The organism is Erwinia sp. S38 (assembly GCF_016624545.1).
In the GTDB taxonomy this organism is placed as follows: Bacteria; Pseudomonadota; Gammaproteobacteria; order Enterobacterales; family Enterobacteriaceae; genus Erwinia; species Erwinia coffeiphila.
Genome location: NZ_JACVTS010000003.1, coordinates 1 through 230,686, shown reverse-complemented (window position 1 = coordinate 230,686; position 230,686 = coordinate 1). Strand labels below are relative to the sequence as shown.

Genomic DNA, 230,686 nt, shown 5'->3' with positions numbered 1-230,686 from the left:
AGCAGCATATTGCCCGGTCCGGTGTCAAAACCACGCGGTGCATGACCGGGCATCAGCAGAGAGAGATTAGCGATGCCACCGATATTGAGTACCATTCTGCGCTCGCTGGGATGCATCAATACCGCATGGTGGAAAGCAGGAACCAGCGGTGCCCCCTGCCCGCCGAGCGCCATATCCCGGCGGCGGAAATCGCCTACAACCGTAATACCGGTGGCAGCGGCAATCTGATTATTGTCGCCAATTTGCAGGGTATTGGGCGCGTCTCCGTGCGGTTCATGCCATACGGTTTGCCCGTGACACCCAATCGCTGTGATATCTTCATGGCTCAACCCCTGGCGTTTGAGCAGCGTATTAATGGCCTCGGCAAACAGTCTCCCCAGCCGGGTGTCCAGCTGGCCAAGCTGAGAAAGTGTCAACGGTTGCCCCTGACAGATAGCCAGAATCTGCAGCTTGAGTTCGTGCGGAATGGGATGCGAATAGCTGGCCTGCTGCGCCACCATATGCTGGTCAATCGCAGCAATCACCACGTCCACACCGTCCAGACTGGTGCCCGACATCACACCGATATAGCGTCCCGATTTCATGCGTCTGCCTTAACCCCGTTGAAGGGCATGAGAATGATGCTGCCAGCCTGGCAAAATATGGTTAGCAATACCATGATTTAGTGAACATTTTTTTATTCTCGCTGTCATTTATTGCACCGCGAAGACATTTCATGCGGTGATTGACACGGTGTTTAAGCATCGCGGGCTATATTTTCTTTTACTTTTTTCATTTCCAATAGTGAGAAATGCACAGCTGGTAACATATAATGATGCCATTACGGCTGCCTGACTATGTGCAGCAACTGCAATATAAAGGAGTTCTTAATATGATGAAGCGTTTACTAGCCGTGACTCTTGTCGGGATGACGCTGGCGGGTTGTGCAAATAACGACACATTGTCAGGTGATGTGTATTCCGCATCTGAGGCCAAACAGGTTCAGAGCGTCTCTTACGGTACCCTGGTTTCCGTGCGTCCTATTCAGATTCAGGGCGGCGAAGAAAACAACGTTATCGGTGCTATCGGCGGTGCAGTACTGGGTGGTTTCCTCGGTAACACCGTTGGCGGCGGTACCGGCCGCAGCCTGGCGACAGCAGCGGGTGCGATTGCCGGTGGTGTAGCAGGCCAGGGCGTTGAGTCCGCGGTAAATAAAAGCCAGGGTGTTGAGCTGGAAATCCGTAAGGACGATGGCAATACCATCATGGTGGTACAGAAGCAGGCAGCCAGCCGCTTCTCGGTGGGTCAGCGCGTAGCAATGGCATCAAACGGCAGCCAGATTACCGTTTCGCCTCGCTAAGCCCACACAGCAAAACTCTCGATATTACTGATACCGGTCATCGCAAGAGGCCGGTATTTTTTTATCCTGCATGAAATGCAACGTCGTATCCCTGTGCTTTCCAGTGGGTCATTTGTTCCTGCTGTTCTTGCGTAAGCGCGTTCCCCGTCCAGAGGAAAACGTGCTGGCCCGGGAAGAGTTCCGGTCTCGGATGTTCCAGCGGTTCAGAGAGTACGTCAACGTGCCAGCTTCGCTGTGAAAGCCGCCAGGCCTCAAGCCACAGCCGGGCCCGATCGCCATTATCCCAGCTCATTAATAGCGTATTTCTGCCTGCTTTTTTTCGCGATGCAACAAGGCATGAACTGGCATAATCAATCAGTGCACCATCAAACAGGCTGCTCATAGACCGTGCCGTTGACAGATCGAGAATCAAACGTTGGCGCACGGGAATAATGATCTGGTCGATCACCGCGTCCGCCGAATGCTTACGATCCAGTTCGGTGATAATCGCGCGCAGCTTAGACGGTCTGGCCTGACGAAGCACGGCCATCATCTCTTCCTGGCGAGATTCCCAGCCATCCTGCAAGTTCACTTCACTTTGTTCTAAAAGCGCTTTGACCTTACCGACGGAGACACCGCTTTCAATCCAGCGTTTAATTTCCTCAATCCGCTGGATATCTTCCTCATCAAACTGACGATGCCCCCCTTCCGTCCGCTTCGGTTTGAGCAACTCGTAACGCCGCTGCCATGCACGAAGTGTCACCGGGTTAATTCCGCATCGCTCAGCGACGTCACCAATACTGTAAAAGGCCATTCACTTCCTCATAGCCAGCCGATACATCATAGTGCAATTATACACATTAAAGCTGTACAAAGTTCTGTCAATTATACAAAGATGTTGGATTTTTTGGGGTAAAAGTGTGTTAACTGTACGAGAATGTAACTGACGTAAGCCACAGTTAATAAAGGGGATAGGCACCGGCACTACATTTATCGGAAGAGATCACCCACAGTGCAGGTTTTTACCACCTGCACTGTACAGTTTCGGTTCAGCCACACAGGTATTACATCGTGCTCAACATTTCAGGCCAGCAGACGGCAGGAATCCCCTGGAAGGCAGGCGGCGCGAAAAGATGCCCCTGGAAATGCGAAACGCCAGCAGATTCCAACCACATCCACTCTTCTGGTTTTTCGACGCCAACGGCTGAAACCATAATTTCCAATGAAGCGCAGCATTGAATGATCGCCCGGACAATAGCCTGCCGCGGCCCGCTCTTGTGTACATCACGGATCAGCTCTCGGTTGATCTTGATCCTTTCTGGCTGAAACTGTGCCAGCAACGACAGTCCGGCAAAACCGCCGCCAAAGTGGTCGATAGCGACGCGGATGCCGGCAGCTTTGAGCTGTCTCACCGCATTAGTGAACTCTTCAAGGCGCGATATCACCTCATTTTCAGTAAACTCAACGATGATTTGTTCCGGGACCAATCCGTTAACATTAATCTCGTTCAACAGGAAATTCACCGCTTCCGGGATTCTGACCAGCGTCATGGGGAGCAGATTGATAGAGAGCGTCCGGGCGCCCACATTGATGGCTGCGGCCAGGGCGAAGGCGGTCCTTTTACTCTTCAAGTCAGCCTTATAGACTTCATCCCCTTCCAGACCGTTGAAAAATGCCGCTGAACTCTCTCCCGAAGATGTACGGATCAATGCTTCCAGCGATACGGTTTTCTGGGCCAGAGGATCGACAATCGGTTGAAAAGCAAAACTGCACTCGGTCGTGATTTCAGCGGGGAGCGATGCGGACTGCACGCTATTACCATCAGAAACAAATGCCCATGAATCAGCAGGAGGGATCTCGAAGTAATTCTCTTTTTCGGTGGCTTCAACAAAAGTCCGGAAGAACTGTAGCGCCCGGTCGTCATAAATTAACTGATACTTTGACGTTCCTCTGTTCAGAACGCTCTGTAACACCTCTTCCCTTTCATATTCACGCAGATCAAAAAGCTCCATTCCCGCTTTACCAAACCGACGGTGAGGTGCGAAATCGCAGAAGACCTCGACAACGTTGTAATGGCGCGAGTCTTCGCAAATCCGCTGGTAAATATTAAAAACGCTCTCTTCCGGGCCTTCCAGCAACTGGAAAAAGTGAACGCCGTTAAAAAGCAGTATCCCCGTCACATCTGCCTGACCATTCTTTAAGTTTGCAGCGTTGACCATTTCTTTCAGGTCATGAGACGGGAAATGCTCACAAATATGGCTGCGATAGATAAGGGTGGTAAGCATGATACTTCCAAAGGAAAAGTGTGTGAGTTGCTACCTTAGCAGATGACTGTCACTGCGTCTTGTTAATACCGAAGAGCCCTGAAGGAATCACGCATTTGAAACGATAAACGCAGCGAGCGAATCAAAGTGAAGATATTAATCTGTACACCACGATTAACATCAGCACGGGTAAGTTTTAAATCAATTAAAACAATACATTAGAAGATTACACTCTGCACCAATAAAAATATGTACAAGTTTTTATGTACAGATTTTACGTATTGGTATAACTTTAAGGGGTGTTGGATAATTGAGAAATTTACAGGAGTGACATATGCAGCAGAACGGTTACAGCCCGGCACCAGCAAATGCCATTGCCCGCTATTTTGAAAAAGCAGCTCAATCCGAACAGCAGGTGACTCTCGGTGAAATCGTTGTTGAGATACTCAGTGACGGGCGCAGCCTGAACCGCAAAGCAATCTGCGCTAAATTACTGCGTCGTCTTGAAGCTGCCTCAGATGAATCAGAAGAGAGGCATTATCAGGAACTCATTTCGATGTTGTTTGAACGCTAAATGCGGCGATTTACTTCTTTCAGCCTGGCCATCAGGCCGGCGCCTTAAAAAAACAAGTCAGGCTGATAGCTTTTTTTATGAAATGACTTAATGCCGCAGAGTTTTTGATCCCGGCGGCGATAAGAGATGTAGCTATGAACCGAATTGAACATGACAGACTGGCTGCCGAGATTATAGGAGAAGCGGCTTTCGCCCTGCTGAAGAAAAAAGGGCCAATTAATAAGCATTCTTTAATGCATCAACTCAGACAAATGGGCGTTGATGAGTCAGATGCAGGCAGATGCGAATATATTGCCTACCTGGTTACGCAATTAGAAGGTAACAGTGAGCACTTTCTGCATCGTGATACTTCAACGCTAAAAAAAGAACAACATAAAGACAATGTTTTTCCTTTGGTTAGCACTGCGACAGTTTCCGGCAGCGCTAAAAAACATTAACTGACAATGGCGAATTTTAACCTGTACGGTGTGAATGATGAATCAGATTACAACAAATAAATCACAAGTTTTTCATGGTGTTTCAGGTACCAGTATCTCTGAGTACTTTCGCACGTCGGGCGAGGCGTTGGCGGAAGAGTCTGCCCTGCTTGGGCAAGTTGTCAGTAGCATTATTGCCTCAGACGGGCATCTTACCAATAAGGCGATTATTGCCCGCCTGATTGAAATACTCGAATTAACGGACAATGTAGTCAGTGCTGATGTGGTACGCAAGACGCTGGAGATCGTTTTAGATCATACCATTGATGATATTTGAATCAGCGGAGTCAGCATTGATGAACATTGATGAGCATTGCAATTAGCGCGATGCTCATCCCACACAATACTCCACGATGCATCAATCAATAGTAAAGATTTAACGCAGGTTTGCTCCCTGCGGCATATAACCGGCATGTTTACTCAGCTTTACGCTGCAGTTCCACAATGTTTTTTTCCAGCCGGGCGATCAGCGTCACCAGCTTGTCAATCTCGGCCTGGGAGATCCCCACCAGAATGTCATCACGCGTGGCATCAATCACATCTTCCACCTGATTAATAATCGGTTCCGCTGCTTCCGTCAGACGGATTCGCTTGGCGCGTCGGTCGTTAGCGCAGGTACTGCGCACTATCAGCCCTTTCTCTTCCAACTGATCCAAAGTACGCACCAGTGAAGGCTGTTCGATGCCGATCGCCTTTGCCAGCTGTATCTGTGACTGCTCGGGAGGCAGCTGATGAATGTTGTGCAGCGTCACCCAATGAGTCTGGGTTAGCTCCAGTGGTTTCAATCGTTGATCGATGAGTGCGCGCCAGATGCGCACCAGTCTTGCAAGGTCAGTTCCCAACGGGGTATCCAATTTCCACTCCTTATAATTAGCTTGCTAGCTATCAAGCCTCATTTTAGACTATTCTGCGAGTTTACAGGACAAAATACAAATCGCTCCTTAAAGCGCTTGTATCAGATTTTTAGTCGCCACAGGGCCGACGACGATAAGGATTTACAATGTGATGATGACTCTCTCACTGACAGCGGCCCCATTCACCGACCTGGTTCTTGGTGCTTCGCTCTATTTCCCCCCGCTTTTTAAGGCCGTTCTTTTGGGCTTTTTCCTCTGGTTGATACTTCATCCCCTGCTCCGGGACTGGATGTATTCCGGGGAAGTCTGGCACCCAACGCTGCTTGACCTGTCGATTTTTATACTCTGCGTTAGCGCTTCGCTGTGGCTGTGGTTGATGATCTCTGGATGACATGATGAAACTGAATTCGATTAAGTACTTTTCAACCCTGATTGTGTTCACTGCTGCGCTGTGCGCTGCATGGTGGTTATGGAACTACTACATGCAGTCTCCCTGGACACGTGACGGCAAAGTCCGCGCAGAATTGGTTAACATTACCCCGCAGGTTTCGGGGCGCATCATGCATCTGTATGTGAAAGATAATCAGTTCGTCACCAAAGGCACCAAACTGTTTAGTCTTGACGACGATCCCTATCGCATCGCCGTGACAACGGCAGAATCGCAGCTGGCGAAAGCCCAGTCTGATTTAGTCAAAGCGCAGCATGAGGCCCACCGTCGGCAGGATCTTCCGCGCAACGTTATCTCGGCAGAAGATCTGGATGAAGCAAATCTCGCGGTGAAATCGATGGCCGCCAGCGAGAAAACGGCACAGTCACAGCTCGATCGGGCACGCTGGGAACTGTCGCAAACCAACGTTTATGCTCCGGTCGATGGATGGATAAATAACCTGGTGACACGCGTAGGCGACTATGCCAGCAGCGGATCACCGCTATTTGTACTGGTTGACAGTCATTCGTTTTACGTTATGGGCTATTTCGAAGAGACCAAACTGCGCCATATCCGGCCTGGTGCTAAAGCCAGACTGCGCCTGTACAGCGACGATCGCGAACTCGGCGGTGAGGTAGAGAGCATCGGACGGGCGATCTACGACCAGAGCGTTGAGACCGACAGCGGACTGGTGCCCGATATCAAGCCTAACGTTCCCTGGGTCCGGCTGGCACAGCGCGTGCCGGTGCGTATCAGACTGACCGATCTTCCGGCGGATCTGCCGCTGGTTGCGGGTACCACGGTTACCATATCGTTACAGCACTGAGGTCGCGATGAATCTGAGCTGGCTTGAGTGGCAGCAACTGCCATGGGTTAAGGCGACGAGTGCGCAGTGGCGCTATGCGTTGCGCAACTCAATCGCTATGTGTCTTGCTCTGAGTATTGCTTACGGTCTGCAGCTCGATCAGCCCTACTGGGCGATGACCTCGGCTGCGGTCGTCAGCTTCCCTACGGTGGGCGGCGTGATCAGCAAAAGTCTGGGCCGTATTGTCGGCAGTATGATCGGAGCCTGCGCTGCGCTACTGATTGCCGGTCATACCCTGAACGAGCCGTGGCTTTTTACCATCACGATTGCCGCCTGGCTGGCTTTTTGCACATGGGTGTCTAATCACTATCAAAACAACGTCGCCTACGCATTTTCACTGTCGGGGTACACTGCGGCGATTATCGCGTTCAGCTGCGTCAACGTCACCGATTCCAGCGAACTGTGGACCATAGCGCAAGCACGCGTATGTGAAGTGATATCCGGCATCCTCTGTGGTGGGCTGATGATGATGGTGCTGCCGAGCACCTCCGACGGCGAAACGTTACTCAACTCGCTTAAACAAATGCACGCCAGGCTGCTTGAACATGCCACGCTGCTACTGCAACGTGAAACCACGGACGGTATGCGCCACGCACACGAAAACGTTATCAGTCAGATCCTGACGATGAATCTGCTGCGTATTCAGGCCTTCTGGAGCCACTATCGTTTCCGACGCCAGAACAACGTGTTGAACTATGTGCTCCACCAGCAGTTACGCCTGACCAGCGTCATATCCAGTCTGCGTAGAATGCTGCTGAACTGGCAGGACCCGCCTGAAATTCTGTACAAGGCTACCCAACAACTGCTGGCTGAACTGGCGCTGAAAAACTGTGACAAGTACCGGCTGGCGCAGATCCTGCAAACGGCAGCGCCGCGAGACACGTCAGCCTACCAGCACCATGCCTACTGGAAGCATTTACGCTATTTATGCTGGCTGTATCTGAACAATTCTCGCTGGATACGTCAGTTTGAACGCGCCGACAGTGATACCCGGCTTTCCCCCCCAGAGGTTCCGGCGCTGGCTCGCCAGGCTGACGGCGCGGAGGCTGGCTGGAACGCAATTCGTACGTTCAGCGTTGTGTTTCTGGGGTGCGGCTACTGGATTGCCACACAATGGGATTCTGGCGCTGCCGGTATTACGCTGGCAGCCATTGGCTGTGTACTCTATTCATCAGCACCGTCTCCAACTGGCAGCACGCTGCTGATGCTTAAGACGCTCATTCTACTGTCTATTTTCAGTTTTGCGATGATGTTTGGGCTGATGGTTCAGATCACCGTACTCTGGCAGTTTCTGATCGTTCTGTTCCCCCTACTGATAACCATGCAGCTGCTTAAACTTCAGCAGAAAAAGCATGCGGCACTGTGGGGTATGCTGATTGTCTTTTTAGGCTCGTTCATCTCTGTGAGCAACCCTCCGGTTTATGACTATCAGAGCTTTATTAACGATAACCTCGCTAAGGTCTGTACCGTTACGTTGGTTTGGATCGCCTTCGGTATTCTGCGTCCCAGCTCCGATAAGCGGCGCAGCCGTCGTCATATTCGAACCCTGCGTCGGGAGTTTCTCGATCAGCTTAGCCGCAGACCGCGGCTAAGCGAGAACAGCTTTGAGTCACAGGTTTATCATCGTATCAATCAGCTAAATAACAGCCGGGATGAAAATGCGCGGCTCTGGCTGCTGCGCTGGGGAATGGTGCTATTGAACTGCGCGCAAATAGCCTGGCAGCTGCGCGAGTGGCAAACGCCCTTCCCGGCGCTGTCTTCGGTGCGGGATTCCGTGCTGCACGATCTGCAAAACATCATCGGCGATCGCGGCGTTCATCATGTTTCGCTCAATGATACGCTGGCAACGCTACAGCAGCGCATTGACATGCTGATAAAGAGCGGTAATGCGCAGGAAAGCGAACTGGCGGGGATCGTCTGGCGCCTTTACTGTTCTCTTTCACAGCTTCAGCCCCGTGAAACAAAGGCCTGAACGGTAGCGATCCGACGCTGATAGCTCGTCGGATCATCATTTTCTTAAGGCACGTCGTAGCCCAGTGCGGCTTTCCGAATTCTGAACCACTGCTGGCGGCTCAAAGAGAGGCTGACGGCGGCGGCGGCACTGCGGACCCGCTCAATTTTACCGCTGCCGATAATCGGCAGCGGCCGTGAAGGCAGCGCCAGAATCCATGCGTAGATGACCTGTTCGATGTTTTCAGCGGCGATTTCTTCACGTACGCGCTCCAGCTCTTCGCGCAGGGCCTGATACTGTGGCTGGGTGAAAATTTCCCCACGCCCCAGACAGGACCACGCCATCGGCCTGATGCGTATCTGCTGGCACTGATCCAGCGTTCCATCCAACAGCAGCTCCTGATGGATCGGTGAGATCTCCACCTGATTAGTGGCTAAGGTAAACGGCAGGCGTGACTGTAATAACGAGAACTGTGCCGGTGTGAAATTGGATACGCCGAAATGTTTCACTTTGCCGCTCTGGTGCAGTTGGATAAATGCTTCAGCAACCTCATCGGCATCCATCAGTGGATCGGGGCGGTGGATGAGCAGCAGATCGAGGTGGTCCGTGTGAAAATGGCGCAGGGAATTCTCCGTACTCTGGCGGAGATGCTGCGTATCGGTACGGTAGTGGCCCAGTTTATGCTCCGGGTTGGCGGTGGTGGCAATGCCGCACTTGGTGACCAGCTGCAAACACCCGCGCAGCGACGGCTGAAGCCGCAGCGCCTCGCCAAACGCAGCCTCGCACTGATAGCCGCCATAAATGTCGGCATGATCGACGGTAGTGATGCCCAGTTCCAGATGCTGTTCGATAAAACCGGTGAGCTGTTGGGGCGACATCTGCCACTCCATCAGACGCCAGTAGCCCATCACCATCGGCGAAAATTCAGGTCCCTGCGGGGCGATTTGCACGGCTTGCAGCATAACTCTCTCCATAACGTAGTATGCACCGCTGACGCGGCTCGACTTAAAACAGGGTGGGTTGATCCGGCTCGTCAGCCGCGGAAGCCGGCTGCGCTCGCTGCTGCCGCAGATAACGCTGGCGGCAAAGACGCAAGACGTCGCGTTTTTGCGCGTCGCTGAAGCTGTTCCAGTTGAACCGCTCTTCCCGGCTGCGCAGGCAGCCACGACAGTAACCGCGTGCATCTGCCTGACAGATCCCGCGACAGGGACTGGGTACCGGGAAAAACTCTAACTGTTCTGCCACACCGCCTCCTGCTGGATCGTATTGCCTCTATTGAAGTTCGTCGGCTGTTACTGTGCAAGCCCGCTTAGCGGAAATTTGGAAAAATAATCGCGCAGCGCCTGCAACGCCTGACGGCTTTTCTCCGGCAGCACTCTCTCCAGAGTCAGCGCGGTTAGTTTGAGTGAAGGCGCTCGCCATTCCGGCAACAGCACCATCAGCTGCCCGCTGTTGAGTTCGGTACGGATTTCGTTCAGCGGCTGCAGCGACAGCCCCATTCCGGCCAGCGTGAACTCGCGGATCACCAGCATGCTGTCGCTCTGCACCTGGCCTTCGCTAAGCCGCAGGGTTTGCATTTCTTCGCGCGGATGGTGTAGCTCAATCACTCGTTGATAAAGATGGCCCTGAATCCAGCGATGCCCCGCCAGCTGCTGCGGCGTTTCGGGCACGCCGTGGCGGGTCAGATAGGCCGGTGCGGCACAAATCACCATCGGCCATTCGACCAGTGGATGGGCAATAATACTGGCATCGCTAAGCTGTCGGCTAAAGCGAAGAGCAATATCGATGCGATGTTCAATCATATCCAGCACGTTATCGGTGGCGATGATCCGCAGCCGCAGTCCGGGGTGCTGTAGCAGCAGCGGAGACATCGCGCTGCACAGCGGCTGCCCGCCAATCCCCACGGTGGCACTGATGCGCAGCTCACCGGTGAGCGTATCGCGCATCTCGGCCAGACGCCTTTCGGCTTCCTGAGCGTGGTTCAGCATCGCCTCACAGTCGGGATAAAAAGCCGCGCCAGCATCGGTCAGCGTCAGTTTGCGCGTGGATCGGTACAGCAACGGTACGCCCACGGCCTGCTCGAGCGCCCGCAGGTGCTGGCTCACGGCCGAGGCCGACATCCCCAGACGCCGGGCGGCCGCAGCCAGAGAGCCTTCGCTAACCACAATAGCAAACACCGCCATTCTGTTGAGTTTTTCCATTATTCGTAAGTTTTACTTCATTATAAAAGTCAAAATATGCCACTTATCAGCTTCACTGTTAAGCTGTAAAGTGCAATCCACACCCGTTAATAAGGAATGACTTCATGAAACTGACCATCATTGGCGCAACCGGATTTGTCGGCCCTGAAATCGTCAAAGAAGCCCTGTCGCGTAGGCATCAGGTCGTTGCCGTCTCTCGTTCGGCGGATAAACTGGCAGCGCAATCCGGCCTGACCGTTGCACAAGGTGACGTTCACGACGTGCAGTGGCTTAGCGGCGTCCTGAAAGGCCAGGATGCGGTTATCAGCGCCTACAACCCTGGCTGGGCGGAAAGCGATCTGTATGAGAAGTTCACCCGCGGCAGCGACCTTATCCTGCAGGCGGTAAAAGCCAGCGGCGTGAAGCGCCTGCTGGTCGTGGGCGGCGCAGGGAGCCTGGAAGTGGCACCCGGCGTTGAGCTGGTTGATACCGAGGTCTTCCCGGCCAACATCAAGCCCGGTGCGCTGGGCGCTCGTGACCTGCGTAACCGTCTTCAGGCAGAAGAGCAGGCGCTGGACTGGACCTATTTGTCACCCGCCGCGATGCTGGAACCGGGGCCTCGTACCGGCACTTTTCGCCTCGGGACCACGTCACTGCTGATGAACGGTGAACATCCGGCTTCGATCAGCGTTGCCGACCTGGCCGTGGCCATTGTCGATGAAATTGAAAATCCGCAGCATATTCGCCAGCAGTTCACCGCCGCATACTGATCCCCCTGGCCTGCCTCAGGCAGGCCAGACGGTTCACATCGCATTTAAGGTTCATCTAAGGTTTCATCGTTATTCTGCACGCAGATAACACTGCGACTGGAATACCATGAAATCTTTTTTGAAGTTACGTTGTAACGATCTTACTTTTAATCTTTGTGCTGCGCTGTTGTTTACTTTTGCCCTTAACGGCGTATTTCTGCTGCGCGCGTGGCAGACCTTTCCTTATGTTGGCCTACAGGACTATTTTTTTGCGGCTTCTATTCCGCTGGTGCTGTTCTGCGCCTTTCTGTTGATCTTTAATCTTTTCTCCCTGCCATGGGTACGTAAGCCACTGTTAACCTTACTTATCCTGTTTAGCGCCGCCGCTAACTACTTTATGTACAGTTTCGGTACGGTGATTGACACCAACATGATCCAGAATGTGTTTGAAACCGACATTCAGGAAGCCATCTCGTTGTTCAGCACGCGTTATCTTATCTGGCTGACACTGCTCGGACTGCTGCCGGTCGCGGTAATGTGGCGGATTGAGATTGAATCTTCGCGCCCGTGGTGGGCATCGATCATCTGGCGTTCGGTCAGTTCACTGGCGGCTATCCTGCTGATTCTGATGATGGCGGCGCTCTTCTATAAAGACTACGCATCGATGGTGCGCAACAATAAAGGCCTGGTGAAGATGATTACTCCGGCTAACGTTGCCAGTGGTATCGGCCACTACACGCACGATCGCTGGTTTGCCGGCAGTCAGCAGCTGGTAAAAATCGGCCTTGATGCCCGTAAAGGTCCGATCGTTAGCGCAGAAAAGAAAAAGACGCTGGTGGTATTCGTGCTGGGTGAAACGGCCCGAGCGGAGAATTTCTCTCTGGGCGGTTATCCAAGGGAAACGAATCCTAAACTGAAAGGCGATAATGTTATCTATTATAAGAACGCCACTTCCTGTGGAACTGAAACGGCGATTTCCGTTCCGTGCATGTTCTCCAATATGCCTCGCACACATTATGATGCCGGGCTTGCTCGTCATCAGGAAGGGCTGTTGGATATCATGGCGCATGCCGGTGTTAACGTACTGTGGCGTGAAAACGACGGCGGCTGTAAAGGTGCCTGCGATCGCGTACCGCATACGGATATGACCAAATGGCAGGTTAATGAACTGTGCAAAAGCGACTTCTGCCTGGATGATGTGCTGCTGCACCGCCTGAACAACTATATCGACGGCATTAAGGATGATTCGATTATCGTGCTGCACCAGATGGGCAGCCACGGTCCGGCCTACTACCAGCGCTATCCTGCTGCAATGCGTCAGTTCACACCGACCTGCGACAGTAATCAGATCCAGGATTGCGATCGTCAGGCGCTGATCAACACCTATGACAACAGCATTTTGTATACTGATTCGATGCTCGACAGCACCATCACGCTGCTGAAAAGTTACAGCAGCAAATTTAACGTCGCGATGGTCTATCTCTCCGATCATGGTGAATCGCTGGGCGAACGCGGGATGTATCTGCACGGCGCACCGTATCTGTTCGCACCTGAGCAGCAAACGCATATTCCGTTCCTGCTGTGGCTGTCACCGGATTATGAAAGCGCGTTTAGCATCAATTCATCCTGTCTGCAGCAACAGGCAGAAAGCCAGCCGGTGTCGCAGGATAATATCTTCCATACGCTGCTCGGTATGCTCAACGTACAAACGAATGAGTATCAGCAAAATCTGGATATGCTCCAGGGCTGTCGTAAAAGCGCTTGAGGAAAAATGCCAGGCGGATCGTGCCCCACCCATCAGCGCAGGTTGAAATCGACCATTCGGTCGGGTACTCTGCTGCGATGAATAAAACGACCCGATTTGATACGCGCGAACATATCCTCAATACCGGTGAGCAGCTCTGCGTGCAGAGCGGCTTTAACGGCACGGGGCTGATCGAGCTGCTAAAAAAAGCTGAAGTGCCAAAAGGGTCGTTTTACTACTATTTCCCCTCCAAAGAAGCGTTTGGAGTGGCAATGCTGGAGCGCTACTTCGCTCGATATGTGCAGAACCTGAGCGCGTTCCTTGCGGAACATCAGGGCGATGCGCGTCAGCGGGTGCTGGAATATTATCAGCAGTCGTGCAACTGGTGGCAGGAACATCAGTTTGCCGGTTGCCTTTCCGTTAAGCTCTCCGCTGAGGTATGCGACCTGTCGGAAGAGATGCGCAACGCGCTGGCGGCGGGTTCAGCGGCTTTGATTGGCGAACTGACCTCCGCGCTGGAAAAGGCGCAGCAGCAGGAAAAGCTGTCATCTGCCGTCTCCGCCTCCTCCACGGCGGAAACGCTTTATATGCTGTGGCTGGGCGCAAGCCTGCAGTGCAAAATTCGCCGCGATAGTGCGCCTTTACAGATTGCCGTGCAGCAAATGACGTGTATTCTTCAGGCGATTTAAAAAAAAACGCCCTTACTAGTCGACCGGTCTACCAGGAGTAAGTTATGGCTTTGAACAAACTGTTTACCCCATTAAAAACCGGCGCGATCACCGTGCCAAACCGCATTTTTATGGCCCCGTTAACCCGCCTGCGTAGCATTGAGCCAGGCGATATCCCCACGCCGCTGATGGGCGAGTATTACCGCCAGCGTGCTTCCTCTGGATTAATTATTACCGAAGCGACCCAAATTACTTTCCAGGCGAAAGGTTACGCCGGTGCGCCGGGGCTGCACAGTCCGGAACAGATTGCCGCGTGGAAGGCGATTAACCAGGGTATCCACCAGGATGGCGGTCGCAGCGCGGTTCAGCTCTGGCATACCGGGCGTATATCGCACAACAGCCTGCAACCTGAAGGCGCAGCCCCCGTATCTGCTTCGGCGATCAATGCCGAAACCCGCACCTCGCTGCGCGATGCTGAAGGTAAACCGCTGCGTGAAGCAACCTCTACCCCACGCGCGCTAAGCACTGCCGAGGTTGCAGGCATCGTTGCCGACTTCCGCCAGGCGGTGATTAACGCCCGCGAAGCGGATTTCGATCTGGTTGAGCTGCACTCCGCGCACGGCTACCTGATTCATCAGTTCCTCTCCCCGGCGTCTAACCAGCGCGAGGACCAGTACGGCGGCAGTATTGAAAATCGCACCCGTTTCGCACTGGAAGTAGTTGATGCCGCCATTGACGGCTGGAGCGCCGATCGTATCGGTATCCGTATTTCACCACTCGGCCCGTTTAACGGCCTGGATAACGGGGAAGATCAAGAAGAAGCGGCGCTGTATTACATTGCCGAACTGGCAAAACGCAACCTGGCCTATCTGCATATTTCAGAACCGGACTGGGCCGGTGGCAAACCGTATACCGAAAGCTTCCGTCAGGCGATTCGCGCTGTGTATCCCGGCGTGATCGTCGGTGCGGGCGGTTACAGTGCTGAAAAAGCCGAAGACCTGATCGAACGCGGGCTGATTGATGCGGTTGCCTTTGGCCGCAGCTACATTTCTAACCCGGACCTGGTCGAACGCCTGCAGGCTGGCGCGCCATTCAACGAACCGCGCCCGGAAACGTTCTACGGCGGCGGTGCAGAAGGCTATACGGATTATCCTGCCTTAGGATAATTGCGCTAAGTTAAGCGGCACATTTGTGATATAATAGATTGTTTTAATAGCGATAATTGCTACAACGCTCGCAGTTGTAATGATTATCGCTATACTATTTTTCTAACGTCATCCGCCGATGACGCCAAAAAAAAGAGGATGTTATGCGTTTACTTCACACCATGCTGCGCGTTGGCGACCTGCAACGTTCTATCGATTTCTACACCAAAGTGCTGGGCATGCGTCTGCTGCGTACCAGTGAAAATACCGAATATAAGTACACCCTCGCCTTCGTTGGCTACACCGAAGAGAGCGAAGGTGCCGTTATCGAACTGACCTACAACTGGGGCGTGGACAGCTACGATCTCGGTAACGCCTATGGCCATATCGCGCTGGGCGTGGATGATGTTGCCGCAACCTGCGATCGCATTCGCAACGATGGCGGTAACGTCACCCGCGAAGCCGGCCCGGTTAAAGGCGGCACCACGATCATCGCCTTTGTTGAAGATCCGGATGGCTACAAGATTGAACTGATTGAGAATAAACACGCCGGTCACGGCCTGGGCAATTAAGTTCCTCTGAGGGCCTTCTGGCCCTCCTTCTCACCTGCCTGCTGCATCACGTAGCAAAGTTTGCCATAATACGCCCTGCCTTTTTGCGCCAATGAGAAGCTGATGTCTGAACTAAATGAACTGAATACTCTGAGCAGCCGCTTTCGCGGTTTCTATCCGGTAGTGATCGATGTGGAAACTGCGGGATTTGATGCCAAAACGAACGCACTGCTGGAAATCGCCGCCGTCACCCTAAAAATGAATGAAGATGGCTGGCTGGAGAAAGATGAAACCCTGCATTTTCACGTAGAGCCTTTTGTCGGTTCAGTTTTACAGCCGGAAGCGCTGGCCTTTAACGGCATCGATCCCAGCAACCCCCTGCGCGGTGCCGTCAGCGAATATGAAGCGCTGCACGCCATCTTTAAGCTGGTTCGTAAAGGGATTAAGGATACCGGCTGCAGCAGAGCGATTATGGTGGCGCACAACGCCACATTCGATCTGAATTTTATGAATGCGGCGGCGGAACGTGCCAGCCTGAAGCGCAATCCCTTCCATCCGTTTGTGACCTTTGATACCGCCGCGCTCAGTGGACTGGTTGTTGGGCAAACCGTACTGGCTAAAGCCTGCATCGCGGCCGGAATCACCTTTGACAGTAGCCAGGCACACTCTGCGCTGTACGATACCACACAGACGGCAGATTTATTCTGTGAGCTGGTCAACCGCTGGAAGCGTCTGGGTGGCTGGCCGCTGGCCGTGCCGGAAGCGGAGTCCTGATTATTCAGTCCTGAGTACTGAACCATATTGACTCTGCGGCGTGCATTTACCACCGCACTGACAATATTAAGACGAAAAAAAACCCTGCAATGCAGGGTTTTTTTATTGGCAGCGGCTTATTCAGCAGCAGGGGCTGGGTACTTCTGCGCAGTCTCTTTGATCAGCTGCTGCAGTTCACCGCGCTGGAACATTTCGATAATGATATCGCAGCCACCGACCAGCTCGCCGTCAACCCACAGCTGTGGGAAGGTTGGCCAGTTAGCGTAACGCGGCAGTTCAGCACGAATATCCGGGTTCTGCAGGATATCAACGTAGGCAAAACGTTCGCCACAGGCAGAAAGCGCCTGTACGGCCTGTGCGGAGAATCCGCAGCTTGGCAGCTTTGGTGAACCTTTCATGTACAACAGGATTGGGTTTTCTGCGATCTGGCGCTGAATTTTTTCAACAGTACTCATAAATGACTTCCTCAGTACGATACTTCGTGTTTAGTTATTGTAGCGATTCTGCTCCGCCGTTGAAAACGACATTTTATGCAGCGCTGATGAACAGAACGCAACAAAATGCAAAATTATGAAAACAAAATAACATTTTCCTATCATCGTTGCAGCGTTTCTCGATGTTGGATTACTTTTTTTTGTTGAGTTAAGCAGCTGATTGCGCTTAATAATTCATCATTTACTTAATCTGTCTTATTGAAACAAAAAACACCTTACCTTTTGTTAAGAAGTTAGATTAGAATTGCCCTAACCCCTGCAAATTGCAGAATTCTTTTTCGATTGCCATGCAGTCATTACACTGAGTTTAACTGTTAATGGGAACGTTGCGTTTAATCATCACGCTTAGCATGCTGGCCTTTGCCCAGCTGTTCTTTAATATGGCGCATGCATCGCCTCATGCTCCCGTTAACGCAAATCAGCATAAAGTTGACCACAATTCTGCGCGTGAAGATGAACGCCGCAAGCGTCGCCCGGTGAAAGCCGCCGCCACGAAGAAAGTCAAAGAACCCCTCATTAAAAAAACCAAAGAGCCCGCGCTTAAGAAAACCAAAGTTTCTGCTACCCAGAAGGCAAAGCTGAAGAAGAGCCAGGAAGCGACGGCCTCACGCGAAGTGAAAACCACCCGCATCGGTAAGATGGAGAAAAAACGCTACGGTCGGGAGCGTCTCGCCTCTTTGCAGACCAAAAAAGGTAAGAAAGGCCCGCTGCGTGCTATCGAGCGTGATGAAATTGAATCCCCTGAATCACCGCTGAAGTTGAGCAAAGCGCACCGCGCGCGTTATCAGAAAGCGCGTGAAACGGCGATGAACAAACTGATGGGCCAGTTGGGTAAGCCCTACCAGTGGGGCGGCGCATCACCGTCAACCGGTTTCGACTGTAGCGGACTGGTGTGGTATGCCTATAAGGACCTGGTGAAGTTTAAGATCCCGCGTACAGCGAATGAAATGTATCACCTGCGCGATGCTGCGCCGATCAAACGCGATAAACTGGAGAAAGGCGATCTGGTGTTCTTCCGCATCAACGGACGCGGTACAGCCGATCACGTTGGCGTATATCTTGGTGGTGGGAAATTCATTCAGTCACCGAGAACCGGCAAAGACATTCAGGTAAGCGCACTGGGCGATGACTACTGGCAGGAGCACTATATTGGTGCCCGCCGAATGATGACGCCGAAAACCATTCGCTGATTGCGCAACGCGGTAAGCGATTGCTGAATTACTAATCGGGAGGAGCCATGCTCCTCCCGATTTTTTTAGTGCAGAATAGCCGTAAAGCTAAATGCAATAATCATCAGTAGCGCACCCACCGTGGTCAGCAGTGAGAATTTCAGATCGGTACTCATCGTCTCTCCTTAATAACCCTGCAAAATGTATGCGCAAAGATTTTCCCACAGTTCCCCGTAAAAATCTCGTTTTCTCTGCGCAGCCTTGTTAGAATTCCTCTTTTCCGTTGCGCAACAGTAGCGGATAACGGTTTTTGCCAGCTCTGCAGTCACTCTACGGACGATTTTTTCCCCTTTCCGACCCGTTGCGACAGCATCCAAACCACTTTGGTCTGGTGGGAAAAGGCTGCACCCAGGCAAACGTTTAACCAAACTGTTATCAAATAGTTACGATAACACCAGGAGCATAAGTTTAATGGCAACAATTAAGGATGTGGCGAAGCGAGCCGGGGTGTCTACAACCACGGTTTCCCACGTAATTAATAAAACGCGCTTTGTAGCCGAAGAGACCCGTGAAGCGGTGTGGGCAGCAATTAAGGAATTGCACTATTCCCCCAGCGCCGTGGCACGTAGTCTGAAGGTCAACCACACCAAAACCATCGGCCTGCTCGCCACCTCCAGCGAAGCGCCCTATTTTGCCGAAATTATTGAAGCCGTGGAAAACCGCTGCTTTGCCAAAGGCTATACCCTGATCCTTGGGAATGCACATAATGACCTGAACAAACAGCAGGCTTACCTGTCGATGATGGCGCAGAAACGCGTCGACGGGCTGCTGGTGATGTGCTCTGAGTACCCGGACTCATTAATCTCGATGCTGGAAGGCCACCGCAATATCCCGATGGTGGTCATGGACTGGGGTGAATCGCGTGGCGATTTCACCGATACCGTGCTGGATAACGCTTTTGAAGGCGGCTATCTGGCCGGGCGTTATCTGATTGAGCGCGGGCATCGTGATATCGGTGCCATCCCGGGGCAGCTGGAGCGCAACACCGGCGGCGGTCGCCATGCGGGATTCCTCAAGGCGCTGAATGAAGCCGGGATTACACTGCGTGAAGAGTGGCTGGTTCAGGGCGACTTTGAACCTGAATCCGGCTATCGCGCCATGCAGCAGATTCTGGGGCAGAAACAGCGCCCGACCGCCATCTTCTGCGGCGGCGACGTGATGGCGATGGGTGCAATTTGCGCCGCGGACGAGATGGGCCTGCGCGTTCCACAGGATATTTCAGTGATCGGCTATGATAACGTGCGCAACGCGCGCTATTTCACACCGGCGCTGACCACGGTGCATCAGCCAAAAGAGCGGCTGGGAGAAACCGCGTTCGATATGCTGCTCGATCGCATCACCAGCAAGCGTGAAGAACCGCAGACCATTGAAGTACATCCGTCACTGATTGAACGCCGCTCCGTAGCCGACGGTCCGTTCCGCGACTATCGCCGCTAATCCCTTCTCCGTTTACCGTTCGCTCAGGCGGACGGTTCACTCAGCCATTCAGCATTCAGCGTATCGCTGTCGCCAACATAATCCAGCAGCCAGCTCAGCGCCGGTGATGCACTCTGTTCCGACCAGCTCAGGCAGCATGGGCTGATCGGGAACGGGTTTGCCAGCGTCAGTTCCGCAATTCCCCCTTCAGCAATCCAACCCTGAGCAAAGTGTCCCGGGATCATGCCGACGCACAGTCCGGCACGCAGGCAGTCTAACGCGCTGTCCCAGTCCGGAACCACCAGCCGTCGCTGATTATCCAGCGTCCAGGTGTTACGCTTCGGCAACGCGCGTGAGGTGTCCTCCAGCGTCAGCGATGGCCATTCCCGCAGCAGATCGTCGCTAAGCGGTCCCGCCTGTTGCAATAAGGGATGATCCGCCTGCACCACACAGCGCCAGTTAAGGCTGCCCATATCGCGAAAGGCGAAGCGCCCGCCCACCGGCACCGCCTGCGTGGCCCCAATTGCCGCATCGACGCGGCCATCCGCCAGCGCATCCCACACACCGTTAAACACCTCGGGGAAGATATGCAGTTCCATATCGGGGAAATGACGGTAGAAATCCACAATAAGCTGGCGGGTACGCTGCGGCCTGACGATACGGTCTACGGCGATATTAATCTGACCGCGCCAGCCGTTAGCCACCTGCTGGCAGCGGCGTCGGGTGGCAAGCATTTTTTTGATAACAAAACGCCCTTCTTCACTAAACACCCGCCCCGCTTCTGTCAGTACCACATCGCGATGGCGGCGTTCAAACAGGCTGACGGCCAGCCACTGCTCCAGCTGGCGTACGGTATAGCTCACCGCAGAAGGCACGCGGTGAAGCTCAGCTGCTGCGGCGGTAAAACTGCCGGTTCTGGCAACGGCTTCAATCACTTCCAGAGAATATTCTGACCACATCGCTTTGCCTGCAAATTTTTTCAATGGAACTGACGAATATTAGCGTTTCACAAGCGTAAGTGCATCCCTTTACACTCCCTGCGATAAAAAACTGCCCTGTACGAGTAAAATATGCCTTCAAAATTCTTTATCGTTTATCTGGCCATGCTGAGCATGCTGGGTTTCCTTGCTACCGATATGTACCTGCCCGCTTTTGGTGAGATGCAGCAGGATCTTGCCACCGGTTCTGGCGTTATCAGCGCCAGCCTGAGCATCTTCCTTGCCGGCTTTGCCTGCGCACAGCTGATTTGGGGAACACTGTCCGACCGCCTTGGCCGCAAGCCCGTGCTGCTGGTGGGGCTGGGGATGTTCGCCATCGGTTGTGCTGCCATGATGTGGGTTAACTCCGCTCCGTGGCTGCTGTTTTTCCGTTTCATGCAGGCTGTGGGTGTGTGTGCCGCCGCCGTAAGCTGGCAGGCCCTGGTTGTCGATCGCTACAGCGCCGAGCAGGCAAAACGCGTATTCGCCACCATTATGCCGCTGGTTGCGCTTTCACCGGCGCTGGCACCGCTGCTGGGAGCCTGGCTACTTGAACATTTTTCCTGGCGGGCAATCTTCGTCGCGCTGCTGCTGATTAGCGTAATATTGCTGATACCCACGCTGCGCCTTACCCGCCGCAAATCAGCTGAGAAAGCGGTACCCAATGGCCCGACACCGGGTTTCCTGACGCTGCTTAAATCTCCGGTATACAGCGGTAACGTGCTGGTGTTTGCCGCCTGCTCCGCCAGCTTTTTTGCCTGGCTGACCGGCTCACCGTTTATCCTCGGTAATCTGGGACTGTCTCCTGCCGATATCGGCCTGAGCTATGTGCCGCAGACCATCGCCTTTCTGATTGGTGGCTTTGGCTGTCGCGCACTGCTTAATCGCTTCTCCGGCGGGCAGCTGCTGCCGTGGATGCTGCTGTGCTTTAGCCTGGGGGTTATTGCGTTGTTTATCGCCGCGCAGCAGCAGGCACCATCTTTGTACAGTCTGCTCACGCCGTTCTGCGTCATGTCGATGGCCAGTGGTGCAATTTATCCGGTGGTGGTGTCCAGCGCCCTGCTGCCGTTCCCCCAGGCAACGGGGAAAGCCGCCGCATTGCAAAATATGCTGCAGCTCGGTCTGTGCTTTATCGCCAGTCTGGCTGTTTCAACCTGGATTGAATCACCGCTAGAAACCACCGTGCGTGTCATGTTACTGACCATTTTATTGGCTACAATTGGTTATCTGATGCAGCGCAAAGCCGCGAGAAAAATGGCTCTGCAAGCGATGGAAAATGCAGGGTGATATGCTGTAAAATCACTTGGTTAGCAAGCTAACAATAATGCATTGAATATTGTCTGACGGGAGCATATACTCGTCAGGCACTATAAAATAACAAGTTACCAACATTTAAATCCGGAGATCGCTTTGGCGGCGTTCGGTGTTTTTTTACTGACAAGGCTGTCATACCGTTCTGTTATGTTACGTCTGTTTCAGCCTCTGCCGGTTATAATTCAGTCCTCTGTTAACGTCGGATATCAGACTGCGGCTCTGCCGTGAGTTTTCTCATAAATCTGTAGAAATTGACTATCCTTTTCTCAGGTTTCAATCACACAGGGTGATGGAGAAGCTAATGAGTTCATCGTGTATAGAAGAAGTGAGCCTGGAAGACAACCAGTGGTACCGAATTGTCCAGGAGATGTTGCGCAAGGCTGACATAGAAATAAACGGTTCCCGTCCATGGGATATCCGAATCAGTAATCCCAACTTTTTTAAACGCGTGCTGCAGGAAGGCTCGCTGGGGTTGGGTGAAAGCTATATGGACGGCTGGTGGCAGTGCGACAGGCTGGATATCTTTTTCCAGCGTGTGCTGCTGGCAAAACTCGATCAACAACTCCCCCACCATTTTAAAGATACGCTTCGCATTGCCGCCGCTCGCCTGACCAACCTCCAGTCGCGGAAAAGGGCCTGGATTGTCGGTAAAGAGCACTATGATTTAGGTAACGACCTGTTTTCGCTGATGCTTGATCCGTATATGCAGTATTCCTGCGGTTACTGGAAAGAAGCAGAGACGCTGGAACAGGCGCAGGAAGCGAAGCTAAAAATGATCTGCGAGAAGCTTGAGCTGGCCCCCGGCATGTCGCTGCTGGATATTGGCTGCGGCTGGGGCGGACTGGCGGAATATGCCGCTCGTCATTACGGCGTCAGCGTGTTTGGGGTTACCATTTCTGCCGAACAGCAAAAAATGGCTCAGCAGCGCTGTGAAGGGCTGGATGTGACAATCCTTTTGCAGGATTATCGCGATCTGAACCAGCAGTTCGACCGCATTGTTTCAGTAGGTATGTTTGAGCACGTTGGGCCTAAAAATTACGCGACCTATTTCTCCGTGGTCGATCGTAATTTAAAACCTGATGGTATTTTCCTGCTGCATACCATCGGCGCAAATAAAACCGATGAGAATGTTGATCCCTGGATCAACAAATATATTTTCCCCAATGGCTGTCTGCCGTCGGTAAGGCATATTGCCAATGCCAGCGAACCGCATTTCGTGATGGAGGACTGGCACAATATCGGCGCAGATTACGATTTGACGCTAATGGCCTGGTACCACCGTTTCCTCGCGGCGTGGCCGCAGATTGCGGATAACTATGGGGAACGGTTTAAGCGTATGTTTAGCTACTATCTTAACGCCTGTGCAGGAGCCTTCCGCGCACGTGATATTCAACTGTGGCAGGTTGTCTTCACTCATGGGGCTGATGGTGGACTGCGCGTGGCGCGGTGATATCGCTATAGCAGAAAAAGACAGCCAATAATGGGGAGCATTACAGGCTGTCTTTGCATTGTACGGCATTGAAATAATACGTAAGCCGCTATCATTATCAGATAGCGGCTTTTTTATCGTCAGAAAAACGAAGCCACTGATGCTGCACGCAAAGAAGTATCCCCTGCGCAAATACGCTCTGGCTGGAACCAGACGCTGATTATTTAAAAACGTAGCAACAGCGTGATGCGATCGCTGACGGACCGGCTGAATTTACTCAGCGGATTCTTCAGCCGCGGCGGCTGCCAGCAGTGCAGCTTCGCGCTGGGCCAGCACGCGCTCAACCGTTTCAACAATCGCCTGCGTGTGCGGATCGATCTCAATATTCACCCGATGACCCAGACGTTTCGCGCCCAGCGTGGTGCGCGCCAGCGTTTCAGGAATAAGGTGAACGCAGAAACGGGTTTTTGTGACTTCACCTACCGTCAGGCTAATACCGTCAATGCCAACAAAGCCCTTATGCAAAATGTATTTCATCTGGCTGGCGTCCTGCACCTTAAACCAGATTTCCCGGTTGTTTTCCGACGCAATAATTTTGCTGATTTCTGCCGTGGTCATAATATGACCTGACATCAGATGGCCGCCGATTTCATCGCTGAATTTGGCTGCGCGCTCAACGTTTACCGTATCCCCTTCTTTCAGATCGCCCAGATTGGTAATACGCAGCGTTTCTTTAACCAGATCGAAACTTACGCGATCGCCGTTGACTTCCGTCACCGTCAGGCAGCAGCCGTTATGGGAAACCGATGCACCCAGTTCCAGTCCGGGCAGCAGAGCTTCCGGCATTTTTATGATATGGGTGCGAAAATTGGGTTTCTCTTCAATTGCCAGCACTTCAGCAGTGCCCTGCACAATTCCGGTAAACATAGCTATGCCTCTATTAATGTGTTGTCGCTGGCACTAGTTTGCCCTGGCTGCCACTTAAAGCCAACTTAACTGAGAACCGTTTGCGTGACATGAAGAGCTATTCTTACGGCAGCTTATTGGCTAATTCGTCTACGGACACTACACTAAGCGGCCTGCTATGCTGTGGCAATGAGCAAACGCCGTGTATTCCCCAGCTAAAACCCCTCCACAATTAAAATAAAGGTGTATTACGTGCAGAAGTACCTCACAGAGGCGCGTCAGTTATTAATGCTGGCAATTCCCGTGATCCTTGCGCAGGTTGCGCAAACGTCCATGGGTTTTGTCGATACAGTGATGGCCGGTGCCGTTAGCGCCACGGATATGGCCGCCGTTGCAGTGGGAACCTCAATCTGGTTGCCTACCATTCTTTTTGGCCACGGCCTGATTCTGGCCTTAACGCCGGTGGTGGCGCAGCTCAACGGCTCAGGCCGACGCGATCGCATTGCCTGGCAGGTTCGCCAGGGTTACTGGCTGGCGGGTTTCTCATCGCTCATTATTATGGTGGTGCTCTACAATGCGGGCTATCTGATTGGCGCGATGCATAATGTCGATCCGGAGCTGTCAGCCAAGGCACTCGGCTATCTGCATGCTTTGCTGTGGGGTGCACCGGGATATTTGTTCTTCCAGGTCGCACGTAATCAGTGTGAAGGGCTGTCGAAAACCAAACCCGGCATGGTGATGGGTTTTATCGGTCTGCTGGTTAATATTCCGGTTAACTACATTTTTATTTACGGACATTTCGGCATGCCGGCCCTCGGCGGCGTTGGCTGCGGCGTGGCGACGGCCTCGGTCTACTGGGTGATGTTTATTGCCATGAAGTTCTGGGTGAACCGTGCCGCCTTTATGCACGATATTCGTCTGGAAAGTTCATTTTCCCCGCCTGACTGGAAAGTGCTGCGCCGCCTTGTTGGCCTTGGACTGCCGGTTGCGCTGGCGCTGTTCTTTGAAGTCACCCTGTTCGCCGTGGTAGCCCTGCTAGTTTCACCGATGGGGATCGTCAAGGTCGCCGGTCATCAGATTGCGCTTAACTTCAGTTCGCTGATGTTTGTTATCCCGCTGTCGCTGGGCGTAGCCACGACCATTCGCGTCGGTTTCCGCCTCGGCCAGGGTTCAACCGAGCAGGCGCGCGTGGCTGCCTGGACCGCACAGGGTGTGGGCGTTTGCATGGCCTGCCTGACCGCACTGTTCACGGTCACTTTCCGCCACGAAATAGCCCTGTTGTATAACGACAATCCTGAGGTTGTGACTCTGGCAGCACAGCTGATGCTGCTGGCGGCAGTGTATCAGTTCTCTGATTCTATCCAGGTGATTGGCAGCGGTATTTTGCGCGGCTACAAAGACACCCGCGCCATCTTCTTTATCACTTTTATTGCCTACTGGGTGCTCGGCCTGCCCAGCGGCTACGTGCTGGCGATGACCGACTGGGTTGTGGCACCGATGGGCCCGGCGGGCTTCTGGACCGGTTTTATTATTGGGCTAACCAGTTCGGCGATAATGATGATTTGGCGAATTATCCGCCTGCAGCGGCAGCCATCGGAACGTATTCTGGCGCGCGCAGCACACTAATTTTTCGGTAGATTTCACTGAAATATGATTAAAATTGCTGCGCTTCGCACAGATGCGCAGCAATCAGGCAGAAAAAAGCTTTTTTCTCCTTGCCAGGCGTACAGGCTGCCGTTAATATTCGTCCCCGCTGTCACCCAGATAGCAACAGTGCGTCCGTAGCTCAGTTGGTTAGAGCACCACCTTGACATGGTGGGGGTCGGTGGTTCGAGTCCACTCGGACGCACCAGAGATTATCCGGAAAGCGTTCTTAGCTCAGTTGGTTAGAGCACCACCTTGACATGGTGGGGGTCGGAGGTTCGAGTCCTCTAGAACGCACCACTCTTAGTTATCCCCTCTTTTTCAGATTCCGCTTCAGCAATTAATCTTGTTGCGCAACACGCCGCTCTGACGCACTTACTTAAACGTCTTAACGCTTTTTAATTGGTTTTCTAGCACTTAGCCTTTATAATGCAGCCGTTGTTTCACTTGAATGGTTTCAGCGCATGGTAAATACACAATTTATAAGCCGTACCTGTTGCGCAACAACGTGCTGCGCTCACGCCGAAACCATGTCTCAACTTCTTCTGCATACCTTTAATCTGTCACCTATCCTTACCCAGTATCGCAATCTGCCTCAGGCACCTAATTTCTCCTCCGCTGGCCACGTCAGCGGAACCCATTCTTATCATCCATCACAACTTACAGATAATCCGTCATGAAAAAGACTAAAATTGTTTGCACCATCGGTCCAAAAACTGAATCTGAAGAGATGCTGACCAACCTGCTCGAAGCAGGAATGAACGTTATGCGTCTGAACTTCTCACACGGTAACTACGAAGAGCACGGCAAGCGCATTGCAAACCTGCGTAGCGTGGTGAAAAACACCGGCCATCAGGCAGCTATCCTGCTGGATACTAAAGGCCCTGAAATCCGCACCATGAAACTGGAAGGCGGCAACGACGTTGCGCTGACCGCTGGCCAGACATTCACCTTTACTACTGACCAGAGCGTTATCGGCAACAATGAGCGCGTAGCGGTCACCTACACCGGCTTCGCGGCCGACCTGAAAGTGGGTAACACCATTCTGGTTGATGATGGCCTGATCGGTATGGAAGTCACCGAAGTCACCGAAACCACCGTGGTCTGTAAAGTCCGTAACAACGGCGAACTGGGCGAAAACAAAGGCGTTAACCTGCCGGGCGTTTCAATCCAACTGCCTGCACTGGCGGAAAAAGATAAGCTCGATTTGATCTTCGGCTGCGAGCAGGGCGTTGACTTCATCGCTGCATCCTTTATTCGTAAGCGTTCAGACGTGCTGGAAATTCGTGAGCATCTGAAAGCCCACGGCGGCGAAAATATCCAGATCATTTCGAAAATCGAGAACCAGGAAGGCCTGAACAACTTCGACGAGATCCTGGATGCGTCTGACGGCATCATGGTTGCTCGCGGCGATCTCGGCGTAGAGATCCCGGTTGAAGAAGTGATCTTCGCTCAGAAGATGATGATCAAGAAGTGTAATCGCGCGCGTAAAGTGGTGATCACCGCCACCCAGATGCTGGATTCAATGATCAAGAACCCGCGCCCTACCCGTGCAGAAGCCGGCGACGTGGCTAACGCCATCCTCGACGGGACTGATGCGGTCATGCTGTCTGGCGAGAGCGCCAAAGGTAAATATCCGCTGGAGTCCGTGACCATTATGGCCACGATCTGCGAACGTACTGACCGCGTGATGAAGAGCCGCATCGATCCTCGCAACGACGATCGCAAAATGCGCATTACTGAAGCGGTTTGCCGCGGTGCAGTTGAAACGGCTGAGAATCTGGAAGCCCCGGTTATCGTCGTAGCGACCGAAGGCGGTAAATCAGCGAAATCCATCCGCAAATACTTCCCTCACGCCACCATTCTGGCGCTAACCACCAATGAGCTGACCAGCCGCCAGCTGCTGCTGACCAAAGGCGTGATTACCAGCATGGTGCAGGAAATCGCCTCTACCGACGATTTCTACCGTCTGGGCAAAGAAGCGGCGCTGGCCAGCGGCTATGCGCAGAAAGGCGATGTGGTGGTGATGGTTTCCGGTGCACTGGTGCCAAGCGGTACGACCAATACCTCTTCGGTCCACGTTCTGTAATTTAAGATTACACTATCGACTAATAAGGCACCCTCAGGGGTGCTTTTTTTTCAATTTGCGTAACCTCATTTCACAAAATTTCCAATCGAAATTAACTATTCAACTGCACTAAAAACTAAGACCTGTCCGATTAAAATCGTCTGTTTTCGCTTAATTTTTTGCCTTAACACCCAAAGAAGATGCTTCTTTGAGCGAACGATCAAATTTAAGCACGTTCTCATCAAAAAATTATTCTCATTAGAAAATACTTTGTGTAATACTTGTAACGCTACATGGAGATTAACTTAATCTAGAGGGTATAAATAATGAATCGTACTAAACTGGTACTGGGCGCGGTAATCCTGGGTTCAACTCTGCTGGCTGGTTGCTCAAGCAACGCTAAAATCGACCAGCTGTCTTCTGACGTTCAGACTCTGAACGCTAAAGTTGACCAGCTGAGCAACGACGTGAACGCAGTGCGTTCTGACGTTCAGGCTGCTAAAGATGACGCAGCTCGTGCTAACCAGCGTCTGGACAACCAGGCTCACTCTTACCGTAAGTAAGAGTTCTGGTACTGAAAATGGCGCACAGTGTGCGCCATTTTTTTTGCCTGCATATCAGCTTCGCCGACGGCGGATGTTGACCCCGCCGCCAAACGCACTGTAATCAATTCTGAGCGCTTTCTCCCCCAACCTGAATTATCCCGCCGGTTGTGATTTAAATCCTTCTGCTCCCTTCTGGTGAAGAAATGCGGGCACTGTCGAATCATCTTTCACAACTTCCCCTTCGCTGACCAGAACGGGCATACCCGAACGGCGCGTTAATGCCGCCTTAATCACCGCATCATCACTGCTGGCGCTGCTAATGAATTTCTTCGCAGCCGGACTCAGCGCAATTGGCATGGTTTGTGGATCGTCATTCTCGTTATGCGACAGCGGCTGGTGCACTTCGATCCAACGCTTGCCATCCGGCTCTACGGCATACTTCACCGGCTGGTTAATCACCTGAACGCGCGTTCCCTTCGGCACGCTGTTGAACAGCGCTTCAATGTCGTCAGGCCGCAGGCGAATGCAGCCGGAGCTGACGCGCATACCGATACCAAAATCAGCATTCGTGCCGTGGATCAGGTAATGGCCCTTACCATAGGCCAGACGCATCGCATACAGCCCCATCGGGTTATCAGGCCCGGCGGGCACGGTGACTGGCAGGATCTCGCCTTTGGCTGCGTAGCGCTTGCGGATGTTAGGAGTGGGGGTCCACGTTGGGTTGGGGATTTTCTGGCTGATGCTGGTGACCATCGCCGGGGTATTGGCACCCAGTTGACCGATGCCAATCGGGTAGACAATCACTTTGTTCTCATCTTTCGGGTAGTAGTAGAGCCGCAGCTCCGCTACGTTGATCACGATGCCTTCACGTTTCGTGTCCGGTAGCAGCATCTGGGTGGGGATCGTTAACTGCGTACCGGCTTTCGGCAGCCAGGGGTCGGTTCCCGGATTGGCCTCCAGCATACCCAGCAGACCAATCATATACTCCTTCGCTACCGCTTCCAGCGGCCTTCCGTCATTGGGCACGATGTATGTGCTGTTTTCCCCAATCAAACGGCTGTCGTCGGGCGGGAGGGGATATTCTGTAGCACTGGCGTTGTACGCCCCGGTAAGCAGCGTGACCATAAATGCAAAACGGAACAAAGGTTTCATGCGTTTTTCTCGGTTATGAAGGGAGAACAACCCCACTGTATATCAGCGGGGCGCAGACCGAGTAGTTTAGCAACTCACGCGCCGGTGAGAATCAGCGCTTTCTGACGTATTGCACGAATCATGGCTTCCAGTCCCTGAGAACGGGATGGAGTAAGCTGCTGGGTCAGAGACAGTTCGGCAAACACAGGGCGAACATCGAAATCGATAATTTCCTGCGGTGACATCTTCTGGTAAACGGCAAAGACAATAGCAATCAGTCCTTTAACCAGTGCGGCATCGCTGTCGCCCTGCAGGCGGACCTGGCCATTCTCATCAAGATCAACGATCACCCAAACCTGGCTCTGACAGCCCGGAACGATATTTTCCTGCTGGTGAAGATTTTCGGATGCGGCCTCAAGGCGCGAACCCAGTTCAATGATATACAGATACTTCTCTTCCTGATTTGCGCAACGGTTGAAGTTGCGCACCAGTTTTTCTTTATCTGGCAGAGTTGCCATTGCTTCCTCACTTAAATCGGCTTCTTAACGACATGGCTCTATCGGGTAAACTCGTAGAAAGGGCGAGGCATGCCTCGCCCTTTTAAGGCTGAAATCGCTCCTGCTCAGAGAGCGATCAGCCCCCCAGCAGACGGTGAATACGAATTAACCCCGCCGCCAGGCGATCGACTTCTTCTTCGCTATTATACAGAACAAACGAGGCGCGACACATCGCCGGAACGCCGTAGTGCTGCATTAACGGCATCGCACAGTGATGGCCGGTGCGAATCGCAATACCGTACTGATCGAGGAAACTGCCCACGTCGTAGGCATGATGTTTGCCCAGATTAAAGGCAATCACCCCGCTGCGCTCCTGAGGACCGTAGATAACCAGGTCCGGTACAGAGGCCAGTTTATCCATCGCGTAGTGCATCAGCTGTTGTTCACGCTGCTGGATTGCATCCAGCCCCAGATCGGTCACGTACTTGAGTGCCGCCCCCAGACCGATAATCGCACCGGTATTCGGCGTTCCCGCCTCAAACCGGCCCGGCACGGCAGCATAGGTGGTGCCTTCGGTCAGGCTGACGGTGGCGATCATCGAACCGCCCCCTTCCCACGGCGGCATCTGGTCCAGCAGCGCCTTGCAGCCATACAGAATACCAATGCCGGTCGGTCCGTAGATCTTATGCCCGGAGAAGACATAAAAATCACAGCCGATATCCTGCACGTCAACCTGCCCGTGCATGATCGCCTGCGCACCGTCGATCAGCGTCACCAGCCCCGCCGCTTTCGCCTGCGCCACCAGCGCTTTCACCGGGTTAACGGTGCCCAGCACGTTGGAAACCTGGGTCACCGCCAGCAGTCGGGAACGTGAATCAATCAGCTCAGGGAGTTTAGCCAGATCCAGCTCGCCGTCAGCGTTGAGCTGGATAAAGCGCACTTCCGCTCCGGTACGCTGGGCCACCATCTGCCACGGAACGATATTGGCGTGGTGTTCCATCTCGGTAATGATGATGTTGTCGCCGGGCTGCAGTTGACTGCTGCCCCAGCTGTTGGCCACGAGGTTAATTGCCTCGGTGGTACCTTTGACAAACACAATCTCTTCCGTCGACGGCGCATTGAGGAAACGCGCAGCCTGAACACGCACATTTTCCATCTCAGTGGTGGCTTCCGCACTCAGCGTATGGATGCCACGGTGAACGGCAGCATAACCGTGCTCATAGAACTGGCTCTCTGCATCAATCACCACCTGCGGCTTTTGTGCGCTGGCAGCGCTGTCGAGATAGGCCAGCGGTTGCCCGTTAACCTCACGCGTCAGCAGCGGGAAATCCGCCCGTACCCGAGCCAGATCAAAACTCATTGCAAACCTCCGGGAAAGCGTTGAGCGATACGCTGCATCACCGCTTCTCTCAGCGTGTCATCGCCAATCGCCTCGGTCAGCTCGGCAGCAAACGCATAAATAATCATGCGCTGAGCAGCATCCTGCGAAATACCACGGGCACGCAGATAGAACATCTGCTCTTCGTCGATACGGCCAATTGTCGCACCGTGTCCGCACTTAACGTCGTCGGCGTAGATTTCCAACTGCGGCTTAGTATCCACCTCAGCGAGGCGACCCAGCAGCAGGTTATTGTTGGACATCTGACCGTCGGTCTTCAGGGCGTGCTTGGCCACTTTGATCATGCCGTTGAATACGGCACGAGCGCGATCGCGCACGATGGTTTTATGCAGCTGGCGACTCTGGCAGTAGCCTTTGTTGTGTTCCAGATAGGTACGGCTGTCGCACACATCTTTATCAATCGGCAGCATCAGCGTATTGATCACCAGATCGCTGCCCTCGCCGTTCAACTGTCCGCTGGTATTATGACGGGTCAGACCCGCCCCCAGCAGGAAGCTGTGGCTCTGAACGCGCACATCGCGGCCCAGCACCAGATCGTTGTGCGAGAAGTGGTAGCTGCTCTGATCTTCAAAAGCGAAGTTGTAGTGCGTCAGCCCCGCACCGTTGCCTACTTCGGCGGTAAAACGCGCGCCGGTAAAGTGCGTGGCATTATTCAGGGTGACATAGTGCTCAATGATCGTCGCTTCGGCCGCTTCATCCAGCTGCAGGTGATGGCGATAGTGCGAAGTGTTCATCTCACCTGCCGCGCTGCCGCTGCTGATATGCAACAGATACAACGGACGCTCCGCAGCCTTACCCCGAGCCAGATGGATCAGCGTAGACTCTTCGGCCAGGCTTTCGGTCAGATGCAGGAACACCTCCGGCTGTATCGGTGCATTCAGCTCGCGGCGTTCGCCGGAACCGGTCACCTGGATGCTGAACAGGTCGTGTTCGGCATCGCTCAACGCGGCGGAAAAGCGTCCATCAACAAAGACCAGACGCACGGCGTCAATCGCCAGCGCCAGTGTATCAATGTTTTCTGCTGTCAGTTCAGCCTGCTGCGGCAGAACGAACTGATGATCGAATAACGCATCCAGCGGCGTATATTTCCAGTTTTCCTGCTTGCGCGTTGGCAGACCTTCGCGCAGCAGCTGTTGCCAGTGCTGCTGGGCCTGCATTGAACGGTGTTCAGCGCGGGTTTCAAACAGATGGTGCCACTGTTGCAGCGCGTTATCACTCTTCGTCGGTAAGCCAGCCATAGCCTTGCTCCTCCAGCTGTTTCACCAGCGAGAAATCTCCTGATTTAACGATTTTGCCCTGATAGAGCACGTGAACGAAATCAGGCTTGATGTAGTCAAGGATACGCTGATAGTGAGTTACGATGATGAAAGAACGTTTGCCGTCGCGCAGTGTATTCACGCCGTTAGCCACAATCTTCAATGCATCAATGTCCAGACCGGAGTCGGTCTCATCCAGAATGCACAGGTCCGGCTCGAGCGCGGCCATCTGCAGGATGTCGTTACGTTTTTTCTCACCGCCGGAGAAACCCACATTAACTGAACGAGTCAGCAGATCTTCAGGCATCTTAAGCAGGTGGATTTTATCTTCGATAAAGTCCTGGAAATCAAAGCGGTCCAGCTCTTCCTGTTCACGGTATTTACGCACCGCATTCACGGAAGTTTGCAGGAAGAACTGGTTGCTCACGCCCGGGATCTCTACCGGGTACTGGAAGGCCATGAAGATGCCTTCACCAGCACGTTCTTCCGGGTCCAGTTCCAGCAGATCTTTACCTTTAAACTCGACGGAGCCACCGGTCACTTCGTAATCTTCGCGCCCTGCCAACGTTGCAGACAGCGTACTTTTCCCTGAGCCATTCGGTCCCATAATGGCGTGAACTTCACCGGGTTTGATCTCAAGATTCAACCCACGCAGGATAGCTTTATCTTCAACGCTGACCTGTAAATCTTTAATGCTTAACATATGGTTTCCTTTGCAGTGCTTTCCGGCACTGTAAATACCCTTGGGTAAAGTTCTTGGCGCGGGCTTAGCCCACGCTGTGTTCCAGGCTGATTGCCAGCAGTTTTTGCGCTTCTACCGCAAACTCCAGCGGCAGCTCAGAGAAGACGTCTTTGCAGAAGCCGTTAACGATCATGGAAATCGCATCGTCTTCGCTAATGCCACGCTGCAGGCAGTAGAACAGCTGATCTTCACCAATACGTGACGTTGTCGCTTCGTGCTCCAGCTGGGCGGTATTGTTGCGCACTTCCACATACGGGAAAGTATGTGCACCGCAGTCAGCACCAATCAGCATCGAGTCACACTGAGTGAAGTTACGCGCATTGGTCGCCGTCGGCATAATCTTCACCAGGCCGCGATAGGTGTTTTCACTCTTACCGGCTGAAATACCCTTCGAGATAATCGTCGACTTGGTATTTTTACCGATATGGATCATCTTGGTGCCGGTATCAGCCTGCTGACGACCGCTGGTCAGCGCAACAGAGAAGAATTCACCGATGGAGTTGTCACCGCGCAGGATCACACTCGGGTACTTCCAAGTAATGGCTGAGCCCGTTTCAGACTGGGTCCAGGACATTTTGCTGTTTTCGCCTTCGCACAGCGCACGCTTGGTCACGAAGTTCAGAATGCCGCCTTCGCTGTCGCCGCCGGAGAACCAGTTCTGCACGGTGGAATACTTCACTTCCGCGTCTTTGTGGATGATCACTTCAACCACTGCCGCATGCAGCTGATAGGTGTCGCGCACCGGTGCAGAGCAGCCTTCGATATAGCTCACGTAGCTGCCTTCATCGGCGATCAGGATCGTGCGCTCGAACTGCCCGGTTTTCGCCGCGTTGATGCGGAAATAGGTCGACAGCTCCATCGGGCAACGAACGCCTTTCGGGATGTATACAAAGGTGCCGTCAGAAGCAACGGCGGAGTTCAGCGCGGCAAAGAAGTTGTCGTTGGCCGGCACCACGGTACCCAGATACTGTTTGACCAGTTCCGGGTGATCGTGAATCGCTTCGCCGAATGAACAGAAGATGATGCCTTCTTTCGCCAGCTTGTCGCGGTAGGTGGTAGAAACCGAAACGGAGTCAAAGATGGCATCAACCGCCACTTCCTGACCTTCACGTACCGGAACACCCAGCTGTTTGAAAGCGTCTTCCACTTCCTGCGTCAGGTAGTTTGGCGCTTCGCTGCCGGAAGTCTGGGTGGCACCCGGCTCCGAGGCACAGGCATCGTCACAGCTGCCGCAGGACGGCGCGGAATAATAGCTGTAATCCTGGTAATCCAGTTTTTTATAGTTGGCCTTCAGCCAGTGTGGCTCTTCCATTTCCAGCCAGGCCGCGAACGCTTTCAGGCGGAAATCCAGCATCCACTCAGGTTCATTACGCTTGGCCGAGATCGCACGCACCACATCTTCGTTGATGCCGTGGGCGAATTCTTCGGTTTCCAGTTGGGTAAAGAAGCCTTCTTTATATTTCTGATGGCTGCCTTCCCAAACCTGTACATCATCAGATGCGTCAGTATTACGAGACATAGAGTTTACTCAACGCCAAAGCTTTCACCACAGCCACAGGCGTGTTGAGCTTTAGGGTTATTAAATTTAAAAATCTGGTTCAGACCTTCACGGACGAAATCAACTTCCGTACCGTCAATGTAGGGCATTGCCTGAAGGGGCACGAACAGCGATGCACCGTTATGGCTAAACTCCAAATCATCCTTCGCCGTCTCCTTCACCAGGTCCATGGTGTAACCAAAACCGGCGCAGCCAGACGTCTTCACGCCCAGCTTCAAACCTTTGATTTCAGGATCGCCAGCGGCAAGGCTGCTGATTTGTTTGGCGGCGCTGTCGGTGAGCGTCAATCCTTTCCAGATAAAGTCATCTGGGGAAAAAGATGCTGGATTTGCTGATTGCATAAATTACCTCGCGATACGTTAGCCCTTCGGGCTAGTGCCTCTATGTTAGTGATAACCTGTATCACTTCAACCTCTTGTTTTGCAGGGATATTACCCTTTGGGTGTTTTTCTAATCTTATTGAGTAAGTTTAGCCCCTGCGAAACAGATAGTGACGTGCTCTTCAGGTCAAAACCGCAAAAGATAAATTGTTGAAAACAAAATGTTTCTAAGTTGTAATCCCAAGCCACTTCTTAATAATAATCATTCACCTAAATCCCTTATCGCGCTTATCGGTAATACCAATTTTTTTGAAAGGCGGCATTTATCGATAAAAAATCCCGCCGGGTGATTGAATATTAACGCAGTTATAATATGATAATGATTATCATTAGCGCGACTGGGACCAGCAATGAATCTGTCGATGAGTGCGTGGCTGCAACACAAGATTGATGAATATAAGTTTTCCGTACGTGATATCACCGTCGATTTCTATATGGCGCAGGCAAAGCTGAACCGCCCGGAATGCACCATTGAACAGTTACGCAAGTTCAATGATACCTGTCTCGATATGGCTGAGCTTTGCCAGCTGAACGGTGACGATCAGAGCTATCTGCACGCAATGGGCAAACTTCATCAACGACTGGTTGTTGAGCTGAGCAATACATCCCGCGAACGACTGTTCCGCATGCAGGCCTGGCAGCTGGCGCGCCATTCCCTCAGTCGCCTGTGTCATCAGCTGGCACTCAACGGTGAATGGGATAAAGCAACGGTACTGCAAAGCGATTTTGTGAAACACGCTTCGTGGATTATGTAGTCCCGCTACCAGTATACCGCGTGGCAGAGCAGCTAAAAACCCCGGATAATTTGGGGTTATTGGGTTATCACCGCCGTTGTTAGGCGCGAGCTACAGCATAATCGACTGTCCGGCCCGTAAATCTCGATCTGCCATACCTGATGCGTGCGTCCAATGTGGGTGGCGCGACAAACGCCGCGCACCTCCCCTTCTCGCGCGGACCGCACGTGATTGGCATTAATTTCCAGACCGACCACCTGCTGATCTCCCTGAGTGCAGAGATACCCTGCCATCGACCCCAGCGTTTCGGCCAGGGTGACCGACGCGCCGCCGTGCAGTAGCCCGAACGGCTGCCGGGTACGATTATCGACCGGCATTATCGCTTCAACACTGTCGTCATTCAGTGCGGTGAAACGGATACCGAGGTGCTCTACCATGGTGCCTTTGCTGTGCAGGTTCAGCTGTTCAAGCGTTACCTCACGTTTCCAGATAGCCATCAGACAATCTCCAGTAAAGCCTGCAGCGGATGGCGCATACCGCTTCCTTCAACGCGTTTCACCTGGCTGCGGCAGGAATAACCGCTAGCCAGACAGCGCTGACGGGGCAGCTTTTGTAGCGCCTTCTGCCAGGACAGTTCAAAGATACCCAGTGAGTTTTCCAGGTTTTTAGTTTCATGGCCGTAGGTGCCCGCCATGCCACAGCAGCCCACGCTGATGCTTTCCAGTTTTGCACCGAAGCGCGAGAAGATCGTCTCCCACTGCTTGATCGAACCCGGCAGCGCGGTCACTTCGGTACAGTGGCCGAACAGATACCAGGCTTCCCCGCTGACCGGCTGAATATCGCGATCCGCCAGTGCATTCTGCAACCACTCATGCACCAACTGCACGTTGAAGTCACCGCGTTTATCCCCCAGTACCTGGCGGTATTCATCGCGGTAGCAGAGTACCAGCGCCGGGTCGACACCGACCATCGGCAGGTCCAATTGGGCCACGCGATTAAGGAAATCGGATGTTTTCTGCGCCGTACGGGCAAACTGCTGCAGGAAGCCTTTCACGTGCTGTGCTTTACCATTGGGTGAGAACGGCAGCACCACCGGTGTAAAACCAAGTCGGTCAATCAGCTGCACAAAATCACCAATCAACTGCGCTTCGTAATAGCTGGTGAACGGGTCCTGCACCACCAGCACGTGCTGCGCCCGCTGTTCGGCGCTCATCTGCTCAAGCTGTTCCAGGGTCGTCGTCGCGCTGCGGTGCTTCGACAGCTGCTGTTTTAGCGTCGGCGAGGAGAGCAGCGGCAGATCCACCATACCTAACTGGCGTTTACTCAGCGCGCCAACCCAGCGCTGACGCAGGAAGAAGTTAAAGGTTTTCGGCGCGATGGACATCAGCGGCGCGTAGCTTTCAACCGTAGCCACCAGGTAGTCACTGACCGGGCGCAGGTAACGGGTGTGGTAAAGCTGCAGGAAGCGCGAACGGAAGCCCGGCACATCAATTTTAATCGGGCACTGGGTGGAACAGGCTTTACAGGCCAGACAGCCGGACATCGCCTCCTTCACCTCATGTGAAAAATCATACTCGCCGCGCCGCGCATGCCAGCTGTTGCGGGTCCGCTGGATCATCCCGCGCAGGCTGATGCCTTTCGACGGCAGCTGCTTCTCCAGCACCAGAGGATCGACACCCTGTTCGGCCAGCAGGCGCAGCCATTCACGCGTCAGCGTAGCGCGCCCTTTCGGTGAATGCATACGATTGCTGGTAATTTTCATCGACGGGCACATCGGGCTGTTCACATCAAAGTTAAAGCACAGCCCGTTACCGTTACACTCCATCGCACCGCGCCAGTCGCTGCGCACCGAAATGGGGATTTGTCTGTCCCAGGTACCGCGCTTAACCGCATCAACTTTCAGCATGGGATCGTCAACACCGATCGGCGCGCAGATTTTTCCGGGATTTAGCCGGTTAGCCGGGTCAAAGGCTGCCTTGATTCGCCGCAGCTCGCTATACAGCTCTTCGCCAAAGAACGCCGGACTGTATTCCGCACGGAAGCCCTTACCGTGCTCTCCCCACAGCAGGCCGCCATACCGGGCGGTCAGTGCGACGACCTCATCGGAGACCTTTTTCATCAGGATCTCCTGTTGCGGATCGCACATATCCAGTGCGGGGCGAACGTGCAGAACCCCGGCGTCAACGTGGCCGAACATCCCGTAGCTCAGATTATGGCTGTCGAGCAGCGCACGAAACTCAACGATATAGTCCGCCAGATTTTCCGGCGGTACTGCCGTATCCTCAACAAAAGGCAGTGGTTTGGCCCGGCCTTTAGCATTACCCAGCAGGCCCACCGCTTTTTTACGCATGCCGTAGATACGCTCAATGCCGCCGACGTCGTTACAGAGCTGATAACCAATCACGCCGCCCTGGCCTTCCGCCATCAGCGTTTCCAGCCGTTCACAGAGTGAGTCAACCTGGCCGTCAATCAGCGCTTTATCATTTCCGGCGAACTCAACCATATTCAGGCCGAGCATCTCTTTATCCGGCACGTCGGAAATCAGTTCGCTGACCGAGTGCCAGACAATATCTTCCTTCGCCAGATTAAGCACTTTAGAGTCAACGGTTTCGACCGACAGCGCTTTGGCTTCCACCATAAACGGCGCATTACGCAACGCGGAATCAAACGAGTCATATTTGATATTGACCAGCCGCCGCACTTTAGGGATCGGCGTGATATCCAGCCGCGCCTCGGTAATAAAGGCCAGTGTACCTTCGGCCCCACACAGCAGGCGAGTCAGGTCAAATTGCTGGAGATCGTCGCTCAGCACATGGCGAAGATCGTAGCCGGTAAGAAAGCGGTTAAGCTTAGGAAACTTATCCAGGATAAGCTGGCGCTGCTGGCGGCAGCGGTCCAGCACAACTCGATAGATATTCCCCTCAGCACCCTGCTGCTGCGCCAGCTGCTCCGCCAGTTCGACAGGCATTTCTCGGGTATCCAGAATATCACCGCCGAGCAGAACCGCACGCAGGCCAAGGACGTGATCGGAGGTTTTACCATAAACCAGCGACCCCTGCCCGGAGGCATCCGTATTAATCATCCCGCCAAGGGTGGCGCGGTTACTGGTGGACAATTCAGGAGAGAAGAAATAGCCGTAGGGCTTAAGGTAGGCGTTGAGCTGATCTTTAATCACGCCCGCTTCAACTTTTACCCAGCCTTCTTCGGTATTAATTTCCAGGATGCGCTTCATATGGCGCGACATATCTACCACAATCCCACGGTTCAGAGACTGACCGTTGGTGCCGGTGCCGCCGCCACGCGGCGCAAAAACCAGCGACTCAAAGCGTTCTTCGCCGGCAAGGCGGGCGATCAACGCAACATCAGCGGTAGAGCGGGGAAAGACAACTGCGTCGGGTAGCAGCTGGTAAATACTGTTATCGGTCGACATTATCAGGCGATCGGCATAGCTGGTAGCCGTATCACCGGTAAAACCTTCCTGCTTCAGTGTATCCAAAAACGTCAGCACCAGTTGAACAAGGCCCGGTGCCTGGGAAATCTGTGGGATCATTATCGGGTGACCAAAATGTTGTATGGATCATTCTGCGTGTCGTAAATGACGCAGCTATCCGTTTTATCACATTTTTTTATGACCTGCCGTTATTTCAAAAAACGAAACAAAAGAATAACCTGTTGTCTGTGTCACAAAATCGTTTCATACATCATGATTAAACCGGCCGCCTTAGCGTAACTGTCGCGCTGACGCGGATTTTCAAAAAATAAAATGGTTGATACCAGAATGACAAATATTTCGTACGGCTCTGCCGGGCGAGGCGGACAGGATAATTTTTGACCCGAGGTAATGGTTCACACATGAAGAATGTTTATAAAGGTTGGGACTTGCCGCAGATTGTGTTCACGCTGCTGTTTATCAGCATTGCGATCATCGCCTGCTTCTGGGTGATTCAGCCTTTTATTCTGGGCTTTGCCTGGGCGAGTATGGTGGTGATTGCAACCTGGCCACTGATGATCAAAATTCAAGGCTGGCTGTGGGGCCGTCGTTCTCTGGCGGTTATCGCCATGACCCTGCTGCTGCTGCTGGTGTTTATTATTCCGATTTCGCTAATGGTTAACAGCCTGCTGGACAACAGTGCGCCGGTTATCGCCTTGGTCAGCTCCGGTCATTTGCAAATGCCGCAGCTGGCGTGGCTGAATGATATCCCGATGATCGGCGATAATCTTTATTCCGGTTATCACACGCTGGTCGCCGGGGGCGGAACCGCACTGCTCGCAAAAATCCAGCCCTACATTGGCCGAACCACCGGTTTCTTCGTTGCGCAGGCCGGATACTTTGGCCGCTTTATGCTGCATCTGGGCCTGATGCTGCTGTTCAGCATGCTGTTATTCTGGCGCGGTGAACAGGTTGGGCGTGGTATTCGCCACTTTGCCTTCCGCCTTGCCGCCCGCCGTGGCGATGCCGCCGTGCTGCTCGCCGGTCAGGCCATTCGCGCCGTGGCGCTGGGCGTGGTGGTTACCGCGCTGGTACAGGGCGTGCTCGGCGGCATCGGTCTGGCGGTGTCCGGCATTCCCTATGCCACCCTGCTGACGGTGCTGATGATTTTCTCCTGCCTGGTACAGCTGGGTCCACTGACCGTGCTGGTGCCGGCGATTATCTGGCTGTACTGGAGCGGTGATACCACCTGGGGCACCGTGCTGCTGGTGTGGAGCTGTGTGGTGGGCACGCTGGATAACGTGCTGCGACCGATGCTGATCCGTATGGGGGCCGACCTGCCGCTGATCCTGATCCTTTCCGGAGTGATTGGCGGGCTGGTGGCGTTCGGCATGATTGGTTTGTTTATTGGCCCGGTGGTCCTTGCCGTCTCTTATCGTCTGGTGTGCGTCTGGGTCCACGAGGTTCCGGCTCCGAGCGACGATCCCACCCTGGTGGTTGAAGAACTGGTGGAGTTCGAAAACGATAATCCACGGCATCTCTAATCGTATACCTCAGCTCTCAGCTCTCAGCTCTCAGCTCTCAGCTCTCAGCTCTCAGCTCTCAGAATGATAAACGCGGCCAGTATCGCTGGTCGCAATCATTAGCAATAAAAAAGTATCCTCATGCCCCCACCTCCATTTTATTAGCAAATCTTGACTGTATTACCTGGAAACAGCATGTAAACAGCCCAACTCAGCACTTTTGTTAACCTTTTCTTCAGAATAAATGACAATAATCGGCTATCCGCTCGTGGATGCATTATTGATTTTAAACTAATAAGATGATTCTTAATGACGCCAGAATGCGCGTTGCTTAGTATTGAATCCATGTTTGAAATCAAGCTACTGATTTTTAAACGCCCTTTCCCCTGAGTGAAGTACAAAATTGCTGTGTGTAGTCTTTGCCCATCCTCTGCGATGGGCTTTTTTTTGGCTGCGTGTTAGCAGGGCAATGGTGGACGTTAGACGTTAGGCGTTTGCCGTTTTTCAAATCTGCTTCAGCAGTAGTACAGGTAGCAGTGATGTAGTCGTGGGTTGTGATTGTGCTGGTAGTGATATGAACAGCTGTGATATCCGCTGCTACGCTGCCTGGCCGGGCCTTTGATTGCCCGGGTCCTCGCGCCACGCAAAGCGTGGTTCCTTCACTTCGCTCGTCAGCCTGCCGGATCGGTGCAGACGGACCGTCCCTGGTCCGGCTGCACCTTTCTCCCGCGTCCTGCGGGCGAATCCTGGCTTCCTCTCTCCGTTCAGCGCTGTGGATGGTGCAATCAAAGGCCCGGCCAGTCCGCTTTAAACTTCTGTGTCGCCTGCTGTAAATACTGATTGAAAATCAACCCACTGATTTAAAAATTAATCACTTATTCTCAACATCCGGTGCTGCGCCATTGGGGCAATCCGCAGCGTCGAGGTGAAAGCCGATGGCCATGAGACGACAACCGGGATGTTGGCGTCAGGCGGAGTCGGGTCAGGGACGACCCGTCTTCGCCGGTCATTGGGCCAGCGGCTGCAACCGAGGGCACCGTGCAAGGCACGGCGCGAGGACCGCCCCGATGGCGCAGTACCGGCTGCGAACCCGGCACCGATCTAACCGCCACCAGGCACCAGGCACCAGGCACCAGGCACCAGGCAGCAAAACAAAAAAACCGCCATCGAAAACGAAAGCGGTTTTTTATAAGTGCCTCAGATAATCACCGAAGGCTGAAAACACGCCACGGCGTATCTAACAAAGGGAGCATCACACTCACTTTATTAAAGGCACTACTTCTTAATCTCAGCCAGCGACAGCCAGGTCTGCACCACGGTATCCGGGTTCAGGGACAGACTGTCGATCCCCTCCTCCATCAGCCAGGCCGCAAAATCCTCATGGTCCGACGGACCCTGACCGCAGATACCGACGTATTTACCCTTCTTCTTCGCCGCGCGGATCGCCATAGAAAGCAGCGCTTTCACCGCGTCATTACGCTCGTCAAACAGCTCGGACACCACGCCCGAATCGCGGTCAAGGCCAAGCGCCAGCTGGGTCATATCGTTGGAGCCGATAGAGAAGCCGTCGAAGTATTCCAGGAACTGCTCAGCCAGCAGCGCGTTGGACGGGATCTCACACATCATGATGATCTTCAGCCCGTTCTCGCCGCGCTTCAGTCCCTGACGTTCCAGCTCTTCAACCACCGCCTTCGCCTGAGCCACGGTACGCACGAACGGCACCATGATCTCCACGTTAGTCAGTCCCATCTCGTTGCGAACGCGCTTAACGGCCGCGCACTCTAACGCGAAGCAGTCGCGGAAGTTGTCGGCAACGTAGCGACCGGCACCACGGAAGCCCAGCATCGGGTTCTCTTCCTCAGGTTCGTAACGCTCGCCGCCAACCAGGTTGGCATATTCGTTAGTCTTAAAGTCAGACAGACGAACGATCACGCGCTTAGGCGAGAACGCCGCACCCAGCGTAGCAATCCCTTCGGTCAGACGGGCGATGTAGAACTCCACCGGGTCATCAAACCCTTTCATCATCCCGCGGATCTGCTGCTGCAGTTCCGGCGTCTGCTGATCGAACTCCAGCAGCGCTCTTGGGTGAACGCCAATCATACGGTTGATAATAAATTCCAGACGCGCCAGACCTACGCCTTCATTCGGCAGGCAGGCGAAGTCGAACGCGCGATCCGGGTTGCCGACGTTCATCATCACCTTCAGCGGCAGCGACGGCATTTCGTCAACCTGAGAGCTTTTCACCTGGAAGTCGAGCAGATCGTTATACACGTAGCCGGTATCACCTTCCGCACAGGACACGGTCACTTTCTGGCCGTCTTTCAGATGGTCGGTCGCATCACCGCAGCCCACTACCGCCGGAATACCCAGCTCACGGGCAATAATTGCCGCATGGCAGGTACGACCGCCGCGATTGGTCACAATCGCCGACGCTTTCTTCATGATCGGTTCCCAGTCCGGGTCGGTCATATCCGTTACCAGCACGTCGCCTTTCTCAATGCGGCCCATCTCGCTGATATCGTGAATCACTTTCACTTCACCGGCACCGATACGATGGCCGATTGCGCGGCCCTCAACCAGAATTTTGCCTTTGCCCTGCAGGTTATAACGCTCCATCACCTGGCCGTTAGAACGCACGGTTTCCGGGCGCGCCTGCACGATAAACAGCTTGCCGGTGTGACCGTCTTTCGCCCATTCGATGTCCATCGGGCGCTGGTAGTGTTTCTCAATCAGCACCGCCTGCACCGCCAGCGCTTCAACCTCTTTGTCGGTCAGACTGAAGCGGTCGCGCTCGGCTTCCGGCACGTCTTCGATCGCTACCTGCTTGCCGTGTTCCTGCGAATCGGCGTAGACCATGCGGATCTTTTTCGATCCCATATTGCGGCGCACAATCGCCGGGCGGCCAGCGGCCAGCGTCGGTTTGTGCACGTAGAATTCATCAGGGTTAACCGCACCCTGCACCACCATTTCACCCAGGCCCAGCGCCGCGGTGATAAAGACCACCTGATCGAAGCCCGATTCGGTATCAATGGTGAACATCACGCCCGATGACGCCAGGTCAGAACGCACCATGCGCTGAACGCCAGCAGAGAGCGCCACGCCACGGTGGTCATAGCCCTGATGCACGCGGTAAGAGATCGCGCGGTCGTTAAACAGTGAGGCGAAAACGTGCTTCACCGCCACCAGCACCGCGTCATAACCCTGCACGTTCAGGAAGGTTTCCTGCTGCCCGGCAAACGACGCATCCGGCATGTCTTCTGCCGTCGCCGAAGAGCGCACGGCAAACGACGCGTCAGCATCGTCAGAAGACAGCTGGTCGTAGGCCTGATGAATAGCCTGTTCCAGCTCCGGCTGGAAAGGCGTGTCGATAATCCACTGACGGATCTGCTTACCCGCTTTCGCCAGCTGATCAATATCATCAATATCGGTCTTATCCAGCAGTTCATAGATACGCTGGTTAACGCCGCTTTGATCAAGGAACTGGTTGAAAGCATCAGAGGTTGTCGCAAAGCCATTCGGCACGGACACACCCAGTGATGACAGGTTAGTAATCATTTCACCCAGAGAAGCATTTTTGCCTCCCACCCGATCGACATCGTGCATGCCAAGTTCGTTATACCAGAGCACGAGCGGCAATTGGCCTTTATTGGACATTGAAGCAATCCTTGTAAGATTTAATTAGGAATAAGGGATACAGCATTGCTTAGTGAGACTGTCACAACATCGGAGGGTTGAGAAAGTGTTGAATCGTTCAAGCAACTCGGCGGCGGCGTTTTTAAGACAACTCTGCGCAGGATAATGACTGAAAGAAATCAAATTAAAAAATAAATGCGTTAATTTTCATTAATTTAAAAAATCACTCCTAAATCACTCAAATTTGTTTGCGCAACAAAAACAGGATTCCATTTAAGAATGATTTTATAAAAAAGGGGGCTTTAATTGAATAGTAAATAGAAACGTCATTTCAATTTTGCAGAATGAAATGATAATGCAAAGTTTATAAGAATAAAAATTTCAAATCATCTTTTATTTGAATTTTTTATTTTGTTTTGTCGATGAAATCACAGTTTGCTTTCCGTATCGGAAATAATTTAGTCTGCCCGCATAGCTCATTCTGGAGATAAAATGGACGTGAATGCCGAACGCAGTGTTTTCTATATTTCAGATGGTACGGCAATAACCGCCGAGGTGCTGGGTCATGCCGTACTTTCCCAGTTCCCGGTGGAAACCAACAGCGTGACGCTGCCCTTCGTGGAGAACGTGCAGCGGGCACAGGCGGTGAAAGCGCAAATCAACACCATTTATCAGCACAGCGGTATTCGCCCGCTGGTATTTATCTCTATCGTTACGCCGGAAATCCGCGAGATCATTTTACAAAGTGACGGATTCTGCCAGGACATCGTTCAGTCGCTGGTGGCACCGCTGCAGCAGGAGCTGGGCGTTGCGCCTGCGCCGGTCGCTAACCGTACCCACGGTCTGACCGCCAGCAACCTGGGCAAATACGACGCCCGTATTGCCGCCATTGACTACACGCTGGCCCACGATGACGGTATTTCTCTGCGTGGGCTGGAGGAAGCGCAGGTGATACTCCTTGGCGTATCGCGCTGCGGTAAAACCCCGACCAGCCTTTATCTGGCGATGCAGTTCGGCATCAAAGCGGCGAACTACCCGTTTATCGCCGACGATATGGATAACCTGAAGCTGCCGCCCGCGCTGAAGCCGTTCCAGAACAAGCTGTTTGGCCTGACCATCGACCCGGAACGTCTGGCGGCGATTCGCCAGGAGCGCGCGGTGAATACCCGTTACGCCTCAATGCGCCAGTGCCGACTGGAGGTAGGTGAAGTTGAAGCGCTATTCCGCACCAATCAGATCCGCTATCTCAACAGTACCAACTATTCGGTAGAAGAAATCGCTACCAAGATCCTCGATATCATGGGACTGGCGCGACGCATGTACTGACGCCCGGCAAACCAACGGGCCTGCGGTTTTTTTATGGCATTTATCCTGCGGCGATGGTTGAAATCATCGCCGTTTGCTTTAAGGTGATCGCCATTACTTCCCGGTATTCCTGCCGTTGTGAAGACAAAATTTAGAGAAGACCATGAATAAAACAGATGAACTGCGGACCGCGCGCATCGACAGCCTGATAACGCCTGCCGAACTGCTTGCCAGACAGCCTATTACCGCCGCTATAGCCGAAAATGTGATGACCTCCCGCCAGCGTATTGCCCGTATTCTTTCGGGCGAGGACAAGCGTCTGCTGGTGGTCATCGGCCCCTGCTCGCTGCACGATCCCGCTGCAGCACTGGAGTACGCCTCACGCCTCAACGAGCTGCGCGATAAGTATCAGTCCCGGCTTGAAATCGTGATGCGCGCCTATTTTGAAAAGCCGCGCACGGTGGTGGGCTGGAAAGGACTGATTTCAGACCCGGATCTGGACGGCAGTTTCCGCGTTAACCACGGGCTGGAAGTGGCACGCAAGCTGCTGTTGGATATCAATGCCCTGGGCATGCCCACCGCCACTGAATTTCTCGATATGGTGATCGGGCAGTTTATTGCTGACCTGATTAGCTGGGGCGCTATCGGCGCGCGCACCACTGAAAGCCAGATTCACCGTGAAATGGCCTCTGCGCTCTCCTGCCCGGTGGGCTTCAAAAACGGCACCGACGGCAATATCCGTATCGCCGTAGATGCTATTCGTGCGGCCCGCGTCAGCCATATGTTCCTCTCTCCGGATAAGCAGGGGCAGATGACGATCTATCAGACCAGCGGCAATCCTTCCGGCCATATCATTATGCGCGGCGGCAAGCAGCCTAACTACCATGCACAGGACATTGCTGAAGCCGCCGCGGCACTTACCGAACATCGTCTGCCGACGCAGATGGTGATCGACTTCAGTCACGGTAACTGCCTGAAACAGCATCGTCTGCAAAAAGATGTGGCAGCCTCCATCGCCGGGCAGATCCGCAACGGCTCAACGGCGATTGCGGGGGTGATGATTGAAAGTTTCCTGCAGGAAGGGGCGCAAAAAGTTCTGCCGGACACGCCGCTGACCTGGGGCCAGTCCATCACCGATCCCTGCCTCGGGTGGGATGACAGCGCCGCCGTTCTGGCGCTGCTGGCGGACGCTATCGACAGCCGCTTTTAATCTTTTGGCTGGCCATTTTATGGCCAGTCTTTCATCTTCTATGCTCTCCCCCGTCAATAAGCTGAATTTCTGCTTGATTACCGCCACCTTTCCCTGATAATGATTATCATTCTGATAATGAATATCCTTTTTCTATCAACGGCTATTCTGTGTGATCGCTCCCGAGTATGCGATCGGCAGCCATGATTTTACGAGCCATCAGTGGTAATGATTGTCACTGACGATTGTCAGTGGATGAACTTTGTGAGGAGCAGCAATGACAGCGCAATACCAACGTTATACCGAATTAAAAGAAGAGCATCCGAAAAAATATGCCCGCGATCTTGCTGCGCTGATGGGGATCAGCGAAGCCGAGTTGACCGCTGCACGCGTTGGCCATCAGGCTGCTCCACTGCGCCCTGCGATGCGCGAACTGCTGCACGCGCTGGAAAAAGTGGGTGAAACCAAATGCATCACCCGCAACGAATATGCCGTTCATGAACAGCTGGGCACCTTTAACAATATCCATATCAATGAACATGCCGGGATCGTACTGAACCCGCGCGCGCTGGATCTGCGCGTGTTTGTGAATCAGTGGGCCAGCGTGTTCCATCTGCAGGAAATGACCGGACACGGCGAACGCCAGAGCATTCAGTTCTTCGATCGCCAGGGCGATGCGGTGCTGAAAGTCTACGCGACCGATAAAACCGATATGGATGCCTGGCAGGCCGTGCTGGCCGAATTCAAAGCCGAACCGGCCGCTGAGTTCAGCGTAGCCGCTGCGGAACCTGCCAGCTTTGCTGACAGCGTGGATGCCGCAGTGCTGGAAAGCGAGTGGCGCGCAATGACCGACGTGCACCAGTTCTTCCGTCTGCTGAAGCGCCATAACGTTTCCCGCCAGCAGGCTTTCCGCGCCGTTGCCGACGATCTGGCGACTCGCGTCAGCAATACGTCACTGGCGACGCTGCTGGAAACCGTTAAGCGCGACGGTAACGAAATCATGATTTTCGTCAGCAACCGCGCCTGCACCCAGATTTTCACCGGCGTAATTGAGAAGCTGATGCCAATGCACAACTGGCTGAATATCTTTAACCCGGCGTTCACTCTGCACCTGCAGGAGCTGGAAATTGCCGAAACCTGGATCACCCGTAAACCGACCGCCGACGGCATTGTCACCAGCCTTGAGCTTTTCGCCGCTGACGGTACGCAGATCGCCCAGCTTTACGGTCAGCGCAGCGAAGGCCAGCCGGAACAGAGCCAGTGGCGCGAACAGTTAGCAACCCTCAGCAGCGAGGAAGTTTCAGCATGAAATCATGGTTAGCCGCGCTTTGCGTTTTACCGCTGTCGTTTTCAACCCTGGCCGCTGAGCGCATCGTCAGCATCGGTGGTGATGTAACGCAGATTATCTATGCCCTTAACGGACAAAAAGATCTCGTCGCACGTGACACCACCAGTCTGCACCCGGAAGAAGTGAAGAAACTGCCCGACGTTGGCTATATGCGTATGCTGAACCCTGAAGGCATTCTCGCGCTGAAACCGACGCTGGTGCTGACCACAGAGCTGGCTAAACCGGCGCTGGCGCTGGAACAGGTGGCGAAAAACGGTGTGAAAGTGGTCGATGTCACCGGTAAGACCGACGTCTCTGCGATCAATCAGAAAATTGAAACTGTTGCCGTCGCCCTGCATCGCGAGCAGGAAGGCAAAGTGCTTCAGGCGAAGATCTCCAGCGAGCTGGCCAGCATTCCTAAAACTCAGCTGCCGGTGAAGGTGCTGTTTATCCTCGCCCACCAGGGCATGGGCACTATGGCTGCGGGCAGCGGCACGTCTGCTGACAGCGCTATCCAGGCGGCAGGTCTGCAAAACGCCATGGCTTCGGTAAACCGTTATCAGGCGCTGTCGCAGGAAGGCGTGGTTGCCAGTGCGCCACAGCTGATTGTGATCACCACCGATGGCCTGAAAACCGTTGGCGGTGAAGCAAACCTGTGGAAACTGCCGGGTCTGGCATTGACTCCGGCGGCGAAAAACAAGCAGCTGCTGGTGGTTGATGACATGGCGCTGCTGGGCTTCGGTATCGATACCCCTGCGGCTATTCTGAAGCTGCGCCAGACCGCGGAAACCATTAAGTGATGTCAGCACGCGCCTTACGCTGGCTGGGCATTTTACTGCTGCTGCTGCTGACGCTCGCCGTCAGCGCAGCCAATATCGGGGCGATGAAGCTGTCGCTGCCGATGCTGTGGCATGCCGGAACGGACAGCAGCCTGTGGCAAATCTGGTTTACTATTCGCCTGCCCCGCGTACTGCTGGCGGTCATCGTCGGCGGTGCGCTGGCGCTCTCCGGCTGCGTCATGCAGGGCTTGTTCCGTAACCCGCTGGCCGATCCTGGTCTGCTGGGGATCAGCAGCGGTGCGGCGCTGGCGGTGGCGTTCTCTATCGTCATGTCTGTTTCGCTGCCGGGAATTTTCGCGCTGTATGTACCGCTGTTTGCGGCGTTTATCGGCAGTATTGCGGTAACAGTGCTGATTTTCCTGCTCAGCCGCCAGGGTTTTAGCGGACTGAGCCGCCTGCTGCTGGTGGGGATTGCGATCAATGCTCTCTGTGCCGCAGCCGTGGGCGTGCTGTCGTGGGTCAGCACCGACCAGCAGCTGCGCCAGCTGTCGCTGTGGGGCATGGGCAGTCTGGGTTCCGCGCAGTGGCCAACCGTACTGGTTTGCGCCTCGGTGGTGTTACCGGCGATGGTGCTGGTTCAGCGCCTTGCCGGGCGTCTGAATCTGCTACAGCTGGGCGAGGAAGAAGCACACTATCTCGGCGTCGACGTGCCGCGCACCCAGCGCTATCTGCTGGTGCTCAGCGCGCTGCTGGTCGCCGCTGCGGTATCGGTCAGCGGTATTATCGGCTTTATCGGCCTGGTCGTGCCGCATCTGATGCGCTTCTGGCTCGGCGGCGATCATCGCTGGCTACTGCCCTCTTCGCTGCTCAGCGGTGCCATCCTGCTGCTGATTTCGGACACGCTGGCGCGCACGCTGGTGGCTCCTGCAGAAATGCCCGTTGGTTTGCTCACCAGCCTGATAGGCGGTCCGTGGTTCCTGTGGCTGATCCTGCGCCGCCGTGGAGGTATGAATGGATGAGTCATTAACGGCCAGCGGGCTGGGCTATAACCCTGGCCAGCGCTGGTTGCTTGAAGATATCTCCCTCAGTCTGCGCCCCGGTGAGCTGGTATCGCTGATTGGGCCAAACGGGGCCGGTAAATCGACACTGCTGCGTCTGCTGACCGGTTTCTACACGCCACAGCGCGGGCAGTGCACGCTTAACGGCAAGCCGCTGGCGGCCTGGTCACCGGCAAAATTATCGCAGCAGCGGGCGGTAATGCGTCAGCAAAGCAATATGAGCTTCCCGCTCAGCGTAGCCGATGTGGTGGCGATGGGCCGCGCGCCCTGGCCTGGACAACCGCAAAAGGCGATCGTTCAGGAAGTGATGGCGCTGACCGGCTGTGTGAATCTGGCTAATCGCGATTTCCTGCAGCTTTCCGGCGGCGAACAGCAGCGGGTGCAGCTGGCCCGCGCGCTGGCGCAGCTGTGGCAGCAGGACGGACCGCGCGGCTGGCTGTTCCTTGATGAACCAACCTCGGCGCTGGATCTCTATCACCAGCAGCACCTGCTGCGCCTGCTGTCGCAGCTGACCCAGCGGCATCCGCTCAGCGTCTGCTGCGTGCTGCACGATCTGAATCTTGCGTCGCTGTGGTCGGACCGTGTGATACTGCTGGCGCAGGGGAAACTGGTAGCCGAAGGCACGCCGGCCGACGTGCTGGATGAAGAGACACTGACGCGCTGGTATCACGCCGACGTGATGGTGCACCCGCATCAGATCGAAGGGGTGCCACAGGTGGCTCTGCGCCGCTAGCTGGAGCAGCTGACCTCGATTTTCTTACCCCAGTCCGGCGGTCGACGTGCCAGATCGCCGAACTCTTCGATGTCTTCAAACGGATGTGACAGCGCCTGGTGAAGTCTTGCCAGTGCGCTGGTGTCGTCCTGTTCCGCCTTCTCAATGACCTGCTGTGCCAGATAGTTACGCAACACTACCGCCGGATTAGCCTGTTTCATAGCCCGCTGGCGATCCTCATCGCTACGCTCTTCCTGCAAGACCCGCTGACGCCAGACGTTATACCAGCCGTCAAACGCATCGCGATCGATAAACTCATCGCGCAGCGGTGAACGGGACTGCTGCTGCTCGCTGTCGCTAAGTAACCGGAAGGTACGGGTATAATCGCTTCCCTCACGCGTCATTAACGACAGCAGCCCGGTAAGAATATCGTTATCGTGCCTGTCGGCGGTCATCAGCCCCAGTTTCGCCCGCATTTTTTCGCCCCAGGCTCGCATCAGCTCCGGTTCGTAGTTCGCCAGCGCCTGCTTAAGCTGCTCGGTAGTCATCAGGCCCGAGAGCGAATGCGCCAGGCGGTTGAGGTTCCACAGCCCAATCATTGGCTGATTCTCAAAGCTGTAGCGTCCCTGGTGGTCGGTATGGTTGCAGATAAATTCCGGCTGGTAGTCATCCAGAAAACCATAAGGGCCGTAGTCCAGCGTCAGGCCGAGAATCGACATGTTATCGGTATTCATTACGCCGTGGGCAAACCCTACGCTCTGCCAGCTGGCGATCAGCCGCGCGGTGCGCTTCACCACGTCGCTGAACCACAGCAGGTATTTATCCGCTTCCTGTTGCAGATGCGGCCAGTGATGACGAATGGCGTAGTCGGCCAGCTCGTTGACTTTTTGCTGATTGCCGCTGTAGTAAAAATGCTCAAAGTGGCCAAAGCGCAGGTGACTCTCCGCAACACGCAGCAGCATCGCACCGCGTTCGGTTGTTTCGCGGTAAACGGGTTCGTCGCTGGCAACAATAGTCAGCGCCCGGGTGGTCGGGATGCCCAGCGCGTGCATCGCTTCAGAGGCCAAAAACTCGCGCAGCGTGGAGCGCAGAACCGCACGCCCGTCCCCCATCCGCGAATAAGGCGTCAGCCCCGCACCCTTCAGGTGCCAGTCAACTTTACGCCCGTCGGCCAGCTGCTGTTCACCCAGCAGCAGCCCGCGCCCGTCACCGAGCTGTCCGGCCCAGACGCCGAACTGATGACCGCTATAGACCTGCGCCAGCGGCTGCATGCCATCCGCCAGGCGGTCGCCGCTCCACAGCCCAACGTTCTCCGCGTTGAACAGCTCGTCGCCCAGCCCCAGTTCACGCGCCAGCGCTGCGTTACGATACAGCAGGCGTGGATTCGCTAACGGTGTGGGCGATACGGTGCTGTAGCAGCCGCTCAGTTCCTGGAACCAGGTATTATTAAATTGCATGCTGTCTCCATCAGTGCCCGCGGGAACATCCCCGAAGGCAGGTGCAGGAGCTAGTGTAAATCGCGGAGCGTGGATAAAACACGGAGACTATGAAGGGTTATTCGGCTTTCTTCCCGCATCATCGAATTAACAGGCCTGACAAAAGCGGTCAACGCTGCGTTCGTCCGTTTAAATCCGTCGCGCCTGCCAGAACACTTTGCGCCAGTAAACATTATCCAGCGAGGACCGCATCACCCCCTGGCTGGTCGAGGCGTGAATAAACTGATTGTCGGTGTCATAAATACCCACATGCAGGCCGTTTTCGCCGCTGCCGGTTTTAAAGAACACTAGATCGCCGGGCAGCAGATCGTCCTTACTGATGCGTGTACCAATATCGGTTTGCGCGGAGGTGGTGCGCGGCAGCTGCAAATCAAAGCGATCGCGGAAGGTCAGATAAACAAAACCCGAGCAGTCAACGCCACCCCGACTCATGCCACCGTAGCGGTAAGGGGTTCCGTGCCACTGAGAAAGCTGATCGTCGAGCTGCGCAATCACCATTATCCGGTCGGCAAGCTGCGTTTTTGGCGGAGGGGCATGGCTGCTGCAGCCGGCAAGAATCACGATCATGAGCACAAACCAGTAACGCATAGCACACCATCCTCTGGAGTCGGAATATTAACTTTAGCGGCAAACTCGCCGCGCTGACAGCGTTAGCGGCCGGTTACGCGAACGTAGTCAGAAAAGAGCGCCCTTCTACCTGCAGCTGGCGGAAAGGCACCTGATACAGCGCGGACAGGTGCTCTGGCGTCAGGATCTCCTGCGGGTTGCCCTGTAGCGCAGGCTGCCCGGCTCGCATCAGCCATACGATATCGGCATGTCGCAGCGTGTGATTCAGATCGTGGCTGCTCATGAGCACCGTCACGCCTCGTTCAAGCAGCCCGGGAAGCAGGCGATCAAACACCGCCTGCTGACCAATATCCAGCCCGGTCATCGGTTCATCTAGCAGCAGAAGCTGCCCCTGCGGCTGGCTGACCTGCGAAAAGACGGCAGCAAGCCGGACCCGCTGCCATTCACCGCCGGAAAGCTGGCCCAGCGGGCGATGCAGCTTATCGCTGATCTGTAGCGCATCGGTAAAATACATCAGCTGCTGCTCGCTGGCCGAAGTCTGCTGTACATCGTGCATTAACAGATAGTGCCAGACGGGCATCTGCTCTGAAGGCCGCTGTTGCTGCGGCAAATAAGCGCGATGCCTGGCAAGCCGCGGCGCTGCCCACGCCATCAGCGGTTCATTGTTGAGCAGAATATCGCCCTTTACGTCAAGCAGGCCGGCCAGCGAGGCTAACAGCGAGCTTTTACCCGCGCCGTTTGGCCCCACCAGATGGATCAGCTGGCCGCTGTCGACCTCGGCGCTAAAGGGGAACAGGCGCTGTTCAACGGCGGCCTGGCGGATAGCCAGCAGCACTTATCCTGCCAGCGCCTGTTTAATTGCGCTGACTACGACTTCATCTTCCGGCTCCATGTCCGGTGAGAAGCGCTGCAGGACGCGACCGTCGCGGCCAATAAGGAATTTTTCAAAATTCCACAAGATATCGCCCGGCTGCTTCGGCGCGCGGCCTTTGCTGGTCATGCGTTCAAGGAAGCCACTCCCCTGCGGGGCCAGCGCCTGCGGCTGCGCGGCAACCAGTTGAGCATAAAGCGGATGGCGCTGCGGTCCGTTTACCTCGATTTTGCTAAACATCGGGAAGGTGACGCCATAGGTGGTGCTGCAGAACGTTTTTATTTCCGCTTCAGTACCCGGTTCCTGCTCAAGAAATGCGTTGCAGGGAAAACCCAACACCGTCAGGCCTTTATCGTGCCAGGCCTTTTGCAGATTTTCTAGCTGAGAATACTGCGGCGTCAGGCCGCATTTTGAGGCGACATTCACCACCAGCAGGACATCCCCCTGCCACTGTGCCAGCGTGGTTTTCTCACCGTCCAGCGTAGTCAGCTCTGTTGCATAAATGCTCATTGAATTTTCCTGTTTAACGTGGATGGATAGCCGTTTTAGCGGCTAGCGGTTGCTCAATAATAACCAGATAAAGATCGGTGCACCCAGCGTGGCGGTCACCACGCCTACCGGAAGCTCGGCGGAATTCAACGCCACGCGGGCAATAATATCAGCGGCCAGTAACACACCCGCGCCGGCAAGGGCACAGCCGGGTAAAAGCGTCCGATGATCGCTAAGACCGTTCAGGCGCAAAATATGCGGGATCACCAGGCCAATAAAGCCTATCGCTCCGGCCAGCGCAACGCTAACGCCCACCAGCCAGCCAATCGCCAGCACCAAAAGATTGCGCCACAGAACCAGCGGTAGCCCCAGCTGACGAGCTGACGTTTCACCCAGCGCCAGCAGATTCAGGGCCGTTGAGCGAGTCGTCAGCCAGAGTAACACCGGCAGCAGCGCCAGCATAAGCCAGCGTTCGTTCCAGCCGATACCACCGAAACCGCCCATCATCCAGTACATTAGCTGACGCAGATCGAGGCTGCTGCTGAAATAGACCGCCCAGGTCATGATCGCGCTACAAACGATCCCCAGCGCCACCCCGGCCAGCAGCAGGCGGCTGCCGGAAAGATGCCTGCGGGCAAAACGCAGCAGCAACAGTGTGATAAACAGGGCTCCTGCAATAGCGCTGACGCTCATCACCCACGGGTCGCCGTTTCCTGCAAATACCGCCAGCACCAGACCGACGCCCGCCCCGGCGGAGACACCCAGCAGGCCAGGTTCCGATAGCGGATTGTTAAACAGCGCCTGCATCGTCGCGCCCGCGACTGCCAGCGAAGCCCCTACCAGCAATACCGCCAGCGTGCGCGGCAGGCGCAGCTGCCAGACGAACAGTTCGGCATCAGCCGTTAACCAGCGCGTCGGTGGCACCCAGCGATCGCCAACACACAGGCTGAGCAGCAGCAGGACCAGGCAAAATATCGCCAGCGCGCTCAGCCATATTCCTGACCGCCGTTTTGCACGCGTAATCTGTTGGTTAAGCAGGGTCATAAGCGACGTTTTGGAGTGAAAACAGAGAGTTAATTTTAGAGGGAAATCTGAAAAATGGAAGCGTCCTCTGGAAGCGGCAGATGTGTTATTCACTCTGTAACGGTACTATCAACCCCCGTGTTCGCGCCGTTTGGCAGCAGAAGTTGCAGTGATAAATCGGGGAATCGAGCCCTGGTAGTTATTTTCCTGGGCTTTATCAACGCTATCAGAGGTGATAATAATTGGCTTACAGAACAGCAGATTAAGGTGCAGAAATGCAGAATATCACCCCCTCACTTAATATGGTCAACGCTGAATTCACCAATGCCCCGTTAGGAACGACGGTTGCTTTAATCACCATTCTGGCCTTGCTCATCAAACCAACGATTAAGATTGCCAACAGAATTTTCACCTATAAAAAAGGACACAGTGAAATTTTGAAAAAGGGTGGCGTCCCGGCATTCATGCTGAATTTCTTTATCATCTCAATTCCATTAAAGAAACTCCCCACAATCGGCAAACCTGAGAAAGTCATTACGTTTGTCTTTTTCATTATTTTGTTGCTGGCGTCCTGGTTTCTGATTCCCGCTCTGGTTCAGACATTGAGAACCCCACCAGACTCAACGCTATTGATCTGGAAAGAATCCGGAAAACCCTTCTACATATCCGCAAAGAAAGCGTCGGAAGCCACGACCTTCCTGCCTTCCAGCTGGTCTGTAACGGTGGAGGAGTGCCGGCAGAACACGTTATCCGCAACAGAAAGCCAGGGGTTAATCAGCGCCAGGAACCTACAAGACTTATGCACGCTGCTGACAACAGCCGAGGGCCAGTCTCATCTGGAAAATGCGATCGCTAAATTTAACAAGGAAAAGCTCTTCGTCACGTCAATGATTCCGTTTACCTTAGCGGTCATTTTGTGGCTTCTCCTGGGGTTTATCTTCACCATTTACTACACGAAAAAAGTCAGAAAATTTATTCTTATGGAACAAAAGAAGGCCATTTACTGCGCCCATGGGGATTTTTCTGCGACGGGTGTTTATGCCATTTATCAAGAAATTGAATAACATAAATGACATGAAAAAGGCCGCTTGCGCGGCCTTTTTGAATTGCGAATATCAGTCTTCTTTCGGTGAAGCGTTTTCTACCCGGCTCTTCAACTTCTGACCAGGGCGGAAAGTCACTACCCGACGGGCCGTAATCGGGATGTCTTCCCCGGTTTTTGGGTTACGTCCCGGACGTTGATTCTTGTCGCGAAGGTCGAAGTTGCCAAATCCTGACAGCTTAACCTGCTCACCGTTCTCCAAAGCACGACGCACTTCTTCAAAAAACAGTTCTACCAGCTCTTTGGCATCCCGTTTGCTAAGCCCAAGCTTCTCAAACAGATATTCAGACATTTCAGCTTTTGTAAGCGCCATAGGTTCAATCCCTCAAGGATGCTTGGAATCGCTCTTTCAGTGCCTCTACACATCTTGCAACGGTAGCGGCAATCTCCTCTTCTTCGAGTGTCCGGCTGGTATCTTGCAAAATCAGGCTGATAGCGAGGCTCTTAAAACCATCATCTACGCCCTTACCACGGTACACGTCAAACAAGTTTACGCCAACTACCTGATTTACGCCAACTTTCTTACACTCTGTGATGATATCTGCTGCAGGGACGTTTTCGGCCACGACAACGGCAATATCACGGCGGTTTGCCGGGAAGCGCGAAATACCGCTGACATCAGGCAGGACGCGGTCTGCGACCTTATCCCACAGCAGTTCGAACACCACCGTACGACCGTTAAGATCCAGTTTTCGCTCAAGTTCCGGGTGTACCACACCGATGAATCCGATGGCTTCGCCGCGTAAATAAATTGCTGCGCTCTGCCCCGGATGCAACGCCGGATTAGCTTCTGCTACGAACTGGATCTCATCGAGCTTGCCGGTTAATTCCAGCAGAGACTCTAAATCACCTTTCAAATCATAGAAGTCAACGGCCTGACGCGCCAGATCCCAATGCTCTTCATTACGATTACCAGCGATCACGCCAGACAGCATAACCTCCTGACGGATACCCAGGTTTGCCTGTGTATCAGGAACAAAGCGCAGGCCACTTTCGAACAGACGCACACGAGACTGCTGGCGATTTTGGTTATACACCACAGCTCCGAGCAGTCCGCTCCATAATGACAGACGCATCGCCGACATTTCTACGGAAATCGGGCTCGGCAACAGCAGGCTCTCTTCACCCGGATGCAGCAGCGCCTGAATTTTCGGGTCAACGAAGCTGTAGGTGATCGCTTCCTGATAGCCTTTATCGACCAACAGAGATTTGACGCGTTTCAGAGACAGATCCGCTTCGCGGTGTTTGGTCATCTCCAGAGATGCCTGGATCGGAACGTGAGGAATATTGTTGTAGCCGTAAATGCGGGCGACTTCTTCAACGAGATCTTCTTCAATCTCCATATCGAAACGCCAGCTCGGTGCCTTCGCCTGCCACTCGCCGTTACCGACGGTCACTTCGCAGCCCAGACGGGTCAGGAAATCGGTAACGTCCGCATCGGAGATCACATGGCCAATCAGGCGATCCAGCTTCTCACGACGCAGGGTGATAGTGGCGCGTTTCGGCAGGTGCTGTTCACTGGTGACATCGATCAGAGGACCGGCTTCACCACCGCAGATATCCAGCAGCAGGCGCGTAGCGCGTTCAATGGCTTTGTGCTGCAGCGCAGGGTCAACGCCGCGCTCGTAGCGGTGAGAAGCATCGGTGTGCAGGCCGTGACGGCGCGCGCGGCCGGTAATTGACAGCGGGCTGAAGAAAGCGGACTCCAACAGCACATTCTGCGTCTCTTCGTTAACGCCTGAGTGATCGCCACCAAAGATACCGGCCATCGCCAGCGCCTGTTTGGCATCGGCAATCACCAGCGTATCGCTGTTCAGCGTGGCTTCACTGCCGTCAAGCAGAGTCAGTTTTTCGCCCTGTTCTGCCAGACGCACAATGATTTCACCATTGATGCGATCCAGATCGAAGGCGTGCATCGGCTGACCGAGTTCCAGCAGCACAAAGTTGGTGATATCCACTACCGGATCGATAGAACGGATGCCGCAGCGACGCAGCTTCTCTTTCATCCACAGCGGGGTGGCTGCTTTGACGTTAACGCCTTTAACGACACGGCCCACATAGCGCGGGCAGGCTTCCGGCGCAGACACGCTAATCGGGAAAGTATCGGTCAGTGTTGCCGCTACCGGCAAAATTTCCGGCTCAGCCAGCGGCAGTTTGTTCAGCACCGCCACGTCGCGCGCTACGCCGATAATGCCCAGGCAGTCGGCGCGGTTTGGCGTCACGCTGATCTCAATGGTGCTATCGTCCAGCTTGAGGTATTCGCGGATATCGGTGCCGACGGGCGCATCCAGCGGTAGTTCAATGATGCCCTGGTGATCGTCGGAAATACCCAGTTCTGAGAAGGAACACAGCATCCCTTCAGACGGCTCGCCGCGCAGTTTGGCAGCCTTGATTTTGAAATCGCCTGGCAGTACGGCACCGACGGTGGCAACGGCCACTTTCAGGCCCTGACGGCAGTTTGGCGCACCGCAGACAATATCCAGCAGGCGATCGCCGCCTACGTTGATTTTGGTGACACGCAGTTTATCCGCGTTAGGGTGCTGGCCGCATTCAACCACCTCACCCACCACCACGCCATTGAAAGCACCGGCAACAGCATCGACGCCGTCAACTTCCAGACCGGCCATGGTAATTTGATCGGACAGGGCTTCACCGTCAATGGCCGGATTGACCCATTCACGTAACCAGAGTTCACTGAATTTCATTGGTTTTACCCGCCCTTATTTAAACTGTTTGAGGAAACGTAAATCATTTTCGAAGAAGGCGCGCAGATCGTTAACGCCATAGCGCAGCATGGTCAGACGCTCCATACCCATACCGAAGGCAAAGCCGGAATACACTTCCGGATCGATACCGACATTACGCAATACGTTCGGGTGCACCATGCCGCAGCCAAGCACTTCCAGCCATTTGCCGTTTTTACCCATCACATCCACTTCCGCCGAAGGTTCAGTGAACGGGAAGTAGGAAGGACGGAAACGAACCTGCAGATCGGCTTCGAAGAAATTATTCAGGAAATCGTGCAGCGTGCCTTTCAGATTGGTGAAGCTGATGTTTTTATCAACGATCAGACCTTCCATCTGATGGAACATTGGGGTGTGGGTCTGATCGTAGTCATTACGATAAACGCGGCCCGGAACAATCACGCGAATCGGCGGCTGCTGGGTTTCCATGGTGCGGATCTGCACGCCGGAAGTCTGAGTACGCAGCAGGCGCTTGGCATCAAACCAGAATGTATCGTGGTCCGCGCGCGCCGGGTGATGGCCAGGAATATTCAGCGCATCAAAGTTATGATAGTCGTCTTCGATCTCCGGTCCGGTTTCTACCGAGAAGCCCAGTTCGCCGAAGAAGGTTTCAATACGATCGATGGTACGAGTAACCGGATGCAGACCGCCATTTTCAATACGACGACCTGGCAGGGACACATCAATAGTTTCCTGGGCCAGACGGGCGTTCATCTCCGCAGATTCCAGCACGTTCTTTTGCGCATTAAGCGCATCCTGCACCTGCTGTTTAGCTTCATTGATTACCGCACCGGCTGCCGGGCGATCTTCCGCTGGCAGTTCACGCAGGGTAGTCATCTGCAGGGTAAGAAGCCCTTTTTTCCCCAGGTATTCGACGCGAACGTTATCTAACGCGGCGACATCCTGAGCATCATTGATGGCGGCTTTCGCTTGCGCCACCAGATCTGCGAGATGTGACATGCTTTCCTCTTCTTCCAGCCACCGTGGCCGGTCTGTTTTTAGTCTTTACGATAACATCGTTATGTATTCAGTGTAGAAACGAAAAAAGCCTCCACGGGGGAGGCTTTTAGCGCGATTTTTCGTTTCTTTTCTTTGCGCAAAAGCCCCCGAGAATCAGGTGCTAAAGTAAAAAAAGAAACGAAAATTAGCGTTCATGCTTAATGTTACCTGGTTGCTTGCGGAAACCGTTCTATTGAAATGCCCGGAGGCAGAAAAGTCAATCTTTTGCTTAGGTTACAAGCAATAAAAAAGGGGAGACAGGCTCCCCTCTTCAAATCTGGCTTACGCCAGAGCTGCTTTCGCTTTTTCTACCAGAGCAGAGAATACTGCTTTGTCGAATACGGCGATGTCAGCCAGAATCTTACGGTCGATCTCAATAGAAGCCTTTTTCAGGCCATTGATGAAGCGGCTGTAAGAAATACCGTTAGTGCGGGCTGCTGCGTTGATACGCGCGATCCACAGCTGACGGAACTGACGCTTACGCTGACGACGGTCGCGGTAAGCATACTGACCAGCTTTGATAACTGCCTGGAAGGCAACGCGGTAAACACGTGAACGTGCTCCGTAGTAACCTTTAGCTTGTTTTAAGATTTTTTTGTGACGTGCGCGAGCAACTACACCACGTTTTACACGAGCCATTTAGCTCTCCTGTTAATATTCTGAAAGTTTAAAAAAATACTTATGCGTACGGCAGGCAGGCAATAACCAGACCCAGATCGCCTTTAGACACCAGACCTTTCGGACGCAGGTGGCGTTTACGCTTAGTAGATTTTTTAGTCAGAATATGACGCAGGTTAGCGTGTTTACGCTTGAAGCCGCCAGAAGCGGTCTTCTTGAAGCGCTTGGCCGCGCCACGTACAGTTTTAATCTTTGGCATTTAAAAAATATCCACTTCGCATTGTTAATAAAATGAACCAGACAGGCGAATCACGCCGCACGCCGAAACGCACGGCAAGATTACTTTAGGGCCTACTGTTTCTTCTTGGGAGCGAGCACCATAATCATCTGGCGACCTTCGATCTTCGTAGGGAAGGATTCGACAATTGCCAGATCAATATCTTCACACAGATCTTTACGGACGCGGTTAAGCACTTCCATACCGATCTGCTGGTGCGCCATTTCACGACCACGGAACCGCAGTGTGATTTTAGCTTTATCGCCATCTTCCAGAAAGCGAATCAGGTTGCGTAGTTTTACCTGATAGTCGCCATCATCGGTACCAGGACGGAATTTAATTTCCTTAACCTGGATAACTTTTTGCTTTTTCTTCTGTTCCTTAGAAGATTTGCTTTTTTCATAAAGGAACTTGCCGTAATCCATAATACGGCAAACGGGCGGCTCGGCGTTAGGGCTGATCTCTACGAGATCAACGCCTGCTTCTTCAGCTTTTTCTAAAGCTTCATTCAGACTGACAATACCAATCTGTTCGCCATCGACGCCTGTCAGACGAACCTCAGTGGCGCGAATTTCTCTGTTAATGCGATTAGGACGCGCCGGTTGAACTCGTTTTCCGCCTTTAATACTTTATTCCTCCAATTGATGAAGATTGCGGCTGCGAATTTCATTCTGCAGCTTCGCTATCACTTCGTTTACGTCCATGCTGCCCAGGTCTTTACCGCGGCGGGTGCGAACGGCCACTTTGCCAGATTCCACCTCTTTATCACCACAGACCAACATATACGGGACACGACGTAAAGTATGTTCGCGAATTTTAAAGCCAATCTTCTCGTTTCTCAAGTCCGCTTTTGCACGAATGCCCGCATTTTGCAATTTTCGAGTCAATTCTGCAACATATTCGGACTGACCATCGGTAATATTCATTACCACAACTTGTACCGGAGCAAGCCATGTCGGGAAGAAGCCGGCATATTCTTCGGTCAAAATCCCGATAAAGCGCTCCATGGACCCCAGGATAGCACGGTGAATCATTACCGGCACCTGACGTTCATTACTTTCACCTATGTAAGAGGCATTCAGACGGCCCGGCAGAGAGAAGTCGAGCTGTACTGTGCCGCACTGCCAGGCACGGTCCAGGCAGTCATGCAGGGTAAATTCAATTTTAGGACCGTAGAAAGCGCCTTCACCCGGCTGATATTCGAACGGAATCTCGTTCTCTTTCAGCGCGGCGGCCAGATCGGCCTCGGAGCGATCCCACAGGTCGTCACTACCGATACGCTTTTCCGGACGCGTGGAGAGTTTCACCACGATCTTTTCAAAACCAAAGGTGCTGTACATGTCGTACACCATCTTGATGCAGCTGTTCACCTCATCACGTACCTGCTCTTCCGTACAGAAGATATGGGCGTCGTCCTGAGTAAAGCCACGTACGCGCATCAGGCCGTGCAGCGCGCCTGACGGCTCATTACGGTGACAGCTACCAAATTCAGCCATACGCAGCGGCAGATCGCGATACGATTTCAGCCCCTGGTTGAAAATCTGCACGTGTCCCGGGCAGTTCATTGGCTTAATGCAGTATTCACGGTTCTCCGAAGAGGTGGTGAACATGGCTTCTTTGTAGTTTTCCCAGTGGCCGGTTTTTTCCCACAGCACGCGGTCCATCATGAACGGACCTTTCACTTCCTGGTAGTCGTACTCTTTCAGCTTGGTACGCACAAACACTTCCAGCTCGCGGAAGATAGTCCAGCCGTCGTTGTGCCAGAACACCATACCCGGCGCTTCTTCCTGCATATGATACAGGTCGAGCTGCTTGCCAATTTTGCGGTGGTCACGTTTTGCCGCTTCTTCCAGACGCAGCAGATACGCGGCGAGCTGTTTCTTGTCGGCCCATGCGGTACCGTAGATACGCTGCAGCATTTTATTATTGCTGTCGCCGCGCCAGTAGGCACCAGAGATTTTCTGCAGCTTAAAGTGATGGCAGAAACGCATATTCGGTACGTGCGGACCACGGCACATATCGACATATTCTTCGTGATGATACAGCCCAGGACGATCGTCATGGCTGATGTTCTCATCAAGAATGGTCATTTTGTAGGTTTCCCCACGTGCAGCAAAGGCGTCACGCGCTTCCTGCCAGCTGACCTTCTTCTTGACGACGTCGTAATTCGTTTCGGCCAGCTGATGCATACGCTTTTCCAGCTGTTCGATATCTTCCTGCGTCAGGGTACGATCGAGGTCTACGTCATAGTAGAATCCGTTGTCGATCACCGGACCGATAGCCATTTTCGTATCAGGCCACAGTTGCTTGATCGCATGACCTAACAGGTGAGCGCAGGAGTGGCGAATAATTTCCAGACCGGCTTCATCTTTAGCGGTGATGATGGCCACATTGGCATCTTCGGTGATCGGATCAACCGCATCCACCAGTTCACCATTTACCCGTCCGGCAATACAGGCTTTCGCCAGGCCAGGACCGATATCCAGGGCAATATCCATCACGCTTACCGCGTGGTCAAACGAACGCTTACTTCCATCAGGAAGAGTAATAACTGGCATGTAACATCCTTAATTGCAGTGGTAACCCATACGCAAGGCTACATACAAACATTGGTTTTACTTTATAAACCAGACCCTTAGTACTTAAAACCCGCTCACATTTGCCGGTTTGGTACACGGTTTGGTACACAGACTCAAAAGTGACTCAAATTCAGAGAAACCTTTGAAGGTGTAGTATCTTACACGTCATGTCGGGTAATTGCACGGTACGGGATTAAATTGCGGCAGGGGAATTAAGCGTTGCCAGAGATCTGACTGTGTGCCAAAAGAATAACGGGCCGAATTATCGGCCCGTTGAGCATTACATTGCGTAGGAAAGTAATACTGACGTTTTGGTGTCGGTTCTTTCCGGCGCGGACTCTGGTGGATTCTGATTCCAGGTCACGTTGTAAGCCAATTTCAGCGCGAAGTGATCGTTGATGGCTACCTGCAGGCCGGTTTCAGAGTTGACGGTAGTATCGTCGCTACCCAGCACGGACACACCCTGAATGAATTTGGTGCTGTCGGTCAGCTGCCACTGGTAGCTGAATGCGCCATAGGCCAGGGCCTGAGTTTCATGGCCGCCTTCATGGAAGTCGTCATAACGCACGCCAGGACCGGCTTCCACACGCAGAGAGTGCACCGGACCATTCAGCAGCTGGCGACCATAACCGGCGGCCAGAATGGAACGTCCGTCGTAGCCGTTAAAACGGTCACTTAGCCAGCTGGCCTGACCGAACAGGTAGTCCGCACTGTTCATGTTATAACGTGTACGTCCACCCACCTGGTAGGTTTCGGAAGAGCGCTCATCATTAGAGGAGGTGTTGCTCGCATTTCCCCACAGGCTATAGGCGGTGCTTGGCTGATACCAGGTCATATTGGTATTGGCCGTTGCCGATGAGCTTTTGGTATTGCCGCTCTGAGCCAGATAGCCCGCCGCAGCATTCCCTTCAAATGGTTTCTTCGCAGTGCTCGGGTCATCCATAACCGTAAATACGTTGTTATCAGCCAGGGCTTGTTGACACAGTGCTCCCCCGGAGAGCAGCAGAACGACAGACAGTTTACTAAGCGCTTTCATTTAATGTGACCCGTACGGCAGTTTTGAAAAGATTAAGTCTGAAGCCTTTTGAAGGACGATCAACGCAATTTACGGTAATAAACGTAACAATTTGTTAAATCACTCTTTTTCACAAGCATCATGACAAATCTACTCTATGAATGAGAACAATCTCATTAACGGCGCGCATTATAGAGGGTATTTAGCGGGAAAACATCAGCCTGTAAATAAGAAATATCTCTAGCCAGGCCAGAAACAGCCCTTAGAAAAAGCAGTAATGTAACAAAATATTAATCAGGGATTACCTTGCACTCCACTTTTCCTGACTGAGTCAGGCTGCATCAAATGAATAGAAAATCATCAGTTAATCACTCTTCGTGCTGGGATCAATACCAAACAAAATTTGCAACACGTGCGGCACCCTGCCCTGATGCTATCAATACGCTCCTGGGGATGTTAATAAATTTTCTCCACAAGCCATCACCCGATCATCCTTCATGGTCTGGTCATGTCCTATGATGAAATGAGTTTTCAGACAACGAGGTAAGCTATGACTTCTTCTCCCGTAACCCAATTTGTTGTGACCTTCCGCTACCATGAAACCGGGCTTTCTAACCTGCTTGAGCTTAACAGCACCATGGCAAATGCCGGATTTTCGACCACTCTCAACGATTCTGATGGACACCCACATGAACTGGGCACCAACAATTTCGGTATCGTCAGTGCCCTGTCTCTCGAAGAACTCAGGGAGCAGGCGCAAAGTATTGGTGAACTGGTTCTGGGAAAACAACCGGAGGTCGAAGTCCGGACTTTGGAATCATTTAATAAGCAGGATCAAAGCTAAGTTTTTGTAAAAATGTACGATTAACGTGCATTCACGCGCAGACTGGTTATCCTTTAAGCGATACGGTAACCCTGTTCACGGCGTACAAAAGAGGAGCTTCCTATGTGGTCAGCCATCAGTCGTTTGTTGAATGAACAGCTTGGTCCGGGAGAAATCACCCACCGTACGGAGCTACCGGGCGGGGACGTCCATCCAGCCTGGCTTCTGCATTACGGCGAACAGCAGGTGTTCGTTAAGTGCAATCAGCGAGAGATGCTGGACTTGTTCACGTGGGAAGCCGATCAGCTCCAGCTGCTGGCCCGTAGCGGTACCGTGCGCGTACCGAAAGTCTACGGCGTCGGCAGCGTCCGTGATGCCAGCTTCCTTCTATTGGAATATATCCAGCCCTGCCCGTTGAATGCCTCTACCGCCCGCACGCTCGGTGAACAGCTGGCGCGTCTGCATCAGTGGAGCGAGCAGCCGCAGTTTGGCCTCGATTTCGATAACAATATCACTACCTCACCGCAGCCCAACAGCTGGCTTCGCCGCTGGTCACTGTTCTTTGCGGAACAGCGTATCGGCTGGCAGCTGCAGCTGGCGGCGGAAAAAGGGATTCAGTACGGCGACATCGAATTAATCACTCGCTGCGCGCAGAGCATTCTGGCATCGCATCATCCGCAACCGTCCTTGCTTCACGGTGATTTGTGGCCGGCCAACTGTGCAGGCAGCAGCAGCGGGCCGTGGATCTTCGACCCCGCCTGCTACTGGGGCGACAGGGAGTGCGACCTGGCAATGCTGGCCTGGTATCCCGATCTTCCCGCAGAGATTTTGGCTGGCTACCAGTCGATATGGCCGCTTCCGGACGACTATCTTCAACGACAGCCTGTTTATCAGCTTTACTATCTGCTTAACAGGGCAAATGTCTTTGGCGGTAGCTGGTTGGGTGAGGCGCAGCGTGCAGTTGTTGCGCTGTTGGACGAGGATGAATCAGGTAGGAAGCGCGCGCATCTGGCCTGAATGCCAGACTGCGCGCGCTGCGATCAGACAATAAAACCGAGCAGTTTCAGCACAAAATACCCGGCCACGGCAACGATCAGCGGCAAAATATAGAGCGGGAAAAACTGCAGGAAAATGGTGTGCCGTGGCACCACGATTTTCTCTTCCAGCTGCTGGCGGCTCAGGCCTTCATCCCCTCTTGCCTGCTCCAGAATCATACGGTCTTCAATCCCTTCGCGCAGATGTCGCGACTGGCGCCACATACGCGCGCCGGAAGCCTGCAATGCCAGCCCGACGAAGATCAGTATGTAGATCGCCCAAAACAGAAGATTGCTGCCGCCGTTAAAGTTCGGCACCGGAGAATTCGTCCAGAAGCTGTGCAAAAAACCGGTGTTAAAGCGGATCATATCGATCATCACATGGGTAAAATCCTGCATTACCGCGTTAATGCCGTCCCGCTGTTCCTGGCTTTTTTCCACAAAACCCATCAGCGAAATCAGCGTGGATAGCAGTGCAGGAATAAAGATAATCCAGCCCGCGATACGCTTGACGATTGCGATCTGGCCAGCCCGTTGATAAGTCATGCTTTCTCCCGTCCATATGATATTTCGCCGACAGTCTACCTGTACTGAAAGAAAAGTGCCTGCTAAATGCTGCCCGCGGGGCGGCTTTATGCCTGCGTTCACTTCATGTCACGGCCTGCGGCGATTTTTGGTCGATGCCATGTTCATGTTAAAATGACATAAACCGTTTAATGGAGCCACAAAATGTCCTATCACCGCCCCGTCGTTGCCGCCATTTTTGATATGGATGGCCTGCTGATCGACTCCGAACCACTCTGGGAACAGGCTGAACTGGATATTTTCAGCACGCTTGACATCGATTTGAGCCGCCGTGAAGAGTTGCCCGACACCCTGGGCTTACGCATCGATCAGGTGGTACGCATGTGGTACGAAACGCTGCCGTGGAGCGGTCCAACGCAGCAGGAAGTGACAAAACGAATTATCGACCGTGCGCTCGGTCTTGTGGAAGAAACACGACCGTTGCTGCCCGGCGTAGAAAGCGCGCTGCAGCTTTGTCAGCGTTCAGGGTTAAAGATTGCTTTGGCCTCCGCCTCTCCACTGTTTATGCTTGAGCGGGTACTGGAGATGTTTAACATCCGCAGTTACTTTGAGATCCTCGCCTCTGCTGAATCCCTGCCCTACAGCAAACCGCACCCACAGGTTTACCTTGATGCAGCAGCACGTCTGGGCGTTGATCCGCTTAACTGCGTCACGCTCGAGGATTCCTTCAACGGTATGGTTGCTACCAAAGCCGCGCGTATGCGATCCATTGTCGTACCTGATGCAGAGTACGCTGCCGATCCGCGCTGGGCGCTGGCGGACGTTAAGCTCACGTCGTTGACCGAGCTGACCGGCCAGCATTTACTCGGCCGCTAAAAGGTCAACTGATTCACTTTTATCGCCCGGAAAGCTAACGCAGCGATGTTGTTTTCACCTTTCGTTGCTTAAATGTTAATCCGGGCTAAAATATTTATCTTTCGTTACAGCGTCACATATTTATTCTACTGTATATATTCCCTATACTGGATGCATTGACAGCTATGCAGCCAGGTACTTCCCATGACGGCCGAAGGCCATCTTATTTTCGCCATTGCCAGTGCAATTTTTGCCAAGCGCGCCGAACTGACTCCGGTTCTGGCCAGCGCGGACTGGTGGCACATTATTCCGGCCACGCTGCTGACCTGCCTGCTACCCGATATCGATCACCCAAAATCGCTGCTCGGTCAGCGGCTTAAATGGCTGTCGCAGCCGATTGCCCGCGCTTTTGGCCATCGGGGGTTTACCCACAGCCTGCTGGCCGTGGCCGGTGGCGTAGCGCTGTTACAGATGAAACTCCCCTCGGGCTGGATTATTCCCGCCGATGCGTTCCAGGGAATGGTGCTGGGCTATCTCAGCCATATTGTTGCCGATATGCTCACCCCGGCGGGTGTGCCGCTGCTTTGGCCATGCCGATGGCGTTTTCGGCTTCCGCTGCTCAATAGCCAGAAAGGCAATCAGCTGGAACGCATGTTATGCCTGGCGCTGGTCGGCTACGCAATGTTCTTCCCACCCGGCATGCAGCATTTTGGTGCGGGCGGATGGACCAGTTCCGTAATGAATACCGTACAAAACAGCATCAGCAGAATAATTAATGCGCAACCAGAGCGATAATTAAGCAAATAACACCAAAAAGTTATAAATAATTCCTTTTGGATATAAACCTGCACCATTCCAAACTGTTACCATTTCGCCACTGACCTACTTGCTGCGCGACAGAAATTAACTGTCGACCGCTACGGCGGCGCTTTCGCGCCGTCACTTTTGGAGAATGCCTTAATGAATTTCCCGCTCATTATTAACCTGGTGGCCTTCGTCGCCCTGTTATTGCTGCTGGCAAAAACCGGCCGCCGCGGCTGGAGCCTGTCGAAAAAGGTCCTCGCAGGCCTGGTGGTTGGCGTGCTGTTTGGCCTGGTGCTGCACACCATTTATGGTGAAAACAGTGACGTGATTAAACAATCCGTCAGCTGGTTCAATCTCGTCGGTAACGGTTATGTCCAGCTGCTGCAGATGATCATTATGCCGCTGGTTTTCGCCTCGATCCTCAGCGCCGTTGCTCGCCTGCACAACGCGTCATCGTTGGGTAAAATTAGTGTACTGACTATTGGCGTGCTGCTGTTTACTACCGCGATTTCAGCGGCGGTTGGCGTGCTGGTCACCTGGCTGTTCGGGCTGAACGCCAGCGGCCTGGTGCAGGGCGTACAGGAAACCGCGCGCCTGACGGCGATTCAGAACAACTACGTGGGTAAAGTTGCCGATCTGAGCGCCCCGCAGCTGCTGCTTTCCTTTATCCCTAAAAACCCGTTTGCGGACCTGACCGGCGCGAATCCAACGTCGATTATCAGCGTGGTGATTTTTGCCGCCTTCCTCGGGGTAGCGGCGCTGCAGTTACTGAAGGATGATGCAGAGAAAGGCCAGCGCGCGCTGAAAGCCATCGATACCCTGCAGTCCTGGGTGATGAAGCTGGTACGCCTGATTATGAAGCTGACTCCTTACGGCGTCATGGCACTGATGACCAAAGTGGTAGCGACCTCGAATGTCGCTGACATTATCAAGCTGGGTAGCTTTGTGCTGGCGTCATACCTTGGACTGGCAATCATGTTTGCAGTGCACGCTCTGCTGCTGTCGGTAAACGGCGTGAACCCACTGCGTTTCTTCCGCAAAGTGTGGCCGGTAATTACCTTCGCCTTTACCAGCCGTTCCAGCGCTGCAACTATTCCACTGAGCGTAGAAGCACAGACCCGTCGCCTTGGCGTGCCGGAATCCATCGCCAGCTTTGCGGCGTCATTCGGTGCCACCATCGGTCAGAATGGCTGTGCCGGTCTCTACCCGGCAATGCTTGCGGTCATGGTCGCGCCAACTATCGGCATTAACCCGTTTGACCCGGTATGGATCGTCACTCTGGTCGGTATCGTTACCCTGAGCTCTGCGGGCGTTGCAGGCGTGGGCGGCGGTGCAACGTTCGCTGCGCTGATCGTGCTGCCAGCCATGGGCCTGCCTGTCACACTGGTGGCCCTGCTGATCTCCATCGAGCCGCTAATTGACATGGGCCGCACCGCGCTTAACGTCAACGGTTCAATGACTGCCGGCACGCTGACCAGCCAGTGGCTTAAGCAGACCGACAAGCAGATTCTGAACACCGATGCGGAAAACGACGCCGAGCTCGCTCAGCGCTGATCGCTAGCTGTTCGCTTTAACCCGGTGCCTTGATGGGCATCGGGTTAAGCAGCCGTACTCTCTGTTACGCTCCCCGCTCATTCAACCTCAGCTCTTTTACGAACGCGTTGATTCCCTCGCCAGCAATCTCATTCTCCAGCAGCCTTGCCGTCGGCTCCCGCAAAATGTCGCTGGCCTTGCCCATATTCGCCCCCGATCGTGGCCCTCAGGTTAAGGAAGCGTTAAGCGCTGTAAGCAGCCGCTAATAGCGACCGGGAGTCGCTTGTATTTCACTACGCCTGGGGCGATGCTAGCGCAAAGAATCTGGAGAACTGCTTATGAAAAAGGTGATGACCACCCTGCTCGCCTTATCCCTGCTGGCACCCGCGCTGGCATCCGCCCATCCAGGAGGCTGGGGCCCACCGGGGCCTGGCCCTGGCTGGCACGGCGGCGGCGGGCCAGGAAGGCTATCGTTTCTGCCTGATGCGGCAGCAGCGGTACTGATCGGCGGGCTGACCTACTATGTGCTTAACGGTAACTACTATCAGCGGCAAAACGACAATACCTATGTGGTGGTTGATCGCCCCGTTGACCGGGTGACGGATATGCGTGCGCTGGATTATAACGGTGAACGCTACTACGTTCAGGACGGCCACTACTACCGCCGCAATATCAACGGTGAGTACCTGGAAGTTCCTCGTCCACCGGGGCTATGACCGGTCACAAGGCGCAGAAAAGAATAGCTATCTGCAAAGTAAAACGGCAACGCTGCATATTGAGCGTTGCCGTTCGTTTTAGCGATCCAGGCTGTACTAACTCAACCCTTTGCGGGATTACTGCCCGGCCTGCGGATCGGTATCGTATTCTTTACAGCTCTGGAATCCGTAGTTCATCACTTTCCCCGTGTCGCTGTAGCTCACAAAGTAGGTTTGCTGTTTGCCGTCTCGCTCACCCAGAACGTAGGTCTGACAGGTGCCACGCGCGTGCACCATGGTGATTTCCGTAGACGGAGGACCCGCAATATCACGGACCTGCTGGCGGGTCATGCCTTTTTTCACATCCTGTACCACGGGCTTGGTGACATAGCTTTCGGCACGATCGTAAGCGGTACAGCCAGAAAGAACGGCCAGAGTCACAGCAGCACCAATCAATCCCGTTAATTTACGCATATGTTATTCCTCATTTATTGTCCATGTGGATATAAGCCTGGAATATAAGTGCTGCATTTTCAACTTTAACTGGCGAAATTATTACATTTCTGCCGACGCTGGCTTTATACTGCCATTAATGAGAATGAACGTTCACATTCCAGTTTTAACCCGTTTCATATGCAATACCGGGTAAAAATACCCGGGCGCGGAGGGCTTTTCATCATGCATAACGAAGCGCGTGATGCCAGACATCGCCTGCGTCAGGATGAAATCATCACCGCCGCACGCCGTTGTTTTCGTCAGTACGGCTTTCATGCTGCAAGCATGGCGCACCTGGCATCGGAAGCCCAACTCAGCGTTGGGCAGATTTATCGTTATTTTTCCAATAAAGACGCGATTATCGAAGAGATGATAAAGCGCATTATCGACCGGCGAATTGAGCAGATGATCGATACCAGTAGCAGTCATCATCTACCCCAGCTCCTGGCCTGGCGTCATGTGCTGAATGAAGATGATGAGGCGTTAATGCTGGAGGTTGCTGCAGAAGCAACTCGCAATCCTCGTGTTGCACTGATGATGCAGGAAGCCGACACCCGCATATTTGATCGGGCCTGCGAAAACGTTAAACAAGAGTACCCCGGCTTTAGCAACGAGAAAATCCGCAGCTGTGTGGAAGTCCTTGCCGTGCTGGTTGAAGGCACTGCTTATCGCCGCCTGACGCCGCAGAAAGCGTCAGCCGAAATGCTCTACCCGCTCTACCAACAGATCCACCAACTGCTATTTCATTCAGAGGATTCATGACACCTGCATCTCCAAACCGTCTTGGCTACGCCATCACGCTCGGCCTTCTGGCAGCGCTCGGCCCGCTGTGCATAGACCTGTATTTGCCGGCGCTGCCGGAACTTGCCAGCGATTTACAAACCCCAACAGCCACCGCTCAGTTAAGCCTCACCGCGGGTCTGCTTGGACTGGGTCTCGGCCAGCTGTTCTTTGGCCCACTCAGCGATAAATACGGCCGCATTCGCCCGCTACTGCTGTCGCTGGTCCTGCTGCTGATTGCTTCCGTTGGCTGCGCAATCGCACAGGATATTCACCAGCTGCTGCTGGCGCGACTGTTCGAGGGAATGGCGGGTGCAGGTGGTGCCGTACTGTCGCGCGCCATTGCTCGCGATATGTATACCGGCCATGAGCTGACGCGCTTTTTTGCCCTGCTGATGCTGGTGAATGGTCTTGCACCGATTGTCGCTCCGGTGATGGGCGGTGCGCTGATGACCTTCCTTAACTGGCGCGGGCTGTTTATGGCGCTGGCGGTTATCGCCGTGCTGCTGTTTATTCTGGCTAAGCTGAAGCTGCATGAAACGCTGGCTCCTGAACGCCGTAGCCAGGGCAGCATACTTTCCGCTTGGGCGGCGTTGGGTCAGGTTGTCACCCATCGTCCGTTTATGGGCTTCTGCCTTACCCAGGGCTTTATGATGTCCGGGATGTTTGCTTACATCGGTGCGTCGCCCTTCGTCCTGCAGGAGATTTATCATCTTTCACCCCAGGCGTTCAGCTTCTGCTTCGCGGCTAACGGTATCGGCCTGATTATTGCTTCTCAGGTTAGCGCGCGTCTCTGCCCGTTGTGGGGGGAATATAGGGTGCTGAAAGGGGGATTGATACTCGCCTTTATCTCGTCAGGTACGCTATTGCTTGCCGGACTCAGCGGCGCTGCGCTGCCGATCGTATTGATTGCCCTGTTCTTTAGCGTGGCCAGCAACGGGGTGATTTCGGTCACCGCCTCCTCGCTGGCGATGCAAAGCCAGGGGCATCGGGCAGGTAGCGCGTCGGCGGTGCTGGGCGTGGCAATGTTTACCCTCGGCGGCATCAGCGTGCCGGTTACCGGTATAGGTGGAACGTCAGTGATGACCATGGCGGCTACCATCTTTGGTTGCTACATGCTGGCTATCGTGATGTTTACGCTGCTGGCGCAAAAGCCGAAAAAAGTCTGATTTGTCAGCAGTCGGTGATAAACATCGCGGATGAAGATTGTTGTTTCGCGCCGGGCGCGTTAGCTTAAACAGACATAATTTTACTGGCAGCCGTCCGTCGGCGCTGAATCTGAGGAGAGGTAAATGGCTCTGCAACAGGACATTATTGCGGCACTGGGTGTGAAACCGGTGATTGATGCACATGCAGAAATTCGCACCAGCGTTGATTTTCTTAAGTCCTACCTGAAAACGTATCCGTTTTTGAAAACCCTGGTGCTGGGCATCAGCGGTGGTCAGGACTCAACGCTCACCGGAAAGCTGTGCCAGACCGCGATTAACGAACTGCGCGAAGAAACCACTGACACCGCCTATCAGTTCATTGCCGTACGTCTGCCCTACGGCGTGCAGGCGGATGAACAGGACTGTCAGGATGCGATTGGTTTTATCCAGCCGGACCGCGTCCTGACGGTGAATATCAAGCAGGCGGTGCTGGCGAGCGAGCAGGCGCTGCGCGATGCCGGTATTACGCTGTCTGATTTTATTCGCGGCAATGAAAAAGCGCGTGAACGCATGAAAGCCCAGTACAGCATCGCGGGCATGACGGCGGGCGTCGTTGTGGGTACAGACCATGCGGCCGAGGCGCTGACCGGTTTCTTCACCAAATATGGCGACGGCGGTACCGACATCAACCCGATTTTCCGACTGAATAAGGGACAGGGAAAACAGTTGCTGAAAGCGCTGGGCTGCCCGGAACACCTCTATCTGAAGCAGCCGACCGCAGACCTGGAAGATAATCGCCCCGGCCTGCAGGATGAAGTTGCTCTAGGGGTTACCTATGAGCTGATCGATCGTTACCTGGAAGGTGAAACTATCGATCCTGCCGCAGCGAAAATCATTGAAGGCTGGTATCAGAAAACCGAACACAAGCGCCGTACGCCGATTACCGTGTTTGATGATTTCTGGAAAAAATAAGCCGGTAAATGCCTCTGTGACGGCCCGGTATTAAAGATAGCCGTTCAGGCACTCGCCCAATGCGATAATAAAGCGGCTCATCGCGAGCCGCTGGTTTACTCAGGCATTTCATATCATCTGGCTGGCGGCGACTTTTATTGCCAGCTGGATGATCTTTCTCCTGCCGATTTCCAACCACCCACAGCCTGCCTCCAACGTATTGTTTCTGGTTCCCTTATTCCTGTTACTACGTCGTCTCCCCTGTTCTTTGGTCCCACGCAACTGTCCACAACTAACCGCTGATAGATATTTTCGCTATACTGTATGAACAACCAGCAACTGGAGTCCGTAGTGGTCAAAAAAATCGTCAGCCACCGTCTGGAGTTTGAAGCGGCGGCAATTTATCAATATCCAGAGCATCTGCGCCCGTGGATAGACGATCTCCCCAACCTTCCCGGCGTCTATACCTTTCATGGCGAAAGTGACAACCTGCCGCTCTATATCGGCAAAAGTGTCAATATCCGCAGCCGGGTGATGTCGCACCTGCGTACCGCCGATGAAGCAAAAATGCTGCGTCAGTCAACGCGTATCAGCTTTATTACTACTGCCGGCGAACTGGGCGCGCTGCTGCTTGAAGCGCAGATGATTAAGATCCAGCAGCCGCTGTTTAACAAACGTCTGCGCAAAAACCGTCAGCTGTGCGCGCTGCAGCTGGTGAATCAGCGCCCGCAGGTGGTCTACGCCAAAGAGGTAGATTTCTCACACACGCCAAACCTGTTCGGTCTGTATGCCAATCGCCGTGCTGCTCTTCAGCATTTACAGAAAATTGCCGACGAGCAGCAGCTTTGCTACGGATTGCTGGGTATGGAACCGCTGACCGCCGGTCGCGGCTGTTTCCGTTCGGCGCTGCGGCGCTGCGGCGGGGCCTGCTGCGGTAAAGAGAGCGTGGAAGCGCATCAGCAGCGGCTTTTAGCCGCTCTGGAAGCGGTGCGTGTACAGTGCTGGCCGTGGCAGGGAGCCGTTGGCGTGATTGAAGAAGGTGCCGATCGAAAACAAATCCACATCATTAATAACTGGCTTTATCTGGGCTCGGTCAGCGATATCGCGGAAGCAACATCGCTCTGCACCACACTGCCGGGTTTTGACAGCGACGGCTATAAGATCCTCAGTAAACCGCTAATGGCCGGCAAACTGCCGATCGTGTCGCTCTGAACTCATCACCATACAAAACCGCCGGTGTTGCCCACTGCCCTGAGGGCGGAGGTGAGCAACACCGGCGGTTTCAAATACGTTTAACGAGGATTAGTCGTCTGCAGGAGGCATTTTACCTTCATGCTTCGGTTTTTCAGTCAGACGTTTCTCAAAATCCTGGTTGAACTGTTTTTTCTGCTCAGGCGTCAGCACGTTATACATCTTGTTCTGCGTTTCCAGCATAGACAGGGCGCGCTCTTTACCGTTGGCGGCCATCTGCGTTGCCTGCGCTTCCGCTTTAGCCCGATCGAAGGTGTCGGAAGCGATAATGCTGTGCATTGCACGGCGCTCTTCCAGCGAAGGACGTTTCATGTCCTTGTGCGACTCTTTCATGATTGTGCGAATCTGCTGCTTCTGCGCGTCGGTCAGATTCAGACCTTTAAACATATCGTGCATACCGCCGCCGTGACGAGGTGGCTTATGCATCATTGGTTTGTCGCCACCGGCAGGAGGTGGAGTCAGGTTGTCGTTTGCAGCATGAACGATATTTGCTGCACCCACTGCCAGCGTGGCAGCAACAATCAGGGAAGTTAATTTACGCATAGTATTGTCCTTATGTTTCATTTCTATGGCGACCCGGTTGTCGCGTTGTCGGGAGCCAGTTTACGATGCCCAACGTCAAGTACTCAGAGGGTTGGTAAAGGCCTGAAAGCATAAAAGACAATTTGAAGCCAATCATGGAGAGAATGAGAAGATTATGGTGAAGAATTGCAAAAGAATATGAATTTGAAGGAATTTATGCAGGGAATATGGAGGAGTGTAATCCTCCTGGCGGGATTTCGGAAGGAAAAAGTTAAGCGCTTTACACTTTTCTGCGGGTGCCCGATTCCGGGGTATTTGAGTCAAGGATTTGTGGCGAAGATGAGTTCGGGGCAAATCGCTTCTACAGCACTGGCTGCATCTGAACAGTGACTCTGTATTGGCATTTTCTGGAGTTCAGTGCTCTGAGCAAGCTGGCAGTTCCCCTGTCTGGCGGGTCCTCACGCCGTTGCGCGGTCCCTTCACTCCGTTCGTCAGCCTGGGGAACCGCCAGCGTGCTCCTGGACTCCGTCGTTGCCAGTTAAAAGCCAGCGACGGAGATATTGCAGGCAGAGCCTCTGTGGATGTGACCGGGCAATCCACAGCGCTGAGATGAAAGCATCAGGCCAGGATACGCCAACAGGACGTTGGCGTAGGCTGCGTCGGGTCAGGGATGACACGTCGCAGCCGGTCCGACAGGCCGTATGCTGGAATCGAAGGCACCGGGCGAAGCGCGGCGCGAGGACCGCCCGGCCGCAGCCACAGAGGCTCTGCCAGCCACCAATGCCACCGCAACACCAACCAGCCAAACAATATCAACGATCCGGATTATTCAGCAACGTACTCCAACTGATTAACACATCTTACGCCGGAGGACTAAAAACGCTGGCGCCCTCAGACTCAGACACATCAATCACCTCGCTGGCATCCTCTGCCACCAGCATCAAACCCGCCCGCAAACCTTCAGCCACATTCGGATTAGGGAACAAAACATACTCCCGCGCCTGCTGAACGTAATACTGCGTATCGCCGTCCTCGGCCAGCAGCGTCCCCTGAGCAAACGCGGTAAAGTTCAGCGTCTCTCCCCCCATATGCAGCACAAAACGGTCTGAATGCCGGGTGATCTGCTGCGAAACGCGATAGCGCAGCGGTTGAACCCCCACCGCAGGCAACGTGCCGCCGCTAACCAGCGCGCTCAGCGCCCTGTCGGTTGCGGAAAACTGCGCCAGATCGTTATGACCGAACGGCAGCGCTTTACCCAGCTCCAGCGTACAGCTGGCCGCATGGAAATGATGGCTGCTGTAATGCGTATAGGTTCCGCCGGGCGCACGATGGAACACCAGCGCCTCCAGACCTGCGGCTCCCATCCAGTGAAGAAAATCTTCCGGCCACGGCGTTTCACGCTGTGGCATCACGCCAAAGCGTGGATGATACGAACCGCGAATCGCCGTATGCATATCAATATGCCAGCGCACTTCATCATGCTCGCTCAACTGCCAAAAATTCTCCATTGCCTGCTCAAGACGCCATGCACGGCGGGCCTCCGGACAGTCTTCGTACTGCTGCCATCTGCCGCCGAACATCCGGTTCATATCGCCATGCACATAGCGCTTATTCTGCCGCATCGCCGCCGGATTGCCGTAAATCACCAGCAGGCGCGCCACCAGCGGTATCTCACCGCTCAGCAGCGAATTCAACAGTCGGTCGACAATTTCAACGGGAGCCGTTTCGTTACCGTGGATGCCGGTGGAGATTACCAGGGCCATTTGCGCCGGGTGATTTGGCGTCAGCTCCAGAATACCTTCATCAATCCATCGCCAGCTCAGTTGGGCATTTTGCCCGGCAACGGCAGCGGGCCTGTCTCCGGCGAGGGTTAAGGTGAGAAAATCTTGCATCATTACTCCTTCAAGCATCGCCGCTCAGCCCTGAGGGACCGGGAACATGCCCCGGCCCTGCAACGATCGCGTTACTGCTGAAAACGGTATACGTTGCCTAAGTTTAGCAGCTTAGTCAGTTCGTCAAGTGCCTCGCGCCCTTCCAGCAACAGCTGCGGGTCAGCAAGATCGGCCTGCGACAGGCGATCGCGATAGTGGCGTTCTACCCAGTCGTTCAGCGTCTGGAACAGCCGATCGTTCATCATCACCGCAGGATTCACTGCCGCCTGCTGTGCATCGTCCAGCACCACCCGCAGGCGCAGGCACGCCGGACCACCGCCGTTGAACATACTTTCACGCAGATCGAACACCTTCAGCTCATCAATAAGACTGCCGCTGGCGACCAGCTCATTGAGCCAGCCCCAGACGCCCGCATGGCGGCGCGCTTCTTCCGGCAGTACCAGCAGCATTTTGCCATCCGGCTTGCTCAGCAGCTGGCTGTTGAACAGATAGGTCGACACCGCATCCGCCACGCTGACACGGTTATCCGGTACCTCGATGGCCGTAAAGCCGGGCAGTTTTTCGGCCAGCTCGGCCAGCAGCTGCGGCTGATTTAAAAACGCCTGCTGATGACAGAACAACGCCTGCTGATTGCTCACGGCGATGACATCATTATGGAATACGCCCTGGTCGATCACCGCCGGATTCTGCTGGGCAAATACCGTGCGGGCCGGATCGAGCTGGTGCAGACGCGCCACCGCTTCGCTGGCTTCCAGCGTCTGCCGGGCCGGATAGCGCGCCGGGGCGACTCCGCCTCGCTCGCTGCGGCCATAGACAAACATCTGCACGCCCGGCGCGCCGTAGCCGTGGCTGAAACGATTGTGGTTGGCCGCCCCCTCATCACCGAACATCGCCACCTGCGGCAACGCATCATGCACCGAGAAATGGTTACCATCGCGGAAAATCGCCCGCAGCAGATTCGCCGTGGTCGGTGCTTCTATCGCCCGGTGGAACTTATTATTCAGGTTAGCCACCGTCAGATGCACACGGCCATCGGCGCTATCAGCGGAGGGTGACACCGTGGCAGCATTCGCTACCCACATCGAAGACGCCGAGCTGACCGCGGACAGCAGTTGCGGTGCCTGTTTTGCCGCCTGAGCCACCACCTGCGCATCGCTGCCGCTGAAACCGATCTGCCGCAGTGCTTCCACATTTGGCCGCTCATGCGGCGGGATCACACCCTGAGCAAAACCCAGATCCGCCAGGGTTTTCATCTTCACCAAACCCTGCTGCGCAGCCAGTTTGGGATTAGACAGTTGATGCTGATTACGGGTTGAGGCTTCATTACCAAACGACAGGCCTGCGTAATGGTGGGTTAACCCCGGCAGACCATCGAAATTGACTTCACGGGCGCTCATCGCGTCTCTCCTTCCGTGCTGAAGTCCAGCCCCGGTGATAAGGTTGCAGGCAGATTTAAGTCCGCCGATTCCAGCGTTGCCATCGGCCACGCGCAGTAGTCAGCCGCGTACCAGGCGCTGGCACGATGATTGCCCGAGGCCCCTATTCCGCCAAACGGTGCGGTACTGGCGGCACCGGTCAGCGGTTTATTCCAGTTCACAATGCCGGCCCGCGCTTCAATCAGCAGGTGTTCAAACTTCTCACGCTGTGGGGAGATCAAACCGCAGGCAAGGCCATAGCGCGTGTGGTTGGCGATGCGAATAGCCGCATCAAAATCATCGTAGCGGATCACCGCCAGCAGTGGACCAAAGACCTCTTCGTCCGGCAGATTTTGCAAACCGGTCACATCAATGATGCCAGGCGTCAGGATCGCGCTGTCGCGCTGCGGCCACTGCATCGGCAGCAGCACCCGGCCACCGGCATCCACCCGTGACTGCCATTCAGCATAAATTTTTTCCGCCGCAGACAATGAAATCACGCTGCCCATAAACGGCTGCGGTTCATCATCCCAGCCGCCAACGCGGATTCGCGCCGACACGTCAACCAGACGCTGTAAGAAGGCATCTCCCGCAGCCCCTTTTTTCACCAACAGTCGGCGGGCACAGGTACAGCGCTGCCCCGCGCTGATAAAGGCAGACTGTACGGCGATATGCACGGCGGCATCGATATCGTCAGGATCTTCGACGATCAGCGGGTTATTGCCGCCCATCTCCAGCGCCAGCATTTTTTCAGGTTTACCGGCCAGCTGGCGATGCAGCTGGTAACCGGTTGCCGCGCTGCCGGTAAACAGCACGCCGTCGATTTGATTATCCTGCGCCAGCGCCTGGCCGGTTTCGCGGCCGCCCTGCACCAGATTGATTACGCCCCCAGGCAACCCGGCATTGATCCACAACCTGACAGTCAGTTCCGCGGTCAGCGGCGTCAGTTCGCTCGGTTTAAAGACCACGGTATTCCCGGCCAGCAGCGCAGGAACAATGTGACCGTTAGGCAAGTGCCCGGGGAAGTTATAAGGTCCGAAGACCGCCATCACACCATGCGGGCGATGCCGCAGTGAACTTTCACCTTCAGCCTGCTCTCCGGTACGGGAATGATAAGCGCGCAGAGAAATCGCCACTTTATTGATCATCGCCTGCACTTCGGTCAGCGTTTCCCAACGCGGCTTGCCGGTTTCGCGAGAAATCGTTTCGCTAAGCTCGCGCTTATTCTTTTCCAGCTGCTGCGCAAACTTTTCTACGATCGTCTGACGCTCGGCAAACGGCCGGCGTGCCCAGCTGAAGAATGCCGCCCGGGCGGCTTCAGAAGCGTCGGAAACCTGCGCAGCGGTAGCCGATTTGCCCTGCCAAAGCAGTTCGCCCTTTACCGGGTCCAGTTTAGCGATGGTCTCACCACCGCCGGTCAGCCACTGACCATTAATACAGTGCGTCATGCTGTTTTCTCCTCACGACAAAGTGTCACTACCCGCAGGTTCTCTCCTGCCCGGCAATGTAAAATTTCAGCCTGCGCGGCGGTGACAGCAATCGTGCCGCTCTGCATATTGGCCGGTAGCAGCATCACGCGGAACTGCTGATAGTGTTGATTCGCCACCAGGCACAGCGGCAGGGTTTGATCCGGCTGCTCGCTCAACTCAACCACCAGCTCGCGGCTTTTACGGATAGCGCGCACGCGGTCGATATCGCACTCAAGGGTCGGTCCGCCATCGAAAATGTCGACATAGTTCTGGAAGCGGAAACCTTCAGCCTCCAGCACCGCACGTGCAGGAGCCGTCTGCGGATGAACTTCGCCTATAACCGCCCGTGCTTCCGGCGACAGGTAATCAATATATAAAGGATGTTTAGGCATCAGCTCGGCGATAAACGCCTTTTGCCCGGTGCCGCTCAGGTAGTCGGCATCGCTGAATGACATCGAAAAAAAGCGGCTGCCGACGCTATCCCAGAATGGCGAATGGCCATTTTCATCACTGACACCCCGCATCTCCGCGACAATTTTTTGCATAAAGCGGTCACGAAACGCCGCCATAAATAAAAAGCGCGATTTGGACAGCAGATAACCGTTCTTTCCGTTGCGGTAGTCCGGGTCAAGGAACAGCGTACACAGCTCGCTGCTGCCGGTGTGATCGTTGCTTAACGACAGCGTGGGCAACATGTTGTATACATTCAATTCTTTCGAGGCGTGCACCTGGGTGCCGACACGAAAGTTGTACCAGGGGTCCTGTAAACCCACCGCCACCTCAATGGCGCAGATCCCCACGGCTTTACCGGTATCTCCATCTGCCAGCACAAAAACGTATCCCTGTTCAGCCCGCGGCAGTTTTCCCTGCCAGGTCATTAATGAACGTTCGATACGCGCTGACAGCGTATCGCTGTCAACGGGCAGAGAGGTCAGTCCCCCGCCGGTTTTGCCGGCGAGGTACATCAGCTGAGCCAGATCGTCTCGTTCAACGGGACGAATAAACATCATACGGCGGCTCCTTCAATGACGGCGCGGCAGGCGCGTTCGAAGCGTGCCAGCCCCTCCGTGACTTCCTGTTTAGTGATAATCAGCGACGGAGCAAAACGTACAACGTTAGCTCCGGCAATCAGTACCATCAGCCCTTCGCGTGCAGCGGCCTGATTAATCAGTTTGGCTTTACCGTTGTAATCCTGATTCAGCACGCAGCCAATCAGCAGACCGAGCCCACGGACTTCACTGAACAGCTGTAAACGCTGGTTAATCTCATTCAGGCCGTCAACAAACCAGCGATGGCGCTCTGCCACACCCGCCAGGATTTCCGGGCGGTTGATCAGTTCCATCACTTTGCCACCGACCGCTCCGGCCAGCGGATTGCCGCCGTAGGTGGTGCCGTGGCTGCCGATATTCAGATGCGCCGCAAGGCTTTCGGTCGTCAGCATGGCCCCGATCGGGAAGCCACCACCGAGTGCTTTGGCGGTGGTCAACACGTCCGGCGTCACGCCATAATGCATGTAGGCATACAGCGAACCGGTACGGCCCACGCCGCTCTGCACCTCATCAAAAATCAATAGCGCCTGATGCTTGTCACAGAGCTCACGCAGCCCGCGCAGGAAGGCAGGTTCAGCAGGAACGACCCCACCTTCACCCTGAATCGGCTCCACAATCACTGCGCAGGTCTGGTCATTAATCAGTGCCGCTGCGGAATCTAAATCGTTGTAAACCGCGTGCTGAATGCCACCCGGCAGCGGCGCAAAATCTTTCGAATAGGCAGGCTGACCACCGGCAGAAACGGTGAACAGCGTGCGACCATGGAACGCGTTATTGAACGCCACGATGCCGTTTTTATGCAGATTTCCGCCATCGTGAGCCACCTTACGCGCCAGCTTCAGCGCCGCTTCGTTAGCTTCCGCACCGGAGTTACAGAAAAACGCGCGGTCGGCGAAGGTAGCATCCACCAGCTGCTTTGCCAGGCGCAGGATCGGCTCATTGGTATAACCATTTCCAGTATGCCACAGCAGCGCAGCCTGCTGTTGCAGGGCCAGCTGCAGATCGGGGTGTGCATGGCCCAGTGCATTCACCGCAATTCCCCCGGCGAAGTCGATATAGGACTTGCCCTCCTGGTCCCACAGCGTTGAACCTTCCGCGCGCACCGGAATAAAACTGGCAGGAGCGTAAGTTGGAACAATCCATTGATCGAAATTTTCACGGGTGATTGACGGTTGCATAGCGGCCTCGTTTATCGCTTAACCCTTTAGTTTTTGTGGTGAACTAAAGATGTATTAAATGTTAATGAAATGATTCATTGCAGCTCTACTGTAAATTGCACAGAGCGTGCCAGCCAGCAAAAAAATGCATAAACCAAATTCAACAACTAAATATCAATAACTTACGACAGTCTGTTATTCACCATAAATGCATAAAAAGTGAATATCAATGTAAATCCCCGGCTTCGCCACACAAAAAAAAGAGGAATTATGCATTGGTAAAATAAAATATTGTTTATGTGATCGCCGATAGAATTTGGTCGTAAAAAGAGGAGGTTAACGCACCATAATGCAGCAGGTACGCACCAGAACCGTGCACACCACCTCTTCAGCGTAAACTCGCTGAAGAAATCATTTTTTTAACACTCAGCCTTATAATTCCGTCCTGTATTATTTAGATATATTAATTAAAAAACCCAAAAACACAGACATTACATATGGACATTTTGTATTAATAGAAAAGCTTTCCGATAAATAGCATTAACCCAATTTCGATAATTAACCATGAAACAACAGCCGCCAAAATCGCTCAATAATCAATCATAATGCGATAAATAAATATTGTTTTTCATAAAAATGAAATATTAATTTCTACTTTTAAATCATGCAATTAACTCAATTAAATCCCACAACCCCTTAAAAGATGCATAGCTAATACGTTTTGCATCATAAGGAATAACTTATAAACACTTTGTCAAAAATCACTATGAAATAATTTGTTACATATATTCAATTTTCATGAAACATATTTTTATGTCACTTTCACCACCGCACTAAATGCAAAGAAAATATAATTTTAAAACAGGGTTACTCATGATGAAGCGTTCTTTACTGGCATTACTGATACCGGCTCTTCTGGCCACTGGCGGCGTGCAGGCAGCAGAGATCTATAACAAAGACGGCAACAAGGTGGATTTGAACGGTAAGATCAACGTCGGCCACCTCTTCTCAGACGATACGGGCAACGACGGCGATGTTTCCTATGCTCGTTTTGGCTTTAAAGGCGAAACGCAGATTGCGCAAGATCTGACCGGCTACGCCCAGTGGCAGTACAACTTCCAGCTGAACAAAACCGAAGGCGCGGATGCGCTGAGCGGCGACAAAACCCGTCTGGGCTTTGCCGGTCTGAAGTTTGGCAAGTGGGGTTCATTCGATTACGGTCGTAACTATGGTCTGGTGTATGACGCGCTGGCCTGGACCGATATGCTGCCGAAATTCGGCGGCGACTCCGGTTACGCGGACGGCTTCCTCTCTACACGCTCAACCGGCGTGGCAACCTGGCGTAACAGCAATTTCTTCGGTCTGGTAGACGGCCTGAATGTGGCGCTGCAGTACCAGGGTAAAAACGATCGTACCGGCACTGATGCCGTGCGCCGCAGCAACGGTGACGGCTACGCGACGTCCGTCAGCTACAACGCCGACTGGGGTCTGGGCGTGGTGGGCACCTATGCCAACCTTGGCCGCACTCAGGCACAAAACAACGCAGCGCGTGGTGAAGGCGACCGTGCGGAATCATGGGCAACGGCGATTAAGTACGACGCTAACCAGATCTATCTGGCAACGGTGTACGGCAACACCCATAACGCGACGCCAATCAGCGGCGGCTTTGCTAACAAAGCGGTGAATTTTGAAGCGGTGGCGCAATACCAGTTCCTGAACGGTTTCCGTCCGTCTCTGGCCTACGTGTCATCACGCGGTAAGGACATTGAAAACATCGGTGATGCGGATATCGTGAAGTACGTTTCCTTCGGTGCGAACTACTACTTCAACAAAAACTTCCTGGCGTACGCCGAATACAAAGTTAACCTGCTCAGCGACAACAACCCGCTGGGGCTGGCGAACGACGACGTTACCGGCGTCGGTCTGAACTACCAGTTCTGATGGGATAACAAAGGGCGATCGTTAAGATCGCCCTTTTGTCATATCAGGTTAAACGATAATGCCTGTCAGGCTGAGGCGTATCCGGCAGTTCCTGCTCCAGATTCATTTCCCGCAGGTTGATCTCAATATTGGTGCACATGGCATCCAGCGGCAGATGGTTGTTGGCCAGGCCAAAGGGCATCTCCAGCTCTTCCGCCAGGGTATCCAGCGACAGGAAGGTATAGGCGATAAACACCGATACCAGCGGGGTCATGTAGTGCAAATCCGGCACCAGCGCGAACGGCAGCAGCGTACAGAACAGATACACCGTACGGTGCAGCAGCAGGCCGTAGGCAAACGGGATCGGCATACTCGCCAACCGCTCACATCCTCCCAGAACCTGCGACAGCTGATTGATGCTGGCATCCATATGCGCATACAGAATGTCAGAAAGATTACCGTTGCGACGCTGTACCGCCAGCCAGTTGGAAAGCTGTAGCTCAATAAAGTTGGTCGGTGAGCGGCGGGTCAGGATCTCATCGGCCTCATCGCCAAGATAGCGTCGCATGTCCTCGTGGGCGTCGGTACGGCGCAGCTGGTGCTTAAGGCTGTAGCAGAAAGCCAGCAGCAGCGACATCACGCGCGGCGCTTCAGCCGGGGAGATGGCCAGCGCCAGGCGCTGCAGCGTACGGCAGGCGATCAGCAGGTTACCCCAGAACATGCGCGCTTCAATAAAACGGCCAAAGCAGACGCTGTTGCGGAAACCAAGGAATACCGCGATCGACACCCCGAGCAGGCTGAACGGGGCAAGGGTCAACTTAATCCCCAGCGTTTCATACCAGTCAAGACACAAAATCGCGATCACTGACATCATTAAATTGAGTGTCAGGCGAAACCAGATTCCGGGTAGCACAGAGCCGTGCCAGGCGAAAAGGCGAACAAACCAGTGACGATGCGGACGGATGATCATGATGAGCAGGTGAGTAGAATTTTTCGCAGATTGTGCAGAAAAACCCTGACGTTGGGAAGGAGTATTTTGTGACTTTAATCACATATATTTTCGGGCGCTATCTTGACAACTTTTTGCATTTCAGCGGGGCCATCTTTCCCATCGTCAGGGGGTTAGAAAATCGTAATTCTCCGCACGCGGGTCCTGCAATGCTACCGGCGGAGCCAGTTTCAACGTGATCCAGTTTGAGGTGACGCGCTGCTGTTTACTGTCCTCCAGCGTCACAGATAAACGATACTCATTGCTCGCTCCTGACGAACTGTCCCAGGCGGGAATAATAATGCTCCATCCCTGCGGATCGCTGCTGTTAGCGGGCGGCGTCAGGCTCAGTGTTTGAGTATCTCCCTGCCAGCTCACTGCTTTGATTGGATTGCTGTGGCGAATCTGCAATTTCAGCGGCAGCGTTTCTCCCGGCTGCACCTGCCACGGCGGCGTGGCAAGAAACACCGACAGCGTTTTCCGCTGGCGGAAGGCCATCACCGGAGAATTATTACGATTAACCGCATCATAACGGCTGCCGCTTAGCGACTGCGCAGCATCGACGTTGCTGGCAGAGAGCTGTTTACTCAGCGCCACGCCGATGCGGTAGTTCATCTTCAGGGCAAACTGATCCTGGGATTCGCCGCTGTCTCCCTCTTTGTGATTGGCGCTGAAGGTAAACAGCGGAACCGGCGTGTAGTTAATCCCTAACGTCACCGCCGTGGGGTTGTCCATCATATTTCCGCTGTGGAACAGGTCGATATTGCGCCCCAGATACTGCTCGTAACTCAGGGAAACCCCAAGCTGGCGATAGAACGGCAGGTAGCCGCGGGTGGTAATGTCATAGCCGCGGGCCATACGCATCTGGCTGGTGCTGCCGCGATTGTGCCAGCCGCTGAGGGGATGATAGTAGTTGGCGGAAAAACGCAGATATTCGCCCCATGCTTCAGTACCCAGCGATCCGCGCTGCTGATTTTCGGTCAGCAGATCGTCGATAAAAGCGTTATAGCCCAGCCGCCAGTTTCCGGCTATCCAGCGCTGCCCCAGTCCGGCATTACCCACCGCTCCGTATTCGGTTTGCTCAAGGCCCAGCTGGCTGAAGGTGAGATACTGGTAGTTATCCTGCCAGGGGGTAATCAACTGCGCCGACGTCCCATTAAAGCTACCTGCATCGTCGACCGCCAGCGAGACGCTGGCACGCCCGTAAGGCGACAGCAGCTGCTCCCCTTCTCTGGCCGCGCGCTCGGCGGCAAAATCGCGAAAGCGGTTGAATGCCCACAGCTCGGCCTGTTCACGCAGCGGCTTATCGCTGTCGCTGGCCATGCTGGCTTCCCCAATACTTTTCACCGCCTCGGCGATGCGTTTTTCTATTACATCGTCGCCTGTCCCGCTGTTCAGCTCGGGTAGGTGTTGCAGCATATGACTAAAGCGGGCGGGGTCGTCAAAGGGGGCTTCGGCAACCTGATTTTCAGCGTCAAAGGCCCATACGCGCTGAGTCAACTGCCCGCACAGCATGACCAGCAGAGAAAGTACGATGGGGTAACGGCGGATAAATCGGTTCATAGGCATTTAAAATAGCAAAAGCAATGTTTTTATAGCGGGTTAAATGTGTGGTGCCTCACAAAATTGGCGAGTTATAACCTTAACACAGATTCGGCTGGTCGGCGAAAAACGCCGGGGAGAGATGCGTCGTTCAGGTGAATTCTTGGGCCATTAGCCAGTTGGTGCACAGGTTCCGGGACTGTAGCGGCGACTTAAGTCACTGTGTGTCTGGATAGTCGCTTGTGCCTGTTTGTCAGGGGAACAGCCTCTGCGGCTGCCGGGCGGTCCTCGCGCCGTGCTTCGCCCGGTGCCTTCGATTCCAGCATCCGTCCTGTCGGACCGCCTGCGACACGTCGTCCCTGACACGACGCAGCCTTACGCCAACGTCCTGTTGGCGTATCCTGGTCTGATGCTTTCATCTCAGCGCTGCGGATTACCCGACTTCCGCAGAGGCTGTTCCCCCTTCAACTAATCTGCTCGCTTTTTCGCATTACACGGCCACTGATGTGCCAATCAGGCTGACACTTTGCCAATATCAGACAATACTGAAATACCAAAGCAGGCTGGCCTGTCCACCGTAGGGGCCATCCGCAGCGCTGAACGAAGCGAAGAAGCCAGGATTCACACGCAGGACGCGGGTGAAAGATACGGTCGGGCCAGGGAGGGCCCGTCTGTATCGGTCCGCCCGGCTGATAAGCGAAGTGAAGGCATGGCGTGCAACGCCGCGCGAGGACCGGCCCGGAAGGGGGAACGGCCAGCCAGCGTCGGCACAATCACCGACCAGACTCAAACAAGGCCTCTGGTCCGTTTGTTCAGACAGCAGGGAAATAAACAAAGCAGGCTGGCCTGTCCACCGTAGGGGCCATCCGCAGCGCTGAACGAAGCGAAGAAGCCAGGATTCACACGCAGGACGCGGGTGAAAGATACGGTCGGGCCAGGGAGGGCCCGTCTGTATCGGTCCGCCCGGCTGATAAGCGAAGTGAAGGCATGGCGTGCAACGCCGCGCGAGGACCGGCCCGGAAGGGGGAACGGCCAGCCAGCGTTAACTCTCAGTCGTCAGGCAACATATACCAAATTTCAAACATCCATCAGCACCACTTTAAAACGGAGAACGTCAATGAAAAAAACGCTACTCGCCGCCTCACTCCTGTTAGCCAGCCTCGGAGCTGGCGCACAGGAAATCTTCACCCTTAGTTCGCCCGACTTTACCGACAATGCCCTGCTGGATAAACAGTTCGCCGGTGCGACTCCGGGTAACGTCAGCTGCACAGGTAAAAACGTCTCCCCGGCACTTAGCTGGAACCACGCTCCCGCAGGAACCAAAAGCTTCGCGCTGATGGTCTTTGACCCTGAAGGTGCGAAAGGACTCGGCGTCTCACATCTGGTGGCCTACAACATCCCCGCCAGCCGTACCCAGTTTGCCCGAGGCGACCTGACCAGCGGCAACGGATTCACCGGCGGAAAAAACAGCCCGGGAACCGATCATTACCACGGCCCCTGCCCTCCGGCAGGCAGCGGCGCGCACCACTATGTCTTTACGCTTATCGCCAGCGATCTGGCGGCAGATGCACTTCCTTCCGGACTGACCCGCGACCAGTTGCTCAACGCGCTGAAAGGCCACGCGCTGGCCGGTGCCGGAATCATCGGCCGCTATGGCAACGACTAAAGCGATTTCATTTTACGCCTTCAGCTAATCACTCGTCCGGTGATGCCCTGCGCATCATCGGACCGCTTCAAACGCCTGTTTTCACGCCAACTATGCAGCAGATAAGGAAAATTAGCATTTTTAGCGCTAATCAAATTGCCGTTATCACTCCTTTCAGGCAAAATCTGGCAAACAAGGCGACTGCTAGCATGTTCATTCAGCGCCTGCAATGGATTCTATTCCCAAAAACGTCAGGTAAGACCATTAACGATGTATCCTGATGTCAAGCCGGGCAATTTTATTCCTCTCAACCGAAAAATGTGCCGACACATTCATTTTGGTTGCAATGGAGCGTGGCTGGCGCGGCGCTGTCGCGTTTTAAAGCCAGATATTCTGAACAGATTCACGGGGATCAAAGTGAAAATTAGCAGCGCGTTAATCTTGCTGGCCGTGTTTTCCCTCGCAGGATGCAAAACGGCCCCGTCACAGCCGGATGATGACACTCTGGTGACCAGTGAGGTCAATGGCGTGAAGCTGGTCCATCGATATGCAGTACAGGCCCCCACCTCTTTTACACCTGTAAACCAGCAATATCGTGCGCTTTATAAAGCCTCGGTGATGACCCGACCCGACTACAGCGGCAAGATTGTTCGTTACCTGGAAACCGGAAAACCCTTCACCGTACTGGGCGAAGCGGACCACTGGCTGGCCATTGCCGGCGACGATCCGCAACAGCTGGCAGGATATGTTCCTCTCAAGGCCGGTGTAAAAAGCGAACTGTATGACGCTACGCTGCGCAACGATCGCCCTCGCCCGCGCAAAGCGCGTAAAAAAGAGTGCGTTGACGTGGGTGGGCAGAGCAAAGCCTGCCGCAGCGGCGATACGGCGACATGGATCTTGCAATAACCCGAACCCGATGCGGCAGCCACACTGCCGGTGAATGGATAAAATAATTTATGCGGCTGCGGGCCTTTTCCTGGCTGCAGCACACAGCTGAGATCCTCGAATCCTGATGATGCCAGAACTTTCTCCGGCGACAGAGAGCTACGCGGCCCTTGATAATCCTCTGCTGGCAGCAGCATTTCCCTTGCTGAACGCCGTGGTGCAGATCCGCCAGGCCATCAGCCATGACGATCCGGCAGGTTTACGCCAGCAGCTGGTTGATGAGATCCGCCTGTTTGAAAGTCGCTGCCGCAAGGTGGAGCTACCGTTTGAGACGATTATCGGCGCCCGCTACTGCCTGTGTACGGTACTTGATGAGGCGGCTGCGCAAACGCCGTGGGGCAATCGCGGCGTCTGGTCAGGTAACGGACTGCTGGTAACATTTCATAACGAAGCCTGGGGCGGCGATAAGTTTTTTCAGCTGCTTTCCAGACTGTCGCAGAATCCCGATCGGCATCTTTCGCTGTTAGAAGTCATTAACTACTGTCTGCTACTGGGTTATGAAGGCCGCTACCGCACAATGGAAAACGGTCGCAGCCAGCGCGATGTCATTCGCGATCGTCTTGCCACGCTCATTGCTAATGTCCGTGATATGCCGCATCACAACCGTATATCTCCCCCGGTCGAGCTGCCGCATGAAGGTGCGCCATGGCGCGCGCCGGTGCCACTTTGGGCCTGCATATCAATTGCTGCCTTTATCGCCTGCCTGGTCTTCTCCAGCCTGAACTGGCGTCTGGGTAACACCGCCACCACCCTGCTACAGCAAATCTGGCAAACCCCGCTACCGGAAACGGTCGCTGGCCAGCGTGGCCCCGTTCCACAGGCGTTAACCGACCTGCGTTTGCGGCTTAGCGATCTGATTACCGCTCATCAGCTGGATGTGGTGGATACCAGCAGTGGCAGCCGGGTGATCCTGCCGGTAGACGGCCTGTTCAATGCCTCTGGTACGGTCCTTTCAGCCGAGGGGCGCGCGCTTATCGCCCGAGTTGCCACGGCGCTGGAAGCCGTTCACGGAACGCTGTTGATTAGCGTTTTCAGCGATGACCGACCGCGGCGTGAAGAACGTTTCCCCTCAAGCTATGAATATTCCCAGGCGCAGGCATCCGCCATCGCCAGCCTGATGCAGCAGCTGATTGCCCAGCCCGGTGTATCTATTCGCACCCAGGGGCGGGGCGATAGCGGTGCACTGATGCCCAACGACAGCGCTCAGAATCGGGCTCAGAACAGGCGTGTAGAGATTACCCTGTTCGCCGCGCCTGAAAACGATGACCGCAGCAACAGCACCGGAAAATCATGATGTTGAAAACCATTTTCGCCCTGCTTACCTGCCGACCGATATGGGGCCTGCTCGGCGTCAGCGCCCTCTGCGCCCTGATCTGGATGCTCGGGCCTTTACTGGCCCTCAGTCAGTTTCAGTTACTTGATAGCGATCTGAACCGCCAGTTGCTGATCGCCAGCTGCTATCTGCTGTGGGGGCTGTTTATGCTGCTGCCCCAGCTCTATCGCGCCTGGTATAACCGACGGATGCTGACGCGATTACAGTTGAACAGCCACGAACAGAATGAGTTACAGGCTACCAGTGAAATGCTGGATATGCGCTTTCACGACGCAACTCAACTGTTAAAAAAGATCCAGTTTCCGAATAGCTCCCCATCGCGCCGCAGCCGCTGGCTGCGCTTTTTCAGCGCCCGCTACCTCTATCAGCTGCCGTGGTATCTGATTGTCGGCGCACCGGGTGCGGGTAAAACTACCGCGTTACTGAACTCCGGACTGGAGTTCGCGCTACCCGACAGCCTGAATAAAGGCGCGCTGCGAGGCGTGGGCGGCACGCGCCACTGCGACTGGTGGTTCACACAACAGGCCGTACTGCTTGATACTGCGGGAAGATATACCCTTCAGGAGAGCCAGCGTACACGTGATGCCAGTGAATGGCAGACATTTATCGCCCTGCTTAAACGCTATCGTCCGCGTCAGCCAATCAATGGTGTGATCGTTACGCTCAGCGTGGCCGACCTGTTAAGTGACTCAGCGGAGATGCGCCAGGCGCAGGCGACAGCACTACGCAGCCGCATGGCAGAACTTCACCAGCAAACGGGTATCCACTTCCCGGTCTATATCATGGTGACGAAAAGCGATCTGCTTAAAGGCTTTATGAGCTATTTTGCCCAGTGCGACAAAAGCCAGCGGGAGCAGGTCTTTGGCTTCACTTTCCCGCTAAAGTCCACCGCGGATGAACTCGGCCCGCTGTTGCCCCAGTTTGAGCACCATTTCCATCAGCTGTGCAACCAGCTGATGAACGATCTCGCCTGCAATATGGCAAGGCAAACTGATATACAGCAGCGCGCAGACTGCTTCCTTTTTCCACAGGAATTCGCGTCTTTACGCCCGCTGCTGGCAGAGTATCTGACCACTATTTTCTCGCCCCGACAGGGTGAACCGGCCTGGTCCATACGCGGACTGTTCTTTACCAGCGGCACGCAGGAAGGTCTGCCGTTCGATCGCGTGATGGGCGAACTGGCGCGTAAACTCCAGCTGCCGCAGTCGCAGGGGCAGTCCATTGCCAGCTGGAACAGCGTCAGCCGTACTTCGCCCATTCCGGCCAATAAAGGGCAAAGCTATTTTATTCACGACCTGCTCAGTAAAGTGGTGTTTCGTGAAAGTGCGCTGGCCGGCAGCGACAGCCGCTGGGAGTTACGTAACCAGCGCCTGCACCGCATGGGGTATGCCGCCACAGCTGCTGCATTAGTGGCGTGTTGTGGGCTGTGGTACACCAGCTATGATAAGAATCAGCGTTATTTGCAACAAATTGACGCCAGGTTACCGGAAATCCAGCAGCAGGCCCGTACGCTGAGCGATAACAACAGCGGCGATATTACCGGGCTGCTGCCGTTTTTAAACAGCCTGGTGGCACTGCCTGAAGCGCCGGACTTTTCGCTCTCCTCGCCGCCGACGTTAATGCGAGCGGGGCTGTATCGGGGTGAGCAACTGTATAAGGCTAGCTGGGGCCTGTATCAAAATGCCCTTAAATCCCTGCTGCTACCGCGCGTTGCTCAGGCGATCACGCTCACGCTACAGGAAGATAACGGCGCAGACGAATCCTTCACCCGCGACGCGATCCGTGCTTATCAGATGCTGTACCAGCCGCGGACATACGATGGGCGTTTTCTGCGGGGCTGGGTGATGCAAAATCTGTCAAAAAATCCGCCACCGGATATTACCGATGCCCAGCTTAAGCAACTGGACTGGCATTTAAGCCAGCTTCTCGATAAGCAGATCCAAAGCTCACCCTACGCGCGTGACGGCGTATTGATAATGAGAAAACAAAATGGCAACCAGCACTGAACTGGGATGGTATGGCAAACTCCCGGCAGCAGGGGATTTTGTCCATCGCCGGATGCCCGAATCGCAGCTTGCCCAGTGGTCAAACTGGTTTAAATCCGGCGTAGTACAGTGGCAACAATTGCACAATAACTGTACTGAAGCCTTCGCTCGTGCGCCGATCTGGAATTTTGCGCTGCCTGCCACACTTGGCGTACAGCAGGTGCAAATTGGCTGCCTGATGCCGTCGCGGGATCGGGTGGGTCGCGTCTGGCCGCTGATGGCCGCACAAAAGATCGCGGTGTCGCAGTGGCACCCGGTTCAGCTGGCAATGGCCGGAGAGTGGTTTAACGCTTTGGGCAACGCGCTGCAACAGGCTGTCCGCCAGCAGAAAAGCGTCGATGAGGCCGAACTGGCGATAACTCGCCTTGCCCCGCTGCCTGAGACTGTAAAACTCGACGCCAGCACGATTATTGGCTATCGCGATAGTCCGACTCTCGCATGGCCGGAGGTTTCGCGCCGTTTCGATCCGCTACAGTACACCAGCTACTGGTGGACGAATCAGTGTGATGGCTGCCCGCTGGTAACGCACAAGCACAGCGGTAATTTAACCGCGCAGCTGTTTACACAATTATTTCATCCGACTCTGGCCGAAAATCCGGGCCGCCACGGACTTTATCCACCCATGTTTGACCAGGCTGACTGATCCGGGGGCGAAAACAGAAGTATGCGACTTACTCTTTTAAACCATCTGGAGCAGGACGTCTCCGTAAGCTGTGATTTCGCACCGCCTGGTGGCACCATCGGCCGCAGCGCGGATAACAATCTGGTCCTTCCCGATCCTGAACGCACCATTTCTCGTTTACAGGCGCTGGTTCATGTTTCCCCCGCCGGGGAATGTCGTCTGACCAGCCAGGGTAGCGTTATCGCAGTGATACACAATGAACGCTCCCTTGCCCGCGGTGAACAGGTCAGGCTGATGCACGGCGATACGCTGACGATTGGTCACTATCATATTATGGTTACCGATCCCCACAGGACCGACGACAGTACGGTGCTGGACGATCCGCTGCTGCTGTTTAATGGTGAAAGCAGCAGCACGGAAGATCCACTGGGGATTCTTAACCCGGCTGCGTTACCCGATAGCGTTCAGGAAAAACCGAGTGCGGAAGAGCTTGAACTGCGCGCCGCACGCGATGCTGCTGCCAGGCTGACGATAAACCCTCTTCCCACCAGCTACAGTGATAACGGCGATCCGGCAAGGGATGGCAGTCATGAGCAGCGGCTGCTCAATGCACTACTGGAAGGTATGGGTCTGGAGCCGGCGGCCGGTCAGACCGCTGAACTTAGCGAAGAGCAGATGCGCCTGACCGGCCGTATGCTGAGCCTGTTCTCACAGGGCACGGTCGCCCTGCTCTCCTCTCGTTCAATCCTCAAACGCGGGGTCAAAGCCGAAATGACCATGATCCTCAATGAGGCAAACAATCCGTTTAAAATTCTGCCCAGCGGTAAAACGGTACTGATGCAGATTTATCAAAGCCAGATGCCGGGGTTTATGCCGCCGGAGCAGGCGGTGCGCGACGCGCTGGTTGATTTACAGGCCCATCAGTTGGGGATGACCTCCGGGATTCGGGCAATTATCGCCGCAATGCTTCAGTCGTTTAACCCGCAGCGGCTGGAAGAACACGCCCGGCAGGACAGCGCTATCCCCAGACTGGCCCTCAGCACATCGCGCAAAGCGGCTCTGTGGGACTACTTTTTACGCCACTATCAGAATACATCCGGAGATATTGAGGATGACTTTCACTCGCTGTTTGGCGAGGCGTTTTTGCAGGCGTATGAAATGGAAGTCAACCAGTACAAAGATTCTCAAAGCGCCGAGGAGGATCGATGAATATCACCTTTTGCAGCACGTCACAGATTGGTGGGCGCGTCAGTAATCAGGACGCCACCGGTACACAGCTTAATGAGCAATTCGGTACGTTCGTCGTCTGCGACGGCGTGGCGGGCAGCCCCGGCGGGGAACGGGCCGCCGTCATTGCACGCGATACGCTGCTTTCTCAGACTGCCGGGCACAATGCACTTTCACCTTTGCAGACGGAAGAGATGATTGCCGCCTGCGAGCAGGCCATCCGTGCGGCGCAGCGGGCAGAACCCGCACTGAAGAAAATGAGTACCACCCTTGCCGCACTATTTATCGATCGCCCCGGACGGCGGGCCTGGTGGTGCCACGCCGGAGACACCCGCGTTTATCATTTTCGTCGCGGGGTGGTTCATGACATGACCCGCGATCATAGTCTGGTGCAGCAACTTCATGACGCCGGGTATGATAATACGGGAATAAACAGCCATTTACTGTATAACGCCCTGGGCACCGACAGCGTTCAGCCTCACGATTACAGCGCCGTATTGCCGCTGGAAGATGGCGATGTTTTTCTGCTGTGCAGCGATGGTTTTTGGAATAATTTGACACCTGCCGAGATGGAACAGGCATTAAGAATGGTAAACTCACCGCAGGAATGGCTGGCTCTAATGCAGAAAGCTATCGACCGCAGTGAAAAAAAGGATAATCTTAGCGCCGTGGCCGTCTGGTATGGGTCACCGCAGGACACTACTTTGCTTTTTTCTCTGACGGATTCAGCCCGGTTTTTACCACCGCGCGATTAATTTCAAGGAATGCTATGAAATATTGGTTGCCAGTTGTCCTGAGCCTGATGGCTGCCGCCAGCGCGCGGGCGGAAGATTACCGGGTCGTATCCTCTCCCAGCCTTTCGCTGGACGTATTTATTGATAATGTTACCAGCAGTGCTCCGCAGTCCTGGTGCCAGGAAACGATCAACCTGCGCATTGTTTCCGCAAAAGCCACTGAATCCGTCGTGCTCGATAAGTTCCTGCCGCAGGTCGGAAAGCTGCTGCACAACCAGTGCGGCAAGCTGAAAGAGCTGCCGTGGCAAATGACCAGCAGCCGTGGCTCAGTACTGGCCGTGGGCAATGCCCTGCAGAGCGGTGGCTGGCAGCCGGTCATTACCGCCGATGCCACCGCCACGGCCACCGCCGATAACGCCGCACCGCTGGATATCTCCCGCCCGGCAAACACCGTACCGCTTCACTACTTCGATCTGCCCGGCGGCTGCCACTTCCGTACCTGGTGGGACGATCGCGGCTCGTCGCTGTTTATCCCCGAAACGAAATCGATGACCTGTACCTCCGACGGCTGGCTGGAGGGGCGCAGTGAACTAAGCCTGATGGATGGTCAAAAACCTGCGCTGCCGCTGGAAGTCACTTTTTATCAGGGTTACCCGCTGCGGGACCTGCATCCTGCCCCGGGCGAACTTGACGTTGTCACAGTGAATAATCAGCGCATGGTAGTCAGCCGCCCGGGTGCGCCGGACAGCTGGCTGGTACTGCCATTTATTCCTGAGCTTCACGTCTGGTCTTTTGAAGGAACGCTGCTGATTAAGATGGACAAAACCGATGCCAGTAACGCCGCAGAAATTAAAGAGCGGGTTGAGAAATTGCGCCAGACATGGTCAGCGACGATCGATCCCAAAGTGAAAGTGAACGTGCTGCTGGTTGATGCCCTGCATGCCGATCTTGCCGACCCGGCAACAGGTGCCTGGCGCACCGTTAATTAAGTATCTGGCGTAGCGTACGTTAGGAGAGTTTTATTATGTCGGCAAACGAGCAGCAACAAAATGCGACCAAAGCGCTTCCGCCGGGCTATCGCTTCAATGAATTTGAAATTCAGGAAGTGATTGGCGGCGGTGGCTTCGGCATTGTTTATCGTGCCTGGGACCATCTGCTGGAACGCACTATCGCTATTAAGGAATTTATGCCGAACTCGCTGGCGACTCGCAGCGAGGATCTGTCCGTTATACTTCGGGCCGAGCGCCATCAGCGGCTGTTTAACGCCGGGATGAACAGTTTCGTGCAGGAAGCCCGGCTGCTGGCGCGTTTTAACCATCCCGGACTGCTGCACGTTCTGCGCTTTTGGGAAGGTAATGGCACCGCCTATATGGGCACGTTGTTCTATAGCGGGATGACGCTTAAAGCATGGCAATCCAGCCAGCCGCAGACGATTAATGAAGCATTGATCCGTCAACTGCTACCGCCGCTGTTTGGTGCCATCAACACCATCCATCGCGCAGGCTTCCTGCATCGGGATATTTCGCTGGATAATATTCAAATCCAGGAAAACCAGCTGCCGGTGCTGCTTGATTTTGGTTCTGCCCGCAAGGAGATTGGAAACCTCTCTGACGAAACCGAGATTATGCTCAAACCGGGCTTTGCGCCGCTGGAGCAGTACTGCGAAGAAAGCGATGCGGAACAGGGGCCGTGGACCGATATTTATGCCCTGGGTGCGGTGCTGCATACGCTGATTATCGGAACCCCTCCCCCGGTTAGCGTTGTGCGTAGCATTGAGGACAGCTATCAGCCGCTGAGCGATCTTCGCCCTGAGGGATATTCGCTGCCGCTGCTCAACGCCATTGACCGCTCGCTGATGATGGATGCCACGCAGCGCCCGCAGTCGATAGATGAGCTGGCGTCGCTGATTAATTTACCGGTGACTGACGTTGAAGACCTGCTCAGCACCATTGGCGAACCGCCAGTTTCGCCGACAGCGCAGCCCGAAGCGGAACCCGTTCCGGCAACAGAGACCGAAGCACCTGTGGCAGCGATAAACCCGGCAGCCAGCGCCGCTGAACCACTCATTGCGGCAAAGCGCCCACTTCGCTTGTCAAAGCCACTGCTGCTGCTGAGTGCCCTGGCCGTTCTTGCCGTGGGCACGGTGGTGTGGATGCTAAACCGCACTCCGCAGTCTGACGTCGTGCAGCCGGTAACCGAGGCTTCACCAACAGCTCCCGTAGCCGACGCCACAGCAGCCGCTGCCGACGCGCCAGCGCTGGCAACGGTGTATCTGAAACTAAGCAATGGGGATACGCTGTTGCTTAACAATAACGCGATGACGGTGACGCCAAATAACAGTGGCTACGCCGTACTGAATCTCGCGGCAGGTGACTATTTGCTGCAGGTACACAGTACGCAAGGCGACTACAGTCAGCAGTTGAAAATCGACCGCGCCGGAACCTGGCTGATTAACCCGGCGCATTGATGTGCAGATCCGGCGGGGTTATCCCGCCAGTCCACTGTGGCACTGCTGGAGTTCGCGCACCTTACTTGCCAGGTCGGTCAGGCAGTCATCATTGATGCCGCGCTGGTTAAGCTCTTTTTCCAGTGAAAACAGATACTGCGCATTCGTTCCCAGCGGACCGGTGGCTTTAGCAATCAGCGGCGCGATGGTCTGCGGGCAGGAGTCGGTTTCATACAGCGGATGGCGCGGGTCCATGATAAACACCAGCGCGGTGACTTTTCGGCCATCGTCCAGCGCCAACTCACACCAGGTAGGCAGATAGCAGCCGGTGATCATTTCGCGTTTCCACAGCAGCTCCAGCTCTTCGTGCAACTTTGCCTCCGGCAGGCAAAAGGCCAGGCCGGTGGTTTCACCGCCCTCTTTCAGAGCCAGCATTCGTCCGGGCTGACTGGCCGTTCCCCGTCCGGCGGTCAGGCGCAGGCAGAAAGCGCGATGCCAGCCGACCAGCGTACCGGTAGCGGCTTCATCGGCTTCAAACACCGGGTTCCACATTAGCGAACCGTAGCCGAAAATCCATACCGGGCTGTGGTCAGGGCGGCATGCGAGGGTCGCCGCCAGCGAAGCAGCCCGCTGCTCCGCACTCCATAACAGTGATTCCTCGATATCACCAAAAGCGGTTTTACAGTCAGCTTTTAATAAGAAATCTCTTGTTAACACTTTTACCTCCACGCCACTGCTCAAAATTCACCCTGCTGATTTCGCCGTCCGCGATTTAACTATTTTTGGTTATTTTATCAAACATTATTACTGACCTTATGCATTTATTCAGCAGCTTTCAAGTTGGAGGTGGATCACAAAAGAAAAAAAATGACCGGGTGGTGACGGGCAGGTGAAATTTGATATGTGAAACGGGGATGGCGGTATTCTGGAGGTGTGGTCTTCATTAACGATGTCTGCGGTTTGAAATGGGTAATATCGTCTTCAACGGAAGTGTCTTCGCTGACGGGTAGCGTTCCCTGCCGGGCAGGTCCTCACGTCGCTTCGCGATACCTTCTCTTCGTTCGTCAGCCTCACGGACCGCCGCAGACGCGCGTCCTGCGCGGCTGCGCCTTTTGCCCACGTCCTTGTGGGCAAATCCGGACTTCCTCTCTCCGTTCAGCGCTGCGGATAGCCCGTTCGGGATCGCTACCCGTCTGCTTTGACAGTTTTGTGTGGCCTGAAATGTAAGTTTTTAGATCTACAGCGACTCAATAGTACCGAAGGGCCCCCCCTCTGCGGCTGACGGGCAATCCGCAGCGCTGAGGTGAAGGCAGCACGACCGGAGATGGCAGCAGGGATGCTGACATCAGGCGTGGCGCGGGCAGGACGCCCGCTCCGCGCCGATCCGAAAGGCGTGATGCCTTAACCGAAGGCACCGCATAGCGGCGTGAGGACCGCCCGTCAGCCGCAGAGGCGGGTCCCAACACACCAGGTACGCAGCTACAAGCTCACATCACTATGTCCCTGAATACTCAGATAACCATCAACCATCCAATCATTAACACTTTTCTTTTTTGCTAAACCAGTTTAGCTTACTGGCAGATTTTTACTTCAGGACAATCACAATGACGCAACGAATCTGGGTATTGGGTGATGCAGTAATCGATTTGCTACCGGAACAGGACGATCGCCTGTTGAAATGCCCCGGCGGCGCACCGGCTAACGTCGCGGTTGGCATCGCGCGGCTTGGTGGTAATAGCGCCTTTATCGGCTGCGTGGGCGATGACCCGTTCGGCGAATTCCTGCAGCACACACTACGTGACGAAGGCGTTGATATCAGCAATATGCATCGCGAAAAAGGCCATCGCACCTCTACCGTGCTGGTCAGCCTGGACCAGCACGGCGAGCGACAGTTTACCTTTATGGTGCGCCCCGCCGCTGACCTGTTCCTCAGCAGCGAGCGGCTGCCGCGCTTCGCCGCCGGTGAAGGGCTGCACCTCTGCTCGATTGCTCTCAGCGCCGAGCCCAGCCGCAGCGCAGCGCTGGAGGCAATGCATGCCATCAAACAGGCAGGAGGCTGGGTAAGCTTCGATCCCAATCTGCGCGAAGATCTGTGGCCTGACCACCAGCTGCTGACATCCCTGCTGGATACCGCCTTCCAGCTGGCCGATATCATCAAACTGTCTGAAGACGAGTTAGCGACCCTCAGTGACGCCAGCGATCTTGCCGCCCGCATTGTCGATTTCGGCAGCCGCTATCAGCCCGCACTGCTGCTGGTGACCTGCGGTGCCGAAGGCGTCTGGCTGTGGCAGAACGGCACGCAGCGGCACTTCCCGGCTCCGACCGTGAACGTCGTCGATACCACCGGCGCGGGCGATGCCTTCGTTGCCGGGCTGCTGGCGGCACTGGCGCTGGAAGACAGCCCACTGGCACCGCACAAGCTGGAATCCGCCATTCAGCAGGCGCAGCGCAGCGGCGCGGCGGCCACCACCGCTAAAGGCGCAATGACCGCTCTGCCCTACGCCGCAAACCTCGCCGAAATCCACTAATTAAATGGATAAAATGCTAACCCGATCACACTTCCTAAACCGGGTTAGCAATTCAGATTGATCATTTCGTGCCACCTGGCATAACCTCGCGATCGAACCGGTTTAGCAAAATCATAAAACACACACTCTGGAAAACCGAGAAGATGATCAAACCATCAATTCTGACCCTTGCCATCGGTCTGGCGCTTGCAACACCCACACTCAGTTTCGCCGCTCCGACTCTCAGCAGTCTTGAAGCGCGATTAGCCGCGATGGAAGCACGCCTGCAACAGGCTGAAAACCGTGCAGCCAACGCGGAAACCCGCGCCAGCCGGGCAGAAAAAGATGTCGCCAGACTTCAGGCACAGACGGCGCGTCAAAATGAAGCGGCTGCGCTTTCAGCCCGATCGGCAGCGGCAGATTCTCCGGCGTCTTCATATTCTGCATCCGGTAGCGCCCAGCCGGGCTCAGCGTCTGTAGCGGCTTCTGCCGTCGCGGGCTCTGCCACTGCGGCGAACGCCCAGCCAGCGCAGACGGCCAGCGTTGCCCCGGTGGAAAGTAAACCCTCATTTGCCGACGGATTTGAATTCCACGGCTATGCCCGTTCCGGCCTGATCATGAACGACTCCGCCGCAGGCACACAGAGCGGTCCTTATCTGACGCCGGCCGGGGAAACCGGTGGTGCGGTAGGCCGACTGGGCAATGAAAACAACACCTACGTTGAACTGAATTTTGAACACAAACAGCAGCTGGCTAACGGCGCCACTACCCGCTTCAAGGCGATGCTGGCCGACGGGCAGAAGGACTACAACGACTGGACCGGCAGCACCAGCGAACTGAATATTCGCCAGGCGTTTGTTGAGCTGGGCAATCTACCGGATTTCAGCGGTCCGTTTAGCCACAGTACCCTGTGGGCCGGTAAGCGCTTTGACCGCGATAACTTTGACATCCACTGGCTGGACTCCGACGTGGTGTTCCTCGCCGGGACCGGCGGCGGTATATACGACGTACAGTGGAACGAAGGGCTGAAGAGCAGCTTCTCACTGTATGGTCGTAACTTCGGCGATATCGAAGCGATTGATAACACCATTCAGAACTACATTGTCACCACCAACAACTTTGCCGGTCCGTTCCAGCTGATGCTTAGCGGCCTGCGGGCGAAGGATAACGACGAGCGGGTGAATACCGCCCGCCAGAACGATAACGCGGGCGACACCGGCCTGCACGCCATGCTGGCCCTGCACAACGACAGCTTCTGGGGGCTGCGTGAAGGTCAGGCGAAAACCGCCGTGCTTTACGGACGCGGGCTGGGTGCCGAGGTTAAAGGCATCGGCTCCGACGGCAACCTGACCCAGCAGGCGGAAAGCTGGCGCCTGGCCAGCTACGGCGTCACTCCACTCAGCGATCGCTGGAGCTTTGCCCCGGCGGTGCTGGCACAAAGCAGCAGCGACCGCTATGCAGCGGGCGACCACTACCGCTGGGCGACATTAAATGCGCGCCTGATCCAGGAAATCAACCCGAGTTTTGCGCTGGCTTATGAAGGCAGCTATCAATACATGGATCTCGATCCGCAGGGCTATAAAGATCGGCAGGCGGTCTCCGGCAGTTTCTGGAAGCTGACTTTTGCGCCGACGTTTAAAGTTGCCGATATCGGTGACTTCTTCACGCGCCCTGAAATTCGTCTCTTCGCCACCTGGATGGACTGGAACAGCTCACTGGATCGCTACGCCAGCGATGATTCGTTCGGCAGCACCGGCTTCAGTGCCGGTGGTGAATGGAACTTTGGCGTACAGATGGAAACCTGGTTCTGATAACCGGCCTGAAACATTAAATCACCGACTGAGGGAATGATGGATTTTGACAAAATAGCCCGTGAACTACTGCCGCTGCTGGGCGGCCGGGAAAATATCGCCAGCGCGGCGCACTGTGCCACCCGTCTGCGGCTGGTGATGGTCGATGATGATAAAGTGCAGAAAGAGGCCATTGAAGCGATCGAAGGCGTGAAAGGCTGTTTTCGTAATGCTGGCCAGATGCAGATTATTTTTGGCAGCGGCATCGTCAATAAAGTCCACGCCGCGTTTATTAAAGCAGCGGGTATTAATGAATCCAGCAAAAGCGAAGCGGCTGATATCGCAGCGAAAAAGCTGAATCCGCTACAGCGCATCGCACGCACGCTGTCGAATATCTTCGTACCGATTATTCCGGCAATTGTCGCCTCCGGCCTGCTGATGGGCCTGCTGGGTATGGTGAAAACCTATGGCTGGGTCGATGCCAGCAGCGCGCTGTTTATCATGCTGGATATGTGCAGCTCGGCGGCCTTTATCATTCTGCCGATCCTGATTGGTTTTACCGCCGCGCGAGAGTTTGGCGGCAATCCGTATCTGGGCGCGACGCTGGGCGGCATTCTCACCCATCCGGCGTTAACCAACGCGTGGGGCGTTGCCAGCGGTTTCCACACCATGAACTTCTTTGGTCTGGAGATTGCGATGATCGGCTATCAGGGCACGGTGTTCCCGGTGCTTCTGGCCGTCTGGTTTATGAGCCACTGCGAAAAAACCTTACGCAAATTTATCCCTAACGCGCTGGATATTATCCTTACGCCGTTCCTGACCGTGGTGATCTCCGGCTTCGTTGCCCTGCTGGTTATCGGCCCCGCCGGTCGCGGGCTGGGAGAAGGAATCTCCCTGATGCTCAGCACGCTGATTGCCCATGCTGGCTGGCTGGCCGGGTTAATTTTCGGCGGTCTGTACTCGGTGATTGTGATTACCGGCGTGCATCACAGCTTCCACGCCATTGAGGCGGGGTTATTGGGTAATCCGTCAATCGGCGTTAACTTCCTGCTGCCGATCTGGTCAATGGCCAACGTCGCCCAGGGCGGTGCCTGTCTGGCCGTGTGGTTCAAAACCCGTGACGTGCGCACCCGCAGTATCGTTCTGCCCTCGGCGTTCTCGGCGATGCTTGGGATTACTGAAGCAGCCATTTTCGGTATCAACCTGCGCTTTATTAAGCCATTTATCGCCGGTCTGATCGGCGGCGCGGTTGGCGGTGCATGGGTGGTAGCTATGCACGTAAATATGGTCGCCGTCGGCCTGACCGCCCTGCCGGGGCTGGCGATCGTGCAGAGCAGTTCAATGATCAACTATCTGATCGGCATGGTGATTGCTTTTGTTACCGCCTTTGCGCTGTCGTTACTGCTGAAAATCAAAGTTGAGGTAAAAGCATGAGTGACGCCCATCTGGTGAAACAGGCGCTGCGTGCGGTGCTTAGCGGCCAGCAGCGCGCGGCTGCCGATCGTCATCGCCCGGCCTGGCATCTGGCTCCGCCCGTCGGGCTGATGAACGATCCGAACGGATTTATTCAGTTTAACGGCCGCTATACGCTGTGCTATCAGTGGAACCCGCTGGCCTGCGCGCATGGAGCCAAGTTCTGGGGACAGTGGAGCTCGGCGGATCTGGTGCAGTGGCGGCACGAACCGCTGGCACTGGCACCGTCCGAGAGCTATGAAAGCCACGGCTGCTACTCCGGCAGCGCGGTGAATAATCACGGCGAGCTGACGCTAATCTACACCGGTAATGTGAAGTTTGACGGCGGACGCACCGCATGGCAGTGCCTGGCGGTGCGCGACGAGCACGGTGAATTCCGCAAGCTGGGCCCGGTACTGCCGCTGCCGGAAGGCTATACCGGCCACGTGCGCGATCCCAAGGTCTGGCAGCATAACGGCAGCTGGTACATGGTGCTGGCGGCGCAGGACCTGCAGCTACAGGGTAAAATTTTGCTGCTGATTTCCCCCGATCTGCACAGTTGGACGCTGCTGGGCGAGATGGCCGGCAGCGGCCTGAACGGGTTGGGTGAATTCGGCTATATGTGGGAATGCCCGGATCTGTTCCGCCTGGACGATCGTGAAATTCTGCTCACCTGTCCGCAGGGTCTGGAGGCCGACGGCTGGCGCTATCGCAACACCTTCCAGAGCGGTTATTTCTGCGGCACCCTGGACTACCCGACGGCGACGCTCAGCCACGGCGAGTTTCATGAGCTCGATCTCGGCTTTGAATTTTATGCGCCACAGAGTTGTCTGAGCGACGATGGCCGCCGCCTGCTGATCGGCTGGATGGGACTGCCGGACGCGGATGAGTTTTATCAGCCAACGCTGAGCCATGGCTGGATACACACCATGACCTGCCCCCGCGAACTGACACTGAGCGGCGATCGTGTAATTCAGCGCCCGGCGCGCGAGCTTCAGCAACTTCGTCAGCATGAGACTCAGCTTAAAGGTATTGCCGGTAACCTGCCCGCGCTGGATGTGGACAGTGCTGAGCTGCACGTGTCGATTGATGGCAGCTTCAGTGCCAGCTTTGCCGACGCACTCAATCTCCATGTCGATCGTCATGGCCTGACGCTGGGACGTAAAAATCTGCGTACCGGCGAACAGGAAGAGCGCCACTGGGGCGGAGAGGTGCGCACGCTGCAAATCCTCTGCGATCGTTCCAGCGTGGAGATCTTTATAAACGATGGCGAGGCAGTGCTGTCATCGCGCTATTTCCCGGACGCTCAGCCGCATCTGAGGTTTAGCGGCAGCGCGCAGATTAGCCTCAGTCACTGGAGGTTGCGGCAATGCGTGATAGAATGATCGCCTGTTCATTCACGCCTAAGCCACTGTGACTAAAAACAAACGTATCACCATTAACGATATCGCCCGACTGGCCGGTGTATCCAAATCCACCGCCAGTCTGGTACTTAATGGTCGCGGTAAAGAGCTGCGCGTAGCGGAAGCCACCCGCAGTCGGGTAATGGAAATCGCCCGCCAGCATCACTACCAGCCCAGCATCCACGCCCGTGCGTTAAACTCCAGCCGCAGTAATACCCTTGGCCTGGTGGTGCCGGAAATGACCAACCACGGTTTTGCCCGCTTCTCTCATGAACTTGAGATGCTGTGCCGCGATGCCGGACTACAGCTGCTGATCGCCTGCACCGCGGAAAATGCCAGCCAGGAAACGCTGGCTGTCGGTAGCCTGATCCAGCGTCAGATCGACGGCCTGATTGTTGCCTCCAGCATGCTCAATGACACCGAATACCAGAAGATTAACCAGCAGCTGCCGGTGGTGCTGTTTGACCGCCATCTGGGTGAATCATCGCTGCCGCTGGTGATCACCGACGCGACAGCCCCGACGGCTACGCTGTTGGAAGCGGTGGCGCGAGAAGGCTATGAAGAAATTTACTTCTTTGGCGGTCAGCCGCGTATCTCCCCCACCCGCGATCGTCTGGCCGGCTATCAACAGGGGTTAGAGCGTGCTGGCGTGACGGTGCGCCCGGAGTGGATCATGCACGGCCATTACCACTCCAGTTCCGGTTACGAGATGTTTGCCGATCTTTATGCCCGTCTGGGCCGCGTACCGCAGGCGCTATTCTGCGCCGCCTGTGGGCTACAGGAAGGCGTGCTGCGCTACCTCAGCCAGCACGGTCTGCTGGATACCCCGATGCATCTCTGTAGTTTTGACGATCATTATCTGTATGACGCGCTGTCGGTACGTATTGATACGGTCGAGCAGGACGAACGCCTGCTGGCGTGGAACTGCTTCGAGATGATCACTCAACTGATTGATGAGCAGACCCCGGAAACCACTCAGCGCTGGCTGCCTGCACGACTAAAGTGGCGTCGGGCGAAAAATCCGCAAATGTAAATCCGGCCATTAGCGCGTCTTGTGCCACTTATCATCGTCGCCTTTATGGTACTGGTGCTTCACTGCGGCCCAGGCCACTTTGTGGGCGACCTCCTCGCGTGAATCATCTCCACGGCGATCGTCGCTATTTTTATACTGTTCCCACGCACTGTTGAATGCTTCTTTATAGATGTCCTGGGCGTGTGCAGGCAGTACGTGTTTAACAGCATCAGGCAGCGCCTGGCGGGAATCGTAGGGCATTATTGACCTCCTGAATGGGCATAAATCATTCACCGTTAAGCATGGCGCATAGCCGTTTTTTTACCACTTTATTTTTTTATAAGCCTGGATTGAATTTCTCATTATCGGGCACATTATCCGATCACAAAACTCACTACGAGCGATAAATTTCAACCAATCATTAGATTATAAAAAATAAACACCCTGATATTTCATTGGGATAAAAAGTTAATCATTAAAAATGAAGGCTTCAGCATTAATTAACCTAAAGTCCGTAAAATCGCGTAAATTTTTGCCGCCGGGTTAAAAAAAAAGATTACACTTTCGCCACTTGTCACTGATACTTCAGTCACGACTTTAAGAGGCCCCCCGATTTCGTCGGTTTTGGGCCAGCGGATTTCGATAAGGAGCGTTAGCCTATGAGTGCCCACGAGAGCAGTAAAACCCGCCACACCGAGTACTCCCTGATCTTCCCCCTGGCCGCACTGCTGGTACTGTGGTTCTGGGGAAATACCACTTCGCTACCTGTCGTTGTCGGCATCAATATACTGGCGCTGGTGGCTATTCTCAGCAGTGCCTTTAGCGTAGTACGTCATGCCGACGTCCTGGCGCACCGTCTGGGTGAACCCTACGGTTCGCTTATTCTCAGTCTCTCAGTCGTTATTCTTGAGGTCAGCCTGATCTCCGCACTGATGGCCACCGGCGATGCCGCGCCGGCATTGATGCGCGACACGCTGTTCTCAATCATTATGATCGTTACCTGTGGCCTGGTCGGCTTTGCCCTGCTGCTCGGCGGCCGCAAATTTGCCACCCAGTACGTTAATCTGGTGGGTGTAAAACAGTACCTGATCGCCATTTTCCCGCTGGCAATTATCGTTCTGGTGCTTCCCGTGGCGCTTCCGGGCGGTAATTTCAGCGTTGCACAGGCGCTGCTGGTTTCCGCCATTTCAGCCGCCATGTACTGGGTGTTCCTGCTGATCCAGACCAAAACCCATCAGAACCTGTTTGTTTACGAACATGAAGACGATGATGGCGATCCGCACCACGGCAAGCCTTCCGTACACAGCAGTGCCTGGCATACCGCGTGGCTGATTGTGCATCTGATTGCGGTCATTGCCGTCACGAAAATGAATGCTAATCCGCTGGGTGAGTTGCTGACGGCGATGAATGCCCCGGAGCAGTTTACCGGCTTCCTGGTGGCGCTGCTGATCCTGTCACCGGAAGGACTGGGTGCGATTAAAGCGGTGCTGGCCAATCAGGTACAGCGCGCGATGAACCTGTTCTTTGGTTCGGTGCTGGCGACGATCTCGCTGACCGTGCCTGCGGTAACGATTATTGCCTCGCTGACCGGGCAGGAGCTGATTTTCGGCCTGGAGTCACCGCAGATGGTGGTCATGATTTCCGCTCTGATACTGTGCCAGATCTCCTTCTCTACCGGCCGCACCAACGTGTTGAACGGCGCGGCGCATCTGGCGCTGTTTGCCGCCTATTTGATGACGGTTATGCTGTAACGTAAAAAAGGCCGGGTTGACCGGCCTTTTTTTATTCTTTACTGCTCAATTCTTTGCTGCGTTCTGCTCAACCCGATACACCAGCGTATGTCCTGCCCCATTCAACGTCAGGGTTTGCTGCTGCATTGTCACGCTCGCCCCCGCCGTCAGCACCTGACCCAGCAGTTGTTCCCACTGGTTAAGTTCACCATCGTGACACCGCATCCGGGTCGTTGCCAGTTGCGGAACCGTCAGTCGGCCCTGTTCGAGTTGCCCCTGTCCGAAGAAGCGGTTGCACATCACGCCGCTGACTCTCAAACCCGGTGCAAAGCTAATGCCCGGGCGTATCCCGGCACGTTGCTCAACGGGTTTGCCATCAACCGCACTCAGCAGGAAGTACTGATTCAGCAGCTGCTGCTCATTTAAGCGGTTGCCGTCACTACTACATCCGCTGGCGACGAGCGTTGCCAGCATCAGCAGAATAGATTTTTTCATCATGGCTCCTTGAGTCAAACTTTCGGCCCACACTCCGGCGGGTAACGAGAAGAGCAGGAAAAAAAACGGGCCTGAAAATCAGGCCCGGAGAGATTACGCTGTCTTAGTTGCTGGTATCCAGCTCAGGGAAGCTTTTGACCAGGTCGTCAATCGCTTTCATCTGCACCAGGAACGGCTCCAGCTTGTCCAGCGGCAGCGCCGACGGGCCATCGCATTTGGCATTGGCCGGGTCCGGGTGTGCTTCAATAAACAGACCGGCAATGCCCACCGCCATACCGGCACGAGCCAGTTCGCTCACCTGTGCACGACGTCCGCTGGAAGCGGCGCCCATTGGATCACGGCACTGCAGGGCGTGGGTCACGTCGAAGATTACCGGGCTACCGTTGGAAACCTGTTTCATCACGTTGAAGCCCAGCATGTCGACCACCAGGTTGTCGTAGCCGAAGTTAGCGCCGCGATCGCACAGAATAACTTTATCGTTGCCGCCTTCCGCGAACTTGTCCACGATGTTGCCAATCTGACCCGGGCTGACGAACTGCGGTTTCTTCACGTTGATTACCGCGCCGGTTTTCGCCATCGCTTCCACTAAATCGGTTTGACGGGCAAGGAAGGCCGGAAGCTGGATAACGTCAACCACGTCCGCCACCGGCTGAGCCTGACTGGCTTCGTGCACATCGGTGATGATTTTCACGCCGAAGGTTTGCTTCAGCTCCTGGAAGATTTTCATTCCTTCTTCCAGTCCCGGACCACGATAGGAGTGAATAGAAGAACGGTTGGCCTTATCAAATGACGCTTTAAACACATAAGGAATACCCAGCTTCTGGGTTACGGTGACGTAATGTTCACAAATACGCATGGCCAGATCGCGGGATTCAAGCACGTTCATGCCACCAAACAGGACGAATGGCAGATCGTTTGCTACCGGGATATCACCAATGCTAACCACTTTTTGTTTCATGTCTTCGCCTTATGTCTTAGAGGTATTCACCGCGCACAATGCATCAGTGCAGGGTTATCTGTTTCTGTTCAATGGAGTGGATCTGCAGCTTAATCATTTCACTCACCGGATCTTCCGGGCAGTGTTCCACAAAGTAAGCCAGATCGCTCAACGCCACGTGTTCGCATTCCAGCTGGGCGAAAATCAGCCCGCGATCGCGAATTTCATAGGGGTCTTCAGGGTCCATCTGTACCAGAACCTGGCTCACCTGTAGCGCCGTTTCCATCTGTTTTTCTTCCATCAGCGCGGCCTTCAGCGTATCAAGCATTTTGCGCAGCACGGCCAGCGGCTCGGCTTCCTGCAAATCGTCATCATACAGTTCGGCAATCGGGCCGATATTGCCTTTCAGCCACACCTCAAGGGTATGTTCATCCAACGTGTCACCGTTAAAGGGATTGATTAACCAGATATCTTCATCAATCCACTCGGCGCGCAGGATCAGCTGCGTGGGGAAAATAACCGGGCACAGCGGCAGCTCAAGCTGGTGGGCAATATGCAGGAACACAATCCCCAGCGACACCGCCGTTCCCTGACGGGTACGTAGTACATTATCCAGCCACAGAGAATCAGAGAGGCGATAGATACCGCCCGCACCGCCGAATCCCCACTGGTGCCAGAAAAGCTCAATCAGCTTCTCCAGCTGTAAATCGGCTTCAAGCTGCGGCGAAATAGTCGCACGCGCTTCGGCTACCAGCGCCGACAACTGCTCTCTGACGTTTTCAGCCGGAAAGTCGCTGCGAATGGCCAGCGATGCCGCGATAACCGCTTCACTCAGCGGGGCGGCAGTAAAATCAAAATCAGCTAAGGACGTCATACAAACCCCAACAGTGGCATTTTAGTTGTGGCTAACCGGACAATCGCATAAACCGCGACCAGGGCCACAATGAACGCTATCCAGCGCACTTTCTGCGCACGCGGACGTCGTCCGAGGGCAATAAAGCCCAGTGCAATATAGATAATAACGCCAAACAGCTTCTCAGTCAGCCAGCTGCCCTGTGGCGAGAACGGGTAAAAGTGGGTAATCGTGACCAGCAGCACACCGGACAGCAGCAGTAGCGTGTCATTGATGTGCGGCACAATACGAACCCAGCGACGCTGCAGCATGGCAGACTGGCGCTGTAACCACCAGAAACGTAAAACAAACATCAGCACGGTAATGCAAACCGTCAGCAGATGGAAATGTTTTAGCGGAAGATACCATGTAGCCATGTTGACTCCTTACTCAGCCAGTTTCTGTCCAAAGGTCACGCGATCGTTACCGCCGTAATCCTGACAGGTTTCTACTGCGGTAAAGTTGTTATCGCGCAATATCTGGCGAACCTCCTCAGCCTGCTGCCAGCCATGTTCCAGCAGCAGCCAGCCTTCAGGGTGCAGATGCTGCCCGGCAGCGGCGGCAATCAGTTTGATATCGGCCAGACCGCGATCGCCCGCCACCAGCGCGCTGGCCGGTTCGAAACGCACGTCGCCCTGGCTGAGATGGCCGTCCTCGGCATCAATATAAGGAGGATTACTGACGATGATGGCAAACTGCTGCCCGGTCAGTGCTGAGAACCAGTTGCTTTGCAGGAAACGCGCATTGTTCAGCGACAGCTTTGTGGCGTTATACCGGGCGAGTTCGACGGCATCGGCAATGCGATCGACGCCGGTGACCTGACAGTCGGGCCGTTCACTGGCAATCGCCAGCGCAATCGCCCCGGTCCCGGTGCCGAGATCCAGCACCGCACAGGCACTCTGCGGCAAGCGCACCAGCGCCTGTTCCACCAGCACTTCACTGTCAGGACGCGGGATCAGCGTATGGGGAGAGACGCGCAGTGGCAACGACCAGAATTCACGCTCGCCGATGAGATAGGCCACCGGTTCGCCTGCCGCACGACGCGTCAGCAGGGCATCGAGCCGCGCCAGCTGGTCGGCATCCAGTTCGCTATCGTCGAAGGCGATCAGCCAGCTGCGCGATTTTCCCGTTACCCAGCCGAGCAGAATTTCCGCATCACGCTTTGGGCTGTCGCCGCCTGCCAGGCGGATGATGGCCTCACGCAGCCAGGCTCGGATCTGCATCAGTCCTGCCCGGCGAGGGCTGCCAGCTGATCGGCCTGATATTCCTGCACGATAGGCTCGATCAGCGAATCCAGTTTACCTTCCATCGCCTCATCCAGGCGGTAGATAGTCAGGTTGATACGGTGATCGGTAACGCGCCCCTGCGGGAAGTTATAGGTGCGGTTACGGTCGGAACGATCGCCGCTGCCCAACAGGTTACGGCGCGTGGAGGACTCTTCCTGCTGGCGGCGGGCCATTTCAGCGGCGCGAATACGCGAACCCAGCACGCCCAGCGCTTTGGCTTTGTTTTTATGCTGAGAACGTTCGTCCTGGCACTCCACCACAATACCGGTTGGCAGGTGGGTAATACGGATGGCGGAGTCGGTGGTGTTAACGTGCTGGCCGCCCGCGCCGGAAGAACGGAAAGTATCAATTTTCAAGTCTGACGGGTTGATATCCGGCAGTTCGGCTTCCGGCAGCTCCGGCATCACCGCCACGGTGCAGGCGGAAGTATGAATGCGGCCCTGGGATTCGGTTTCCGGCACGCGCTGCACGCGGTGACCGCCGGATTCAAATTTCAGGCGACCGTAGGCGCCCTCGCCCACCACTTTGGCGATCACTTCTTTAAAGCCGCCGTGCTCGCCTTCGTTGGCGCTCATGATCTCGACTTTCCAGCGACGCGCTTCAGCATAGCGGCTGTACATACGGAACAGATCGCCGGCAAAGATTGCTGCTTCGTCACCGCCGGTCCCGGCGCGCACTTCCAGATAACAGTTGCGCTCATCGTCCGGATCTTTCGGCAGCAGCAGCACCTGCAGCTGCTGTTCCAGCTCTTCGCTGGCTTCACGCGCTTCTTTTAATTCTTCCTGCGCCATATCGCGCATTTCCGCATCGTCGAGCATCATCTCGGCGGTTTCAATATCTTCCTGGGTCTGCTGCCACCGGCGGAAACACTGACTGACGTCGGTCAGCTGGGCATATTCACGTGACAGCGCACGGAAACGTTCCTGATCGGCAATCACACCGGCATCACCCAGCATCGCCTCGACTTCTTCGTGACGTTCCTGTAATGCTTCCAGTTTGGCAACAATAGAAGGCTTCATTCGTGTAGTTTTACCTTGTTAATAGAGGCTTGAAACGCTATTCCAGCCCGAGGCTGTCGCGTAAAATTTGCAGACGTTCGCCATCGCCATCGCGTGCGGCCTGCTGAAGAGATTTGGTTGGGGCATGGATCAGACGGTTGGTCAGCTTATGCGCGAGGTCGCGAATGACCTCTTCCGCATTACCGCCGTTTTGCAGCGCGGCCAGCGCGCGCGCCTCCAGCTCACTGCGGACCTGGTCGGCCTGAGAACGATATTCGCGAATGGTTTCCACCGCGCCCTGTGCGCGCAGCCATGACATAAATTCGCTGCTTTCCTGCACCACGATCGTTTCGGCCTGCACCGCCGCCGCTTTGCGCTGTGCGAGGTTGCTTTCGATGATTGCCTGCAGATCGTCCACGCTGTACAGATAGGCGTTAGGTAATTTACCCACTTCCGGCTCAACGTCGCGCGGTACGGCAATATCCACCAGCAGCATCGGCTGGTTACGGCGCTGCTTTAGCGCCCGCTCAACCATGCCTTTACCAATAATCGGCAGCGGGCTGGCGGTGGAGCTGATAATGATGTCGGCTTCGGCCAGGCGAGAATCAATGTCCGGCAGGCTAATTACTTCAGCACCCACCTCATCGGCCAGCACCTGAGCGCGTTCGCGGGTACGGTTGGCAATCATCAGTTTACTGACCTTGTGTTCACGCAGATGGCGGGCCGCCAGTTCAATGGTTTCGCCCGCGCCAACCAGCAGTACGGTGACCGTGGAAAGTGATTCGAAAATCTGCCGCGCCAGGCTACAGGCCGCGAACGCCACCGAAACCGCGCTGGCACCGATTTCGGTTTCGGTACGCACGCGTTTGGCCACCGAAAACGACTTCTGGAACATACGCTCCAGTTCGCTGGAAAGAGAATGGCCGCGCTGGGAGTCGGCAAAGGCTTTTTTCACCTGTCCGAGGATTTGCGGTTCGCCAAGCACCAGAGAATCCAGACCGCTGGCCACGCGCATCAGGTGGCTGACTGCGCCATCGTCATGATGCCAGTAGAGGCTTTTATGCAGGTCTTCCGGACTTAACTGGTGGTAATCGCACAGCCATTTGGTCAGCTGCTCTTGCAAATTCTCCTGCTGTTCTACACTGAGATAGATTTCAGTGCGGTTGCAGGTGGAAAGCACCACGCCACCCTGTACCAGCGGCTGCGACAGCAGGCTGTTTAAAGCCTGATCGAGCGTATCCGGCGCGAACGTAACACGTTCACGCAGCGCAACAGGAGCGGTTTTGTGATTAATGCCAAGAGCCAGTAACGTCATGGTGCCAGATTGGGTATATCCCACAGTTGATAGGGTTTTCTGAAGCGCATTCTACAAGATGCGCGGGATCAATAAAAGTCATGCGTGGCCTATCCCTGCAACAAGATTTACCTGTTGTAGCGCAAATCAGACAATTTGAGCGTTGACGCCGCCCGGCAAGCTGGTTAGCGTGAGCGGTTGATTGCGGCAAGTATGCCCGAATTACGTCCGAGGAGTTGACCTGATAATGTTATTGTCGAATCGCCGCCTGATGCGGCTTATTCCCCTTGCCAGCGTGCTGCTGGCGGCCTGTAGCATCACGCCAGAGCCACAGACTCCCGGCCAGAGCCCGACCTCACCGCAGTGGCGCGACCATCAGCAGGCGGTGGAAAAAATTACTCAGTATCAAACTCGCGGTGCCTTTGCTTTCCTTTCCGACCAGCAGAAAGTTTATGCCCGCTTTAACTGGCAGCAAACCGCCCCGGACCGCTATCGCCTGCTGCTGACCAATCCGCTGGGCAGTACAGAGCTACAGCTCGACCAGCAGGGCCAGGTGGCGCAAATCGTGGATAACAAAGGTAAGCGCTACGTCAGCCGCGATGCCGCGCAGATGATCTCACAGCTGACCGGCATGACCATTCCGCTGGATAATTTACGTCAGTGGATTCTTGGCCTGCCGGGCGATGCCACCGACTACTCGCTTGACGACCAGTATCGCCTGCGCGAGCTGAACTACAGCCAGGACGGCAAAACATGGCACGTGACCTATCAGGGCTACGACAGCAAACAGAACCCCACGCTGCCGTCAAACCTGGAACTGCAGGAAGGCAGCCAGCGCATCAAGTTGAAAATGGATAGCTGGACCGTTAAATGATCGAACAGTGGCCCTCACCGGCAAAACTCAATTTATTTCTCTATATCACCGGCCGTCGTGAAGACGGCTATCATAATCTGCAAACGCTGTTCCAGTTTCTGGACTATGGTGACACGCTGACCATTACCGCCGACAGCAGCGGTGAGCTAAAACTGTTAACGCCGGTTGTCGGCGTGCCGGATGAACAGAACCTGATTGTTCGCGCCGCCCGGCTGCTGCGCGAGAAGGCAGCAGCGCGCGGCACCCTGCCCGCCAATGCCGGAGCCAGTCTGGCGGTAGATAAACGCCTGCCAATGGGCGGCGGCCTGGGCGGTGGTTCGTCTAACGCGGCTACGGTGCTGGTTGCGCTGAATCACCAGTGGCAGACCGGTTTCAGTTTTGAAGAGCTGGCGGCGCTGGGCCTGAGCCTCGGTGCCGACGTACCGGTGTTCGTGCAGGGTTTTGCAGCCTATGCAGAAGGCGTGGGTGAAAAGCTAACGCCCGTCTCCCCGGCGGAAAAATGGTATCTGGTCATGCACCCCGGCGTCAGCGTGGCGACTCCGGTGGTGTTCAACGATCCGTTATTGACCAGAGATACGCCATATCGGCAAATCAATGAGCTGTTGGAGGCCGATTTCCGCAATGATTGTGAGGCCGTCGTCAGAAAACGTTTCCGCGAGGTTGAACAGCTCGTTTCCTGGCTGCTAGAATATGCGCCGTCGCGCCTGACTGGAACGGGTGCTTGTGTGTTTGCTGAATTTGACACCGAGTCCGCCGCACGCCAGGTGCTTGAGCTGGCCCCGAAAGAATTGCAGGGATTCGTCGCGCGAGGCGCAAACGTTTCGCCGCTTCACCGCATTCTTTCAGAGCATTCGAGCTGAAGTGACAGCGTCACCATGATCCGGACGCTGCACCAGGCTCATTTAACACCCGCATGAAATCGTCAGTGGTCTTGCGCCAACCCTGACTTAATTTCATTCTCTCGACGCAAAGCCTGAGGTTCTTCTCGTGCCTGATATGAAGCTTTTTGCTGGTAACGCCACCCCGGAACTAGCACAACGTATTGCCAACCGCCTTTACACCAGCCTGGGCGACGCCGCCGTCGGTCGTTTCAGCGATGGTGAAGTGAGCGTACAGATTAATGAAAATGTACGCGGTGGTGATATTTTCATCATCCAGTCCACCTGTGCCCCAACCAACGATAACCTGATGGAACTGGTTGTGATGGTTGACGCCCTGCGTCGTGCTTCCGCTGGTCGTATTACAGCGGTCATTCCGTATTTTGGCTATGCCCGTCAGGACCGCCGCGTGCGCTCTGCTCGTGTACCGATTACGGCTAAAGTGGTTGCTGATTTCCTGTCAAGCGTTGGCGTTGACCGCGTTCTGACCGTTGATCTGCACGCCGAACAGATTCAGGGCTTCTTCGACGTTCCGGTTGATAACGTTTTCGGTAGCCCGATTCTGCTGGAAGATATGATGCAGATTGGCCTGGAGAACCCGATTGTGGTTTCCCCGGACATTGGCGGCGTGGTTCGCGCCCGTGCCATTGCCAAGCTGCTGAACGATACCGATATGGCGATTATCGACAAGCGCCGCCCACGTGCTAACGTCTCTCAGGTGATGCATATCATCGGTGATGTGGCAGGCCGTGACTGCGTGCTGGTTGACGATATGATCGATACCGGCGGCACCCTGTGCAAAGCGGCGGAAGCGCTGAAAGAGCGTGGCGCCAAGCGTGTATTCGCGTACGCAACTCACCCAATCTTCTCCGGCAACGCGGTTGAAAATCTGCGTCATTCGGTGATTGATGAGGTTGTGGTGTGCGATACGATTCCGCTGCCAGAAGAGATTAAAGCGCTGCCAAACGTGCGCACCCTGACGCTGTCAGGCATGCTGGCGGAAGCGATTCGTCGTATCAGCAACGAAGAATCCATTTCTGCGATGTTTGAGCATTAATTCACTGGCCGGGTTATTCCGGCCGGTTTGTTTTTAGCGTTCAGTTTTATATAGCCGCTGTCTTTCGGGACGGCGGTTTTTTTGTTTTGGTTGCTAACGGACAGGTATTTTTGGGCCGGTTTGCGCCACTGCCGGACAGTCATGGCTGCCGCTTCCGGGTTTTTGGGCCAGTCTGTGCCACTGTCGGACAGTCATGGCTGCGGCTTCCGGGTTTTTGGGCCAGTCTGTGCCACTGACGGGCGGTCCTCACGCCGCTTCGCGGTTCCTTCGGTTACGGCATCTGGCCTGTCGGACCGGTGAAGACGGTGCATCCATGCACCAGCTTCACCTGACGCCAACGTCCTTGTTGGCGTCTCCTGGCCATCTGCCTCCACCTCAGCGCTGCGGATTACCCGGCAGTGGCACAGACCGGCCCTCTTGACTAAATGGCGTCGCTGTTGATGAGTAACGGATTAAAAACCTCTTGAATTCAACAAGTGTTGATAACCCATTTCGTATTTCGTAGCGTACTCCCATTGATTTTCATTCAATCAAATAGCGTCATTGAATCAATCCATCCCAGATCTTGCTCAATAGCGAAGCTTCGTAACCGAACTCATCCCGATGTTGCTCTGTTATGACAGGTAACATCATATTAAATAAGCAGACTCGTAGAACCTACCCTCAGCATACACACCGCATTTCGAATTTGATCACCAGGTCGGCAAGGCAGAATAAGCGTCGTTATTTTTTTCGCAACCAACACAGAATTTAAAAGCAGACTGGCGGGTCCCTCGGTTGGGCAATCCACAGCGCTGAACGGAGTAAGGAAGCCAGGATTCACCCGCAGGACGCGGGTGAAAGTCAGAGCCGGGCCATGGACGGCCCGTCTCTGACGGTCCGACCGGCTGACGCACAAAGTGAAGACACCGCGAAGTGGCGCGAGGACCAGCCCAACCGAGGGACCCACCAGTCAGCATAAGCACCGCAGTTCAAAACTAACCTGCGCCTAAAGCTGTCAGCGTAAACACCGTAGTTCCAGAAAGCACCTAAGCACCTAAGCACCTAAGCACCTAAGCGCGAATCACCGATCCAACCCGATATGCTCCGCCAGATAATCAATAAACACCCGCAACTTCGGTAACAAATGCCGATTCCCCGGCCACAGCAGCGAAAACTGCCCTCCGGCACTGATACAATCATCCAGAGCGCAAACCAACTCCCCGCTATCCAGATACTCCTGCACCGCAAAATCCGGCAGGTAAATCAACCCAAGCCCACGCCGGGCGGCCGAAATCTGCGCCTCAAGATTATTGAACACCAGCGACCCCTGCAGCGAAAGCTGACGCGCATCAACGCCGTCAAACTGCCACGGCTGAAGCTGACCGCTGCCGGAAAATCGGTACAGCAGGCATTCATGATCGCTCAGATCGGCAGGCTGCAACGGCCGGCCTCGACGGGAAAAATAATCAGCAGAGGCAACAAGGCAAAAACGAAAGCCCCCCAGCCGCCGCGCCTTCAACCGTGAATCGGCAAAGTCACCGCTGCGCAGCACCGCGTCATAACCCTCACCAATCACATCCACCAGACGATCGTTGAAATCAAGATCCAGCTCAATATCCGGGTACTGCGCGGTGAACCCGGGCAGCAGAGGCAGCAAAAGACGGTAGCCAATCGCCGGAAAACTCAGCCGCAAACGCCCGCGCGGGGCAGACATCAGCCGGGACAGCTCCTGCTCGGCCTCCTCCAGCTCCTGCACAATGCGCTGGCTGCGCTCATAAAACAGCGCCCCCTCTTCCGTCAGGCTCAGGCTGCGCGTACTGCGGTTGAACAGGCTCACCCCGAGGCTGCTTTCCAGCCGCGCCACGCTTTTACCCACCGCCGATGCCGACACGCCAAGGCGCTCTGCCGCCGAAGCGAAACTCCCCGCCTGCGCCGCTTTCACAAAGGCCGTCAAACCACTCAGGCTTTCCACGCTGCTCATTCGATACTTTTTGTCCTTTATCTTCGGCCATGCGGCCTGTTTATCACCCACACATGCCAATCTATCCTGCTTTTTTGACTGATGAAAGCGGAGATAACCCATGAGTTCCCTGACACTTGAAGCCCAAAGCAGCCGCTGGAGCGTGCTGGCCGTTTGCAGCGCGGCACTGATGCTGCCGCTGAGTTTTTCTGCCGGGGTGATCGCCACGCCCGCCATTGCCGTTGATCCTGGCGGATCGCCGCTGGCACTGAGCTGGATCACCAACGCCTTCCTGCTCAGCTTCGGTAGTCTGTTAATGGCCGCCGGATCGCTCGCCGATCGCTACGGCCGCAAGCGCCTGTTTATCAGCGGCGTCGCGGTGTTTACCCTACTTTCGTTACTGACGCCGTGGCTGCCATCGGTCGTCTGGCTGGACGTTATTCGAGCACTACAGGGTGCCGCCGCTGCCGCCGCGCTGGCAGGGGGAGCCGCCGCGATGGCCAACAGTTTTGATGGCGAAGCCCGTGCAAGAGCCTTCAGCCTGCTGGGAACCAGTTTCGGCGTGGGACTGGCGGCGGGACCGGTGGTGGCAGGAATGTTGATGCAGGCGGCGGGCTGGCACAGCGTTTTCCTCTGCTGTGCCCTGTTTGGTGCGGTGGCATTACTTTTTGGCACCCGCTATCTGGCCGAGTCACGCAACCCCGACCCGCAGCCGCTGGACTGGGCCGGTATCATCACCTTCAGCACCGCGCTGACGCTGTTTACCTGGGGATTATTGCAAATGGCCGACGGCGGCAGTACGCCGCTCACCCGCATTCTGCTGCTGGCTTCCCTGCTGACGGGTGCGCTGTTTGTCTTTATTGAGCGGCGCACTGCCTTCCCAATGCTCGATCTGAGCCTGTTCCGCTATGGCCGCTTCGTTGGTGTACAACTGTTGCCGGTCGCGACCTGCTACTGCTTCGTGGTACTGCTGGTGCTGCTGCCGCTACGATTTATGGGCTTTTACGGCTATGACGCTTTAAGCACGGGTTTGCTGATGTTAGCCATCTCGCTGCCAATGCTGATTATTCCCTCGATCGCGGTCAGTCTGACCCGCCGCTACCATCCCGGCACGGTCAGCGCGGGCGGTCTGCTGCTGGCCGCTGCGGGTATCGGGCTGCTGAGTGTGGTAACGCCGCAAAGCTCGCTGCTGTTAACCCTGCTGGCGATGTTACTGATCGGAACGGGTAGCGGGCTGCCGTGGGGGCTGATGGACAACCTGTCGGTCAGCGTGGTGCCGCCGCAGCGTGCGGGTATGGCGACCGGAATTTTCAGTACGGTGCGCGTAGCCGGGGAAGGCGTGGCGTTGGCAAGCGTCAGCAGTCTGTTTACCTTTTTGCTGGCCCGCCTGGCGAATCTTCACCACGCCTCTGCCGAATCGCTACCGACATTGAGTGCCGGATCGGCCATCGACTCCGCACTGTTACCGATGGCGGAGCACGCCTTCGCACAGCTGCTTTGGGTACTTTTGGTTGTTACCGTGATCTGTGCCATCGCGATCTGGCTGTGCCTGGTTCCCCGGGGTAAGCAGATTAATTAAGCGGATAGTGATGCCGGACAGTTTTTTTTAGCAATTTGGCATAACCCCCCCTTTTGAGGACCATTTATTAATGCTACTTTGCTCGAATTGACTTAATCGGAATATTCTTATATGGCGCTAGACGTCGCAACCCTGTTTATCTGCGAGCTGTACGTACTGCTGTTTCTTATCGTCATCACCGCCTTTGCCTGGAGCGGCGCACAGTACGATAAAGTGTTGGGATTTAACTGTATCTCGCTGATTGTCAGTGTTATTGCCGTCTGGTTAAGCAGCCTTCGCAATGAAGGCCTGCTGTTCTGGTCCGTGGCAGTAGGAAATATCTGCGTGCTGCTGGCCTACGGACTGTTGCTCAGCGCATTCCGCGCGTTTCGCGGCGCGCGATGCGGCTACGACTGGACGCTGGGCATGGTGCTCTGGGGCGTGCTGTGCCTGTTCCCGTGGTTCTGGAACTCAATGCACAACCGGATTCTGGTTTCCTGCCTGATGTGCATTATCTACACCGCGGCGATGATCCGCGAACTGCACCGCGCGCGCGCCATGCTGCCGGTGACCTTCTGGCCCGCCCGACTTCTGCTGTGGATACATCTGCTGTTCAGCGTGGTGCGAGCGCTGCTAGACGGCGGCATACCCAGCCCGCTCTACGGGGCGATTGGCGGTTCGACCTTCTCGGTTTATGTCATCCTGGAATCAATACTGATTGTGATCGGCATGAGTTTTACTCTGATGGCGATGGTTAACGAACGCACGCAGATCAAGTACAAGCAGGCTTCGCTGCTCGATCCACTGACCGGCGTCTGGAATCGCCGCGCGCTATTCGAAAAGGCCGATCAGCTGGCAAACCCTGTCAGCACAGCCCGAGAGATCACCGTGATGTTATTCGATCTCGACCATTTTAAAAGCATCAACGACCGCTTTGGTCACTATCATGGCGATCAGGTGCTGATCGATTTTTGCCACAAAGTGGTCACTGAACTACCCGCGGACAGTTTTTTTGCCCGGCTTGGGGGCGAGGAATTTGCCGCCATTGTTTTATGCGATGAAAAAGTGGGGATGGAAACGGCAGAGCGGATTCGTCAGACAATAGAAGCTTCGAGGCCGCAGCAGGTGCACTACAGTGTCAGCATCGGCGTTGCCAGCAGCTCTTATGGTCCCCTGCTCGTGGATTCGCTGATTGCTGCGGCGGATGATGCACTGTATCAGGCCAAAGCAGCCGGACGTAATCAGATAAAGGTGTATCGTCCGGACGAACAGCGATTACAAACCCTGCCGGTAGCCGGTTAAACAATAGACAAATGAGCTTCGCTGTCTCAAGCTGATGATTGCTTAAATCAAGCCTGAGCAAAGCATAATGCCCGCGAAGGCGGGCATTAATGAAGGTCAGCGAAGCTAAATGATTTAATCGTATTGCCCACTACGGGACTTAATTAGTGCTGGCGATTACCCTGACGGCAGCGTTTATCGCCGCAGTGACGCACCCAGTAGTAGCGGTCGGCAATTTTTTCCCGTCCGCTAACGCGGGCACCAACCAGCCACAGCAGCGCGCCGATGAAGATACTGAAAATCGCCCCATGCACCATAAACTGCGGTAGCTGCAGCTGCGGCATCTGATTAAGCACCGAGTAACCCACCCCGAAAATCATTACCGCTAAACCCAGTACCATCAGGGCATTGCCCATGACATGTGTATGTTTACGTTTCATTACGCACCTCCAGACGGTTAAACAGGGCAAACTCCGTTGCCAGATGCCTACAGTGTAGGAAATCGTCTGCGCTATCGTTGCGGGCGCGATCACATTTATCGCTAAATCTCTGACAGTTCTTTACATGTAATCGTCCGAATTTGTATAGAAAATGTATTATCACGCAGCATAACTATCGCCTCCGTGCAGACCGTAAGGCGCAATCTTTGAGTTATCCCTTCTGCTTGAGTAAACTAGCCGCCTTAATCCGTACGCTTCAGGAAAATACACCGTGAGCAGCATCAAACTGATTGTTGGCCTTGCCAATCCCGGCGCTGAATACGCCGCTACGCGCCATAATGCCGGCGCCTGGTATGTTGATTTGCTGGCTGAACGTCACAATCAGTCGCTAAAGGAAGAAAGTAAATTTTACGGCTACACCGCGCGGCTGAATATCGGCGGTGAAGATGTTCGCCTGCTGGTGCCGACCACCTTTATGAACCTCAGCGGTAAAGCCGTGGCGGCGATGGCGACGTTTTATCGCATCGCACCGGAAGAGATCCTGGTGGCGCACGACGAGCTGGATCTGCCGCCGGGCGTGGCAAAATTCAAACAGGGCGGCGGCCACGGCGGGCACAACGGCCTGAAAGATATCATCAGCAAACTGGGTAATAACCTGAACTTCCACCGCCTGCGCATCGGCATCGGTCATCCGGGCGATCGTAATAAAGTGGTGGGATTCGTGCTGGGTAAACCGATGGCTTCTGAACAGCCTCTGATTGATAACGCCATTGACGAAGCGGCGCGCTGCACCGAAGTGTGGCTGAAGGAAGATAAGCTGAAGGCGATGAACCGCCTGCACAGCTATAAAGCGGGTTAATCGCAGCAGGCCCGGATTCGGGCCTGCTTGCGACGTTCTACGTCAGGCGTCGTTGCTGGCGACCTTATAATCGGGGTCGTCCAGTTCATGAGTACAGTATGGCCCCGCCTTTTTCAGCAGGCTGATGCAGTCCTCGCTGAGATGGCGCAGGCGAAGGGTTTTTCCTGCTTCCAGATAGCGCGCGGTCAGCTTATCAATCGCCTCCACGCCGCTGGAATCCATCACCCGGGTACGCGCAAAATCAATCACCACCCGATCCGGGTCCTGCTGCGGATCGAACAGCTCCTGGAAACTGGTTGTCGAACCAAAGAACAGCGGCCCCTCCAGACGATAGGTTTTCTGCCCTTCTTCACTCTCCTGCGCGACGATAGTGATGCGCGCATGCTGCCAGGCAAAGACCAGCGCGGAGATAATCACCCCGCAAATCACCGCCATCGCCAGATCGGTAAAGATCGTCACCAGCGTCACGGCAATCATGATCACCGCATCCGCTTTCGGCATCCGCTTCAGGCGCTTGATTGAGCTCCACTCAAAGGTATTGATGCACACCACAAACATAATCCCGGCCAGCGCCGCCACCGGCAGCAGCGCGATGTACTGCGACAGGCTGACAACAAACAGGATCAGCAGCACGGCACCGACCAGGTTTGAGATGCGCCCGCGGCCGCCGGAGGTGAAGTTAATAATCGACTGGCCGATCATCGCGCAGCCCGCAAAACTGCCGAAGAAGCCGCACAGCGTATTGCCAATGCCCTGTGCCACGCACTCCTGATTACCCGCGCCTTTTTTGCTGCCCATTTCATCCAGCACCGCCAGCGTCAGCAGCGACTCGATCAGTCCGACCAGCGCAATCACCACCGAATACGGCAGCACGATTTTCAGCGTTTCCCAGCTCATCGGCACCTGCGGCAGGTGGAACATCGGCAGCGTGCCGGAGATATCCGCCAGATCGCCAACGCGTTTGGTATCCAGCCCAAAGCCAATGGCGATCGCGCTAATCACGAGCAGCGCCGCCAGCGAACCGGGAATAATTTTGGTCACTTTCGGGAACAGCCAGACAATCAGCATCGCCAGCGCGACCAGCGCGTACATCATCGGCCCCTGCCCTTTAATCATCGGGAACTGCGCCAGCATAATGACAATCGCCAGACCGTTAACAAAGCCATAAATCGCCGGCTGCGGCACCAGACGGATAAACTTGCCCAGCTTGAGCACGCCAATCGCCAACTGAATCAGCCCGGCGAGGATGCTGGCCACCAGCACATACTCGTAGCCGTGCTGGGTAATCAGGCTAATCAGTACCACCACGATCGACCCGGCCGCACCGGAGATCATTCCCGGCTTGCCACCGAAGAAGGCGGTGATAATGCCGAGGATAAAGGCGGTATGCAGGCCGATAGTCGGCGACAGCCCGGCCAGCAGGGAAAAGGCGGTCGCTTCCGGGATCAGCGCCACCGAGACGACAGCACCGGCCAGCACGTCGTTTTTGACGTCTCTCGCCCTGAAGTTGCTCAGGTTAAACATATTATTTCCAGTTATTTTTACAGACAGACGTTCTGCACCGCGCTATTCGGAAGTCCAGCGGGCACAGCGAACTCGCTCAAAAAACGAGTGAAGGCAACGGATCTGTTGCGCAGAAGGGAGCATTCTCAGGGTGGCGTAAGCAGGAAGCAATGCATCTGCGCGATTCTCCGTTAAGGGTAAAGTTGTGTCAGTATGGGAAATTGTGAAGGCGATCTCAAGTTAAACCTGCCCGCTGCGCGACAAATCAACGCCATCGCAGCCGGTTTTACGTGTATAATGCGCGGAAACTTTTAAGACACTGTCTGTGACAACATTGAGGTATTTAACAATACCTTGATTATCAAGCTATTAAGGTGATTCAAACATGGGATTCAAATGCGGTATTGTGGGCCTGCCAAACGTCGGGAAATCCACCCTGTTCAATGCGTTAACCAAAGCGGGCATCGAAGCAGCTAACTTCCCGTTCTGCACCATTGAGCCGAATACCGGCGTAGTGCCAATGCCTGACTCACGTCTGGATCAGCTGGCCGAAATCGTTAAGCCGCAGCGCATTCTGCCAACCACCATGGAATTCGTGGATATCGCGGGCCTGGTTAAAGGCGCATCTAAAGGTGAAGGCCTGGGCAACCAGTTCCTGACCAACATCCGTGAAACCGAAGCGATTGGCCACGTGGTGCGCTGCTTTGAGAACGACAACATTATTCACGTGAATAACAAGGTCGATCCGGCGGACGATATCGAAACCATCAACACCGAGCTGGCGCTTTCCGACCTTGATACCTGCGAACGTGCCCTGCAGCGCGTGCAGAAGAAAGCCAAAGGCGGCGATAAAGACGCGAAAGCCGAACAGGCCGCGCTGGAAAAATGCCTGCCGCAGCTGGAAAAAGCTGGCATGCTGCGCGCGCTGGACCTGAGCGAAGAAGACAAAGCGGCCATCCGCTACCTGAGCTTCCTGACTCTGAAGCCAACCATGTACATCGCGAACGTCAACGAAGACGGCTTCGAGAATAACCCGTACCTGGATAAAGTGCGCGAAATCGCCGCCGCTGAAGGTTCCGTTGTGGTTCCAGTGTGCGCTGCCGTTGAGTCTGATATTGCCGAGCTGGAAGACGGCGACCGCGAAGAGTTTATGGCCGAGCTGGGTATTGAAGAGCCGGGCCTGAACCGCGTGATCCGCGCTGGTTATGCCCTGCTGAACCTGCAAACCTACTTCACCGCTGGCGTGAAGGAAGTGCGTGCCTGGACTATCCCTGTTGGTGCGACCGCGCCACAGGCCGCCGGTAAAATCCACACCGACTTCGAAAAAGGCTTTATCCGCGCGCAGACCATCGGTTTTGACGACTACATCGCCTGCAAGGGTGAACAGGGTGCGAAAGAAGCCGGTAAGATGCGTTCAGAAGGTAAAGACTACATCGTGAAAGATGGCGATGTGATGAACTTCCTGTTTAACGTGTAATCGACTTCTGTTGTCTCATGCGATCTCAAGCATCGCATGAAGACTGACAAACCCTATAAAATCCACGCAACGGCGTGGATTTTTTATTGATGCCATTAAATTACCGAGTTTCTGCGTGCCGCAACGCCTGTCAAAAACCTCACACCGCAGCAAACATCCCGCTCACTCACGGATTCGCCGCTCTTTGAACCGCAAAATACTGCGCCGGCGTGCTGCCCATCGTTTTTCTGAACATGGTGATAAACGCGTTAACCGACTCATAGCCCAGATTAGCCGCCACGTTTTGTACCGATACGCCGCTTGCCAGCTCCCGGAGCGCAATGATCAGATGCAACTGCTGGCGCCACCGCCCGAAGGTCAGGCCGGTTTCACGCAGCATCAAACGGGCTAATGAACGCTCGCTGATTGCCAGCCGCTTTGCCCAGGCTTTAAATGTGCTCCGATCTTCCGGCTGGCTGACCAGCGCATCGGCCATGGCGCGAATTTTAGGGTGCGTCGAAACCGGCAGGCTTAATTTCTGCTGTGGCATGGTCACCAGTTCGTCGAGCGTCACTCTGGTCAGTCTGCCAGCATGACTCTCCACATCGTAATCAACGTCCTCATTCGTTAAACGCTCAACTAACTCTTTAATCAGCGGTGAAATCGCCAGCGTGCAGCATTTCTCCGGCAGATCGGCAGCGCCAGGTTCAATAAATAAGTAGTTGAGATGGGCATTCCAGGTAGCTTTGGCACTATGCGGGATGCCTCCTGGAATCCACATTGCGCAATCCGGCGGCACTATCCAGATATCATTTTCGGCACGGCAAATCACTGCGCCATACAGGGCGATGATCAACTGCCCTTTACGGTGCGTGTGAACCGGCACTTCTGCTGCGTAGTCCACGAAGTCGATTTGGCGTGCGACGGCCGGGACGGGCGTGCTGTCGGGATCGAACAGAGTATGGGCAAGTCTGGATGGCATAGAATTGGCAACATTTAGGTATTTTTTGACAGAATAGAGTATTTAAGGACATGTGCAAACCGTGAATAATCCCGGGCATGAGCAAAATAAACCTTCATTACAGACATTCTCTGCACGCGATAAGTCGCTGGCCGTGGCGCATCACCTCTCCCACGCTGCTTGGCGATGCCCATGCCCTGCTCTATTCCGTCAGGAGTTTTGCGGCCGCGATGCTCGCGTATTATATCGCCCTGTCGATCGGTCTTGATCGCCCCTCCTGGGCCATCATCACCGTCTATGTCGTTTCGCAAACGTCAGTCGGTGCGTCACTGAGCAGGAGCCTTTATCGCCTGGCGGGCACCGTGGCAGGCGCGGCGGCAACGGTGTTGATCGTGCCGACATTTGTGAATATGCCCATCCTATGCAGCGTGATGCTGACCGGCTGGATAACCTTTTGCCTCTGGTTATCGCTGCTTGAACGCACACCCCGCGCCTATGCCTTTGTGTTGGCCGGTTACACCGCAAGTCTGATTGGTTTTCCCGCCGTCTCCGATCCTGGCTCGGTGTTTACTATCGCTATCGTCCGCGTACAGGAGATAACGATCGGCATCCTTTGCGCGGCACTGATTCACCGATACATTTTGCCCACCCGCATATCCGGGTTGTTTAACAACAAATTAGCGCAAGTGATGCACACCGCGCGACGGCGGATTGCCGACACCCTGGCAGGCAGGTCCGATGCGGTTTCAGAACCGCTGCACCTCGCACTGGCCCTGCAGTTTCTACAGGGCATCAGCCACCACATCCCGTATGATTTTTCCCTTTCGGCTCCCGTCCGTCAGGCAAGGAAAGCACTTCATGACCGCCTGGCACGGTTAGTGATTGTGAACAGTGAATTACACGATCGCTTACGGACAATCGCGAATATGCCAGCCGATATACAGACGCTGCTGGGTGATATTCAGGCCTGGCTTACCAGCGACGATACCGGGAAACGCAAAAGCGCGGCGGATGCGCTACAAAAACGCAGCGCGCAGTTGATGGCGTCGCACGCAGCACAGGCACTGACGTTTGAGGACGCGCTGCGGGCGAATTTCGTTGGCTATATCGCTGAGTTGATCGCCCTTATACAACAGTGTGAGCGCCTTTCGGATGCCATCCGTCACGCAAAACCCACCCTCACGCTGGAGGAAGGTAGCGCAGTGAAGGGGTATGTTTTCCATCGCGATCCTTTAAGTGCTGGCCGAACGGCACTGGGGGCGTTCGCTATCATCCTCGGTGGCTGTCTGCTCTGGATTTTCTCAGCCTGGCCAGAGGGCGGCACGGCCGTATCCATTCTTGGGGTTTGCTGCACGCTGTTTGGCAGTTTCGATACGCCAGCCCCGCATATCGTGAAATACATTATCGGCTCCGTGTGGGGCGTACTGATAAGCCTTGTCTACAGCTTCGCCCTGCTGCCACAGGTCTCTGATTTCCCCGTTCTGGTGGCCTTTTTCGCCCCCGCTTTTCTGTTTGCCGGGTCGCTCCAGGCGCGGCCGCCAACAACCTTTATGGCGATGGGGATAACGTTAACGTTGCCTGTGCTATGTGAACTGGGTGCGCACTACACCGGCGACTTCGCCAGTGCGGCCAACACGGCTATCGCGTTATTTTTCGCGACAGGCTTCGCGGTTATCAGCATGAGCCTGCTGCAAACCGTCCAGGCAGACGCAGCGATTAAACGCCTGCTGAAACTTTGCCAGCGCGATATTCGACGCAGCGTGAACGGCGTTTTTAAAGGCAATGAGACGCACTGGACCAATCTGATGATTGACCGGGCTGCCCTGCTATTGCCGCGTTTACAGCGCAGCGGGCCGTCCTCCGCACTGGCACTCGATCGCCTGTTGCACTTTCTGCGCATTGGTCTTTGCGTCATGCACCTGCGCCGCTGCGCCATCCCCGCGGGCTGCGAAATCAACGAGTTGCTGCATTGCCTCACCTGCACCACCCAGATCGACGCTTTACGCGAGCAAATTCGGGCAATGGCAGAATTTTGCCTGCCCGCCGCAAACGAACAATCGCGCCAGTTTGTCGACGGGCTGGTCGATCTGCATTGCGCATTAAGGACGCAGGATAAGGAACCCGCCAATGATAAATGACATCAATATCGGGGGCGTGTTTATCCCCGGCCTGCTGGTGACAGCGCTCGCCGCTCTGGTCTGCACGCTTTCACTCGTACCGCTTTTCTCTTTCAGCCGAGTTTATCGCCGCCTGCCCTTTCGCCCGCTGATAGATTTTTCGGCGTACGTTGTTACCTTTTTCCTGCTCTTACAGGGTCTGACCATTTTGGGGGTATTCGCATGAAATCTTTACTCTCTTTGCTGGCACGTTACGCACTGACATTCACGGCCGTGGCGGTGGCGACGGTTCTGGCATTTATTTTATGGAAGCACTATGCGCAAACACCCTGGACCCGGGATGGACGGGTTCGTGCAGATGTGGTGCAAATTGCGCCGGATGTTTCCGGGCCGGTGAGCAGCGTGGCGGTCCGTGATAATCAGTGGGTTAACCGTGGCGATGTGCTCTATGTTATCGACCCGCACTGGCTGAATCTGGCCGTGCTCAGCGCGCAGGCCGATGTTGAGGCAAAACGCCATGAGATGCTGATGCGCCAGGATGCCGCCAGGCGACGTGCGTTGATCAAAGGTGCGATTTCCGGCGAAGACATCCGGCAAACGGGCAGTGCGGCCAGCATCGCGGCGGCCAATTATCAGGGTGCACTGGCCGCGCTTGAGCTGGCGCAGCTGAATTTATCCCATGCCACCGTTCGCGCACCCGTTACGGGCTACGTCACGCACCTCCGGCTGCGCCCCGGCGACTATGCCACGGCAGGAGAAACAAAAGTCGCGATTATCGATGCAAAAAGTTTTTGGGTGGTGGGCTATTTTGAAGAGACGAAACTGCGTCATATCCGCGTTGGCAGCAGCGCGCAGATTTCACTGATGGGGTTTGACCCGCTCATTTCGGGGCACGTGGAGAGTATCGGACGTGGGATCGGTGACAGCAACGACGAGACGGGCGCGCTTGGACTGCCGGATGTCAATCCGACGTTTAACTGGGTGCGACTCGCTCAGCGCGTGCCGGTGCGTATCCAGTTAGATACCTTGCCCGCCGGGATAGAGTTAGTGGCAGGGCTGTCCGCCAGCATCCTTATTTTGCCTTAGGCAGGTTTTGATCGATGTAGGAAACTGGTTGCGTCCGCTCTTTGGCAGGGGCGGACATATCCCACATCCAGTAACGCATCAGGCTAACTGCTGTTTTCCTTAAATCTGGAAACGTGGTCATTCATACGAAGGAAACGTTCGAGATTCATCATCATGGTTCAGAGTGTCAGATAGAATTTGAGCGGAGCCTTGAATGCGTCTTTTCCATTTTAGCGATAATCCAGACATCACTATATTCAAACCCCGCCCGTTAAGGGTTCATGTTGATCGACCTGCGGGACAGGAGTGGCTGAACGGGTCACTGATATGGGCTACCGATGAAGTACACGAGCTGCTTTATCTTTTCCCGCGCGAGTGCCCACGGATTGTGTTCTGGTCATTACCTGAAACAAGCGATGATGATTTTGTAAAATGGTTAGGCAATGAACCTCATGCAACTGCCATCGCCTGCATCGAGCAGGCATGGGTGTCACGTTTTAATAGTGGAAAAATTTACAGATATGAACTGCCTCTTAATGGTTTCGAACACACTGGAGAAGTAGGGATGTGGGTATCGCGAACTGATGTTATCCCAACCAGCTTAAGTGTGATTTCCAACCTGGCGGCTGAACTTGCATCAAGGAACATAATACTTCGCGTAATGGAGAGGCTTACGCCACTGAAAAGCATATGGCAGACATCACTTCATGCTAGTGGTATCAGATTACGTAACGCACAAGACTGGGGCAAACCAGGTTGGACGCACTCTAAGCCGGGTCGTCAGATTATTGTGAAATAACTATTCGATATATTTGTTACTATTCTTCCTTAATAAGGAGATTCCATGAGTTATGTTTCGGAAATTCGCAGTATTATTGGTCACGAGATGTTATTACTTGCAGGTGCAAATGTCATTCTGGCACGAGATGATGGTTTTATATTGCTCCAGCAGCGAAAGGACGGAACCTGGGGGCTCCCTGGTGGATTGCTGGAACCCGGCGAATCTTTGGAGGAAACCGCTGTGCGAGAAGTTAAAGAAGAAACTAACCTTGATATTAACACCCTTAATTTTATCAACGTATTCTCAGGTGCAGAATACAGTTTCACTCTTGCAAACAAAGACGAGATAAATGTCATCACCGCTTTATATTTTTCAACCGACTGGTCAGGCGAGTTGCGTAACGACCACACTGAAGGTCTACAGTTGAAGTTCTACCCCCCTAACCGATTACCTGTGCCAATGGATGAGGAATACTCAACTTACATCAGATATTACTTAAGTCACAAAAATCATAGTGATGAAGAGTATAGATAATTATGAGTCGTAGCTTCTCCTAGGCGAGGCGCTACGATATCGCCATTAATATTAAGTAAAGTTGAGCTTTCTATATTTAGCCTTCAGTGCCAAAATAATTAACTCAACATTACTTTCTATACTTTCGGTTGAATCCAATTCAAGATCGTAAGTTTTATTTAAATGTATATGATAAAAATCTTTTAATGCGCTTCCCAACGGTCTGTCACCTCGTGTTATTTCTCTTTCTGTGAGTATGTCAGGAGGACAGTGGATACCTGTAAAAAAAATATCATGACCTTTCAGAATCTCTTTTAAATGTGTCAACCATTCATCTTTTTCCAAAATATGCTCAACAATAAGATTGTTACCGGCATCAGCGTATGCTTTAAGTGAAGCATGGAACCCCGCAAAAAACTTATCACGTTCATTCGCCCAGTCGAAATCTCCGTTTCGAAAGCGTTCCATGGGTAGTACCCCACTATCCCGCAAATGGTCAATTGAGATATGCCAATATGGAAACCCCACTTTTGCTTGTAACTGTCTGGCAATCGATGTCTTGCCACTGCTTGATGCACCATGGAGGAAAATAATATGGGACATGTATCACCGCAGATTCGAGTGCATATAGAAATTGTTTTATTTGATTTTAACTGAGAAGTGTGACAGTTGTACTCAACCTAAGGAAGGGGAAGTCAAAGACTGAAATACACATTCTAAATGTCCTCTCCCCGCTCAAAACAAACATCCCAGAACACAAGCTGTGGGCAGTAATAAAACCTGACACAGGCCAGCATCTTTCAAACACCGGCCTGCGATACGTATTTCCCAGCCCTCACCCTCCCCAAAACCCCAACAAACATACCGCCGCCAGATACATCCCGCAGCCGAAGACCGCATGCGTTGCCAGGCTGCGCAGGCGGTTTTTCATCGGTGTGGGCGTGCGCGACGCGGCAAATCCAGCGCCCATGGCGGGCTGCATAATAAGCATCGGAAATGCAACGGTTGCTACACCAACGGATAAGGCAGGCAATAAGGTCGGGTTCGCCAGCCAGCCGCTGCCGGTGAAAGCCACCAGCAGAGCCGCGAACAGCACGCCGGTAGCATAGTGAACCGTCCAGCCCAGCCAGCGCTCCCCCGCAATCGGCGACGCGCGGCCGATCGCCTCGTGCGCAAACCGCCCGTGTAGCATATGGCCGACCCAGCGACCGACCAGTGCGTAATCCAGAGTGGGGTTCCCCAGCCGTTTCAGGATCGAAGACCAGATGTCCATCACCAGCGTTGCGCCTGTCCCCACCAGAATAATTTTTATCGCCTCATCAAAAACACCCATCACAGCCTGTTCCTCTTTCTCATTTTAACGGTTGCAGGCATGATAGAAGTTGAAGTCAACTTCAAGTCAAGAGGCTCACAATGGATATCTCCGAGACTGCCCGGCGTTCAGGGGTGCCCGCCTCCACGCTGCGCTACTATCAGAAAATGGGCCTGATCCGCGCAATCAGTCCCGAAGGAGCACGGCGTCACTTTGCCGCAGACGTGCTGGACCAGCTGGCGCTGATTGCCCTGGGCCAGGCAGGGGGACTTTCGCTGGATGAGATCCGCAGCATGCTGTCTCCCGGCGGCGAACCGCAGGTTGACCGGGCGGTGTTGCTGACCCGGGCCGATGAGATTGATGCCACCGTCCGTCGCCTGCAGGCAATGAGCAAGGGGCTGCGCCACGTGGCGGAATGCCCGGCCGCCAGCCATGCAGAATGCCCGACCTTTCAGCGCTGGTTAAAGGCCGCCACCGCAGAGAAATTAAAGTCGCCGCGCTGAAGGCAGGGTCAGGATTCAACGCCAGAGTCAGCCATAACCTTCTGGCACTATTCCTCTGCGCAATTATTACCCAATGATTCAATTGACACTTTCGCCGGATTGTATTCAGGTATAGCCACAAAATACCGCCGGAACCACGGCGGGTAACCTTACCGATTCAATCCTCCAGGGAGAACGCTGTGTCAGCCGAAAACCGTATTTTAACCACCCACGTGGGCAGCCTGGCCCGTCCGGTCCAACTGCTGGACGTGATGAAGGCCAACATCCAGGGCGCGGATAACCATGCCGAACTGGAAAGTCATATCCGCGATGCGGTGTTTGAGTCCGTTCAGCAGCAGGTCGCTGACGGTATTGATATCGTGGCCGACGGTGAAATGTCTAAAGTGGGCTTCTTTGCCTACGTTCGCGACCGCATGAGCGGGTTCGATCCCCGCCCGGGCCAGCGCTACACCGCCTTCGATGCCGAAGTGAATGCCTTCCCGGAGTACTATAAACAGTATTTTGGTGAAGCGATGCTCGGCGGAAACCTGGTGCCGTTTGTACCGGTTGCCTGCACCGGGCCGATTGCCTATCACGGCGTGGCACAGCTACAGCGTGATTTAACCAACCTGGCCGATGCAGCGAAATCTGCCGGTGCATTTGGCGCGTTTGTGCCGTCGGTCGCGCCGACTGGCGTGGGCAGTAACGAGTTTTATAAAACTGAAAGTGACTATCTGTCGGCGGTAGCGGAAGCGCTGCGCGTGGAGTACAAGGCGATTATCGACGCCGGTTTTGGCCTGCAAATTGACGACCCGTTCCTGCCGGATCTGTTTGCCGATCCGCAGCTGAACAACGCGCAGATTATCGCCAAAGCCAATGAATACGTGGAGATCCTTAACCACGCGCTGCGCGGCATCCCGGCGGAAAAAATCCGCTACCACACCTGCTACAGCATCAATGAAGGCCCGCGCATTCACGACGTGCCGTTTATTGAATTCGTGCGCTATATGCTGAATATCAACGTGGCGGATTACTCCTTTGAAGCGGGTAACGTGCGTCACGAACACGAATACCATATCTGGGAGCAGGTGAAGCTGCCGCAGGGCAAACGACTGATCCCGGGCGTGATCTGCCACGCCAGCAACACCGTTGAGCACCCGGAGCTGATAGCCGAGCGTCTGGTGCGCTTCGCCGAGCGCGTGGGCCGCGAGAATGTGATTGCCGGTGCCGACTGCGGGTTCTCCTCCCAGGCCACCTACAAACCTGAAGTGCATCCGACGGTGGTTCGCGAGAAGTTCCGCGCGCTGCGTGCCGGTGCCGATATCGCCAGCAAAAAACTCTGGCAGCGCTGATCTAACCGCAGGGAAGCCCCCTTCCCTGCTCTTTGCTTCTGTCATGTGTTTACACATTGACTCACCGATAAAAAATCTTAAATAATTAGCCAATTAAGAATATTCTGGCTCCACGGACCGCTGCCTGATGTTTTGCAACGGGATCGGGCCGGAAACGTCGCTGACATCAACGTGAGAAAACCATGCCCGATTTCACTGCCCCTGCATCACAAAACGACCTGACCCGCTGCCTGGCCCTGTGCGAAGACGCCTTCAGCCAGATCCTGCTGCTGCTCAATATCCCCGTTCAGACACCACCGTCGCCGGAGGCTTTCTACGCGTCGCTGCAGCAGGCGCGGCAAAACCTCGGTTCCTGGAAGGATGTGGCCCAGCGGTTAAATCTCAGTGAGCAGGAGATGACTCAGTTTACCCAAACCCTGCGCGCTCTGAACAAACAGCTGGATAGCCACGATAACGCCAAATCCGCCGGTAAAAACCGGGCCATCGCCGCGCTGCGTTTTGTCGCCCAGTTGGAGCGTTTGAAGGAGAAGCAGCCACAGCTGACCTACACCACCGACCTGCATAAAGACGGGGAAGAAACGCAGCTGCGCAGCCTGAAACAGGTGCGTGCGCTGGAGCTGATGATCCGCAGCCTGATCAACGAGGCCTACAGCAACCAGCAGGCGCTGCTGCAGCATCTGCGCACGCTGTTCGGCGAAGAGCGGGTCAAAACCTGGCTTAACGTCGCCGATCGTGATGACGTGCTCAGCGGCACGCTGTTCAGCGAACTCTCCTCCCTGTTCGTGGATAAAAAGGAGTACGCCAGCCACTACTCGCCGCTGTATCAGTACACGCCGCTGCTCAGCCTGATGAACGACAAGCGCAAAACCCTGCAAACCTTCCTCGACGATATCCGCGCCATCCGCAACCGCCTCGCGCACCACAAGCGCGTCACCTCGGTGCAGACGGCGCTGGTCAGCTACTACTATCAGGAAATTGCCGACCCGGTACAGGAAGCCTTTGATGAAGGGCGCGTAAAGGTCAACCCGGATCGCTATTTTGATGCCGGAGAAGCCGAAGTCCGCCAATATTTCAGTCAGATGACGGAAAAGCTGGAGCGGCTGGGCGATGACGTGCAGGAAGTGAAAGAGAGCCTGGCACGGCAGAATGAGAAGCTGGCCGACATCAAGCAGGACACCGGCTTTCTGCGCAAAAAAATCGTCTGGGTGCTCGGCGGAATTGGCGTGCTTATCGTAGGTTCCGTGCTGACCTTCGGCACCTCGACCCGCACGCTGGTCAATACCGAAGCCATCCGCAGCGATGTTAACGAAGTGGGTAAAACCGTCGCGGGGGTGAAGAAAGAAACCAGTGCCGATCCGCGTAAGGAGCTGGCAAATATCGGCATCGCCTGGGATGAAAAAAATATCCGCGCGGCGATCGACCGGGGGGATACCCGGGTGGTCAGCCTGTTTATGGACGGCGGCATGAACTGGAAACTCTATTACGCAGAAAAAGCGCTGATCGCCGATCATAAAGATGTGCTGGCGGTTCTGATTGCACACGCCTCGCTGATGGATGAAAAGCAAAAGTGTGAACGGATTAACAGCGTACTGCTCCAGAGTGTCAGTCACGATACGCCGTTAACGCCGATGCAGACAACATTCCTGAAAACCTTCTGTTCTTCGCCAGCTGCGGTCGGCTATATCAAATCGGAACTGGACCGGGCGGTGAAATTCGAAAAAAGCCAGCAGGAAGCCTACGATCGGGAACTGGCGAAAATCGAACCCGCCGATCGCTGCGAGCGCCGTCTGATGGCGAATAATGCCCAGCCGTTGCTGAACGAAGCCGCACAGTTCTCGCTGTCGGGATCGCGCACCTTCTCTCTCTATGACACTTTACTGGCAAATCTGAATACCCATCTGCTGGTTGGTACAAACTCGTTGAGTGAGATCCGGAAACAGGTGAATGATTTCTGCAAGCAGCAGGAGAACAGCAAGCCCAATATCGCCATTGGCGATAGCTGGAGCCGCTCACAGCGGGTGATTTATAACGTCGTGAAGTAAGGCAAAAAAAATGGCCCTTGCAAAAGGGCCAGAGGAATAAGCTGAGCGATTACTGTGGCAGCGAGGCCTTCAGCCTTCTTGCCGCTTCGGCCAGGTTAGCTTCAGACACCGTCGAATAGGACAGGCGCAGCGTTGAGGTATCCGGGCGGTCGCAGTAGAAGAATTCACCGGGAACGTAGACTACGCCGTTATTCAGCGTGGTTTTCAGCCACTCGGTGGTGTTAAACGCCTCGGTAAAGGTGGCCCACAGGAACATCCCGCCCTGCGGACGGTGGAAGCGAATGCGATCGCCCAGCTCGTTTTGCAACGCCGACACCAGCGCATCACATTTCTGCTGATAGGCCTTGCTGATTAACGCAATCTGCGGACGCAGACGGCCGCTTTCCAGATAGTGGCGGGTCAGCGCCTGCGACAGTGAACTGGTGTGCAGATCGGTGGCCTGCTTGAGGATCACCGCCTGCTGTTTCAACCACGATGGCAGAGTGATCCAGCCCACGCGTGCGCCCGGGGCCAGGATCTTGGAAAACGTTGAGGTGTAGATCACCTGCTCGCCAACGCCAATCGCCTGCGCGTGGGACTTCAGCGTGCGGAAGGTTTCGCCGGAGAAGTTGATTTCGCTGTACGGGTCGTCTTCGAAAATCAGGAAGTCATAGCGAGCGGCCAGTGCCACCAGCTGCTGACGACGGGCATCGGTCAGCGTCACGCCGCCCGGGTTGCCGAAGGTCGGCACGATGTAAACGGCTTTAATCGGGGTCTGTTTAACCAGCTCTTCCAGCTCGTCAACAATCATCCCTTCGCCGTCGGTGCCCACCGATTTCAGCTCGGCTTCGGCCAGCTGGAACACCTGGAGCGCCGCCAGGTAGGTAGGACGCTCAACCACAATCACATCACCGGGATTGATGATTGCCCGCGCCACAATATCCAGCGACTGCTGCGAACCGGAGGTGATAACCACATCGTCCGGCGTGCACTGAATGCCGCGCTCCGCCGAAATCTGGCAGATCGCTTCACGTAATTTCGGGTCACCCTCGCTCAGACCGTACTGAAACGCATTGTGACCGTCTTCAGTCAGCACGCGGTCCATAGCGATTCTCAGGCCTTCCGTATCGAACAGATCCGGATTCGGTATTCCTCCGCCCAACGAGATCACACCTTCCATCTTGCTGTGCTTTAACAGCTCACGGATTGCCGATGACTGAAGGTCTTTAACTCTGTTGGCCAACTTCTGCGACGACATAACACTTACCTTTTCTTTATTTTAGTGTTGAATTTATACCATAAGTCGCCAAAGAAAATAGCAGGTAAGCGCCTCTCGCACCCACCTGCCGCAAATTATTTCAGCTCGTCCTGCAGTTCGCGCAGATACTGGCTGACCCGGGCCAGGCCTTTTTTCATCACCTCGCCGTTATTGGCAAAGCCGATACGCACATAGCCCTCCATATCCATCGCCTCGCCGGGAGTGAACATCACCCCGTAGCGCTCCAGCAGACCGATACAAAACTGGCGGGAACCCAGCGGCAAATGGTATTTCAGCAGTGCCGTAGTACCGGCCTGCGGCTTGATATAGTCGATCAGCGGCTCGTGGCTCACCCACTCATCCAGCAGTTGCAAATTGTCGCGCAGCATCGTCTGGTTACGGCTGAGGATTTTATCGCGATTTTCCAGCGCGATGGTGGCGAAGTAGTCATCCAGCACGCCGACGCTGACGGTATTGTAATCGCGGTGGATCTCTACCGCCTTCAGCAGCGATTCCGGGCCAGCCATCCAGCCGAGGCGCAGCCCCGCCAGCGAGTAAGTTTTTGACATGCTGGCGGTGCTGATGCCCTTCTCGTACAGATCGGCCGCCGCCGCGCTATAGCCGTCGCCGACCTGATTGGTGCCGCGATACACTTCATCACACAGCAGCCAGGCCCCGGCCTCCCGCGCCACCGCCACAATATCCTTCAGCAGCGCTTCATCCATCAGCGCGCCGGTGGGGTTATTCGGGTTATTGATGGCGATCAGCCGGGTTTTATCATCAATCACCGATTTCAGCTCGGCGACATCCGGCAGAAAGCCGTTCTCCTCGCGCAGCGGCAGGATCTTTACTTCCGCGCCGAGGCTGGCGGGGATCGAGTAGTGCTGCTGGTAGGTCGGCAGCACGGAAATCACGGTATCGCCCGGCTCCACCAGCGCCTGATAAATCAGCGCATTAGCACCGATAGCGCCGTGGGCAATCAGGATATTGTCAGCCGACTGCGCCCGGTACTGCATCGAAATCACCCGGCGCAGCCGCTCGGAGCCGGTGATAGCCCCGTAGGTCATTTTGATGTTCAGCATCTCATCCAGCACCGCAGCGGTATCGCCCGACATCGCCAGCAGCTGCTTCATGGTCAGCGACTCCACGCAGGTTTCCGCCAGGTTGTACTCGCAGTGGTTTTCCCACTCGTTCATCCACTGTTCAACGCCAAAAGGTCTGATCTTCATGTTATTTATCCTGTTGGTTAAGATAAGTCAGCATCGCATCGGCGATATCTTCTATTCCCGGAACAGCAGATGAACTAAAAAGTACATCATGCACTTTTTGTTTACAATGAAAATCTGATTGCGTAAAACAGAACGGCAGAAGCGAACAGCGCGCGGCAGAAATCGGCTATGATTGGCGCCCGAAGAACTAAGAGGACAACACAGTGGCAAACGTAACGCTCAGCGAAAAAACGCCCTTCCCGCTGCTAAAATCAATGGCGGACGGCATCGCTGCGCTGTTCTTTCCCAGCGTTGAGGTGGTTATCCACGACGTGGCCGCAGGCAAAGTGGCGTATATCGCCAATAACCTGTCGCAGCGCAATATCGGCGATGATGCCGGGCTGGATGAGTTTGAAGGCCAGACGCTGGCCGCCGTCACCGGGCCTTACGAGAAGCTGAACTGGGACGGCAAAAAGATGCGTTCCGTGACCATCGCCACGGGAAATGAAACCGATCCCGGCTATCTGCTGTGTATTAACTTCAGCACCGCGCCCTTTGAAGAGGCGCGCAACGCCCTGGAGCTGTTTTTGTCCGTCACCCGCCTGCAGCCGCAGCCGGAAGCACTGTTCCGCGACGACTGGCAGGAGAAAATCAACACCTTCCTGCACGACTGGATACGGCGTGAAAACACCTCGCTGAGCGCGCTGACCCGCGGACAGAAAAAGGATCTGGTGATGGATCTCCATAAGGAAGGGGCGTTCCGGGCAAAAAACTCGGCGGATTACATCGCCAGCGTGCTGTCGCTGGGGCGCACCACCGTTTATAAATATCTGCGCGAACTGAAAAGCTGAACGCTGAAGGGCTAAGTAGGTGACGGAGCAATGACCTGGCAAAGTCGCCCGCGAGTCCCTGAGAATAAATACTCGCTCCACGCGCCAGTCCGGCGGCAATGACTGCTGCCGGACTGCCTGCTCCATGAGCCGTTGCCTGTTTCAGGCCCGGGCAGCGCCTACTCTACCGGCAAAGCCAGAAACTCGCGCGCCTTCGCGCAGGCATCTTCCGGGTCATCCGCCAGCGTTTTCGGGAACGGCATAATCTTCTTCAGTTTCGGGAACAGCGTGCTCAGGCTGGCGCGCACCTCCTCGTCGGTGGTCAGATAAACATAGCCCGCACACCAGTCGCGCAGCTCGGTTTTATACTGTTTCATCCAGCGGGTGGACTGCTTCTCTTCTTCATGCGGCTCGCGCTCGTGTCCGTGCCGCGCGGGTATCCAGACAAACACCACCCGCTGCTGCTGTAGCAGAAAGTCGGTCAGGCCGTTCAGCAGACGGTGGGTTCGGTCCGGCATACCCAGCTGCGGAAAGCGGATAAACACAATCGGCCAGTGGCTGATATCAAAAATTTCGGCATCCGGCTGTGCGCCGGTGTACACGCTCTTGTCACTCATGTTCTGTTTCCTTTTCTTCTACGGAACGGTGCAGTAATGCCACTACGGTCAGCAGCGCCAGTGCGCCGCACAGGTAAAACAGCGGCCAGCTAATCAGCGCGACCATCTGCGCAAAAGCGATGGTGGCCAGCGTACTGACAAAGCGCCCGACGCCGTAAAACGTGGCGTAGTCGGTCGCGGGCTGTTCCCCGCGCGACCAGCCGAGGATACGGGCGCTGAGCACAACATAAATTCCGCTGACCGCCGCGCCCATGGTGACCGCACCGGCTATCGCCAGCCACGGCAGCACCAGCAGATAGCCTGCCGCCATCGCCGCCAGGGCGACGATCCCCAGCGCGGTAAACAGCCAGATCGCCCGCGACAAACCGAAACGGTGCATCATCGGCGCGGCGATCCCGGCGGTCATCAGCATGGTGACCGGCCCCAGCGTGCCCACCACGCCGCCGATGACGTCCATCGATACCTGCAAATCGATCAGCATTAAGCGGTTGAGTGCCGACAGCGGGAAGATCACGCAGCAGGTCAGCGTCAGCAACACCAGCCGCCTGCGCTGTAGCGCATTGCGCAGCAGTCGGCGGAAGCTGGCTTTCTGCTGCTGCGGCGCGACGGGCGGCGTAGCCACCGGCGACTTTGCTCTGCTGACCAGCAGCATCGGCACAATCAGCAGCAGCAGACTGGCGGCATAGCACAGGAAGATGGTGGCCCAGCCGAAGCGCTGGAACAGGGCAACAAACGCCCCGCCGCCGATCATCGCGCCGATGGAAAGCGCCGCCAGCTTGCAGGCCGCCGCACGCGGTCGCCAGGCCGGATCAATGCGCTCCACCGCCAGCGCGTCCAGTGCAATATCCATCGTCGCCATCGCAAAGGCGACAAACAGCCCCATCGCAAACAGCAGACGCAGATCGGCCCCCTGCATCAGCGCCACGGCGGCCACCACCAGCGCGGAGGCCAGCTGCATCGGCACAATCCACGCCAGTTCCACCGCCAGAAACGGCGGCCGCCAGCGGTCGACCAGCGGCGACCACAGAAACGCCACGCCCAGCGGCAGGTACAGCGCATACAGCCAGCCTACCGCCCCCAGACTCATTCCCTGCGCCCGCATAATGGCCGGGAATCCGCCCTGGATCAGCCCCATGGTCATGCCGAAACCGATATACAGCGCGCTGATGGCCAGCAGCACCGCCAGCTGCCCGCTCCCCCTGTGTGCCCGATGCGTATTTTGCTCCATTACGCTCATCGGCCTCACCAGCGATAGTTCACGGACACGTTCACCACACGTTCGTTACCGTAGTTACAGAAGTTGTTGGACAGGCAGGTGACATAGCTTTTATCGAAAAGATTGTTGACGCTCACCCGGGTGCTTAAACCATCGAGGTTGCCAAACCGCTTGCCGAAGTCGTAGCCAATTGCCGAATCAAACACCGTATACCCCGGCGCATCCAGGCGAACGGCGCTGGCGCTGTACACATTCGGTGAATAGCCACCCACCGTTTCCCCCACGTAGCGCCCGCCGCCGCCAACGGTCAGCCCCTGCATCAGACCGCTGCGGAAGGTGTAATCGGCCCACAGCGAAGCGGTATAATCCGGGATGCCGATCGGCCGCTGGCCGGCATCAACCGCCAGGCTTTTGGTGACTTCGGCTTTGGTATAGGTGAAGGCACCGGTCACATTGATGCTGTCGTTGACCGCCATTTTGGTTTCAAACTCCACCCCGCGCGAACGCTGTTCCCCGGTCTGATAGGAGGTAAGCGCGTTGGCGTAGGTCACCACGTTTTTCTGGGTAATATCGAACCAGGCCAGGGTAAACAGCGCATCCAGTCCGGTCGGCTGGTACTTCACGCCGACCTCACGCTGCTGCGCGGTATTGGGTTTAAAGGCGTTGCCGTTGCTGCCGGTGCCGGTCACCGGCAGGAACGAGGTGGAATAGCTGGCATACGGCGCAATGCCGTTATCAAAGTTGTAAATCAGACCGATCTTGCCGCTGAACGCTTCATCATCCTGAACGCCGTGCGAGGCGCTGAGATAGTTATCGGTACGGGTACGTGCGGTGTCGTAGCGCCCCCCCGCCACCAGCGTCCAGTTATCCAGCTCGATTTGATCCTGCAAATAATAACCGGCCTGGGTGATGTGCTGTTTCTGATTGGTGATCGGTGCCAGCGCCAGGTTGGTCGCCACGCCGTAAACCGGGTTGAGATAGTCAATCGACGGTGCCGCGCCGTAGTCGCGGATCTGCCGCCATGAAGATTCCTGATAGTCGAATCCGGCCACCGTGGTATGCGAGAAGCGCCCGGTATCAAACTCCGCCTGCAATTGCAGATCGGACGTTATCCCCCGCAGTGATTCATCGGTGCCCAGCGCATAGCGGGAAATGGTATGCCCGTCGGCGGCCAGCGCGGCGGTCCCGACGCTTTTGGTCACGGTAGTCAGATCGAGGTAGCGCAGATTGTGGCGCACTGTCCAGATGTCGTTGAAACGATGTTCAAACTGCCAGCCCACCGCCGTTTGCGTGCGGCTGAACTCGTCGTACTCCGGGTCGCCGTCGTTAAAATTACGCGCGATCTGCCCGGCCGGGCTGGACCACAGGCTGCCCACCGTCGGCAGAACGCCGTAGTAGCCCCCTTCCGGATCGCGCTGATAGCTCATATTGAGGGTAAAGGAGGTATCGGCATCGGGTATCCAGGTCAGCGACGGCGCAACGAACAGTCGTTCTTCTTTGGTGTTCACCACCTGAGTATTTGATTTACGGCCCAGGGCAATGACCCGGTACAGCAGGGAGTTATCGTCGGCCAGCGGCCCGGTGGAATCCAGCCCCAGCTGCATACGCTTGTGGCTGCCGTACAGCATCTCCACCGAGTTCTGCGCTTCGCTGGAGGGCACTTTTGAGACTGCATTAATCAGTCCGCCGGGATTCACGCCACCGTACAGCGTCGATGAAGGCCCCTTGAGGAACTCAATGCGCTCAATGCCGAAGGTTTCAATCTGCGGGATCACATAGCCGCCGCCACGCAGCAGGCGCAGACCGTCAAGATACTGGTTACCGTCGGTCGGCGATCCAAACCCGCGGATATAGGGCAGATCGTAGCGTGATGCCGACCCGCGCACTTCCGCCGATACCCCGGCCGAATAGCGCAGTGCCTGGGTCAGGCTCTGTGCGCCCTGCACATCTACCTGATCGCGGGTGATCACGCTGACCGACTGCGGATTTTTCATCAGCGGGGTGTTGGTTTTGGTCCCGGCGGTGCTGTTGCTGGCGACGTAGCCGGTCACCGGCCCGAGCCTGCCGTTATCCGAGGCTCTGACCACCATCGTACTGGCGTTAGCGGCCGTGTCCGGCGGCAGCCGGTAAATCTGCACGGTGCTGTCGTTGCTGAAGCGGTAGCCCAGTCCCGTACCGTTCAGCAGAGTGGTCAGCGCCTGCTCGACGCTCATCCGGCCCTGTACCGGTCGGCCCGTCACCTCAATCGCCGTATCTTCACGGAATACCACGGAAAGACCGGCAATCCGGCCAATCTCATTGACGGCCTGGGTGACCGGTTTTGCCGGAATAGTAAAACTGAACTGTTGAACCTGAGGTTGCTGTACGGCGGCCACCGCCATACCCGTTGCGCCTGCGCCTGCCAGCAGTGCCGAGGCTAATGCATAGCCTGCGCGACGAACTTTCTTGTTGTTCATTAACGTGCCCCATATCTGATAAGACGATCGCAATTAAACGAAAATAATATTTATTATCATTTTCACTATCACTACGATCACGCATCAGCAGGCGCACCACTGAACCTGAAAAAGACACTTTTTTATAAAAAACTCATAACCAGCTGAAAATAAGACGCTTTTATTGCGTAATAATGACCAGATAGTCGGTCACTTTGCGCATACGGAAGCCGACGCTGGCCTGTAACGAATCCAGCGCTTTGTCGGTGTCGGCCAGGGAGAAGCTGCCGGTCACCCGCTGATCCGCCAGCGCAGAAGAAGGCATCAGCACGCGGCCCGGCCGATAGCGTTCCACCTCGCGCATCACATCGCCCAGACGCGCGCGATAGAAAATATAGCGGCCGCCGTGCCACGCCATCGCATCCTGAACGTTGACGCTGGCCGGGGCTGCCACCCCCTGCGGACTAAATGCGACCTGCTGGCCGGGTTTAATCATCGTCGGCTGCGGCTGCCCCTCGCTGCTGACCGCCACGCTGCCGCGCGCCAGCGTCACCACCCCGCCGCTCTCCTGCAGGCGCACGTCAAACTGCGTCCCCAGAACGCGGACGCTGCCCGCAGGGGTATCCACAATAAACGGCGTTTTTGAAGACACCACATCGAAAAACGCGCCGCCGCGCAGCAGATGGATACGGCGCGCGTCCGGGGTGAAATCGACGCTGAAGGCGCTGTCGGCATCCAGCAGCACCTTCGAGCCGTCGGCCAGCAGCACATCGCGCCGCTCGCCTTTTCCCGCCACCCGATCGGCAGACAAATTCTGCATCCACGACGGATTTTGTAGCCACAGACCGGCCAGCATCACCAGCGTGACGCACAGCGCAGCGGTGGAACCCGCGCGGCGACGCGTCGCCTTTCGCGCACGGTTTTTATCCATCGCCGCCAGATAGCCGGACAGCACATCGGCCTCTTTTTCCGCCAGCTGCTGGCCCGGTACGGCGGTATCCTGCCAGACGGACTCAATCGCCAGCCAGGCTTCTTCGTGCGCCGGATGCGCCTGCCGCCACTTATCGCAGGCGGCCAGCTGACGGCGCGACGGGCCGTCTTGCATCGCCAGAAACCAGCGACGAGCTTCGGCACGCACTGCGGCGTCGTGTGATTCAGGTTTAATCGACATTGTTCACTCCCGTCGCGGACAGATCTAAGGCGGCAACCGCGCGTGCCATATGCTTTGCCACCGCGCGCGATGATATCCCCATCACCCCGGCGATCTCAGAAAAACTGCGTCCGTGTACCCGGTTTAGCAGAAAAATATGGCGTGTTTTTTCCGGCAGCGAGGCCAGCACCTCATCGATATGGCGAATGTTCTGTTGGGCGGCCAGGATCTCGTGCGGCGACAGCGGCGGCTCGGAAAACGGCTCCGGCAGCTCGCCCTGCAAATACGCTTCACGGGTTTTCTCAGCGCGCAGATGATCGATGGCGGCATTGCGCGCGCAGCGGCTCAGATAGGCAGCGGAATCGCCTTTCCACTCGACGGCCTTTTCCCACAGCCGCAGAAAAATATCCTGCACCAGATCGCTGGCCGTGCTGCGACAGCCCACTTTGCGGTCTATCTGGCGCTCCAGACGTTTACGTTCGGAAAGATACAGCGCTGCGAGATCCTTGCCTTTATCGGCCATAAGATCGAGTCCCGGAAGGTAAAGAAAAATACTGAAATACACAACGATCCTGTGCCATCAGTCTGCGCTGCTGGTCAGTTGGTCGGGGATTATTACGCAGGTTTTAGGATATTTCTAGTATGAGATTAAAAAGATGGCGTAAAAGAAAACACCCACATAAACGTGGGTGTTATGACCTGCGGACGGAATTATTTCAATCGCCCTTTAGCCTTTCAATCCGCTGCTGACCGCAATATCATCAACGCTTTTTAATTCTTCTTCCGTTTTCGCAATCTCCGGCGGGTACATCTCTTTCGCGAAACTCGCCAGCTGCTGGCAATAATATTTCAGTGACTCTTTGAACCTTGGCACGCTCATTCTGTCATCCTGATATTCTTTAAATTTATAATTCGTCACGCCTGCGGCCCGGCTGTCAGCGGTGGGTTTAACGTAATAATTCGCTGAGGGAGAAGCACCAGATCCATGAATATGGCTATAGATCCTGTTACCGTCATCCTGCATATTTTCCCTGAAACAGACGTCCACCGGCTGTGTATCGTGGCGATAATCCGCCTTTAATTTTTCAAGTTCGTCACTCAGCTTTTGACGTTTAACTTTAAAATCGGCAAGGCCAGTATCCGTCTTACAAAGCGTACCCACCACCTTATTATTCAGGTCGGTATTCCCGTCGCCTTTTTTATTATGCTTAATGGCAGTATCCATGGCATAGCCGCAGGTACCGGAATACCCATTGAGGTAGATAAGATTGTTCGCGTGCTGGCTGAGATAATCGATGGTCGCTGCCCGGCCCGGGTTGTGCCCCTCGGTATACCATTCATCGAGCGCGGCGACCAGGAAATTGCTGTGCCAGCTCATCCCACCCTCGTTAAACAGCTGCACGGTGCGCAGATCGCCACGGCGAATGGCCTGTTCCATTTCGCCTTGGTCCCACTGTACGCCCATATTCGCCAGTTCCTTGCGCGGATCGCTACTGGTTTCCTGCTTGACGTTGCCGAGCTTGTCCTGCACGTCGCTGACTTTATCTTTGATAATTTCCGTATTGACGAAGCTGCCGCCGCTAAAGTGCAGCGTCGCGCCGGTAATGGCGGCAATACCGACAATTCCCGCGAGGATCCAGCTGGATTTACGGCGTAAAATACCGGTATCTTCCCGGATCTCCTTTACCGTTTGGCCGGTTCGCTTAAGCTCATCGCCGATCTCGGCCAGCTGCTTTTCCACCTGCTGCTGATAGCGTTCAATCGCCTCCGCCGGTGCGTCATAGAGCGCATCCGGATCGGTTTTTAAACGCCCTTCCCGATAAGCTGCGCGCAGCGGTTCAATCACCTGGTCAAAATACTCATTCAGCAGCAGCCGTTCCGCTTCGCTAAGCCGTTTATGGTGGGCGATTTTATTGCGGATATGGTTTAAATCCTGCAGGAAAAGCGACAGGGTTTCCCGCGTACCGGAGGCATAGTTCAGCGCCGGTGCGGGGTCAAAGTAGCGATGATAATAGCCCGGGAAGTCCTCTTTATCGGCCAGGATCAGCCGCAGCTGCTCCAGCAGCGTACCGCTGAGGACGTTACCTTTCTCCGCGTTTTTGACAATGCGATCGACCACCGCATCGTTCAGGATCTCGCGCATCCGGCTAATCAGCTTATGCTGATCGGCCCAGGCTTCATCCACCACCTCGCGGATCAGCAGTTCGATGGCGCGCATCTGCCGTACGGCGTTACCCTCGCGGGCCTCCTGCGGCAGAGGGTATACGCTTTCCCAGCTGAATTCAGGATGCGCCTCCTGCACCAGCTCCAGCAGATTCACCAGCTGCAGACCGGCAATCATGCACTTATTCAGTGCCAGCGGATCGCTGCCCAGCTCCGCCTCCCGGCCGCTGAGCACACGCAGCAGATCGACATAATTTTTTATCTGCGCGGCGTTCAGGCCCAGCATCTCGCCGACGTTTTTCCACGAAGTATGCTTAATCCGCCCCTGATCCAGCATGCGGAATCCGGCGGTGAAGCTGTCATTGTCCGGGTGCGGTACGGCCAGCCGCTCGGAGATCTGCGAATGGGCATTGGCAACGATTTCCCTGCTGCGATTAACGATAGTCAGGGCAAGCTGATTATTCATTCTCAAACTCCATGTGCGTTAATCTTCCTGGCTGCGGATATCAAAGAACCAGAACAGAACAAAACCGAGCAGGGCAAAAGCCACAAAGACGATCAGCGTGATCAGCTCAAAGTGCGCGCTCTGCCCGGCGATATCGGCCAGATGCTGAGAACTGACGTCCGGCTCTTTAAACAGCATCAGCTGCCATTCGTATTCATTGGTGGTGAGGATATCCCGCACCGGCTCCCAGACGTGGCTGGCGGCAATCCCCATCCCCAGCGCGGAGAACAGCGAACCATAGATCCGGTGACGGCGCGAATTCTGCCGGGCAATCGCGTCCTGCATCAGCTGATCCAGCCGATCGAGCTGGGCAAACAGCGTACCGCGCTGATCGTGCAGGCCCCACTGGCGCTGGAGCATCTCGCTCAGCCTGTTTTCATCGGCGCTGCTGAACAGAGTTTCGCTGCTGTTTAGCACATTCAGCGCGTTGACCCGCAGCGCGAAGATCTCCTCCTCCCACTGCTTGTCTTCAATCGCCGACGCGTGCTGCTTAAGCTGCTTTGGCCATTTTTTGAAGATCTGGCGGATTTGCGTCAGGAAAGCGGCATAGTCATCGCTCAGCGTGGCAATGCGCCGGGCAACCGCCAGCAGCCCGTCCAGCGCCGGGTTATCGGCCGAGCGGCTGAACAGACTTACCCCCTGCTGATGGCTGACCACCAGCACGTCGGATTGCCAGTACGCCTCGTAGCGATCGCTCTGCGGCAGAGCATAAGGCGTTACCGGTGGCGTTGCCTGGCTGGTTCCGGCCAGCCATCCCTGAAACGTCGGGGTATCCACCAGATAGCTGCTGGTGTCGCTTTGTTGGATACGGGAATCGGGCTGCGACCAGCGCCATGCGCAAACGCGCTTTTGCCCTTCGCTCACCGTGGTTGTGTGATCCACCTGTTGAAGGCGGGGAGTCAGGTGGTCGACAAAGCCCTGCTGCCAGATTAGCGGCAGAATATCCTGCCACCAGTCGAGTTTCGATCCCAGCTCGCCGGACTCCAGCCGCTTCGGCGCGCCCAGCAGCGTGTAGTTACCGGCATCATCCCACCAGGGCTGGTTTGGCGAACCGGGCAGCGGACCCGCCGCATTACTGTAGCTGCGCAGCAGGCGCGGCTTATCCTCGGGCCGCTGACCGTTCCAGCGCACATTTTCTTCCTGCTCCAGCGCCATCCAGATATTTTTCAACGACACGCCGCTTTTCGGATCGACGGAAATCACCACGTCATTGCCGGTGCCCTGTTCCTGCGGGCGATAAATCCCCAGCAGAGTAAAGCCGTTTTTACTCCACGAACGCGTGCGGTCATTGCGGGCAAAAATTTTAAACAGGCCGCTGGCGTGCTGCTCATTAAGGAACAGGGCATCAATCAGCACTTTACGCTGGCTGTCTGACTGTTCCACCAGCAGCTGGCAGGTGGCTGCGCGCGGTATCGCCAGCTGATACAGCTGGTGTTCATAGGCCAGGGCAGCGGCAGCGGCCTGATATTCAGCAGAGGCTACCGGCAGGATACCGTTCAGGGGGGCATCAGTCTGATTAACCAGATCGCTGAGCAGTTTAAAGCAGCGGGTAAAGCCGGATTGCAGCCGCGCCGCATCGTACTGATGCTGTTCGTCGCTGGCGGCGTTTAACTGGGCGTGGGCAAAGACCGTGTGCAGGCAGGCAGCGGAGCGGGAAAAATCATCGCCATCCAGATAGCTGCCCTGCTCCCACTGATCGATGTAGCTGACCCATTTTTCCAGCCCCGGCGGGAATTCGTCGGTTTCACTGAGGGTGAGTGCGCTGTAAAGCAGCCAGGCGAAGCAACTGTCCAGCGAAAAGTCCTCAATCACCACGCGGGACACCGGATTTGCCTGCGCCCGGGCTTTCAGGGCCTGTCGCTCGGCATCGTTAAAGTTCCACAGCCAGGCGGAAACGGAGCGATAGCGCTGGCTGTTCTTGCAGTTCAGCGCTATTCCTTCTGAGCTGCCGTCGCCTAATCCCAGCGCCAGCGTACCGACAGGAATATCGCGCAGGGCGGGGTCCATGGAAAACGAGGCGTGTGCCAGCACCGCCGCAAAGCGATCCCATTGAAAGATTTCGGCCATTGCTTATCCTTTTCGCGCGCCAGGACAGGACGCCGCAGCGCAAAGATTATTTTGATTCACGGGAGAGTCGGTGAGAAATTAGGAAAAAGACTACTATATCTCTGATCTTGCAGCAAGATTATTACAGACCGCCCTCCGCAGCGGACTTTTAATTACCTGCTGAAAGCAACTATGTTTCGCGATAACTCTTTTATCAGCAAACTCATGCCATTTTGCCAATCGATGCAGAAGCCTTGAGGGTCACTCAGCCCGGTGGGATGGGAATGATAATAAAAAGTACCGCAGCGTTACTACCAGCCATAACTGCGCTTTTATTCAGATTTGATGTTAACGCGTGCACTGGACGAAACTGATGATTCATTTATTAACCAAAAGGCTTGATTAATTGGCGGCCCTGAGCAAATCCCTTTATTTAATCAATCTGTAATATTATTTATCAAACAAAATTCAAACTTAGAACAAACGTCACCAACCAATTAGAAATATCATTTCAACACCCATTATCTGACTGAAAAATAATAGTAAATTTACGATCTACGTCGCGTAATCCCCGTTGCCTTTCATCCTTTTCAGGTGTAGATTCCTGCCGTAAACCCCATCGAAACGATGGTTGAAAATAATACGCCATCTGAGCGTAGACGATCTTGCGTTAATACACCGACTTTAATTAGCGCGATTTATCATTATCAGACGCTTCTTTTTATAAAAGACAAAAAGTCCAACTCCAACCAGGGTATTTATTATGGCAAAGATAACAGCAGCAATTTTACTCACCGTCATTCCCCTGCTCTCCACCGGCTGTATTTCGCTTAGCCCAAGCGAAAAACCGTCCGCTACGCCGCCACAGCTCCAGGCTTCAGGAAAAACACAGTTATGGAACGACGCCACGCTGTTCGGCAAAGTGCCTGCAACGCTACAGCACGAAGGCGATGTGAAATGTGCGGCGCAGCATAAAGGCGCGGCGATTGGCTATCACCCACATGCGAAAAAAGCGGACGGCAGCTATTTCCAGGGCAATGCCTATCTTTGCTCAATTATTTAACGCAGTCAGTCACACGATGCCGGAAGAGATTTATTATTCTCTTCCGGCCTTTATTACTTAACATCGCAGTATTGTCGCACACGGTTAATTATCGTGCGGAAGAATTCGGCAAGGGCTAAAACGACAGCTCGCGTATCAATACCGCATGTACCCGCTGCCACAGTTTGACCGCCAGGCTTTGCGATTCCCCCTTCAGCGATACCGTGCCGCTCAGTACCTGCTGTGGTGCCGGGCTGTCGGCCGGCAGTTTCAGAACCACGCGATACACCGCCTGTTCCGGCATCAGCCTGCGCTGCGCGTCGCTCAGCGTCGCCACCGGACCACCGTAGACCGAAGCCAGTTCCGCCAGCGGCTTCATGTCCGCCAGCGCCGCATGTTCTATATCCACCACGGTAATCTCACTGGCCGCACGGGAGGCATCGCGTGGATAGAAGGTGCCGCTGTCGCCCACCTTCAGCCGCCGCCAGTCCTGTTCGGACACCAGCGCCTCCACCACGCCGCCCTGAGGACCGATCAGCGTACCAAGCCATTCTCCCGCAGGCAGCCATTCGCCCGGCGTGAGCGGCAGCATCTGATCCACCATCACACCCTCGGCCGGGGCGCGCACGGTCAGCGCCTGCTGCTGCTGTTCCAGTACCTGGAGCCGCTGATTTGCGGCCTCACGCTCCTGCCGCACACGCTGATGATTCTGCGCTGCACGGCGATTCATTAGCTGATACTGCTGCTGCCAGTTGAGGGTGGCCACCTGCTTTGCCAGCTGCTGGCGCTGGTGCGACTCACCGTCGGCCTGCAGGATAAACAGCGGCTCCCCGCTCTTCACCTGCTGTCCGGGTTTCACCAGGATCTCCCCGACTTTTCCGGCCAGCGGCATATAAAAACTGTGCTGCTCGGCGGCACGCAGCAGCGCCGGAGCGGTAACGGTGCGCTGCCACGGCACGATCAGCGCCAGCAGAGCCAGCGTGACCCCCGCCAGGGTCACCCCAAGATGACGATTCATTCGATAATCCTTACGTCGTTTGGTCCATTCACGCAGCTCCTGCCAGATCGGCAGCAGGATAAACCAGCCAATTTCCACCGCGAACAGCGCCATTCCCAGCAGCTTAAACGCCATGTGATAAACCAGCAGCGCAATCCCGGTAAACAGAAACAGGCGATACACCCAGGTGGCGAAGGCGTAGCTCAGCAGCGTGCGCCGCAGCCAGTCCGGCCACTGTTCGGGCGGGGCATCGCCGAGCCCGAACAGCCATTCGCGCAGCCGCCAGCGGGCCAGCGCAAAGCCGCGCGCCTGCAAATTCGGCACGCCCAGCGCATCGGAGAGCAGGAAGTAGCCGTCAAAGCGCATCAGCGGGCTGAGGTTGATCAGCAGGGTCATTATCCAGGTGGTGGTCGCCAGCATAAACGCCGCGCTGCGCCACATGCCGTCCGGCAGGAAGCTCCACGCCAGCGTCGCCCAGGCCGCCAGCGCCAGCTCCACCAGCATGCCGGAAGCCCCTATCGCCAGCCGCTGGCGGCGCTTCGGCAGTTTCCACGACGCCGAAGTATCGGTGTACAGCACCGGCATCAGCACCAGCAGCGCCACCCCCAGCGTAGAGACGCGCGCGCCGTAGCGGGTGCAGGTAAAGGCATGCCCCAGCTCGTGCAGGCACTTGGTCACTACCAGCGTCCCCCCGGCCAGTAGCGCCCCCTCCAGGGTGAAGAAGTGCAGGAAGGTATGCAGAAAGGTTTGCCACTGGCGGCTGGCGAACAGCAGCCCGCAGGCCCCGGCGGCCAGGGTAGCCAGCCAGAACGGTCGCCGATAGAACAGCTCTACGTGCGGCAGCAGCCGTTGCAGCATACGGTGCGGATGCAGCAGCGGAATGCGCATAAAAAGATAGTTATGCAGCAGCCAGCGCCACCAGACGCTGCGGCTCTGCTGCTGCTGATTGAGGAACTGCTTCAGCGCGGCTTCGCCCTCGGGCCGGGTCAGCGAATGAAACTGCAGGAAGCGGCTGAAGTTTTCCACGTCCTCGTCGCCGATCTCCAGCGGCAGCCGCTGATTCACTTCGGCAATCAGCCTCTGACGATCGCCCAACGACCAGCGCGACAGCAACGCCATCTCCAGCCAGCCGAGGCGGAAAAAGCGCCCGCGCTGCGGATCTTCCAGCGTCCAGCTGGGGGAACCGTCCCAGTTCGCCGGGCCGCGATGCAGAATTAACTCTTCGCGCAGCGGCGGTAAATCAACAGAAACCCCCACGGTTATACTCCCAGCCAGACGCGCATCGCCGACCACGGCTTACGCAGCAGCCAGGCAATCAGTACCGTGCGTTCGCCGTAGATTTTCGCACTGCCCTTCAGCCCAACGCGCAGCAGCGGGTCCGGCTGGCTGAATCCGGCGCGCAGCCGGTAGGCCATAATATTTTCCGCCGTCAGCGCCGCCCGGTAGCCGGTCTGCTGTAGCGTTGCGGCCACCGATTTATCCGGCGCAACGTTGAGGAACAGCCGCACGTCGGCACCCGGTGCCAGCGCGATGGCGTCGGCAGCGGGCAGTTGGATCTCCAGTTCGCTGTCCGCCGGATCGGCCACCAGCATTATTTTCTCGCCGACCGCCACCGGACGGCCGGTAAGATCGCTGACGTCATCAAAAATCGCCACGCCGTCGCGCGGGGCGACCAGCTCGGTACGCGCCAGCTGCGCCTGCAGGAAGGCCATTTCAGTGCGCCCCTGCTCGCGGCGGCTGGCCAGCACTGCCAGCTGTGCTTTAGCATCGGTATCGCTCAGTGCCTGCTGCTGGGCCTGGCGATATTCACCGTCGCTGGCGGCAAACTGCTGTCTGGCACTTTCCAGCTGATTTTGCAATTCGCGGGAGTCCAGCCGCACCAGCGCCTGGCCCTGCTTCACCGCCTGATTGGGCCGCACCAGGATCTCATCAATCACCCCGGCCAGCGGCGCACGCAGCAGCGCCGGGCGATGCGCCACCACCTCCGCCGGTGCAATCACCGACTGGCGCACCGGGATCAGCATCAGCGCCAGCAGCACGGCGCAGGCGGCAATCACTTTACCGCGCTTCGGCTTCTGCCGTTTAGCGCCACGTCGGTTATTCAAGCCGAACCAGGCGTGACCAAAGGCACCGCCCAGCTCTTTCAGCAGCAGCAGGTCGCCGTCCTGCCACGGCGTTTCACGCAGCAGCAGCAGCGCCAGTCCGGTTTCACCCTGCGCGGCAGGCAGCGGCAGCCACAACCCGTACGCGGGCAGGTACTCCTGCCACACCGCGCGGTCGGCGGGGTCCAGCACGCTGGCATCCAGCCGCGACGGCTGACTGTAACTCTGCTGCCAGCGCGAACACAGCCGGGCCATCTCCTGGCTGAACGGCGCGTGGCCGTCCGGCGCGGCGATGCCTGAAACGGCACGCAGCCTGCCGCTGGCACCGTCCCACAGCAGCGCCTGGCGGTAGGGCGTCAACCGATGAGTTTCATTGACCATAAAGAAGGCCAGTTCGTCACTGCTGGCCAGCTCACGCACCCGTCCCTGCAGGCGCAGCAGCTCGCTCAGCGCCCGCAGATGCCCTTCCGCTGCCGCAGCGTGGTTCATCTCACTCATTGCGCCGCCGTGTCGGAGGTGGCAGGCAGGCTGAACTGCGCCGCGCCGCTCATGCCAGGCAGCAGCAGGCCGTCGCCCTTCTCTTCAATACGGCCAAACACCTTCACCGACTGGCTGACCGGATCGACCGCCGAGGAGAGGCGGACAATTTTCGCCGGATAGCTTTCCCCGGTTTCATCCAGCGCCACGGTAAACGGCGTGCCGGCTTTCAGCCAGCGCAGCCAGCGCGACGGCACAATCATTTCCAGCTCAAAGGCGCTGTCGTCGTACAGCGTCAGTAGCGGCTTGCCTTCCGGCACCGTTTCCCAGTTGCGCACCAGCGTTTCGGTCACGCGGCCGGAGAACGGCGCTTTCAGCACGCAGCGGTCGAGCATCGCCCGGTTTACGCCGCTTTCCGCCTGCGCCATGCTCACCGCCGAACGCGCCTGCTCAACGTCCGAGACGCTAATTGAGTTCAGGCGATCCAACCGGTTCGCCACCGCCAGCTTTTTCCGCGCCGCCTGTTCGTTGGCGCTGGCATAGTTCAGCTTCTCTTTCAGCATGGTGCAGTCGAAGCTCAGCAGGGTGGCACCCTGCTTCACCCGATCGCCCTCTTTCACCGTCAGCGTATTGATCCGCGCCGCAATGCCGCTGGAAAGCGTGGTCTGCTGTACCGCGCTGAGCTGGACGCGCACCGGTTCCGGCGGCGCATCCTCCGCCAGCGCGCGGTCAGCACACACCATCATCAGCGCCAGCAGCAGCGGATACGCCCGTTTTTTGCTCATCACTGCGCACCGCCGGACAGGGAGCTGTAGCTGTCCCACATGTTGCCTGAGCTCACCGCGTACGGCTGGCTGCTCACAGCCTGCTGTGCAGGCGTCGGGGCCGGTGCCGGACGGCTGGCGGCCAGCAGCGCGGCAGAAGGCGCGGCGGTGGTCACGTTACCGGTCGGTGCACCCAGTGCAGGCACGGCAATCGCGCCGTTTTCAATCTGTTTGCTGGTGCTGTTAATGCTGCTGCTCAGCGCGGCCAGGCTGGTGTCGTTAACGCGGTCCGGCAGAATATCCAGACCGGCGGCCTGCCAGATGCTACCCAGCGCGTTCTGCATCACCGCAAAGCTGCGGTCGCGGGCGCGGGTAGTCAGAATGGTTTCGGTGCTGACGCGGATCTGCTCCATCTGGGTGGCGGCCTGGTTGCGGTAGCTAAGATCGGTCTGCTGGTAGATACCCTGCTGAACGCGCGCCAGTTCCTGATAACGGTTAAACATCTGCACGCTGCTCAGGTACTCCTGCCAGGAGACGTTAACCTGGGCCATGACCGCCATGCGCATCGCCTGGCGACGGGCTTCCGCCACCTGTTCGGCCGACTCGCCCGCACGCTTCACTGACGACCACGCCAGCACGTTCAGCAGATTGCCGCTGACCTGCACCCCGGCAGAGGCCCAGCCGTGGTTCACCAGGTAGCTGTTGCTGTCGCCGTTCACTCCGGCAAACAGCGTCGCACCCGGCATCAGGCGCAGCAGCGAGCGGCGGGTTTCCAGCACCGCATTGCGCGCTTCGTAGCTCTCCTCGCGGATTTCCGGGCGGCGAACCATGGAAATATTTTCCAGATCGCCCAGCGTGTAGCTCATCTTCGGTGCGACCATGCTGCTTTCAGCAGGCACCACCAGACTGAAGTCGCTGGCCGGCGGCAGGTTCATCAGTGACGACAGGCGGGCTTTCGCCAGCGCCAGGTCGCTGTCCACCACTTCCAGCTGGCGTACCATTTCCAGCATATTTTTCTGGAACCGCAGGGATTCTACCGGCGGCAGCAGGCGCTCACGTTCGGTAGCGCGGGCGTACTCCAGCGAGCGTTTCGCCTCGCCCAGCGCACGGGTCACTTCCGGCTTCAGGCGCTGTGCGGTCGCCGCTTCCCACCAGGCGGTACGCACCTGACGGGTAATATCCGCCACAACTTTGCGGCGGCGCTCCTCGGCGGCGAGGGTTTTATTCGCCTGCATATGGGCGTTAACGTAGCTGATACCGAAGTCCAGCACGTTCCAGCTCATGGTCAGGTCGGCGGTGCGGGTGGTCTGATCCTGGCTGGTGGACGATTCCAGCGACTGCTGGCCGGTGGTCACCGACTGGCTGCTGGAACCGGCTACGTTGTCGCGGGTTTGCAGCCCGGCACGGGCCGCCAGCTTCGGCAGCATATCCAGACTGGCCACGCTGCGCAGATCGTCCTGCATCGCCTGCTCCATCAGCGCCACGCGCTGCTGCAGGTTGTACTTCAGCGCGCGGGCAATCGCTTCATCCAGGGTAATGTTGCCGCGCACCGGTTCCTGATCGCTGAACATCTTGGTGCGGTCGGTCATCGCCTGAGTCACCTGCTCGGCGGGGGTCATTGCCTCGGGGGTGACGGCGCATCCGGCCAGCAGAGAACAGGCCAGCGCGACGGCCAGGCTTAAACGACGCGGCGCGCTGAACGGCGCCTGTACGGGTGCAGAAACAGAGGTAAAGTGAGTCACTGAAAGCGTTCCCATCGTATTGAAATTATTCATTTATAAAGTTAAATCCCTGTTAGTCACGCGCCAGCGCATTCAGCGCCTGGAGCAAATCGTCGCCGTCGCCGCGTAGGGCATTCAGCGAGTGTGATACACCCTGATTAAAGGCCACATCCGGCTGCGTCTGAGCGCGTACCCCGGTGGTCGGTATCAGAAACCGTTCGCTGGTTTCCGCTGCCGCACGCGCAGACTCACTGCCGTGCAGCGTTAACAGCAGCGCCGGCGCACCGCCCACCCGCTCAAGGCGCAGCTGAACCTGGCCAACGCGGCCGGCATCGGCGGCGTTAATCTGCAGTTCGCTGTGCGCAGCGTCATAGCGTATCCACTCCGGCAGCGGGCGGCCGTTGGCCAGCTGAACCGACACAATGCCGCCGCGCCCCGCCAGGCCAGGCGGCAACGCATAGACCTGCTGACCGTTGCCGCCGTCGTGCCATTCACCGCGCCATGCGGTGGCGCGTGCCAGCGCCGGGTTATCGGCGGTACGGGACGTGAAGTTGACCTTCTCCAGCGTCGGCATCAGCGTTGGCATCAGCGGATCGAGCTGCCACGGCGTGGCCTGGTAGTCCAGCGGACCGCTGGCCAGCACCGGGGTATCGCTCAGCACCAGCGGGTCGCGCGGTGCCCCGGCGCTGACCGGGATAAATTCCGGCTCGCGCTCCTGCCAGATAAAGCGTTCAGCATCGCCGTCCGCCTGCGGGAACAGCGTGACCGGGGTCATCACTACCGGTGAGACTCCCGCGCCCGCAGGCTGGATAGTCAGCGTAAAGGTGCGGCTGGCCACGCCGCCGTAAGGATCGGTGACGCTAACGGTAATCAGGTAGCTGCCGTCGGTGGCGGCGCGGCCGCTGAGGGTGCGACTGTCGGCGTCAAAGCTCAGCCCGTCCGGCAGTCCGCTGACGCTCCAGGTCAGGTCATCGCCGTCGGCATCGTTAAACAGATCCGCGGGCAGCGTCTGCTGCCAGTTGATGCCGGCAATCGGCTCGTCCGGGGTGAAGGTCGCGTCGGTGACCTGCGGCGCGCGGTTAGCCAGCAGCACCAGCGTGCGGCTGACGCTGGCGCCCCAGGCATCGGTCGCAGTCAGCGTCAGGGTGTAGCGCCCGGACGGCAGCGTGCCGCTCAGCGTGTGGGTTTCAGCATCGAAGCTGAGCCCCGCAGGCAGGTTATCCGCCTGCCAGGTCAACGCATCGCCGTCGGCGTCGGTAAACAGCGTGTCGGCCAGCGCCACGCTAATGGCCGTACCGGACGAGACGCTGAAGCGGGTTTCGCCCGTGCCCAGCTCCGGTGTGGTATTCACCCGCAGTTCAAGCTGGCGGGTTGCGCTGGCACCGTCGCCGTCGGTCACGGTGATGGTCAGGGAATAAACCCCTGCCGAGGTGGCGGTGCCGCTCAGCGTGCGGGTGGCCGCATCAAAGGTGATACCGTCCGGCAGGCCGCTGAGACTCCAGCTCAACGTGTCGTTATCAGCATCGGTAAACATCCCCTGTGGCAGCGTCGCGGTGTACGCCGTACCGAGGGTGATCACCGCAGGCTGATAGCTGACGTCGGTGCTCTGCGGCGCGTGGTTAATGGTGACAGCCTGCTGCCAGGCACCGCTGGTGAGCTCACCGTCGCTGACAATAAGTGACAGTGTCACCGTGCGCCCGGTGCTGTTGTCCACATTGTTCCAGACCAGGCTGCTAATCACCCGCCCGGCGGTGGCGCTGCTGACGCCGTCGGCGAAGGTCACAACCAGCACGCCATCGTGCTGGCTGAAGCTGCCAATCACCGTACCGTTATCCACAACCTGACCGTCGGCGTTCAGCGTCAGGCCGCTGTCGGCGGTGAAGGCAAAGCTGCCCAGTCCGCTGCTGTCGGTGACGGTTACGCTCGCCCCGCCGTAGTTGCCGCTGCCGTCGTTAAGCAGATCCAGCGCTTTATCCTTCAGCGTCACGTCGCTGCTGAAGTTCAGCTCCGCGCCGCTGCCGACGGTGTAGCGCACCTCTTCCACCACGGTAATCAGGCTGGCGAGCTGGCTGCCGCTGACGATCACCCCACCGTCGCGGGTGGTGATAATTTTGGTTGCGCCATTCAGCGCCGCGTACTCGCTGCTGCTCCAGCTGGAGGTCAGGGTCAGCTGGCCGCTGTTGCCGATGCTGTAAGCCTGCAACGTGCCGTCGCTCAGGGTGACGTAGATGCTGTCGTTGCTGGTCGCCAGCGCGGTCACGCCGCTGATATCGCTCATCACGCCGGTCTGCACGATCTGGCCGCTCTTCTGGTTCAGGCTGAAGATCTGCAGGCCGCTGCTGGTGGCGACATAGATCAGGCTGCCGTCTTCGCTGGCAGTAATTGCCGACGGTGAGTCGATGGACAGCTTGCTGCCGCTGGCGTCGGTGTCCTGATCGAAGACCGCGCCGAGCAGCACCAGCGTACCGTCAGCCTGGCGCTGGTAGACGATAATGGCGTTGGGGAACTGGCTGGATACCGGATCGGTGACGATAAACAGATAATCGCCGCTGATTGCCTGCGCCACCGGCTGCCACAGATGCGGCGGATCGAAGGCATTGGCTTCGACATCCCCGAGACTGGTCATCTTGCCGGTTTCGGCATCGATGGCGATCGCGCTGAGACCGCTCTGGTTATACACGTAGATAGTCAGGCCGTCGCCGGAGACCAGCACCGAGCTGATATCCCACATTTCCATCCTGTCGTCCTGCGTCAGCGTGCCGTCCGCGCCGATGCTGAAGGTATTAATGCTGTAGTTGTAGTCATCGTCAGATCCGCCCTCGGGCACACCGCTGGTGCTGATCACCAGCTTGCTGCCGTTATCAATCAGGGCGATCTTGTCGATTTTACCCAGCCCGCTGTCCATGTTGCCGAGCCAGGTCAGCGCACCGGTGGCGGTATCGCGGCTGAACAGCGCAATCTTGCCGCTGCCGTCGATAACGTACAGGCTGGTGCCGTCATCCGACAGCACGCTTTGGGTAATCGTGCCGAGGCCGCTGACTTCGCTGAGGCTTCCGGCCCAGCTGAGCTTATCGCTATCCGGTGAACTGAGCTGCGGACCGGCGTCCTGCGCCTGTAGCGTAATCACCGAATGGATATCCAGATCGGTGCTGTCGCTGCCGCCGAGCGCGGTGCCGCCGTTGTCTTTGATGCCGGTCAGCACGATTTCGCGGCTACCGAGATAGGCATCCGGGTTGCCGTAGCTAAGGGTGTTGATTAGCGTCTGGGCCTTTTCGGCGCTGATGCCCGCGTCGCTGACGATAGTAACCGAGGCCACGCCGTCGGTGACGCTGACGGTGACCACGATATTGCTGTCGGTCAGCACGCGAACGCCGTCAGCCAGCAGGACATTTTTACCGTCAATCACCAGATAATCGCTCTCGCCGCTTACCAGTCCGCTGACGCTGAGGGTGATTTGTACGATGCTCTGGCCGTCTTCGATGGTATCCACCACCGTGTTGCTGAACACCAGCGTGCTGCCGCTGGTGTCGCGATAGGTCGGGTCGGTCGCCTGGCTGCTGGCTTCCGGCGCGTCGTTAATCTCGGTGATGTTGACCTTCACCGACTGGCTGGCGGTCGTCCAGGGATCGCTGATGCTGACCACCATCGTCAGGGTGCTGCCCGGCGCTTTACTGGTGCTCTGCCAGCTGATTTGATGCAGAACCTGGTTGGCGACCGCGGTGGTGACATCGGCGGTAAAGGTGACGGTCAGCGTACCTTCGCTGACGGTAAAACTGGCAATCGCGGTGCCGTTGAGCAGGATATTGCCGTTCTCCAGCGTCAGCCCGTTCCCCTCTTTCAGGCTGTAGCTGTCGTCGGCGTTGGCCCAACCCTCGCGTTCCATCGTAATGGTGGCGCCGTTGTAGTTGCCCGCACCGCCGTTGGCCGCATCATAGTCGACGTCGCCGAGCACCAGCTGGCTGGCGATCTCGCTGCTGCCGCGTTCGGTCCACGCCACGGAGACCAGATCCGTTGAACTGTCGAACGCGCGCAGGCCGCTCTTGTAGTAGCGCGAACCGCCGTAAATCGATTTTCCGTCGGCGGAGACCGCCACGGCAATCATCGCGCCGTCGCCCTGAATGGTATTGCGGAAAGTCAGGCTGCCATCTTCACCAATGGTGTACACGGCCAGGCTGGCTGCGTTGGTGCCAACGTACAGCGCCGTACCGTCGGCGGAAACCGTCACCGACATCGGGAAACCGCCGACCTCGGAGCTGACAGATTTTGACGAGATCAGGCTCATGCTGCCGTTCGCCGCATCGTAATGCAGCACGGTGAGATAGCCGTTAGTGCCGGTCACCACATAGACATAACCGTCATCGGAAACCGACATCTGGGTAAAGGTGCCGTTCAGTCCGCTGCTGGAGCCCAGCGTGCCCGCGCTGCTGGCGTTGCCGTCTTTATCGGTCCAGGTCAGCGCAGTGCCATCGCGGGTCAGCTTCCCGGCATAGCTCAATACGCCGCTGCTGTCGGTGCTATAGAGGCTCATGTTGCCGGTGCTGCTGATGACGTACAGCGTACCGTTGGCGTCCAGGCTCATGCTCAGTGCGCTGCTCAGCCCGGTAAAACTTTCCTGTGCGGTCAGTTTGCCCTGGGCATCCACACTGTAGCGGTACAGCCCGCTGGCGCTCACCGCGTAAACGCTGCTGCCATCATCGGACACCACCAGCTTCACTGCCGTGGCACCGATTTCCGCGCCAGAAATCAGCGTCAGCGAACCGTCGTCGCCGAGAGTAAATGCCTGGAGCACCGCTTTGCCGCTGCTGTTAGTGCCGGACAGATACAGGGTGTTGCCATCGGCGGAGAAGGCCGACTGGGTGGTGCCCTGAATACCGTCGATTTCAATACCGTTGGCGTCGTTACCGTCATTGACGCTGCCCTGGGTATAGGTTTTTTGCAGTGTCAGCTCGCCGGTACTGGTATCGCGGCTGTACACACTAACGTAAATGGTGCCGCCCCAGTTGGTGCTGGTGCCGCCGATCACCACCAGGCTGGTGCCATCGTCGGAAAGATTGATCGCATCGACATAATAACCATAGCCCGACAGGCCGCCTTCGCTGGTGTAGATCAGCGAACTGGACTGCGGGCCGAGCGTAGGTGTGGTGTTGGCGGCTTCATCGGCGGTAATCACCCGCAGGGTCATATCGCGGCTGGCGCTGTCGTCGGACTTATCGGTGACGGTAATGGTCAGGTAGTTATCGCTAAGCGAGGTCGCCGTACCGCTAATGGTCAGGGTTTCTGCATCGAAGGTCAGCCCTTCCGGCAGGCCCTCCAACGTCCACGTCAGCGTATCGCCGTAAATGGCATCGGCATCGTTAAACAGCGTGGTGTCCAGCTTCAGGGTGAACGACTCGTTGACCACCGCCGAGCTGAGCTGGCTGCTGGCGTCCCAGTTGGTTTGCGGCGCGCGGTTATCAATCTGCGCGACCGCCAGTGACAGAGTCAGGCTGGCTGAGGCACCGGTGCTATCCTTCGCGCTGATGGTGATGCTGAACGTGCCGACCGCCGTAGTGGAGCCGGAAATCGTGTGGGTCTCGGCATTAAAGGTCAGACCGTCCGGCAGGCCGGTGACGCTCCAGATCAGGTTTTCGCCGTCGGCATCGCTAAACAGCGCAGGCAGCTCCAGCCAGTAGTCCGTCTCGGTAGTGGCCTGCGGCAGGGTATAACCGGCGACAACCTCCTGGTTGAGCAGCGGACTGGTGTTGACACGCAGCAGCACGGTGCCGGTGTTGCTGTTCAGCTGGCCGTCGTTAACCACCACACTGAGCGTCACCAGCGCGCTGCTGGTCCCGGTGGTCGCCCACATCACCTGCTGTAGCACCTGGTTGGCGGTGGCGGTGGTCACGTCGGCGGTGAAGGTAATTTTCACCGTATTACCGCTGGCAGCCACGGTGCCAATCACGCTGCCGTTCAGCAGCAGCTGGCTGCCCTGCCGGGTCAGGCCGCCGTCGCTGGCGAAGCTGTACTGGCTGTCGCTGCTGCCGGAGGCGGTCAGGGTGATCGAGGCGCCTTTATAGTTGCCCGCGCAGTTGTTCAGCACGTCAAAGTTGCTGTCGGAGACGTTCATGCCGGTGGTCACCGCCACCGGGCTGCCGCCGACGGTGTAGGTGATCAGCGAGGTATACACCTCCACGCTGCTGCCGCCGACCACCGCCAGCGAGGTGCCGTTGCTGGCCAACGCGGTGCTGCCGCCGGTGGTCTGGCTGCTGACCAGGGTGAGCGCGCCGGTGCTGGCAATGGCAAATACCGACAGCTGGCCGCTACTAGTGCTGACGTACAGCAGGCTGTTGTCGCTGCTGATGGCGACATCCTGCGCTGAGGTAATGGTGCGGCTTTCGACCTGCGTTAAAATGCTGCCGTTAAAGCTCCAGGCAATCAGCGCACCGGAGCTGGTATTCAGGGTATAGATCACGCTGCCGTCGCTGCTGGCGGCCAGCTGCCAGGCAGAAGTGAAGTCAAACGATGAGGTGATGGTGGTGTTATCCACCTCGGTCAGCGTACTGACGCCATTCTCAGTCGTGAGTTTTAGCACGGTCAGGGTCTGGAAACTGCCGCCCGGAGACATAACGAATACGTAGTCTCCTACCGTCGTCAACCCGGCCAGACGGTCAACGTTGCCGGTTAGCCGGCTGGCAAAGGTCAGCGTGCCCTGCGCATTGATGTCGTAGACATAAATCCCGTTGACGCTGGAACTGATGTAAAGATGTTTGCCATCTTCACTGACAACCATATTGATCGGCCGGTCGCCGATAGTTTCCTTGCTGGCAAAGGTCAGTGTACCGTCCGCTGCGCGCGTCAGGGTGATAATAGAACTGCTGTAGCTGTAACCATCGGCATTCTGTACCACATTAAGCAGATAAACCGCCTTATCGCCCACCGCCATGCCGCTGGTCACGGCAAAATTAGCCGTATCGCTAAAGGTTTGCAGTTTGGTCAGCACGCCGCTGTCGGAAACGCTGTAAACCACCACGCTGCCCTTGCTGCTGGCGACGTAGGCGAATGCACCGTCCGGTGAATAGCTCACGGCATTGGCGCCGTCGGCAAGATCGGACACGGTGAGATCGTCCAGCAGCGTCAGATCGCCGGTGCTGTCCACTTCGGGCGCGAGGTTTTTATCGTTATCGATGGTCACCGTGCTGCTGATATCAAGATCGGTACTGTCACCGCCCACGTCGCTTAGGGTGCCCAGACTGACGGTCACGCTGCCGTTGCTTACCTCACCGTCCAGCGCGCGATAGCTGATACCGTTAATCAGGCTCTCTACCGCATCAGGGGTCACGGTACCTGCGTTGGTCAGAAACAGCGTTATCGTGGTGGTGTTATCGGCAATCGCCACGCGGTAGGAGTAGTGGCTGTTGGCCGTTTCTCTCGTTTCGCTGGTGGTGGTCAGCGTAATCGCCGTGCCGTCTATCACCAGCGCCTGGTTGCTGCCGCTGGTATTCACGCTGAGGGTCAGCTTGCTGATTTCTTCACCGGCACTGTCCGCCGATACGCTGGCGTTGCTGAACAGGTGTACGTCGGCACCCGGCGTGCCGGAAGCGTCAATGCTAAACACCGCATCGCTGGCCGGCGTAGCGGTGGCGACCGGTGCGGTGGTGGCAACGGCGGTAGCGTCGGCCACGTCGGCGGCGGTAGTGACCGCTGCGGCATCAAACATCATGCGCGGCTCAAGCGCCAGCGTCAGGCTCCAGGCCGGGCGTGTGGATGATTTTTTCATGAGTTCACCTAATAATTAACGCGTTCTGCCGGATGAATTACTCGATCAGGCGTACGGAACTACTCTGTTTATCGATACTCGCCAGAATGTCATCCAGCTTGTTGCTGATTTGACCTTCTGCCCCGGAGAAGCTGGAACTGTCGGCAAACTCCACCGAACCGCCATTGTTGTTGGTACACACCTGCAATCCGGGCAGCGCAATGCGGTCAAACAGCCCGCGACCAAAATCTTCCGGATCGCCCGGCCGCACGCCGATGAAATAGAACTTGATATCGCGAGTGCGGAAGCTTTCGCACAGTGAACGGAAGCGCGCGGTGGCGGCCGGGGTGGCCTGACCTGTTTCTTCGCCGCCGTCGATCGCCTCGCCCACCCAGGCGTTATAGGAGTCGGTGTCGAACCAGTCGCCGGTGGTGTTGGCCATCATCACAATCACTTTCAGGTTGCCGCTGCCGCTGTCGTTAAAGTCCAGCGGGTATTCGCTGTCACCCCAGCCGTCACCGCCGCGGAATGCCGGGGACAGCGCCATGGCGCCCCAGCCCATGGCAATGGCGTAGTTAACGTTGAACTGCGATTCCATCTGGTCAAGGCGGTCGGAGATCTTGCCGAGATCGTCGGTCAGCGGCAGCAGCGCCGCCGTCGGGCAGCCCTTATCGCCGACGATAAAGCGCGTGTCGTTCACCCCGGTGGCCTGGCCGAAGTCCGGGTTCGGCCCCACCCACTGAATAAACGGCATCCAGGTGGCGTTAATCGGCAGATCGTGGCGGTAATGAATCCAGAAGCTTTTGGCCGGTGCCTCTTCCCAGAAGTAGTTATCCCCTTGATCCAGGCCGCGATAGAGGCACATGCGCTTCGTCTGCAAATCGGGCATCATGCGGCTGGCCATGTTGGCAATACCGTAGTCGTTGTTACGAAACAGCGACGTCAGTTCGACCGGCGTCAGCGCCTGGTTCAGCGACCAGCTGCGAATGCGGGTGCTCCAGTTATCGGCGTCCCAGACGCTGACGGACTGGCTGTAGGGCACCAGCGCCATCCGCCGATCGGGGAAGTCGGTGAGAAAATCATCGGCAAAGGTATTGGTCAGGCGGCGCAGCACGGCCAGGTCGCCAGCCTGCTCGCTGGAGGTGTTCGGCAGTATCATCGCCAGTTCTGCCGGGCGGTAAATCATCTCGGCGGTGGAGTAGATCTCCTGCTCCTGCGAGCCGACATCCAGCAGTTCGGGATCGCTGGCGTAGCTGACGCTAACGGTAAAGGTGCGATGGGCTTTGTCCGTGCGCCCTTCGCTGACCGCAATATCGGAGATCCGCAGCTGTTCCGCCAGGCGGCTGTTAAGGCCGAGGTTGGTCCGCACGTATTCCCAGGCCAGCTGCTGCTTTTCGCCGTCGCCAAAGCTGCTGTTATTTTTAATCAGCGACTCGCGCCCTACCGCCAGCGCCGCCGCATCCGCCGCGCGCTTGATCTGCGCCGCGTCGCCGGTGGTCTGTACGCTGTCGAGAATAAAGGCCCCGCTGACCAGCAGCGCCATCATGCCCAGCACGTAAAAAGCGGTTCCTGCGCCTTTTTCCTGGCGGCAGAAACGGCGAACCGCGCGGTTCAGTACGCTGAGGGAGTTATTCATCGGCGTCTTCCTCCAGCCCGGCTTCCGCCGCCAGCGTGGCGTCCAGCGTCAGGGTATTGCGGGTAACACGGTTAATGGCTGAAACCTTCAGCTGGTTTTTCACCGTCAGGCCACCCAGCATGGTGAGATCGCTGCCGTTGCGGCACAGTTCCACCACAATCATCGACACATTCTCTTTCCCCGACTCTTCATTCACTTCCGGCAGTTCACCGGGCCAGGTGCTACCCGTCGGCACCACGTTATCGGTACAAATACCGGTGTTATTGCCGCGCAACAGCTGCCAGTAGACCTGGCCGTTCTGCCGCACATTGGCGATATTCAGCTGGTAGCTGCCGGTGTTTTCATCGGGGATACTCGCGGCAAGCAGCCCGCTCAGACCCTGGCGGCTCAGTTCACTTTGCATCGCCAGCACCGAGGCAATCGCCCCGGCGCGCTGCTCCATATGCTCGCGCTCCAGCTCGACGGTGATCAAATCGGTCAGTACCGCCCCTGCCGCCAGCACGATCGGCAGCGCCAGCGCGGTTTCCACCGCCAGCGAGCCGTGCTGTTGCCGCCACAGGCGACGCAGAAGGTTATTCATCGTTCAGTTCCGTGCCGAAAACGTGTTTGTACTGGTAGCGGAAGGTGTTCCCCAGCGACAGCACTTCCGGCAGCGGCGAGAGAAACTCCTTTTTGATCTGCACGGTCACCGACCACACCGGCAGCGTCTGGCGATTTTCGCCCTGCTCGTCGTCGGACACCGTCAGGCCGCCCAGTTCGCTCAGGCTGTCAAAGTGCAGCACGCTGACCGACAGATCCTCGGCGGAGATATAGCCGTAGCCTGCTTTCACCATGCGGCTGCGCAGCGAATCGGCCATATCGCTGGCGCTTTCGCTCTCCAGCGTGTCCAGGCGAAACGACTGCACGGCGTTATCCAGCGCCACGCTGCCGATGCCGATCACCAGACCGATGCGCGCCAGTTCGAACAGCATCATCACGCCCACCAGCACCACCGGCGCAAGGAACGCCAGCTCGGTGGCGATCACCCCGCGATCGCTGCGCGCGGCGGCGGAGAGGCGGCGCAGTTTTCCGCCTGTCATTGGGCGTTTTCGCTTAGCGGCAGCATCTGGGTGCTGGCCAGCAGCAGCGGATTGCCGTTACCGCCTTTCTGTTTCAGCTCGTCGGCGCGGGTGCTCAGCGTGGCGATCAGCCCGTCGATGCGGTCGGACGCGGCCAGATGGGACAGCGTGTCCCGCGCGGCGGCCTCATCCCCTTTATAGAGATACGCCAGCGCCAGGTTCAGGCGCAGCGACGGGTTGTTCATATCGGCGGTGCGCAGCTGGCCGATGGCGCGATCCGGCTGACCGCTGGAGAGCCAGGAAAGCGCAAGGTTGTTCATCACTGCAATGTTACCCGGCTCGCTTTGCAGCGCCTGCTCGAAGCGGCGGCGGGCCTCGTCGTGGCGGCCCTGCGCATCCAGCAGCACGCCCATGCCGTTGAGTGCAGTGGCGTTGCTGCCGTCACGGCGCAGCGCACACTCGAAGTCTTTTCCGGCGGTGGTCATGCGGCCCAGCGCCAGCTCCGCACGGCCCATGCCGAGGCACAGCGCCAGCGCTTCGGTATCGGCCATTTTGTCGATATTGCCGCCCAGCGCGTTGCGGGCACGGCCATACAGCGCCAGCGCCTGTGCAGGCTGCTGCACCGGTGCGCTGACGGTGGCGTATTCCAGCATCTCGGCCCCGTCCAGCTTGCCGCGTGCGTCCAGGCGGGCATAGACTTCGCTGGCCGCTTCCAGCCGCCCCTGATCGCGCAGCAGGCGCGCCAGCTTCAGCCCTTCATCTTTGCTGCCCTTCAGGGCCAGGCCGGAACTGCACCCGGCCAGCATCAGGCCGCAGATCAGCGCCAGCAGCAGGCGCGGGGTAAACAGTGACGGAGCGTTTTTCATCAGCATTTCAGGATCTCTCGTTATTGGGCCAGCAGGCGGATCACACGCAGCAGCGCGGGCGCGGCCATAATGGCGATAATCGGCGGCAGAATAAGGGCCATCAGCGGTACGCTGAGCTGCGCGGGCAGCTTCCCGGCCTTCTCTTCCAGGGTCAGCAGCAGGGTTTTACGGCTTTCATCGGCGATGGTGCGCAGCGCCTGAGACAGCGGCGTGCCGTAGCGCTCCGCCTGCAGCAGGGTGGCGACCATGCTTTCGATTTCCGCCACGCGGGTGCGCTCGGCCAGGTGATACAGCGCGGTGTTACGGTCGGCAAGAATTTGCAGTTCGGCGGCGGTATAGCGCAGCTCGTCGGCCATTTCCGGTGCGGACAGACCCAGCTCTTTCGAGACCACCTGCAAAACGCGGCCAATCGGCAGGCCCGCTTCAGCGCAGACCACCATCAGATCCAGCGCATCGGGCACCGCACGGGCCAGCTTTTCACCGCGACCGGCGGCGCGCATCTTCAGCCAGAACTCCGGCAGCAGCCCGCCAACGAAGAAGCCAATCAGCATGGCCGCCAGCCCGGTCAGGCTGAAGCGGTCACCGGCGGGCAGCGCGCCGACGTTAAGCAGTAATCCCAGCGCCACGCCGAACGCCAGCTTGCCGCTCAGCAGCCAGCCAAGCGTTTCCACGCGACGGAATCCGGCCAGGTCCAGCAGGCGGCGCAGCTGCTGGCGATCGCGGTCCGACCCCGCCATACGCTCGCCGAAACTCGCCACCGGCAGCAGCACTTTCTCCAACTGCGGCGACAGTGCGGCACCCTGATTACGCAGAATGCTCAGTTCATCCGCCGTGCTGCCCTGCTCTGCGTCACCGTTACTGATATGCGGTGCCAGCCGCGCCTGCAGGCGCTGTAGCGCGCCGCTGCGGCGGCTTCTCAGCAGCAGCCACAGGCCAGCAACAATCAGCAACAGCGCCAGCCACAGCATAGAATCCGGGTTATGACTCATGGTTTACGGCTCCTTACGCGATGCGTTTAACCATCAGATGGGTGATCAACATGCCCAGCGTGATGCTGCACAGCGCGTAAATCAGAATGGTGCTGCCCACCGGATCGCTGAACAGGAAGGTGATATCCTCCGGCGATTTGAGGTACATGTAGCCCAGGCAGCAGGGGAACAGCGCGGCGACGATCTTGGCCGACGCGCGGGCCTCTGAGGTTTTCGACTGCACCTTCATTGCCAGCTCGCGGCGCTGGCGTAGCGTGGTGGCAAGCCGCTCCAGGGTTTCCCCCAGACGACCACCCGCTTCCTGGTTGATAATCAGGATCACCGCGAAGAAGCGGTATTCGGCCATCGGCACTCGTCCGGCGGAGGTCTGGATCACCTGGCGCAGTGGAATACCCAGCTTCAGCCAGTGATCGATAGTGCGGAACTCGGTCGCCAGCGGGCCGCTGAGGTGCGATGCGACCTGACCAAAGGTGTTGGCAACCGGCACCCCAGCGCGCACGCTGCGGGTGATGGCGTCAATGGCGTCCGGCAGCCCTTCGCGCAGCTGGTGCAGGTGCTTTTGCAGCGTACTGCGGAACAGCAGCACGGCGATCGCCAGCGTGACCAACACGGAGAACAGCAGGCCAAAGGTCAGCGCCATCGGCGTGCGCTGGCCGAGGGTCATGCCGATCAGCAGCCCAACGGCGGAAAGGATCAGCAGGCGCTTGCGCAGGGTTGGCTGCCAGCCGATAAACACCAGCTGCTGCCACAGTTTCGCCAGCAGCGGCCCGAGCAGCGGCACCGAGGCCAGCGGCGTCTGCGCCTGGCTGCGCAGAATCGACACATCCTCTTCACCGGCGGCTTCCGCCCCCTCACCGAGAATTTGCGCGAAGCGCAGGCGGCGCTGTTCGTCCAGCTGGCGCTGACGCCGCCAGTGGCTGACGGCCAGTACCACAATCAGCACGCTGAGAAATACCAGCCCGGTGATCAGATTCAGCTTAAACGCGTTCATCAGGCTCCCTTAATGCGCATCGAACAGGTGCGCTTTGTCCGCGTAGAACTGCGGGCGCTGGATTGTCTGCACGTATTCGCCGGTGATGCGTCCCTGGCCATCTGAACCAGTGACGCGGAAGTTGAACAGGTCCTGCATTTGCAGCACCTCGTTTTCCATGCCGCACAGTTCGCTGACCGCCACCACGCGGCGCATACCGTCGCGCATACGCTCAATCTGTACGATCAGATGTACCGCACTGGCGATCTGGCGGCGGATAGCCATCAGCGGCAGCTGCATATTAGCCATCATCACCATGTTTTCCAGGCGCTGAACCGCATCGCGGGTGGTGTTAGCGTGCACGGTACACAGCGAACCGTCGTGGCCGGTGTTCATCGCCTGTAGCATGTCGAAGCACTCGCCGCCGCGCACTTCACCCAAAATAATGCGGTCCGGACGCATACGCAGGGCGTTACGCATCAGGTCGCGCTGGTCGACTTTGCCGCTGCCCTCGGCGCTGACCGGGCGCGTTTCCAGACGCACCACGTGCTCCTGCTGCAATTGCAGCTCGGCGGCGTCTTCGATGGTGATAATGCGGTCGCTGCTGTCGATTTTCTGCGACAGCGCGTTCAGCAGCGTGGTTTTACCAGCACCGGTTCCGCCGGAAACAATCACGTTCAGCCGCGCCTGCATCGCTTTGTTCAGCACGTCCGCCATCGCCGGAGACATACAGCCCTGCGAGGCCAGGTGCTCCAGCGACAGGTTGCGTCTCATAAATTTACGGATCGAGATGGTGGTGCCGTCGATCGCCAGCGGATAGGTGATGACGTTGACGCGGCTGCCGTCCGGCAGACGGGCATCGACCATCGGGCTGGATTCATCAATGCGGCGACCCACGCCGGCGGCAATGCGCTGGGCGGTGTTAAAGACGTGCTCTTCGTCGATAAAGGTGATCGGCGACAGCTCCAGCTTGCCGAAGCGCTCGACAAACACCTGTCCGGCACCGTTAACCAGAATATCGTTGACCGTGTCGTCAGACAGCAGCGGCTGGATCGGACCGATACCGGTCATCTCGTCCAGCATTTCACCGGCAATCAGCTCTTCTTCCTGCCGCGACAGCTGCAGGCGCTGCTCATCACACAGCTGGCGAATGGCCGACTGGATTTGCAGCAGCAGCTTGTCGCGGGACATCGCCGCTGCACGACCGGCATCGATCAGGTCGTAGAGCTGCGAACGGATCAGTCGACGGTTGCCGTTGCGGCTTTCCACCTGCGGGCGCGGCGCGGCAGAAACCTGGCGCGGCTCCGGCACTTCGGCAACGCTGGCCGCCTGCGGTGCGGCGTCCGGTTTTCTGACCGGCTCTTCGCGGCGCGGGGTCGCGGGTTTACGCATCAGCATGGGATTTTTCCTCACGTTAGTTCGCTCAGGCGCGCTTAAGCAGGCCGTTCAGCCAGTTCTTTTTCACCGGCTGCAGACGCTGCCCGCAGGCGAGATCCACCAGCTGGCGCATCGCCTGGCGGAACGGACCGCTGGCGGCCAGATCCAGCGCCCCCAGGCTCAGGCTCTGCCCGAGTCCAACACCGGCATGTGGCAGCACAAGGTCCAGCGGACGGCCAACCAGCGCTTCAAACTGCGCGCGGGTCAGCGGTGCGGCGGCGGCATAGTGGCTCTGGTTATGCACCAGCATCAGCCGCTGCCCTTCGCTCTCGTCGCCGATGGCCTGGATGATGCGCTTAACGTTGCGCGCGTCCTGCACCGTCAGTTCGGTGACGATAATGCGCAGGTCGGCACAGCAGATCACATCCAGCGCGCCGTTCGGGAACGAACCGGGCAGATCCCACACCACCTGATTGAACATGCGGCACAGGCTGCCGCCGAGGTGCAGCACCGCGTCGGCATCCGGCTCGCTCAGCGGACCTAAATCCGGTTTTTGCGCCAGCAGGTGCAGACGGGTGTCCACCTGCAACATCGCACGCTGGAGAAGACGGGTATCAAGCTGGCTGCTTTCCAGCACCGCCGACAGGCCGCCGCTCTCGCTCACGCCCTGTAGCAGCAGCTGATCGCCGTGGCGGCGGTCGAAGTCCACCAGCGCCACCGGCAGATGCCGTTCGCCGGACATCAGCTGTGCCAGCCCGGCAGCAACGGTGCTGGTGCCCACGCCGCCGCTGGCACCGACAACCGCCACGGTGCGCCCGGTGCGGGCATATTCCGGGCCGGACTGCTGGCCGTCGCACTTCGCCAGCGTGGCGGAGAGCAGGTCGAGGGTGCAGGGTTTCACCAGATACTCGGTCACACCCAGCTGCAACAGCGCACGGTACAGACCAATATCCTGCCCCTGGCCGAGCGCGATAATCCGCGTCTGCGGGCCGCACATCGCCATCAGGCTTTCCAGCGCCGGCAGCGGCCAGGCTTCGCCGTCCAGATCCACCAGCAGCACCTGCGGCGGCAGATTCACTTCGCACCACTGTGCGGCGGCGCTCAGGCCACCGGCCAGCACCTGTGCATCGCTGCGCTTCAGCCGCGCCAGGTCTTCACGCAGCTGGCTCTGCGGCCCGCTGCCCTGGATAAACGCCACCAGTCCGGTGCCCCACTCTTCGCCTTCCTGCTGGGCGGAATTCGTTGCCTCGCTCATACGCTTAACCTTCCGTTAATCTTCGTCGAAGTTAATGTCGATGAGGTCTTTCACCTCGTTCTGCTGGTAGCGTTCGATGCTGTTGACGATCACCACGCCGTCGGCATCATCCAGGCTGCGCGCCTGAATCAGATCGCGCGGGTCCGCCACCATCTGCGCCAGGTTGCTCTGGTTGGCACAGCCGAGGTAGCCCACGGCCTCATACGGCTTGACCATCAGCAGGTTGGGATCGTTGATCTGACAGCGGGTGTTGGTCACCGCCAGCGCCTGCGACTGCAGTTGCAGATCGCCACCGCGCCCGGCGGACGGCACGCGGCCCATCACCCGCACGTGGCGTTTGTCGGCACCGGCATTCTGTAAGGCGTTCGCCAGACGATTCGCCAGCTGTTCGCCGCGTGGGGTCCACGGGGTCAGCGTCAGGGTCTGTTTTTCCAGCCTGCCCTGCTGTTTCAGCAGCTGATTCACCGCCGCCAGTGATTCCGGGGTCAGCCCCTGGCCGTTACGATCGACCTGAAGATTGACCGCCAGCGAGGACGGCTTCACCTTCACCGCCGCCAGATCCGGCTGATTGAAACGCTCCATGCGTTCGGCGCTGATATCGCGGTCGCTGCACGCGGCCAGCGTGGTCATCAGCAGCGCAATACCGCTCAGGCGCAGGGTAAATAAAGAATAATTTTTCATGTTTATCGCCTGTCAGTAGAGGTAGCCAGCGGCACCGAATTCAGGAGTTACGGCATCGATCATCTTCACGCCGCTGCCCGGGGTTTGCAGCTGACCGGCGCTGACCGGGGCAACCACGTAGGCGGTGGCGATGATCACCAGTTCGGTTTCTTCGCTGCTGGTTGACTCTTTCTCAAACATGCGGCCCACCACCGGAATAGATGACAGACCCGGCACGCCGTCTACCGTCTGGCTGTTGCTGCTGCGCAACATGCCTGCCAGGGCAAAACTTTGTCCGCTGGCCAGCTCGACGGTGGTGTCGGCACGGCGCACGGTCAGTGCAGGAATGGTGGAACCCCCTTCCAGCTGAACCGAACCGACCGAGGTCAGCTCGCTGACTTCCGGCGCGATATGCAGGCTGATGCGGTTGCCCGACAGCAGGGTTGGCGTCATGCGCAGGATCACACCGTAGGATTTGTAATCGATGCTGATGCTGTTGCCGGTGACCAGTACAATCGGCACCTCACCACCGGCGGCAAACGCGGCAGTTTCACCGGACATCGCCGTCAGGTTCGGCTCGGCAAGCACCGAGGCCAGGCCCTGCGAGTTCATCGCCGAGAGCAGCGTGCTCAGCGAACCGTCGCTGCCGGTGCTGCTGTAGCCCAGCATGCCGCTGCCGCCTTCACGGGTGAAGGTGTTGCTGGTGGCGCTGAAGAAGTCGGTCAACGCACCGCTGCCGAAGCCGAAGCTGTTGCCGCCGCGATTCAGCGAGGCATCCCAGTTAAAGCCCAGTTCGTGGGTCAGCTTGCGGGAGACTTCCACCACGCGAACGCGAATGTTGATCTGTGAAGGGGTACGCACCTTCAACTGGTTCACTACGTTAGGTGACGTGGTGCTGGAGCCGGGCTGAGCGTTGCCTGAACCGCCACCGCCGCCAGAACCACCACCGGCTCCGCCGCCTTGTCCGCCACCGCCATCCGATCCACCCGCGCCGCCGGAAGAACCGATCCATGCCTGCACGCTGTCGATAACTTTCTTGGCATCCTGCGGCGTTTCCACGCTGCCGCGCACGATCACGCCGCTCGGCACCGAGGCTTCCAGCAGGATCTGTGCATCCGGGAACTCACGGCGCAGACGCTCTTTCAGCGCAGCCAGGTCGTGCTCGGCCACCAGGCGAATTGCGCTGATCACCTGGCCGTCGGCATCCATCGCATACAGCGTGGTGGTGCCGACGGTTTTGGCATAGACAAACACATTGCCCGGGGATGGCAGCTCAAAGCTGGCGATTTCCGGGTCGGCCACCAGCACGCTGTCCGGGACTTCATCCAGCTGCAGCATGCGCCCCTGGTGAACGTTCAGATGGATCTCGCTGGTGGCGTCAATCTGGGTGACCGCAGCCGCTGGTAGTGCCAGGGTGGCTAACACCCAGCTGACGGCCGTCAGCAATCGTTTGCCAGCCGGGCGGCGGCAAAAGTCGGTAGGTTTCATCTTCATTTAGGAATATCCGTGACTGGGATTATCTCATCCGTGCTGCCGCAGCCTGCGGCAGCACGCTGTCATCTTGCCTGGAACTGCTGAACTTTTGCCTCATCGGCCCGGAAGGTTTTGACCTTCACATTCGAACCGTAGATTGCGGTACTGTCCGCCAGCCGGGTCACCGCGGATGGCCCCGCATCGGCATCATCATCCGACTCTAACGGGCTACGCAGCGCCAGCTGCAGCAGGCCAACCTCTTTCGCAACGGCGAGCACTTCCGCCTGCTGCGGCGTGGCTTCAACGGTCACGGTTTGATATACCGGGTTACGCGGGCGCGCCGGGGCATTCTTACCCGTCGCATCACCGTCAACGTCCTGACGCGGACGCACGTCGGTGTCGGTCTGGCTGTTCATCGCCAGCACCCGCAGGTTACGCGCCACGGTCTGGGCGGCCAGCATTGGCACCACCACCGGTGCGGCAGCAGACGGGGCCGACTGCGTTTGTTCGTCACGGCGCAGGCTGAGGATCACATCCACGCGGTCACCGGCGGAAACCAGACCGGAGTTGCTGGCGACGGCGCTGGTCGGGATAGAGATGGCACGCATACCCGGATGCAGCACGGCGGCAACAAATCCAGGTTCGTTTGGACGCACCAGCATATTGCTGCTGAGGCGTGTGCCTGCGGGAATACGTTCACGCAGCGTGGCACCGAACAGTTTATTTTCCTGGTCTTTACCACTGACGAAATAAAACGAGCGGGAAACGGACTCCGCCGTTTCTTCCCAGCGTAGGGCAGAGGGATCGATAAAATCACCCGGAGAGAGATCGCGCGCGGCGACTAATACTGCGGTTTTTTCCACTGGAGCCTTTGCCGCCTGTTTAGCAACCGGTGCAGAGAGCTGGCTGCGGACGACCAACGCGACCACACCGGCAGCAATTAGCGCCCCGGCTAATAATACCGTTGAATTAATTTTCATTTTTTTATATTTACCGGTTCAGATTCTTTTATTCAGAACTGAGGCCAAATAAGGATATAAGCCGCACCAAATGCAATGGCAATTCCGTAGGGAATACCCCGTGATAATTCATCGGGTAATACCGGCGGCGGTGTAATATTTATCCGTAAGTTGCTGTTCAACCGTTCAATAAACAACGCAATGCCGGTGGTTAAGGTATTCAGCAGCGGCAGCGCCAGCGCCAGTACCCCACCTGCAATCGCGGTGATCATCACAAACCGGGTTTGATGCCCATAGCCAACCCAGAGGCAGAGCACGCTCATCAGCTTCACATCTCCGGCACCCAGACGGCCGGTTAAAAACATAGCAAAACCAATGACAAACACCAGACCGGCACCGGGTAACGCCTGAAGCAGCGTCCCGGAAATGCGCGGTAGCGGACCGGCTATTCCTTCAGCCGCCAGCGCGCAAAGCGCCAGAAAGCCCAGTAACAGCAGCAGCACGGCGCGGTTGGGAATGCGTCGCGCCACCAGGTCGCTAAACACACACCACAGCAAACCAACAACCAGCAGGACATACCAGGCAATCTGTACGCCTGACTGTATCGCCATTATTTAGTGGTGGTGCCGGAGCCGGTGATCTGATCGGCAATCTGAGTAAACTTGTCGTTCAGCGCCTTCACAAAGATACCGTCATCGCCGAAGATGGCCGCAATCGCTGCCGCCATCGCCGCAGCCAGAATGCCGTATTCAATGGCCGTTACGCCGCTTTCGTCATGGAAAAAGGCACGCAGTTTTGCACTTAACTGTTTCATTATTCCGCTACTCTCTTTCAGGTTATTGCGTTGCCTTCCGCGCACGGCAGAAGCACAACCAGAGGCGTCAATAATGAGACTTATTCTCACGAACAACAAGATGCCGAAGATTAAGATACGTTAATTTTCGCTATTTTCTTGTCTGAATAACCGTAATTTTTGCGATGAGAAACGTTGCTCGGAAAAATAAAACCGGACTACGTGAAGGGATTATATTTTACAGGGGGGTTCGCGCAGGGAATAATTCCCTGCGCGTAGAGGGACAATTAATAATTCTTAATGGTAAATAATATTACACAAAGAACAAATGGCATAAATATAGCCAGATTAATACTAAGACTTTCCTGAAGATATCCTTCACTAGCTGCGATTAAGACACAAATAGACCACCAGCCCGGGATCGGCAGATCCAAAATAGAGTTTACCATGATGTAATTCGGCAATCGCTTTTACCAGCGAAAGTCCGAGCCCAAAACCACTGTGCGTACCGTCCTGCCCCAGTCGTTCAAAGCGCTCCGTCGCCCGCGGATACAGGTCGGGTGCAATACCCGGGCCCAGATCCGCCACCACCAGCGCCAGCCAGCCGCGATGCAGCTGTACGCTGAGAGTGATCCGTCCGCGTTCGGCGGCGTACTTCAGCGAGTTCTCAATCAGATTCGCCATCGCCTGGAACACCAGCGCCCGATCGCCAAACAGCGGCATCGAGGCTTTTAGTTCAACCGCCAACAGGCACTGCTTCTCTTCTGCCAGCGGCTGATAATACTCGGCTAAATCGTTCAGCAGATCCTGCGCGCTGAACTGTTCAAACTGGTGCACGCAGCGGCCGCTTTCGATTTCACCAATGCGCATCACGTTGCGGAACAGCGCCAGCACATCCTGCACTTCGGTGGTCGCCGCGTCGATCTCTCGCCGCACGCTGCCGCTGAGATCGTCGCGCTCGCCGAGGCTGAACAGCCGGTTCTGCAAATGCGTCAGCGGCGTACGCAACTCGTGCGCCACATGCCCGGCGGTGCTGCGCACCTGATTCATCAGGCGATCGATACGCTCCAGATTCTGGTTAATATCGGTGCACAGTCCGTCGAAATCGTTGCCCCACGGTGAGACAGGCATCCTCACATGCTGCTCACCGGTGCTGTAGCGGCGCAGCGCCTCGCGGATTTGCCGCACGCTGTTGAGGTTACGCTGACTGAAGCGGCTGCTGACAAGAAGGCAGCACATCAGCAGAATAAACACCCCGGCCCCCGCCACCAGCGGGATGGTCCTCAGCCGCTCCATCATCGGCACGATATTATACGCGCGGAAGAAGGTGGCACCATCGTCCAGTCTTACCGCCAGCGCGATAACCTGGTTGCTGCCCGCCACGCCGAGCAGACCTTTCAGACATTCAATATCCATGCCACAGTGGCCGCGCGCGGGCGTCACCGGGGCGTTGTGATAAATCAGCGCCCCGTCGGCGGCCAGCACCATTACCATCGGCAGCTCGCCGCTCTGCTCGTCGCGCTCCTGGCGCAAAAAATCCACCAGGCTTTCGCTGGTTTTCAGGCGTGATTTAGCGGAATAGCTGTAGATATCGTTGGTGATAATATCATGCACGTGGGTACGTAACAGTGATTCACTTAGCACACTCACACCAACGATACAGCCAAGCATCATCATCATAAACAGATAGGCGATGGTAATAGCCTGACGAAAGTTGGAGGTCGACAGAAACGCCGGATCGTAGTTGGCAAGAATGGCCTGCCACTGATGCAGCTTCATCAGCGCCCGGCGTCGGAAAAGACGCAGGCGCAGGCCGTGCTCGCGCAGATTGTTAACGGACGACACCCCTACCTCTTCTCAACTTCACCAAGGCAATACCCCACCGAGCGCAGAGTACGGATCAGCGGCAGCGAGAAGCCCTTATCGATCTTGGCACGCAGCTTGGACAGGTGTACGTCAATCAGGTTGGTTTGCGGATCGAACTGATAGCCCCAGACCCGCTCAAGCAGCAGCGTGCGGCTGAGCACTTTGCCGGGATGCTCCATCAGCAGCATCAGCAGCTTGATCTCTTTATCGGTCAGTTCAATGCGCTTGCCGCCGCGCCAGGCCGATCGTTGCAGGCAGTCGACTTTCAGATCGGCAAACGTCAGCACCTGGCTGTGCTCGCTGCGGCGCTTGTCGCGGCCAACGATAATATCCAGCCGCAGTCGCAGTTCGTTCATATTGAACGGCTTGCCCATATAATCTTCGGCCCCCAGTTCCAGGCCCATCACCCGATCGATATCGCGATCGAGCGCCGACAGCAGCATTACCGGCGGATGCTGGCGGCCCTGAAGCGCACGCAGGACGCTGAAGCCGTCCATTCCGGGCAGCATTCGGTCCAGCAGAACCACGTCATAGACTTCCTGTTCGATAGCTTCCAGCGCTAACGCGCCGTCGTGAACCAGACGACAGGAGTGTCCGTGGGCGTGTAATTTCTCACTCAGCCACTGGCAAAGCGTGGAATCATCATCAACCACTAAAACGCGCATAAAATTCCCCTGAACTGCACTTTCTTTCAGCCCGCCCGCTGAATGCAGGTACTTGTTATTAATATAAATCAGTTATTACTTTGCTACACAGGAAGGGAGGCGGCCGGTAACAACCGACTAAATACTCTAACGGATAATAACAATCATTATCATTTGATTACAAGGTATTTGCAATGTTTGTGTAAGCGTTTGCACAAAGAAGGATTCAGAGTGTAAGCCCCGGCGGGCAAGGGTTAGAGGCGAACGGCGTGATGAGGCACGCCGGAACCTTAACGAAATTTAATGCTGGCGCGTTGGAATTTTAGCTGGCCGCCGGCAGCCACTGTGCTGAGGGCAAAAGCGTGGCCCCCGGCAGCCGAGCTGTCGAGGGAGAAAGCGCGGCGTCCGGCAGCACGGCCTCAGTCGACCGTGAGCGCGGCGCGTTCGGACTGATTTTCGGCACCGGACTTATTCGCGCTGCCGCCGCAGGCGATATCGCCCCGGTACATTTTCACCACCTCACCGACGATTAACAGTGCAGGCGTTTTAACCTTTTCACGGGCGATGATGTGCGCCAGCGCATCCAGCGTGGCGGTCAGTACCCGCTGTTCCGGCTGAGTGCCGCGTTCGATCACCGCCACCGGCGTACTCGCAGGCAGCCCGTGCGCCACCAGCCGCTGGCTGATGTGGTCACTGTGGGTAATGCCCATGTAAAACACCAGCGTCTGCCGCGCTGAGGCCAGCGCCGCCCAGTCGACGTCCGGTTCGCCTTGCGCGCCGTGGCCGGTGACAAAGCGCACCGACTGCGCCAGATCGCGGTGGGTTAAGGGGATGCCGCTGGCGGCCGCGCAGCCCATCGCCGCCGTAATACCGGGCACGATATGGCATGCCACTCCGCTCTGCTGGCAGTGCGCCATTTCCTCGCCGCCGCGGCCAAACACAAAGGGATCGCCACCTTTCAGCCGCACCACGCGGTGACCTCTCTGCGCCAGATCAACCAGCAGCTGGTTAATCTCATCCTGGCCAAGAGTGTGATCGCGCATCGATTTACCGACGTCAATGCGCAGCGCTTCATCGGGGATCAGCGCCATCACCGGTGGGGAGACCAGCCGGTCAAACACCACCACGTCCGCCTGCTGGATCGCCCGCAGCGCCTTGAGAGTCAGCAGCTCAGCGTCGCCCGGCCCCGCGCCGACCAGCCAGACTTCGCCAGCGCGCACCGGCTGCTGCCGATCGCCCGCCGCCAAAATCGTTGCCATCTGCTGCATCCGTAACGCCTGTTGAAGTGTGTTCATTTGACCTCTCCCGCCGTCAGCGTACTGAGCTGAGCGGCAATGATTTTTTTGAGTTCGGGAATGCAGGAGCCGCAGTTGGTGCCGCATTTGAGTGCGTCGCCCAGCTGCTGCACGCTGCGGCAGCCCTGGCGTACGGCATCCGCAATCGGGATTTCACCGACGGAAAAGCAGCTACAGATGATGGCACCGGTCGGTGCTTTATCGCCCCCGGCGCGCCCGGCCAGCAGCGCCAGCCGCTGCGATGCGGTTTGCGGCGGTGCGCTGAAGGCCGCCACTACCGCCTGACGGTCCACGGCCGGTGCCCTGCGGCGGGCGTAAAACGCCAGCTGTAGTTCCCCCTCGCACCAGGCCAGCAGGCTGAAACCGTCGTCGCCCAGATCGGCGGTCTGGCAAATCAGGCCAGCGGTGGGGTACTGCTCGTTCACCCACACCAGCCAGTCCGTCGGCCGTGACGAATCCGCGAGGGTAAAGTGGCTAACCCCCGGCTGGGTAATCCGGCTCCAGTACGGCGTCAGCGGCGGCACGTTATTTTCGCCGCGTACAAACAGTTCCGCCTGCCACGCGGCACGCCAGCGGCGCAGGCTGACCGGCATATGTTTGCTTTCCGGCTGCCCGGAGAGCGGATCGACGTGCGCCTCAATCAGCGCATCCACCCGCGCCTGCTGGCTGAAGTTACTGTTCCAGTGCATCGGCACAAATACGCTGCCGCGCGGTTGCAGCGGGTCCGGCTGCGCGCGCAGCAGCAGCCAGCCGTGCGACGAGGACACGCGCAGCAGATCGCCGGTGCGGATCTGCGGCGCATCATCGGGATGAAACTGGCAAAACGGTTCACTGAGGTGCTGCATCAGCCGCGCCGACTTGCCGGTGCGGGTCATCGTGTGCCACTGGTCACGCACCCGTCCGGTATTCATCACCAGCGGATAAGCTTCGCTCGGTGCGTTGAGCGGCAGGCGAGGCACCACGGCGATCAGCCGGGCTTTGCCATCGGGATGGTAAAAACGTTTGTCGGTAAACAGCCGCGCCGTGCCCTGCGGATTAGACGCGTTGACCGGCCACTGTATCGGCTGCAACCCGTCCCACTCCGCATTCGACAACTGCGCCAGGCCGCTGATATCAAACGCCCGCGAACCCTGATTCTCAAAGCCGGAGAGCGCCGCGTGCTCGCGGAAGATCTCCGCCGGATGCTGCCAGGCGAAGGCGTCCGCAAACCCCAGCCGTTGTGCCACCTGGCTGAGTATCCACCAGTCCGGTTTTGCCTCTCCCGGAGCAGGCAAAAAAGCCCGCTGACGCGAAATACAGCGCTCGGAGTTGGTCACCGTGCCGTTTTTTTCACCCCAGCCCAGCGCGGGCAGGCAGATATGGGCAGCGCGGGTGGTATCGGTGTCGCGCATAATATCGGAAACAATCACCAGCGGGCAGCGCGCCAGTCCGGCCCGCACCCGGTCTGCATCCGGCAGCGATACCAGCGGATTGGTGCCCATAATCCAGACCGCTTTGATCCGCCCTTCTTCCCCCGCCCGGAACAGATCTACCGCGTTCAGTCCGGCGGATTGGCTGACGCTGTCGCTGCCCCAGAAGCGCCCTACCCGGCTGATATCCTCCGGCGTAAAGCCCATATGGCAGGCCAGCTGATTCGCCAGCCCGCCGACTTCGCGCCCGCCCATCGCATTTGGCTGACCGGTTATCGAAAACGGCCCGCAGCCCTCGCGCCCGATCTGCCCGGTGGCCAGATGCAGATTGATGATGGCGTTGCATTTGTCCACCCCGGAGCTGGACTGGTTGATGCCCATCGAATAGAGCGTCACCAGCCGTTCACTGCCGCCGACCAGCCGGTAAAAGTCCCGCAGCTGTTCCTCCGCCAGGCCGCAGAATTCTGCCGTGCGCGCTAGCGTCCATTCACTCGCCGCCCGCAGTGTTTCTGCTGCCCCCTGCGTATGCAGCTGGAGAAAATCACTATCCAGCCTGCCGCACTCCGCCATCGCATTTAATACGCCGCAGAACAGCGCGGCGTCGCTGCCGGGGCGCAGCGCCAGATGCATATCGGCGATGTCGCAGGTGGCGGTCTGGCGCGGATCGATCACGATAATCCGCATCTCAGGTCGATCTTTCTTGGCCTGCGCCAGCCGCTGATACACCACCGGATGCGCCCACGCGGTGTTCGAACCGATTAACAGCACGCAGTCGGCCTGTTCCAGGTCCTGATAGCGGCACGGCACCGCATCGGCACCGAACGCGCGCTTATAGCCCACCACGGCGGAGGCCATGCACAGCCGCGAATTGGTATCCATATTTCCCGCGCCGATAAAGCCCTTCATCAGCTTATTGGCAACGTAGTAATCCTCGGTCAGCAGCTGGCCGGAGCCGTAAAACGCCACCGACTGCGGACCATATTCACTGATAATCGCCCGCAGCCGATCCGCGACCGCGTCCAGCGCCTGCGCCCAGCTGACCGGTTGGCGATCGATCTCCGGCTGTAGCAGCCGCCCCTGCAAGCCCAGCGTTTCCCCCAGCGCGCTGCCTTTCACGCACAGCCGCCCGAGGTTGGCCGGATGGGTTTTTATCCCGCTGGCGCTGAACGTATCGCCCTGCGGCTGCATGCTGACGCCGCACCCCACGCCGCAGTAGGCGCAGGTGGTTAGCGTCGTTGCTGCTGGCGTCGATTTCATACGCTGACCGTCGCAATGATTTCCGCCGTTTTCACCGCCGCCGCAACCGGCTGTTCCTGCACCCAGACGCGGCCGTTTTCCACCTTAACCGGCCAGACGCTGAGCGCCAGCTGGCCGTCATCCACGCTGCGGCCGTCATGCAGGCGGAAACGCTGCTTGTAGAGCGGTGAAATCACCACCGGCTCCCCTTTCACATCGCCCAGCAGCCCGCGCGACAGCACATTGGCATCGCTGTCCGGCTCGTGGTTGCTCAGGGCGAAAACCTGCTGCGGATGCGTCGGCAGGTGGAACAGCGCAATCTGCCGGTTGGCCAGCCGCGCTGCCATCCCCGCATTGGCCGGGATCGCCTGCACATCGCAAAGATCCACCCAGCCCTGTACTGCACTCACCGTCTGAGCCACCACGCTTACAGGAGACTCTGCGCGTTCCTGCGAGGTTGCCGGACGGATCTGCTGGCGTTCGGTAACCATCACCACCGCTTCATCCGGTTCTGCGCTGTTAACAAACGGACGGAACAGAGCCAGCCGGTCCGGCTCGGCCAGCGTGGTTTGCCACTCGCACTGGTAGGTGCCGACTACCGCATCCATCTCGCTTTCCAGCTCCGCGCCGATGTGCAGGCTGTCTTCCAGCACCACCTGGCGCAGGTAGTCCAGACCGCCCTCCAGATTGTCCATCCACGTGCTGGTGCGCTGAAGCCGGTCGGCGGTCCGCACGTAGAACATCAGGAAGCGATCCACGGTGCGGATCAGATCGTCAGTGCTCATATCCTGCGCCAGCAAATCGGCGTGACGCGGCTTCATGCCGCCGTTGCCGCAGACGTACAGGTTCCAGCCCTTTTCGGTGGCGATCACCCCGACATCCTTGCTCTGCGCTTCGGCACACTCGCGGGTGCAGCCGGAAACGGCCATTTTGATTTTGTGCGGTGAACGCAGCCCCTTGTAGCGGTTCTCCAGCCGCAGGGCCAGACCGGTAGAGTCCTGCACGCCGTAGCGGCACCAGTTGGAGCCCACGCAGGATTTCACCGTGCGCAGCGACTTGCCGTAGGCGTGGCCGGTTTCAAACCCGGCGTCCACCAGCTGCTGCCAGATTTCCGGCAGCTGTTCCAGCCGTGCGCCGAACAGATCCACCCGCTGCCCGCCGGTGATTTTGGTGTAAAGGTTGTAGCGTTTAGCCACCTGACCGATGGCAATCAGCCCGTCCGGGGTGATTTCACCGGCCGGAATACGCGGCACCACCGAATAGGTGCCGTCCTTCTGGATGTTGGCAAAGTAGCGGTCGTTGGTGTCCTGCAATGGCAGATGCTGCGGCTTGAGCAGGTAGTCGTTCCAGCAGGAGGCGAGGACCGATCCGGCCAGCGGCTTGCAGATTTCGCAGCCGCTGCCCTGGCCGTGCTTGTGGATCAGCTCTTCAAAGCTGCGGATATTGCCCGCACGCACCAGGTGATAGATTTCCTGCCGCGAAAAAGCAAAGTGCTCGCAGATGTCCTTTTTCACCTCCACGCCCATTTCGGTCAGCGCAAACTCCATCACCTGTTTGGTCAGCGCCGCGCAGCCGCCGCAGCCGGTTGCCGCTTTGGTGCAGGCTTTAACCGCCGCCATATCACCGCAGCCGCCCTTCACCGCGTCGCAGATATCCGATTTGCTGACGTTGTGGCAGGAACAGATTTGCGCACCGTCGGGCAGCGCCGCCACGCCCAGCGACTGCGGTGCCGCGCCGGAACTGGCAGGCAGGATCAGCATTTCCGGGCTGGCGGGCAGCGGCATGTCGTTGAGCATCATTTGCAGCAGCGTGCTGTATTCGCTGCTGTCGCCGACCAGCACCGCGCCAAGCAGGCGCTTTTTGTCCTCTGATACGACGATTTTTTTGTACACTTCACCGGGGCCGTCTACCCAGCTGTAGCTCTGACTGCCCGGCGTGCGGCCATGGGCGTCGCCCACCGAGGCCACTTCTACGCCCAGCAGCTTGAGTTTGGTACTCATATCCGCGCCCTTAAAGGCAACTTCACTCCCGGCCAGCGTATCGGCCAGGGTGCGCGCCATCTGGTAGCCGGGGGCAACCAGGCCAAAAATCTGCCCGTTCCACAGCGCGCATTCGCCGATGGCATAAATCGCCGGGTCGGAGGTTTGGCAGCAATCGTTAATCACAATCCCGCCGCGTGGCCCGACCTCCAGCCCGCACTCTCTCGCCAGCTGATCCCGCGGGCGGATACCGGCGGAGAACAGCACCAGATCGGTATCCAGATGGCCGCCGTCGGCGAACTCCATGCGATAGCCACCGGTTTCCCCTGCGACGATGGCGCGGGTTTCTTTGCCGGTATGCACCTGCACGTCCAGCGCTTCAATTTTGCGCCGCAGCATCGCCGCCCCGCCTTCGTCCAGCTGCACGCCCATCAGCCGGGGCGCGAACTCTACCACGTGGGTTTGCAGGCCGAGGTGCTTCAGCGCATTGGCCGCTTCCAGCCCCAGCAGGCCGCCGCCGACCACCACGCCGGTTTTTCCCGTGGCGGCACAGGCCTGGATCGCCGCCAGATCGTCCAGCGTGCGGTACACCAGACAGCCCGGCGCATCGTTGCCCGGAATCGGCGGTACAAACGGATAGGAACCGGTGGCCAGCACCAGCACATCGTACGCCGTCTGTCGGCCCTGGTGATCAACAACAAAACGGTGGCGGGTGTCGATATGGCCGATGCAGTGGCCCAGCCGCAGCTCAATCCCACTCGACTCAAAGAAGCCATCTTCCACCATTGACAGCGATTCCGCGCTGCGGCCGGAGAAATACTCGGAGAGATGTACCCGGTCGTAGGCCGGGGCTTTCTCTTCCGCAAACACAATCACCTGATAGTGCAGATGCAGCTCGCGTTCCACCAGCTGCTGCAGAAAATGGTGGCCGACCATGCCGTGTCCGGCCATCACTAATACGGGTTTCGACATTGCTTTGCTCCTCGTTGCCTCAACGGACAACTTTTCTGATTTAACGGGCGACGGGCCGGAATCGGCAGGTGCATCGCCGGGGCTGAAGACGCTCGGTGGCGTCTGCGAAAAAGAGGTCTGGTTCATGCGGGACAGATAGTCCGGGCCGTCGCTGATGTCACCCCACAGCACCACGCCGGCCAGCCGGTTATCGCGCAGCAGCAGGCGGCGGTAATGCCCGTCGAACGGATCGGAGGTGCTGTGGATCTGTGCGTTCTCACCGCCGTGCAGCTCACCGGCGCAGAACAGATCGATGCCGGTCACCTTCAGGCGCACCGCCAGCGTCGGGCTGACGGCGGCGGGAACGGGGTCGTCGATGGGGGCAGCGATAGGGGCGGCGATAGGGTCGGCCAGCAGACGGGCGGCCAGCGCATCTGCCTGCTGCCAGCACGGCGCAACCAGCCCGACGGTCAGCTGCCCCTGCTGGCAGCATTCGCCGATAGCAGAAATATCGGGGTCGGAGGTGTACAGCCGATCGTTGACCAGAATACCGCGATCGCAGGCCAGCCCGGCAGACCGCGCCAGGGCGATCTCGGGCCTTACCCCGGCGGCCACCACCACGCGCCGCGCCGGGATTTCACGTCCGTCACGCAGCGCCACCGCCTTTACGCAGCCGGAGTGGTCAGCGAGATAAGCGGCGGTCTGCGCCTGCAACACCGAAGTGATGCCGCGTGTCGCCAGGCTGAGCCGCAGCAGCTCGGCGGTATGTGCATCCAGCTGAGCATCCATCAGATGCGGCCCACGGTGCAGCAGGCTGACCTGCATTCCGCGCAGCGCCAGCGCGGCGGCGGCTTCCACGCCCAGCACGCCGCCACCAATCACCACCGCAGGCTGCCCGGCAATCTCACCGCTGAGAATGTTTTCCACATCCCGCATATCGCGAAAACCGTGGATTCCGCACAGGTCATCGCCCGGCAGCGGCGGCATAAACGCCCGCGAGCCGGTAGCCAGTACCAGATGGTCATAGGCCAGCGTGCGGTCGCCGATGCTGACCCGGCGCGCATCGCGGTCAATTGCCGTGACCGGCGCACCGGCGATAAGCGTCACGCCGTGCGCCGCATACCACGGCGCGTTATGGGTGATGATGTCGTCAAAGCCTTTCTCACCGGACAGCACCGGGGTCAGCTGGATGCGGTTATAGGCCGGCTGCCGCTCCTCGCCAACGATCAGGATGTGGAAACGCCCCGGCGCGCGTTCGCACAGCCGCTCCACCAGCCGCGCGCCCGCCATACCGTTACCGACTACGATCAGGGTGAGTTTCTTCATTGCGCGTATCCCGCCTGATAAATCAGGCCACCGCCCGGTGTTTTTCATACAGGAACTGCAGCACCTGCTGACGGTACTGATGGAACAGCGGATCGTTAGCCAGCGCCAGCCGCGAGCGTGGCCGCGCCAGCTCAACCTGCAGCACTTCACCCACTTTTGCCGCCGGTCCGTTGGTCATCAACATCACCCGGTCGGAAAGCAGTACGGCTTCATCAACATCGTGGGTGATGAGCACGATGGTGGTATTCAGCCGTGCCTGGATCTCCATTACCGCATCCTGCAAGTGAGCGCGGGTCAGCGCATCGAGCGCACCGAAAGGCTCATCCATCAGCAGCACTTTCGGCTTCATCGCCAGCGCGCGGGCGATGCCCACCCGCTGCTTCATACCGCCGGAGATCTCACCCGGGCGTTTATCGGCGGCGTGCGCCATATGCACCAGTTCGAGGTTGTGGTTAATCCAGTCGTGCATTTCGCTTTTGCTCATCGAGCCGCTGAACACCTGATTGACCGCCAGCGCCACGTTGTCAAAACTGGTCAGCCACGGCAGCAGCGAATGGTTCTGAAACACCACCCCGCGCTCCGGTCCGGGGCCGGTAATTTCCTGGTAATCGCACAGCAGCACCCCTTCCGTCGGGCGGCTCAGCCCGGCGATCAGATTCAGCAGCGTGGATTTACCGCAGCCGGAGTGGCCGATCAGGCTGACCGTTTCGCCCTGCGTGATATCGAAGCTGACGTTGTCCAGCGCCAGGAACGGACCTTTGGCGGCGGGGAAGCTCTGGCTGACGTTCTGCACGCGGATAATGGCTTTGTCGTTTTTCATCTCAGGCTCCTAACGGTTGTCGTAGCTGAATCGGCGAGCAATGGACATCAGCCCCTGCTCCAGCACCATGCCCACCGCCCCAATCAGCAGGATGGCGATGATGATGTTTTCCACGTTGAGGTTGTTCCACTCGTTCCAGATCCAGAAGCCGATGCCGACGCCGCCGGTCAGCATTTCGGCGGCGACGATCACCAGCCACGCAATGCCAATCGACAGGCGCACGCCGGTAAGGATGTAGGGCAGCACGGCGGGGAACAGGATTTTGCGCATCACGGTGAATTCGCTGAGCTTGAGCACCCGCGCCACGTTGAGGTAGTCCTGCGGAATGCGCGTTACCCCTTCGGCGGTGTTGAGGATCATCGGCCAGATCGAGCAGATAAAGATGGTCCACGCCGAGGCCGGTTCGGCACGCTGGAACAGCAGCAGACCGATCGGCAGCCACGCCAGCGGGCTGACCGGGCGCAGCAGCGAAATAATCGGGTTAAGCATGCTGGCGATAAAGCTGAAGCGGCCGATCAGGAAACCGGCGGGAATGCCGATCAGCGCCGCCAGCCCGAAGCCCATCGCCACGCGCTTCAGCGAGGCAAGCACGTTCCAGCCGATGCCCATGTCGTTTGGCCCGGCGACGTAAAACGGATCGGCGAATATCACCTTCGCCGCTTCCCAGGTTTTTAACGGCGTCGGGAACCCCTTGCTGCCGATCGCAGCAATCTGCCAGATCGCAATCAGCACAATCACCCCCAGCAATGCCGGAAGGGCTTTTTGCAGCGCGCAGCGCAGCATCACTCGCAGCGATACGACGGACGGCGCTTTCACCGCAGTTACCGGTGGTGCCGCATGCAGCGCGGCCGGATTAATGGAAACAATTTCTGCGCTCGTCGCTTCGATCGGCACGACGGTTTTGGTTTTAACATTGGCGGACATCGGCGACCTCTCTTAGCGTTTCATGGTAAAACTGTTGGCGTAGTCGGCAGGGTTGCTGCCGTCCCAGACTTTCCCGTCGATCAGCGTGCTGCTGCGCATCTCACTGGACGGCAGGTTGATGCCGCCGACCGCGCTGGCCGCCTGTTTGTAGATATCGGTGCGGTTAATTTTTTTCGCCACCGCCAGATAGTCCGGATCATGGTCCAGCAGCCCCCAGCGCCTGTGCTGAGTGAGGAACCATATGCCGTCGGAGAGGTACGGGTAGTTGACCGCGCCGTCGTTGAAGAAGCGCATGGCGTGGGTGTCCTGCCACGTTTTGCCCAGCCCGTTCTGATAGTCGCCAAGTATCCGCCCCTGGATGGTTTCCACCGGGGTATTGATGTACGCGCGAGCCGCCACCGTCTGGGCGGTTTCAATGCGATTGGTGTCCGAGGTGTCAATCCAGCGCGAGGCGTCCAGCACCGCAGCGGTCAGCGCACGCGCGGCATTCGGATTGGCATCAACCCAGGATGCGGTGGTGCCGAGAATTTTTTCCGGGTGATCCGGCCAGATTTCCTGCGTGGTGACGGCGGTGAAGCCGATATCGTCCTGAATGGCGCGCTGATTCCACGGTTCGCCCACGCAAAAACCGCTCATGTTGCCGATTTTCATGTTCACCACCATCTGCGGCGGCGGCACCACCACGTTGCGTACGTCGTTAAACGGGTGAATTCCGGCATTGGCCAGCCAGTAATAGAGCCACATGGCGTGGGTACCGGTCGGGAACGTTTGCGCAAAGGTGTAGGTGCCTTTCGCGCTGGCATCGACCACCTTCTTCAGCGAGGCGGCATCGCTGACGCCCGCCTGCTTCAGCTGATTCGACAGGGTGATCGCCTGGCCGTTGTTGTTCAGCGTCATCAGCATCGCCATATCGTGCTGCGGGCCGGAGACGCCCAGCTGCAGGCCGTAGACCAGCCCGTACAGCACGTGCGCGGCATCCAGCTCGCCGGAGACCAGCTTGTCGCGCACCGACGCCCAGCTCGACTCCTTGCTGGGGATGATTTTGATGCCGTACTTCTCGTCAAACTTCTTCACCGCCGCCATTACCACCGAGGAACAGTCGGTCAATGGGATAAAGCCGACGCGGATCGCTTTCTTTTCAGGCGCATCGGAACCGGCCGCCCAGACGCTGTTCATCAGGCCCGGCACCAGCAGGCTGCCGCCCAGCGCCGCACTCCCGGCGATAAAGCGGCGGCGGGAGAACTGCGCGGGCATTTTTTTGTCGTCTTGCGTCATTGCGGCTTCCTGTAATGTTGAAAAATGAGCAAAAAAAAAGCGTCCTGTCAGCGCTCAGTTTCCTGAACGCTGACGGACGCCTTTATCCGTAACTCTGACTAAACCGCCGTTGGCTTAGTCGTTATGGCTAATAACAATGCAGCTTGTATGCCAACTTCATGGCTCATCGAAAAATCAGTCGATTAGCTCATTATCTGTTCACTTCAGGGGTTTCACTGCACCGCAGCGGCACGCGTTGCACAGCGCAATGGCACACCAATAGTGCAACTACTCCTTTAGTATTAGTTGCTCTTTTTACCCAACACCGCCGACATGGCGAGCATCGCTTCGGCGACGTCCGACAGCTTACGGTTCTGGTTCATCGCCATATCGCGCAGGATTTTATGCGCCTGCGGTTCGGTCATGCCGTGATGCTGCATCAGCAGCCCTTTGGCCCGCTCCACCAGCTTGCGTTCGGCCAGCGTGGCGCGTAACCCGGCCAGCTCGGTATCCATCGCCTGTAGCTGGCGGGACTGCTGCTCAACCAGTTCCAGCACCGAACGGCTGAGCTGCGGTGGGATCAGTGCCGAATAGTGCGGTTCATGCGGAGGGATCTCACCGATGTCCTGCTGCTGCATCGCCAGCGACGCCTGCGCGTCATCGATCCGCTGACGGCAGCAGGTCATCAACACCTCTTCCAGCAGGTCTTCCACCCCTTTCATGCCGTCGATTCGCGCCGTGGTGACTTCAAACCAGCGCAGCGCGGTATCGCCGCCGTTATCTGCCGGTGTTGCACGGGTGCAGGCAATACGGCGAAGGCGTTCAAACTCGCTGCTGTCGGCGTTCAGCTGCTGCTGCCACAGCGCCAGGCAGCGGGCGTCGGCGAATTCGCTGAAGGTTTGCAGACAGCGTTCCTGGCTTTCAATCAGATCCAGCAATTGCTGCTGTGCCGCCTCGTCGAAGCGCCGTGCGGCGAATCCCGCTGCGCCCATCGCGCGCTCCTGCCCCGCCAGCTCTTTGCCCTGCATAAAGCTGAACATCGCCAGTAGCGCCCGCGAGATGGGCGGATCACCGGAGATATCGGCCGCTTCGAATATCAGTGCCAGATGGGTACGGATGACGTCGTTAAACTGGCGCATGGCTTCCGGCTGGCCGATCTCCTGTGCCTGAATCTGGCGGCGCAGCAGCGGCAGGGTGCTGAGGCTGTGGAGTACGGCGGCAATGCGGCTGAACAGGCGTGGCGCATTCGTCATGCTTTGCCCACTGAGATCGAGCGTTTGTAGTCGATCGTCCACCGCCCGTTCCGCCAGCTGCACCTGTAGCGCCCGTTCGCTGAGCTGTTCTGCCCAGAGTTCGCCGTGGGAGCATAAAAAGATGTTGGCCGTGCCGCGTTCGCGTTGCAGGACGTGGATCAGCTGGCTGACCGCGCCGACCAGTCTGCCCATTTCCAGTAGCTGCTGCAGGCAGGTGATTTCGCTTTTTTTTGATGCTAGGACGAAGCTGAGTGCGGAGAGTGGCATAGGCGGGCCTGACAGGTCATGGTGATGCAGGTGATGAAGCAAGAAGCGTGCCGGGGGGATTAGCTGACTGGTTGTTCCCTCGGTCGGGCTGCTCAATAGAAATTCTGTGTTTCAGCTGACTGGTTGCTCCCCCGATCGGGCCTTCACTGATAGCCCTGTGGATCAGCCGACTGGTTGCTCCTCGGGTCGGGCGGTCCTCGCGCCGCTGCGCGGTGCCTTCACTGCGGTCGTCAGCCTGTAGGACCGCCAGAGACGGGCCGTCCATGGCCCGGCTCTGACTTTCCCCCGCGTCCGTGCGGGTGAATCCTGGCTTCCTCGCTTCGTTCAGCGCTGTGGATTGCCCACCCGGGGGAACAACCAGTCTGCTTTTGGCTTAAGCGTTGTCTGTTGAGGAAAAATGGCTTTCGTGCTTTATGCCGCGCTGGCATAGGATTTGAACACTGGGGCTGGCTGTTTCCTTTTGGCTCCGGTTTAGTTCTTCGGAATCATTTTCAGTTTGAATACTTTTAATGGTGTTCCGTGCGATTACGGATGATTAAGGTTCTCTGATCGTTTAACAGAAACTCAGTGTTTCCACTGACTGTCTGCTTCTAACAGCCCGCACAATGCAAGAAAGAGGGGGCGGCCTCGGTGGATGGCGGGTAATCCGCAGCGCCGAGGTGGAGGCATTACGCCAGGAGAAGGCAGCAGGGACGCTGCCATCAGGCCGGGTTTGAACAGGGATGTTCAATCCTGGCCGGTCCGTCGGCGAAATGCCGGAACCGAGGGAACCGCATCGCGGCGCGAGGACCAGCCGCCAGCCACCGAGGCCGCCCCCTCTTCCACCGCCCCCATCGCGATAAAAACGCCAAACTATCCAAAACACATTCTCACATGACCCGGATCTGAATTTCACCCGCGTCCATGCGGGTGAATCCTGGTTTCATCGCTTCGTTAGCGCTGCGGATTGCCCGATCCAACCAGTCTGCTTTGAGTCAGGAGTTGTCTGTGGGAAATCCTGGCTTCATCGCTCCGTTGCTGGTTAGCGCCGGGAAGCCGGGTGGCTAAAAGAACAGCCGAGCTACACTTATAAATATTTGCAACATGACGGGTAACTTATTGTGCGCGTACTTATCGTGATAACGCTTCTGGCGCTGGCGGCCTGGTGGAGCCTGCCCTGGTTAAAATCCCATCTTCCTGCGCAGTGGAACCCCTTTATTCCACTGGATGTGACCGACCCGCCGGGCTGGATAACCCGTTATAAATTGCAGCAGCTGAAAGGCAATCCGCAGGCCTGTCTGGCGGTATTGCAGCGCGCCAGTGCGCAGGGACTGGTCAGTTTTCGTGAAGCGCCATTGCCCAAAGGAGAATGCACTATCGCGCAACCTATTCGCATCAGCAAATTTGGCCCGGTGTCACTGAGCAGCAGTTTTCTGGCGAGTTGCCCCATGGCCGTGGCCAGCACGATGTATGTCACACGCAGTCATCAATTATTGCAGCAGTCGGAGGTAGCAAGCCCGCTGCGGCGTATTGAACATGTTGGCAGCTTTGCCTGTCGCAATATTTATCATCGTGAGCAGGGGCGGCGCAGCGAACATGCCACCGCAGAGGCCTGGGATATTACCGCTTTTCAACTGGCTAACGGGCGCTGGCTGCGGGTAGCTAAAAACTGGCAAGAGCCTGCCAGCGAGTCAGCCGCACTGCATATACTCTGGCGCAATGGCTGTGCCAGCTTTGGTAATGCGCTGGGGCCTGACTATAACGCGGCTCACGCTTCACATTTTCATCTTGGCATGCACGGTAGCGGATTTTGTCGCTGATGCGTTCGGGCCGGTCCATCAGCAAAATGCCGGACCGAGAGCACCGCATCGCGGCGCCAGGACCGGACGCCAGCCAGCGAGGCCGCCCCATTTCCACCGCGCCCATCGCGATAAATGCAAAGCAAAAAAAAGCCGCCATCGTCCATCGATAGCAGCTAAATGGTCTCAAAAAGACCTTATTTCACACACACTCAAATCAGACTGTTACCTCTGACTCTTCCAACTCGGCTAACTGCTCGCGCCACAGCGCCTGCTCCGGCTGACCTTCTTTACGCTCGCCGTACAGCTGTGCGATCTGCGTACCGTCGGCGGCGTACAGCTCCAGACTGGTCACCACGCCGTCAACCGTCGGCTTACGGGTGATCCAGCTTTCGGCAATCTCACTGTCGCGCAGGTGCAGGGTGAACTCTGGATTGAAAATATTCAGCCAGCCGCGCATCGGCTCAACGCGCGCCAGCGGACCGGTAAAGATCTGCACCGCACCCCGGTTCGCCACAAACACCATGATCGGGTTACCGTCCTGCTGCACGCGGTGAAGCAGCGCTTCAACGGCCTGATTGTCGACCCGGCGGGCCAGATCGTCGCTGACGCTGTTAAACGCCTGCTGGCGGGAGAGACGATGGCGGTGCAGGATCATATAAAACTGATGCACGTCGGTCATGCCGCGCCACTCTTCTTCCAGCCGCGCGCTGTCCACTTCCGTGGCGAACGCCTGCTTCTGGGCGGCAACCACCTCCAGCTCTGGGTTCTCCCCGCGGGCAAACTGTACAATCAGCTGCTGCCAGGCGGCCATATCGCTGTTTTCGGTGGTGTACACCTTGTGGATGGCATCACCCTGCGCATCGAAAAATTGCAGGCTATGGCGCACGCCGCGTGCGGAAGATTCTTCCAGCACAAAGGCGCTGTGCCACTGCTTGAGGAACAAGCGTAAATCGATGCCGCCCGGATTGAGGATCAGCCCCGCGTGCCCGTCCAGCTGCTGATTGACGTAGTGACCCACCTGCTCGTGCACCGCCCAGTCGTTACGCGTAATCGCTTTCAGTTCACCAACCGACGCCAGCGCGCCGAGCAGGGCTTTGGGGTCATCAGCCAGACGGCGGGCATCGTGGCCCACGCGCGCGGCGGCGAGCTGTGCTTCGCTGGTTTCCAGCAGCGCGGCAAGATCGCGAGCATAAAGCTGAGGGTGGTCCGCACGGGCGGCAACATAGCGTGAATAAAGCGACTGCGACATGGTGAGGTTCCTTACAAAATCGGGCATTTGCGCGCAGTATGATCGCCGCCCGCTCAGGGCCACAAGTAAAAACAAGAAACCTGAAAAGAACTTAATAATCCACCCAGGGGCGTGAACGGGCGAGTATCTACCTCAACCCGCAACAGGTAAGGATCGATGCCGGATTTCACCCGGCGATAAACAGCCGCAGCATTAAATTTTGTTAAGGCACGTCATACCGCCGAGTATGAGTTCAGAACGAAGCAAGAAGGACATGTTTTCCCCCTGCCCCTCACCAAACCTAAAGCAGACTGGCTGCTCCCGGGATCGATCAATTCGCAGCGTTTTAAATAGCCTGGGAGCAGGGAGTTATCCGCACAATGTGAGGAAATTAAGAGCCGCGCCATGAACGAATCTGTAGTGGGTAGTTTGGCTTTTTTTATCGCTTTATCGCTTTATCGCGATGAGATTGGTGAAAAAGGGGTGGCCTCGGTGGCAGGCGGCCGGTCCTCGCGCCGCGTGGCGGTTCCCTCGGTTCCGGCATTTCGCCGACGGACCGGCCAGGATTGAACATCCCTGTTCAAACCCGGCCTGATGGCAGCGTCCCTGCTGCCTTCTCCTGGCGTAATGCCTGCACCTCGGCGCTGCGGATTACCCGCCAGCCACCGAGGCCGCCCCTCTTTTCTTGCATTGTGCGGGCTGTTAAAAGCCGCCAGTTAGAGCAAACACTGAGTTTATGTAAATCGTCCAGAAATCACTAACCACCCCAAATTGCACGACATTCCGAAAAAAACATTCAATTTGAATAGAACTCCGAAAAAAACACCCACAAATGCAAACCACCAGCTCCAGCGTTTGAAACATCCGCAGCCAGGTTTAAAAAACGACAACACGGACTTCCCACAGGCAGCACTTAAGTCAAAAGCACACTGGCTGCTCCCCCGGTCTGGTAATACGCAGCACTGAAAGGAGCGAAGAAATCAGATCTGTCTTTCAGACAACACCCAAGCCAAAAGCAGACTGGTTGCTCCCCCGGACGGGCAATCCGCAGCGCTGAACGAAGCGAGGAAGCCAGGTCTGTCTTTCAGACAACACTCAAGCCAAAAGCAGACTGGTTGCTCCCCTGATCGGGCAATCCGCAGCGCTGAACGGAGCGAGGAAGCCAGGATTCACCCGCATGGACGCGGGGGAAAGTCAGAGCCGGGCCATGGACGGCCCGTCTCTGGCGGTCCGACAGGCTGACGACCGCAGTGAGGGAACCGCGTAGCGGCGTGAGGACCGCCCGAGCGGGGGAGCAACCAGTCAGCTGATACGCCGTGCTATCAGGAAAGTCCGTCTCTGGCGGTCCGACAGGCTGACGACCGCAGTGAAGGCACCGCGCAGCGGCGCGAGGACCGCCCGGTCGGGGGAACAACCAGTCTGCTGGAGCGCAGGGCTATCAGTGAAAGCCCGTCTCTGACGGTCCGACACGCTGACGACCGCAATGAAGGCACCGCGCAGCGGCGCGAGGACCGCCCGACCGGGGGAGCAACCAGCCTGCTGGAACACGGCCCCAATCAATCGATTGTAATCAAAAAATAAATATCGTATAACAACCGCCTCCGAGGGGTGTCCTGTAACGGGCTGAGATGGCAGCAATGCCGAACCCTTTGAACCTGATCTGGGTCATGCCAGCGAAGGGACGGGTTGGCAAACACAGATCGGTATTTGCCTCTTCACACCGCCGCCGCACCCCGGATCTCCACCACGATTTTGGAGATCTTATGCCTGCTTCAATGTTCGAATTCGGTCTGTTTGGTCGCCTCCGTCAAAATGCCGGACCGCACTGGGAACACTACGTCGCCCACCCGTTCCTGCAACAGCTCGGTGCCGGAACGCTGCCGGAAGCCGCCTTCCGCCGCTACCTGACCCAGGACTATCTGTTCCTCGTCCACTTCGCCCGCGCCTACGCCCTGCTGGTCACCAAATTCCACACCCTGCCGGAAATCCGCGCCGCCGCCGGTTCACTAAATAACATCGTGGCCGAACTTCCGCTGCACGTCGGCTACTGCGCCGGATGGGGTCTGAACGAAACGCAGATGGAACGCGAGCCGGAAGCCACTGAAACCATCAACTACACCCGCTACGTACTGGATATCGGCCACTCGGGCGATGCGCTGGAACTGCTGGCCGCCCTGCTGCCCTGCGTGGCGGGCTATGCGGAAGTTGGCCTGCGCCTGCTGGCCGATCCGGCCACGGTGATGGAGGGCAATCCTTACGCTTCGTGGATGCAGAACTACAGCGACCAGGGCTATCTGGACGGCGTGAAAGCGGCGATTGAGCTGCTCGACCGCGTGGGCCAGCAGCGCGGTGCCGACGCCCGTTTCGATCGGCTGAGTGAAATCTTCACGACCGCAACCCGCCTGGAAGGTGCCTTCTGGCAGATGGGGCTGAACGCCGTCGAAAACCCGGTTAATGCGTGGTGAACGGCGTGATTTCCCGCCCCGGCATCAACATCCGCGATCTGACCCTGCGCTTCGGCGACCGGGTTATCTTTGAGCGGCTGAACTTCCGCATTGAGGGCGGCACCTTCGTCGCTATGCTCGGCGCCAGCGGCGCGGGGAAAACCAGCCTGCTGAAGATTATCGCCGGGCTGGCTAAGGCAACGTCAGGTTCGGTCACCGCCAGCGACGGCCTGCCGGTGCCGGGGCGCATTGCCTATATGGGCCAGCGGGACCTGCTCTATCCGTGGCTGACGGTGCGGGAAAACATCACTCTCGGCCCTCGCCTGCGCGGGGAAAAAGCCGACCGCGCCTGGGCGGACCATCTGCTGGAACAGGTCGGGCTGAGCGGCCACGGCGACGCCCGCCCTGCCGCACTCTCCGGCGGGATGCGCCAGCGCGCGGCGATCGCCCGTACGCTGTACGAGCGCCAGCCGATTGTTTTAATGGATGAGCCGTTCTCGGCGCTGGATGCCATCACCCGCGCCACCATCCAGACCCTGGCGGCCGAGCTGCTGGCCGACCATACCGTGCTGTTGATCACCCACGATCCGATGGAGGCCTGCCGCCTCAGCCACCGGCTGCTGGTGCTGTCTCCGCATCCGGCCGGTATTGATGACAGTCATCATATCGGTGGCCTGCCGCCGCGCGCGCCGGATGATGCCGACCTGCTGAAGAGTCAGGCCGAGCTGCTGCAACAGCTGGTGAGGGCCGCAGAATGAGCCATCAACAGGATAGTCGTCTGGCTAAATGGGGCCGCGGGCTGACGGTGTTTATCGGTCTGGTGCTGCTGTGGTGGCTGGCTACACTGAGCAATATTCCGGCGTTTCTGCTGCCGACGCCCGCCGCCGTAGCGCAGGCACTGTGGGAGGGTCGCGGATTCCTGGCCTACCACTCGCTGGTAACAGCATCAGAGGTGGTCAGCGGCCTGCTGCTCGGGGTGCTGCTCGGCGCACTGCTGGCGCTGAGCATGGTGTATTCACCGCGCCTTCAGCGCTGGCTGATGCCGCTGGTGCTGACCAGCCAGGCGATCCCGGTGTTTGCCCTCGCCCCGCTGCTGGTGCTGTGGTTCGGCTTTGGCATGAGCGCCAAAGTGGCGATGGCGGTTCTGGTGATCTTCTTCCCCGTCACTTCGGCATTCTTTGATGGTCTGCGCCGGGTGAATAACGACTACCTCGATCTGGCCCGCACGATGGGGGCTTCCCCCTGGGCGCTGCTGCGCCACGTGCGGCTGATGGCGGCGCTGCCCGCCTTCGGCACCGGGCTGCGCATGGCGGCCGCCGTGGCCCCCATCGGGGCGATTATCGGCGAATGGGTCGGCTCGGCCGAAGGGCTGGGCTATCTGATGCTCAACGCTAATGCGCGGATGCAGACCGACCAGCTGTTCGCCGCGCTGTTTATTTTGATTCTGATGACGGTGCTGCTCTGGGTTGCCGTCGATAGCCTGCTGCGCCGCCTGATTAACTGGACGGCGGAATAACCACCTGCAAACGACATAACAAGGAATAACAGCAATGAAAAAGAACCTCTGCGCCCTGCTGCTGGGAACGGCCATCGCGGGCCACGCCGCCGCGGCGGAAAACGTCACGCTAATGCTGGACTGGTACGTTAACCCGGACCACGCGCCGATTATCGTTGCCGAGCAGATTGGCGCGTTTAAAGCCGAAGGGCTGGACGTGAAGATCGTGCCGCCGTCCGATCCTTCCCTGCCGCCGCGCCTGGTGGCCGCAAAGAAAGCCGATCTGGCTATCACCTATCAGCCGCAGCTGCACTTCTTCGCCGACCAGGGATTACCGCTGGTGCGCATCGGCACGCTGGTGAATACGCCCCTGAACACGGTGATGACGCTGGATAAAAACATTAAATCCCCGGCGGATCTGAAAGGCAAAAAAGTCGGCTTCTCGGTGACCGGCATTGAAGAGGCGACGCTGGGCACCATGCTCAAGCATGAGGGGATTTCCTCTGCCGATATCACCCCGGTTAACGTCAATTTCCAGCTGACCGGTGCGCTGCTGGCGGGCCAGGTGGATGCGGTGATCGGCGGCTATCGCAATATCGAGGCGCTGGAGCTGCAAATCCAGGGCAAAGATCCTAAGGTGTTTAAGGTGGAAGATTACGGCGTTCCGGCGTATGACGAGCTGGTGATTGTCGCTAACCGCGATGACGTCAATAAGCCGAAAATTGCCAAATTCCTCGCCGCGCTGAAGAAGGGTAACGACTATCTTCAGGCACACCCGCAGGAAACCTGGAAGGCCTTTGCCAGCAGCCACCCGGAGCTGAACACCGAGCTGAACCGCCAGGCGTGGCAGAAATCACTGCCGCTGTTCGCCAGCGATCCGGCGCATCTGGATACCGCCCGCTACCAGGCCTACGAGCAGTTCCTGTTTGATAATAAGCTGATTAAGAAAATCACCCCGGTGGCAGACTACGCGGTGGAAATTAAATAATCCGCACCCGCAGGCAAATCATGACTCGATATAGATAATGATAAGCATTATCATATAATTCACTTATCGCATTGCAGAGGTGGATTGTATGGATCGGACAGCGGAAACGCTCACCGCCGACTGTTGCATCGTCGGCGGTGGTCCTGCCGGTTTGATGCTCGGCTATTTACTGGCACGGGCAGGCGTGCAGGTTGTGGTTCTGGAAAAGTACGCCGACTTTTTACGCGATTTTCGCGGCGACACCATTCACCCCTCAACGCTACAGATCATGCATCACCTCGGGCTGCTTGAGGATCTGCTGAAGCTGCCCCACCAGCGCGCCGAAAAGCTACAGGCAGAGGTCGGCGGCGAAGAGGTGACGCTGGCTAACTTCACCCGCCTGCCGGTGAAGTGCAAATTTATCGCCTTTATGCCGCAGTGGGACTTCCTGAATTTTCTCGCCGAGCGCGCCAGCGCCCTTCCCGGTTTTACCCTTCTGCAATCCTGTGCCTTTGACGATCTGATTACTGCCGATGGCCGGGTATGCGGCGTGCGCGCGATTGCCAACGGCCAGACGCGTGAGGTTCGTGCCCGGCTGGTGGTCGGCTGCGACGGCCGCCACTCAAAGGTGCGGGAAAAAGCGCAGCTGAGCGGAAAATCGTTCGGCGCACCGCGCGACGTGGTCTGGTTCCGCCTGGATAAGCGCGAAGAGGACCCGCAGTGGGGGATGGGCCATAAGGGGCCGAAGCAGAATTTTATTATGATCGATCGCGGCAGCTTCTGGCAGTGCGGCTATTCCATTACCAAGGGCCAGTTTGGCGAGCTGGAGGCCGCCGGTATTGATGCCTTTAAGCAGCAGGTCGCCACGGTTTCCCCCTTCCCCGCCGACAGGCTGGCGGAGCTGGATCGCTGGAGCAAGCTGCGGCTGCTGGAGATCCGTATTGATCGGCTCGACAGCTGGGCGAAGGAGGGTCTGCTATGCATCGGCGACGCCGCGCACGCGATGTCGCCGATTGGCGGCGTGGGGGTGAATCTGGCGATCCAGGACGCGGTAGCCACCGCCAACCTGCTCACCCGCCCGCTGCTCAATGGCGAGGTCAGCCTGCACCAGCTGAATAAGGTGCAGCGCCGCCGCCAGTTCCCGACCTGCGCCACCCAGTTTATTCAGATTAAGATGAGCGGCAAAAAACGCGAGCCGGGCCAGACCAGCCCGCTGCCGCGCATCGTGAAGCGCTACCGCTTCCTGCCTTACGTTTTCGGCTGGATGATCGGTCTGGGCTTCCGCCGCGAGACGCCGCGCCGAGTCGGGAAGGCCTGACTGAAAGCCCGAATCACGCCTGCACGGACCTCAGCTTAAGATTCGCCACCGGGCCAGCGTTATCTGCACGCTGGCAAGGCGATTGCGATCTGAGAGGCTTCCCCGATCAGAAGCTGTACTCCAGTTTGAGGCTGGCGTCGTTGCGGTTGTAGGAGTAGATCCAGTCGGCGTTACTTTTCACCCGGTTGTGGCGCAGCGTCAGGCTGGGAACAAATCCGGCCAGCTCCCAGCGCGGCGCACGCAGAACCAGGGTATAGTTCTGCTCCTGGTCGCGCCGACGCACTTCAATCAGCGGGTTGTACAGCTCATAGTCACGCTGGCGGTACGAGGCGGAAAGCGTGCCGTCAAACCCGGCATCAAAGCGCAGCGAGGCCCCCAGCCGCACGCCCTTCTGCTGATATTCCGCCGTCGGGTCTTCGGCGTGGCTGTTGACGAAATCCAACCCGCCAAACACCGTCCAGCCCGGCGTCAGCTCGCGGAACCAGGTGCCGTACAGCGACTGCTGCGCCCCGTCAAAGTTGCGGGCGTAATCGGCGCGGCGATACTGCATATCCTTATAATCCGCCTCCAGCTTCACCAGCGAGACGGACGACAGCATATAGCTCCACTCGCCGTGCACGCCGGGCGCGCCGTACATCGCATCGTTGCCCCACTCGTAATATTCAAACGACGGGGCCAGCATCAGCTGCTGGCGCGCATCGCGATAGCTGTAGCCGCCCTGTATCGTCACGGTGGTTTCGTTAAATTCACCGTGATTGCGATACTGCGTGCCGTACAGCAGCGAGCGCAGATACACGCCGTGATGCCCTTTTATCGCCAGTCGGCGTTGAACGCTGAAGTCAAAATCGGTGCCGGTGGCTTTTAACGCCTCCGGCAGCGCGCGCTCGTAGTAGCAGAAACCGGTGCTGTCGCTAATCAGACAGGTGCGGCTGGCCGAGGTGCGGTTGACGTTGTCGCTCCAGCTGGGGCCGAAGGAGAACGAGCCGCTCCAGTCGCCGCGTTTTTCCAGCGCCTGCTGGTAGGCACCGATGGTTTTGCGCACCCCGGCGGTTTGCGGATCGCGGGCGTCGATAATCGCCAGCGCATCGGCAAAGGCTTCTTTCGCTTCACGCTCCTGCGCATCGTCAAACAGCGTTCTTGCCAGCTCCAGCCTGCCGAGAATAAAGTCCGGCTGCTGTGCCAGTAGCTTGCGGAATTCGGTAATCGCGGTGTCGTTATCGCCCATCACCCGCGCCAACATCCCTCGGGCATAGTGTTCCAGCAGCGGGTCGCGATCCGGCAGAGTCAGGTACTCCTGCAGGAAACGGTTGGCCGCCTGCCACTGCTGATACTGGAGTGAAAGATAGAGCGCCTGCCCCAGCGCGCTGGCGGTGTGCTCCACCTGGTAGGTCTGGCCGTCAATGGTCAGCGTGGGCCGCTGGCCGGTCGTCGTTTCGTCTTTCAATATTTCGCGCTCGCGTTCGGCCCCCTGGCGCTCAATGCTCATTTCAAGCATGCGCCGCGTATCTTCACGCTCCTGCGCCACCGCCGTGACGGTAACGGAGGCCATCAGCAGCGCAAGCAGGCTGAGTGCGGCGCGGCGCGGTGTAAAGTAGCGGGCAACGGGCAACTGAACGGTCGGCATAGATCATGATCCCTAAGGCAAACGGTGCCGCTCGGAACGGGCAGAGCGGACGCAAAAAAGAGCAAAGACCAGCGGCCTTTGCTCCCGGGAAGGCAGTGAATCAGACCCTCAGCGTCGTTCCCGCTGAGGGGTTGATCCCTGCACGTAAGGTGGTGAGATTCGCCACCGGATTAGTTCTTAGTACCGCCGAATGCGGTATCTTTGTTGCGATCGGCAAACTTAACGATACCGGCCACTGCGCTGGCGCCGGTGCCGAAGAATTTACCGTCCAGCGTACCGCCGGTGCCGGAAGCACTCAGCACGCCAACGCTGGTTGCTGCCAGACGCACGTCAGTACCGACGGTGCTGATGGTGCCGCCGGTGAAGTTGATGTCACCGGAAGAGCTGGCCACTTTGGTATTGAAGTTGGCGGTCAGCGTACTGGTTGGCAGCGTGCCGTTGAACTGATTGATCGACTTAATGGAGTAGCTGACCGGCGCAGCGGTTGGCAGCGTAGTGGCTACGTTACCGTTCTCACCCGCGTAGAAAACGGTATGGGTGCCGGCAGTTTTGGTACCGATAGCACCGGTTGTAGATTCGCCATCCCACTCGCCGAACCACACGTCCTGAGTACCGACTTTCGCGAAGGACCAGACGCCCAGCTTAGAGTGATCGGGACCAGGACCTGCAGGTCCTGGGGCAAGACCATCAGCAACCAGCTGGCGACCGCTGAACTTATAGGCACCACCCGACAGGTAGCTGGGATTGGCAAAGTGGGAGAACGTCGCTTTGGCACCGTACAATTGACCATCAACACCTGCTCCGGCCACCGGCGTCGTTCCGGTCGTCGCTCCCGCGCGAATACCTCCCGCTTCGGTGTAGCTCTGGTTGCTTAACACTGCAGCCTGAGCAACACCGGCTGCGCCGAACAGAGCAAGAGCGAGTACTGATTTCTTCATAATCTGATTCATTTCATTTTTCCTGAAAAGCATAGGTTAAAAGTGGAAATACATTGAATGAAAACACAAATGATTATCATTACTACTTATAGGTACAATCCTCCCTGACGTCGGGAGGATTTACTACTTACTCGTACTACTTACTTCGGGTACTGCTTTTACTCCCTCACACACCCTGTGTTCGGGTAAAACGACTGACAGCTGGCAGGCATCCCTTCCACCAGTAAAACAGCTAACTGACCACTTCAACGGCCTGGACGACTGTTCACTGCCTGAGTGGTTCTATGGCCTAACGCGCATAATAGTGCTCAACCAGCTCACGCACGCGGGCAAAGGCCTGCTGCGCACCGGCAATTGCGCGCGCTTCCCCGGCTTCGTCCAGCGGCAGCTGGTCCAGCGCGGCGGTAAAGGTACGCCAGTGGCGGCCTCGTCCTTCCGGCGCACCGGCAAGATGGCGCGCACCAAACTCGCCGGACAGCCCCAGCTTCTCCGCCTGTTTGATCAGGAAACCGGCGCCGATATTGGAGCCTTCCGCCACGTACAGCCAGCCCAGCGCACTGGCAATATCCGGGATTTCCGCCGTACTGAATGCCGTTGCGCTTTCCGGCTGCGGCAGTTCCTGCCCAAGGTCGGCCAGATCCTGGCCAATCAGCGGGAAGCGACGTCGCCCGGCTAAATCAGGCAGCAGCGGCTCCAACAGCACAGATTCATACAGCGCATCGATTTCACGATGAAACTGGTACTGCACCTTCACAAACAGACCGTAACGTTCGCGGCTGGCAAACGGATCGCCCGCCATAATGCGCTGATCCAGGCTGTCATGGCTGCTGGTAGTGGCCGCCTTCAGCCGCTGCGCGCGGGTCAGGTTTTCGGTTTGGGTACTCACATCGCTCATTGATTTTCTCCAATGCGCCTGCTCTGCGGCAGGCGGCATTTGTTTAACATCAGAATTTCAGCGTCACGCCACCGCGCACGGTACGGCCTGGCGCAGGGATCGGAATGGTGTTCAGCGCATCGACGTAGTAACGGTCGGTCAGGTTATCCACCGACAGATCGAAGGTGGCGTTCTGGTTTAGTTTGTAACTGGCGTAGAGATCGACCAGGGTGTAAGGCTTCCAGTCCGACGGCGCGATGGAGTACATACCTGAAACCTGCCCGAGCCCTTCGTCCGCACCCAGCCCCTCAACAAAACGGCTGCCGATGTAGCTAATACGTGTTCCTACAGTCAGATCGCTGTCCAGGAAGCGCGATCCCAGGTTTACCGTCACGGTATCTTTTGGCGGGACCTGCTGCTGCGCAAAGCTGTTGTAGAGGCCACCCGGCGCACAGCGGCTGGCGGCTGGATGTATTACGCCGTCTTTGGCGCAGAACATAATGTCGGTGTAGTGATTCCACGCCACGCTGCCGAACACCCGCCCGCTGTCATACTGTGCGGACAGCTCAATGCCACGCATTTCTGCATAGTCCAGATTCATGCGGCCCAGCTGGTAGTTTTCCCGTCCACTGGCCGTATAGCGTTTGATATTTCCGCGCGTGATGTAGTTGTCGATGTGGTTACTGAACCAGGCCCCGTGGAAACGCAGCTTATCATCCGGCAGGAACACGCCATCCATCAGATAGTTAACACCGAACTCAAGGCTCTTGTTGCGTTCAGGCGCCACCGGATTATCCGCAGTGGGTACCGAGAATGACGGACCGGTGATCGATTCAAAGATGCTTGGCGAACGCAGAACGCTGCCGTACTTACCATAAGCCTGGAAGCCATCCAGAGGCTCCACCATCAGACTGAAGATCGGTGACCAGCCGTGATCTTTGCGTGTAAATGGCGATTCAAGCGTCGGGCTGCGGTCAAAGCTTTCAAAGGTGGAATAGCGCAGGTTTCCGCTCAGGGTCACCCAGTCGAGCGGCTTCACTTCAAGAGTGCTGAATCCGCTGTACTCTTTGCGCCAGCCAAAACGCGATCCGGACATGGTCGCTTCATCCACGCCGTCAGGCAATCCCACGTTTTCACGGGTAAATGAACCGCCATACTGCCAGGTCACATCGGCAATATCGCTATAGAAACGTGAGGTGTTCGACGCGTTGCCGCCCCAGCGATTCGACGCCAGCCAGAAGTATTGCGGATACAGCGTGCCGGAGCTGTTGAATACAGAGTTAACGCGGTTGTCTACGTCGGAGTAGAAGGTATCGACCTTCACATCAATCAGGTTGCTGTCTTCCGGTTTCCAGCTGTAGCGACCGGTCCATGTTGCCAGATCGATGGTACTCAGCAATCCCTGATAGGGTTGCGAATTGAAGTAGCTCATCAGCTGCGAACCGAGAATATTGCCGTAGCGGGTCATATAGCGTGAGTAGCCCAGCTCAAACTTCTGGTTGTCCTGGAAACGGAAAGTGCCTTTCAGCAGCCATGACTCCGTATCGCGCGAGGTGTTTAATACCTCCTCGCCCGCACGGTATGCCGTCAGTGGATTACCGTCGGTGACGTTAACCTCACCGAATGGCCCGGTTGGGCCTGAAATCACCGCGTGAGCATCGTCTCCACCGCGTTTACCGGCGAAGTAGTTGCCGTTATAACGCTGGGCATAGGCGGCCAGCACATCCACCGCATCGGTGGTGCCAGCGATGGCGATGCTGCCGGAACCGCCGGTCGGCTTCAGCACCGACGGGCGATTTGTCCCGGATGAATCACCAAAACCGCTCGGGAACTCATCCCAGCTGTAATAGGTGCCGAGGTTGCTCAGGCCGCCGGTGGTGCCCGGCGACGGCGCGCTGCGGCTGTTGGTGTTAAAGTTACCTTTGAGACGCACGCCAAAATCGTGGCCCGGCAGCAGGATATCCTTCACGCCGATGGTACTCATTCGCACAATTCCGCCGACCGCGCCGGTAGAATCGGCCCCCATGCTGGCCCCTTTTTCAATATCAACCGAGCCGATAAAGTCCGGGTCGATATAGGTGCGCGCCGTGGAGCCGTTATAGCCCTGATAGACGGTGGTTTCCTGGCTGGCGCCGTCAACCAGCACCGGTACACGCCCCTGCCCCTGCAGGCCGCGAATGTTCACGTCCACCGCGCCGGAGTTGCGGCCGTCACCGTTCAGTACGCCCGGGATACCCGATAAAAAATCACCAACAGATGTGCCGCTAAAACGCTCAACCTGCTCGGCGGAGAGGTGGGCGCGAGAGCTGGCCCCCTGCCAGGGCGCATCGGCCGGATCGCTGCCCGCGCGGCTGGTGACGGTGATGGTGCCCAGCAGCAGCGAGTCGTCCGCCGCTGATGCAGACGCAGACGTGTTGGCCGCCGCACCGCCGTTAACCAGGGTTACGCTGTCGCTGTTCACAAACTGATATGAAAGCCCGGAGCCTTGTAAAATGCGGCCCAGCGCCGCTTCCGACGAGACGGCACCCTTGACGCCCGCCGACTGTTTGCCTGCGGCGAATTCCGGTGGATAGCTGACCTGCACGCCGGACTGGCGGCCAAACTCGGCGATAGCGCCGGAAAGGGAGCCAGCCGGAATATTGAAGGAGACCGGCGAAGTTTGCGCAAACGCACTTTGCTGCATCGACATCAGCGCCAGAGAAATTGCGCTGGTACGGAACACGGCTGCCACCAGCCACTTTTTGCCGTTGCGCGATTCCGCGCGTTTGCACTTCACAGACTTCATTTTAACTCCGCAGGTGTTATTAATCAGTACGCTGGCTTTGCGGATTCGTATCCGAGCCAGTTCTTACTTAATAAAACGAACGAGAGTTGAGATTTTTCTGAGAAATTTTAAATTTTTTTTCAGACTGCGGAAATAATGGTCAACCAGGGGGTGATTTCGCGCACTTTTCCGGCGTAGGGTTGGATCACCGCCGCCAGCGCACGCTGCGGATTGGCGAGGTTATACACGCCGCTGATACGCTGTTCGCCCAGCTCGCGGCTGGCAATCAGCACTTTACCCGGCACCCAGCGGGAAATGCGCGCTACCACGGCGGCCACCGTTTCACTTTCCGCCACCAGCATGCCGCTGCGCCAGGAGGCAAACTGCTGCGGATTGCGGGTGCCGCGTTCCACCAGACCGCCATTGCGATCCAGCGACAGCCAGCTGCCGGCGGTGACCGATTCGTTTAGCGACAGCGACAGGCCAGGAGTGGCGACGTCCACCGCGCCCTGTTCAACGGCAACGGTCAGCAGGTCGGCATCGCGGCTGAGGTCAAAAGCCCCTTTCTGCGTCACTACCTGCATGCCTTCCACCACCGCGTTAAACGGCCGACGGGCGTCGTCGGCAACGTTAAGCCAGGCCATTCCGTTCAGGAGTTCAATGCGGCGTTCATCGGCGGTGAAGCGGGAAGCAATGGCGCTGTTGGGGCCAAGAATAATTTCTGAACCGTCCTCCAGCGGAATTTGCTGGATTTCGCCGGTCGAGGTTAAATGACTGGCTTTCATCTGCAACAGAACGCCGGGTGCCAGCGCCAGGCCGATAGCGGCTGCCGCCACGGCAACGGAACCGCCCAGCACAAAGCGCCGACGAGAAATACCCACCGGCTGCGCAACGGTCTGGCTGCGGGCCTGAACCACCCTGCCGGTCATGCCGTGCAGATGAACGGCTTCGGCCCACACCGCCTCATGCTCTTTGCCGCGCGCGCGCCAGCGTTCGGCCAGTTCGCGCGCGGCCGGATTCCCCGGATCACCGTGCAGGCGAATAATCAGGTCGAAGGCTTCTTCAAACAGCTTTTCGTGTTGCGACATTTTCTCAGTCATTATTGGCAAATTCCGGCGGCTTTGCGGCAACGGGAATAAAAGGTAATTCAGATTATAGGGAATGACACGCGCTGTCGCTGTGCAAAGTCATCAGTGCTTCGCATCATCATCCAGCGTGGTGCGTAAATGCTGGTAGGCACGGCGGATCAGCGTCCAGGTATGGGACACCGATAAATCCAGTTCCTGTGCCACTTCAGCAATGGTCAACTCCCCTAAGCGATAGAGCTCAAAGGCACGCCGGGTCTGCTCCGGCAGCGCCGTCAGACCACGGTCAAGCACCGCCAGCTGCTGACGATCGGAGGTCACCCTTTCCGGATCGGGCGATTCATCCGGCAGCTCGCAGTAGGCCTCTTCCGACAGATAGTCGATCGAGGCGATTTTCTCACGGCGATAGAGATCCACCGAAAGACTACGCGCCACCATATGCAGATAGGCACGCGGATTATCATCCCGTTTTGGCGCTGCGGAGCCTAAAATCCGCAGAAACACATCCTGGGTTAAATCCGCAGCCACGTCGGGACCATGCCCGCGCTTCTGCAAAAAGCGTTGAATCTCCTGAGCATGCTTATTAAACAGGCTTTTCAGGTTCCACATCAACCAAACCTCGCAGTAACACTCTGGATAACAGCGATCTTTGCTGCAGTGCTGTGTTTCCCAGCAGGGATAGCCGCTAAACGCTAGCGCGGCCAAAGAGTTAACACGTTAACGTTTATCCAGCCGGGGCTTTATGCATCGGCCAAATCGCGATCCGCGCGCAGCAACGTCAACGAAGTGTGTTTAGAATATATAAAAACTGAAACAGATGGTAATGATTTTCATTTGTATTTTTATTAAGATTTTCGATAGCAAACCCTGATTTTTACGGGGATTTAACACTTTGACGGAGGAGGAATGTGAGAATCCGCCGGTTGCCCGACGGATTTCTGAAGCGGTGATTACTCTTCGATCGATGACAGCAGTGCGTTCTGGATAATGCGCTGGGCCTGCATCGCATCCTGGCGCGACTGCGCTTCCTGTAGTGCAGGAATATCCAGTTTATCCAGCGCGCGGTAAATGTGCTTGAGGAAACGAATCGACAGACGCGCGGCCTCAACGTTATCTTCACGGAACGGGAACTGATCCAGCTGCCAGACACCGTCCCAGTTGTTGATCTTCAGTACATAGAAGAACTCGAAAATCTCCGTCATATGCACGGTACCCACCACCAGATCATCGTCCCAGCCGCGCAGGTTGTCGTTAACGTCCATACCAAACAGACGACCGCGATCGATAATCAGCTGAGCGGAATCCGCCGGGGACTCGCCGCCGAACAGCGCGTGGCCGAAGTCCAGCAGGATACCAACGTTATCCAGACCGATATCCTCAATGCCCAGCAGGGTGCGCGCCGCCGAATCCCAGGTCATTTTCACGCGCGGCTCGCGCGGCTTGTATTCAATGGCAAATTTCACGTCCGGGTTGGCCGACGCCAGTTCGCGCATGCCGTCTACCGCCAGCTTCCACAGCTGCTTGTGATCCACCTGGAACGGGTAGTCCCAGCCGTCCTGGCCCGGCCAGACTTTGACGTAGCTGGCACCCAGCTCACGCACCACGTCCGCCGCTTCGTTCATCAGCTTCAGCGCTTCTGCACGCGCCACCGGGTCCGGGTTGGTAAAGGCCCCGCGCGACCATTTTCGCAGGTAGATCTCCGGGGTGATGCCGATCGCTTTGAGTCCGGCATCGGCCAGCGCCTCTTTCACCTGGCTGAGGGTTACACCCGGCGAGAACGGATACGGCACGTCAACATAGGAAAGATCGCCGACCTCTTTCGCCGCTTTGATCTGCTCAAGAGTACTCAACGCCGGGCCGTAGCCGTCTACCGCGTAACGGTCAACGTAATTAGCAAAGTGCCAGAGACCAGCGCCAAATTTTGGGTAGTTGTAGGTTGTCATAATGGGTCTTCTCCATGCTGAATATCACGCAGCCGGGGCTGCAAGGTTGTTAATTTATCTTACGGACGGTACACGTCAGGCCGTTCGCGTGGCTTCGGCTTCAACCAGCAGCGCCTTCTGCGCCACTACCGCCGCCTTTTGCTGCATGCGGCTCTGCATCTGGTCGATAATCACCGCAATGATGATTACGATGCCCTTAATCACCATCTGCCAGAATTCGCTGACGCCCATCATAATCAGGCCGTCAGCGAGGAAGCCGATAACAAACGCGCCGATCAGCGTGCCGAGGATGGTGCCGCGCCCGCCGGCCAGCGAGGTGCCACCCAGTACCACGGCGGCAATGGCGTTCATCTCAAAGGCGGTGCCGTTTGCCGGGTGGGCGGCCACCAGCTGCGAGGACACCACGATGCCCGCAATTGCCGCACAGAGGCCGGAGATGGCGTAAACAAAGATCTTCACCCGCTTTACCCGCACACCTGACAGTTCGGCGGCGCGCTCGTTATCGCCAATCGCATAGACCTGGCGGCCAAACGGCAGGCGGCGAGCGACGTACGCGATGACCAGTGCCAGCACAATCATCATCCAGATTGCCCACGGCAGGCCGAGGAAGTAGCCGGAGCCGATCTTGTCAAAGCCGGTATTGCCGAGCTGCGGATTGCCCTGTAGCCCGGGGAATGTTTCGCCTCCCGAGGTGAGCATTGCCGCCCCGCGCAGGATATACATAGTGCCCAGCGTGCAGATAAACGGCGCGACGTTATAGCGGGTGATGATCCAGCCGTTGGCCGCACCGATAAGCCCGCCGATCAGCAGCACCAGCGGCACCACCACCCAGACGCTGGGGAAAATCGCGATGCCGAAGGCGGGCAGCACGATGCCCTTGGTGATCAGCCAGCCCGCAATCATCCCGCACAGCCCCAGCGTGGCGCCGATCGACAGGTCAATCCCGGCGGTAATAATCACGAAGGTAATACCCAGCGCCAGGAAGGCGTTGATGGCGATATGTTTAATCATGATCACCATGCTGCCGACGGCGAGGAAGTCCGGCACGGTGATGGCGAAGAATCCAACGATTAAAATCAGGGCAATAAAGGTGCGCATTTTTAACAGCAGCAGGATCACTCCCTCCCGCGAGTTAAACGCTTTCATCGCAGGCGCCGACTGCGCTTTCCCGGAAAGTTGTGTCATGTTAAAACCCCTGTGCACTTGCTTTCACCAGCGCGGACTCTTCTGCCGCCGCGCGTGGAATATCGGCGGTCAGCTTGCCGCCGGACATCACCAGAATACGGTCAGAGACCGCCATAATTTCTTTCAGATCCGAGGTGGAAAACAGCACCGCGATCCCCTGCTCTGACAGCTTGACCATCATGCGGAACACGTCGGCCTTCGCCCCGATATCAATGCCCCGGCTGGGTTCATCCAGCAGCAGCAGGCGCGGGTTGGTCAGCAGCGAGCGGCCAATCACCACCTTCTGCTGGTTGCCGCCGCTCAGCGCGTTGATCGCCACCTCCGGCGAGGAGATTTTGATCGACAGATTGCTGACCGTGCTGCTGACCACCGCCATCTCCTGTTTGTGAGAGATGGAAAAACGGTGCTCCAGACGCTGCCACAGGCTGGCAATCGTCAGGTTGCTGGCTACCGATGAGATGGGGAAAATGCCGGTGCGCTTGCGGTCTTCCGGCACCAGACTCATGCCCATACGGATGCGGTCGGCGGTCGACAGTCGCTGCGGCACCGGTTTGCTGTCCAGCCACAGCTTGCCGAGATACGAAGGCTGGGTGCCAAGCAGGCATTCGAACAGCTCGGTGCGCCCCGCGCCCATCAGGCCATAAATACCGACGATTTCCCCGGCGCGAACGCTGAATGAGACGTCGTTAACCACGGCGTTACCGGCAGGGCCGACGCAGGTGATGTTTTCCGCTTCCAGCACCGTCGCGCCGAACTGGCGATCGGGGGTCAGGAAGCTGCTGACCGGCTCGCTACCGAGCATTTCACGGACGATCCACGGCACGTCAATCTCGCTAACCTGCGCTTCCGCCTGAAAGCGGCCGTCGCGCAGGATGGTGATGGTGTCACCAATCGCCATCAGCTCTTCCAGGCGGTGCGAGATATAGATAATCGACACCCCCTGACGGGTGAGTTCGCGGATCACCCGGAACAGGATCTCAACCTCGGTTTTACTCAGCGCCGAGGTCGGCTCGTCGAGGATCAGAATGTCGGTGTTTTCCGCCAGCGCCTTGGCGATCTCCACCAGCTGCTGCTGCCCCACTTTCAGATTAGCGACCAGCTCGCGTGGCGAAATCGCCTGATCGAGCCGCTGCATCAGCTCGGCGGTGCGCGCTTCCTGCGCTTTCTCATCGATCGGCTGCACGCCTTTTTGCAGCTCGCGGCCAAGGAAAATATTTTCCGCCACCGACAGGTTTTCAAACAGGTTCAGCTCCTGATGCACCATGCCAATCCCCAGCTTCGATGCCGCCCGAGTGCTGCTGAGCTGCACCTGCTTGCCGTTGAGCCAGATTTCACCGCTGGTCGGCTGCTGCACCCCGGCGAGGATTTTCATCAGCGTGGATTTACCCGCGCCGTTCTCGCCGATAATGACGTTGACCTTGCCGCGCCAGACGCGGTAGTCGACGTTGTCCAGCGCCAGCGTGCCGGGAAACAGCATCGACACCGCGCGGGTTTGCAGAATAATCGGATCGGTGTGGCTCATTACGGCTGCTCCTGCTTAATGACCACGGCAACCGCATCCTCTATCCGCTGCGGTTGCAGAGTCACGGCCAGCGTCAGCTGAACCGGTTTGCCGACCCAGCTGCCGTCGATCTTCGGCAGCTGCTGAACGTTTTGCTGGTTCAGCGCTTTGGTCAGCCTGGCGAACTGTACCTGGTTGGTGAATTCTTCAAATTTAAACCCGGCCGCATCGCGAATGGCGTTGCTGCGGATCACCGGCCCGATGGCGACCGGCACCGATTCGCCGTTAATCGTCACCGTCAGCAGGCGTTCACGCTCGGCGTCGTCGCTGACCGCAGTCACCGTTCCGGCAGCGTGCACAAAGACGCTGCTGCTGGTCTCCGCCTTCAGCTCGGCGCTTTTATTTTTCATGTCATTCCAGGTGAGGGCGCGATCCTGCGCCCCTTTCAGTACCCTGCTGTCCCAGTTCTCCTGCGCGATCTGCTGCGGGGTCTGACTGCTAAAGCTGGCTTTCGCTGCCGGGTCTTTTGGCAGGATGGGCTGACCGTTTTCATCAAGGTCGACCACCGTGCAGCCGCTGAGCAGCATACTGGCGCTCAGTAGAACGGCGAGCGGAAGTTTCGTCACCATCATCGGCTCCCGAATCAGTTAGAGAGATTAAAGGTTTTCAGCTTGCTGGCGTTGGCGTCATCAATCAGCACGCAGTCCATCAGCTGCTTCTCTTCTTTCTGCGCTTTGCCGTTCGTCAGGTAGTAATCGGCCTGCTCAACGGCCATCTGTGCCTGCGCCCAGCCCGGTTGCAGCACCGTCGCTTTGATGTTGCCTTTATTGATAATGGAGTCGCGCACGTAGTCACTGCCGTCAAAGCCCACCACCACGACGTGGGTTTTTCCGGCGGCTTTCAGCGCGGCTTCCGCACCCAGCGCCATGGTGTCGTTACCGGAGATCACGCCAACGATATTGGGATTTTTTTGTAAAATGGTTTCCATGCGGCTGAAGGCTTCGGTCTGGCTCCAGTTGGCGCTCTGCTGAGCCACCATTTTCATATCCGGGTAGTCATCGAGGATGTCGTGATAGCCCTGTGAGCGCACCCCGGCGTTGGTATCCGACTCTTTACCCAGCAGCTCAACGTATTCCCCTTTGCCGTTCAGCAGTTTGGCGAATTTTTCCGCCCCCAGCTGCGCGCCCTGATAGTTATTGGAAACAATCTGCGCCACCGCTACGCCGGATTTGTTGATTTCCCGGTCGATCAGGAAGGTAGGAATCCCGGCATCTTTCGCCTTCTGTACTGGCCCTACCGTCGCGTCCGCACCGGCGTTATCCAGCACAATCGCCTTTGCCTTGCGGCCAATGGCGGTTTCAATCAGCTGGTTCTGCTTGCTAACATCATCATCGTGCGATGCCACCAGCGTGGTGTAGCCCAGCGCCTTCGCTTTTTGCGATGCGCCGTCGGCTTCGGCTTTAAAGAATGGATTATCGTGGGACGGGGTGATGATGACGATCAACCCTTTATCCGCCGCGAAAGAGGCTGATGAGAGGGTCATGGCAGAAAGCAACAGTCCGGTAAGCAGGGTACGTTTCATCTTTTTTTATCTCCGCTATGAATAATTATTCGAGCATGATTTATTATTCAAACACTATTATTTATTGCGCCTTTTTTGTCCAAACAATCCGTACGGAAAAGCGAGCGGGATCACAATCTGCGTTTAAATTTATTACTCTCCAGTAAGTTTATTTAAATTTACGCTTACATTTCAATGCAATGAAGAAACTAGCAGAAGATAGCCGATGTGGTTTGATGGGGTTCTTCGTCGTTCGCGCTGGGCAAAGGCTCTCCAGAGGGTTGCAGGTAATCCATGAGGGCAGAAAGCTCCGGATGCGGACAAGCATGCAGGAGCCGGATATCGGGTAACGGATGCGAAATGCAGATGCCAGATCCCGAATTCGGGATTCCGGATACACCTGAAGACGAACACGAAGATGAAGGGGCTGGGCCGGTAAAAGTGTGAATTTTTTATAAAAAAGTTACAAAGTTTAGGTGCGGTTTAGATAAAAATGAGAATAATTATCATCACCTTATTATTCCGGGTCTTTCCGAATATGAAAACTGTTCCGGCTTTGAAGCTTTCCGCTCTCCTTGTTACCACCCTTCCCGCACTGGCTTTCGCCACAACCTATCCACTGACCGTAACCGATATGGACGGCCAGAAAGTGGTGATCAAGCAGGAGCCGCAGCGCATTATTTTGCAGGACGGCCGCGAGATCCTCAGCCTCGCCCTGCTTGACCGCGACGATCCGTTTAAGCGCGTGGTCTCCTGGAACAACCTGATGAAGAAGCAGGATACAAACAGCTGGAATATGCTGAAAAACCGCTGGCCGCAGGCGGAGAAAATCCTGGATATGGGCTTCTCCGACCAGGGTGAAGTGAATCTGGAAACGGTGATCGCCAAGCATCCGGACCTGATGATTGCCCAGCTGCGCGCGAAGCCGTCGCTCCAGCAGACCGGCGTGCTGAAGCAGCTGGCCGCGCTGAATATTCCGGTGCTGTTCCTGGACGTTGAGCTGCACCCGGTGCAGAACACCGCCGCCAGCGTAACCCTGCTCGGCAAGGTGCTGAACCGGGAGGACAACGCGAAAGCCTATACCGATTTTTATCAGCAGAAGCTGACGGCGATTCAAAACAAGGTGAAGGATATTTCACCAAAGCCGCTGGTGTTCGTTGAGCCGATAGCCGGTATTGGCGGCGGCGGCGATGCCTGCTGCTTTACCCACGGCCATAACGGCTGGGGTGCACTGGTTGAAGCGACGGGCGCACGCAATATCGGCTCCGAGCTGCTGCCGGGCACCAGCGGTAACGTGGCGGTGGAGAAGGTGATTTCGATGAATCCTGATTACTATGTGATGAGCGGTTCAAAGCGCGGTGGCAAAGCCAGTACGGTGATCCCGCTGGGTTACAATACCAGCGTTGAGGAGATCAAAGAGAGTTTCGATCGCCTGCGTAATCGTAACGGTGTGAAGGATATTCCGGCGGTGAAAGCGGGCAAGGTCGCGGCGGTTTACCATCACTTCTACAATCATCCGTACAATATTATCGGTATTGAGATGCTGGCGAAGGATTTCTATCCGCAGCAGTTTAAGGATCTGAATCCGACGGCGGATTACCATCAGATTATCCAGAAGTTCACCAAGCTGCCGGATGAGCCGATTAATATTGAGTATCATCCGGCTGAGTGATTGTCGGTAGGTCGCTGTTAGGTCAGTGTTCGCGGGCGACCGTAGCGGGCAGATCGCCGGGTCGCCGTGAACCCCTCCTTGGGGGCTTGGCTGCCGCATCCTTGCGGCAGACACCCGGCTAACCTGTCCCGTGACGGTTCCCCTTTCAAATCATTGCGTTGCTGCCAAAAATAAATGGTTTCAGGCAGCACCACCAATGCATGCAGGCAATCGGGGCTGGACGGATAAGCGGACCGTCCGAGCGCATGGATGTGCGAGGTCGAGCGTACAGGGATGTGACAGCGGGTCCGCGTTCCGGCCAGCCCCGATAAGCCAGACGCGGAATCTACAGCGACTCCCACCCGAGCTCCGACACCTGACAGCAAATCCACGTTCCGACCAGCCCCGATAAACCAGGCACAAAGTCTGATACGACTGAATCCAGCATTCGAATGCGTTCCATTACCACCTCATATTCATTGAGGTGGTAAACACTGCCTCACTACGACTGAATAAACGCCAGCAGATCGTTATTAAGTTGATGTTGATGCGTTGCCGCCAGCCCGTGCGATGCGCCAGGATATATTTTCAGCTCAGCATCAGGAATAATATCAACCGATAAGAGGCCGGAGTGGCTAATTGGAACAATCTGATCGTCATCACCATGAATAACCAGTGCCGGAACGGTGATTTTTCTCAAATCCTCCGTATAGTCAACTTCAGAGAACTCCCTGATGCAGGCATACTGCCCGACAATCGAACCGGCCATTCCCTGATTCCAGAAGCTCAGGCGCAGACCTTCGTTGATCTCCACGCCATCGCGATTCATGCCAAAGAAAGGTATCGCCAGATTAAGATAAAAATCTGAGCGGTTGTCGAATACTCCCTTACGGATACCATCAAATACCGAAATATCCGTGCCCTCAGGCCACTGCTCGGTAGATATCATAATCGGCGGTACGGCACCGATCAGCACCACTTTCGCCACGCGGCCGGTTCCGTGGCGGCCAATATAGTGAGCCACTTCACCACCGCCGGTTGAGTGACCAATCAGAACCGCATTTTGAATGTCCAGTTCATTAATCACGGCGGCCAGGTCGTCGGCGTAAGTGTCCATATCATTGCCAAAAGCTGGCTGATCGGAGCGGCCATGTCCACGACGATCGTGAGCGATAACCCGGTAACCCTGCTGCAAAAGATAAAGCATCTGCCCATCCCAGGCGTCTGAGCTCAGTGGCCATCCGTGCGAGAAAATAACCGGCTGAGCATTTTTGTCGCCCCAGTCTTTATAAAAGATGCGCGTTTTGTCAGAGGTAGTAATAAAGCTCATTTTTATTTCTCCATAATGCTGTGCAGGCGATCCCATCGGCACGTATTTAAAATCGTGCCGTGGTGGCTTTAAATTTAAAGGTGTGGGTCTGACCGTGAATTAAATCTGCGCTAATCCACCATCAACGTAAATTTCCGCCGCGTTGATGAAACTCGCATCGTCAGAGGCCAAAAATGCCACCGTTTTACCGATCTCTTCCGGCTCGCCTAAACGGCCCAGCGGCACGCCCTCTGCCAGCGCGTCGAACAGTCCCTGACGATGTTCTTCAGGAACCAGACCGCCCAGACCTGGCGTACGAATAGGGCCAGGGCTAACCACGTTGACACGAATACCACGATCCTTCAGGTCAAGCGCCCAGGAACGGACCAGGCTGCGGACGGCGGCTTTACTTGCGCTGTAGACGCTGAAGCTGGCGGTGCCTTTCGCTGCTGCCGTTGAACCGGTAAGAATGATGGAGGCCCCTTTAGCCATTAACGGCAGCGCTTTCTGTACGGTGAACAGCACACCGCGCACGTTGGTGCCAAAAATACGGTCGAAGTGCTCTTCGGTAATGGCACCCAGAGGCATCATATCGCCGCCACCCGCATTAGCGAACAGCACGTCAAGCCTGCCGGATTCGCTCAAAATAGTAGAGAACACGGTATCGAGGTCGCTCAGAACAGAAGCATCTGCCCGGATTCCTTTGGCCGACGGTCCGATTAATGCCACCGCAGCATCCAGTTCCTCCTGACGACGGCCGGTGATGTAAACAGTGGCACCCTGCGCTGCCAGTTCCTGCGCTGATGCCAGGCCAATACCAGAACTGCCGCCGGTCACTAACGCAATTTTGTCTGAAAGTTTTTTACTCATGATGTCGTTCCTTAAATTAAGTATGGATAGATTTATTGGGTCATCTGTACCTTGCGACTGCATCTGTTGTCGCGATGAGAGAAGCATATCCGCGTGCGATAATTTTCAAAACAGAATGGTTTGCAACTCATCATTGCAAATTTGAAACGATGGATTCGCGAGTTTCTAAGGGATAGCAATGTTGACTAGCCTGGCAAAGGAAGGGGTTTTGCTGACAAGCACCACGGGGCGAGCATCTGCGCTGCTACGGGCAGCCAGCTACAATGCGGTATGCGGTATGCGGTATGCGGTATGCGGTATGCGGTATGCGGTATGCGGCTAACCATTTTCTGCCAGCCGCACCGAAGAGCTAAATGAAATGCGCTGCTGCCGCATTTTTCGCGGCAGGTTTGGATATGGTGTTTATTGCGGTATGAGCATCACAAGCACGGACCCGTGGCACATCCGTACATCATAAACAGCGGGAACAGTGGCAACAGCGGAACCATCGCTACCGTGCCTAAATCACTCAGGGTTTGGGTTTTATCATTGATGGAAACCACCACCGGGCGGTCTAACCGGTAAGGATCGGCCACATCCGGCGCGTAGACGGTGGTCCAGAAGCCTTCGGCCTTAAACAGGACGCCCAGGCGATCGTTATCAATGGGAACCGCCTTGTATTGATTGACCAGCACGTCACGCTGCCCGGCGTCCAGCTTGCGGTTATCCACCACCACCAGGTACTCCGCCGTCACCTCATGCTCTTTAACCAAAAAGTTAACTCTGACGCCTGAAGCCTGCTGATGGAAACGTTCGTAAAATGTCTTGTAGCGCTGATATTCCTGCGGCGTGCCATCACGAACAAAACGATAACCGTATTTTGCCGAGCTGGCGATAACACCGGACTGGGTCGGTTTAACCGCCACAATGGTATCGGTCGGCGGCAGGTTTGGCTTACTGGTGCAGGCGGTTATCAGCATTACCGCCATCCATACCGCATAAACCCGGCTAATCTGTCCCATCACTGTCTCCCTTTCAGATCATTATGTTGCTGGCAGAAAAGATACCGTTATTGATGCAGCAACATCAATGCTTAAAGCAATCGGGGCTGGCCGGAAAAGCGGACCGTCCGAGCACAGGGACGTGCGAGGCCGAGCGGACAGGGAAGTGACAGCGGGTCCGTGTTCCGGCCAGCCCCGATACGCCAGGCGCGGAAACTGAAGCGCCTGACTCAGTCCGGATGTCAGACCTTATTCCGACCGATCAACGCCATTTCCTGTCAGGATCGTTGCAGGGGATGAGAACGGCCCGACAGCGGCTGTCGTCTTCGGACCAGGCTTCTTTCACCTCATCCAGAGGACGTTGTATATATGGAACAGACAAACCATGGCTTGATACTGCCTGAAAAAGCTCACCTATCGCGGCAATCAATTCTGCATCTGAAACGCTACCCAACCCGCTCCCCATCAGCGTCAAGCCTGATGAACGCAGCAATTTACTATGCAGGTTAATTTCCTGGCCGCTAAGTGAGCCAATCTGAACGAAGCGCACGGTTTTTGCGCCACCGGCAACGGCCGCCGTCATAATATCCAGTGCACTTTGACCCCAGAGATAATCAAGAACAACGTCAATTCCCTCAGCCATTAAGGCGGGTAATTCAGATGGCAGGGAATCCAGCGTTAAAACAACATCCGCGCCCTCTTCACGTAATTTGTTCAGAACGTCTTTATTTCGCCCCGTTGCAATAATTTTCCCGGCACCCAGGCAGCGAGCGATGTGGACGGCCAGACCGCCCGATGTGCCGGTTGCGCCGTTGATCAGAACCGTTTCGCCCTGTTGTAAAATTGCCCGGCGCGTTAACGCAGCCCAGGATGACATCCCGGGGTTCGCAATCGCCGCGGCAAGTACGGGGGCCAGTCCTGCGGGTAAGTGCACAACATTGTCCAGTGAAACCCGCGTTTTCTCCGCCATGCTTCCCCAGGGAGCGTTAAATGACAGGAAGTAAACCGGATCGCCGTTGCTGAGGTAACCGGTCCCGTCAATCCCGGGAATGAAGGGAGCAGAGGTCATCGAGCTGTAATGTTTTCCAGCGGCGCGTGATTTTGCCAGCTGGCTAATCGCGGCAGCTGTGACGGTAATAACGGCCTGACGATCGCTGGCCTGGGGATCGGGATACTCACCGTACACCGGCTTTTCGCCCTGCTGGTTGATAATCGCTGCTTTCATTTGAATGTTCACCTGTCGCCAATATGATTTATGTGTATAATGCACACATTAAATTCAACCAAAGTCGGCGTCAATAAAAAGCGTGCAAAATACACATAATACTCAGAGTTTTTCCGATCTGCATGATGCATTACTCACCCTTGTTGGCGTGTTTAATCGCCCGCAACGTGATGAATTAATGATTAAAGCGTCGACAATTAATCTCGATCGCGCACTGTTTCCTCTTTTGGTTCAAATCAGCCGGTTTGGTCCTATTGGTGTCGTCGAACTGGCAGACAGAGTGGGCCGCGATTACACCACGGTTAGCCGTCAGGTCACAAAGCTTGAAGAAGCGGGTCTGGCACAGCGACAGAAAAACGCGAAAGATAAGAGGATTAATGAAGCCGTTATCACTGCAGTGGGTAAAGCGATGACAGATAAGATTGACGCGGCGCGTGAAGACATTTACCAGAAAGTGTTCCAGAAATGGCCCCCGGAAGACCGTGTACAGCTTGAACGCCTGCTTAAACAGTTCGTTATTGATTTTTCTTCGTTGGATGAAATTGAGAAATAAGATGAGTATCCGGGCCGGCCTGACAGGCAGGCCCGGAGGAGATTTATCGCGCGCTATCCCGGCCGCTGCTTTCCTGCGATAGCCGCCAGAAATCGTGCCCCGCCGGATACTGGTACAGACGCAGGGAGAATTTCCCGGCCACCGCAGTGATATATTCGAAGATCTCTGACTGCGTATTTTCGTAATCCATCCAATAAATCGACGAGGTAAAGCAATATATTTCCAGCGGCATGCCGGACGGTGACGGCTTCAGCGTTCTCACCACAATGTACATGTCTTTAATAATGTCCGGCCGTTCGGCGAGATAGGCCATCAGGTAGTGGCGGAACAGCGTTAAATTAGTCAGTCCGTTATCAATAAACCAGCTGTCGGCCACTCCTCCAGGATCACGGCCATCAAGCAGTTTCGCCAGCGGCTCATTGACTCCGCGAACAGACAACATCGGCGCCAGCATCTCCTGAGAGAGGAAGTTAACCGAGTGCTGATCGATGCTGGTACTGCGCATTATCCGCCGCGCGCCGGAAGAAAACATCGCCTGCCAGTTGGTGTAGGTCTCGGTGAGGAAGTTTTTGGTCGGGATACGTGAGATTGTATTATCCCAGTTGCGGATGGTAATGGTGTGCAGCGCAATATCGGTGACCTCCCCGCTGAGATTCTTGTCGGGCATCTCAATCCAGTCGCCCAGCTGCAGGACGTCATTCGAAGAGAGCTGGACGTTGGCGACCAGCGACAGCAGAGTATGCTGAAACACTAACATCAGCACCGCAGCCACGGCACCGAGGCTGGAAATAATAATGGCGGGTGATTTATTCGACATCACCGCAAGAATCATAATTGCGGCAATAACGTGAATTAAAATCTTCCCTATCTGGATATAGCCCTTAATAGAATGATTTTTACGTTTGCTTTTGCGGACGTAAGAGCTGTTGACGATATCCAGCATTTCATTGAAGAAGATCGACAGGAAAATAAAAAACAAAATGCCGCAGAAGGTATTAATCGCCGTCACCAGCGATGGCGGCATATTCGGCATAAACTGCAGAACGTAATAGACGATAATCACCGGCATAAAGTTCGACAGCTTCTCGGCGATGCGGCGGTCTTTTTCCAGCGGCACATCCTGCTTGTGGCTGGCAAAGAAGACTCTTCGCACCACTTTGATCAGCAGGAATTTGCACAAAATGTGGGTAAACATGCCGGAAACAATCAGCAAAATAATGTTAAAACCCACGGCGAGCGCCGGATTCCCTTCCATAAACTTAAATAAATAGTCCAGATATGCCATCTTTTATCGCCTGAATATGTATGCCATTTGTATCTGCTACAGCCTGCGGCTATATACAAAAATTTAACCAAACGACATCATGACATGTCAGGGACATTCAAGTCCACGTCAGGGGGCAGCCTCCTCCACCAGCGCATAACAGAGCGCACCGATCTGATCCACGGCATTCAGCAGATGCGGCGTCGGTTCGTTGGCGCAGTTCAATCGCAGAAAGTTCTGAAGTTCCGCACCAGGGGAAAACAGCGGACCGGGGCTGACGCCGATGCCCAGCGCCAGCGCGCGGCGATGCACTTCCAGCGCGTTGACCAACCTGGGAAGTTCTACCCATAAGAGAAAACCGGCGGCGGGGATGATGACCTGCGTACCCGCCGGAAAGCTGGATCTGACCCGCGCGATTACCGCCTGCACTCCCTTTGCAATTCGGGTTTTCAGGCGGCGCAGATGGCGCTCGTAGTCACCGCTCGCCAGGATCTCGCTGGTTGCGGCTTCCAGTAGCGGCGCACCGGCCCACTCCCCGGCCATCCGCGCCTGCATCACCTGCGGGTGGTAGCGCCCGGCGGCAATCCAGCCGATTCGCCAGCCCGGAGCCAGGGTCTTAGACAATGAACTGCAGTAAATCACATTACCGCTGTGGTCGAACGCCTTACAGGCCGGAGGGCGCTGTTCTTCACCCACCAGATCGCCGTAAACATCGTCCTCTATAAGCGGAATGCCAGCGCGCGCCATCAGCGCAACCAGCGCCTGCTTTTTCGCTACCGTCATACTGGCACCGAGCGGATTTTGCACCGTCGGCGAGGCCAGTACCGCCACCGGGCGATGGCGCTGAATGGCATCTTCCAGCGGCGCCAGTAGCAGCCCCTCGGCAGGATCGGTAGGAATTTGCAGCGCCTTCAGGCCGAGATCTTCCAGCAGCAAAAGCGTACCGAAGTAGGCGGGCTGCTCAATCGCCACGACGTCGCCAGGCTTGCTCACGGCGCGTAAAGCCAGGCGCAGCGCCTGGGTTGCACCGGCAGCGATCACCAGATCGTCCGCGCTAAAGCGGGCTCCCCACTTTGCGGCACGCGTGGCAATATTATTGCGCAGATCGGCCCTGCCCGGCGGCAGGCTGTAGCTTTGGCCGTGCGCATCCAGCCGACGACTGGCTGCATGAAGCGCGCGCTGAAGCGTCGCCCCGGGTAGCCAGGCCGGATCGGGCAGCGCCGCGCCAAGCGGCACCAGCCGCGTTTCAGCACTACTGAACAACGAACGGGCAACGGCGGACATGGTCACCGGAACGGGGCCGGTTGATGGAGCGAAGGAGTGCTTGCTGCGGGCTGCATTTACCTGACTGACAAAATATCCCGAGCGCGGGCGGGCAACAATCAGCCCTTCGGCCTCCAGGCAGCGAAGCGCTTCGAGCGCGGTGGGCAGACTGACCTGTTCGCGCTCCGCCAGTTTACGTGCGGAGATCATCCGATCGCCCGGCCGCAGGGCACCTGAAGCCAGGGTCTGGCGCAGCATTTCAGCGATTCGGCGGTAGTGTGGAGCAGCAAGGGACGGGGCGGACATAGCGATCTGTACAGTCTGATTTTCAATAAATCTGACTATACAGGCAATGCGTTGCGCCATCTATAGTGTCAACCACACACATGTCAGGGAGGCATTATGCACAGTAACAACTTTGATCTATCTAACTATTTCCGCCGCATAAACTATACCGGCCCCGTAACCCCCAGCGCCGAAACGCTGCGGGCAATCATGCGCAGTCAGCTTTTTGCGGTGCCGTTTGAGAATCTGGATGTGCAGGCGGGCAGGATTGTTTCACTGATTCCGGAAGAGATAACCGACAAACTCATGCAGCGGGACCGCGGCGGCTACTGCTATGAGGTCAACGGGCTGTTTGCCATGGCGCTGGAGGCACTGGGAATTCCTTACCGTTTCGTCGCAGCACGTCCGATGTTCTACCCGGTACGTCGGCCGAAAACCCATATGGCCGTGGTGGCTGAAGTCGATGGCCGTCAGTGGCTTTGCGATCTGGGCTTCGGCAGCTACGGTATCCGCGCGCCAGTGGCGCTGGACGTTCTTGATAGCGATATTTCTCAGGACTTCGACACCTTCCGACTGTCCCGTGATGCTAAAGGCGAGTATCTGCTACAGGCGAAGGTCGAGGGCGAATGGTGCAATCAATACGGCTTCGATCTGACCTCGCAGGAGTGGATTGATTTCGCCCCGGCCAACTATCTTAATTCCACGCATCCTGATGCCATTTTTGTGCAAAAGCTGGTAATCGTGCAGCATCTCCCGGAAGGACGCGTGATCCTGCTGGGTAATATGCTGAAAACGGTGACCGCTAATGGCGTTGAAAAGAGGCAGCTGACGGATGATGAGATGTCCAGCCTGCTGAAAACCAGACAATGGTCGGGTTTGATGAGCCACCTTGACGTTTGTGCGATCTCCGGCCCTGAACCCGTCGGGGCGGTTTCCTTGCCCTTGCAGCCCGATTAGAATGCGCTGAACAACTGTGCAGATAAACAGGCTTTTAAATGGCATTGATACTGAACAATGAAAAGATCGTTGCGGGCAGATTCACCGGCGAAAAGATTGAGAATGCGTCCTTTCTGAACTGCGACTTCTCCGGTGCCGATCTGACCGGCACCGTCTTCACCAACTGCGTGTTTTATGACAAAGAGTCGCAGCAGGGCGCGAACTTCCGCCGCGCAATCCTCAAGGATGCCAGCTTTAAAAGCTGTGATTTAACCATGGCCGATTTCAGAAATGCCAGCGCGCTGGGCATTGAAATTCGCGATTGTCGGTTACAAGGCGCGGACTTTCGTGAAACCAGCTTTATGAACATGATCACCACCCGCAGCTGGTTTTGCAGCGCGATCATCACCGGCAGCAACCTCAGCTATGCCAATCTCTCGAAAACCATACTTGAAAAATGTGAACTGAAAGACAACCGCTGGCTCGGCGTGGTCGCGCGCGGTGCCACGTTCAGCGGCTCAGACCTGTCCGGCGGCGAATTTGCCTCTTTTGACTGGGCAAGCGTCAACGTCACCCACTGCGATTTGAGCGGTGCCGAACTGGGCGATCTTGACCTGCGCGAGATGAATCTTGAAGGCGTGACGCTCGACAGCGTGCAAGCGCTGGTGCTGCTGGACAGGATGGGGATTACGGTTAACCGCTAGGGGGACGATCTGCCTGGCGGTGAAAAACCGTATTGCGCTGGTGCAGATTCTTCGCCATTGATCTTAACCGCTGGTCCGCACTGTCGACGTATATGACGCGCATCGCGTCACGACCGGCGGTACAGGCAGCCCTGCTTGCTGAGTTATAATTATTTTATTGAAGAATCTATGTCGCCATAGATACGCCTGAACCCGTATTTCCGCCCTGATGGAACTCAGCGATGATACGTATTCCGGAAAGTTAAGCGGGCAATAATGCTTCAAGATTATTTCTCGCTATTTAACTTTTTAGATTTCATCTGCGATTTTTCCAGGGGTTTTTCATGCAAAATAAAAGCGCGCTGCTTTTACTGGCGCTGTCTGTGGCTGTTTTTGGCGTTATCACCACCGAAATCGCCATCATCGGCCTACTGCCAAAACTGGTATCTCAGTTACACGTCACGCCGACTCAGGTGGGATTTTTGGTCAGTATCTATGCCATCATCGTGGCCGTAACCGGCCCTTTCATCACCCTGATGCTCTCCGGCTTGAATAAGAAAACGGTGTTGCTGAGCATTCTTGTCGTCTTTATCGTGTCGAACCTGATCTATGCCAGCACCGACGTGTTCAGCCTGATGCTGGTGTTTCGCATATTGCCGGCTCTGGCTCATGCCGTCTTCTTTGCCGTGGCGCTGGTCGTGGCTGCTAATGCCGTACCGAAGGAAAAAGCGGCGGGCGCGACAGCCAAAGTCTTTGCGGGCGTGGCGATCGGGCTGGTGCTCGGGGTGCCACTCAGTTCTCTGATTGCCGATCATTTTTCTTTATCAGCAGCCTTTTATTTTGGTGCCGCCGCCTGCGTTCTGGCCTTTATCGGTGTTTTATTCCTGATGCCGTCAATGCCAGCCCGGGAAAAGGTGTCGTTCTCCAGCCAGCTTTCCGTACTGCGTAAAGGCAAACTGTGGCTGACGATATCCACGGTCACATTAATTTTTGCCGCAATGTTTTCCAGTTTCAGCTATATCGCGGATTATCTGTCCCGCGTCACGCACCTGAACAATAACGCCATCAGTGCCATGCTTATCCTGTTTGGCGTCTGCGGTTTTGCCGGTAATTTTGTGTTCAGCGGCTTCCTGCAGAAGAACGTCGTCAAAACGACTGTCTTTTACCCACTGCTTTTTACGGTGCTTCTGTTACTGGTGTGGTTTGTAGGCTTTTCACCGTTACTGATGTGCCTGCTGACCGTGTTCTGGGGTGCGTTCCACTCCTCAGGCCTGGTTGTCAGCCAGACCTGGCTGATGCGTGAAGCCAGCGAAGCACCTGAATTTGCTAACAGTCTTTATATGTCGTTTTCCAACCTGGGAATTACGCTTGGCTCTTTGACGGGTGGCTGGTTCATCGCCCGACTCGGCACACATTCGGTCGTTCTGAGCAGTGTGATTTTCGCGCTACTGGCATTCGTCAGCATTCTGATCAAGCACAGTTCTGACGCTCAATCCGCACCGTTATGTAAAGAGACGATCTGAGGCAACCGCATCGCCGGGAAATCAATCCAGCAAGCCATCCTCTGCGGCCTTTACCAGCGTGTCCACGACGTAGCGGATTTTAGGTAACAGCTGGCGGTTTTTAGGCCACAGCGCGCTGATGGGCATTTCGCCACCGGAATGCCCAATCAGTACCTCTTTGAGAGCCCCTGATTCCAGATGTTTGCTAACCAGCCACAGTGGTAATTGTGAAAGTCCGCAGCCAGCGAGCGTCGCCATTAAAATGGCATCACCGTCAGCAAACTCGTGTGTTGCGGGTGGGGTATAACGTGAAATCTGGCCCTCTTTTTCTTTAAGTAGCCATGAGATGGGCTGATTGCGGCGAAACCCCACAACGCACTGGTGCTGGTTCAGTTCCTCGGATAAAAGGGGCTCACCGTGAGACAGTAAATAGTCAGGCGAGGCGCAAATAACCAATTTCTGCGTGGTCAGTCTTCTGGCAACCAGTCCACTGCTGTCGGCAAGCTCACCAATTCGAATAACGAGGTCAATACCATCTTCGATGAGATCGACAAAGCGTTCGCTAAAAGTAACGGTCAAGGCGAGTTGGGGATAGCGCTGTGTGATTTCTAACAGCACAGGCAAAATACGCTGTCTGCCAAACGCAGCAGGCAGATCGATCCGCAGCCGACCAGAAGGCTGGACAATGTGAGAGGTCAGTTCGGCCTCTGCCTGTTCAAGAATATCTATCGCATTCTGGCAGCTTGCCAGAAACCGCTCGCCATCAGGAGTCAGGCTAAGACGCCGTGTGGATCGCTGGAAGAGTTTGAGCCCGAGTCTGGCCTCCAGGCGACCAACACTTTTACCCACGGCTGATTTTGTCAGACCGAGCTTCTCCGCTGCTGCGGTAAAACTGCCCTGACGGGCGGTGGTGACAAAGGCGGTAATGCCACCCAGATGATCGGTATTTCGCATCCTGTATATTCCATCCAATCGTTCACGAACAAACCCGCAATGTGAGATATCACACGCCGAGTCATTCCGGTAATGACAACAAAGATACTCATTATTATGGCGTGTAATTGTTGAATCTAAGTCCGCACAGAGGCGAATAAAACCCACTTCTCCGCCAGGCATAAATAACATTGGAGAATTCAGGGATACAGGATGCTGATTCGGGACTGTTCCCATCAACATATTGCCCGGGCTGGTACTGATTTATCCGGGCTATCCCGCCAGGCAAAGCGATTCTCGAAACTGCTGCAGTAAAAAATCGACGTACAGACGGATTTTTGGCAGCTGTCGCCGATCGGCAAAAGTGACAATATGCACCGGTTTGGCGACAGGCTGGTACTCGCTTAATAGCGGAACTAATCTACCCTCTCGCACATCATCGGCTATCAGCACTTCTGGCTGCATCATAATTCCCAGGCCGTTAAGTGCCGCGCTGCGCAAGGCCTCGCCGCTATTCACCGACATTACGATATTCACCGGAACCCTGATTGACTTGTTTCCTTGATGAAGTGTCCATTCACTGCCGGCAAGGGGATGAGCAAAACCCAGGCAGCGATGTCGGCTAAGCTCTTCAGGCGTTGCAGGTGTCCCTGCTTCATGCAGATAAGCGGGCGAAGCGCATACGATCGAACGATAGGACGCAAGCGGGCGCGCGACCAGCGAGTTCAGGTTTTCCAGATCGCCGATTTTTATCATCACGTCGATGCTTTCCTCGGCCATGTCGATGGCCTTATCGTTCAGCACCAAATCAAGGGTCAGTTCTGGCCAGCGGGTAAGGAATCGGGCCGTAACGGGCGAAAGTGCATGAACGCCAAAAGAGACAGGACATGCGACTCTCAGTTTTCCACGGGGATCTTGCTGCTGAACCTGAGCAAGTGACTCCGTCTCTTCAATGTCGGCCAGAATGCGGCGGCAGCGCTGATAATATTCCTGGCCGAAGTCCGTCAGGCTCTGGCGGCGCGTTGTGCGGTTAAGTAAACGAACGCCAAGATGTGACTCCAGCGTTTTAATGTGCAGCCCGATCATCGTTCCACTCAGACGCATATCGTCCGCCACCGCGCTGAAACTCCCCCGCTCAACCACGCGAACGAATACCGCCATACTTTCCAGTTTATTCACGATTATCAAACCATGCTTGTGAAAGATACAAATATACTGCCGTTTATCAACTTTTGTCAGTGAGTTTTAATGACACTTCACTTGATGAAGGAGCTTAAAATGATTTCAAATCCAGAACTTCGCGAACGCGGTTTAGCCTTATTTAATCAACTGTATGGTAACGGTGCGGGAGAAGCGTTACGCCAGGATATGGCGGATATTTGCCCCGACTTTACCGATATCTCGATCGAGTGGGCGATGGGTGGAATCCTTGCCCGGCCAGGCCTGGATGCTAAAACGCGCGAACTGGTGGTGATTGCCTCCTGCGTTACGCTTGGGCACACGGTTCCGCAGCTGCGGGCGCATGCTCAGGCCGCGCGGAATGCCGGGGCAAGCCGCGAAGAGATTATTGAAACCGTGCTCCAGCTGGTTTTTTACGCCGGAGGTGCAGCGGTGCGTAACGCGCTGGTAAATATTCGCGACATTTTGAATGGGGTGAAACAGAGCTAAGGAGAAAACACCTCTTCGAAAAACTGCGCCCCGCGATCATCAACATATTAAATCGGCAGTGCAATCCCGGCCTGCTTAAGTCTTTCGTACCAGGCCGGGATGAAACGATGTGGCAGAGTAGAGATGCCAACATCAAACAGCACCGCGAGCCTTTGGAGAGTCAACACGTGGGGGATAATTTCAAGATTAACTGTATTAGTCGCGACTTGATCTGACATATGGCCTTGAAAGGTTGAGAGTTA

At 56.5% G+C, this 230,686-nt stretch carries 200 protein-coding genes, 2 tRNA genes, 1 other RNA gene, 3 pseudogenes, 1 riboswitch and 1 other annotated feature (1 of these 208 cut by a window edge); of the genes and pseudogenes, 89 read left to right on the top strand and 117 right to left on the bottom strand.

Annotation, left to right across the window (positions count from 1 at the left end; all coding sequences use genetic code 11):
- Positions 1–584, bottom strand: the 5' portion of a protein-coding gene (gene anmK, locus IBT46_RS05440; protein ID WP_200544677.1) for an anhydro-N-acetylmuramic acid kinase. The gene continues 535 nt to the left of window position 1, outside the view; only the first 584 of its 1,119 coding nucleotides appear in the window; it begins with the start codon at positions 582–584; its stop codon lies beyond the left edge, outside the window.
- Positions 585–871: 287 nt separating this feature from the next.
- Between anmK and slyB the strand changes: the two genes are divergently transcribed.
- Entirely contained in the window at positions 872–1,339 is a 468-nt protein-coding gene (slyB, locus tag IBT46_RS05435; RefSeq protein ID WP_200544675.1) for an outer membrane lipoprotein SlyB, read from the top strand.
- Between the two features lie 61 nt (positions 1,340–1,400).
- On the opposite strand, the gene IBT46_RS05430 is transcribed toward slyB, so the two are convergent.
- Positions 1,401–2,132 carry a MerR family transcriptional regulator gene (locus IBT46_RS05430; RefSeq protein WP_200544673.1) on the bottom strand — a complete coding sequence of 244 codons (732 nt, stop codon included), beginning with the start codon at positions 2,130–2,132 and terminating at the stop codon, positions 1,401–1,403.
- A 250-nt stretch (positions 2,133–2,382) separates the two neighbouring features.
- Positions 2,383–3,603 (bottom strand): diguanylate phosphodiesterase, encoded by a 1,221-nt coding sequence (locus IBT46_RS05425; protein ID WP_200544671.1) that lies wholly within the window; start codon positions 3,601–3,603, stop codon positions 2,383–2,385.
- A 313-nt stretch (positions 3,604–3,916) separates the two neighbouring features.
- On the opposite strand from IBT46_RS05425, the gene ycgZ reads away from it, so the two are divergent.
- The 3 genes from ycgZ (at position 3,917) to IBT46_RS05410 (ending at position 4,909) form a co-directional block, all read left to right on the top strand.
- Positions 3,917–4,156 carry a regulatory protein YcgZ gene (ycgZ, locus tag IBT46_RS05420; protein ID WP_200544669.1) on the top strand — a complete coding sequence of 80 codons (240 nt, stop codon included), beginning with the start codon at positions 3,917–3,919 and terminating at the stop codon, positions 4,154–4,156.
- A 134-nt stretch (positions 4,157–4,290) separates the two neighbouring features.
- Positions 4,291–4,593, top strand: coding sequence for a hypothetical protein (locus tag IBT46_RS05415; protein WP_200544667.1), 303 nt, complete (start codon positions 4,291–4,293; stop codon positions 4,591–4,593).
- A gap of 37 nt (positions 4,594–4,630) precedes the next feature.
- Positions 4,631–4,909: a biofilm development regulator YmgB/AriR family protein gene (locus tag IBT46_RS05410; RefSeq protein WP_200544827.1), complete on the top strand. Its 279-nt coding sequence runs from the start codon at positions 4,631–4,633 to the stop codon at positions 4,907–4,909.
- A 139-nt stretch (positions 4,910–5,048) separates the two neighbouring features.
- On the opposite strand, the gene slyA is transcribed toward IBT46_RS05410, so the two are convergent.
- Positions 5,049–5,486 carry a transcriptional regulator SlyA gene (slyA, locus tag IBT46_RS05405; protein WP_105594948.1) on the bottom strand — a complete coding sequence of 146 codons (438 nt, stop codon included), beginning with the start codon at positions 5,484–5,486 and terminating at the stop codon, positions 5,049–5,051.
- Positions 5,487–5,637: 151 nt separating this feature from the next.
- Here slyA and IBT46_RS05400 point away from each other — a divergent pair, with 151 nt between their 5' ends.
- From IBT46_RS05400 to IBT46_RS05390, 3 genes are read left to right on the top strand one after another with little or no spacing between them, the layout of a single operon-like run.
- The gene (locus IBT46_RS05400; protein ID WP_105594949.1) at positions 5,638–5,877 is read left to right on the top strand and encodes a DUF1656 domain-containing protein; all 240 of its coding nucleotides are present in this window, start codon (positions 5,638–5,640) and stop codon (positions 5,875–5,877) included.
- A 4-nt stretch (positions 5,878–5,881) separates the two neighbouring features.
- Complete coding sequence (locus tag IBT46_RS05395) at positions 5,882–6,739, top strand: HlyD family secretion protein (protein ID WP_200544826.1); 858 nt, start codon at positions 5,882–5,884, stop codon at positions 6,737–6,739.
- Positions 6,740–6,746: 7 nt separating this feature from the next.
- Positions 6,747–8,750, top strand: coding sequence for an FUSC family protein (locus tag IBT46_RS05390; RefSeq protein ID WP_200544666.1), 2,004 nt, complete (start codon positions 6,747–6,749; stop codon positions 8,748–8,750).
- A gap of 44 nt (positions 8,751–8,794) precedes the next feature.
- Here the strand turns inward: IBT46_RS05390 and IBT46_RS05385 are convergent, their stop codons facing one another.
- From IBT46_RS05385 to IBT46_RS05375, 3 genes are read right to left on the bottom strand one after another with little or no spacing between them, the layout of a single operon-like run.
- The gene (locus IBT46_RS05385; RefSeq protein ID WP_200544663.1) at positions 8,795–9,691 is read right to left on the bottom strand and encodes an aldo/keto reductase family oxidoreductase; all 897 of its coding nucleotides are present in this window, start codon (positions 9,689–9,691) and stop codon (positions 8,795–8,797) included.
- A gap of 43 nt (positions 9,692–9,734) precedes the next feature.
- Positions 9,735–9,974 (bottom strand): DUF1289 domain-containing protein, encoded by a 240-nt coding sequence (locus tag IBT46_RS05380; protein WP_200544661.1) that lies wholly within the window; start codon positions 9,972–9,974, stop codon positions 9,735–9,737.
- Between the two features lie 47 nt (positions 9,975–10,021).
- A complete protein-coding gene (locus IBT46_RS05375) occupies positions 10,022–10,930 on the bottom strand; it encodes a LysR substrate-binding domain-containing protein (protein ID WP_200544659.1) in 909 nt (302 codons plus the stop codon).
- 104 nt (positions 10,931–11,034) lie between these two features.
- Between IBT46_RS05375 and IBT46_RS05370 the strand changes: the two genes are divergently transcribed.
- From IBT46_RS05370 to rnt, 6 genes are all read left to right on the top strand, one after another.
- A complete protein-coding gene (locus IBT46_RS05370; RefSeq protein ID WP_200544657.1) occupies positions 11,035–11,679 on the top strand; it encodes an NAD(P)-dependent oxidoreductase in 645 nt (214 codons plus the stop codon).
- Positions 11,680–11,785: 106 nt separating this feature from the next.
- Entirely contained in the window at positions 11,786–13,423 is a 1,638-nt protein-coding gene (eptA, locus tag IBT46_RS05365; RefSeq protein ID WP_200544655.1) for a phosphoethanolamine transferase EptA, read from the top strand.
- A gap of 77 nt (positions 13,424–13,500) precedes the next feature.
- Entirely contained in the window at positions 13,501–14,091 is a 591-nt protein-coding gene (locus tag IBT46_RS05360; RefSeq protein ID WP_200544825.1) for a TetR/AcrR family transcriptional regulator, read from the top strand.
- Between the two features lie 44 nt (positions 14,092–14,135).
- On the top strand, positions 14,136–15,236 hold the full coding sequence (locus tag IBT46_RS05355; RefSeq protein WP_200544653.1) for an alkene reductase: 1,101 nt from the start codon (positions 14,136–14,138) through the stop codon (positions 15,234–15,236).
- Between the two features lie 143 nt (positions 15,237–15,379).
- Complete coding sequence (gene gloA / locus IBT46_RS05350) at positions 15,380–15,787, top strand: lactoylglutathione lyase (protein WP_105594958.1); 408 nt, start codon at positions 15,380–15,382, stop codon at positions 15,785–15,787.
- A gap of 102 nt (positions 15,788–15,889) precedes the next feature.
- Positions 15,890–16,540 (top strand): ribonuclease T, encoded by a 651-nt coding sequence (rnt, locus tag IBT46_RS05345; RefSeq protein WP_105594959.1) that lies wholly within the window; start codon positions 15,890–15,892, stop codon positions 16,538–16,540.
- A 116-nt stretch (positions 16,541–16,656) separates the two neighbouring features.
- Here rnt and IBT46_RS05340 read toward each other — a convergent pair whose 3' ends face one another.
- The gene (locus IBT46_RS05340; RefSeq protein ID WP_105594960.1) at positions 16,657–16,995 is read right to left on the bottom strand and encodes a Grx4 family monothiol glutaredoxin; all 339 of its coding nucleotides are present in this window, start codon (positions 16,993–16,995) and stop codon (positions 16,657–16,659) included.
- Positions 16,996–17,360: 365 nt separating this feature from the next.
- On the opposite strand from IBT46_RS05340, the gene IBT46_RS05335 reads away from it, so the two are divergent.
- Positions 17,361–18,224 (top strand): C40 family peptidase, encoded by an 864-nt coding sequence (locus tag IBT46_RS05335; RefSeq protein WP_234479985.1) that lies wholly within the window; start codon positions 17,361–17,363, stop codon positions 18,222–18,224.
- Positions 18,225–18,289: 65 nt separating this feature from the next.
- On the opposite strand, the gene IBT46_RS05330 is transcribed toward IBT46_RS05335, so the two are convergent.
- Complete coding sequence (locus IBT46_RS05330; RefSeq protein ID WP_105594962.1) at positions 18,290–18,379, bottom strand: YnhF family membrane protein; 90 nt, start codon at positions 18,377–18,379, stop codon at positions 18,290–18,292.
- Between the two features lie 295 nt (positions 18,380–18,674).
- Here IBT46_RS05330 and purR point away from each other — a divergent pair, with 295 nt between their 5' ends.
- The gene (gene purR, locus IBT46_RS05325; RefSeq protein ID WP_200544651.1) at positions 18,675–19,700 is read left to right on the top strand and encodes an HTH-type transcriptional repressor PurR; all 1,026 of its coding nucleotides are present in this window, start codon (positions 18,675–18,677) and stop codon (positions 19,698–19,700) included.
- A gap of 23 nt (positions 19,701–19,723) precedes the next feature.
- On the opposite strand, the gene punR is transcribed toward purR, so the two are convergent.
- The gene (gene punR / locus IBT46_RS05320; RefSeq protein ID WP_200544649.1) at positions 19,724–20,638 is read right to left on the bottom strand and encodes a DNA-binding transcriptional activator PunR; all 915 of its coding nucleotides are present in this window, start codon (positions 20,636–20,638) and stop codon (positions 19,724–19,726) included.
- A 111-nt stretch (positions 20,639–20,749) separates the two neighbouring features.
- On the opposite strand from punR, the gene punC reads away from it, so the two are divergent.
- Positions 20,750–21,943 carry a purine nucleoside transporter PunC gene (punC, locus tag IBT46_RS05315; protein WP_200544647.1) on the top strand — a complete coding sequence of 398 codons (1,194 nt, stop codon included), beginning with the start codon at positions 20,750–20,752 and terminating at the stop codon, positions 21,941–21,943.
- Between the two features lie 328 nt (positions 21,944–22,271).
- Positions 22,272–23,420 (top strand): cyclopropane fatty acyl phospholipid synthase, encoded by a 1,149-nt coding sequence (gene cfa, locus IBT46_RS05310; protein WP_200544644.1) that lies wholly within the window; start codon positions 22,272–22,274, stop codon positions 23,418–23,420.
- Between the two features lie 252 nt (positions 23,421–23,672).
- Here cfa and IBT46_RS05305 read toward each other — a convergent pair whose 3' ends face one another.
- Positions 23,673–24,326: a riboflavin synthase subunit alpha gene (locus IBT46_RS05305; protein ID WP_200544642.1), complete on the bottom strand. Its 654-nt coding sequence runs from the start codon at positions 24,324–24,326 to the stop codon at positions 23,673–23,675.
- Positions 24,327–24,557: 231 nt separating this feature from the next.
- Between IBT46_RS05305 and IBT46_RS05300 the strand changes: the two genes are divergently transcribed.
- The 5 genes from IBT46_RS05300 (at position 24,558) to IBT46_RS05280 (ending at position 28,580) form a co-directional block, all read left to right on the top strand.
- Positions 24,558–25,931 carry an MATE family efflux transporter gene (locus IBT46_RS05300; RefSeq protein WP_105594968.1) on the top strand — a complete coding sequence of 458 codons (1,374 nt, stop codon included), beginning with the start codon at positions 24,558–24,560 and terminating at the stop codon, positions 25,929–25,931.
- Between the two features lie 149 nt (positions 25,932–26,080).
- A tRNA-Val gene (locus IBT46_RS05295) sits at positions 26,081–26,157 on the top strand.
- A 15-nt stretch (positions 26,158–26,172) separates the two neighbouring features.
- Positions 26,173–26,249 (top strand) — tRNA-Val (locus IBT46_RS05290).
- A 376-nt stretch (positions 26,250–26,625) separates the two neighbouring features.
- A complete protein-coding gene (gene pykF, locus IBT46_RS05285) occupies positions 26,626–28,038 on the top strand; it encodes a pyruvate kinase PykF (RefSeq protein ID WP_200544640.1) in 1,413 nt (470 codons plus the stop codon).
- Positions 28,039–28,343: 305 nt separating this feature from the next.
- Positions 28,344–28,580 carry a major outer membrane lipoprotein gene (locus tag IBT46_RS05280; protein ID WP_006118977.1) on the top strand — a complete coding sequence of 79 codons (237 nt, stop codon included), beginning with the start codon at positions 28,344–28,346 and terminating at the stop codon, positions 28,578–28,580.
- A 135-nt stretch (positions 28,581–28,715) separates the two neighbouring features.
- Here the strand turns inward: IBT46_RS05280 and IBT46_RS05275 are convergent, their stop codons facing one another.
- The 7 genes from IBT46_RS05275 to sufA form a co-directional block, all read right to left on the bottom strand.
- On the bottom strand, positions 28,716–29,714 hold the full coding sequence (locus IBT46_RS05275; protein ID WP_200544638.1) for a L,D-transpeptidase family protein: 999 nt from the start codon (positions 29,712–29,714) through the stop codon (positions 28,716–28,718).
- A 74-nt stretch (positions 29,715–29,788) separates the two neighbouring features.
- Positions 29,789–30,211, bottom strand: a complete 423-nt coding sequence (gene sufE / locus IBT46_RS05270) for a cysteine desulfuration protein SufE (RefSeq protein WP_200544636.1) — start codon at positions 30,209–30,211, stop codon at positions 29,789–29,791.
- Between the two features lie 115 nt (positions 30,212–30,326).
- The gene (gene sufS, locus IBT46_RS05265; protein WP_200544634.1) at positions 30,327–31,550 is read right to left on the bottom strand and encodes a cysteine desulfurase SufS; all 1,224 of its coding nucleotides are present in this window, start codon (positions 31,548–31,550) and stop codon (positions 30,327–30,329) included.
- A complete protein-coding gene (gene sufD / locus IBT46_RS05260) occupies positions 31,547–32,827 on the bottom strand; it encodes a Fe-S cluster assembly protein SufD (RefSeq protein ID WP_200544632.1) in 1,281 nt (426 codons plus the stop codon). The genes sufS and sufD overlap by 4 nt, the downstream gene beginning before the upstream one ends.
- Positions 32,802–33,548, bottom strand: a complete 747-nt coding sequence (sufC, locus tag IBT46_RS05255; RefSeq protein WP_105594974.1) for a Fe-S cluster assembly ATPase SufC — start codon at positions 33,546–33,548, stop codon at positions 32,802–32,804. The genes sufD and sufC overlap by 26 nt, the downstream gene beginning before the upstream one ends.
- Before the next feature lie 64 nt (positions 33,549–33,612).
- Positions 33,613–35,106, bottom strand: a complete 1,494-nt coding sequence (sufB, locus tag IBT46_RS05250; RefSeq protein ID WP_105594975.1) for a Fe-S cluster assembly protein SufB — start codon at positions 35,104–35,106, stop codon at positions 33,613–33,615.
- A gap of 5 nt (positions 35,107–35,111) precedes the next feature.
- Positions 35,112–35,486, bottom strand: a complete 375-nt coding sequence (sufA, locus tag IBT46_RS05245; RefSeq protein ID WP_105594976.1) for a Fe-S cluster assembly scaffold SufA — start codon at positions 35,484–35,486, stop codon at positions 35,112–35,114.
- 389 nt (positions 35,487–35,875) lie between these two features.
- Between sufA and IBT46_RS05240 the strand changes: the two genes are divergently transcribed.
- Entirely contained in the window at positions 35,876–36,280 is a 405-nt protein-coding gene (locus tag IBT46_RS05240) for a hypothetical protein (RefSeq protein ID WP_105594977.1), read from the top strand.
- 56 nt (positions 36,281–36,336) lie between these two features.
- Here IBT46_RS05240 and IBT46_RS05235 read toward each other — a convergent pair whose 3' ends face one another.
- Together IBT46_RS05235 and IBT46_RS05230 are read right to left on the bottom strand one after the other, a co-directional pair.
- Positions 36,337–36,756 carry a hotdog fold thioesterase gene (locus tag IBT46_RS05235; protein WP_200544630.1) on the bottom strand — a complete coding sequence of 140 codons (420 nt, stop codon included), beginning with the start codon at positions 36,754–36,756 and terminating at the stop codon, positions 36,337–36,339.
- A complete protein-coding gene (locus IBT46_RS05230; protein ID WP_200544628.1) occupies positions 36,756–39,809 on the bottom strand; it encodes an FAD-binding and (Fe-S)-binding domain-containing protein in 3,054 nt (1,017 codons plus the stop codon). The genes IBT46_RS05235 and IBT46_RS05230 overlap by 1 nt, the downstream gene beginning before the upstream one ends.
- Positions 39,810–40,111: 302 nt before the next feature.
- On the opposite strand from IBT46_RS05230, the gene ydiK reads away from it, so the two are divergent.
- Both ydiK and rprA read left to right on the top strand, forming a co-directional pair.
- On the top strand, positions 40,112–41,233 hold the full coding sequence (gene ydiK, locus IBT46_RS05225; RefSeq protein WP_200544626.1) for an AI-2E family transporter YdiK: 1,122 nt from the start codon (positions 40,112–40,114) through the stop codon (positions 41,231–41,233).
- A 324-nt stretch (positions 41,234–41,557) separates the two neighbouring features.
- Positions 41,558–41,663: antisense sRNA RprA (gene rprA / locus IBT46_RS05220), an RNA gene on the top strand.
- Positions 41,664–42,487: 824 nt separating this feature from the next.
- On the opposite strand, the gene ppsA is transcribed toward rprA, so the two are convergent.
- Positions 42,488–44,866, bottom strand: coding sequence for a phosphoenolpyruvate synthase (ppsA, locus tag IBT46_RS05215; RefSeq protein ID WP_200544624.1), 2,379 nt, complete (start codon positions 44,864–44,866; stop codon positions 42,488–42,490).
- A 471-nt stretch (positions 44,867–45,337) separates the two neighbouring features.
- Here ppsA and IBT46_RS05210 point away from each other — a divergent pair, with 471 nt between their 5' ends.
- The 6 genes from IBT46_RS05210 (at position 45,338) to IBT46_RS05185 (ending at position 51,236) form a co-directional block, all read left to right on the top strand.
- Positions 45,338–46,171 (top strand): pyruvate, water dikinase regulatory protein, encoded by an 834-nt coding sequence (locus IBT46_RS05210; RefSeq protein ID WP_105594982.1) that lies wholly within the window; start codon positions 45,338–45,340, stop codon positions 46,169–46,171.
- Positions 46,172–46,313: 142 nt separating this feature from the next.
- The gene (locus IBT46_RS05205) at positions 46,314–47,360 is read left to right on the top strand and encodes a 3-deoxy-7-phosphoheptulonate synthase (RefSeq protein ID WP_200544622.1); all 1,047 of its coding nucleotides are present in this window, start codon (positions 46,314–46,316) and stop codon (positions 47,358–47,360) included.
- 256 nt (positions 47,361–47,616) lie between these two features.
- Positions 47,617–48,648 (top strand): hemin-degrading factor, encoded by a 1,032-nt coding sequence (locus tag IBT46_RS05200; RefSeq protein WP_200544620.1) that lies wholly within the window; start codon positions 47,617–47,619, stop codon positions 48,646–48,648.
- Positions 48,645–49,466 carry a hemin ABC transporter substrate-binding protein gene (locus tag IBT46_RS05195; RefSeq protein ID WP_200544618.1) on the top strand — a complete coding sequence of 274 codons (822 nt, stop codon included), beginning with the start codon at positions 48,645–48,647 and terminating at the stop codon, positions 49,464–49,466. The genes IBT46_RS05200 and IBT46_RS05195 overlap by 4 nt, the downstream gene beginning before the upstream one ends.
- Positions 49,463–50,464 (top strand): iron ABC transporter permease, encoded by a 1,002-nt coding sequence (locus IBT46_RS05190; RefSeq protein WP_105594986.1) that lies wholly within the window; start codon positions 49,463–49,465, stop codon positions 50,462–50,464. The genes IBT46_RS05195 and IBT46_RS05190 overlap by 4 nt, the downstream gene beginning before the upstream one ends.
- On the top strand, positions 50,457–51,236 hold the full coding sequence (locus IBT46_RS05185) for a heme ABC transporter ATP-binding protein (protein WP_200544616.1): 780 nt from the start codon (positions 50,457–50,459) through the stop codon (positions 51,234–51,236). Before IBT46_RS05190 ends, IBT46_RS05185 begins: the two co-directional genes overlap by 8 nt.
- On the opposite strand, the gene IBT46_RS05180 is transcribed toward IBT46_RS05185, so the two are convergent.
- The 5 genes from IBT46_RS05180 to btuC all read right to left on the bottom strand — a co-directional run bounded on the left by IBT46_RS05180 (position 51,233) and on the right by btuC (position 55,682).
- The gene (locus IBT46_RS05180) at positions 51,233–52,672 is read right to left on the bottom strand and encodes a YdiU family protein (protein ID WP_200544614.1); all 1,440 of its coding nucleotides are present in this window, start codon (positions 52,670–52,672) and stop codon (positions 51,233–51,235) included. The genes IBT46_RS05185 and IBT46_RS05180 overlap by 4 nt on opposite strands.
- A 168-nt stretch (positions 52,673–52,840) precedes the next feature.
- Entirely contained in the window at positions 52,841–53,299 is a 459-nt protein-coding gene (locus tag IBT46_RS05175; RefSeq protein ID WP_200544612.1) for a C40 family peptidase, read from the bottom strand.
- Positions 53,300–53,372: 73 nt separating this feature from the next.
- Entirely contained in the window at positions 53,373–54,113 is a 741-nt protein-coding gene (btuD, locus tag IBT46_RS05170) for a vitamin B12 ABC transporter ATP-binding protein BtuD (RefSeq protein ID WP_200544610.1), read from the bottom strand.
- Positions 54,114–54,659, bottom strand: a complete 546-nt coding sequence (locus IBT46_RS05165) for a glutathione peroxidase (RefSeq protein WP_200544608.1) — start codon at positions 54,657–54,659, stop codon at positions 54,114–54,116. It abuts the gene before it with no gap.
- A 42-nt stretch (positions 54,660–54,701) separates the two neighbouring features.
- Positions 54,702–55,682, bottom strand: a complete 981-nt coding sequence (gene btuC, locus IBT46_RS05160; protein WP_200544606.1) for a vitamin B12 ABC transporter permease BtuC — start codon at positions 55,680–55,682, stop codon at positions 54,702–54,704.
- A 254-nt stretch (positions 55,683–55,936) separates the two neighbouring features.
- Between btuC and IBT46_RS05155 the strand changes: the two genes are divergently transcribed.
- The gene (locus IBT46_RS05155; protein ID WP_234479971.1) at positions 55,937–56,725 is read left to right on the top strand and encodes a DUF6216 family protein; all 789 of its coding nucleotides are present in this window, start codon (positions 55,937–55,939) and stop codon (positions 56,723–56,725) included.
- A 51-nt stretch (positions 56,726–56,776) separates the two neighbouring features.
- Here the strand turns inward: IBT46_RS05155 and ihfA are convergent, their stop codons facing one another.
- The 9 genes and pseudogenes from ihfA to IBT46_RS05110 form a co-directional block, all read right to left on the bottom strand.
- The gene (gene ihfA / locus IBT46_RS05150; RefSeq protein ID WP_017802142.1) at positions 56,777–57,076 is read right to left on the bottom strand and encodes an integration host factor subunit alpha; all 300 of its coding nucleotides are present in this window, start codon (positions 57,074–57,076) and stop codon (positions 56,777–56,779) included.
- A gap of 4 nt (positions 57,077–57,080) precedes the next feature.
- Complete coding sequence (pheT, locus tag IBT46_RS05145; RefSeq protein WP_200544604.1) at positions 57,081–59,468, bottom strand: phenylalanine--tRNA ligase subunit beta; 2,388 nt, start codon at positions 59,466–59,468, stop codon at positions 57,081–57,083.
- Positions 59,469–59,483: 15 nt separating this feature from the next.
- The gene (gene pheS / locus IBT46_RS05140) at positions 59,484–60,467 is read right to left on the bottom strand and encodes a phenylalanine--tRNA ligase subunit alpha (RefSeq protein WP_105594994.1); all 984 of its coding nucleotides are present in this window, start codon (positions 60,465–60,467) and stop codon (positions 59,484–59,486) included.
- 78 nt (positions 60,468–60,545) lie between these two features.
- Positions 60,546–60,670, bottom strand: a sequence feature (Phe leader region).
- Positions 60,621–60,662 (bottom strand): annotated as a pseudogene (locus IBT46_RS05135) (hypothetical protein). It overlaps the preceding feature by 42 nt.
- A gap of 118 nt (positions 60,671–60,788) precedes the next feature.
- Positions 60,789–61,145, bottom strand: coding sequence for a 50S ribosomal protein L20 (gene rplT / locus IBT46_RS05130; RefSeq protein WP_105594995.1), 357 nt, complete (start codon positions 61,143–61,145; stop codon positions 60,789–60,791).
- Positions 61,146–61,185: 40 nt separating this feature from the next.
- A complete protein-coding gene (gene rpmI / locus IBT46_RS05125) occupies positions 61,186–61,383 on the bottom strand; it encodes a 50S ribosomal protein L35 (RefSeq protein ID WP_010275699.1) in 198 nt (65 codons plus the stop codon).
- A gap of 92 nt (positions 61,384–61,475) precedes the next feature.
- Entirely contained in the window at positions 61,476–62,027 is a 552-nt protein-coding gene (gene infC, locus IBT46_RS05120) for a translation initiation factor IF-3 (RefSeq protein ID WP_072166329.1), read from the bottom strand.
- Positions 62,028–62,030: 3 nt separating this feature from the next.
- Complete coding sequence (thrS, locus tag IBT46_RS05115) at positions 62,031–63,959, bottom strand: threonine--tRNA ligase (RefSeq protein ID WP_200544602.1); 1,929 nt, start codon at positions 63,957–63,959, stop codon at positions 62,031–62,033.
- Between the two features lie 301 nt (positions 63,960–64,260).
- Entirely contained in the window at positions 64,261–65,016 is a 756-nt protein-coding gene (locus IBT46_RS05110) for a YdiY family protein (RefSeq protein ID WP_105594997.1), read from the bottom strand.
- Between the two features lie 529 nt (positions 65,017–65,545).
- On the opposite strand from IBT46_RS05110, the gene ghoS reads away from it, so the two are divergent.
- Positions 65,546–65,839 carry a type V toxin-antitoxin system endoribonuclease antitoxin GhoS gene (ghoS, locus tag IBT46_RS05105; protein WP_200544600.1) on the top strand — a complete coding sequence of 98 codons (294 nt, stop codon included), beginning with the start codon at positions 65,546–65,548 and terminating at the stop codon, positions 65,837–65,839.
- 102 nt (positions 65,840–65,941) lie between these two features.
- Positions 65,942–66,835 carry a fructosamine kinase family protein gene (locus tag IBT46_RS05100; protein WP_200544598.1) on the top strand — a complete coding sequence of 298 codons (894 nt, stop codon included), beginning with the start codon at positions 65,942–65,944 and terminating at the stop codon, positions 66,833–66,835.
- Positions 66,836–66,858: 23 nt separating this feature from the next.
- Here IBT46_RS05100 and IBT46_RS05095 read toward each other — a convergent pair whose 3' ends face one another.
- A complete protein-coding gene (locus tag IBT46_RS05095) occupies positions 66,859–67,398 on the bottom strand; it encodes a YniB family protein (protein WP_200544596.1) in 540 nt (179 codons plus the stop codon).
- 183 nt (positions 67,399–67,581) lie between these two features.
- Between IBT46_RS05095 and hxpB the strand changes: the two genes are divergently transcribed.
- The 4 genes from hxpB to IBT46_RS05075 all read left to right on the top strand — a co-directional run bounded on the left by hxpB (position 67,582) and on the right by IBT46_RS05075 (position 71,285).
- Complete coding sequence (hxpB, locus tag IBT46_RS05090) at positions 67,582–68,253, top strand: hexitol phosphatase HxpB (RefSeq protein WP_200544594.1); 672 nt, start codon at positions 67,582–67,584, stop codon at positions 68,251–68,253.
- 183 nt (positions 68,254–68,436) lie between these two features.
- Positions 68,437–69,027 (top strand): metal-dependent hydrolase, encoded by a 591-nt coding sequence (locus IBT46_RS05085; protein WP_200544592.1) that lies wholly within the window; start codon positions 68,437–68,439, stop codon positions 69,025–69,027.
- Between the two features lie 165 nt (positions 69,028–69,192).
- Positions 69,193–70,590, top strand: coding sequence for an L-cystine transporter (locus IBT46_RS05080; protein ID WP_200544589.1), 1,398 nt, complete (start codon positions 69,193–69,195; stop codon positions 70,588–70,590).
- Positions 70,591–70,907: 317 nt separating this feature from the next.
- A complete protein-coding gene (locus IBT46_RS05075; protein ID WP_105595004.1) occupies positions 70,908–71,285 on the top strand; it encodes a DUF6515 family protein in 378 nt (125 codons plus the stop codon).
- 117 nt (positions 71,286–71,402) lie between these two features.
- On the opposite strand, the gene osmE is transcribed toward IBT46_RS05075, so the two are convergent.
- On the bottom strand, positions 71,403–71,738 hold the full coding sequence (gene osmE / locus IBT46_RS05070) for an osmotically-inducible lipoprotein OsmE (RefSeq protein ID WP_200544587.1): 336 nt from the start codon (positions 71,736–71,738) through the stop codon (positions 71,403–71,405).
- 204 nt (positions 71,739–71,942) lie between these two features.
- Between osmE and IBT46_RS05065 the strand changes: the two genes are divergently transcribed.
- From IBT46_RS05065 to cho, 4 genes are all read left to right on the top strand, one after another.
- The gene (locus tag IBT46_RS05065; RefSeq protein ID WP_200544585.1) at positions 71,943–72,521 is read left to right on the top strand and encodes a TetR/AcrR family transcriptional regulator; all 579 of its coding nucleotides are present in this window, start codon (positions 71,943–71,945) and stop codon (positions 72,519–72,521) included.
- Positions 72,518–73,708 (top strand): multidrug effflux MFS transporter, encoded by a 1,191-nt coding sequence (locus IBT46_RS05060; protein WP_200544583.1) that lies wholly within the window; start codon positions 72,518–72,520, stop codon positions 73,706–73,708. Before IBT46_RS05065 ends, IBT46_RS05060 begins: the two co-directional genes overlap by 4 nt.
- A 123-nt stretch (positions 73,709–73,831) precedes the next feature.
- Positions 73,832–74,659: an ammonia-dependent NAD(+) synthetase gene (nadE, locus tag IBT46_RS05055; protein WP_200544580.1), complete on the top strand. Its 828-nt coding sequence runs from the start codon at positions 73,832–73,834 to the stop codon at positions 74,657–74,659.
- Between the two features lie 303 nt (positions 74,660–74,962).
- Positions 74,963–75,850: an excinuclease Cho gene (cho, locus tag IBT46_RS05050; RefSeq protein WP_234479970.1), complete on the top strand. Its 888-nt coding sequence runs from the start codon at positions 74,963–74,965 to the stop codon at positions 75,848–75,850.
- A 90-nt stretch (positions 75,851–75,940) separates the two neighbouring features.
- On the opposite strand, the gene spy is transcribed toward cho, so the two are convergent.
- The 6 genes from spy to IBT46_RS05020 form a co-directional block, all read right to left on the bottom strand.
- Positions 75,941–76,432, bottom strand: a complete 492-nt coding sequence (gene spy / locus IBT46_RS05045; RefSeq protein WP_105595010.1) for an ATP-independent periplasmic protein-refolding chaperone Spy — start codon at positions 76,430–76,432, stop codon at positions 75,941–75,943.
- Positions 76,433–77,271: 839 nt separating this feature from the next.
- A complete protein-coding gene (gene astE / locus IBT46_RS05040; protein WP_200544818.1) occupies positions 77,272–78,303 on the bottom strand; it encodes a succinylglutamate desuccinylase in 1,032 nt (343 codons plus the stop codon).
- Between the two features lie 71 nt (positions 78,304–78,374).
- Positions 78,375–79,700, bottom strand: a complete 1,326-nt coding sequence (gene astB, locus IBT46_RS05035) for an N-succinylarginine dihydrolase (RefSeq protein WP_200544576.1) — start codon at positions 79,698–79,700, stop codon at positions 78,375–78,377.
- Positions 79,697–81,166, bottom strand: coding sequence for a succinylglutamate-semialdehyde dehydrogenase (astD, locus tag IBT46_RS05030; RefSeq protein ID WP_200544574.1), 1,470 nt, complete (start codon positions 81,164–81,166; stop codon positions 79,697–79,699). Before astD ends, astB begins: the two co-directional genes overlap by 4 nt.
- Complete coding sequence (gene astA, locus IBT46_RS05025) at positions 81,163–82,197, bottom strand: arginine N-succinyltransferase (protein WP_200544572.1); 1,035 nt, start codon at positions 82,195–82,197, stop codon at positions 81,163–81,165. Before astA ends, astD begins: the two co-directional genes overlap by 4 nt.
- Entirely contained in the window at positions 82,194–83,414 is a 1,221-nt protein-coding gene (locus tag IBT46_RS05020) for an aspartate aminotransferase family protein (RefSeq protein WP_200544570.1), read from the bottom strand. Before IBT46_RS05020 ends, astA begins: the two co-directional genes overlap by 4 nt.
- 852 nt (positions 83,415–84,266) lie before the next feature.
- Here IBT46_RS05020 and IBT46_RS05015 point away from each other — a divergent pair.
- Positions 84,267–85,334, top strand: coding sequence for a porin (locus tag IBT46_RS05015; protein ID WP_305038802.1), 1,068 nt, complete (start codon positions 84,267–84,269; stop codon positions 85,332–85,334).
- A 43-nt stretch (positions 85,335–85,377) separates the two neighbouring features.
- Here the strand turns inward: IBT46_RS05015 and IBT46_RS05010 are convergent, their stop codons facing one another.
- Together IBT46_RS05010 and IBT46_RS05005 are read right to left on the bottom strand one after the other, a co-directional pair.
- Positions 85,378–86,283, bottom strand: coding sequence for a bestrophin family protein (locus tag IBT46_RS05010; RefSeq protein ID WP_200544568.1), 906 nt, complete (start codon positions 86,281–86,283; stop codon positions 85,378–85,380).
- A 144-nt stretch (positions 86,284–86,427) separates the two neighbouring features.
- Complete coding sequence (locus IBT46_RS05005) at positions 86,428–87,816, bottom strand: YchO/YchP family invasin (RefSeq protein ID WP_305038803.1); 1,389 nt, start codon at positions 87,814–87,816, stop codon at positions 86,428–86,430.
- A 1,144-nt stretch (positions 87,817–88,960) separates the two neighbouring features.
- On the opposite strand from IBT46_RS05005, the gene IBT46_RS05000 reads away from it, so the two are divergent.
- The 9 genes from IBT46_RS05000 (at position 88,961) to IBT46_RS04960 (ending at position 98,861) form a co-directional block, all read left to right on the top strand.
- Positions 88,961–89,509, top strand: coding sequence for a YbhB/YbcL family Raf kinase inhibitor-like protein (locus IBT46_RS05000; protein WP_200544566.1), 549 nt, complete (start codon positions 88,961–88,963; stop codon positions 89,507–89,509).
- A 396-nt stretch (positions 89,510–89,905) separates the two neighbouring features.
- Complete coding sequence (locus IBT46_RS04995; protein WP_105594372.1) at positions 89,906–90,394, top strand: hypothetical protein; 489 nt, start codon at positions 89,906–89,908, stop codon at positions 90,392–90,394.
- 106 nt (positions 90,395–90,500) lie between these two features.
- On the top strand, positions 90,501–91,727 hold the full coding sequence (gene icmH, locus IBT46_RS04990) for a type IVB secretion system protein IcmH/DotU (protein WP_370569389.1): 1,227 nt from the start codon (positions 90,501–90,503) through the stop codon (positions 91,725–91,727).
- Positions 91,727–93,772 carry a type VI secretion system membrane subunit TssM gene (gene tssM, locus IBT46_RS04985; RefSeq protein WP_200544810.1) on the top strand — a complete coding sequence of 682 codons (2,046 nt, stop codon included), beginning with the start codon at positions 91,727–91,729 and terminating at the stop codon, positions 93,770–93,772. Before icmH ends, tssM begins: the two co-directional genes overlap by 1 nt.
- A complete protein-coding gene (gene tagF, locus IBT46_RS04980; RefSeq protein WP_200544564.1) occupies positions 93,756–94,454 on the top strand; it encodes a type VI secretion system-associated protein TagF in 699 nt (232 codons plus the stop codon). The genes tssM and tagF overlap by 17 nt, the downstream gene beginning before the upstream one ends.
- Before the next feature lie 21 nt (positions 94,455–94,475).
- Complete coding sequence (tagH, locus tag IBT46_RS04975; RefSeq protein ID WP_200544562.1) at positions 94,476–95,642, top strand: type VI secretion system-associated FHA domain protein TagH; 1,167 nt, start codon at positions 94,476–94,478, stop codon at positions 95,640–95,642.
- A complete protein-coding gene (locus IBT46_RS04970; protein ID WP_200544560.1) occupies positions 95,639–96,415 on the top strand; it encodes a PP2C family serine/threonine-protein phosphatase in 777 nt (258 codons plus the stop codon). Before tagH ends, IBT46_RS04970 begins: the two co-directional genes overlap by 4 nt.
- 14 nt (positions 96,416–96,429) lie before the next feature.
- A complete protein-coding gene (locus tag IBT46_RS04965; protein WP_200544558.1) occupies positions 96,430–97,383 on the top strand; it encodes a hypothetical protein in 954 nt (317 codons plus the stop codon).
- Positions 97,384–97,418: 35 nt separating this feature from the next.
- Positions 97,419–98,861: a serine/threonine-protein kinase gene (locus tag IBT46_RS04960; protein WP_200544556.1), complete on the top strand. Its 1,443-nt coding sequence runs from the start codon at positions 97,419–97,421 to the stop codon at positions 98,859–98,861.
- 18 nt (positions 98,862–98,879) lie between these two features.
- On the opposite strand, the gene IBT46_RS04955 is transcribed toward IBT46_RS04960, so the two are convergent.
- Positions 98,880–99,557: a gamma-glutamylcyclotransferase gene (locus IBT46_RS04955; protein ID WP_200544554.1), complete on the bottom strand. Its 678-nt coding sequence runs from the start codon at positions 99,555–99,557 to the stop codon at positions 98,880–98,882.
- A gap of 887 nt (positions 99,558–100,444) precedes the next feature.
- Here IBT46_RS04955 and IBT46_RS04950 point away from each other — a divergent pair.
- From IBT46_RS04950 to IBT46_RS04930, 5 genes are all read left to right on the top strand, one after another.
- The gene (locus IBT46_RS04950) at positions 100,445–101,368 is read left to right on the top strand and encodes an aminoimidazole riboside kinase (RefSeq protein ID WP_200544552.1); all 924 of its coding nucleotides are present in this window, start codon (positions 100,445–100,447) and stop codon (positions 101,366–101,368) included.
- Between the two features lie 143 nt (positions 101,369–101,511).
- A complete protein-coding gene (locus IBT46_RS04945; protein WP_200544550.1) occupies positions 101,512–103,158 on the top strand; it encodes a carbohydrate porin in 1,647 nt (548 codons plus the stop codon).
- A gap of 39 nt (positions 103,159–103,197) precedes the next feature.
- Positions 103,198–104,571: a sucrose-specific PTS transporter subunit IIBC gene (locus IBT46_RS04940; RefSeq protein WP_200544808.1), complete on the top strand. Its 1,374-nt coding sequence runs from the start codon at positions 103,198–103,200 to the stop codon at positions 104,569–104,571.
- Positions 104,568–105,974 (top strand): sucrose-6-phosphate hydrolase, encoded by a 1,407-nt coding sequence (locus tag IBT46_RS04935; RefSeq protein WP_200544548.1) that lies wholly within the window; start codon positions 104,568–104,570, stop codon positions 105,972–105,974. The genes IBT46_RS04940 and IBT46_RS04935 overlap by 4 nt, the downstream gene beginning before the upstream one ends.
- A gap of 28 nt (positions 105,975–106,002) precedes the next feature.
- The gene (locus tag IBT46_RS04930) at positions 106,003–107,025 is read left to right on the top strand and encodes a LacI family DNA-binding transcriptional regulator (RefSeq protein ID WP_200544546.1); all 1,023 of its coding nucleotides are present in this window, start codon (positions 106,003–106,005) and stop codon (positions 107,023–107,025) included.
- Positions 107,026–107,034: 9 nt separating this feature from the next.
- Here IBT46_RS04930 and chaB read toward each other — a convergent pair whose 3' ends face one another.
- The gene (gene chaB, locus IBT46_RS04925; RefSeq protein ID WP_200544544.1) at positions 107,035–107,265 is read right to left on the bottom strand and encodes a putative cation transport regulator ChaB; all 231 of its coding nucleotides are present in this window, start codon (positions 107,263–107,265) and stop codon (positions 107,035–107,037) included.
- A 398-nt stretch (positions 107,266–107,663) separates the two neighbouring features.
- On the opposite strand from chaB, the gene chaA reads away from it, so the two are divergent.
- A complete protein-coding gene (gene chaA / locus IBT46_RS04920) occupies positions 107,664–108,755 on the top strand; it encodes a sodium-potassium/proton antiporter ChaA (protein WP_105594359.1) in 1,092 nt (363 codons plus the stop codon).
- A gap of 45 nt (positions 108,756–108,800) precedes the next feature.
- Here the strand turns inward: chaA and IBT46_RS04915 are convergent, their stop codons facing one another.
- From IBT46_RS04915 to hemA, 7 genes are all read right to left on the bottom strand, one after another.
- Positions 108,801–109,229, bottom strand: a complete 429-nt coding sequence (locus IBT46_RS04915) for an META domain-containing protein (protein ID WP_200544542.1) — start codon at positions 109,227–109,229, stop codon at positions 108,801–108,803.
- 103 nt (positions 109,230–109,332) lie between these two features.
- Complete coding sequence (gene kdsA / locus IBT46_RS04910; RefSeq protein WP_200544540.1) at positions 109,333–110,187, bottom strand: 3-deoxy-8-phosphooctulonate synthase; 855 nt, start codon at positions 110,185–110,187, stop codon at positions 109,333–109,335.
- 43 nt (positions 110,188–110,230) lie between these two features.
- Entirely contained in the window at positions 110,231–111,040 is an 810-nt protein-coding gene (gene sirB1 / locus IBT46_RS04905) for an invasion regulator SirB1 (protein ID WP_200544538.1), read from the bottom strand.
- Positions 111,037–111,435: a SirB2 family protein gene (locus IBT46_RS04900; protein WP_105594355.1), complete on the bottom strand. Its 399-nt coding sequence runs from the start codon at positions 111,433–111,435 to the stop codon at positions 111,037–111,039. The genes sirB1 and IBT46_RS04900 overlap by 4 nt, the downstream gene beginning before the upstream one ends.
- A gap of 9 nt (positions 111,436–111,444) precedes the next feature.
- On the bottom strand, positions 111,445–112,281 hold the full coding sequence (gene prmC, locus IBT46_RS04895; protein WP_200544536.1) for a peptide chain release factor N(5)-glutamine methyltransferase: 837 nt from the start codon (positions 112,279–112,281) through the stop codon (positions 111,445–111,447).
- Positions 112,281–113,363 (bottom strand): peptide chain release factor 1, encoded by a 1,083-nt coding sequence (prfA, locus tag IBT46_RS04890; protein ID WP_105594353.1) that lies wholly within the window; start codon positions 113,361–113,363, stop codon positions 112,281–112,283. Before prfA ends, prmC begins: the two co-directional genes overlap by 1 nt.
- Positions 113,364–113,400: 37 nt before the next feature.
- Entirely contained in the window at positions 113,401–114,657 is a 1,257-nt protein-coding gene (gene hemA, locus IBT46_RS04885; protein ID WP_200544534.1) for a glutamyl-tRNA reductase, read from the bottom strand.
- 226 nt (positions 114,658–114,883) lie between these two features.
- Here hemA and lolB point away from each other — a divergent pair, with 226 nt between their 5' ends.
- The 3 genes from lolB to prs all read left to right on the top strand — a co-directional run bounded on the left by lolB (position 114,884) and on the right by prs (position 117,445).
- Positions 114,884–115,510: a lipoprotein insertase outer membrane protein LolB gene (gene lolB, locus IBT46_RS04880; protein ID WP_105594351.1), complete on the top strand. Its 627-nt coding sequence runs from the start codon at positions 114,884–114,886 to the stop codon at positions 115,508–115,510.
- Complete coding sequence (ispE, locus tag IBT46_RS04875; RefSeq protein WP_200544532.1) at positions 115,507–116,370, top strand: 4-(cytidine 5'-diphospho)-2-C-methyl-D-erythritol kinase; 864 nt, start codon at positions 115,507–115,509, stop codon at positions 116,368–116,370. The genes lolB and ispE overlap by 4 nt, the downstream gene beginning before the upstream one ends.
- 127 nt (positions 116,371–116,497) lie before the next feature.
- Positions 116,498–117,445: a ribose-phosphate diphosphokinase gene (gene prs / locus IBT46_RS04870; protein ID WP_105594349.1), complete on the top strand. Its 948-nt coding sequence runs from the start codon at positions 116,498–116,500 to the stop codon at positions 117,443–117,445.
- Positions 117,446–118,508: 1,063 nt separating this feature from the next.
- Here the strand turns inward: prs and IBT46_RS04865 are convergent.
- Positions 118,509–119,399, bottom strand: a complete 891-nt coding sequence (locus IBT46_RS04865) for a LysR family transcriptional regulator (protein WP_200544806.1) — start codon at positions 119,397–119,399, stop codon at positions 118,509–118,511.
- 109 nt (positions 119,400–119,508) lie between these two features.
- On the opposite strand from IBT46_RS04865, the gene IBT46_RS04860 reads away from it, so the two are divergent.
- Positions 119,509–120,966, top strand: coding sequence for an MFS transporter (locus IBT46_RS04860; protein ID WP_200544530.1), 1,458 nt, complete (start codon positions 119,509–119,511; stop codon positions 120,964–120,966).
- Positions 120,967–121,077: 111 nt separating this feature from the next.
- A complete protein-coding gene (locus IBT46_RS04855) occupies positions 121,078–122,247 on the top strand; it encodes a GGDEF domain-containing protein (RefSeq protein WP_200544527.1) in 1,170 nt (389 codons plus the stop codon).
- Positions 122,248–122,390: 143 nt separating this feature from the next.
- Here the strand turns inward: IBT46_RS04855 and ychH are convergent, their stop codons facing one another.
- Positions 122,391–122,666 (bottom strand): stress-induced protein YchH, encoded by a 276-nt coding sequence (gene ychH / locus IBT46_RS04850; RefSeq protein WP_200544525.1) that lies wholly within the window; start codon positions 122,664–122,666, stop codon positions 122,391–122,393.
- A 271-nt stretch (positions 122,667–122,937) separates the two neighbouring features.
- On the opposite strand from ychH, the gene pth reads away from it, so the two are divergent.
- Positions 122,938–123,525 (top strand): aminoacyl-tRNA hydrolase, encoded by a 588-nt coding sequence (gene pth / locus IBT46_RS04845; protein ID WP_105594344.1) that lies wholly within the window; start codon positions 122,938–122,940, stop codon positions 123,523–123,525.
- Positions 123,526–123,567: 42 nt separating this feature from the next.
- Here pth and IBT46_RS04840 read toward each other — a convergent pair whose 3' ends face one another.
- On the bottom strand, positions 123,568–125,049 hold the full coding sequence (locus IBT46_RS04840; protein WP_200544522.1) for a SulP family inorganic anion transporter: 1,482 nt from the start codon (positions 125,047–125,049) through the stop codon (positions 123,568–123,570).
- 364 nt (positions 125,050–125,413) lie between these two features.
- Between IBT46_RS04840 and ychF the strand changes: the two genes are divergently transcribed.
- Entirely contained in the window at positions 125,414–126,505 is a 1,092-nt protein-coding gene (gene ychF, locus IBT46_RS04835; protein WP_105594342.1) for a redox-regulated ATPase YchF, read from the top strand.
- A gap of 166 nt (positions 126,506–126,671) precedes the next feature.
- Here the strand turns inward: ychF and IBT46_RS04830 are convergent, their stop codons facing one another.
- Positions 126,672–127,466 (bottom strand): helix-turn-helix domain-containing protein, encoded by a 795-nt coding sequence (locus tag IBT46_RS04830; RefSeq protein ID WP_200544520.1) that lies wholly within the window; start codon positions 127,464–127,466, stop codon positions 126,672–126,674.
- A 77-nt stretch (positions 127,467–127,543) separates the two neighbouring features.
- On the opposite strand from IBT46_RS04830, the gene IBT46_RS04825 reads away from it, so the two are divergent.
- From IBT46_RS04825 to IBT46_RS04805, 5 genes are all read left to right on the top strand, one after another.
- Positions 127,544–129,583: an FUSC family protein gene (locus IBT46_RS04825; protein WP_200544518.1), complete on the top strand. Its 2,040-nt coding sequence runs from the start codon at positions 127,544–127,546 to the stop codon at positions 129,581–129,583.
- Complete coding sequence (locus IBT46_RS04820; RefSeq protein WP_200544517.1) at positions 129,573–129,788, top strand: DUF1656 domain-containing protein; 216 nt, start codon at positions 129,573–129,575, stop codon at positions 129,786–129,788. Before IBT46_RS04825 ends, IBT46_RS04820 begins: the two co-directional genes overlap by 11 nt.
- Positions 129,785–130,648 carry an HlyD family secretion protein gene (locus tag IBT46_RS04815; RefSeq protein WP_200544515.1) on the top strand — a complete coding sequence of 288 codons (864 nt, stop codon included), beginning with the start codon at positions 129,785–129,787 and terminating at the stop codon, positions 130,646–130,648. The genes IBT46_RS04820 and IBT46_RS04815 overlap by 4 nt, the downstream gene beginning before the upstream one ends.
- Before the next feature lie 193 nt (positions 130,649–130,841).
- Entirely contained in the window at positions 130,842–131,426 is a 585-nt protein-coding gene (locus IBT46_RS04810; RefSeq protein WP_200544513.1) for a DUF6886 family protein, read from the top strand.
- 45 nt (positions 131,427–131,471) lie between these two features.
- Positions 131,472–131,942, top strand: coding sequence for an NUDIX hydrolase (locus IBT46_RS04805; protein WP_200544511.1), 471 nt, complete (start codon positions 131,472–131,474; stop codon positions 131,940–131,942).
- Positions 131,943–131,993: 51 nt separating this feature from the next.
- Here IBT46_RS04805 and IBT46_RS04800 read toward each other — a convergent pair whose 3' ends face one another.
- Positions 131,994–132,524 carry a chloramphenicol phosphotransferase CPT family protein gene (locus IBT46_RS04800; protein ID WP_200544509.1) on the bottom strand — a complete coding sequence of 177 codons (531 nt, stop codon included), beginning with the start codon at positions 132,522–132,524 and terminating at the stop codon, positions 131,994–131,996.
- Positions 132,525–132,756: 232 nt separating this feature from the next.
- Positions 132,757–133,254: a DUF2938 domain-containing protein gene (locus tag IBT46_RS04795; protein ID WP_200544804.1), complete on the bottom strand. Its 498-nt coding sequence runs from the start codon at positions 133,252–133,254 to the stop codon at positions 132,757–132,759.
- A gap of 80 nt (positions 133,255–133,334) precedes the next feature.
- On the opposite strand from IBT46_RS04795, the gene IBT46_RS04790 reads away from it, so the two are divergent.
- The 3 genes from IBT46_RS04790 to IBT46_RS04780 all read left to right on the top strand — a co-directional run bounded on the left by IBT46_RS04790 (position 133,335) and on the right by IBT46_RS04780 (position 137,109).
- Positions 133,335–133,736: a helix-turn-helix domain-containing protein gene (locus tag IBT46_RS04790; protein WP_200544507.1), complete on the top strand. Its 402-nt coding sequence runs from the start codon at positions 133,335–133,337 to the stop codon at positions 133,734–133,736.
- A gap of 179 nt (positions 133,737–133,915) precedes the next feature.
- Complete coding sequence (locus tag IBT46_RS04785; protein ID WP_200544505.1) at positions 133,916–135,067, top strand: methionine synthase; 1,152 nt, start codon at positions 133,916–133,918, stop codon at positions 135,065–135,067.
- Between the two features lie 182 nt (positions 135,068–135,249).
- Positions 135,250–137,109 carry an STY4199 family HEPN domain-containing protein gene (locus IBT46_RS04780; protein WP_200544504.1) on the top strand — a complete coding sequence of 620 codons (1,860 nt, stop codon included), beginning with the start codon at positions 135,250–135,252 and terminating at the stop codon, positions 137,107–137,109.
- Positions 137,110–137,158: 49 nt separating this feature from the next.
- Here the strand turns inward: IBT46_RS04780 and IBT46_RS04775 are convergent, their stop codons facing one another.
- The gene (locus IBT46_RS04775; RefSeq protein WP_105594333.1) at positions 137,159–138,346 is read right to left on the bottom strand and encodes a PLP-dependent aminotransferase family protein; all 1,188 of its coding nucleotides are present in this window, start codon (positions 138,344–138,346) and stop codon (positions 137,159–137,161) included.
- A gap of 95 nt (positions 138,347–138,441) precedes the next feature.
- Entirely contained in the window at positions 138,442–139,575 is a 1,134-nt protein-coding gene (locus IBT46_RS04770) for an aminotransferase (RefSeq protein ID WP_200544501.1), read from the bottom strand.
- Positions 139,576–139,829: 254 nt separating this feature from the next.
- Between IBT46_RS04770 and IBT46_RS04765 the strand changes: the two genes are divergently transcribed.
- Positions 139,830–140,405, top strand: a complete 576-nt coding sequence (locus IBT46_RS04765) for a transcriptional regulator (RefSeq protein ID WP_200544802.1) — start codon at positions 139,830–139,832, stop codon at positions 140,403–140,405.
- A 158-nt stretch (positions 140,406–140,563) separates the two neighbouring features.
- Here the strand turns inward: IBT46_RS04765 and IBT46_RS04760 are convergent, their stop codons facing one another.
- The 7 genes from IBT46_RS04760 to IBT46_RS04730 form a co-directional block, all read right to left on the bottom strand.
- Positions 140,564–141,001 (bottom strand): hypothetical protein, encoded by a 438-nt coding sequence (locus tag IBT46_RS04760; RefSeq protein WP_200544499.1) that lies wholly within the window; start codon positions 140,999–141,001, stop codon positions 140,564–140,566.
- A complete protein-coding gene (locus IBT46_RS04755) occupies positions 140,994–142,238 on the bottom strand; it encodes an MFS transporter (protein ID WP_200544497.1) in 1,245 nt (414 codons plus the stop codon). The genes IBT46_RS04760 and IBT46_RS04755 overlap by 8 nt, the downstream gene beginning before the upstream one ends.
- Positions 142,239–142,243: 5 nt before the next feature.
- Positions 142,244–144,673, bottom strand: coding sequence for a TonB-dependent siderophore receptor (locus IBT46_RS04750; protein ID WP_200544495.1), 2,430 nt, complete (start codon positions 144,671–144,673; stop codon positions 142,244–142,246).
- A gap of 160 nt (positions 144,674–144,833) precedes the next feature.
- Positions 144,834–145,823, bottom strand: a complete 990-nt coding sequence (locus IBT46_RS04745; protein ID WP_200544493.1) for a FecR family protein — start codon at positions 145,821–145,823, stop codon at positions 144,834–144,836.
- Positions 145,813–146,325 carry an RNA polymerase sigma factor gene (locus IBT46_RS04740; protein WP_200544491.1) on the bottom strand — a complete coding sequence of 171 codons (513 nt, stop codon included), beginning with the start codon at positions 146,323–146,325 and terminating at the stop codon, positions 145,813–145,815. The genes IBT46_RS04745 and IBT46_RS04740 overlap by 11 nt, the downstream gene beginning before the upstream one ends.
- Positions 146,326–146,529: 204 nt before the next feature.
- Complete coding sequence (locus tag IBT46_RS04735) at positions 146,530–148,431, bottom strand: STY4199 family HEPN domain-containing protein (RefSeq protein WP_200544489.1); 1,902 nt, start codon at positions 148,429–148,431, stop codon at positions 146,530–146,532.
- Between the two features lie 18 nt (positions 148,432–148,449).
- Complete coding sequence (locus IBT46_RS04730) at positions 148,450–150,537, bottom strand: hypothetical protein (RefSeq protein ID WP_200544487.1); 2,088 nt, start codon at positions 150,535–150,537, stop codon at positions 148,450–148,452.
- 742 nt (positions 150,538–151,279) lie between these two features.
- Here IBT46_RS04730 and IBT46_RS04725 point away from each other — a divergent pair.
- Entirely contained in the window at positions 151,280–151,579 is a 300-nt protein-coding gene (locus tag IBT46_RS04725; protein WP_200544485.1) for a hypothetical protein, read from the top strand.
- Positions 151,580–151,694: 115 nt separating this feature from the next.
- Here IBT46_RS04725 and IBT46_RS04720 read toward each other — a convergent pair whose 3' ends face one another.
- The 27 genes from IBT46_RS04720 to IBT46_RS04590 all read right to left on the bottom strand — a co-directional run bounded on the left by IBT46_RS04720 (position 151,695) and on the right by IBT46_RS04590 (position 192,614).
- Positions 151,695–153,830: an HlyD family efflux transporter periplasmic adaptor subunit gene (locus IBT46_RS04720; protein WP_370569398.1), complete on the bottom strand. Its 2,136-nt coding sequence runs from the start codon at positions 153,828–153,830 to the stop codon at positions 151,695–151,697.
- Positions 153,815–155,155 (bottom strand): efflux RND transporter periplasmic adaptor subunit, encoded by a 1,341-nt coding sequence (locus tag IBT46_RS04715; RefSeq protein WP_200544484.1) that lies wholly within the window; start codon positions 155,153–155,155, stop codon positions 153,815–153,817. The genes IBT46_RS04720 and IBT46_RS04715 overlap by 16 nt, the downstream gene beginning before the upstream one ends.
- Positions 155,152–155,880 (bottom strand): efflux RND transporter periplasmic adaptor subunit, encoded by a 729-nt coding sequence (locus tag IBT46_RS04710; RefSeq protein WP_234472018.1) that lies wholly within the window; start codon positions 155,878–155,880, stop codon positions 155,152–155,154. The genes IBT46_RS04715 and IBT46_RS04710 overlap by 4 nt, the downstream gene beginning before the upstream one ends.
- 38 nt (positions 155,881–155,918) lie before the next feature.
- A complete protein-coding gene (locus IBT46_RS04705; protein WP_200544480.1) occupies positions 155,919–157,673 on the bottom strand; it encodes a TolC family protein in 1,755 nt (584 codons plus the stop codon).
- A gap of 19 nt (positions 157,674–157,692) precedes the next feature.
- Positions 157,693–165,375, bottom strand: coding sequence for a putative Ig domain-containing protein (locus IBT46_RS04700; RefSeq protein WP_200544478.1), 7,683 nt, complete (start codon positions 165,373–165,375; stop codon positions 157,693–157,695).
- Positions 165,376–165,412: 37 nt separating this feature from the next.
- Positions 165,413–166,990 carry a hypothetical protein gene (locus IBT46_RS04695; RefSeq protein ID WP_200544475.1) on the bottom strand — a complete coding sequence of 526 codons (1,578 nt, stop codon included), beginning with the start codon at positions 166,988–166,990 and terminating at the stop codon, positions 165,413–165,415.
- Positions 166,983–167,570, bottom strand: a complete 588-nt coding sequence (locus IBT46_RS04690) for a TadE/TadG family type IV pilus assembly protein (protein WP_200544473.1) — start codon at positions 167,568–167,570, stop codon at positions 166,983–166,985. Before IBT46_RS04690 ends, IBT46_RS04695 begins: the two co-directional genes overlap by 8 nt.
- On the bottom strand, positions 167,563–168,069 hold the full coding sequence (locus IBT46_RS04685) for a TadE/TadG family type IV pilus assembly protein (RefSeq protein ID WP_200544471.1): 507 nt from the start codon (positions 168,067–168,069) through the stop codon (positions 167,563–167,565). Before IBT46_RS04685 ends, IBT46_RS04690 begins: the two co-directional genes overlap by 8 nt.
- Complete coding sequence (locus IBT46_RS04680; RefSeq protein WP_200544469.1) at positions 168,066–168,920, bottom strand: tetratricopeptide repeat protein; 855 nt, start codon at positions 168,918–168,920, stop codon at positions 168,066–168,068. Before IBT46_RS04680 ends, IBT46_RS04685 begins: the two co-directional genes overlap by 4 nt.
- A gap of 14 nt (positions 168,921–168,934) precedes the next feature.
- On the bottom strand, positions 168,935–169,903 hold the full coding sequence (locus IBT46_RS04675; RefSeq protein WP_200544467.1) for a type II secretion system F family protein: 969 nt from the start codon (positions 169,901–169,903) through the stop codon (positions 168,935–168,937).
- Between the two features lie 13 nt (positions 169,904–169,916).
- Positions 169,917–170,894 carry a type II secretion system F family protein gene (locus IBT46_RS04670; RefSeq protein ID WP_200544465.1) on the bottom strand — a complete coding sequence of 326 codons (978 nt, stop codon included), beginning with the start codon at positions 170,892–170,894 and terminating at the stop codon, positions 169,917–169,919.
- Positions 170,895–170,903: 9 nt separating this feature from the next.
- Positions 170,904–172,271, bottom strand: coding sequence for a CpaF family protein (locus IBT46_RS04665; protein WP_200544463.1), 1,368 nt, complete (start codon positions 172,269–172,271; stop codon positions 170,904–170,906).
- A 25-nt stretch (positions 172,272–172,296) separates the two neighbouring features.
- On the bottom strand, positions 172,297–173,505 hold the full coding sequence (locus tag IBT46_RS04660; RefSeq protein WP_105594313.1) for a hypothetical protein: 1,209 nt from the start codon (positions 173,503–173,505) through the stop codon (positions 172,297–172,299).
- A 15-nt stretch (positions 173,506–173,520) separates the two neighbouring features.
- Positions 173,521–174,186 carry a CpaD family pilus assembly lipoprotein gene (locus IBT46_RS04655; RefSeq protein ID WP_200544461.1) on the bottom strand — a complete coding sequence of 222 codons (666 nt, stop codon included), beginning with the start codon at positions 174,184–174,186 and terminating at the stop codon, positions 173,521–173,523.
- Positions 174,187–174,198: 12 nt separating this feature from the next.
- The gene (locus IBT46_RS04650; protein ID WP_200544459.1) at positions 174,199–175,659 is read right to left on the bottom strand and encodes a type II and III secretion system protein family protein; all 1,461 of its coding nucleotides are present in this window, start codon (positions 175,657–175,659) and stop codon (positions 174,199–174,201) included.
- A 62-nt stretch (positions 175,660–175,721) separates the two neighbouring features.
- A complete protein-coding gene (gene cpaB, locus IBT46_RS04645) occupies positions 175,722–176,618 on the bottom strand; it encodes a Flp pilus assembly protein CpaB (protein ID WP_200544457.1) in 897 nt (298 codons plus the stop codon).
- Positions 176,619–176,650: 32 nt separating this feature from the next.
- On the bottom strand, positions 176,651–177,208 hold the full coding sequence (locus IBT46_RS04640) for a prepilin peptidase (protein ID WP_200544455.1): 558 nt from the start codon (positions 177,206–177,208) through the stop codon (positions 176,651–176,653).
- Complete coding sequence (locus IBT46_RS04635) at positions 177,208–177,411, bottom strand: Flp family type IVb pilin (RefSeq protein ID WP_105594308.1); 204 nt, start codon at positions 177,409–177,411, stop codon at positions 177,208–177,210. Before IBT46_RS04635 ends, IBT46_RS04640 begins: the two co-directional genes overlap by 1 nt.
- 360 nt (positions 177,412–177,771) lie before the next feature.
- Complete coding sequence (locus tag IBT46_RS04630; RefSeq protein WP_347710566.1) at positions 177,772–179,235, bottom strand: HAMP domain-containing sensor histidine kinase; 1,464 nt, start codon at positions 179,233–179,235, stop codon at positions 177,772–177,774.
- 2 nt (positions 179,236–179,237) lie between these two features.
- Complete coding sequence (locus tag IBT46_RS04625) at positions 179,238–179,921, bottom strand: response regulator transcription factor (protein WP_105594307.1); 684 nt, start codon at positions 179,919–179,921, stop codon at positions 179,238–179,240.
- Positions 179,922–180,319: 398 nt separating this feature from the next.
- Positions 180,320–181,168 (bottom strand): uroporphyrinogen-III C-methyltransferase, encoded by an 849-nt coding sequence (cobA, locus tag IBT46_RS04620; protein ID WP_370569397.1) that lies wholly within the window; start codon positions 181,166–181,168, stop codon positions 180,320–180,322.
- A gap of 23 nt (positions 181,169–181,191) precedes the next feature.
- Complete coding sequence (locus IBT46_RS04615; RefSeq protein WP_200544451.1) at positions 181,192–183,861, bottom strand: nitrate reductase; 2,670 nt, start codon at positions 183,859–183,861, stop codon at positions 181,192–181,194.
- Positions 183,858–188,096: a nitrite reductase large subunit NirB gene (gene nirB, locus IBT46_RS04610; RefSeq protein ID WP_200544449.1), complete on the bottom strand. Its 4,239-nt coding sequence runs from the start codon at positions 188,094–188,096 to the stop codon at positions 183,858–183,860. Before nirB ends, IBT46_RS04615 begins: the two co-directional genes overlap by 4 nt.
- Before the next feature lie 22 nt (positions 188,097–188,118).
- The gene (locus IBT46_RS04605) at positions 188,119–188,916 is read right to left on the bottom strand and encodes an ABC transporter ATP-binding protein (protein ID WP_200544447.1); all 798 of its coding nucleotides are present in this window, start codon (positions 188,914–188,916) and stop codon (positions 188,119–188,121) included.
- A gap of 9 nt (positions 188,917–188,925) precedes the next feature.
- A complete protein-coding gene (ntrB, locus tag IBT46_RS04600) occupies positions 188,926–189,840 on the bottom strand; it encodes a nitrate ABC transporter permease (RefSeq protein WP_200544444.1) in 915 nt (304 codons plus the stop codon).
- Positions 189,841–189,852: 12 nt separating this feature from the next.
- Positions 189,853–191,115, bottom strand: coding sequence for a CmpA/NrtA family ABC transporter substrate-binding protein (locus IBT46_RS04595; RefSeq protein ID WP_200544442.1), 1,263 nt, complete (start codon positions 191,113–191,115; stop codon positions 189,853–189,855).
- Between the two features lie 281 nt (positions 191,116–191,396).
- The gene (locus IBT46_RS04590) at positions 191,397–192,614 is read right to left on the bottom strand and encodes a nitrate regulatory protein (RefSeq protein ID WP_200544440.1); all 1,218 of its coding nucleotides are present in this window, start codon (positions 192,612–192,614) and stop codon (positions 191,397–191,399) included.
- 1,100 nt (positions 192,615–193,714) lie between these two features.
- On the opposite strand from IBT46_RS04590, the gene IBT46_RS04585 reads away from it, so the two are divergent.
- Positions 193,715–194,413: an extensin family protein gene (locus IBT46_RS04585; protein WP_200544438.1), complete on the top strand. Its 699-nt coding sequence runs from the start codon at positions 193,715–193,717 to the stop codon at positions 194,411–194,413.
- A 196-nt stretch (positions 194,414–194,609) separates the two neighbouring features.
- Here the strand turns inward: IBT46_RS04585 and IBT46_RS04580 are convergent, their stop codons facing one another.
- Positions 194,610–195,644, bottom strand: a complete 1,035-nt coding sequence (locus tag IBT46_RS04580) for a hemin-degrading factor (RefSeq protein WP_200544436.1) — start codon at positions 195,642–195,644, stop codon at positions 194,610–194,612.
- A 384-nt stretch (positions 195,645–196,028) separates the two neighbouring features.
- On the opposite strand from IBT46_RS04580, the gene IBT46_RS04575 reads away from it, so the two are divergent.
- The 6 genes from IBT46_RS04575 (at position 196,029) to IBT46_RS04550 (ending at position 201,847) form a co-directional block, all read left to right on the top strand.
- Entirely contained in the window at positions 196,029–196,193 is a 165-nt protein-coding gene (locus tag IBT46_RS04575) for a hypothetical protein (RefSeq protein WP_200544434.1), read from the top strand.
- A 1,024-nt stretch (positions 196,194–197,217) separates the two neighbouring features.
- Positions 197,218–197,322, top strand: a riboswitch (TPP riboswitch).
- A gap of 64 nt (positions 197,323–197,386) precedes the next feature.
- Positions 197,387–198,088 (top strand): thiaminase II, encoded by a 702-nt coding sequence (tenA, locus tag IBT46_RS04570; protein ID WP_200544432.1) that lies wholly within the window; start codon positions 197,387–197,389, stop codon positions 198,086–198,088.
- Positions 198,089–198,093: 5 nt separating this feature from the next.
- Complete coding sequence (locus IBT46_RS04565) at positions 198,094–198,825, top strand: ABC transporter ATP-binding protein (protein WP_370569385.1); 732 nt, start codon at positions 198,094–198,096, stop codon at positions 198,823–198,825.
- Positions 198,822–199,583: an ABC transporter permease gene (locus tag IBT46_RS04560; RefSeq protein WP_105594296.1), complete on the top strand. Its 762-nt coding sequence runs from the start codon at positions 198,822–198,824 to the stop codon at positions 199,581–199,583. Before IBT46_RS04565 ends, IBT46_RS04560 begins: the two co-directional genes overlap by 4 nt.
- Positions 199,584–199,617: 34 nt before the next feature.
- Complete coding sequence (locus IBT46_RS04555) at positions 199,618–200,550, top strand: ABC transporter substrate-binding protein (protein WP_200544429.1); 933 nt, start codon at positions 199,618–199,620, stop codon at positions 200,548–200,550.
- Positions 200,551–200,638: 88 nt separating this feature from the next.
- The gene (locus tag IBT46_RS04550) at positions 200,639–201,847 is read left to right on the top strand and encodes an FAD-dependent oxidoreductase (RefSeq protein WP_200544427.1); all 1,209 of its coding nucleotides are present in this window, start codon (positions 200,639–200,641) and stop codon (positions 201,845–201,847) included.
- A gap of 106 nt (positions 201,848–201,953) precedes the next feature.
- Here IBT46_RS04550 and IBT46_RS04545 read toward each other — a convergent pair whose 3' ends face one another.
- The 11 genes from IBT46_RS04545 to IBT46_RS04495 all read right to left on the bottom strand — a co-directional run bounded on the left by IBT46_RS04545 (position 201,954) and on the right by IBT46_RS04495 (position 215,343).
- On the bottom strand, positions 201,954–203,471 hold the full coding sequence (locus IBT46_RS04545; protein WP_200544426.1) for a surface lipoprotein assembly modifier: 1,518 nt from the start codon (positions 203,469–203,471) through the stop codon (positions 201,954–201,956).
- A gap of 170 nt (positions 203,472–203,641) precedes the next feature.
- On the bottom strand, positions 203,642–204,421 hold the full coding sequence (locus tag IBT46_RS04540) for a Slam-dependent surface lipoprotein (RefSeq protein WP_200544424.1): 780 nt from the start codon (positions 204,419–204,421) through the stop codon (positions 203,642–203,644).
- A 277-nt stretch (positions 204,422–204,698) separates the two neighbouring features.
- Positions 204,699–205,295, bottom strand: a complete 597-nt coding sequence (locus IBT46_RS04535) for a biliverdin-producing heme oxygenase (RefSeq protein WP_200544422.1) — start codon at positions 205,293–205,295, stop codon at positions 204,699–204,701.
- A 58-nt stretch (positions 205,296–205,353) separates the two neighbouring features.
- Positions 205,354–208,068, bottom strand: coding sequence for a TonB-dependent receptor (locus tag IBT46_RS04530; RefSeq protein WP_200544418.1), 2,715 nt, complete (start codon positions 208,066–208,068; stop codon positions 205,354–205,356).
- 119 nt (positions 208,069–208,187) lie between these two features.
- Positions 208,188–209,135 carry a FecR domain-containing protein gene (locus tag IBT46_RS04525; RefSeq protein WP_234479968.1) on the bottom strand — a complete coding sequence of 316 codons (948 nt, stop codon included), beginning with the start codon at positions 209,133–209,135 and terminating at the stop codon, positions 208,188–208,190.
- A gap of 102 nt (positions 209,136–209,237) precedes the next feature.
- Positions 209,238–209,741, bottom strand: coding sequence for an RNA polymerase sigma factor (locus IBT46_RS04520; RefSeq protein WP_200544414.1), 504 nt, complete (start codon positions 209,739–209,741; stop codon positions 209,238–209,240).
- A 341-nt stretch (positions 209,742–210,082) separates the two neighbouring features.
- The gene (locus tag IBT46_RS04515) at positions 210,083–211,075 is read right to left on the bottom strand and encodes a sugar phosphate isomerase/epimerase (protein WP_105594288.1); all 993 of its coding nucleotides are present in this window, start codon (positions 211,073–211,075) and stop codon (positions 210,083–210,085) included.
- A gap of 75 nt (positions 211,076–211,150) precedes the next feature.
- On the bottom strand, positions 211,151–212,260 hold the full coding sequence (locus IBT46_RS04510; protein WP_200544412.1) for an ABC transporter permease: 1,110 nt from the start codon (positions 212,258–212,260) through the stop codon (positions 211,151–211,153).
- A gap of 1 nt (position 212,261) precedes the next feature.
- Positions 212,262–213,782 carry a sugar ABC transporter ATP-binding protein gene (locus IBT46_RS04505; protein WP_200544410.1) on the bottom strand — a complete coding sequence of 507 codons (1,521 nt, stop codon included), beginning with the start codon at positions 213,780–213,782 and terminating at the stop codon, positions 212,262–212,264.
- Complete coding sequence (locus tag IBT46_RS04500; protein ID WP_200544408.1) at positions 213,782–214,390, bottom strand: DUF2291 family protein; 609 nt, start codon at positions 214,388–214,390, stop codon at positions 213,782–213,784. The genes IBT46_RS04505 and IBT46_RS04500 overlap by 1 nt, the downstream gene beginning before the upstream one ends.
- Positions 214,391–214,404: 14 nt before the next feature.
- Positions 214,405–215,343 (bottom strand): D-ribose ABC transporter substrate-binding protein, encoded by a 939-nt coding sequence (locus IBT46_RS04495; RefSeq protein ID WP_200544406.1) that lies wholly within the window; start codon positions 215,341–215,343, stop codon positions 214,405–214,407.
- A 517-nt stretch (positions 215,344–215,860) separates the two neighbouring features.
- Between IBT46_RS04495 and IBT46_RS04490 the strand changes: the two genes are divergently transcribed.
- Complete coding sequence (locus IBT46_RS04490) at positions 215,861–216,994, top strand: ABC transporter substrate-binding protein (protein WP_200544404.1); 1,134 nt, start codon at positions 215,861–215,863, stop codon at positions 216,992–216,994.
- Positions 216,995–217,475: 481 nt separating this feature from the next.
- Here the strand turns inward: IBT46_RS04490 and IBT46_RS04485 are convergent, their stop codons facing one another.
- From IBT46_RS04485 to IBT46_RS04470, 4 genes are all read right to left on the bottom strand, one after another.
- The gene (locus tag IBT46_RS04485; protein WP_200544402.1) at positions 217,476–218,303 is read right to left on the bottom strand and encodes an alpha/beta fold hydrolase; all 828 of its coding nucleotides are present in this window, start codon (positions 218,301–218,303) and stop codon (positions 217,476–217,478) included.
- A 99-nt stretch (positions 218,304–218,402) separates the two neighbouring features.
- On the bottom strand, positions 218,403–219,152 hold the full coding sequence (locus IBT46_RS04480) for an SDR family NAD(P)-dependent oxidoreductase (protein ID WP_105594917.1): 750 nt from the start codon (positions 219,150–219,152) through the stop codon (positions 218,403–218,405).
- A gap of 419 nt (positions 219,153–219,571) precedes the next feature.
- Entirely contained in the window at positions 219,572–220,120 is a 549-nt protein-coding gene (locus IBT46_RS04475) for a hypothetical protein (protein ID WP_200544793.1), read from the bottom strand.
- Between the two features lie 274 nt (positions 220,121–220,394).
- On the bottom strand, positions 220,395–221,357 hold the full coding sequence (locus IBT46_RS04470; RefSeq protein ID WP_200544400.1) for a zinc-binding alcohol dehydrogenase family protein: 963 nt from the start codon (positions 221,355–221,357) through the stop codon (positions 220,395–220,397).
- A 73-nt stretch (positions 221,358–221,430) separates the two neighbouring features.
- Here IBT46_RS04470 and IBT46_RS04465 point away from each other — a divergent pair, with 73 nt between their 5' ends.
- Positions 221,431–221,910, top strand: a complete 480-nt coding sequence (locus IBT46_RS04465; RefSeq protein WP_200544791.1) for a MarR family winged helix-turn-helix transcriptional regulator — start codon at positions 221,431–221,433, stop codon at positions 221,908–221,910.
- Positions 221,911–221,953: 43 nt separating this feature from the next.
- On the opposite strand, the gene IBT46_RS27215 is transcribed toward IBT46_RS04465, so the two are convergent.
- The 3 genes and pseudogenes from IBT46_RS27215 to IBT46_RS04455 all read right to left on the bottom strand — a co-directional run bounded on the left by IBT46_RS27215 (position 221,954) and on the right by IBT46_RS04455 (position 224,803).
- Positions 221,954–222,667 (bottom strand): mechanosensitive ion channel family protein, encoded by a 714-nt coding sequence (locus tag IBT46_RS27215; protein ID WP_370569396.1) that lies wholly within the window; start codon positions 222,665–222,667, stop codon positions 221,954–221,956.
- A 107-nt stretch (positions 222,668–222,774) separates the two neighbouring features.
- Positions 222,775–223,195: pseudogene (locus IBT46_RS27210) on the bottom strand (hypothetical protein).
- A 108-nt stretch (positions 223,196–223,303) separates the two neighbouring features.
- Entirely contained in the window at positions 223,304–224,803 is a 1,500-nt protein-coding gene (locus IBT46_RS04455; protein WP_200544396.1) for a PLP-dependent aminotransferase family protein, read from the bottom strand.
- A 36-nt stretch (positions 224,804–224,839) separates the two neighbouring features.
- Between IBT46_RS04455 and IBT46_RS04450 the strand changes: the two genes are divergently transcribed.
- The 4 genes and pseudogenes from IBT46_RS04450 to IBT46_RS04440 all read left to right on the top strand — a co-directional run bounded on the left by IBT46_RS04450 (position 224,840) and on the right by IBT46_RS04440 (position 227,864).
- On the top strand, positions 224,840–225,679 hold the full coding sequence (locus tag IBT46_RS04450; RefSeq protein ID WP_200544394.1) for an arylamine N-acetyltransferase: 840 nt from the start codon (positions 224,840–224,842) through the stop codon (positions 225,677–225,679).
- Positions 225,680–225,717: 38 nt separating this feature from the next.
- On the top strand, positions 225,718–226,362 hold the full coding sequence (locus tag IBT46_RS04445) for a Qnr family pentapeptide repeat protein (protein WP_200544391.1): 645 nt from the start codon (positions 225,718–225,720) through the stop codon (positions 226,360–226,362).
- Positions 226,363–226,388: 26 nt separating this feature from the next.
- A pseudogene (locus tag IBT46_RS27205) lies at positions 226,389–226,511 on the top strand (glutathione transferase GstA); the annotation flags it as partial.
- Positions 226,512–226,685: 174 nt separating this feature from the next.
- A complete protein-coding gene (locus tag IBT46_RS04440) occupies positions 226,686–227,864 on the top strand; it encodes an MFS transporter (RefSeq protein WP_200544389.1) in 1,179 nt (392 codons plus the stop codon).
- A gap of 21 nt (positions 227,865–227,885) precedes the next feature.
- Here the strand turns inward: IBT46_RS04440 and IBT46_RS04435 are convergent, their stop codons facing one another.
- Entirely contained in the window at positions 227,886–228,797 is a 912-nt protein-coding gene (locus IBT46_RS04435; RefSeq protein ID WP_200544387.1) for a LysR family transcriptional regulator, read from the bottom strand.
- Between the two features lie 252 nt (positions 228,798–229,049).
- Positions 229,050–229,955, bottom strand: a complete 906-nt coding sequence (locus IBT46_RS04430) for a LysR family transcriptional regulator (protein ID WP_200544385.1) — start codon at positions 229,953–229,955, stop codon at positions 229,050–229,052.
- 99 nt (positions 229,956–230,054) lie between these two features.
- On the opposite strand from IBT46_RS04430, the gene IBT46_RS04425 reads away from it, so the two are divergent.
- Entirely contained in the window at positions 230,055–230,444 is a 390-nt protein-coding gene (locus IBT46_RS04425) for a carboxymuconolactone decarboxylase family protein (protein ID WP_200544383.1), read from the top strand.
- Positions 230,445–230,686 lie beyond the last annotated feature (242 nt).

What these genes read in the sequence shown, in the direction of transcription:
- IBT46_RS05075 (WP_105595004.1), top strand. Translation starts at nt 70,908, where the DNA reads ATGAAAAAGGTGATGACCACCCTGCTCGCCTTATCCCTGCTGGCACCC.
- rpmI (WP_010275699.1), bottom strand. Translation starts at nt 61,383, where the DNA reads ATGCCAAAGATTAAAACTGTACGTGGCGCGGCCAAGCGCTTCAAGAAG.
- IBT46_RS04945 (WP_200544550.1), top strand. Translation starts at nt 101,512, where the DNA reads ATGATCAAACCATCAATTCTGACCCTTGCCATCGGTCTGGCGCTTGCA.
- hemA (WP_200544534.1), bottom strand. Translation starts at nt 114,657, where the DNA reads ATGACGTTACTGGCTCTTGGCATTAATCACAAAACCGCTCCTGTTGCG.
- sufB (WP_105594975.1), bottom strand. Translation starts at nt 35,106, where the DNA reads ATGTCTCGTAATACTGACGCATCTGATGATGTACAGGTTTGGGAAGGC.
- gloA (WP_105594958.1), top strand. Translation starts at nt 15,380, where the DNA reads ATGCGTTTACTTCACACCATGCTGCGCGTTGGCGACCTGCAACGTTCT.
- IBT46_RS05205 (WP_200544622.1), top strand. Translation starts at nt 46,314, where the DNA reads ATGAATAAAACAGATGAACTGCGGACCGCGCGCATCGACAGCCTGATA.
- IBT46_RS05165 (WP_200544608.1), bottom strand. Translation starts at nt 54,659, where the DNA reads ATGAGCATTTATGCAACAGAGCTGACTACGCTGGACGGTGAGAAAACC.
- punC (WP_200544647.1), top strand. Translation starts at nt 20,750, where the DNA reads ATGCCTTCAAAATTCTTTATCGTTTATCTGGCCATGCTGAGCATGCTG.
- IBT46_RS05015 (WP_305038802.1), top strand. Translation starts at nt 84,267, where the DNA reads ATGATGAAGCGTTCTTTACTGGCATTACTGATACCGGCTCTTCTGGCC.
- IBT46_RS04950 (WP_200544552.1), top strand. Translation starts at nt 100,445, where the DNA reads ATGACGCAACGAATCTGGGTATTGGGTGATGCAGTAATCGATTTGCTA.
- kdsA (WP_200544540.1), bottom strand. Translation starts at nt 110,187, where the DNA reads ATGAAACAAAAAGTGGTTAGCATTGGTGATATCCCGGTAGCAAACGAT.
- IBT46_RS04960 (WP_200544556.1), top strand. Translation starts at nt 97,419, where the DNA reads ATGTCGGCAAACGAGCAGCAACAAAATGCGACCAAAGCGCTTCCGCCG.
- sirB1 (WP_200544538.1), bottom strand. Translation starts at nt 111,040, where the DNA reads ATGACGTCCTTAGCTGATTTTGATTTTACTGCCGCCCCGCTGAGTGAA.
- IBT46_RS04965 (WP_200544558.1), top strand. Translation starts at nt 96,430, where the DNA reads ATGAAATATTGGTTGCCAGTTGTCCTGAGCCTGATGGCTGCCGCCAGC.
- IBT46_RS05400 (WP_105594949.1), top strand. Translation starts at nt 5,638, where the DNA reads ATGATGACTCTCTCACTGACAGCGGCCCCATTCACCGACCTGGTTCTT.
- IBT46_RS04500 (WP_200544408.1), bottom strand. Translation starts at nt 214,390, where the DNA reads ATGGTGACGAAACTTCCGCTCGCCGTTCTACTGAGCGCCAGTATGCTG.
- IBT46_RS04470 (WP_200544400.1), bottom strand. Translation starts at nt 221,357, where the DNA reads ATGAAAGCAGCGATTATCAACCAGCAGGGCGAAAAGCCGGTGTACGGT.
- IBT46_RS05430 (WP_200544673.1), bottom strand. Translation starts at nt 2,132, where the DNA reads ATGGCCTTTTACAGTATTGGTGACGTCGCTGAGCGATGCGGAATTAAC.
- IBT46_RS04595 (WP_200544442.1), bottom strand. Translation starts at nt 191,115, where the DNA reads ATGACGCAAGACGACAAAAAAATGCCCGCGCAGTTCTCCCGCCGCCGC.
- IBT46_RS04805 (WP_200544511.1), top strand. Translation starts at nt 131,472, where the DNA reads ATGAGTTATGTTTCGGAAATTCGCAGTATTATTGGTCACGAGATGTTA.
- IBT46_RS05330 (WP_105594962.1), bottom strand. Translation starts at nt 18,379, where the DNA reads ATGAGTACCGATCTGAAATTCTCACTGCTGACCACGGTGGGTGCGCTA.
- IBT46_RS04730 (WP_200544487.1), bottom strand. Translation starts at nt 150,537, where the DNA reads ATGGCCGAAATCTTTCAATGGGATCGCTTTGCGGCGGTGCTGGCACAC.
- IBT46_RS04935 (WP_200544548.1), top strand. Translation starts at nt 104,568, where the DNA reads ATGAGTGACGCCCATCTGGTGAAACAGGCGCTGCGTGCGGTGCTTAGC.
- IBT46_RS05355 (WP_200544653.1), top strand. Translation starts at nt 14,136, where the DNA reads ATGGCTTTGAACAAACTGTTTACCCCATTAAAAACCGGCGCGATCACC.
- IBT46_RS04770 (WP_200544501.1), bottom strand. Translation starts at nt 139,575, where the DNA reads ATGAAGATCAGACCTTTTGGCGTTGAACAGTGGATGAACGAGTGGGAA.
- IBT46_RS05235 (WP_200544630.1), bottom strand. Translation starts at nt 36,756, where the DNA reads ATGGCTATCTGGAAACGTGAGGTAACGCTTGAACAGCTGAACCTGCAC.
- IBT46_RS05175 (WP_200544612.1), bottom strand. Translation starts at nt 53,299, where the DNA reads ATGCGTTACTGGTTTGTGCTCATGATCGTGATTCTTGCCGGCTGCAGC.
- osmE (WP_200544587.1), bottom strand. Translation starts at nt 71,738, where the DNA reads ATGCGTAAATTAACGGGATTGATTGGTGCTGCTGTGACTCTGGCCGTT.
- sufC (WP_105594974.1), bottom strand. Translation starts at nt 33,548, where the DNA reads ATGTTAAGCATTAAAGATTTACAGGTCAGCGTTGAAGATAAAGCTATC.
- nadE (WP_200544580.1), top strand. Translation starts at nt 73,832, where the DNA reads ATGGCTCTGCAACAGGACATTATTGCGGCACTGGGTGTGAAACCGGTG.
- IBT46_RS04690 (WP_200544473.1), bottom strand. Translation starts at nt 167,570, where the DNA reads ATGAATAACCTTCTGCGTCGCCTGTGGCGGCAACAGCACGGCTCGCTG.
- IBT46_RS04540 (WP_200544424.1), bottom strand. Translation starts at nt 204,421, where the DNA reads ATGAATCAGATTATGAAGAAATCAGTACTCGCTCTTGCTCTGTTCGGC.
- IBT46_RS05010 (WP_200544568.1), bottom strand. Translation starts at nt 86,283, where the DNA reads ATGATCATCCGTCCGCATCGTCACTGGTTTGTTCGCCTTTTCGCCTGG.
- sufD (WP_200544632.1), bottom strand. Translation starts at nt 32,827, where the DNA reads ATGGCTGGCTTACCGACGAAGAGTGATAACGCGCTGCAACAGTGGCAC.
- IBT46_RS04900 (WP_105594355.1), bottom strand. Translation starts at nt 111,435, where the DNA reads ATGGCTACATGGTATCTTCCGCTAAAACATTTCCATCTGCTGACGGTT.
- IBT46_RS04775 (WP_105594333.1), bottom strand. Translation starts at nt 138,346, where the DNA reads ATGTCGTCGCAGAAGTTGGCCAACAGAGTTAAAGACCTTCAGTCATCG.
- IBT46_RS04520 (WP_200544414.1), bottom strand. Translation starts at nt 209,741, where the DNA reads ATGTGGAACCTGAAAAGCCTGTTTAATAAGCATGCTCAGGAGATTCAA.
- IBT46_RS05095 (WP_200544596.1), bottom strand. Translation starts at nt 67,398, where the DNA reads ATGACTTATCAACGGGCTGGCCAGATCGCAATCGTCAAGCGTATCGCG.
- IBT46_RS04495 (WP_200544406.1), bottom strand. Translation starts at nt 215,343, where the DNA reads ATGAAACGTACCCTGCTTACCGGACTGTTGCTTTCTGCCATGACCCTC.
- IBT46_RS04545 (WP_200544426.1), bottom strand. Translation starts at nt 203,471, where the DNA reads ATGCCGACCGTTCAGTTGCCCGTTGCCCGCTACTTTACACCGCGCCGC.
- IBT46_RS04860 (WP_200544530.1), top strand. Translation starts at nt 119,509, where the DNA reads ATGAGTTCCCTGACACTTGAAGCCCAAAGCAGCCGCTGGAGCGTGCTG.
- IBT46_RS05305 (WP_200544642.1), bottom strand. Translation starts at nt 24,326, where the DNA reads ATGTTTACCGGAATTGTGCAGGGCACTGCTGAAGTGCTGGCAATTGAA.
- IBT46_RS05415 (WP_200544667.1), top strand. Translation starts at nt 4,291, where the DNA reads ATGAACCGAATTGAACATGACAGACTGGCTGCCGAGATTATAGGAGAA.
- pheS (WP_105594994.1), bottom strand. Translation starts at nt 60,467, where the DNA reads ATGTCACATCTCGCAGATCTGGTGGCGCAAGCGAAAGCCGCCATCAAT.
- pykF (WP_200544640.1), top strand. Translation starts at nt 26,626, where the DNA reads ATGAAAAAGACTAAAATTGTTTGCACCATCGGTCCAAAAACTGAATCT.
- IBT46_RS05340 (WP_105594960.1), bottom strand. Translation starts at nt 16,995, where the DNA reads ATGAGTACTGTTGAAAAAATTCAGCGCCAGATCGCAGAAAACCCAATC.
- IBT46_RS04615 (WP_200544451.1), bottom strand. Translation starts at nt 183,861, where the DNA reads ATGAAATCGACGCCAGCAGCAACGACGCTAACCACCTGCGCCTACTGC.
- IBT46_RS04505 (WP_200544410.1), bottom strand. Translation starts at nt 213,782, where the DNA reads ATGAGCCACACCGATCCGATTATTCTGCAAACCCGCGCGGTGTCGATG.
- sufA (WP_105594976.1), bottom strand. Translation starts at nt 35,486, where the DNA reads ATGCAATCAGCAAATCCAGCATCTTTTTCCCCAGATGACTTTATCTGG.
- ghoS (WP_200544600.1), top strand. Translation starts at nt 65,546, where the DNA reads ATGACTTCTTCTCCCGTAACCCAATTTGTTGTGACCTTCCGCTACCAT.
- IBT46_RS04915 (WP_200544542.1), bottom strand. Translation starts at nt 109,229, where the DNA reads ATGAAAAAATCTATTCTGCTGATGCTGGCAACGCTCGTCGCCAGCGGA.
- cho (WP_234479970.1), top strand. Translation starts at nt 74,963, where the DNA reads ATGAACAACCAGCAACTGGAGTCCGTAGTGGTCAAAAAAATCGTCAGC.
- astA (WP_200544572.1), bottom strand. Translation starts at nt 82,197, where the DNA reads ATGATGTTTATTCGTCCCGTTGAACGAGACGATCTGGCTCAGCTGATG.
- IBT46_RS04580 (WP_200544436.1), bottom strand. Translation starts at nt 195,644, where the DNA reads ATGTCGCAGTCGCTTTATTCACGCTATGTTGCCGCCCGTGCGGACCAC.
- btuC (WP_200544606.1), bottom strand. Translation starts at nt 55,682, where the DNA reads ATGACCCTGCTTAACCAACAGATTACGCGTGCAAAACGGCGGTCAGGA.
- IBT46_RS05180 (WP_200544614.1), bottom strand. Translation starts at nt 52,672, where the DNA reads ATGCAATTTAATAATACCTGGTTCCAGGAACTGAGCGGCTGCTACAGC.
- prmC (WP_200544536.1), bottom strand. Translation starts at nt 112,281, where the DNA reads ATGCAGATCCGAGCCTGGCTGCGTGAGGCCATCATCCGCCTGGCAGGC.
- IBT46_RS04970 (WP_200544560.1), top strand. Translation starts at nt 95,639, where the DNA reads ATGAATATCACCTTTTGCAGCACGTCACAGATTGGTGGGCGCGTCAGT.
- IBT46_RS04940 (WP_200544808.1), top strand. Translation starts at nt 103,198, where the DNA reads ATGGATTTTGACAAAATAGCCCGTGAACTACTGCCGCTGCTGGGCGGC.
- IBT46_RS04680 (WP_200544469.1), bottom strand. Translation starts at nt 168,920, where the DNA reads ATGCTGATGAAAAACGCTCCGTCACTGTTTACCCCGCGCCTGCTGCTG.
- chaB (WP_200544544.1), bottom strand. Translation starts at nt 107,265, where the DNA reads ATGCCCTACGATTCCCGCCAGGCGCTGCCTGATGCTGTTAAACACGTA.
- IBT46_RS04455 (WP_200544396.1), bottom strand. Translation starts at nt 224,803, where the DNA reads ATGGCGCAACGCATTGCCTGTATAGTCAGATTTATTGAAAATCAGACT.
- IBT46_RS04550 (WP_200544427.1), top strand. Translation starts at nt 200,639, where the DNA reads ATGGATCGGACAGCGGAAACGCTCACCGCCGACTGTTGCATCGTCGGC.
- ychF (WP_105594342.1), top strand. Translation starts at nt 125,414, where the DNA reads ATGGGATTCAAATGCGGTATTGTGGGCCTGCCAAACGTCGGGAAATCC.
- IBT46_RS04840 (WP_200544522.1), bottom strand. Translation starts at nt 125,049, where the DNA reads ATGTTTAACCTGAGCAACTTCAGGGCGAGAGACGTCAAAAACGACGTG.
- IBT46_RS04480 (WP_105594917.1), bottom strand. Translation starts at nt 219,152, where the DNA reads ATGAGTAAAAAACTTTCAGACAAAATTGCGTTAGTGACCGGCGGCAGT.
- nirB (WP_200544449.1), bottom strand. Translation starts at nt 188,096, where the DNA reads ATGAAGAAACTCACCCTGATCGTAGTCGGTAACGGTATGGCGGGCGCG.
- IBT46_RS04490 (WP_200544404.1), top strand. Translation starts at nt 215,861, where the DNA reads ATGAAAACTGTTCCGGCTTTGAAGCTTTCCGCTCTCCTTGTTACCACC.
- IBT46_RS04685 (WP_200544471.1), bottom strand. Translation starts at nt 168,069, where the DNA reads ATGACAGGCGGAAAACTGCGCCGCCTCTCCGCCGCCGCGCGCAGCGAT.
- punR (WP_200544649.1), bottom strand. Translation starts at nt 20,638, where the DNA reads ATGTGGTCAGAATATTCTCTGGAAGTGATTGAAGCCGTTGCCAGAACC.
- astB (WP_200544576.1), bottom strand. Translation starts at nt 79,700, where the DNA reads ATGAGCGCCCGTGAAGTCAATTTCGATGGTCTGCCGGGGTTAACCCAC.
- spy (WP_105595010.1), bottom strand. Translation starts at nt 76,432, where the DNA reads ATGCGTAAATTAACTTCCCTGATTGTTGCTGCCACGCTGGCAGTGGGT.
- IBT46_RS04790 (WP_200544507.1), top strand. Translation starts at nt 133,335, where the DNA reads ATGGATATCTCCGAGACTGCCCGGCGTTCAGGGGTGCCCGCCTCCACG.
- IBT46_RS04510 (WP_200544412.1), bottom strand. Translation starts at nt 212,260, where the DNA reads ATGACACAACTTTCCGGGAAAGCGCAGTCGGCGCCTGCGATGAAAGCG.
- IBT46_RS04855 (WP_200544527.1), top strand. Translation starts at nt 121,078, where the DNA reads ATGGCGCTAGACGTCGCAACCCTGTTTATCTGCGAGCTGTACGTACTG.
- IBT46_RS04515 (WP_105594288.1), bottom strand. Translation starts at nt 211,075, where the DNA reads ATGACAACCTACAACTACCCAAAATTTGGCGCTGGTCTCTGGCACTTT.
- IBT46_RS04525 (WP_234479968.1), bottom strand. Translation starts at nt 209,135, where the DNA reads ATGTCGCAACACGAAAAGCTGTTTGAAGAAGCCTTCGACCTGATTATT.
- IBT46_RS04800 (WP_200544509.1), bottom strand. Translation starts at nt 132,524, where the DNA reads ATGTCCCATATTATTTTCCTCCATGGTGCATCAAGCAGTGGCAAGACA.
- IBT46_RS04705 (WP_200544480.1), bottom strand. Translation starts at nt 157,673, where the DNA reads ATGAATAATTTCAATACGATGGGAACGCTTTCAGTGACTCACTTTACC.
- IBT46_RS04530 (WP_200544418.1), bottom strand. Translation starts at nt 208,068, where the DNA reads ATGAAGTCTGTGAAGTGCAAACGCGCGGAATCGCGCAACGGCAAAAAG.
- IBT46_RS04820 (WP_200544517.1), top strand. Translation starts at nt 129,573, where the DNA reads ATGATAAATGACATCAATATCGGGGGCGTGTTTATCCCCGGCCTGCTG.
- IBT46_RS05185 (WP_200544616.1), top strand. Translation starts at nt 50,457, where the DNA reads ATGGATGAGTCATTAACGGCCAGCGGGCTGGGCTATAACCCTGGCCAG.
- IBT46_RS05100 (WP_200544598.1), top strand. Translation starts at nt 65,942, where the DNA reads ATGTGGTCAGCCATCAGTCGTTTGTTGAATGAACAGCTTGGTCCGGGA.
- IBT46_RS05060 (WP_200544583.1), top strand. Translation starts at nt 72,518, where the DNA reads ATGACACCTGCATCTCCAAACCGTCTTGGCTACGCCATCACGCTCGGC.
- IBT46_RS05370 (WP_200544657.1), top strand. Translation starts at nt 11,035, where the DNA reads ATGAAACTGACCATCATTGGCGCAACCGGATTTGTCGGCCCTGAAATC.
- sufE (WP_200544636.1), bottom strand. Translation starts at nt 30,211, where the DNA reads ATGGCAACTCTGCCAGATAAAGAAAAACTGGTGCGCAACTTCAACCGT.
- IBT46_RS04780 (WP_200544504.1), top strand. Translation starts at nt 135,250, where the DNA reads ATGCCCGATTTCACTGCCCCTGCATCACAAAACGACCTGACCCGCTGC.
- IBT46_RS05360 (WP_200544825.1), top strand. Translation starts at nt 13,501, where the DNA reads ATGAATAAAACGACCCGATTTGATACGCGCGAACATATCCTCAATACC.
- IBT46_RS05375 (WP_200544659.1), bottom strand. Translation starts at nt 10,930, where the DNA reads ATGGAAAAACTCAACAGAATGGCGGTGTTTGCTATTGTGGTTAGCGAA.
- sufS (WP_200544634.1), bottom strand. Translation starts at nt 31,550, where the DNA reads ATGAGTTTTGATCTGGCTCGGGTACGGGCGGATTTCCCGCTGCTGACG.
- IBT46_RS04750 (WP_200544495.1), bottom strand. Translation starts at nt 144,673, where the DNA reads ATGAACAACAAGAAAGTTCGTCGCGCAGGCTATGCATTAGCCTCGGCA.
- IBT46_RS04735 (WP_200544489.1), bottom strand. Translation starts at nt 148,431, where the DNA reads ATGAATAATCAGCTTGCCCTGACTATCGTTAATCGCAGCAGGGAAATC.
- IBT46_RS04665 (WP_200544463.1), bottom strand. Translation starts at nt 172,271, where the DNA reads ATGCTGATGCGTAAACCCGCGACCCCGCGCCGCGAAGAGCCGGTCAGA.
- IBT46_RS04555 (WP_200544429.1), top strand. Translation starts at nt 199,618, where the DNA reads ATGAAAAAGAACCTCTGCGCCCTGCTGCTGGGAACGGCCATCGCGGGC.
- IBT46_RS04765 (WP_200544802.1), top strand. Translation starts at nt 139,830, where the DNA reads ATGGCGGACGGCATCGCTGCGCTGTTCTTTCCCAGCGTTGAGGTGGTT.
- IBT46_RS05020 (WP_200544570.1), bottom strand. Translation starts at nt 83,414, where the DNA reads ATGCAACCGTCAATCACCCGTGAAAATTTCGATCAATGGATTGTTCCA.
- ycgZ (WP_200544669.1), top strand. Translation starts at nt 3,917, where the DNA reads ATGCAGCAGAACGGTTACAGCCCGGCACCAGCAAATGCCATTGCCCGC.
- IBT46_RS05005 (WP_305038803.1), bottom strand. Translation starts at nt 87,816, where the DNA reads ATGCTGTGCGGGCAGTTGACTCAGCGCGTATGGGCCTTTGACGCTGAA.
- ispE (WP_200544532.1), top strand. Translation starts at nt 115,507, where the DNA reads ATGATCGAACAGTGGCCCTCACCGGCAAAACTCAATTTATTTCTCTAT.
- IBT46_RS04740 (WP_200544491.1), bottom strand. Translation starts at nt 146,325, where the DNA reads ATGGCCGATAAAGGCAAGGATCTCGCAGCGCTGTATCTTTCCGAACGT.
- IBT46_RS05275 (WP_200544638.1), bottom strand. Translation starts at nt 29,714, where the DNA reads ATGAAACCTTTGTTCCGTTTTGCATTTATGGTCACGCTGCTTACCGGG.
- IBT46_RS27215 (WP_370569396.1), bottom strand. Translation starts at nt 222,667, where the DNA reads ATGTTAGTGTTTCAGCATACTCTGCTGTCGCTGGTCGCCAACGTCCAG.
- IBT46_RS04715 (WP_200544484.1), bottom strand. Translation starts at nt 155,155, where the DNA reads ATGAGTGAGATGAACCACGCTGCGGCAGCGGAAGGGCATCTGCGGGCG.
- IBT46_RS04700 (WP_200544478.1), bottom strand. Translation starts at nt 165,375, where the DNA reads ATGAAAAAATCATCCACACGCCCGGCCTGGAGCCTGACGCTGGCGCTT.
- tagH (WP_200544562.1), top strand. Translation starts at nt 94,476, where the DNA reads ATGCGACTTACTCTTTTAAACCATCTGGAGCAGGACGTCTCCGTAAGC.
- IBT46_RS04830 (WP_200544520.1), bottom strand. Translation starts at nt 127,466, where the DNA reads ATGCCATCCAGACTTGCCCATACTCTGTTCGATCCCGACAGCACGCCC.
- hxpB (WP_200544594.1), top strand. Translation starts at nt 67,582, where the DNA reads ATGTCCTATCACCGCCCCGTCGTTGCCGCCATTTTTGATATGGATGGC.
- IBT46_RS04755 (WP_200544497.1), bottom strand. Translation starts at nt 142,238, where the DNA reads ATGAGCGTAATGGAGCAAAATACGCATCGGGCACACAGGGGGAGCGGG.
- IBT46_RS04635 (WP_105594308.1), bottom strand. Translation starts at nt 177,411, where the DNA reads ATGAAACAGTTAAGTGCAAAACTGCGTGCCTTTTTCCATGACGAAAGC.
- IBT46_RS04435 (WP_200544387.1), bottom strand. Translation starts at nt 228,797, where the DNA reads ATGCGAAATACCGATCATCTGGGTGGCATTACCGCCTTTGTCACCACC.
- IBT46_RS04450 (WP_200544394.1), top strand. Translation starts at nt 224,840, where the DNA reads ATGCACAGTAACAACTTTGATCTATCTAACTATTTCCGCCGCATAAAC.
- IBT46_RS04655 (WP_200544461.1), bottom strand. Translation starts at nt 174,186, where the DNA reads ATGAAAAATTATTCTTTATTTACCCTGCGCCTGAGCGGTATTGCGCTG.
- purR (WP_200544651.1), top strand. Translation starts at nt 18,675, where the DNA reads ATGGCAACAATTAAGGATGTGGCGAAGCGAGCCGGGGTGTCTACAACC.
- IBT46_RS04660 (WP_105594313.1), bottom strand. Translation starts at nt 173,505, where the DNA reads ATGAGCGAGGCAACGAATTCCGCCCAGCAGGAAGGCGAAGAGTGGGGC.
- IBT46_RS04670 (WP_200544465.1), bottom strand. Translation starts at nt 170,894, where the DNA reads ATGAACGCGTTTAAGCTGAATCTGATCACCGGGCTGGTATTTCTCAGC.
- IBT46_RS04825 (WP_200544518.1), top strand. Translation starts at nt 127,544, where the DNA reads ATGAGCAAAATAAACCTTCATTACAGACATTCTCTGCACGCGATAAGT.
- cfa (WP_200544644.1), top strand. Translation starts at nt 22,272, where the DNA reads ATGAGTTCATCGTGTATAGAAGAAGTGAGCCTGGAAGACAACCAGTGG.
- IBT46_RS04590 (WP_200544440.1), bottom strand. Translation starts at nt 192,614, where the DNA reads ATGCCACTCTCCGCACTCAGCTTCGTCCTAGCATCAAAAAAAAGCGAA.
- tagF (WP_200544564.1), top strand. Translation starts at nt 93,756, where the DNA reads ATGGCAACCAGCACTGAACTGGGATGGTATGGCAAACTCCCGGCAGCA.
- IBT46_RS04760 (WP_200544499.1), bottom strand. Translation starts at nt 141,001, where the DNA reads ATGAGTGACAAGAGCGTGTACACCGGCGCACAGCCGGATGCCGAAATT.
- IBT46_RS04625 (WP_105594307.1), bottom strand. Translation starts at nt 179,921, where the DNA reads ATGCGCGTTTTAGTGGTTGATGATGATTCCACGCTTTGCCAGTGGCTG.
- IBT46_RS05065 (WP_200544585.1), top strand. Translation starts at nt 71,943, where the DNA reads ATGCATAACGAAGCGCGTGATGCCAGACATCGCCTGCGTCAGGATGAA.
- IBT46_RS05000 (WP_200544566.1), top strand. Translation starts at nt 88,961, where the DNA reads ATGAAAAAAACGCTACTCGCCGCCTCACTCCTGTTAGCCAGCCTCGGA.
- IBT46_RS04485 (WP_200544402.1), bottom strand. Translation starts at nt 218,303, where the DNA reads ATGAGCTTTATTACTACCTCTGACAAAACGCGCATCTTTTATAAAGAC.
- IBT46_RS05080 (WP_200544589.1), top strand. Translation starts at nt 69,193, where the DNA reads ATGAATTTCCCGCTCATTATTAACCTGGTGGCCTTCGTCGCCCTGTTA.
- ppsA (WP_200544624.1), bottom strand. Translation starts at nt 44,866, where the DNA reads ATGTCCAATAAAGGCCAATTGCCGCTCGTGCTCTGGTATAACGAACTT.
- IBT46_RS04650 (WP_200544459.1), bottom strand. Translation starts at nt 175,659, where the DNA reads ATGAAGATGAAACCTACCGACTTTTGCCGCCGCCCGGCTGGCAAACGA.
- cpaB (WP_200544457.1), bottom strand. Translation starts at nt 176,618, where the DNA reads ATGAAAATTAATTCAACGGTATTATTAGCCGGGGCGCTAATTGCTGCC.
- IBT46_RS05280 (WP_006118977.1), top strand. Translation starts at nt 28,344, where the DNA reads ATGAATCGTACTAAACTGGTACTGGGCGCGGTAATCCTGGGTTCAACT.
- IBT46_RS04440 (WP_200544389.1), top strand. Translation starts at nt 226,686, where the DNA reads ATGCAAAATAAAAGCGCGCTGCTTTTACTGGCGCTGTCTGTGGCTGTT.
- IBT46_RS04745 (WP_200544493.1), bottom strand. Translation starts at nt 145,823, where the DNA reads ATGTCGATTAAACCTGAATCACACGACGCCGCAGTGCGTGCCGAAGCT.
- pheT (WP_200544604.1), bottom strand. Translation starts at nt 59,468, where the DNA reads ATGAAATTCAGTGAACTCTGGTTACGTGAATGGGTCAATCCGGCCATT.
- eptA (WP_200544655.1), top strand. Translation starts at nt 11,786, where the DNA reads ATGAAATCTTTTTTGAAGTTACGTTGTAACGATCTTACTTTTAATCTT.
- IBT46_RS04605 (WP_200544447.1), bottom strand. Translation starts at nt 188,916, where the DNA reads ATGAAAAACGACAAAGCCATTATCCGCGTGCAGAACGTCAGCCAGAGC.
- IBT46_RS04725 (WP_200544485.1), top strand. Translation starts at nt 151,280, where the DNA reads ATGGCAAAGATAACAGCAGCAATTTTACTCACCGTCATTCCCCTGCTC.
- chaA (WP_105594359.1), top strand. Translation starts at nt 107,664, where the DNA reads ATGAGTGCCCACGAGAGCAGTAAAACCCGCCACACCGAGTACTCCCTG.
- IBT46_RS05425 (WP_200544671.1), bottom strand. Translation starts at nt 3,603, where the DNA reads ATGCTTACCACCCTTATCTATCGCAGCCATATTTGTGAGCATTTCCCG.
- IBT46_RS05390 (WP_200544666.1), top strand. Translation starts at nt 6,747, where the DNA reads ATGAATCTGAGCTGGCTTGAGTGGCAGCAACTGCCATGGGTTAAGGCG.
- IBT46_RS04560 (WP_105594296.1), top strand. Translation starts at nt 198,822, where the DNA reads ATGAGCCATCAACAGGATAGTCGTCTGGCTAAATGGGGCCGCGGGCTG.
- thrS (WP_200544602.1), bottom strand. Translation starts at nt 63,959, where the DNA reads ATGCCAGTTATTACTCTTCCTGATGGAAGTAAGCGTTCGTTTGACCAC.
- IBT46_RS04640 (WP_200544455.1), bottom strand. Translation starts at nt 177,208, where the DNA reads ATGGCGATACAGTCAGGCGTACAGATTGCCTGGTATGTCCTGCTGGTT.
- IBT46_RS05385 (WP_200544663.1), bottom strand. Translation starts at nt 9,691, where the DNA reads ATGCTGCAAGCCGTGCAAATCGCCCCGCAGGGACCTGAATTTTCGCCG.
- IBT46_RS04710 (WP_234472018.1), bottom strand. Translation starts at nt 155,880, where the DNA reads ATGATGGTGTGTGCTGACCGCGCGCTGGCGGAGGATGCGCCGCCGGAA.
- lolB (WP_105594351.1), top strand. Translation starts at nt 114,884, where the DNA reads ATGTTATTGTCGAATCGCCGCCTGATGCGGCTTATTCCCCTTGCCAGC.
- rplT (WP_105594995.1), bottom strand. Translation starts at nt 61,145, where the DNA reads ATGGCTCGTGTAAAACGTGGTGTAGTTGCTCGCGCACGTCACAAAAAA.
- icmH (WP_370569389.1), top strand. Translation starts at nt 90,501, where the DNA reads ATGATGCCAGAACTTTCTCCGGCGACAGAGAGCTACGCGGCCCTTGAT.
- slyB (WP_200544675.1), top strand. Translation starts at nt 872, where the DNA reads ATGATGAAGCGTTTACTAGCCGTGACTCTTGTCGGGATGACGCTGGCG.
- IBT46_RS05085 (WP_200544592.1), top strand. Translation starts at nt 68,437, where the DNA reads ATGACGGCCGAAGGCCATCTTATTTTCGCCATTGCCAGTGCAATTTTT.
- IBT46_RS05110 (WP_105594997.1), bottom strand. Translation starts at nt 65,016, where the DNA reads ATGAAAGCGCTTAGTAAACTGTCTGTCGTTCTGCTGCTCTCCGGGGGA.
- IBT46_RS05195 (WP_200544618.1), top strand. Translation starts at nt 48,645, where the DNA reads ATGAAATCATGGTTAGCCGCGCTTTGCGTTTTACCGCTGTCGTTTTCA.
- IBT46_RS04695 (WP_200544475.1), bottom strand. Translation starts at nt 166,990, where the DNA reads ATGAATAACTCCCTCAGCGTACTGAACCGCGCGGTTCGCCGTTTCTGC.
- IBT46_RS04475 (WP_200544793.1), bottom strand. Translation starts at nt 220,120, where the DNA reads ATGGCGGTAATGCTGATAACCGCCTGCACCAGTAAGCCAAACCTGCCG.
- tssM (WP_200544810.1), top strand. Translation starts at nt 91,727, where the DNA reads ATGTTGAAAACCATTTTCGCCCTGCTTACCTGCCGACCGATATGGGGC.
- cobA (WP_370569397.1), bottom strand. Translation starts at nt 181,168, where the DNA reads ATGCAGCAGATGGCAACGATTTTGGCGGCGGGCGATCGGCAGCAGCCG.
- IBT46_RS05155 (WP_234479971.1), top strand. Translation starts at nt 55,937, where the DNA reads ATGCAGAATATCACCCCCTCACTTAATATGGTCAACGCTGAATTCACC.
- ydiK (WP_200544626.1), top strand. Translation starts at nt 40,112, where the DNA reads ATGAAGAATGTTTATAAAGGTTGGGACTTGCCGCAGATTGTGTTCACG.
- IBT46_RS05200 (WP_200544620.1), top strand. Translation starts at nt 47,617, where the DNA reads ATGACAGCGCAATACCAACGTTATACCGAATTAAAAGAAGAGCATCCG.
- IBT46_RS05210 (WP_105594982.1), top strand. Translation starts at nt 45,338, where the DNA reads ATGGACGTGAATGCCGAACGCAGTGTTTTCTATATTTCAGATGGTACG.
- ychH (WP_200544525.1), bottom strand. Translation starts at nt 122,666, where the DNA reads ATGAAACGTAAACATACACATGTCATGGGCAATGCCCTGATGGTACTG.
- astE (WP_200544818.1), bottom strand. Translation starts at nt 78,303, where the DNA reads ATGCAAGATTTTCTCACCTTAACCCTCGCCGGAGACAGGCCCGCTGCC.
- IBT46_RS04575 (WP_200544434.1), top strand. Translation starts at nt 196,029, where the DNA reads ATGAACGAATCTGTAGTGGGTAGTTTGGCTTTTTTTATCGCTTTATCG.
- IBT46_RS04795 (WP_200544804.1), bottom strand. Translation starts at nt 133,254, where the DNA reads ATGGGTGTTTTTGATGAGGCGATAAAAATTATTCTGGTGGGGACAGGC.
- ihfA (WP_017802142.1), bottom strand. Translation starts at nt 57,076, where the DNA reads ATGGCGCTTACAAAAGCTGAAATGTCTGAATATCTGTTTGAGAAGCTT.
- IBT46_RS04425 (WP_200544383.1), top strand. Translation starts at nt 230,055, where the DNA reads ATGATTTCAAATCCAGAACTTCGCGAACGCGGTTTAGCCTTATTTAAT.
- IBT46_RS04815 (WP_200544515.1), top strand. Translation starts at nt 129,785, where the DNA reads ATGAAATCTTTACTCTCTTTGCTGGCACGTTACGCACTGACATTCACG.
- IBT46_RS05230 (WP_200544628.1), bottom strand. Translation starts at nt 39,809, where the DNA reads ATGATCCCACAGATTTCCCAGGCACCGGGCCTTGTTCAACTGGTGCTG.
- IBT46_RS04675 (WP_200544467.1), bottom strand. Translation starts at nt 169,903, where the DNA reads ATGAGTCATAACCCGGATTCTATGCTGTGGCTGGCGCTGTTGCTGATT.
- IBT46_RS05395 (WP_200544826.1), top strand. Translation starts at nt 5,882, where the DNA reads ATGAAACTGAATTCGATTAAGTACTTTTCAACCCTGATTGTGTTCACT.
- astD (WP_200544574.1), bottom strand. Translation starts at nt 81,166, where the DNA reads ATGACGCACTGTATTAATGGTCAGTGGCTGACCGGCGGTGGTGAGACC.
- tenA (WP_200544432.1), top strand. Translation starts at nt 197,387, where the DNA reads ATGCCTGCTTCAATGTTCGAATTCGGTCTGTTTGGTCGCCTCCGTCAA.
- prfA (WP_105594353.1), bottom strand. Translation starts at nt 113,363, where the DNA reads ATGAAGCCTTCTATTGTTGCCAAACTGGAAGCATTACAGGAACGTCAC.
- IBT46_RS05410 (WP_200544827.1), top strand. Translation starts at nt 4,631, where the DNA reads ATGAATCAGATTACAACAAATAAATCACAAGTTTTTCATGGTGTTTCA.
- ntrB (WP_200544444.1), bottom strand. Translation starts at nt 189,840, where the DNA reads ATGTCCGCCAATGTTAAAACCAAAACCGTCGTGCCGATCGAAGCGACG.
- IBT46_RS05240 (WP_105594977.1), top strand. Translation starts at nt 35,876, where the DNA reads ATGAATCTGTCGATGAGTGCGTGGCTGCAACACAAGATTGATGAATAT.
- IBT46_RS04445 (WP_200544391.1), top strand. Translation starts at nt 225,718, where the DNA reads ATGGCATTGATACTGAACAATGAAAAGATCGTTGCGGGCAGATTCACC.
- rnt (WP_105594959.1), top strand. Translation starts at nt 15,890, where the DNA reads ATGTCTGAACTAAATGAACTGAATACTCTGAGCAGCCGCTTTCGCGGT.
- IBT46_RS04810 (WP_200544513.1), top strand. Translation starts at nt 130,842, where the DNA reads ATGCGTCTTTTCCATTTTAGCGATAATCCAGACATCACTATATTCAAA.